208 protein-coding genes and 1 tRNA gene (2 of these 209 only partly in view) are annotated in these 225,161 nt (G+C 65.5%); 114 read left to right on the forward strand and 95 right to left on the reverse strand.

The features are described 5' to 3' along the window. Positions 1-156: the beginning of a DNA polymerase Y family protein gene (locus tag QPK31_RS03225; RefSeq protein ID WP_290421507.1), read on the reverse strand. Its footprint begins 1,326 nt before the window's first position; 156 of the gene's 1,482 nt are visible here — the first part of the coding sequence; its start codon is at positions 154-156; its stop codon lies off the left edge, out of view. Beyond that, positions 86-793 (reverse strand): translesion DNA synthesis-associated protein ImuA, encoded by a 708-nt coding sequence (gene imuA, locus QPK31_RS03230; protein ID WP_290421508.1) that lies wholly within the window; start codon positions 791-793, stop codon positions 86-88. Before imuA ends, QPK31_RS03225 begins: the two co-directional genes overlap by 71 nt. 248 nt (positions 794-1,041) lie before the next feature. Between imuA and QPK31_RS03235 the strand changes: the two genes are divergently transcribed. Both QPK31_RS03235 and QPK31_RS03240 read left to right on the forward strand, forming a co-directional pair. After that, positions 1,042-2,274, forward strand: coding sequence for a putative Na+/H+ antiporter (locus tag QPK31_RS03235; protein ID WP_290421509.1), 1,233 nt, complete (start codon positions 1,042-1,044; stop codon positions 2,272-2,274). A 9-nt stretch (positions 2,275-2,283) separates the two neighbouring features. Further along, positions 2,284-2,700 (forward strand): DUF86 domain-containing protein, encoded by a 417-nt coding sequence (locus QPK31_RS03240; protein WP_290421510.1) that lies wholly within the window; start codon positions 2,284-2,286, stop codon positions 2,698-2,700. A gap of 13 nt (positions 2,701-2,713) precedes the next feature. Here QPK31_RS03240 and QPK31_RS03245 read toward each other — a convergent pair whose 3' ends face one another. From QPK31_RS03245 to QPK31_RS03265, 5 genes are all read right to left on the reverse strand, one after another. Continuing rightward, positions 2,714-3,055 (reverse strand): hypothetical protein, encoded by a 342-nt coding sequence (locus QPK31_RS03245; protein WP_290421511.1) that lies wholly within the window; start codon positions 3,053-3,055, stop codon positions 2,714-2,716. 155 nt (positions 3,056-3,210) lie between these two features. Further along, positions 3,211-4,680, reverse strand: coding sequence for a TIGR01777 family oxidoreductase (locus QPK31_RS03250; protein ID WP_290421512.1), 1,470 nt, complete (start codon positions 4,678-4,680; stop codon positions 3,211-3,213). Next, positions 4,677-5,126: a cell division protein gene (locus QPK31_RS03255; RefSeq protein WP_290421513.1), complete on the reverse strand. Its 450-nt coding sequence runs from the start codon at positions 5,124-5,126 to the stop codon at positions 4,677-4,679. Before QPK31_RS03255 ends, QPK31_RS03250 begins: the two co-directional genes overlap by 4 nt. A gap of 4 nt (positions 5,127-5,130) precedes the next feature. Continuing rightward, positions 5,131-5,544: a thiol-disulfide oxidoreductase DCC family protein gene (locus QPK31_RS03260; protein WP_290421514.1), complete on the reverse strand. Its 414-nt coding sequence runs from the start codon at positions 5,542-5,544 to the stop codon at positions 5,131-5,133. Then, entirely contained in the window at positions 5,541-6,083 is a 543-nt protein-coding gene (locus QPK31_RS03265; RefSeq protein WP_290421515.1) for a GbsR/MarR family transcriptional regulator, read from the reverse strand. Before QPK31_RS03265 ends, QPK31_RS03260 begins: the two co-directional genes overlap by 4 nt. A 205-nt stretch (positions 6,084-6,288) precedes the next feature. Here QPK31_RS03265 and QPK31_RS03270 point away from each other — a divergent pair, with 205 nt between their 5' ends. Genes QPK31_RS03270 through QPK31_RS03280 form a run of 3 tightly spaced genes read left to right on the forward strand, consistent with a single transcriptional unit; the run spans position 6,289 to position 11,560 of the window. Beyond that, positions 6,289-6,879 (forward strand): DUF2760 domain-containing protein, encoded by a 591-nt coding sequence (locus QPK31_RS03270; protein WP_290421516.1) that lies wholly within the window; start codon positions 6,289-6,291, stop codon positions 6,877-6,879. Continuing rightward, positions 6,876-8,723 (forward strand): Hsp70 family protein, encoded by a 1,848-nt coding sequence (locus tag QPK31_RS03275; RefSeq protein WP_290421517.1) that lies wholly within the window; start codon positions 6,876-6,878, stop codon positions 8,721-8,723. The genes QPK31_RS03270 and QPK31_RS03275 overlap by 4 nt, the downstream gene beginning before the upstream one ends. After that, entirely contained in the window at positions 8,720-11,560 is a 2,841-nt protein-coding gene (locus tag QPK31_RS03280) for an Hsp70 family protein (RefSeq protein ID WP_290421518.1), read from the forward strand. The genes QPK31_RS03275 and QPK31_RS03280 overlap by 4 nt, the downstream gene beginning before the upstream one ends. A gap of 390 nt (positions 11,561-11,950) precedes the next feature. Here QPK31_RS03280 and QPK31_RS03285 read toward each other — a convergent pair whose 3' ends face one another. Next, positions 11,951-14,089, reverse strand: coding sequence for an NHL repeat-containing protein (locus QPK31_RS03285; RefSeq protein ID WP_290421519.1), 2,139 nt, complete (start codon positions 14,087-14,089; stop codon positions 11,951-11,953). Positions 14,090-14,256: 167 nt separating this feature from the next. On the opposite strand from QPK31_RS03285, the gene QPK31_RS03290 reads away from it, so the two are divergent. Further along, on the forward strand, positions 14,257-15,297 hold the full coding sequence (locus QPK31_RS03290) for an SDR family oxidoreductase (protein WP_290421520.1): 1,041 nt from the start codon (positions 14,257-14,259) through the stop codon (positions 15,295-15,297). 402 nt (positions 15,298-15,699) lie between these two features. After that, positions 15,700-16,407 (forward strand): PRC-barrel domain-containing protein, encoded by a 708-nt coding sequence (locus QPK31_RS03295; protein ID WP_290421521.1) that lies wholly within the window; start codon positions 15,700-15,702, stop codon positions 16,405-16,407. 306 nt (positions 16,408-16,713) lie between these two features. Here QPK31_RS03295 and hrpA read toward each other — a convergent pair whose 3' ends face one another. Continuing rightward, positions 16,714-21,045: an ATP-dependent RNA helicase HrpA gene (hrpA, locus tag QPK31_RS03300; RefSeq protein WP_290421522.1), complete on the reverse strand. Its 4,332-nt coding sequence runs from the start codon at positions 21,043-21,045 to the stop codon at positions 16,714-16,716. Between the two features lie 54 nt (positions 21,046-21,099). Here hrpA and argA point away from each other — a divergent pair, with 54 nt between their 5' ends. Next, positions 21,100-22,413 carry an amino-acid N-acetyltransferase gene (argA, locus tag QPK31_RS03305; protein WP_290421523.1) on the forward strand — a complete coding sequence of 438 codons (1,314 nt, stop codon included), beginning with the start codon at positions 21,100-21,102 and terminating at the stop codon, positions 22,411-22,413. Between the two features lie 35 nt (positions 22,414-22,448). Next, the gene (locus tag QPK31_RS03310) at positions 22,449-22,721 is read left to right on the forward strand and encodes an oxidative damage protection protein (RefSeq protein ID WP_229439260.1); all 273 of its coding nucleotides are present in this window, start codon (positions 22,449-22,451) and stop codon (positions 22,719-22,721) included. 6 nt (positions 22,722-22,727) lie between these two features. Here the strand turns inward: QPK31_RS03310 and QPK31_RS03315 are convergent, their stop codons facing one another. The 5 genes from QPK31_RS03315 to rpiA form a co-directional block, all read right to left on the reverse strand. Beyond that, positions 22,728-23,276 (reverse strand): DUF488 domain-containing protein, encoded by a 549-nt coding sequence (locus tag QPK31_RS03315; protein WP_290421524.1) that lies wholly within the window; start codon positions 23,274-23,276, stop codon positions 22,728-22,730. Positions 23,277-23,446: 170 nt separating this feature from the next. Continuing rightward, positions 23,447-24,085, reverse strand: a complete 639-nt coding sequence (locus tag QPK31_RS03320; RefSeq protein WP_290421525.1) for a hypothetical protein — start codon at positions 24,083-24,085, stop codon at positions 23,447-23,449. A gap of 67 nt (positions 24,086-24,152) precedes the next feature. Continuing rightward, positions 24,153-24,848 (reverse strand): hypothetical protein, encoded by a 696-nt coding sequence (locus tag QPK31_RS03325; protein ID WP_290421526.1) that lies wholly within the window; start codon positions 24,846-24,848, stop codon positions 24,153-24,155. A 148-nt stretch (positions 24,849-24,996) separates the two neighbouring features. Beyond that, positions 24,997-25,332, reverse strand: coding sequence for a hypothetical protein (locus tag QPK31_RS03330; protein ID WP_290421527.1), 336 nt, complete (start codon positions 25,330-25,332; stop codon positions 24,997-24,999). Positions 25,333-25,348: 16 nt separating this feature from the next. After that, entirely contained in the window at positions 25,349-26,026 is a 678-nt protein-coding gene (rpiA, locus tag QPK31_RS03335; RefSeq protein ID WP_290421528.1) for a ribose-5-phosphate isomerase RpiA, read from the reverse strand. Here rpiA and QPK31_RS03340 point away from each other — a divergent pair. From QPK31_RS03340 to QPK31_RS03380, 9 genes are all read left to right on the forward strand, one after another. Beyond that, positions 26,025-26,210 carry a hypothetical protein gene (locus QPK31_RS03340; RefSeq protein WP_290421529.1) on the forward strand — a complete coding sequence of 62 codons (186 nt, stop codon included), beginning with the start codon at positions 26,025-26,027 and terminating at the stop codon, positions 26,208-26,210. The genes rpiA and QPK31_RS03340 overlap by 2 nt on opposite strands. Before the next feature lie 63 nt (positions 26,211-26,273). Beyond that, positions 26,274-27,470, forward strand: a complete 1,197-nt coding sequence (locus tag QPK31_RS03345) for an efflux RND transporter periplasmic adaptor subunit (protein WP_290421530.1) — start codon at positions 26,274-26,276, stop codon at positions 27,468-27,470. Next, positions 27,470-28,243, forward strand: coding sequence for an ABC transporter ATP-binding protein (locus QPK31_RS03350; RefSeq protein ID WP_290421531.1), 774 nt, complete (start codon positions 27,470-27,472; stop codon positions 28,241-28,243). The genes QPK31_RS03345 and QPK31_RS03350 overlap by 1 nt, the downstream gene beginning before the upstream one ends. Further along, positions 28,240-29,463 (forward strand): ABC transporter permease, encoded by a 1,224-nt coding sequence (locus tag QPK31_RS03355; RefSeq protein ID WP_290421532.1) that lies wholly within the window; start codon positions 28,240-28,242, stop codon positions 29,461-29,463. The genes QPK31_RS03350 and QPK31_RS03355 overlap by 4 nt, the downstream gene beginning before the upstream one ends. A gap of 28 nt (positions 29,464-29,491) precedes the next feature. Then, entirely contained in the window at positions 29,492-30,394 is a 903-nt protein-coding gene (locus QPK31_RS03360; RefSeq protein ID WP_290421533.1) for an alpha/beta fold hydrolase, read from the forward strand. Positions 30,395-30,515: 121 nt separating this feature from the next. Beyond that, positions 30,516-30,917 (forward strand): VOC family protein, encoded by a 402-nt coding sequence (locus tag QPK31_RS03365; RefSeq protein ID WP_290421857.1) that lies wholly within the window; start codon positions 30,516-30,518, stop codon positions 30,915-30,917. Between the two features lie 138 nt (positions 30,918-31,055). Then, the gene (locus QPK31_RS03370; RefSeq protein WP_290421534.1) at positions 31,056-31,802 is read left to right on the forward strand and encodes a helix-turn-helix domain-containing protein; all 747 of its coding nucleotides are present in this window, start codon (positions 31,056-31,058) and stop codon (positions 31,800-31,802) included. 31 nt (positions 31,803-31,833) lie between these two features. Continuing rightward, positions 31,834-32,109: a hypothetical protein gene (locus QPK31_RS03375; RefSeq protein WP_290421535.1), complete on the forward strand. Its 276-nt coding sequence runs from the start codon at positions 31,834-31,836 to the stop codon at positions 32,107-32,109. Positions 32,110-32,192: 83 nt separating this feature from the next. Next, positions 32,193-33,581: an FAD-binding oxidoreductase gene (locus tag QPK31_RS03380; RefSeq protein ID WP_290421536.1), complete on the forward strand. Its 1,389-nt coding sequence runs from the start codon at positions 32,193-32,195 to the stop codon at positions 33,579-33,581. Positions 33,582-33,583: 2 nt separating this feature from the next. On the opposite strand, the gene QPK31_RS03385 is transcribed toward QPK31_RS03380, so the two are convergent. Continuing rightward, positions 33,584-34,465 carry an alpha/beta hydrolase gene (locus tag QPK31_RS03385; protein ID WP_290421537.1) on the reverse strand — a complete coding sequence of 294 codons (882 nt, stop codon included), beginning with the start codon at positions 34,463-34,465 and terminating at the stop codon, positions 33,584-33,586. 147 nt (positions 34,466-34,612) lie between these two features. On the opposite strand from QPK31_RS03385, the gene QPK31_RS03390 reads away from it, so the two are divergent. The 5 genes from QPK31_RS03390 to QPK31_RS03410 all read left to right on the forward strand — a co-directional run bounded on the left by QPK31_RS03390 (position 34,613) and on the right by QPK31_RS03410 (position 41,916). Then, entirely contained in the window at positions 34,613-35,719 is a 1,107-nt protein-coding gene (locus QPK31_RS03390) for a sensor histidine kinase (RefSeq protein WP_290421538.1), read from the forward strand. A gap of 3 nt (positions 35,720-35,722) precedes the next feature. Beyond that, positions 35,723-36,493: a LytTR family DNA-binding domain-containing protein gene (locus tag QPK31_RS03395; protein WP_290421539.1), complete on the forward strand. Its 771-nt coding sequence runs from the start codon at positions 35,723-35,725 to the stop codon at positions 36,491-36,493. Positions 36,494-36,578: 85 nt separating this feature from the next. Next, a complete protein-coding gene (gene ampC / locus QPK31_RS03400; protein ID WP_290421540.1) occupies positions 36,579-37,742 on the forward strand; it encodes a class C beta-lactamase in 1,164 nt (387 codons plus the stop codon). After that, positions 37,739-38,872 (forward strand): acyltransferase, encoded by a 1,134-nt coding sequence (locus QPK31_RS03405; protein ID WP_290421541.1) that lies wholly within the window; start codon positions 37,739-37,741, stop codon positions 38,870-38,872. Before ampC ends, QPK31_RS03405 begins: the two co-directional genes overlap by 4 nt. Positions 38,873-38,922: 50 nt before the next feature. Next, positions 38,923-41,916, forward strand: coding sequence for a sensor histidine kinase (locus QPK31_RS03410; protein ID WP_290421542.1), 2,994 nt, complete (start codon positions 38,923-38,925; stop codon positions 41,914-41,916). A gap of 15 nt (positions 41,917-41,931) precedes the next feature. Here the strand turns inward: QPK31_RS03410 and QPK31_RS03415 are convergent, their stop codons facing one another. Then, the gene (locus QPK31_RS03415) at positions 41,932-43,590 is read right to left on the reverse strand and encodes a methyl-accepting chemotaxis protein (RefSeq protein WP_290421543.1); all 1,659 of its coding nucleotides are present in this window, start codon (positions 43,588-43,590) and stop codon (positions 41,932-41,934) included. Between the two features lie 392 nt (positions 43,591-43,982). Between QPK31_RS03415 and QPK31_RS03420 the strand changes: the two genes are divergently transcribed. Continuing rightward, positions 43,983-44,630, forward strand: a complete 648-nt coding sequence (locus tag QPK31_RS03420; RefSeq protein ID WP_290421544.1) for a hypothetical protein — start codon at positions 43,983-43,985, stop codon at positions 44,628-44,630. 33 nt (positions 44,631-44,663) lie between these two features. Here QPK31_RS03420 and QPK31_RS03425 read toward each other — a convergent pair whose 3' ends face one another. Next, positions 44,664-45,134 (reverse strand): hypothetical protein, encoded by a 471-nt coding sequence (locus QPK31_RS03425; RefSeq protein ID WP_290421545.1) that lies wholly within the window; start codon positions 45,132-45,134, stop codon positions 44,664-44,666. Between the two features lie 119 nt (positions 45,135-45,253). Beyond that, entirely contained in the window at positions 45,254-45,796 is a 543-nt protein-coding gene (locus QPK31_RS03430; protein WP_290421546.1) for a Rhs element Vgr protein, read from the reverse strand. Positions 45,797-46,526: 730 nt separating this feature from the next. Between QPK31_RS03430 and QPK31_RS03435 the strand changes: the two genes are divergently transcribed. Next, positions 46,527-46,712, forward strand: coding sequence for a hypothetical protein (locus QPK31_RS03435; RefSeq protein ID WP_290421547.1), 186 nt, complete (start codon positions 46,527-46,529; stop codon positions 46,710-46,712). A 112-nt stretch (positions 46,713-46,824) separates the two neighbouring features. Here QPK31_RS03435 and eda read toward each other — a convergent pair whose 3' ends face one another. Together eda and edd are read right to left on the reverse strand one after the other, a co-directional pair. Next, positions 46,825-47,448: a bifunctional 4-hydroxy-2-oxoglutarate aldolase/2-dehydro-3-deoxy-phosphogluconate aldolase gene (gene eda / locus QPK31_RS03440; RefSeq protein WP_290421548.1), complete on the reverse strand. Its 624-nt coding sequence runs from the start codon at positions 47,446-47,448 to the stop codon at positions 46,825-46,827. A gap of 8 nt (positions 47,449-47,456) precedes the next feature. Next, positions 47,457-49,376, reverse strand: a complete 1,920-nt coding sequence (gene edd, locus QPK31_RS03445; protein ID WP_290421549.1) for a phosphogluconate dehydratase — start codon at positions 49,374-49,376, stop codon at positions 47,457-47,459. Between the two features lie 300 nt (positions 49,377-49,676). Between edd and pgi the strand changes: the two genes are divergently transcribed. Then, positions 49,677-51,320 (forward strand): glucose-6-phosphate isomerase, encoded by a 1,644-nt coding sequence (pgi, locus tag QPK31_RS03450; RefSeq protein WP_290421550.1) that lies wholly within the window; start codon positions 49,677-49,679, stop codon positions 51,318-51,320. Positions 51,321-51,367: 47 nt separating this feature from the next. Continuing rightward, entirely contained in the window at positions 51,368-52,264 is an 897-nt protein-coding gene (locus tag QPK31_RS03455) for an SMP-30/gluconolactonase/LRE family protein (protein WP_290421551.1), read from the forward strand. A 10-nt stretch (positions 52,265-52,274) separates the two neighbouring features. Here QPK31_RS03455 and QPK31_RS03460 read toward each other — a convergent pair whose 3' ends face one another. After that, on the reverse strand, positions 52,275-53,405 hold the full coding sequence (locus QPK31_RS03460) for an NAD(P)/FAD-dependent oxidoreductase (protein WP_290421552.1): 1,131 nt from the start codon (positions 53,403-53,405) through the stop codon (positions 52,275-52,277). A 97-nt stretch (positions 53,406-53,502) separates the two neighbouring features. Between QPK31_RS03460 and QPK31_RS03465 the strand changes: the two genes are divergently transcribed. The 5 genes from QPK31_RS03465 (at position 53,503) to QPK31_RS03485 (ending at position 59,323) form a co-directional block, all read left to right on the forward strand. Then, positions 53,503-54,174: a TetR/AcrR family transcriptional regulator gene (locus QPK31_RS03465; protein ID WP_290421553.1), complete on the forward strand. Its 672-nt coding sequence runs from the start codon at positions 53,503-53,505 to the stop codon at positions 54,172-54,174. A gap of 154 nt (positions 54,175-54,328) precedes the next feature. Then, a complete protein-coding gene (gene zwf / locus QPK31_RS03470; protein ID WP_290421554.1) occupies positions 54,329-55,798 on the forward strand; it encodes a glucose-6-phosphate dehydrogenase in 1,470 nt (489 codons plus the stop codon). A 7-nt stretch (positions 55,799-55,805) separates the two neighbouring features. Further along, positions 55,806-56,660: an SIS domain-containing protein gene (locus QPK31_RS03475; RefSeq protein ID WP_290421555.1), complete on the forward strand. Its 855-nt coding sequence runs from the start codon at positions 55,806-55,808 to the stop codon at positions 56,658-56,660. 9 nt (positions 56,661-56,669) lie between these two features. Beyond that, positions 56,670-56,996: a low molecular weight protein tyrosine phosphatase family protein gene (locus tag QPK31_RS03480; protein WP_290421556.1), complete on the forward strand. Its 327-nt coding sequence runs from the start codon at positions 56,670-56,672 to the stop codon at positions 56,994-56,996. 134 nt (positions 56,997-57,130) lie between these two features. Beyond that, positions 57,131-59,323 (forward strand): ATP-binding protein, encoded by a 2,193-nt coding sequence (locus QPK31_RS03485; RefSeq protein ID WP_290421557.1) that lies wholly within the window; start codon positions 57,131-57,133, stop codon positions 59,321-59,323. An 18-nt stretch (positions 59,324-59,341) separates the two neighbouring features. Here QPK31_RS03485 and QPK31_RS03490 read toward each other — a convergent pair whose 3' ends face one another. Further along, on the reverse strand, positions 59,342-60,280 hold the full coding sequence (locus QPK31_RS03490) for a bifunctional helix-turn-helix transcriptional regulator/GNAT family N-acetyltransferase (RefSeq protein WP_290421558.1): 939 nt from the start codon (positions 60,278-60,280) through the stop codon (positions 59,342-59,344). A gap of 191 nt (positions 60,281-60,471) precedes the next feature. Between QPK31_RS03490 and QPK31_RS03495 the strand changes: the two genes are divergently transcribed. The 7 genes from QPK31_RS03495 (at position 60,472) to tal (ending at position 67,244) form a co-directional block, all read left to right on the forward strand. Beyond that, positions 60,472-61,071 (forward strand): PEP-CTERM sorting domain-containing protein, encoded by a 600-nt coding sequence (locus tag QPK31_RS03495; RefSeq protein ID WP_290421559.1) that lies wholly within the window; start codon positions 60,472-60,474, stop codon positions 61,069-61,071. Between the two features lie 148 nt (positions 61,072-61,219). Then, positions 61,220-62,311, forward strand: coding sequence for a serine hydrolase (locus tag QPK31_RS03500; protein ID WP_290421560.1), 1,092 nt, complete (start codon positions 61,220-61,222; stop codon positions 62,309-62,311). A 123-nt stretch (positions 62,312-62,434) separates the two neighbouring features. Next, the gene (locus QPK31_RS03505; protein WP_290421561.1) at positions 62,435-62,713 is read left to right on the forward strand and encodes an energy transducer TonB; all 279 of its coding nucleotides are present in this window, start codon (positions 62,435-62,437) and stop codon (positions 62,711-62,713) included. A gap of 40 nt (positions 62,714-62,753) precedes the next feature. Next, positions 62,754-63,149: a GFA family protein gene (locus QPK31_RS03510; protein ID WP_290421562.1), complete on the forward strand. Its 396-nt coding sequence runs from the start codon at positions 62,754-62,756 to the stop codon at positions 63,147-63,149. 111 nt (positions 63,150-63,260) lie between these two features. Continuing rightward, complete coding sequence (locus QPK31_RS03515; protein WP_290421563.1) at positions 63,261-65,534, forward strand: choice-of-anchor I family protein; 2,274 nt, start codon at positions 63,261-63,263, stop codon at positions 65,532-65,534. A 129-nt stretch (positions 65,535-65,663) separates the two neighbouring features. Beyond that, positions 65,664-66,161, forward strand: a complete 498-nt coding sequence (locus QPK31_RS03520; protein WP_290421564.1) for a GAF domain-containing protein — start codon at positions 65,664-65,666, stop codon at positions 66,159-66,161. A 144-nt stretch (positions 66,162-66,305) separates the two neighbouring features. After that, positions 66,306-67,244, forward strand: coding sequence for a transaldolase (tal, locus tag QPK31_RS03525; protein WP_290421565.1), 939 nt, complete (start codon positions 66,306-66,308; stop codon positions 67,242-67,244). A 66-nt stretch (positions 67,245-67,310) separates the two neighbouring features. On the opposite strand, the gene QPK31_RS03530 is transcribed toward tal, so the two are convergent. Beyond that, complete coding sequence (locus QPK31_RS03530; RefSeq protein ID WP_290421566.1) at positions 67,311-67,937, reverse strand: TetR family transcriptional regulator; 627 nt, start codon at positions 67,935-67,937, stop codon at positions 67,311-67,313. 190 nt (positions 67,938-68,127) lie between these two features. Here QPK31_RS03530 and QPK31_RS03535 point away from each other — a divergent pair, with 190 nt between their 5' ends. The 4 genes from QPK31_RS03535 to QPK31_RS03550 all read left to right on the forward strand — a co-directional run bounded on the left by QPK31_RS03535 (position 68,128) and on the right by QPK31_RS03550 (position 75,414). Then, complete coding sequence (locus tag QPK31_RS03535) at positions 68,128-69,411, forward strand: efflux RND transporter periplasmic adaptor subunit (RefSeq protein ID WP_290421567.1); 1,284 nt, start codon at positions 68,128-68,130, stop codon at positions 69,409-69,411. 43 nt (positions 69,412-69,454) lie between these two features. Then, positions 69,455-72,616, forward strand: coding sequence for an efflux RND transporter permease subunit (locus tag QPK31_RS03540; RefSeq protein WP_290421568.1), 3,162 nt, complete (start codon positions 69,455-69,457; stop codon positions 72,614-72,616). 5 nt (positions 72,617-72,621) lie between these two features. Then, the gene (locus QPK31_RS03545; RefSeq protein ID WP_290421858.1) at positions 72,622-74,052 is read left to right on the forward strand and encodes an efflux transporter outer membrane subunit; all 1,431 of its coding nucleotides are present in this window, start codon (positions 72,622-72,624) and stop codon (positions 74,050-74,052) included. A gap of 447 nt (positions 74,053-74,499) precedes the next feature. Next, positions 74,500-75,414, forward strand: coding sequence for a M28 family peptidase (locus tag QPK31_RS03550; RefSeq protein WP_290421569.1), 915 nt, complete (start codon positions 74,500-74,502; stop codon positions 75,412-75,414). Between the two features lie 88 nt (positions 75,415-75,502). Here the strand turns inward: QPK31_RS03550 and hemW are convergent, their stop codons facing one another. The 5 genes from hemW to QPK31_RS03575 form a co-directional block, all read right to left on the reverse strand. Continuing rightward, on the reverse strand, positions 75,503-76,744 hold the full coding sequence (hemW, locus tag QPK31_RS03555; RefSeq protein WP_290421570.1) for a radical SAM family heme chaperone HemW: 1,242 nt from the start codon (positions 76,742-76,744) through the stop codon (positions 75,503-75,505). After that, the gene (gene rdgB / locus QPK31_RS03560) at positions 76,741-77,325 is read right to left on the reverse strand and encodes an RdgB/HAM1 family non-canonical purine NTP pyrophosphatase (RefSeq protein ID WP_229439941.1); all 585 of its coding nucleotides are present in this window, start codon (positions 77,323-77,325) and stop codon (positions 76,741-76,743) included. Before rdgB ends, hemW begins: the two co-directional genes overlap by 4 nt. A gap of 382 nt (positions 77,326-77,707) precedes the next feature. Further along, positions 77,708-78,436 carry a ribonuclease PH gene (gene rph, locus QPK31_RS03565; RefSeq protein ID WP_290421571.1) on the reverse strand — a complete coding sequence of 243 codons (729 nt, stop codon included), beginning with the start codon at positions 78,434-78,436 and terminating at the stop codon, positions 77,708-77,710. A 15-nt stretch (positions 78,437-78,451) separates the two neighbouring features. Further along, positions 78,452-79,375: a PP2C family serine/threonine-protein phosphatase gene (locus tag QPK31_RS03570; RefSeq protein ID WP_290421572.1), complete on the reverse strand. Its 924-nt coding sequence runs from the start codon at positions 79,373-79,375 to the stop codon at positions 78,452-78,454. A 9-nt stretch (positions 79,376-79,384) separates the two neighbouring features. Continuing rightward, on the reverse strand, positions 79,385-80,380 hold the full coding sequence (locus tag QPK31_RS03575) for a serine/threonine-protein kinase (protein ID WP_290421573.1): 996 nt from the start codon (positions 80,378-80,380) through the stop codon (positions 79,385-79,387). A gap of 159 nt (positions 80,381-80,539) precedes the next feature. Between QPK31_RS03575 and QPK31_RS03580 the strand changes: the two genes are divergently transcribed. From QPK31_RS03580 to QPK31_RS03595, 4 genes are all read left to right on the forward strand, one after another. Further along, entirely contained in the window at positions 80,540-81,427 is an 888-nt protein-coding gene (locus tag QPK31_RS03580; protein ID WP_290421574.1) for a YicC/YloC family endoribonuclease, read from the forward strand. Positions 81,428-81,625: 198 nt separating this feature from the next. Further along, on the forward strand, positions 81,626-82,270 hold the full coding sequence (gene gmk / locus QPK31_RS03585) for a guanylate kinase (RefSeq protein WP_290421575.1): 645 nt from the start codon (positions 81,626-81,628) through the stop codon (positions 82,268-82,270). A gap of 52 nt (positions 82,271-82,322) precedes the next feature. After that, positions 82,323-82,526, forward strand: coding sequence for a DNA-directed RNA polymerase subunit omega (gene rpoZ / locus QPK31_RS03590; RefSeq protein WP_005665923.1), 204 nt, complete (start codon positions 82,323-82,325; stop codon positions 82,524-82,526). 135 nt (positions 82,527-82,661) lie between these two features. Beyond that, positions 82,662-84,902 (forward strand): bifunctional (p)ppGpp synthetase/guanosine-3',5'-bis(diphosphate) 3'-pyrophosphohydrolase, encoded by a 2,241-nt coding sequence (locus QPK31_RS03595; protein WP_290421576.1) that lies wholly within the window; start codon positions 82,662-82,664, stop codon positions 84,900-84,902. Positions 84,903-85,161: 259 nt separating this feature from the next. Here QPK31_RS03595 and QPK31_RS03600 read toward each other — a convergent pair whose 3' ends face one another. Next, positions 85,162-85,758 carry a biliverdin-producing heme oxygenase gene (locus QPK31_RS03600; protein ID WP_290421577.1) on the reverse strand — a complete coding sequence of 199 codons (597 nt, stop codon included), beginning with the start codon at positions 85,756-85,758 and terminating at the stop codon, positions 85,162-85,164. A gap of 39 nt (positions 85,759-85,797) precedes the next feature. Further along, a complete protein-coding gene (gene greB, locus QPK31_RS03605; RefSeq protein WP_290421578.1) occupies positions 85,798-86,364 on the reverse strand; it encodes a transcription elongation factor GreB in 567 nt (188 codons plus the stop codon). Positions 86,365-86,423: 59 nt separating this feature from the next. Here greB and QPK31_RS03610 point away from each other — a divergent pair, with 59 nt between their 5' ends. From QPK31_RS03610 to QPK31_RS03630, 5 genes are all read left to right on the forward strand, one after another. Beyond that, complete coding sequence (locus QPK31_RS03610; protein ID WP_290421579.1) at positions 86,424-87,053, forward strand: hypothetical protein; 630 nt, start codon at positions 86,424-86,426, stop codon at positions 87,051-87,053. Beyond that, on the forward strand, positions 87,050-88,510 hold the full coding sequence (locus tag QPK31_RS03615) for a histidine kinase (RefSeq protein ID WP_290421580.1): 1,461 nt from the start codon (positions 87,050-87,052) through the stop codon (positions 88,508-88,510). Before QPK31_RS03610 ends, QPK31_RS03615 begins: the two co-directional genes overlap by 4 nt. Further along, entirely contained in the window at positions 88,507-89,154 is a 648-nt protein-coding gene (locus QPK31_RS03620; RefSeq protein WP_290421581.1) for a response regulator transcription factor, read from the forward strand. Before QPK31_RS03615 ends, QPK31_RS03620 begins: the two co-directional genes overlap by 4 nt. Before the next feature lie 111 nt (positions 89,155-89,265). Continuing rightward, positions 89,266-90,837: a GGDEF domain-containing protein gene (locus QPK31_RS03625; RefSeq protein WP_290421582.1), complete on the forward strand. Its 1,572-nt coding sequence runs from the start codon at positions 89,266-89,268 to the stop codon at positions 90,835-90,837. A 32-nt stretch (positions 90,838-90,869) separates the two neighbouring features. Next, entirely contained in the window at positions 90,870-92,357 is a 1,488-nt protein-coding gene (locus QPK31_RS03630) for a hypothetical protein (protein WP_290421583.1), read from the forward strand. Between the two features lie 102 nt (positions 92,358-92,459). Here the strand turns inward: QPK31_RS03630 and QPK31_RS03635 are convergent, their stop codons facing one another. The 4 genes from QPK31_RS03635 to QPK31_RS03650 all read right to left on the reverse strand — a co-directional run bounded on the left by QPK31_RS03635 (position 92,460) and on the right by QPK31_RS03650 (position 96,232). Then, positions 92,460-93,497, reverse strand: coding sequence for a tetratricopeptide repeat protein (locus tag QPK31_RS03635; RefSeq protein WP_290421584.1), 1,038 nt, complete (start codon positions 93,495-93,497; stop codon positions 92,460-92,462). Positions 93,498-93,585: 88 nt separating this feature from the next. Continuing rightward, entirely contained in the window at positions 93,586-94,914 is a 1,329-nt protein-coding gene (gene fliD, locus QPK31_RS03640) for a flagellar filament capping protein FliD (RefSeq protein WP_290421585.1), read from the reverse strand. 59 nt (positions 94,915-94,973) lie between these two features. After that, positions 94,974-95,336, reverse strand: coding sequence for a flagellar protein FlaG (locus tag QPK31_RS03645; RefSeq protein ID WP_290421586.1), 363 nt, complete (start codon positions 95,334-95,336; stop codon positions 94,974-94,976). Between the two features lie 74 nt (positions 95,337-95,410). Then, on the reverse strand, positions 95,411-96,232 hold the full coding sequence (locus tag QPK31_RS03650; RefSeq protein WP_290421587.1) for a flagellin: 822 nt from the start codon (positions 96,230-96,232) through the stop codon (positions 95,411-95,413). Between the two features lie 426 nt (positions 96,233-96,658). On the opposite strand from QPK31_RS03650, the gene QPK31_RS03655 reads away from it, so the two are divergent. The 9 genes from QPK31_RS03655 to QPK31_RS03695 all read left to right on the forward strand — a co-directional run bounded on the left by QPK31_RS03655 (position 96,659) and on the right by QPK31_RS03695 (position 105,329). Next, complete coding sequence (locus QPK31_RS03655; RefSeq protein ID WP_290421588.1) at positions 96,659-97,459, forward strand: FkbM family methyltransferase; 801 nt, start codon at positions 96,659-96,661, stop codon at positions 97,457-97,459. A gap of 40 nt (positions 97,460-97,499) precedes the next feature. Further along, a complete protein-coding gene (locus tag QPK31_RS03660) occupies positions 97,500-99,695 on the forward strand; it encodes a tetratricopeptide repeat protein (protein ID WP_290421589.1) in 2,196 nt (731 codons plus the stop codon). A gap of 181 nt (positions 99,696-99,876) precedes the next feature. Next, positions 99,877-101,784 carry a bifunctional diguanylate cyclase/phosphodiesterase gene (locus QPK31_RS03665; RefSeq protein WP_290421590.1) on the forward strand — a complete coding sequence of 636 codons (1,908 nt, stop codon included), beginning with the start codon at positions 99,877-99,879 and terminating at the stop codon, positions 101,782-101,784. A gap of 147 nt (positions 101,785-101,931) precedes the next feature. Next, complete coding sequence (locus tag QPK31_RS03670) at positions 101,932-102,129, forward strand: hypothetical protein (RefSeq protein WP_290421591.1); 198 nt, start codon at positions 101,932-101,934, stop codon at positions 102,127-102,129. Positions 102,130-102,382: 253 nt separating this feature from the next. Next, positions 102,383-102,826: a flagellar export chaperone FliS gene (fliS, locus tag QPK31_RS03675; RefSeq protein WP_290421592.1), complete on the forward strand. Its 444-nt coding sequence runs from the start codon at positions 102,383-102,385 to the stop codon at positions 102,824-102,826. Beyond that, positions 102,826-103,155 carry a flagellar protein FliT gene (locus QPK31_RS03680; protein ID WP_290421593.1) on the forward strand — a complete coding sequence of 110 codons (330 nt, stop codon included), beginning with the start codon at positions 102,826-102,828 and terminating at the stop codon, positions 103,153-103,155. The genes fliS and QPK31_RS03680 overlap by 1 nt, the downstream gene beginning before the upstream one ends. Positions 103,156-103,169: 14 nt before the next feature. After that, positions 103,170-104,219: a flagellar hook-length control protein FliK gene (locus tag QPK31_RS03685; protein WP_290421594.1), complete on the forward strand. Its 1,050-nt coding sequence runs from the start codon at positions 103,170-103,172 to the stop codon at positions 104,217-104,219. After that, positions 104,216-104,587, forward strand: a complete 372-nt coding sequence (locus QPK31_RS03690) for an EscU/YscU/HrcU family type III secretion system export apparatus switch protein (protein ID WP_290421595.1) — start codon at positions 104,216-104,218, stop codon at positions 104,585-104,587. The genes QPK31_RS03685 and QPK31_RS03690 overlap by 4 nt, the downstream gene beginning before the upstream one ends. Then, complete coding sequence (locus QPK31_RS03695; protein ID WP_290421596.1) at positions 104,571-105,329, forward strand: flagellar brake protein; 759 nt, start codon at positions 104,571-104,573, stop codon at positions 105,327-105,329. The genes QPK31_RS03690 and QPK31_RS03695 overlap by 17 nt, the downstream gene beginning before the upstream one ends. Before the next feature lie 284 nt (positions 105,330-105,613). Here QPK31_RS03695 and fliE read toward each other — a convergent pair whose 3' ends face one another. After that, positions 105,614-106,027, reverse strand: coding sequence for a flagellar hook-basal body complex protein FliE (fliE, locus tag QPK31_RS03700; RefSeq protein WP_290421597.1), 414 nt, complete (start codon positions 106,025-106,027; stop codon positions 105,614-105,616). Between the two features lie 194 nt (positions 106,028-106,221). Here fliE and fliF point away from each other — a divergent pair, with 194 nt between their 5' ends. The 13 genes from fliF to fliR all read left to right on the forward strand — a co-directional run bounded on the left by fliF (position 106,222) and on the right by fliR (position 117,853). Continuing rightward, entirely contained in the window at positions 106,222-107,937 is a 1,716-nt protein-coding gene (fliF, locus tag QPK31_RS03705) for a flagellar basal-body MS-ring/collar protein FliF (protein ID WP_290421598.1), read from the forward strand. Further along, positions 107,937-108,938 (forward strand): flagellar motor switch protein FliG, encoded by a 1,002-nt coding sequence (fliG, locus tag QPK31_RS03710; protein WP_290421599.1) that lies wholly within the window; start codon positions 107,937-107,939, stop codon positions 108,936-108,938. The genes fliF and fliG overlap by 1 nt, the downstream gene beginning before the upstream one ends. 17 nt (positions 108,939-108,955) lie before the next feature. Then, positions 108,956-109,702, forward strand: a complete 747-nt coding sequence (gene fliH, locus QPK31_RS03715) for a flagellar assembly protein FliH (RefSeq protein ID WP_290421600.1) — start codon at positions 108,956-108,958, stop codon at positions 109,700-109,702. Beyond that, positions 109,702-111,105, forward strand: a complete 1,404-nt coding sequence (gene fliI / locus QPK31_RS03720; RefSeq protein ID WP_290421601.1) for a flagellar protein export ATPase FliI — start codon at positions 109,702-109,704, stop codon at positions 111,103-111,105. The genes fliH and fliI overlap by 1 nt, the downstream gene beginning before the upstream one ends. A gap of 35 nt (positions 111,106-111,140) precedes the next feature. Continuing rightward, a complete protein-coding gene (gene fliJ / locus QPK31_RS03725; RefSeq protein WP_290421602.1) occupies positions 111,141-111,581 on the forward strand; it encodes a flagellar export protein FliJ in 441 nt (146 codons plus the stop codon). 7 nt (positions 111,582-111,588) lie between these two features. Further along, a complete protein-coding gene (locus tag QPK31_RS03730) occupies positions 111,589-112,869 on the forward strand; it encodes a flagellar hook-length control protein FliK (RefSeq protein WP_290421603.1) in 1,281 nt (426 codons plus the stop codon). A 389-nt stretch (positions 112,870-113,258) separates the two neighbouring features. Beyond that, a complete protein-coding gene (fliL, locus tag QPK31_RS03735) occupies positions 113,259-113,786 on the forward strand; it encodes a flagellar basal body-associated protein FliL (protein WP_290421604.1) in 528 nt (175 codons plus the stop codon). 9 nt (positions 113,787-113,795) lie between these two features. Beyond that, positions 113,796-114,794, forward strand: a complete 999-nt coding sequence (gene fliM / locus QPK31_RS03740) for a flagellar motor switch protein FliM (protein WP_290421605.1) — start codon at positions 113,796-113,798, stop codon at positions 114,792-114,794. After that, positions 114,787-115,206: a flagellar motor switch protein FliN gene (gene fliN, locus QPK31_RS03745; protein ID WP_290421606.1), complete on the forward strand. Its 420-nt coding sequence runs from the start codon at positions 114,787-114,789 to the stop codon at positions 115,204-115,206. The genes fliM and fliN overlap by 8 nt, the downstream gene beginning before the upstream one ends. Before the next feature lie 44 nt (positions 115,207-115,250). After that, on the forward strand, positions 115,251-115,985 hold the full coding sequence (fliO, locus tag QPK31_RS03750; RefSeq protein ID WP_290421607.1) for a flagellar biosynthetic protein FliO: 735 nt from the start codon (positions 115,251-115,253) through the stop codon (positions 115,983-115,985). Beyond that, a complete protein-coding gene (gene fliP, locus QPK31_RS03755; protein WP_290421608.1) occupies positions 115,975-116,718 on the forward strand; it encodes a flagellar type III secretion system pore protein FliP in 744 nt (247 codons plus the stop codon). Before fliO ends, fliP begins: the two co-directional genes overlap by 11 nt. 9 nt (positions 116,719-116,727) lie before the next feature. Further along, positions 116,728-116,997: a flagellar biosynthesis protein FliQ gene (gene fliQ / locus QPK31_RS03760; protein WP_290421609.1), complete on the forward strand. Its 270-nt coding sequence runs from the start codon at positions 116,728-116,730 to the stop codon at positions 116,995-116,997. Between the two features lie 10 nt (positions 116,998-117,007). After that, positions 117,008-117,853 (forward strand): flagellar biosynthetic protein FliR, encoded by an 846-nt coding sequence (gene fliR / locus QPK31_RS03765; RefSeq protein ID WP_290421610.1) that lies wholly within the window; start codon positions 117,008-117,010, stop codon positions 117,851-117,853. 40 nt (positions 117,854-117,893) lie between these two features. On the opposite strand, the gene QPK31_RS03770 is transcribed toward fliR, so the two are convergent. Further along, a complete protein-coding gene (locus tag QPK31_RS03770; RefSeq protein ID WP_290421611.1) occupies positions 117,894-118,130 on the reverse strand; it encodes a hypothetical protein in 237 nt (78 codons plus the stop codon). Between the two features lie 159 nt (positions 118,131-118,289). Between QPK31_RS03770 and QPK31_RS03775 the strand changes: the two genes are divergently transcribed. Next, positions 118,290-119,690, forward strand: a complete 1,401-nt coding sequence (locus QPK31_RS03775) for a PLP-dependent aminotransferase family protein (protein ID WP_290421612.1) — start codon at positions 118,290-118,292, stop codon at positions 119,688-119,690. A 96-nt stretch (positions 119,691-119,786) separates the two neighbouring features. Here QPK31_RS03775 and QPK31_RS03780 read toward each other — a convergent pair whose 3' ends face one another. Next, the gene (locus tag QPK31_RS03780; protein ID WP_290421613.1) at positions 119,787-120,212 is read right to left on the reverse strand and encodes a hypothetical protein; all 426 of its coding nucleotides are present in this window, start codon (positions 120,210-120,212) and stop codon (positions 119,787-119,789) included. Between the two features lie 222 nt (positions 120,213-120,434). On the opposite strand from QPK31_RS03780, the gene QPK31_RS03785 reads away from it, so the two are divergent. Further along, complete coding sequence (locus QPK31_RS03785) at positions 120,435-122,822, forward strand: EAL domain-containing protein (protein WP_290421614.1); 2,388 nt, start codon at positions 120,435-120,437, stop codon at positions 122,820-122,822. Between the two features lie 188 nt (positions 122,823-123,010). Further along, positions 123,011-123,667 carry a PEP-CTERM sorting domain-containing protein gene (locus QPK31_RS03790; RefSeq protein ID WP_290421615.1) on the forward strand — a complete coding sequence of 219 codons (657 nt, stop codon included), beginning with the start codon at positions 123,011-123,013 and terminating at the stop codon, positions 123,665-123,667. Between the two features lie 95 nt (positions 123,668-123,762). Here QPK31_RS03790 and QPK31_RS03795 read toward each other — a convergent pair whose 3' ends face one another. Next, on the reverse strand, positions 123,763-124,191 hold the full coding sequence (locus tag QPK31_RS03795) for a hypothetical protein (RefSeq protein WP_290421616.1): 429 nt from the start codon (positions 124,189-124,191) through the stop codon (positions 123,763-123,765). 77 nt (positions 124,192-124,268) lie between these two features. On the opposite strand from QPK31_RS03795, the gene QPK31_RS03800 reads away from it, so the two are divergent. Next, positions 124,269-124,637 (forward strand): MerR family transcriptional regulator, encoded by a 369-nt coding sequence (locus tag QPK31_RS03800; RefSeq protein ID WP_290421617.1) that lies wholly within the window; start codon positions 124,269-124,271, stop codon positions 124,635-124,637. A gap of 117 nt (positions 124,638-124,754) precedes the next feature. Here the strand turns inward: QPK31_RS03800 and flgL are convergent, their stop codons facing one another. The 11 genes from flgL to flgB form a co-directional block, all read right to left on the reverse strand. After that, entirely contained in the window at positions 124,755-125,972 is a 1,218-nt protein-coding gene (gene flgL / locus QPK31_RS03805; protein WP_290421618.1) for a flagellar hook-associated protein FlgL, read from the reverse strand. A gap of 26 nt (positions 125,973-125,998) precedes the next feature. Continuing rightward, positions 125,999-127,954 carry a flagellar hook-associated protein FlgK gene (flgK, locus tag QPK31_RS03810; RefSeq protein WP_290421619.1) on the reverse strand — a complete coding sequence of 652 codons (1,956 nt, stop codon included), beginning with the start codon at positions 127,952-127,954 and terminating at the stop codon, positions 125,999-126,001. 83 nt (positions 127,955-128,037) lie between these two features. Further along, positions 128,038-128,976 (reverse strand): flagellar assembly peptidoglycan hydrolase FlgJ, encoded by a 939-nt coding sequence (gene flgJ / locus QPK31_RS03815; protein ID WP_290421620.1) that lies wholly within the window; start codon positions 128,974-128,976, stop codon positions 128,038-128,040. A 9-nt stretch (positions 128,977-128,985) separates the two neighbouring features. Further along, positions 128,986-130,098: a flagellar basal body P-ring protein FlgI gene (locus QPK31_RS03820; RefSeq protein WP_290421621.1), complete on the reverse strand. Its 1,113-nt coding sequence runs from the start codon at positions 130,096-130,098 to the stop codon at positions 128,986-128,988. Between the two features lie 13 nt (positions 130,099-130,111). Further along, entirely contained in the window at positions 130,112-130,762 is a 651-nt protein-coding gene (locus QPK31_RS03825) for a flagellar basal body L-ring protein FlgH (protein WP_290421622.1), read from the reverse strand. Between the two features lie 32 nt (positions 130,763-130,794). Then, entirely contained in the window at positions 130,795-131,577 is a 783-nt protein-coding gene (gene flgG, locus QPK31_RS03830) for a flagellar basal-body rod protein FlgG (protein WP_290421623.1), read from the reverse strand. A 73-nt stretch (positions 131,578-131,650) separates the two neighbouring features. Then, positions 131,651-132,391 (reverse strand): flagellar basal-body rod protein FlgF, encoded by a 741-nt coding sequence (gene flgF, locus QPK31_RS03835; protein WP_290421624.1) that lies wholly within the window; start codon positions 132,389-132,391, stop codon positions 131,651-131,653. A gap of 188 nt (positions 132,392-132,579) precedes the next feature. Beyond that, positions 132,580-134,115, reverse strand: a complete 1,536-nt coding sequence (locus QPK31_RS03840) for a flagellar hook protein FlgE (protein WP_290421625.1) — start codon at positions 134,113-134,115, stop codon at positions 132,580-132,582. Positions 134,116-134,153: 38 nt separating this feature from the next. Then, positions 134,154-134,846 (reverse strand): flagellar hook assembly protein FlgD, encoded by a 693-nt coding sequence (locus QPK31_RS03845; protein ID WP_290421626.1) that lies wholly within the window; start codon positions 134,844-134,846, stop codon positions 134,154-134,156. 17 nt (positions 134,847-134,863) lie between these two features. Next, entirely contained in the window at positions 134,864-135,265 is a 402-nt protein-coding gene (flgC, locus tag QPK31_RS03850; RefSeq protein WP_290421627.1) for a flagellar basal body rod protein FlgC, read from the reverse strand. Positions 135,266-135,267: 2 nt separating this feature from the next. Beyond that, positions 135,268-135,687 carry a flagellar basal body rod protein FlgB gene (gene flgB / locus QPK31_RS03855; RefSeq protein WP_290421628.1) on the reverse strand — a complete coding sequence of 140 codons (420 nt, stop codon included), beginning with the start codon at positions 135,685-135,687 and terminating at the stop codon, positions 135,268-135,270. 159 nt (positions 135,688-135,846) lie between these two features. On the opposite strand from flgB, the gene flgA reads away from it, so the two are divergent. The 4 genes from flgA to QPK31_RS03875 all read left to right on the forward strand — a co-directional run bounded on the left by flgA (position 135,847) and on the right by QPK31_RS03875 (position 138,321). Further along, entirely contained in the window at positions 135,847-136,545 is a 699-nt protein-coding gene (gene flgA, locus QPK31_RS03860) for a flagellar basal body P-ring formation chaperone FlgA (RefSeq protein WP_290421629.1), read from the forward strand. Between the two features lie 102 nt (positions 136,546-136,647). Next, positions 136,648-136,956 carry a flagellar biosynthesis anti-sigma factor FlgM gene (gene flgM, locus QPK31_RS03865; protein ID WP_290421630.1) on the forward strand — a complete coding sequence of 103 codons (309 nt, stop codon included), beginning with the start codon at positions 136,648-136,650 and terminating at the stop codon, positions 136,954-136,956. Positions 136,957-136,962: 6 nt separating this feature from the next. Further along, complete coding sequence (locus QPK31_RS03870; RefSeq protein ID WP_290421631.1) at positions 136,963-137,430, forward strand: flagella synthesis protein FlgN; 468 nt, start codon at positions 136,963-136,965, stop codon at positions 137,428-137,430. Between the two features lie 162 nt (positions 137,431-137,592). After that, positions 137,593-138,321, forward strand: a complete 729-nt coding sequence (locus tag QPK31_RS03875; protein WP_290421632.1) for a hypothetical protein — start codon at positions 137,593-137,595, stop codon at positions 138,319-138,321. Between the two features lie 182 nt (positions 138,322-138,503). Here QPK31_RS03875 and QPK31_RS03880 read toward each other — a convergent pair whose 3' ends face one another. Together QPK31_RS03880 and QPK31_RS03885 are read right to left on the reverse strand one after the other, a co-directional pair. Then, positions 138,504-138,725, reverse strand: a complete 222-nt coding sequence (locus QPK31_RS03880) for a hypothetical protein (RefSeq protein ID WP_290421633.1) — start codon at positions 138,723-138,725, stop codon at positions 138,504-138,506. Between the two features lie 39 nt (positions 138,726-138,764). Then, complete coding sequence (locus QPK31_RS03885) at positions 138,765-139,277, reverse strand: hypothetical protein (protein ID WP_290421634.1); 513 nt, start codon at positions 139,275-139,277, stop codon at positions 138,765-138,767. 288 nt (positions 139,278-139,565) lie between these two features. Between QPK31_RS03885 and QPK31_RS03890 the strand changes: the two genes are divergently transcribed. Both QPK31_RS03890 and QPK31_RS03895 read left to right on the forward strand, forming a co-directional pair. Further along, the gene (locus QPK31_RS03890) at positions 139,566-140,633 is read left to right on the forward strand and encodes a M35 family metallo-endopeptidase (RefSeq protein WP_290421635.1); all 1,068 of its coding nucleotides are present in this window, start codon (positions 139,566-139,568) and stop codon (positions 140,631-140,633) included. 236 nt (positions 140,634-140,869) lie between these two features. Beyond that, positions 140,870-141,976, forward strand: coding sequence for a M35 family metallo-endopeptidase (locus QPK31_RS03895; RefSeq protein WP_290421636.1), 1,107 nt, complete (start codon positions 140,870-140,872; stop codon positions 141,974-141,976). Positions 141,977-142,029: 53 nt separating this feature from the next. Here QPK31_RS03895 and QPK31_RS03900 read toward each other — a convergent pair whose 3' ends face one another. From QPK31_RS03900 to QPK31_RS03980, 17 genes are all read right to left on the reverse strand, one after another. Beyond that, positions 142,030-142,521, reverse strand: coding sequence for a hypothetical protein (locus QPK31_RS03900; protein WP_290421637.1), 492 nt, complete (start codon positions 142,519-142,521; stop codon positions 142,030-142,032). Positions 142,522-142,599: 78 nt separating this feature from the next. Beyond that, complete coding sequence (locus QPK31_RS03905; protein WP_290421638.1) at positions 142,600-143,472, reverse strand: hypothetical protein; 873 nt, start codon at positions 143,470-143,472, stop codon at positions 142,600-142,602. Between the two features lie 29 nt (positions 143,473-143,501). Further along, positions 143,502-144,140 (reverse strand): hypothetical protein, encoded by a 639-nt coding sequence (locus QPK31_RS03910; protein WP_290421639.1) that lies wholly within the window; start codon positions 144,138-144,140, stop codon positions 143,502-143,504. Positions 144,141-144,145: 5 nt separating this feature from the next. Continuing rightward, positions 144,146-144,874, reverse strand: coding sequence for a hypothetical protein (locus QPK31_RS03915; RefSeq protein WP_290421640.1), 729 nt, complete (start codon positions 144,872-144,874; stop codon positions 144,146-144,148). 28 nt (positions 144,875-144,902) lie between these two features. Next, positions 144,903-146,141: a hypothetical protein gene (locus QPK31_RS03920; RefSeq protein ID WP_290421641.1), complete on the reverse strand. Its 1,239-nt coding sequence runs from the start codon at positions 146,139-146,141 to the stop codon at positions 144,903-144,905. A gap of 57 nt (positions 146,142-146,198) precedes the next feature. Beyond that, positions 146,199-149,921, reverse strand: coding sequence for a tubulin-like doman-containing protein (locus QPK31_RS03925; RefSeq protein ID WP_290421642.1), 3,723 nt, complete (start codon positions 149,919-149,921; stop codon positions 146,199-146,201). Positions 149,922-149,978: 57 nt separating this feature from the next. Continuing rightward, positions 149,979-150,422 (reverse strand): hypothetical protein, encoded by a 444-nt coding sequence (locus QPK31_RS03930; protein WP_290421643.1) that lies wholly within the window; start codon positions 150,420-150,422, stop codon positions 149,979-149,981. A gap of 59 nt (positions 150,423-150,481) precedes the next feature. Beyond that, on the reverse strand, positions 150,482-151,972 hold the full coding sequence (locus QPK31_RS03935) for a hypothetical protein (protein ID WP_290421644.1): 1,491 nt from the start codon (positions 151,970-151,972) through the stop codon (positions 150,482-150,484). Further along, positions 151,969-153,444 carry a hypothetical protein gene (locus tag QPK31_RS03940; protein WP_290421645.1) on the reverse strand — a complete coding sequence of 492 codons (1,476 nt, stop codon included), beginning with the start codon at positions 153,442-153,444 and terminating at the stop codon, positions 151,969-151,971. The genes QPK31_RS03935 and QPK31_RS03940 overlap by 4 nt, the downstream gene beginning before the upstream one ends. A gap of 483 nt (positions 153,445-153,927) precedes the next feature. Beyond that, positions 153,928-154,701, reverse strand: a complete 774-nt coding sequence (motD, locus tag QPK31_RS03945; protein ID WP_290421646.1) for a flagellar motor protein MotD — start codon at positions 154,699-154,701, stop codon at positions 153,928-153,930. A 7-nt stretch (positions 154,702-154,708) separates the two neighbouring features. Continuing rightward, positions 154,709-155,452 carry a flagellar motor protein gene (locus QPK31_RS03950; protein ID WP_290421647.1) on the reverse strand — a complete coding sequence of 248 codons (744 nt, stop codon included), beginning with the start codon at positions 155,450-155,452 and terminating at the stop codon, positions 154,709-154,711. Continuing rightward, positions 155,434-156,162, reverse strand: coding sequence for an RNA polymerase sigma factor FliA (locus QPK31_RS03955; RefSeq protein ID WP_290421648.1), 729 nt, complete (start codon positions 156,160-156,162; stop codon positions 155,434-155,436). The genes QPK31_RS03950 and QPK31_RS03955 overlap by 19 nt, the downstream gene beginning before the upstream one ends. 14 nt (positions 156,163-156,176) lie before the next feature. Next, positions 156,177-157,001, reverse strand: a complete 825-nt coding sequence (locus tag QPK31_RS03960; RefSeq protein ID WP_290421649.1) for an antiactivator of flagellar biosynthesis FleN protein — start codon at positions 156,999-157,001, stop codon at positions 156,177-156,179. Next, positions 156,994-158,403 carry a flagellar biosynthesis protein FlhF gene (gene flhF, locus QPK31_RS03965; protein ID WP_290421650.1) on the reverse strand — a complete coding sequence of 470 codons (1,410 nt, stop codon included), beginning with the start codon at positions 158,401-158,403 and terminating at the stop codon, positions 156,994-156,996. The genes QPK31_RS03960 and flhF overlap by 8 nt, the downstream gene beginning before the upstream one ends. Before the next feature lie 445 nt (positions 158,404-158,848). Next, a complete protein-coding gene (gene flhA, locus QPK31_RS03970) occupies positions 158,849-160,957 on the reverse strand; it encodes a flagellar biosynthesis protein FlhA (RefSeq protein ID WP_290421651.1) in 2,109 nt (702 codons plus the stop codon). A gap of 11 nt (positions 160,958-160,968) precedes the next feature. After that, positions 160,969-162,132 carry a flagellar biosynthesis protein FlhB gene (gene flhB / locus QPK31_RS03975; RefSeq protein ID WP_290421652.1) on the reverse strand — a complete coding sequence of 388 codons (1,164 nt, stop codon included), beginning with the start codon at positions 162,130-162,132 and terminating at the stop codon, positions 160,969-160,971. Between the two features lie 100 nt (positions 162,133-162,232). After that, positions 162,233-163,336 carry a glycosyltransferase gene (locus tag QPK31_RS03980; protein WP_290421653.1) on the reverse strand — a complete coding sequence of 368 codons (1,104 nt, stop codon included), beginning with the start codon at positions 163,334-163,336 and terminating at the stop codon, positions 162,233-162,235. A 336-nt stretch (positions 163,337-163,672) separates the two neighbouring features. Between QPK31_RS03980 and QPK31_RS03985 the strand changes: the two genes are divergently transcribed. Continuing rightward, on the forward strand, positions 163,673-164,899 hold the full coding sequence (locus QPK31_RS03985; RefSeq protein ID WP_290421654.1) for a hypothetical protein: 1,227 nt from the start codon (positions 163,673-163,675) through the stop codon (positions 164,897-164,899). 9 nt (positions 164,900-164,908) lie between these two features. Here the strand turns inward: QPK31_RS03985 and QPK31_RS03990 are convergent, their stop codons facing one another. The 3 genes from QPK31_RS03990 to QPK31_RS04000 form a co-directional block, all read right to left on the reverse strand. After that, entirely contained in the window at positions 164,909-165,904 is a 996-nt protein-coding gene (locus tag QPK31_RS03990; protein ID WP_290421655.1) for a fumarylacetoacetate hydrolase family protein, read from the reverse strand. A gap of 58 nt (positions 165,905-165,962) precedes the next feature. Next, positions 165,963-167,003 carry a phospholipase A gene (locus tag QPK31_RS03995; protein ID WP_290421656.1) on the reverse strand — a complete coding sequence of 347 codons (1,041 nt, stop codon included), beginning with the start codon at positions 167,001-167,003 and terminating at the stop codon, positions 165,963-165,965. Positions 167,004-167,282: 279 nt separating this feature from the next. Next, on the reverse strand, positions 167,283-168,002 hold the full coding sequence (locus QPK31_RS04000; protein WP_290421657.1) for a pseudouridine synthase: 720 nt from the start codon (positions 168,000-168,002) through the stop codon (positions 167,283-167,285). 210 nt (positions 168,003-168,212) lie between these two features. Between QPK31_RS04000 and QPK31_RS04005 the strand changes: the two genes are divergently transcribed. After that, positions 168,213-168,518: a hypothetical protein gene (locus QPK31_RS04005; protein ID WP_290421658.1), complete on the forward strand. Its 306-nt coding sequence runs from the start codon at positions 168,213-168,215 to the stop codon at positions 168,516-168,518. 283 nt (positions 168,519-168,801) lie between these two features. Here QPK31_RS04005 and QPK31_RS04010 read toward each other — a convergent pair whose 3' ends face one another. From QPK31_RS04010 to QPK31_RS04025, 4 genes are read right to left on the reverse strand one after another with little or no spacing between them, the layout of a single operon-like run. Continuing rightward, entirely contained in the window at positions 168,802-169,794 is a 993-nt protein-coding gene (locus tag QPK31_RS04010) for a S49 family peptidase (protein WP_290421659.1), read from the reverse strand. 41 nt (positions 169,795-169,835) lie between these two features. Next, the gene (locus QPK31_RS04015; RefSeq protein ID WP_290421660.1) at positions 169,836-170,198 is read right to left on the reverse strand and encodes a Rieske 2Fe-2S domain-containing protein; all 363 of its coding nucleotides are present in this window, start codon (positions 170,196-170,198) and stop codon (positions 169,836-169,838) included. Beyond that, on the reverse strand, positions 170,195-170,854 hold the full coding sequence (locus tag QPK31_RS04020; protein ID WP_290421661.1) for an HAD-IIIA family hydrolase: 660 nt from the start codon (positions 170,852-170,854) through the stop codon (positions 170,195-170,197). The genes QPK31_RS04015 and QPK31_RS04020 overlap by 4 nt, the downstream gene beginning before the upstream one ends. Positions 170,855-170,895: 41 nt before the next feature. Next, positions 170,896-171,876, reverse strand: a complete 981-nt coding sequence (locus tag QPK31_RS04025) for an RluA family pseudouridine synthase (protein ID WP_290421662.1) — start codon at positions 171,874-171,876, stop codon at positions 170,896-170,898. A 680-nt stretch (positions 171,877-172,556) separates the two neighbouring features. On the opposite strand from QPK31_RS04025, the gene QPK31_RS04030 reads away from it, so the two are divergent. The 3 genes from QPK31_RS04030 to glp all read left to right on the forward strand — a co-directional run bounded on the left by QPK31_RS04030 (position 172,557) and on the right by glp (position 178,837). After that, positions 172,557-175,721, forward strand: coding sequence for an Rne/Rng family ribonuclease (locus QPK31_RS04030; RefSeq protein WP_290421663.1), 3,165 nt, complete (start codon positions 172,557-172,559; stop codon positions 175,719-175,721). Positions 175,722-175,845: 124 nt separating this feature from the next. Continuing rightward, positions 175,846-176,955: a GTP 3',8-cyclase MoaA gene (gene moaA / locus QPK31_RS04035; RefSeq protein ID WP_290421664.1), complete on the forward strand. Its 1,110-nt coding sequence runs from the start codon at positions 175,846-175,848 to the stop codon at positions 176,953-176,955. A gap of 4 nt (positions 176,956-176,959) precedes the next feature. Next, complete coding sequence (gene glp / locus QPK31_RS04040) at positions 176,960-178,837, forward strand: gephyrin-like molybdotransferase Glp (protein WP_290421665.1); 1,878 nt, start codon at positions 176,960-176,962, stop codon at positions 178,835-178,837. An 86-nt stretch (positions 178,838-178,923) separates the two neighbouring features. Here glp and QPK31_RS04045 read toward each other — a convergent pair whose 3' ends face one another. The 5 genes from QPK31_RS04045 to QPK31_RS04065 all read right to left on the reverse strand — a co-directional run bounded on the left by QPK31_RS04045 (position 178,924) and on the right by QPK31_RS04065 (position 185,118). Then, complete coding sequence (locus QPK31_RS04045) at positions 178,924-179,463, reverse strand: transposase (RefSeq protein WP_290421666.1); 540 nt, start codon at positions 179,461-179,463, stop codon at positions 178,924-178,926. A gap of 153 nt (positions 179,464-179,616) precedes the next feature. Continuing rightward, positions 179,617-180,948, reverse strand: coding sequence for a DNA recombination protein RmuC (locus tag QPK31_RS04050; protein ID WP_290421667.1), 1,332 nt, complete (start codon positions 180,946-180,948; stop codon positions 179,617-179,619). A 1-nt stretch (position 180,949) separates the two neighbouring features. After that, positions 180,950-181,339, reverse strand: a complete 390-nt coding sequence (locus QPK31_RS04055) for a group II truncated hemoglobin (protein WP_290421668.1) — start codon at positions 181,337-181,339, stop codon at positions 180,950-180,952. Positions 181,340-181,537: 198 nt separating this feature from the next. Next, positions 181,538-184,069, reverse strand: a complete 2,532-nt coding sequence (locus QPK31_RS04060; RefSeq protein ID WP_290421669.1) for an FtsX-like permease family protein — start codon at positions 184,067-184,069, stop codon at positions 181,538-181,540. A gap of 14 nt (positions 184,070-184,083) precedes the next feature. Beyond that, positions 184,084-185,118 carry an adenosine deaminase gene (locus QPK31_RS04065; protein ID WP_290421670.1) on the reverse strand — a complete coding sequence of 345 codons (1,035 nt, stop codon included), beginning with the start codon at positions 185,116-185,118 and terminating at the stop codon, positions 184,084-184,086. A 565-nt stretch (positions 185,119-185,683) separates the two neighbouring features. Between QPK31_RS04065 and QPK31_RS04070 the strand changes: the two genes are divergently transcribed. From QPK31_RS04070 to QPK31_RS04150, 17 genes are all read left to right on the forward strand, one after another. Further along, entirely contained in the window at positions 185,684-187,606 is a 1,923-nt protein-coding gene (locus QPK31_RS04070) for a PrkA family serine protein kinase (protein WP_290421671.1), read from the forward strand. Positions 187,607-187,819: 213 nt separating this feature from the next. Next, positions 187,820-189,091, forward strand: coding sequence for a YeaH/YhbH family protein (locus tag QPK31_RS04075; protein WP_290421672.1), 1,272 nt, complete (start codon positions 187,820-187,822; stop codon positions 189,089-189,091). A 24-nt stretch (positions 189,092-189,115) separates the two neighbouring features. Beyond that, a complete protein-coding gene (locus QPK31_RS04080; RefSeq protein ID WP_290421673.1) occupies positions 189,116-190,642 on the forward strand; it encodes a SpoVR family protein in 1,527 nt (508 codons plus the stop codon). A 549-nt stretch (positions 190,643-191,191) separates the two neighbouring features. Further along, complete coding sequence (locus QPK31_RS04085) at positions 191,192-191,857, forward strand: energy transducer TonB (protein WP_290421859.1); 666 nt, start codon at positions 191,192-191,194, stop codon at positions 191,855-191,857. An 83-nt stretch (positions 191,858-191,940) separates the two neighbouring features. Beyond that, complete coding sequence (locus QPK31_RS04090) at positions 191,941-192,879, forward strand: MotA/TolQ/ExbB proton channel family protein (protein ID WP_290421674.1); 939 nt, start codon at positions 191,941-191,943, stop codon at positions 192,877-192,879. 31 nt (positions 192,880-192,910) lie between these two features. After that, complete coding sequence (locus QPK31_RS04095; RefSeq protein WP_290421675.1) at positions 192,911-193,342, forward strand: biopolymer transporter ExbD; 432 nt, start codon at positions 192,911-192,913, stop codon at positions 193,340-193,342. A 67-nt stretch (positions 193,343-193,409) separates the two neighbouring features. Next, positions 193,410-193,841 carry a biopolymer transporter ExbD gene (locus QPK31_RS04100; protein WP_229438308.1) on the forward strand — a complete coding sequence of 144 codons (432 nt, stop codon included), beginning with the start codon at positions 193,410-193,412 and terminating at the stop codon, positions 193,839-193,841. Between the two features lie 69 nt (positions 193,842-193,910). Further along, positions 193,911-195,140, forward strand: a complete 1,230-nt coding sequence (locus tag QPK31_RS04105; RefSeq protein WP_290421676.1) for a lipopolysaccharide assembly protein LapB — start codon at positions 193,911-193,913, stop codon at positions 195,138-195,140. A gap of 292 nt (positions 195,141-195,432) precedes the next feature. Further along, complete coding sequence (locus QPK31_RS04110; RefSeq protein WP_290421677.1) at positions 195,433-196,446, forward strand: bifunctional riboflavin kinase/FAD synthetase; 1,014 nt, start codon at positions 195,433-195,435, stop codon at positions 196,444-196,446. Between the two features lie 83 nt (positions 196,447-196,529). Then, complete coding sequence (gene ileS, locus QPK31_RS04115; RefSeq protein ID WP_290421678.1) at positions 196,530-199,427, forward strand: isoleucine--tRNA ligase; 2,898 nt, start codon at positions 196,530-196,532, stop codon at positions 199,425-199,427. A gap of 68 nt (positions 199,428-199,495) precedes the next feature. Beyond that, a complete protein-coding gene (lspA, locus tag QPK31_RS04120) occupies positions 199,496-200,014 on the forward strand; it encodes a signal peptidase II (RefSeq protein ID WP_290421679.1) in 519 nt (172 codons plus the stop codon). A gap of 29 nt (positions 200,015-200,043) precedes the next feature. Beyond that, the gene (gene coaBC / locus QPK31_RS04125) at positions 200,044-201,264 is read left to right on the forward strand and encodes a bifunctional phosphopantothenoylcysteine decarboxylase/phosphopantothenate--cysteine ligase CoaBC (RefSeq protein ID WP_290421860.1); all 1,221 of its coding nucleotides are present in this window, start codon (positions 200,044-200,046) and stop codon (positions 201,262-201,264) included. 47 nt (positions 201,265-201,311) lie between these two features. Then, positions 201,312-201,761 (forward strand): dUTP diphosphatase, encoded by a 450-nt coding sequence (dut, locus tag QPK31_RS04130; RefSeq protein ID WP_290421680.1) that lies wholly within the window; start codon positions 201,312-201,314, stop codon positions 201,759-201,761. Positions 201,762-201,774: 13 nt separating this feature from the next. Then, a complete protein-coding gene (locus QPK31_RS04135; RefSeq protein ID WP_290421681.1) occupies positions 201,775-202,860 on the forward strand; it encodes a M48 family metallopeptidase in 1,086 nt (361 codons plus the stop codon). A 340-nt stretch (positions 202,861-203,200) separates the two neighbouring features. Beyond that, positions 203,201-204,217 (forward strand): XdhC family protein, encoded by a 1,017-nt coding sequence (locus tag QPK31_RS04140; protein ID WP_290421682.1) that lies wholly within the window; start codon positions 203,201-203,203, stop codon positions 204,215-204,217. A gap of 78 nt (positions 204,218-204,295) precedes the next feature. Continuing rightward, positions 204,296-205,189, forward strand: a complete 894-nt coding sequence (locus QPK31_RS04145) for a DMT family transporter (RefSeq protein WP_290421683.1) — start codon at positions 204,296-204,298, stop codon at positions 205,187-205,189. Then, positions 205,189-206,064, forward strand: a complete 876-nt coding sequence (locus tag QPK31_RS04150; RefSeq protein ID WP_290421684.1) for a DNA-3-methyladenine glycosylase — start codon at positions 205,189-205,191, stop codon at positions 206,062-206,064. Before QPK31_RS04145 ends, QPK31_RS04150 begins: the two co-directional genes overlap by 1 nt. Positions 206,065-206,270: 206 nt before the next feature. Here QPK31_RS04150 and QPK31_RS04155 read toward each other — a convergent pair whose 3' ends face one another. Continuing rightward, positions 206,271-206,684 carry a T6SS immunity protein Tdi1 domain-containing protein gene (locus tag QPK31_RS04155; protein ID WP_290421685.1) on the reverse strand — a complete coding sequence of 138 codons (414 nt, stop codon included), beginning with the start codon at positions 206,682-206,684 and terminating at the stop codon, positions 206,271-206,273. Between the two features lie 203 nt (positions 206,685-206,887). Then, positions 206,888-206,964 (reverse strand) — tRNA-Met (locus QPK31_RS04160). Positions 206,965-207,147: 183 nt separating this feature from the next. Here QPK31_RS04160 and QPK31_RS04165 point away from each other — a divergent pair. The 5 genes from QPK31_RS04165 (at position 207,148) to QPK31_RS04185 (ending at position 211,543) form a co-directional block, all read left to right on the forward strand. Next, on the forward strand, positions 207,148-207,738 hold the full coding sequence (locus QPK31_RS04165; protein WP_290421686.1) for an NUDIX hydrolase: 591 nt from the start codon (positions 207,148-207,150) through the stop codon (positions 207,736-207,738). A 10-nt stretch (positions 207,739-207,748) separates the two neighbouring features. After that, positions 207,749-208,465, forward strand: a complete 717-nt coding sequence (gene aat / locus QPK31_RS04170) for a leucyl/phenylalanyl-tRNA--protein transferase (RefSeq protein ID WP_290421687.1) — start codon at positions 207,749-207,751, stop codon at positions 208,463-208,465. An 84-nt stretch (positions 208,466-208,549) separates the two neighbouring features. Continuing rightward, positions 208,550-209,278 (forward strand): arginyltransferase, encoded by a 729-nt coding sequence (locus QPK31_RS04175; RefSeq protein WP_290421688.1) that lies wholly within the window; start codon positions 208,550-208,552, stop codon positions 209,276-209,278. A 178-nt stretch (positions 209,279-209,456) separates the two neighbouring features. Further along, positions 209,457-210,494 carry a quinone-dependent dihydroorotate dehydrogenase gene (locus QPK31_RS04180; RefSeq protein ID WP_290421689.1) on the forward strand — a complete coding sequence of 346 codons (1,038 nt, stop codon included), beginning with the start codon at positions 209,457-209,459 and terminating at the stop codon, positions 210,492-210,494. A 2-nt stretch (positions 210,495-210,496) separates the two neighbouring features. Further along, positions 210,497-211,543, forward strand: coding sequence for an aldo/keto reductase (locus QPK31_RS04185; protein ID WP_290421690.1), 1,047 nt, complete (start codon positions 210,497-210,499; stop codon positions 211,541-211,543). Positions 211,544-211,645: 102 nt separating this feature from the next. Here the strand turns inward: QPK31_RS04185 and QPK31_RS04190 are convergent, their stop codons facing one another. From QPK31_RS04190 to QPK31_RS04220, 7 genes are all read right to left on the reverse strand, one after another. Further along, positions 211,646-212,581, reverse strand: a complete 936-nt coding sequence (locus tag QPK31_RS04190; protein ID WP_290421691.1) for a CysB family HTH-type transcriptional regulator — start codon at positions 212,579-212,581, stop codon at positions 211,646-211,648. After that, complete coding sequence (locus QPK31_RS04195; protein WP_290421692.1) at positions 212,578-213,651, reverse strand: sulfate/molybdate ABC transporter ATP-binding protein; 1,074 nt, start codon at positions 213,649-213,651, stop codon at positions 212,578-212,580. The genes QPK31_RS04190 and QPK31_RS04195 overlap by 4 nt, the downstream gene beginning before the upstream one ends. Next, positions 213,648-214,559 carry a sulfate ABC transporter permease subunit CysW gene (cysW, locus tag QPK31_RS04200; protein WP_290421861.1) on the reverse strand — a complete coding sequence of 304 codons (912 nt, stop codon included), beginning with the start codon at positions 214,557-214,559 and terminating at the stop codon, positions 213,648-213,650. The genes QPK31_RS04195 and cysW overlap by 4 nt, the downstream gene beginning before the upstream one ends. Continuing rightward, positions 214,556-215,392, reverse strand: coding sequence for a sulfate ABC transporter permease subunit CysT (gene cysT, locus QPK31_RS04205; protein WP_290421693.1), 837 nt, complete (start codon positions 215,390-215,392; stop codon positions 214,556-214,558). The genes cysW and cysT overlap by 4 nt, the downstream gene beginning before the upstream one ends. A 115-nt stretch (positions 215,393-215,507) precedes the next feature. Then, positions 215,508-216,281 carry a sulfite exporter TauE/SafE family protein gene (locus tag QPK31_RS04210; RefSeq protein ID WP_290421694.1) on the reverse strand — a complete coding sequence of 258 codons (774 nt, stop codon included), beginning with the start codon at positions 216,279-216,281 and terminating at the stop codon, positions 215,508-215,510. A gap of 306 nt (positions 216,282-216,587) precedes the next feature. Next, complete coding sequence (locus QPK31_RS04215) at positions 216,588-217,226, reverse strand: peroxiredoxin (RefSeq protein ID WP_290421695.1); 639 nt, start codon at positions 217,224-217,226, stop codon at positions 216,588-216,590. 102 nt (positions 217,227-217,328) lie between these two features. Continuing rightward, positions 217,329-217,715: a diacylglycerol kinase gene (locus tag QPK31_RS04220; RefSeq protein ID WP_290421696.1), complete on the reverse strand. Its 387-nt coding sequence runs from the start codon at positions 217,713-217,715 to the stop codon at positions 217,329-217,331. A gap of 123 nt (positions 217,716-217,838) precedes the next feature. On the opposite strand from QPK31_RS04220, the gene QPK31_RS04225 reads away from it, so the two are divergent. Further along, positions 217,839-218,624, forward strand: coding sequence for an IclR family transcriptional regulator (locus QPK31_RS04225; RefSeq protein ID WP_229438283.1), 786 nt, complete (start codon positions 217,839-217,841; stop codon positions 218,622-218,624). A gap of 74 nt (positions 218,625-218,698) precedes the next feature. On the opposite strand, the gene QPK31_RS04230 is transcribed toward QPK31_RS04225, so the two are convergent. The 3 genes from QPK31_RS04230 to QPK31_RS04240 all read right to left on the reverse strand — a co-directional run bounded on the left by QPK31_RS04230 (position 218,699) and on the right by QPK31_RS04240 (position 221,662). Beyond that, complete coding sequence (locus QPK31_RS04230) at positions 218,699-219,889, reverse strand: serine hydrolase (protein WP_290421697.1); 1,191 nt, start codon at positions 219,887-219,889, stop codon at positions 218,699-218,701. Between the two features lie 187 nt (positions 219,890-220,076). Next, entirely contained in the window at positions 220,077-220,772 is a 696-nt protein-coding gene (locus QPK31_RS04235) for a nitroreductase (protein WP_290421698.1), read from the reverse strand. Then, positions 220,769-221,662 carry a DMT family transporter gene (locus tag QPK31_RS04240; protein ID WP_290421699.1) on the reverse strand — a complete coding sequence of 298 codons (894 nt, stop codon included), beginning with the start codon at positions 221,660-221,662 and terminating at the stop codon, positions 220,769-220,771. The genes QPK31_RS04235 and QPK31_RS04240 overlap by 4 nt, the downstream gene beginning before the upstream one ends. On the opposite strand from QPK31_RS04240, the gene QPK31_RS04245 reads away from it, so the two are divergent. Both QPK31_RS04245 and phaP read left to right on the forward strand, forming a co-directional pair. Further along, positions 221,652-221,861, forward strand: a complete 210-nt coding sequence (locus QPK31_RS04245) for a hypothetical protein (protein WP_290421700.1) — start codon at positions 221,652-221,654, stop codon at positions 221,859-221,861. The two genes, QPK31_RS04240 and QPK31_RS04245, sit on opposite strands and share 11 nt — an antisense overlap. Before the next feature lie 153 nt (positions 221,862-222,014). Next, the gene (gene phaP, locus QPK31_RS04250; RefSeq protein ID WP_290421701.1) at positions 222,015-222,599 is read left to right on the forward strand and encodes a TIGR01841 family phasin; all 585 of its coding nucleotides are present in this window, start codon (positions 222,015-222,017) and stop codon (positions 222,597-222,599) included. A 336-nt stretch (positions 222,600-222,935) separates the two neighbouring features. Here the strand turns inward: phaP and QPK31_RS04255 are convergent, their stop codons facing one another. The 3 genes in view from QPK31_RS04255 to QPK31_RS04265 are tightly spaced (each overlapping or abutting the next) and all read right to left on the reverse strand, a layout consistent with a single transcriptional unit that may run on beyond the window. Continuing rightward, the gene (locus tag QPK31_RS04255; protein ID WP_290421702.1) at positions 222,936-223,658 is read right to left on the reverse strand and encodes an ABC transporter ATP-binding protein; all 723 of its coding nucleotides are present in this window, start codon (positions 223,656-223,658) and stop codon (positions 222,936-222,938) included. Next, positions 223,658-224,425 (reverse strand): ABC transporter ATP-binding protein, encoded by a 768-nt coding sequence (locus QPK31_RS04260; protein ID WP_290421703.1) that lies wholly within the window; start codon positions 224,423-224,425, stop codon positions 223,658-223,660. Before QPK31_RS04260 ends, QPK31_RS04255 begins: the two co-directional genes overlap by 1 nt. Further along, positions 224,422-225,161, reverse strand: the 3' portion of a protein-coding gene (locus QPK31_RS04265; protein ID WP_290421704.1) for an ABC transporter ATP-binding protein. The gene runs 469 nt beyond the window's last position; only the last 740 of its 1,209 coding nucleotides appear in the window; its start codon lies off the right edge, out of view; the stop codon is at positions 224,422-224,424. Before QPK31_RS04265 ends, QPK31_RS04260 begins: the two co-directional genes overlap by 4 nt.

The following is a 225,161-nucleotide window of genomic DNA, read 5'->3' on the forward strand; positions in this document are numbered from 1 at the left end:
GCGCATGCCGGGTGCTACCCCGGCAGCGCGCGCTGCCGGGGAGGCTGCCAGCACGCGCTCCTGCTCGAGCACGACGCTGCCGGCGTCATTGCACCAGTTCGGGCTGAAAACCTCGAGCGGTAACTGGTGCAGGTGCAGGCCGATCCACAAACGCATGTCGTTGGAGCAAAGTTGGAGTGAGTGGCAGGAACAGCGGCGCTTCGCGCTGCGGCCCCCGGCGTTTGACGAAGCCGACGTCGAGCCCGCCGGCGGCGGGCCGCAGCGACAGGCGCAGCGGCGCCGGCGAGGCATCGTGCGCGGCGGCGAGCGGACGCATCATGAAGAACAGGGTTTCGCCGCATTGCGCCGCCAGGTGCAGGCGGCGCAGGCTTTCGCCGCGTACGTGGTTGGCCCAGAACAGCAGCGCGCCGCAACTGCCGCTGCGCAGCACCTGCTCGGCGGCCCACAGCGCGTCGTTGGTGCGCGTGGCGCGCAGCCAGATGAGTTGCGAAGGCGGCAGGCCGAGCGCGGCCAGCGCCAGCGCCTGCGGCGGATGCGGCGGCTGCAGCAGCACGATGCGGCGCGAAGCCGCCGCCACCAGGGCCGGGCGCAGCAGGCGCATCTCGCCGATGCCGGGCTGCTGCACGAGCAAATCGACCAGGGTGCCGGTGGGCCAGCCGCCGCCCGGCAACTGCTTCGATAGCACCGGGTGGCCGGTGTCGACGCAGCGCGTATTCGCGCGCGCCAGCTGCGAGGCCAGCCACAGCGATGGATGCAATTCTTCCGGTGGAGTATTGTTTTGTAAGGAAGACATGATGACGGGCAATGCAAAAGTACTGGATGGATATACAGTACTAGCTCGTTCAGCTTTTGGCAAGATGTGTATATTCTGTCCATGTAGGATTTCACCTTGTTCTCGTGTACGCGCAAGCGTGCCTACTCTGGACGGCTTGGCCGGAGGAGCCATCCGATTCGCATCGAAAAGTGAAATAATGTCGGTTCATCTATTACGCTTCTGATAATGACCGTTCATCTCTTCCATCTACAACACAAAGGCCAGCCATGACCACCATGCAGCTGGTCGGCGCCATCCTGTTCGCCTGCGCCCTCATCCATACTTTCTCCGCCAAGGGTTTCGAGATGCTGGCCCATCGCCACCCGCGCCATGCCGGCCTGCTGGGCGAAGTCGAGGTCGTGTTCGGTTTCTGGGCCATGGTCCTGATCGTGGCCATGGCCTTGATCGGCGGGCCGGGCACGGCGGTCGACTATGCCGAGTCGCGCCAGTTCACGGAACCGCTGTTCGTATTCGTGGTGATGGTGATTGCCGCCTCGCGTCCCATCCTCGACGCCGTGCGCGCGCTGCTGCGGGCACTGGCGCGCTTTGCCCCGCTGCGCACCGAGGTCGCGCTGGCCTGGCTCGGCCTGGCCCTGGTGCCGCTGGCCGGCTCGCTGATCACCGAACCGGCGGCGATGACATTGGCGGCGCTGATGCTCGCGCCCCAGGTATTCCGGCCCGGCATTCCGGAAGGGTTGAAGTACGGCGCGCTGGGCGTGCTGTTCGTGAACGTGTCGATCGGTGGCACCCTGACCGCCTACGCCGCTCCGCCAGTGCTGATGGTCGCGTCCACCTGGGGCTGGGACAGCGCCTACATGTTCCTGCACTTGGGCTGGCGCGCGGCCGTGGCCGTGCTGGTCAACGCCACCGTCATCACCCTGCTCTTGCGGCGCTACCTGGCGCCGGTTGCCACGACGGACGAGCAAAAAACGGTGCCGCTCAAGGTGTCGGCGATCCACCTGGCCTTCCTGGCGGCCGTGGTGCTGCTGGCCCACCATCCGGTGTTCTTCCTCGGCCTGTTCATGCTCTTCCTCGGCTTTACCCAGGCTTACCAGCGCTACCAGGACCCGCTGATCCTGAAGGAAGGCTTGTTGGTCGGCTTCTTCCTGGCCGGCCTGGTGGTGCTGGGCGGGATGCAGCAATGGTGGCTGCAGCCGGTCGTCTCGAGCCTGGGGCCGACCGCCCTGTTCTTCGGCGCGCTGGGCCTCACCGCGATTACCGACAATGCCGCCCTCACCTATCTCGGCTCGCTGATCGCGGGCCTGTCGGAACACGCGCAATACATGCTGGTGGCGGGCGCGGTGGCCGGCGGCGGCCTGACCGTGATCGCCAACGCCCCGAACCCGGCCGGCGCGGCCCTGCTGAAACACGGCTTTGCCGACGAGTCGATTGGCGCGCTCGGCCTCCTGGGTGGCGCGCTGGGACCGACCGCTGTGGCAGCATTGCTTTTCCTGATCTGAGGAGCCCCCATGGACGACACCGTATTGATCGGCAAGACCGGCACCATCGAACGCTGCTGCCGGCGCGCCCGCGAAGAGTACGAAAAGGACCCGACCACCTTTGTCGGCGACATCACGCGCCAGGACGCGGCCACGCTGAACGTGATCCGCGCCTGGGAAGCGGCGGTCGAGATGGGAGATTATGTGATCGCCGACGCCGGCCTGGGCGAGCCGCACGACGAGCGCGAAGTCATCACCCTGCTGGCCGAGCATGGCTGGATCGATGCGGCGCTGGCCGAAGACCTGAAGCGCACCGGCGAATTCTGCCGCGCCGAATGGGACCACCAGGCCGCGCCGTTGCCGGCGCTGGTGACGATCATCAAGCGTGGGCTCGACGATTTCGGCGCCTACAGCCAGGCATTGGTCGCGCGCGCCGGCGCGGCCTGAGGATCAATCGGCGTCAATCCGCGCCATCCGCCGCCAGGGCCGCGTACCAGCCGGCATATGGCGTGTTGGCGACCATGCGCCGGTTCAGGTCCGGCGCGCCGTCGGTCCACCATACCGGGCCGCGCTCGCCCAGGGCGCGCTTGGCCTGGTCGACTTCCGAACGCGCCTTGCGCTCCGCATCCATGTCGCCGGCTTTCTTCGCGAGGCCGACCTGGCGCCGTGCCTTCATGAGCTTGTCGACCCATTCCTGGCGTACTTCCGGTGCGAGACCGGGATTACTGGTACGCCAAAGGCGGCCGGAGACGACGAAGTAACGTCCGTCGGGGGTGTGCGGGTAGGTGCGATCGGCTGGCATGGTGCGACTATAGCTGAACAGCCGGGGTCAGGTCTGACATTCGGACACGAACTCTGCCTTGGCCTCGCCACCGGCATCTTTCGACAGGCAGTCTCAGGCCAGGCACCCCTGTAAAGTCGAGCTTGTGTCCAAATGTCAGACCTGACCCCGGCTGTTCATTTCACGCTCCGCAACGCTGCCGCGATGCCCGGATAACGGAACACAAAGCCTTCCCGCTGCAGGCGCTGCGGCACCACGCGCTGTCCTTCCAGCAGCAAGTCGGCCTGCTCGCCAAGCGCCAGCCGCATCGGCCAGCCGGGCGTCGGCAGCACACAAGGGCGATGCCAGACGCGCGCCGCCGCCCGGCTGAAGTCGAACTGCGTCACCGATTCCGGCGCCGTGAAATTGGTCACGCCCACACCGGGCACGCCGCTTCCCTGCGCCGCGCTACGCCAGCGATGCGCCATGCCGCGCACCACGTCGTCGACGTGGATCCACGACAGCCACTGCTTCCCGCTTCCCAGTCTGCCGCCCAATCCCAGCAGGATCGGCAGCAGCATCATCGGCAGCGCGCCGGCCAGGCCGATCACCAGGCCGAAGCGCAGGCATTCCACCTGCGTGCCGTATTGCGCGGCGGCACCTGCGGCTCCCTCCCACTCGCGGCACAGGTCAGACATGAACATCGCTTGCGGCGGCCCGCTTTCGTCGAGTTCCGTCGCGTCGCCGATGGGCTGGATGCCGTAGTAACCGATCGCGGACGCCGACAGCATCAGGAAGGGCTTGTGTTCGGCGCGCGCGATCCAGTCGACCACCTGCCCGGTCAGGCCGATGCGGCTGCGGCGCAAGGCCGCGCGGCGCCTGGCATTCCAGCGCGGACCCAGGATGCGGGCGCCGGCCAGGTTGACCACCACATCGACGCGGCAAGCCGCCGGCAGCTCCCCCATCGAGGCGATGCAGCGCACCTTGCCGTCGAAGGTCCATGCGGCCTGCTTTGGCTGGCGGGTCAGGGCAATTACCTCGTGGCCGTCGCTCAGCAGCGCGCGCACCAATTGGCGGCCGATGAAGCCTGTGGCGCCGGTGACCAGCACGGTGCGCTTCGTCTCGTCGAAGGAGACGGACGTCTCGGCCGCAACCTGATGATCCACCCGACCGAGCCGCAAGGCCGCCAGCGCATCGCGCAGACCGGATACGCCGACACCCACGCCGCACAGCGCGAGGAAGACGCTGAGCCAGCCCTGCGGGCTCCACACCATGCCCGTCGGCTCCGCGTACCAGACCGGAAAATGCATCGCCAGCAGCGTGATGAAGGCGCCGCCGTTGATCGCCAGTACCGTGTGCGTGACCCGCTCGGTGGCCGGCAGCAGGCGGGTGCGGTCCTCGACCACGAAATCCCAGAGCGTGAGTACGATCTCCACCGTGAAGATGCCCAGCAAGGCCACGGCAAACAGGCCATGCCATTCCCAGTAGGCGAGCCCGATGAACAGCAGCGCGTAGATGATGGCGCGGGTCGCATGGATGCCGAGTTCCAGCCGCGCGCCCGGCTTTTGCGGCAGCGCTTCGGTGAGTTCGTGGTGATACAGGGTGTCGAAGGCGCCCAGGCAGCCCTGCGCCGCCATCAGCTGCAAGGCCAATACATGGGTGTTCATGACGCCACCGCCAGCCGGTCATGGCGCCACAACCAGAACAGCGGCGGCAGCATCACGGCCAGCGCCGCGACATCGACCCATACGTGCGGCCAGCAGGCGGCGCGCAGCGACACGAGGATGTCCTGGGGGGCCCAGGCCAGCAGGCCGATCATCAGCCAGAGCCAGACCTGCGGCTGGCGCAGGCGGTCGGCCAGGTGGATCAGGGCGATCATCCACAGGGCCATCAACTGCACCGTCGGCCCGAACAGCGCAATCCACCAGGTCTGCAGCTCCCTGGCCTGGCCCGGTGCGCCACCGGGCCAGAAGGCGGCTTCGATGCCGCCGTGGTAAGCATCGAGTACCGGCGCCGCCGCCATCCAGGGCAACAAAGCGCCCACCAGCACGTGCATGAGCGAAACCAGGTACAGCCAGCGGATCAGCCATCCGCGCAGTGTCGTATGCATCATGGTGTCACCTCAGGAAGGGGTTGCCGATCTCGCAAGTGTCGCCGTTGCAGCGTGGCGGCAGGCGATAGCCGAGGCGGCGCGAAATGGCATAGCGGTGGCGTGCAAACCAGCGATAGCAGCGCGCCAGCAGCGGACGCAGGAAAGGAATGCGCAGCGGCCAGACCAGCCAGCCGCGTCCCACCAGGGTGTAGGCGACCAGCATGCAGTCGATGCCGACCAGGACCGCGCCTTCACGCGTGCGGCCGTGCAGTTCGCGGTTCAGGGCCGCCATGTCCACGCCGAGGAATGACGGGTCGAAGCCGTGCTGGGTGATGTCGACGAAGTCCAGGCGCCCTTTCGTATTCCACTTCTTCAGGCGCCGCATCGCGCTCACGCAGAACGGGCAGCGGCCGTCGTAGTACAACGTGAGTGCGCTCATGCCGGCTCCTTGTCGTTCGGTCCCAAAAAGCGCGCCACCTTGCCGCCCATTGTCAGGAAGCGCTGCAGGGTCTGCGGCGACAGGTGCTGGTAATCCTGGAAGGTGGTGCTCAGCATTTCGAGGAAGTCGAGCACGGTCTGCATGCGCGCGAGCGTGTCGGCGTCGAGCTGCTCGTCCTGCGTGCCTTCGATGGCGCATTCGCGCAGCACGCTCAGGGTCGGGTCGATCTCGCGCCGCTTGCGCTCTTCCAGGATCACGCGGAAGATTTCCCACACATCCTGCAGGGCCACGAAATGGTCGCGCCGGTCGCCCAGCACGTGGGTGATGCGCACCAGCTTCCAGCTCTGCAGCTCCTTCAGGCTGTTGCTGACATTCGAACGCGCCACGCCCAAGGTCTCGACGATGTCGTCGGCACTCAAGGGGCGCTCGGCCAGGTAGAGCAGCGCGTGGATCTGCGCCACGGTGCGGTTGACGCCCCAGCGGGTACCCATCTCGCCCCAGTGCAGTACGAACTTCTGTGCGGTCGGGCTCAGCTCCATGATTTTTCTCTCTTTTCTGTTATGACAGAAATTAAAGAACAAACAGAAGATAAAGTCAACGCATTTTGGCAAGCGGACGGGCCGCCGCCTTCCCAGGACTGGGCTGCACGCGTGCGCCACCCGTGGTCGAACTGGTATCATTCGCGTTTTCCGGACCCCGATGCTATCTGACAGCGTCCCGTCCCTCACCTACAGAACACCAAGAATGAATACACCGACCCAACTGCCAGGCTTCTGGAGCCGGCTGTCGCTTGCCTTCGGCGCCTTTTTCAAGACCGCCGGCGATGCCGAATTTGCCGCGCGCGTGCGCGATGACCAGGTTGGTCCTGTGGCCGCCGCGCCCGTTCCGCCTCCAGCCCCTGCTCCAGCCCCTGCTCCAGCCCCCGTCGCGCCGGCCCCAACGCCGCTGCGCGTGAACACGCCCGAATCGGCCCTGCAGCTCCTGACCCTGCTGCAGCGCGAAGCGCGCCTGATCGACTTCGCCAACGAAAACCTGGCCAGCTATGCCGACGCCGACATCGGCGCCGCCGCGCGCGTGGTGCACGAAGGCTGTGCCCGCGTCCTGAAGGAACACTTCACCATCGCCCCGGTCCGCAGCGAAGCCGAAGGCAGCCGCGTGACGCTGGAAGAAGGTTTCGATGCCGCCAGCGTGCGCCTGACCGGCAACGTGGTCGGCAAGGCCCCGTTCAAGGGCACGCTGAGCCACCGCGGCTGGCGCGCAACCGACGTACGCCTGCCGCAGCTGGCCAAGGAACACGACGCCAGCGTCATCGCTCCGGCCGAGGTGGAACTGTGAGCGCGCGTTACGCCATCGGTATCGACCTGGGCACGACGCACAGCGCCCTCTCCTACGTCGACCTCGAAACGAGCGACGGCGAGAAGACCGCGCACGGCGTGCTGCCGGTGCCGCAGCTGAGCGCACCGGGCACCGTCGAAGCGCTGCCGCTGCTGCCGTCCTTCCTCTATCTGCCGCACCCGGACGAACTGGCGCCCGGCGAACTGGCCCTGCCATGGTCGACCGAAGGCGAGACCGCCGTTGCTGGCGACATGGCGCGCAGCCGTGGCGCCACCACGCCGATCCGCCTGGTGTCGTCTGCCAAGAGCTGGCTCTCGCACCCGAGCGTGGACCGCCGCGCCGCCATCCTGCCATCGGACGCGCCGGAAGAAGTCACGCGCGTCTCGCCGCTGGAAGCCTCCACCCGTTACCTGCAGCACCTGCGCCGCGCCTGGGACCACGCGCATCCGGAAGCGCCGTTCGACCAGCAGCAAGTCACGGTCACCATTCCCGCGTCCTTCGACCCGGGCGCGCGCGAACTGACGGCCGAAGCGGCGCGCAACGCCGGCTATGCATCCGCCACCCTGCTCGAGGAACCGCAAGCGGCCCTGTACAGCTGGATCCAGGGCAGCAACGGCGCCTGGCGCAAGCAGGTGAAAGCCGGCGACATCGTGCTGGTCGTGGACGTGGGCGGCGGCACCAGCGACTTCTCGCTGATCGCCATCCTCGAACGCGACGGCAAGCTGGAACCGCACCGCGTGGCCGTGGGCGACCACATCCTGCTCGGCGGCGACAACATGGACCTGGCGCTGGCGCACCTGGTGGCACGCAAACTCGCCGCCAACGGCACGCAACTGGATGCCTGGCAGATGCGCGCCCTCACCTACGGCTGCCGTGGCGCGAAAGAGCACCTGCTGGCCGACCCGAACGCCACCACCTGGCCGATCGTGGTGCCGAGCCGCGGCTCGAAACTCATCGGCGGCTCGATCCGCACCGAACTCACGCGCGAGGAAGTCACCGCCTTCATCACCGACGGTTTCTTCCCGCGCGTGGAAGCGAGCGCACGCCCGGCCACCCGCGCCCGTGCCGGCCTGACGCAACTCGGCCTGCCGTATGCGCAGGATGCGGCGATCACCAAGCATTTGAGCGCCTTCCTGGCGCGCCAGGCCGGCGCCACAGCCGAACTCGAAGGTTTCGCAGGCCGCGTCAGCGCCGAACATACCTTCCTGCATCCGAGCGCGGTGCTGTTCAACGGCGGCGTGTTCAAATCCAGCATCCTGGCGCAGCGCGTGATGGACACCATCAACGACTGGCTCTACATGGAAGGCGCGGAACCAGCGCGCATGCTCGAAGGCGCCGACCTCGACCTGGCCGTGGCACGCGGAGCTGCCTACTACAGCTACGCCCGTCGCGGCGGCGGCGTGCGCATCCGCGGCGGCACGGCGCGTTCCTACTACGTGGGCGTGGAGTCCTCGATGCCGGCGATTCCCGGCATGGAGCCGCCGATCCAGGCCCTGTGCGTGGCGCCCTTCGGCATGGAAGAAGGCAGCGAACTCGAACTGCCGGGCCAGGAATTCGGCCTGGTGGTCGGTGAGCCGGTGCACTTCCGCTTCTTCGGCTCGACCACGCGCCGCCAGGATCAGATTGGCGACATCCTCGACTTCTGGGGTCCGGACGAACTGCAGGAGATGAACGAGATCCAGGCGACCCTGCCGGCCGAGGGCCGCACGCCGGGCGACGTGGTGCAGGTCAAGTTGCACGCACTGGCCACCGAGGCGGGCACGCTGGAACTGGCGGCGCTGTCGCCGGAAGGCCAGCGCTGGAAGGTCGAGTTCGACGTTCGCAACGCCTCCGACGCCCAGTGAAACCCTGGCTGGTCAGCATCGACCTCGGCACCACGAATACGGTGCTGGCTTACGCGGCGCCCGGCGCTGCCGAGGTTGAACTGTTCTCCATCGACCAACTGGTGGCGCCCGGCGAAGTGGCCGGCGCGCCGCTGCTGCCGTCGAATCGCTACCACCCGGCCGATGGCGAACTCGCCGCCGGCGAACTGCCGCTGCCCTGGCTGCAGGATGATGTGGCCGGCGTGGCGCAGGTCGCCGTCGGACGCCTGGCGCGCAATCTTGGCGCCGCGACGCCGGGCCGGCTGGTGGCCAGCGCCAAGAGCTGGCTGTCGCATCCCGGCGTCGACCGCATGGCGCCGATCCTGCCCTGGGGCGCCGAGCCGGACGTGCCGAAGGTGTCGCCGGTGGCGGCCAGCGCCAGCTACCTGGCTCACCTGCGCGCCAACTGGAATACCCGTTTTCCCAATCATCCGCTCGAACGCCAGGAACTGGTGCTCACCGTGCCGGCTTCGTTCGACGAAGGCGCGCGCGCCCTCACCCTGGAAGCAGCCAGGCTGGCCGGCCTGCCGCAACTGCGCCTGCTGGAAGAACCGCAGGCGGCTCTCTACGACTGGCTGTACCGCCACCGCGCCACGCTGACGCAAGACCTGTCGCAAACGCGCCTGGTGCTGGTCGCCGACGTTGGCGGCGGCACCACCGACTTCAGCCTGGTCAAAGTCGAACTGGTCGATGGCGAACCGACGCTCACCCGCATCGGCGTGGGCAACCATCTGATCCTGGGCGGCGACAACATGGACCTCGCCCTGGCCCATCTGGTGGAAGCGCGCATGGACGAGGCGGCCGGTGAGAACGCACCGCGCGAGCGTTTGTCGGCCGCACGCCTGGCCCAGCTGACCGAACGCTGCCGCGCCGCCAAGGAGCAGCTGCTGGCGCCCGATGCGCCGGATCTCGTCACCGTCACCCTGCTCGGTTCCGGCTCCCGTTTGATTGGCGGCAGCCGCAAGGCCGACCTGCGCCGCGACGACATCGAGCGCGTGGTGCTGGACGGCTTCTTTCCGCTCAACGCGGAACAGGAAGGCGCGCGCCGCGCCCGTGCCGGCATCGTCGAATTCGGCCTGCCGTATGCGAGCGATCCGGCCGTCACGCGCCACCTGGCCAGCTTCCTGCGCCAGCATGCAATGGCAGCGCGCGAAGCGCTCGGCCTGCCCGATGGTGACGAATCGCTGCCGGTGCCGGACACCCTGCTGCTGAACGGCGGCGTGTTCCGTGGCGCGGCGCTGGCCGAGCGCCTGTCTACCGTGTTGGCGCAATGGCGCGGCGCACCGCTCACGGTGCTGCACAACGAGAACCCGGACGTGGCCGTGGCGCGCGGCGGCGTCGCCTATTCGCTGGCGCGCCAGGGCCAGGCGCCTTCCATCGAAAGCGGTGCGGCGCGCAGCTACTACCTGCTGCTGGAGGGCGAAAAGGCCAGCGGCGGCGCCTTGCGCGCGGTCTGCCTGCTGCCGCGCGGGACGCCGGCCGCCACCGAAGTGCGGCTGCATGAACGCACCTTCGCACTGCGCCTGGGGCGGCCGGTACGCTTCCACCTGGTGTCGACGATTGCCGATGCCGGCGCGGCGCCCCAGCCGGGCGAACTGGTCGATCTGCCGCCGCTCGACGTGGTGCGCCTGCCGCCGATCGCCACCGTACTGCGCGCCGCGCCCGGCGCCGCCGCCCTGAGCGACATTCCGGTGCAGCTGGCAGCCACGCTGAGCGAAGTCGGTTCGCTGGAAGTGCATTGCGTGGCCGACGATGGCCAGCGCTGGCAGCTGGCTTTCCAGCTGCGCGAAGCCGAAGGCGGCGAGCTACTGGAAACCCCGGAACAGGAAACACTGCCGGCGCAACTCGGCGCCGCCATCGACAGGATCGACCGCATCTTCGGCACCCGTTCGAAACAGGTCGACCCGAAAGAAGTGCGCCAACTGCGCGCCAGCCTCGAACACCTGCTGGGCCGGCGCGAGGGCTGGACCACGCCGCTGCTGCGTCGTCTGTTCGACGCCTTGATGGAACGCGCCAAGGGCCGCCGCCGGTCGAGCGAACACGAACGCGCCTGGCTGAACCTAGCCGGCTATGCGCTGCGTCCCGGCTTCGGCCACCCGCTCGACGGCTGGCGCATCGAGCAATTGTGGGCGATGTTCGAGACTGGCGTGCAGTACCACAAGGACAGCCAGGTGCGCGCCGAATGGTGGACGCTGTGGCGCCGTGTTGCCGGCGGCCTCGACACCGAAGCGCAACTGCGCCTGCTCGACGATTTCGCCTTCAATCTGCAGGCCGATGCGTCGGAGCGTGGCAAGCGTCCCATCACCCTGGTCGACGGCAGCGACGACGACATGCTGCGCCTGGGCGCCTCGCTGGAGCGGATACCGTCGGCCTACAAGGCGGAGATCGGCAACTGGATGATGGAGCAGATCGCCGCGATTCCATCAAGCGGCGCGAAGCTGGATGCGAAGACGGCGGCGACCTATACGCGCTACCTGTGGGCGCTGGGGCGCGTTGGGGCACGCCAGTCCTTCCATGGCAGCGCGCATGAAGTGGCGCCGGTGGAAGCAGCCGAGGAATGGCTGGGCAGGCTCCTGAAGCTGGACTGGAAGAAGGTCGAGCCGGCGGGGTTTGCGGCCACCCACATCGCGCGCATGACGGGCGACCGCTCGCGCGACGTGTCGGAGCCGGTGCGGGGCGAGGTGCTGCGGCGGCTGGCGTCGATCGGGGCGCCGCCAGCGTGGTCGGCGATGGTGCGCGAGGTGGTGGAGCTGGATCAGGCCAGCGAGACGCGGATGCTGGGCGAGGCCTTGCCGCCTGGGCTCAAGCTGCTGCGCTGATTTGGTCGGACTGCGCCGCTATTTAAATGAACGTTGACCGCGTGGGCACGGGGCGCCCACCCTACGAGCGTATGAATAAATCGCCATGGCTGCGTTGCATCGTCTCGCCGTACGCTCGTACTGTCTTCGACTCTGCGCCTTGCCCTGACGATTTCTTCACACGCTCTACGCATGCATGCGCCTGCGGCCGTTGATATCGTAGGGTGGGCGCTCCTGTGCCCACGCGTTCAACCAGCGTTTGCGAAGCCGTCACGCCCTATTTGGCGATAAACGTAGGGTGGACCGGGCCACGAAAGGCGGCTCGGCCGTCCACGCGTTCAACGGACGTTCGAATCACCTTACCAGTTTTTCGGGCGCTGGTTGAACGCGTGGACGGGAAACCCGCCCATCCTACTCCACCGTCACCGGTAAATCACGCCCCTCCATGGCGACCAGGCCCGCATAATCCGCGGCATACACCCGCAACACATACTCCCCCGGCGCCAGCCCGCCCACCTTCCAGCTCCCCGGCAACGCCTGCCCACCCTGCAGCGTATTGCTCACCGCATACGCAAAGCGCGTTGTCTTGCTGCCATACACCGTGATCCCGCTGCTGTCCGCATACATCAGCTTCACCGCCTCCTGGTCGCGCGGCAGGCGGTCGTAGACCTGCGTAACCAAGGGCTGCTCGAACCCGGTCACCGGCGTCCCGTCGGCTCGCAGCACCTGGTAGCCCAGCTTGTACAGGCCCAGCCTGCGCCGCGCCAGGTTGCCGTCCATCTGGTCGTAGGCATCGACCACGATGTTGACGTCGCCCAGCGCCCGCTCGATGCGCAAAGGCTCGCCCTTGCGCGCCGCCTTGATGCGCCGTCCGCCGCCGTCGTACAGGGCGATGCCGTTGATCGTCGGCGGAATCGTATCGCGCAACCCGACGAAAGGCAGCAGCAACGGATTCGACGGCGCCCCGGCCGGATAGTGCTCCATGTGCACGTGCGCCATGGCGTTGATGGTGCCGAGCGCATCGCCCACCGCAAAGCGGGTGCCGCGCTGCACGCGCACGCGTTCCGGCTTGCCGCGCGCGTCCAGCAGCAGGTGGAAGCGGTCGTCGAGCGGCTTGCCATCCCTCTCGCGCCCCACGCGCATGTGGATGTACGACAGCGGCCCCACGCTCATGCCCTCGACCAGGTTGCCGAAGGCCCAGTTCGGATACGGATCGCTGACCTTCGAGGGAACGATGGCCAGCACGCGCGAACCGACGTCGGCGCGGATGTCCAGGCCCGCATGGAAGTGGTGGCGGCTCTCGCCGTCGTAGCTCCCGCGCACCTCGCCCATCACGCCGACCACTTCGTGCACCTCGTTTTGCGGACCGACTGGCCAGGGCATCGGCGCCTCGCGCGCCACCGGCGCCGCCGGCAAGGGCTTGGGCACCGCTTCGCCCTGGCGCGGCGCGGCCAGCGAGAACACGCGCAGCGCCTGCGCATCGGCCACCACCAGGCTGCCGTCGCGGCGCACGGCAATGCCGCGCGGCCCGAACAGGCGCACCGTGCCGTCGCTGCCATAGCTGGTTTCCGGCGGACGGTCGGCGTCGAGCAGCGGGTGGTAGGTCCAGTCCGGGGCGATCTGGACGATGCGTCCGCCCGCGCCGCTGGACACGTACAGGTAGCCGTCTTTCGTCAGCGCCAGGCCGGCGGGCCGCGTCAGCACCGGTTTCGGCTCGCCCGGAATCGGCGCCGCAATCGTCGTCACCATGCCATCAAGGCCGATGCGGCGGATCGCGTTGTTGCCGGTATCGGCCACGAACAGGATGCCGCTCCTGTCGACCGCGATGCCGACCGGCGTGTCGAAGCCGGCCGTCGCCGCAGTGCCGTCGAGCGCGCCGGGCCGGCCATTCCCGGCCACCGTGGTCACCGTGCCGTCGGGCGCGATGCGGCGGATGCGGTCGTTATAGGTGTCGGCGACAAACACGTTGCCGTCGCGGTCGACCGCCACGCCCACCGGGCCGTTGAAGCGCGCCGTGCGGCCGATGCCGTCCAGGTAGCCGGGCTGGCCATCGCCCGCGAGCGTGGTCACGCTGCCGTCGCGCGCGATCTTGCGGATCGCGTGGTTGCCGGTGTCGGCCACGTACAGATTGCCGGCGCGGTCCAGCGCCAGCGCGGACGGGGTGTTGAATGCGGCCGCTTCCCTGATGCCGTCGGCAAAGCCTTCGCGCCCGCCGGCATAGGTGCCGACCACGCCGTCGGCGCCGATGCGGCGGATGCGGTTGCTGTCGCCGCCATCGGCGATGAAGACGTTGCCCTTCGCATCGACCGCCACGCCGAACGGATCGCTGAAGCGGCTGAGGGCCGTGCCGCCATCGACCACGCCATTCAGGCCATCGCCGGCCAGCGGCGTCACGCGCGCCGTCCACGATGGCTGGGTCGCCGCCTCGGGCAGCGGCAGCAAGGCGCGGCGCGGTGCGCTGGCGTCGCCGCTGTTCGTGAAGTACCAGGCCGCGCCGCCGCCAAGAAGGGCGACGCCAACCAACGCCGCGATGATCGTTATTCGTTTCACTGCTTACCGTCTGCTCGTTGCTGAGCGCATGAGTCTACCCGATCGGCCGGGTCCGCATCGGCCCGTCCTTCTACGGTATGCCGCGCTCTGCCGGGAATCGCTACCATCAATTGCAGCCGCCGACACCATCGGGTCGCGGCGCCACTTCCACCCACCCAGGAGCACACATGGATTCGAACAACGAGAAGCCGGTCGATGGTGCGCAACCATCGCGCCGACGCTTCGTCAGCACCGTCGCCACCGGTCTCGCCGCCACCGCGGCCGCGGCCACTACCACCTCCGCCATGGCCCAGACGGGCGATGCCGCAGCGGGCCAGCCGCCGGCAGGCCGCGCCAAGGATGCGGCCGCGCGCTACCCGCGCCCGCCCTTCGCCGTCCAGTCGCAGCCCTGGCCCGCCCTGGCCAGCAAGATGAACCCGCGCCCCGACCACGGCGAAACCACCTACCGCGGCAGCGGACGCCTGGCGGGGCGCAAGGCGCTGGTCACCGGCGGCGACTCCGGCATCGGCCGCGCCGCCGTGATCGCGTTCGCGCGTGAAGGCGCGGACGTGGCCATCAACTACCTGCCGGCCGAGGAAGCCGATGCGCGCGAAGTGGTGAACCTGATCCAGGACGCCGGCCGCAAGGCGGTGGCGATTCCCGGCGATATCCGCGACGAAGCTTTCTGCCGCAAGCTCGTTAGCGAAGCGGTACGCCAGCTGGGCGGGCTCGATATCCTGGTGAACAACGCGGCGCGCCAGCAATCGCACGATTCGATTCTCGAGCTCACCACCGAGCAGTTCGACTGGACCTTCAAGACCAATGTGTATGCGATGTTCTGGATCACCAAGGCCGCGATTCCGCACCTGAAACAGGGCAGCTGCATCATCAACACGGCTTCGGTGCAGGCCTACAGCCCGTCGGAGAACCTGCTCGACTACGCGTCGACCAAGTCGGCGCAGGTGGCGTTCACCAAGTCGCTGGCCAAGCAGCTGGGCAAGAAAGGCATCCGCGTGAACGCGATCGCGCCGGGGCCGATCTGGACGCCGCTGCAGGTGTGCGGCGGGCAGACGCCGGAGAACCTGAAGAAATTCGGGGAAGAATCGCCGATGGGACGCCCGGGCCAGCCGGCCGAACTGGCGCTGGCATTCGTGACGCTGGCAGCGGACGAGTCGAGCTACACGACCGGCCAGGTGTATGGCGTGGCGGGCGGCGCCGGCAATCCGTAAGCGCCGTCGTCAAAGCGCAATCGCCGCGCGGGACCTGGGTCCTGGCGCGGCGCGCTTGCCGGGGCCGCTTGCGCTCAGCGTTTGCGCAGCAGGCGCGTCAGCAGCGACGAGATCGAGCGGGTCGGGATCAGTTTGCCCAGCGGGCCTGGGTGGTTGCAGCGGGATGTGACAGTCATCTCTTTAGCCTCCGAAACATTACTTGGCAGAATAACTACACAGTCGAGTTCCTTCTGTGCGCTAGCACGCATAGCGCTATCTTAGACACGCATCGATGACGCCGCCGTGACATGCAAGCGCGCGCGCCCTGGCACGATTGAGCCATATCATGGGTGCGGCAAGGCTGGCCCCTATCCTCGACAGGGAGCGCTTGCACTTCTTTCCAAACAGACCAGGGAGAACGAGATGGGCTACGCAGATCGTGACAAATACGGCATGTACAAGGACACCAGCGGCATCGGCCCCGGCCCTTCGCTAATGGGCGCCGACACGCTGATCGGCGACAACGTCGTCAACGGTGCGGAAGAAGACCTCGGCGACATCAAGGAAATCATGCTCGACATGAACACCGGCCAGGTGGCTTACGCCGTGCTGGCCTTTGGCGGCTTCCTCGGCCTGGGCGAAAAACTGTTCGCCGTGCCCTGGCAGGCCCTGCACCTCGACACCGCCAACAAGCGCTTCGTGCTGAACGTCGAGAAAGAACGCCTGAAAACCGCGCCCGGCTTCAACAAGGACTCCTGGCCCGACATGGCCGACGTGAACTGGGCCAAGGGCATCCACAGCTTCTACGGCACCGACCCGGCGCGCGGCGGCGCCCCGACGATGGGTCCTGGCGTGGTGATGAGCGGCACCGTGGGCGGGCTGAGCGGCTCGGCCTCGAGCATGGGTGCGGGCGGCGGGCTGGGCGCCGGGCACGCCGGCAGCGGCACGGGTGCGGGTGGCAGTTTGGGCGGCGCGGGTGGCGGCGCAGTTGGCAGCAGCGTGGGCAGCGGCACGGGCATCAACGACGATTCGGCACTGGGCACCGGCGGTGGCGGCAGCGTCGATCCGCGTCCGGGCAACCTGGGCGATGACAAGGACCTGAGCAAGATCCGGGGTAGCAATATCGGTTGAGAATGGCCGACAGATCCGTCACCAGACCGGTGGCGGATTCCCCGCGAGCCTGCGGCTAGACCCGTACGGTGGGCACTCTGTGCCCACGCGAAAGCATGCAAGATGCTGGCTTCTCACTGTGACGCAAGCCGCGTCACACCAACACGATATCCAAAAGCGTCAAGCTAGCGCCAACAAAATAACAAGCGTTCCGGAGCGAAGCATTCCTGCCGCAGACGTTGGATGAACACGTAACCGCGTGGGCACAGAGTGCCCACCGTACGGTCACAGCCGCAGGCCACAAGTGCCTGCGTGACGACACCTACCTCAACGAATCATCGACTCCCACACCTTCTGCAAACGCTTCGCCGACACCGGCATCGGCGTCCGCAACTCCTGCGCAAACAAGGACACCCGCAATTCCTCCAGCATCCAGCGATACTCCGTCATGCGCGGGTCCAGGCTCTTGCCCGGCTGCTTGGAGATGCGCTGGTACTGGCTGGCCGCGTTCTGCCACTCCGCCATCAACTGCGCATCGCGCGACGGATTGCCGCGCAGCTTTTCCAGGCGCACATTCATCGCCTTCAGATAACGCGGGAAGTGCGCCAGCTGGCTATACTCGTTGTCGGCAATGAAGCGCTTGTGCACCAGGCCCTGCAACTGCGCCTGCATGTCCGCCGCCACAGGCGCAGCCAGCCCGTTCAAGCGCTTCGGCATGCCATGGAACTCCGCCAGGATCGACCCTACCAGGCGCGCGATCTCGTTGATCAGCAAGCCGATCCGTCCCTTGCCCTCGTCCTTGCGCTTGTTGAACGAGGCCGCATCATGCGGCAGCGGGTCCTGCAGGCAGGCGATGTCGATCGCCTTCTGGATGATCTGGTCGCGCAGCTCTTCCTGCGAACCCACCGTCATGAACTGCATGCCCATGCCTTGCAGCCCCGGGATGTTCTTCTCGGCGAACTTCAGCTGGTCCTTCAGCTGCAGCGCGAACAGGCGGCGCAGGCCGATGCGGTGCGTACGCGCCGCCACGTTCGGGTCGTCGAAGACCTCGATGTCGCAATGCGTGCCCTTGTCGACCAGTGCCGGGAAGCCGATCAGCGTCAGCTTGCCCTGCTTGATCTCCAGTAGCTCCGGCAGCTCGCCGAAGCTCCAGCCCGTCAAGCCGGTGTGCTGGCTGACGGCAGGCGCGGCGGCCTGGGGGGCAGGCGCATTCCCGCCCTTCCCTTTGCCCTGCGGCGCAGGTGCAGCCGAAGCAGCCGGCGCGGCAACCTGCGTGACAGGCGCCTTGCCCTTGCCCCAGGCGGCCGGCGTCGCCACCGCGGGACGCAAGGCGCCGACAGTCGCCGGCGCCGCCTCCGCCATCTTCTGGAAACTCTCGCGCGCCTGGCTGCCGAGTTCCGCCTGCAGCGTGGCGAGATTGCGCCCCATGTCCAGCTGGCGCCCATGCTCATCGATCACCTTGAAGTTCATGAACAGGTGGGCCGGCAGGGTCTCGAGCTTGAAGTCGCCGGTCAACACGTTCACGCCGGTCTCGGCACGCACGTCCGCAATCAGCACGTCGATCAGGTCACCGCGCCCGAACACGCCGGCCGCATGGATGCGCTCGACGAAGCGCGCCGCGTAATCCGGCAGCGGCACGCAGTGGCGGCGCAGCTTCTGCGGCAAGGATTTCAGCATCAGGTGCACGCGCTCCTTGAGCATGCCCGGCACCAGCCAGGCCGCGCGCTCCTGCGGGATCTGGTTCAGCGCGAACAGCGGCACCGACAGGGTCACGCCATCGCGCAGGCTGCCCGGCTCGAAGTGGTAAGACAGCCCCATCTCGATGCCGGTGACGTTCATCGACTTCGGGAACAGCTCGGTCGTGACGCCGGCCGCCTCGTGGCGCATCAGCTCTTCGCGGTTCAAATACAGGAGCTTCGGGTTGTCGCGCGATGCATCCTTGTACCACTTCTCGAAGCCGGCGCCGTTCACCACGTCCTTCGGAATCTCGGCATCGTAGAAGGCGGCGATCAGCTGGTCGTCCACCAGCACGTCCTGGCGCCGCGACTTGTGCTCGAGGTTCTCGATCTCCTTGATCAGTTTCAGGTTGTGCGCGTAGAAAGGCTGGCGCGTATCGTAGTCGCCGGCCACCAGCGCGTCGCGAATGAAGATCTCGCGCGCCTCGTACGGATTGTGCAGCGCGTAGTTGATGCGCCGCCCGCTGTAGACCACGATGCCGTACAGGGTCGCACGTTCCAGCGCACTGACTTGCGCCGGACGCTTTTCCCAGCGCGGCTCGCCCCAGGATTTCTTCAGCAGGTGCCCGCCGATCTTTTCCAGCCACTCGGGCTGGATTTGCGCCACGGTGCGCGCGTACAGGCGCGTGGTCTCGACCAGTTCGGCCGCCATGATCCACTTGCCGGGCTTTTTCACCAGCGAGGAACCCGGCCACACATGGAACTTGATGCCGCGCGCACCGAGGTAACCGGCGCCCGGCTCGTCCTCGCCCTTGAAGCCGATGTTCCCCAGCAGGCCGGTCAGCAGCGCCAGGTGCAGCTGGTCGTAGGTGGCGGCGGCCGCGTTCAGGCGCCAGCCCTGCTCGCGCACGATGGTCAGCAATTGCGAATGCACGTCGCGCCACTCGCGCAGGCGCACCTGCGACAGGAAGTTGGCGCGGCAGTTTTCCTGCAGCAGGCGATTCGACTTCTTGTGCGCGATGGCGTCCTCGAACCAGGCCCAGATCTTCAGGTAGCTGTTGAACTCGGACTTCTCGTCGGCGAATTTCTTGTGCTTCTCGTCGGCCTGCTGCTGGTATTCCATCGGCCGGTCGCGCGGGTCCTGCACCGACAGCGCCGACGCAATGACCAGCATCTCGTTCAGGCAGTCGTTGTCCACGGCGGCCAGGATCATGCGGCCCACGCGCGGATCGAGCGGCAATCTCGCCAGCTTGCGGCCCAGCGGCGTCAGTTCGTTGCTGTCGTCGACGGCGCCGACTTCCTGCAGCAGCTGGTAACCATCGGCGATCGCGCGGCCCTGCGGCGGCTCGATGAAGGGGAAGGTCTCGACATCCGTCAGGTGCAGCGACTTCATGCGCAGGATGACGGCGGCCAGCGAGGAGCGCAGGATTTCCGGCTCGGTGAACTTCGGACGCTGCAGGAAATCGTCTTCCTCGTACAAACGGATGCAGACGCCATCGGCCACGCGGCCGCAACGGCCGGCGCGCTGGTTCGCGGCCGACTGCGCGATCGGCTCCACCTGCAGCTGCTCGACCTTGTTGCGGAAGCTGTAGCGTTTGACGCGCGCCAGGCCGGCGTCGACCACGTAGCGGATGCCGGGCACGGTCAGCGAGGTCTCGGCCACGTTCGTCGCCAGCACGATGCGGCGCGCATTGGTGGTGCGGAACACCTTGTCCTGCTCTTCCACCGACAGGCGCGCGAACAGCGGCAGGATCTCGACGTGCGGCGGATGCTGCTTGCGCAGGGCTTCGGCGCAATCGCGGATCTCGCGCTCGCCCGGCAGGAAGACCAGCACGTCGCCCTGGCCGATGCGGCACAGTTCATCGACGCCATCGACCACGGCGTCGATCAGGTCGCGCTTGTCGCGCGCCTGCTGCGCCTTCGGAGCGGGCTTGTTGTCGACGCCGCCGCCCACGACCACCGGGTCGCGGTCGACCGGACGATAGCGCACCTCCACCTTGTACAGGCGGCCCGAGACCTCGATGACCGGCACCGCCGGCTTGCCTTCCTGCGCGAAGTGGCGCGCGAAGCGCTCGGCATCGATGGTCGCCGAGGTGATGATGATCTTCAGGTCCGGACGGCGCGGCAGCAGCTGCTTCAGGTAGCCGAGCAGGAAGTCGATGTTCAGGCTGCGTTCGTGCGCCTCGTCGATGATGATGGTGTCGTAGGCGCGCAGCAGCGGGTCGGTCTGGGTTTCGGCCAGCAGGATACCGTCGGTCATCAGCTTCACCGACGCGCCGGGCTGCAGGGTGTCGTTGAAGCGCACCTTGAAGCCCACGTGCTCGCCCAGCGGCGAGCCGAGTTCCTGGGCGATGCGTTTCGCGGTCGACGACGCGGCGATACGACGCGGCTGGGTGTGGCCGATCAGCGCGTTCTCGCCGCGGCCCAGCTCCAGGCAGATCTTCGGCAGCTGGGTCGTTTTGCCGGAACCGGTTTCGCCCGAGACGATCACGACCTGGTGCTCCATCAGCGCCTTCGCGATCTCGGCGCGGCGGCCGGAGACCGGCAGGTCCTCGGGATAGCTGATCGGCGGCAGCGGATTGCGCACGCGCGGCGCACGCGGCGCCGGCGGCGCCTTGGCGGCGTCGCGTGACGGACGCGGTGCACGTTCAGCGCGCTCGCCCTGCGCCGCACGCTCGGCACGTTCGCCCTGCGGCTGGCGTGGCTGACGTGGTTCGCGCGGCTGCCCATCCTGCGCACCACGCTCATTCTGCGGCTGCGGCGCACGCTGCGCGCGGCGCTCGCCCTGCTCGCCGCCCTTCGCTTGCGCACCGCCCTCACCCGCATGCCGGCGCTCGCCTTTCGTCTGCAAACGCCCGTCCGGCGTCTGCGTCATCGGCGCGCGCAACTCGCCGCCTGCGCGCTCGCGCTGCGGGTTCGATTCGGATGGAGAAGATGCTGCGCGCGCCGCGTCCGGCGAAGGCTTGTTACTCTGTTCAGACATTGTTTTTACGAGGTATTTGGTGCGCAAGTCGCGCAGCGAATTATAATGCGGCAAATGGAAAACCCTACCCAATTCGTCCAGTGGCTGCGCTCTGTCGCGCCGTATATTCATGCATTTGGCGGCAAGACGTTTGTCGTCGCCTTCCCGGGTGAACTCGTGGCCGCCGGTGCCCTGCCGGTGCTGGCGCAGGACCTGTCCCTGCTGGTCGCACTCGGCATCCGGATCGTGCTGGTGCACGGTTCGCGGCCCCAGGTGGCCGAGCAGCTCGGCCTGCGCAATGTCGAAGGCCGCTTCCACAACGGCGTGCGGATCACCGACACCGCCGCCATGGAGTGCGCCAAGGAAGCCGCCGGCGAATTGCGTCTCGATATCGAGGCGGCCTTCAGCCAGGGCTTGCCGAACACGCCGATGTCGAATGCCCAGATCAGCATCGTGTCGGGTAACTTCGTGGTTGCCCGTCCGCTCGGCGTGATCGACGGCGTCGACTTCGAACTCACCGGCATGACGCGCAAGATCGCGGCCGACAAGATCGCCCCGATCCTGCAGACCGAGGACAACCTGGTGCTGCTGTCGCCGCTGGGCTTCTCGCCGACCGGCGAGGTATTCAACCTCACCATGGAAGACGTGGCCGCCTCGGCCGCCATCGCCCTGCATGCGGACAAGCTGATCTACATTACCGAAACGCCGATGATGACGGACGCCGCCGGCGCCGAGATCCGCGAACTGTCCTCGCACCAGGCCGAAGCCGTGCTGCAGGCCGGTTTCCTGCCGCCGGATGCGTCGTTCTATCTGCAGCACGCCATCAAGGCCTGCAACAGCGGCGTCGACCGCGCCCACATCGTACCCTTCCAGATGGACGGCTCGGCCCTGCTCGAACTGTTCACCCACGACGGCGTGGGCACCATGATCAGCCACGAGAACCTGGAAAGCCTGCGCCAGGCCACAATTGAGGACGTCGGCGGAATTATCAAGCTCATCGAACCATTGGAAGCCGACGGCACGCTCGTTTATCGCGGGCGCGAATTGATCGAGCGCGAAATCGACCAGTTCTCGGTCATCGAGCACGACGGCGTGATCTTCGGCTGCGCCGCGCTCTACCCCTTCCCCGAATCGAAGATGGGCGAGATGGCCTGCCTGACCGTGAACCCCGACGTCCAGGCCCAGGGCGACGGCGAGCGAATCCTGAAGCACATGGAAAACCGCGCGCGCGCCGCCGGGCTGACCAAGCTGTTCGTGCTGACCACGCGCACCGCGCACTGGTTCAAGAAGCGCGGCTTCCAGCCGGCCACCGTCGACGACCTGCCGAAGGACCGCGCCCACATGTATAACTGGCAGCGCAAGAGTCAGATTTTCATCAAGACTTTATAATCGCTGTTTTTACATCGAACATCAGGAGCAGAACCATGGCCCGCACCGTCAATTGCATCAAACTCAAGAAGGAAGCCGAAGGCCTGGACTTCCCGCCCGTGCCAGGCGAAATGGGCAAGAAGCTCTACATGCAGGTTTCGAAGGAAGCCTGGCAGGCATGGCTGAAGCACCAGACCATGCTGATCAACGAAAACCGCCTGAACCTGGCCGACGACCGTGCGCGCAAGTACCTGGCCACGCAAATGGAAAAGCACTTCTTCGGCGAAGGCGCGGACCAGGCCGTCGGCTACGTGCCGCCGACCGCGTAAGCCCGGCTAAAACAATCCCAGCTGCTCGCCACCCTGTGGCGGGTAGCTGATGCGGGTGCCCTCCACCCGCGCGAACGGCGTCAGCGCATGCGGACGCCGTTGTTGTTTGTCGACGATGTCTTCCACCGCCACCCCGCGCACCAGCAGCGCATCGGCCACCAGCGCACGGTGGCATTGCGCCGGCGACGCTTCGGCGCACATCAGCGCGCAGCGCGTGCCGGCGGCCAGGCCGATCACGGTCTCCAGGTTGCTCTCGAACTGCGGCGTCGCCATGTAGTCGGCAAAACCCTGGAAGCCCGCGTTGCGCCAGCCGCCGTTGGGCGAGCCGGGGCGCGGGTGGCGCAGGCCGCCCAGGCCCGGCAAAGCGCGGTAGGCGATGCCGGCCGCGCGCAATGCTTGCGGCAACTGGTCTTGTCCGAATTGCGGGTTGTAGCGCGACTTGGGCACGGTGCGGATATCGAGCACGCAGGCGATCTCGTTCAGGCGCAGCAGGTCGATGAATTCCTCGATCGACCGGTTGGAATGGCCGATGGTGCAGACGGTGTGCGTGCTCACTGTGGACTCCGACGGGATGAGGCCCGATTGTCGCGCAGCTGGTCGAACGGCGGCGCGGCGTAGGGTGGATGGGTCTCCCATCCACGCGTCCAGACAGAGCATGCGCTGTCGCAGTGCCCGACTCAGTTGAACGCGTGGAAGGCGGAGCCTTCCACCCTACGCACAACCGTTCAGTGGACGGTGTCGGCCGTCCGCACAGGCGCGGCGACCGGCGCCCGGTAGCGCAGCACGATGCCCTGCGCCACCACCAGCCCGATATAGCCGACCAGTTCCGACAGTTCTTCCAGCACCTGCGAATGCGCGATCCAGTCGCGTGCAAAGGCCGGCACATGCCCTTCGCCGGCGCTCGAACCGAACGCGGCGCCGAGCACGATGACGACGCACATCCACGGGAAGCCTTTACCCGCGACCACGCGCTTCAGGTAGCGGTGCACGCCGTGGCGCCAGCCGGTCGCGAACGCGGCCAGCAGCAGCACGCCGGCGATGGCCGGCACCAGCGGCCGATAGAACAGCACGCGCGACGAATAGACCGGTCCTTCGGGCCCGAAACCCAGCGGCGGCAGGAACACGGCGCCCCAGCTCAGCTCGCGGCCCGCCAGCAGGAACCAGACCGGCATCGCGCACAGGCCCAGCATGGCTGCGCCGTCCCTTAAGCCGCGCCGCCAGGCCTGGCCGGCAAACACCAGGCCCGCCAGCAAGACCACGACCTGCGCATTTTCGATCACGCCGTTTTCCCAGCTCCATTCGAGGGGGATGACGCGCGACAGCGGAAAGCAGAGGAACAGGCAAAGCAGCAGGAGGCGCTGCACGTGGGTCCGGTGCGGGTCGCTACGGTCTAGCCAAGAGAACATCGAATGCATGGAATTTCCGAACCGCTCAGTTAACCGCGCCGGCTTGCGTCACGCCGGCAGCGGCCTTCACCGGCGCCTTGTAGCGCAACAGCACGCTCTGCGCCGTCACCATCGCCAGGTAGCCGACGCACTCGGCCATTTCTTCCAGCACCTCGGAACGGTCGACCAGGTCGCGCGCAAAGCCCGGCAAATGGCCTTCGCCGATGGTCGAGCCGAGCGCCGCGCCGAGCACGATCACGACGCACATCCAGGGGAAGGCACGGTGCGCGACGATGCTCTTCAGGTGGCGGTGCACGCCGGTGCGCCAGCCAACCGCCAGCGAACCCAGCACCAGCAGGCCGGCCACGAAGGGCACCGCGGGCCGGTAAGGGAGGATGCTGGACGAATAGATCGGACCATCCGGGCCGAAGCCCAGCGGCGGCAGGAACACGGCGCCCCAGCTCATCTCGCGGCCGGCCAGGATCATCCAGACCGGCATCGCGCACAGGGCCAGCATGGACGACGCATCCTTCGGCTTGCGCAGCCAGCCGCGGCAGGCAAAGAACAGGCCGGCCAGCAAGACCACGACCTGGGTGTTTTCGACGACGCCGTTTTCCCAGCCCCAGTCGACCGGGACCATACGCGAGAGCGGATAGCACAGGAACAGGCACAGCAACAGGAAGCGCTGCAGGGTGACCCGATGCGGATCGGCCCTGTCGAGGTAGGCGGAAAGTGGATTCATGGATGGCAAGGACGGACCGGCGCGGCCTGGCGGCGGCGCCTAAAAATGACTGAACAGTCAGTAAAATCCGACAATATACACGATTCGTATGTTCCTGAGATTAGAACATTGCCGGAGGCCAATCAAGCTTGCGGAATGTGTCGCATCCCTACATCTTGCGGCACTGGCGCAGCTCGCACCGTGCCATGAACACCTTGCCATCAGCACATTGCATACGGTAGACCTCGACCGGCCCTTCCGCGGTCACCAGGCCGGCGCCGCCCGTGCCGGTGCAAGCGTACTGGCGCGCCAGCTGCTCGACCGTGTTCGACGATACGCCCACGCGATACGGGACGCGCTCGATCGGCACGCTGCCCGCGTCGACGGGGCCGGCAGGCCGGGCCGCCGTTTGCACCGGCGCCGCAGCCACGGGCATGGGTTGGGACTTGAACATCGTGCAGCCACCCACCAGGACCAGGGCTGTCAGCGCCAGCAGTCGTTTCATCGCGTCTCCGTCGATATCAGAAGGACAGGGTCTTCACGCCGTCGGCGGTGCCGAGCAGGCAGACATTCGCGCCGCGCTGGGCGAACAGGCCGACCGCGATCACGCCGACGATGCCGTTGATCTGCGTTTCCAGCGCCACCGGATCGGCGATTGCCAGGCCGGCGACGTCGATGATCTCGCCGCCGTTGTCGGTGATGAAAGCGTCCGTCGTGCCCGCCTTGGTGCGCAGGCGCGGCTGGCCGCCGAGTGCCGCCAGCTGGCGGATCACGGCCGCGCGCGCCATCGGGATCACTTCCACCGGCAGCGGGAAGTTACCCAGCGTCGGCACCAGCTTCGAGCCGTCGGCGATGCACACGAATTGCTTCGAGACCGAGGCCACGATCTTCTCGCGCGTGAGGGCCGCGCCGCCGCCCTTGATCATCGCGCCTGCATCGGTGATCTCGTCGGCGCCGTCGATGTAGACGGCGATAGCCTCCACCTCGTTCAGGTCGAACACCGGGATGCCGTGGCCGCGCAGGCGCGCCGCGGTCGCTTCCGACGAGGCGACCGTGCCCTTGATGCGGTCCTTGATCTTCGCCAGTTCGTCGATGAAGAAGTTGGCCGTCGAGCCGGTGCCCACGCCGATGATTTCGCCATCGACCACGTAGTCGATGGCGGCGCGTGCGACGGCTTGCTTGAGTTCGTCCTGAGTCATGATGATTCGCTTGGATGGTGGGAAATGGCGACATTTTAACGGATCGTCCTGCCCTCTTCTTTCTTTCGCTGCGGCTTTTACCGGCATTGATCGCCAGGCGGGCGTGCATATCCGATTTCGCGGCATGCATATCCAGAATGCATTGCTGAAACAACAAAAATATCTGACACTTGTTCAAAATTAATCATAAGCACTGGATTTTGACAGGCGGAACGGGATGAAGATCTTTACGAAAAAGCGTGTTGTCGTGGCCGTCCTCCTGCTCGGCGCCGGCGCGGTGGCGCTGGCCATCGTCAACCGCAGCAAGGCGCCGACGGTGCCGCCGCTGAAGTACCGCGTCGCCACCGTCGATACCGGCAGCATCACCCACACCGTCACCGCCACCGGCACCATCAACCCGGTGGCCCTGATCAACGTCGGCTCGCAGGTCTCGGGCACCGTGGTCGAGCTGAAGGCCGACTTCAACGACCGCGTGAAAAAGGGGCAGGTGCTGCTCAAGCTCGACCCGACCATCTTCAATGCCCAGGTCGGCCAGGCGCGCGCCAGCCTGGCATCCAGCCAGGCCTCGCTCAGCCTGGCGCAGGCCAACTACGAACGCAACCGCCAGCTGGTGGCGCAGAATTTCGTCTCGAGCTCGGCCCTCGACCAATCGCGCCGCGAACTCGACGTGGCGCGCGCCAACATCCTGCTGGCCAAGGCCCAGGTCGACCGCGCCCAGGCCGACCTCGACAACAGCGTGATCCGCAGCCCGATCGACGGCGTGGTCATCAAGCGCACCATCGACCTCGGCCAGACCGTGGCCGCCTCGTTCAATACGCCGAACCTGTTCCAGATCGCCCAGGATCTGACCAAGATGCAGATCGACACCAGCGTATCGGAAGCCGACGTCGGCGCGCTGAAGAACGGCCTGCCGGGGCGCTTCGTGGTCGACGCCTATCCGAACCGCGAATTCAACGCCACCATGCGCCAGTTCCGCCTGGCGCCGAACGTGGTGCAGAACGTCGTCACCTACAACGTCGTGCTCGACGTCGACAACGTGGACGAACTGCTGAAACCCGGCATGACGGCCCAGGTGCGGCTGGTGGTCGACAACCGGCCGAAGGCGCTGCGCATCCCGACGGCGGCGCTGCGCTTCCGCCTGTCCGACGAGGAGCAGGAAAAGGAACGCAAGGCCGAACGCGAGGCCGATCAAAAGAAGCAGGAGGCGAGCAAGAGCGCGACGCTGGCCCAGGCGCCCGCGCTGGACGACGACCTGGCGCTGCAGGACCGCAGCGAGACGGCGCGCCTGTTCAAGATCTACAAGCTCGACGCCGCCAACCAGCCGAAGCCGGTGGACGTGCGCATCGGCCTGTCGAACTTCCGCTATACCGAAATCGTGAGCGGCGACCTGAAGGCGGGCGAGCGCGTGGTCACGCGTTCGCTGGCGCCAAGCCAGGACATGTGATGCCGGGCGCAGCGAGCAAGGCACTGATCGACATCCGCGCCGTCACCAAGAGCTACTTTTCGGGCAGCGTCGAAACGAAGGTGCTGTTCGGCGTCGACTTGCAGGTCGAGCGCGGCGACTTCATCGCGGTGATGGGCCAGTCGGGCTCCGGCAAGTCGACCCTGATGAACATCCTCGGCTGCCTCGACCAGGCCACCGGCGGCGACTATTTCCTCGACGGCGAAAATACCCTCGCCCTCAGCCGCGCGCAATTGGCCGAGATCCGCAACCGCACCATCGGCTTCGTGTTCCAGAGCTTTAACCTCATCAAGCGCATGAGTGTGGCGGAGAACGTGGCGCTGCCGCTGATCTACGCCGGCGTGCCGCGCGGGCGCGCCCTGGCCAAGGCCGCGGTCGAACTCGAGCGCGTGGGCCTGGCCGACTTCGGCAAGCGCACTCCGAACCAGCTCTCGGGCGGCCAGCAGCAGCGCGTAGCGATCGCGCGCGCCCTGGTCGGCGACCCGCCGCTGATCCTGGCCGACGAACCGACCGGGAATCTCGACACCCAGACCAGCGACGAGATCATGCGCGGGTTCCAGGCATTGAACCGCGAGCGCGGCATCACCATCGTGCTGGTCACCCACGAACCCGACATCGCGGCCTGGAGCCGGCGCCTGGTGCGCCTGAAGGATGGCCGCGTGCTGTACGACGGCCCGGCGCAGGAAGGCCTGCGCCAGCTGGCCGCCAGCCACGAGCACCTGGTGCATGGGCAAACGCAGGAGAGCGAGGCATGAAACTCCTGCAAGTGATCGTCGAAGCCTTCCGCTCGATGGCGGCCAATCGCCTGCGCACGGCCTTGACCATGCTCGGCATCGTGATCGGCATCGCGTCCGTGGTGCTGATGCTGGCCCTGGGCGACACCATGCAGCGCTTCATCGCCAAGGAACTGCAGGCGCTGGGCACCAACATGGTCTACGTGTTCCCGGGCGGCGACCGCACGCAGGCCCAGCGCATGCGCGCCGGCGCCGCACCTTCGCTGACCGTGGCCGACGCCGAAGCCCTGAACCGCCTGCCGGGTTTGTCGGGCGCGGCGCCGGCGCTGCAGGGCAGCTTCAAGCTCGCCGCCGGCAACGAGACCTCGTCCAGCCTGGTGTTCGGCATCACGCCGACCATGTTCAAGATCCGTAACTGGAAGGTCGACCAGGGCAGCATGTTCACCGACGAGGACGTACGCTCGGCCGCGCGCACCGTGGTCATAGGCCAGAAGGTGGCCGACCAGTTCTTCTACCGGCTCGACCCGCTCGGGCGCTACCTGCGCATCGAGAACGTGGCGTTCCAGGTAGTGGGGGTATTGCAGGGCGAAGGGCGCCAGATCGACGGCGGCGACTTGTCGGAGATGGTGCTGGTGCCGATCACGGCGGCGCGCGCCTACATGGTGCGCGGCCCCTTCCCCGACAACGTGCACTACATCGCGGCCCAGGGCCGCTCGGAAGCGGCGCTGAACGACGCCATCGAGGACATGAAGGAAGCGCTGCGCGACCGCCACCGCATCAAGCTCGACGACCCGGACGACTTCAAGGTGCAGAACATGGCCACCTTTGCCGCCACCGGCGCCAAGATCAGCACCGGCATCGCCGCCCTGCTCGGCGTGATCGGCGGGATCTCGCTGCTGGTGGGCGGCATCGGCATCATGAACATCATGCTGGTGTCGGTAACCGAGCGCACCCGCGAGATCGGCATCCGCATGGCCATCGGCGCCAAGCCGCGCGACATCTTGCTGCAGTTCCTGGTCGAGGCGGTGGTGATCTGCCTGGCCGGCGCGGCGGTCGGCATCGTGATCGCGGCGCTGGGCGCGGCGGCGGTGACGGCATTCGCCGAATTCGAGGTCTCGGTCGGGCTGAAGGCCGTGATCGTGGCCTGCGCCTTTGCCAGCGCGGTCGGCGTGTTCTTCGGCTTTTATCCGGCAAGGCGGGCGTCGCGCCTGCTGCCGGTGGATTGCCTGCGCCACGAATAATCAACCAACGCCAACCCAAGGGAATCGTATGAGCTTCACGCTGTTTTCGCGCCGTACCTTCATCGCCGCGGCACTGGCCGCCGGCGCCGTCCTGCCGGTCGCCGGCGCGCTGGCCGCACCCTTCGCCTCGGAGCGCATCACGGTGCGCACCGAAGGCAGCGGTCCGGACGTGATCCTGATCCCGGGCCTGAACTCGTCGCCGCGCACCTGGGCCTCGACCGTGGCCGCCGTGCCGGGCTACCGCTACCACCTGGTGCAGGTGTCGGGCTTCGCCGGCCAGCCGGCGGGCGCCAACAAGGAAGGCAATGTGGCCGCGCCGGTGGCCGAGGAAGTCGCACGCTACATCAAGGAGTCGAACCTGAAGGCGCCGGCAGTGATCGGCCACTCGATGGGCGGCACGATCGGCATGATGCTGGCGGCGCGCCATCCGGACAGTTTGTCGCGCCTGATGGTGGTCGACATGTTCCCTTACCTGGGCATGTTCTTCGCCGGACCGGGCGCCGGAACCGACAAGGTGACGGCGGTGGCCGACCAGGTTGCCGCCGGCATGCGCGCGGCCAGTGCCGACCAGCGCCGCGAACGCGCCAACGCCACCATCGTCGGCATGGTCGACACCGAATCGATGCGTGCAGGCGCCATCAGCGACTCGATGTCGAGCGACGCCGATGTCGGCATCCGCGCCTACCGCGAGCTGATCGTCACCAACCTGATTCCCGAACTGCAGAACATCGCGGTGCCGGTGACGGTGCTCTACATCCAGCCGAAGACGGTGCCGATCCCGGCCGCGCAGTTCGACGCCGCCTACAAGGGCGCCTATTCGCCGGTAAAGGCGCTGACCCTGACCCGCATCCCCGACAGCGCCCACTTCATCATGTGGGACCAGCCGGCGCGCTTCCAGGTCGAGATGAAGCGCTTCCTCAGTGGCCAATAAACAACGGGGGTCAGGTCTGACATTCGGACACGGCCTCTGCTGTAACCTACCCGGACCGGCTCACTACGTTTGAGCTTGTGTCCGAATGTCAGACCTGACCCCGGCTGTTGGGAGAATCGCCTTGTACTCGCATGTTTTTGTCGGCGTCCACGACTTCGAGCGCGCCCTCTCGTTCTACACGCCGCTCATGGCCTTGCTCGGCAACCCGCTGCGCTTTTGCGACCGCGCGCGGCCCTGGGCCGGATGGCAATCGCAGCCGGGGCCGCGTCCGCTGTTCCTGATCGGCGCGCCGCACGACCGGATGGCGCACGCGGCGGGCAACGGGCAGATGGTGGCGTTCCTGGCGGCCAGCCGCGCGCTGGTAGACCGGGCCTACGCCCTGGCGCTGGCGCATGGCGGGACGAGCGAGGGCGCACCCGGGCTCCGGGCCGAATACCACCCGCATTATTACGGCGCGTACTTCAGGGACCCGGACGGCAACAAGCTGTGCGTCGTCTGCCATGAGGCGGAGCCAGGCTTGTGAGTAAAGTCGCACTCACTCCAAGCTTTACTGAAGTCGATCTTCTTCATATTCCCCATTATTCGCGCATATTCATCTTCCAAGTCGTGCATGACTAGCAAAGAATACGGTTTCCCAACCAATAAAAAAGGAAGGCTGGTCATGAACTTTGGCGAACGACTCAAGCAGCTTCGAACCGAAAAAGGCCTGACCCAGCCGCAGTTTGCGCAGCTGGCGGGCATCGAGCAATCGTATCTGTCGAAACTCGAAAACGACAAGTCCGTGCCCTCGGCCGAGATGTTTGCGACCATCCTGGCCGGCCTGGAGATGGACGAGGCGAGCTTCCTGAAGGAGGTCGACAAGGAGGTGCTGTCGACCACGCTCAACCATATTCCCGCCGTGGCACGGTTCACCACGGCCGCAAGCGCCACCCAACTGAAGGATTCGAAGAAGTGGCTGGTTGGCTCCGGCGCGGCCTGGCTACTCGGCTTTGCCCTGATGCTGGCAGCCAATGACGGCATTTTCTTTTCCAACAAGATCTACAAATACAACTCCCTGGGCGTGATCCTCGACGGCGAGCCGGAAAACATCTTCGAGAAGCACGACCAAATCCTGACCCTGAAGATGGCGGCCGGTCTCCTTACCCAGCCGGAAACGTCGAAGCAGATGGCGGCCTTCCGCAGCGACCGGGAGCGGCCCATGACCGTGGAATGGCCGGAGAGCCGCGGCACCGTGTATATCGAGCCGGCGCAAAACGGCCGCCGCCGCTTCGACCTGATCGATACCAGATATGAGCAGGCGCCCGCCAATCGCAACCTGCAGTACATCGGCGCGATCGTGCTGGCCTGCGGTTTCGTCGGCCTGTTCCTGGAATGGCGCCTGCGCCGCCTGAAAACCAAGTTACGTTGATTCGCCAAACAGCGAGAAACCATGTACGTCGATGGACGACATCACACGCTTCGGCGAGGAAGCCGGCAAGCTGCCGCAGGCGCAGCAACAGGCGTACTGGACAAGATTGTCCGAACAGGGCCGCCTGAGCAAGAACCGCATCTGGCTCGGGAATACCGGCGACAGGGGCTCGGCGCTGCAATTGAAAGACGCGCAGTGCCGGGTGCGCATGCAGCTGCTGGTCAGCGCTGACGGCAAGGCCGAGATCCGGATGCTCGACGGACAGGGCAAGGTCGCCAAGTCGATCACGCCGGCCGCGAACGACTGAAGGCCGCCGGCCGCCCCTGCTTGATTCTCCCTGCCGCCTTCGTATCATGAAGGTTCGTCAACGAACCAATGCGGAGGCAAGCCATGAATACCGTAGGCGTGAGCGAGATGCAGGAACTGCAGGCCGCTATCCGTGGCAGCCTGCTGCTGCCGGGCGAGCCGCAGTACGACGACGCCCGCAGGATCTGGAACGCGATGATCGCCAAGCGCCCGGCCATGATCCTGCGCTGCGCCGGCGCGGCCGACGTGCGCGCCGGGGTGAACTTTGCGCGCGAACACGGCCTGCCGCTGGCGGTGCGCGGCGGCGGCCACAACATCGCCGGCAGCGCGCTGGTCAATGACGGCATCGTGATCGACATGAGCGCGATGCGCTCGGTACAGGTCGCGCCGGAGTCGAAACGCGCCTGGGTCGAAGGCGGCGCCACCCTGCGCGACTTCGACCACGAAGCGCAAGCCTACGGGCTGGCGACACCGCTCGGCATCAACTCCAGCACCGGCGTCGGCGGCCTGACGCTGGGCGGCGGCTTCGGCTGGCTCACGCGCAAGTACGGCATGACGGTCGATAACCTGGTGGCGGCCGACATCGTCGTCGCCAGCGGCGAACGCCTGCACGTCGACGGCAACCACCATCCCGACCTGTTCTGGGCGCTGCGCGGCGGCGGCGGCAACTTCGGCGCCGTCACCAGCTTCGAGTTCGCGCTGCACCCGGTCGGCCCGACCGTCACCGCCGGCCTGATCGTCTTCCCCGGTGCGCAGGCCGGCCCGCTGCTGAGGAAGTACCGCGACTATGCCGAGCAGCTGGGTCCGGACCTGTCGCTGTGGGCGGTGCTGCGCAAGGCGCCGCCGCTGCCCTTCCTGGCCGCGCCCGTGCACGGTACCGACATCGTGGCCCTGGTGTTCTTTTCGCCCCAGCCCGCGCACGAGGTCGAGGCGGCGATCGCCGCGGTGCGCGCCTTTGGCGAGCCGCTGGGCGAACACGTCGGCGCCGTGCCCTATACCGCCTGGCAGCAGGTGTTCGATCCCCTGCTGATACCGCCGGCGCGCAATTACTGGAAGTCGCATAACTTCAACACCCTGAGCGACGCCGCGCTCGACGTCGTCACCAGCTATGCCGGCAAACTGCTGTCCGAGTACAGCGAGATCTTCCTGGGCCTGCTGGGCGGCGCGGCGAACACCCATGCGCCCGACGAGATGGCCTACCCGCACCGCGCGGCGCTGTACGCGATGAACGTGCACACGCGCTGGCTCGATCCGCAGGACGACGCCCGCTGCCTGGCCTGGGCGCGCGCATTTTTTGCGCCCGCCGCGCCGCATGCCGCCGGCGGCGTGTACATCAACTTCCTCAACGAGGACGAGGTCGACCGCATCGCCGACGCCTACGGCCCGAACTATGCGCGGCTGAAGGAGATCAAGGCGAAGTACGATCTGGACAATCTGTTCCGCAGCAACCAGAATATCCGGCCCGGAGCCTGAGGCTAGCGCGCCTTGTCGAGCCAGGCGCGCAGGCCGTGGGTGAACAGGAAGGGAAAGACGCTGGCGTGGTCTTCGCCGGGGAAAACCTCGACCCGGGTGCGCAGGCCGCGGTAGCGGCGGCTCTGCAAGGCCGCGTCGAATTCCTTCAGGTCGGCGACCATGTCGGCCTCTTCTTCCGAGCGCGACCGCCGTTTGCCGGGTGCCAGCGTCTCGCGCCCGCCGATGCCGAAGTAGACCGAGGCCGACAGGTCGCGCTGGACCCTGGCGTAGGCCGCTTCGCGCTCGAACATCACGCCGCGGTCGAACCACAACGAAGGGCTGCCGAGGATGTAGTGCTCGAAGGTGGCGGGCCGGCCCAGGAGCAGCTCCAGGCCCAGCAGGCTGCCGTAGGAATGGCCGACGTAGGCCTTGCGTCCCATGTCGGCGCGGTAGCGGGCGGCGATGACGGGGAAGACTTCGGTGGCGATGAAGCGGCCGTAGGCGGCGGCTTCGCCAAAGGCCGGTGCGCGGCCCGGCATGTCGGAGGTGTAGGCCTGGGCACGCGGCGTGCTCGGCGTGTAGTCGCGGCGGCGGCTGTAGCCCGGCGTGTCGCCGGCCGCATACGACAGGCCGACCACGATCACCTCCTCCATGCCGGCGTGCTTGGCCAGGCGCCCGGCGATGTTGCGCACCACCGGAAAGGCATAGTTGGCGTCGGTGACGAACAGCACCGGGTAGCGCCGCTTCGAGCGCGCATACGATTCGGGCAGCGCCACCAGCAACTGGTAGTCGCGCTTCAACACTGCCGAGTGGATGGGGCGCACCTCGGTGGCGTCGAGCTGGTAGGGCGCGGCGGCGGCGGCCAGGCAAAGCGGAAAGAACAGGGCAAGGATCAGGCGTTTCAAGCGGGCTCCTGACAGAGAGGGTGAACGCTTGATTCTGCAGCGCCGCCCGCACGCCGGCAGCAGCGCGGGGACGAAACCCCGGTTTCGTGTGACGACGGCGGCAGCGGCGGCGGCCCGACAATTGTTGCCACTGTTATACTTTTGTCGATGAAGGACCGCCCCGACTTTTTCCCCGCCGTACCTGCCACCAGGACGGTCGCCCTGGCCGTATTGCTGTGGACCGCGATCAGCGCGCTCGGCGCCCTGCAGACCTACAGCGACAACCTGCGCGGCGGCGTCGACAGCCACTACCCCGCCCTGTTTGCCACCTGGTTCCTCGAATACGCGGTGCCGCTGATCGTGCTGAGCGCCGGCCTGTCGCTGACCCTGGCGCGCTGGCCCTTCCTCAGCGAGCGGCCGCGCCATGTGCTGATGCTCTTCCTCGGCCTGGTGCTGGTGTTCCAGCCCGCCCAATGGACCTGGATGGCCTGGATGCGCGGCTACCTGCAGGTCGCCAGCCTGGGCGACGTCTGGCAGCTGTTCAGGAAGATGCTGCTGGTCGGCTGGTTCTCGGCCACCGGCACCTTTGCCGCCGTCCTCGCCTTGCACACCTGGCGCCGCGCGCGCGAACGCGAACAGGCCTGGCAGCGCTCGCAGACCGACATGCTGAACCTGCGCCTGGCGCTGGAAGAACAGCGCACGCTGGCCCTGCGCGCCCAGCTCGAACCGCACTTCCTGTTCAATGCCCTGAACGCGATCAGCGCCCTGGTGCGCGGCGGCGACACGGCGCTGGCCCTGGGCGGCATCGGCCGCCTGAGCGCGCTGCTGCGCTACGCGCTGGCGGCCAGTGCGCGCAGCAGTTCCACCGTGGCCGAGGAACTGGACTTCGTGCGCGGCTACCTGGAACTGCAGCGCCTGCGCTACGGCGAACGGCTGCAGGTGCACATCGCCGGCGACGGCCCACTCCTGCACGATGTCGCCTGCCCGCCCCTGCTGCTGCAGCCGCTGATCGAGAACGCGCTGCGCCACGACCTCGATTGCCGCGCCGGCCCCGGCGACATCCGCCTGTGCTTCGCGCAGGATGGCGACGCTCTGCTCATCCGCGTGACCAACCCCGCCGGTGCCGGCACGCCGGCCAATCCCGGGGCCGGGCTCGGGCTGGCCAATACGCGCGAGCGGCTGCGCCTGATGCACCCAGGCGCCACGCTGCAGGCCGGCCCGCAAGGCGCGCGCTTCGTGGCCGAGGTGCGCCTGCCGCTGCACGAGGAGCATTGAACCATGGCCGTGCGCTACCTGATCGTCGACGACGAACCGCCCGGCCGCACCAACCTGCGGCTGGCGATGAAGGCGCACGCCGGCTGGCAACTGGTGGGCGAATGCGAGGGCACGGCGGATGCGCGCGCCGTCCTCGCCAGCCAGGAGGTCGACGTGGTCTTCCTCGACGTCCAGATGCCGCTCGAATCCGGCCTGGTGCTGGCGCGCGAACTGAGCCGCCTGCGCGAGCCGCCGCTGATCGTCTTCGTTACCGCCTACAGCGCGCATGCGATCGAGGCCTTCGAAGTGCATGCCCTCGACTACCTCCTGAAGCCGCTCGACGATGCGCGCCTGGCCCAGGCCGTCGAGCGCTGCGCGGCCATGCTCGGCGGGCGCCAGCGCGCAGCGTATGGCGCGGCCCTGCGCGACTACGCCGCCGCCGGAGCGGATGATGCAGGCGATGCAACCCGCCGCGTCGACCACATCAACGTGCGCTCGGTCGGGCGCATCGAGCGCATCGCCATCGACGACATCTGCTGGATCGAATCGGCCGGCAACTACGCCCAGCTGCACCTGCCAGGCCGCACGGTCCTGCACCGCATCACCCTGAACGGCATGGCGGCGCTGCTGCCGCCCGGCGCCTTCCTGCGCGTGCACCGCGGCGCCATCGTGCGGCGCGACCAGATCGCGCGCCTGGACAGCAGCGGCGACGCCACCTGGCGCCTGCACCTGCGCTGCGGCGGCGCGGTCGCCGTCAGCGAGCGCTATCTCGATGCCGTGAAAGCGGCCATGTGACGAAATCCCGGCTGGCAGGGACGGCGCGCCTGTTCCCGCCCGGCCCGCGCACCTATACTTCCCGCATCCACATCCGGGAGAGACCATGTCCGTTCGCCGCCTCATCATCGCCCTCGCCTGTGCCGGCGCCGCTTTCAACGCCGGCGCCGCCACGGACATACAGACCATCGTCGACCGCGCGGTGCAGCCCGTGCTGCAGCAATACGGCGTGCCCGGCATGGCGGTGGGGCTCACAATCGACGGCAAGGCCCTGTTCTTCAACTACGGCCTGGCCGCCACCCGGCCCGCCAGGCCGGTCACCGAGCACACCTTGTTCGAACTCGGCTCGGTCAGCAAGACCTTCACGGCGACCCTGGCCAGCCACGCCCAGGTGCGCGGCAAGCTGGCGTTCGACGATCATCCCGGCCGCACCATCCCGGCCCTGAAGGGCAGCGCGCTCGACCGCGCCACCCTGCTCGAACTCGGTACCTACACGGCGGCCGGCCTGCCCTTGCAGGTGCCCGACGAAGTGAAGAACGACACCCAGCTGTTCGCCTGGCTGGGCAAGTGGCAGCCTGCCGCCGCGCCGGGCACGCAGCGGCGCTATTCGAATCCGAGCATCGGCCTGCTCGGCCGCATCACGGCCCTGGCCCTGGAATCGGATTTCGCCGACGCCCTCGACCAGGGGCTGTTCCCCGCCCTCGGCCTGCGCCACACGCATGTGCGCGTGCCGGCGTCGGCCATGCCCGACTATGCCTGGGGCGTCGATGCGCAGGGCCAGCCGGCGCGGATGCAGCCCGACGTGCTGGATGCGGAAAGCTACGGCGTGAAGTCGAGCGCCGCCGACATGATCCGCTACCTGCAGGCGAACATCGATCCCGGCCGCCTGCCGGACCCGCTGCGGCGCGCCGTGGAAGGCACGCAGGTCGGCTACTACGCGGTGGGCGGCATGGTGCAGGGACTGGGGTGGGAGCAGTACCGCGCTCCCCTGAACCTGCAGCGCGTCCTGGCCGGGAATGCGGAACACATGATCCACGAAGCGAACCCCGTCACCAAGCTGGCGCCCGCGCCGGCGCCGCCAGGCACCCTGTTCAACAAGACCGGTTCGACGCGCGGCTTCGGCGCCTACGCCGCCTTCATCCCGGACCGGAAGATCGGCATCGTCATGCTGGCAAATAAAAACCTGCCGATCCCTGCCCGCGTGGCGGCCGCCTATGCGATCCTCGACAGTATCGCCGCCATGCGCCAACAGGACGCCGCCAGCCGATGAGCACAGCCCCCTTCGACACGCAGGACGCCCGGACGGCGCACACGGCGCACCCTGCACGCACCCGCAACGCCGGCATCGACTGCCTGCGCGGCCTGGCCATCCTGCTGGTGATCGTGCACCACCTGGCCCTGCCCTTCCGCCTGCCGCTCGGCCCCAGCCTGCTCGGGGAATGGCTGCCGCAACGCCTGGTCGGCGCCATCAGCTTCAATGGCTACGAAGCCGTCTTCGTCTTCTTCGTCATCTCGGGCTTCCTGATCGCGACGCGCATCATCGACCACGACGGCAGCCTGGAACGCGTCAGCCTGCGCCGCTTCTATGCCGCGCGCGCCCGGCGCATCCTGCCGCTGCTGTTCCTGGTGCTGGCGGTGCTGGGCGTGCTCGCCTGGTGTGGGGTGCCGGGCTTCGCGCCCGAGGGCGAACAATCCACCGGCGGCCTGCTGGCTTCGGCCCTGACCTTCACCTTCAACCTGTACGAAGGCCGCACCGGCTGGGCGCCCGCCGGCTGGGACGTGTTGTGGTCGCTGTCGATCGAGGAAGTGTTTTATCTCGGCTTTCCCCTGCTTTGCCTGTGGCTGCCGCGCCGCGTACTGGTCGGCGTGCTGCTGCTGTGGGCGCTGGCGCTGTCGCCCCTGCACGACCTGGTGCCGGCCCAGGATGAAGTCTGGCGCGAAAAGGCGTACTTGCCCGGCATGGCGGCGATTGCCTGGGGCGTGCTGGCCGCGCTGCTGGCGCGGCGCTGGACGCCGTCGCGGGCACAGGCGCGCGCCATGGCCTGGTGCGGTGCGCTGTGCCTGGTGCTGGCCATCGCCTGGGGCGACCTGGTCTGGCGCCACCTGTTCAAGTCCGGCATGTACTGGCTGTGCATCGGCGCCTGCCTGCTGCTGCTCGCCTTTTACGCGCATCCGCCGGCGCCGCGGCGCGGCCTGCGCTGGCTGGCGCGCATGGGCGAGCTGAGTTATGAACTCTACCTGTCGCACATGTTCGTGGTGCTGGGCGTGGTGGCGGCCTACCGCGCGCTGCTGGGCGCGGAGAACGCATGGACCTTCGTGGTCTACCTGCCGGTGCTGCTGCTGTGCCGGGTGCTGGCGGGCGCCCTGGAAGGCCTGTTCGTCCGCGCACCGGCACGCTAGCGTACCTTCCGGGGCTGGACGAAACGTTTCCATTTCGCCAGAATTGATGAATGCACATCCCCTCCATCGTCAGCTTCGTCAATCGCGTCCTGGTTTGCCTGGCCTGCCTTGCCGTCTTGCCGCCCGCGCAGGCGCTCGACCCGCGGATCGGCCTGGACGCCTACCGGCATGACCGCTGGGGCGACGCCGAAGGGGCGCCCAGCCTGATCGATGCGATGGCGCAGACCGACGATGGCTGGCTGTGGCTCGGCACCCGCAGGACGGGGCTGTACCGCTTCGACGGCGTGCGCTTTACCGCGTACACGACACGCGACGGCAGCACCCTGCAAGATCCCTCCATCAGCGTCCTGCGCGCCGGCGCCAACAACGAGCTCTGGATCGCGCATGGAGCCACCGGCGGCGTGAGCGTCCTGCGCGACCACCGCATCAGGCACATCCTCGGTCCCGCCACCACCGGCAGCGTCTTCGCGATTGCACAAGGGGCGGACGGCAGCACCTGGATCGCAAGCCGGGCCGGCCTGTTCCGGATCCGGGGCGATGTCGCGGAACACATCGGCGCCGAGCGCGGCTACGACGGCCCCGGCGCCGAATACGTGATGGCGGACCGCCAGGGACGCGTCTGGGCGGCCGGCAGCCTGCAGCTGTTCGTGCTCGAACCCGGGGCGGCGACGTTCCGCCTGGTGCGCGCGGTGAACCGTGACCCGACGGTGATCGAGGCCCATGACGGCAGCACCTGGCTGGTGACGGGCAAGCGCTTCGAGCGCCTGACGCCGCCCTCGCCGCCCCGGATTCCCGCACGGCCCGGCCGTGGCAACAGTTACCAGTCAGCCTTCGACGCGGACGGCAATCTGTGGAGCGGCAACTGCCCGGTCGGCTTGTGCGTCCTGCGTCCCGGCGCCTGGCAGGACCGGGCGGGCTTCGACGCCTTGCTGGGCAGCGAGCGCTTCGACCAGGGCTGGCAAATGACCAGCCTGGAAGTCCTGTCGGTACTGGCGGACCGCGAGGAAAACCTCTGGGTCGGCACCACGGGCGGGCTCGAACGATTGCGCAACCAGCCCGTCCACTTTGTCGCCAAGCTGTTCGACCGGGGACGCACGCAGGCACTGCCGCATCCCGACGGCAGCATCGTCGTGCTGACCAACCAGCGCATGAACGGTTTGCGCGACCACTTCCTGGGCATGGTGGACGGCGAGCCGGTTCCCCGGCCCAACCCACTGAACGTGCAGTTGATGGCACGCGCGCCGGACGGCAGCCTGGTGCTGGCCGGCAGCGAAGGCATCGAGCGCCACCATGCGGGCCGCATCGAACGCATTCCCCTGCCTGCGCTGCCTCCTTCCGCGAGCAAGGCGCTCGCCCTGCGCGCCCTGATGGTGGGGAACGACGCCATCTGGCTGCGCGTGTCCGGTTCGGGAATCTGGCATTTCGAGGCGGGCAAGTGGCAGAAGGCCAGCTTCCTGCGCTCCCAGCACCCTGCGATCACGGTCGACGCGGCAGGCCACACCTATATCGGCGACGAAGACCGGCTGACGGTACGCGACGGCACCGGCGTGCGGCAGATCGACACCGCTGCGGCGGATGTGGGAGACATCGATTTCATCCATGCCGGTGACGAAGTCATCGTGTCGGGCACGCGCGGTTATGGCGTCCTCCGCGGCGCGCGCCTGGAAGCGCTGCGCATCGCGCCGCAGAAGGCGCTGGGGCCGGTCAGCGGCATTGCCCGTGCCCCGGATGGCGCGTACTGGCTGAATGCCTCGCACGGACTGTTCCGGGTCGACGGGGAGGACTGGGCGCGCGCCATGCGCAACCCTGCTCCGGTACTGCACGGCACCCTGTTCGATGCGCTCGACGGCTACCTGGGCGGGGCCGAGACCATGTGGCTGCACGACACGGTATTCGTTGCCCGGGATGGAAAGATGTGGTTTGCCGGCGAACGCGGCCTGGCCTGGCTCGATCCGCGCGCCTGGAAGCCCAACAGGATCACGGCGGACGTCGACATCCTGGGCCTGGTCTCGGACGGCAAGCGCTATCGGCCGGGTTCGCCCATCGAACTCGGTCCGGGTGCGCGCGACGTGGTGATCGATTACTCGTCGCCCAGCCTGCACATGCCGCAACGGATAAAATTCCGCTACCGGCTGCTCGGCGCCGATACGCAGTGGGAAGACGCCGGCGTTCGCCGCACGGCCTTTTACAAGCACCTGCCCCCCGGCGACTACACCTTCGAAGCGAGCGCCGTCAACGAGCATGGCGTCGCCAGTTCGCGGCCGGGCGTCCTGCACTTCCGCATCGCGCCTCACCTCACGCAGACCGCCTGGTTCCGGACGCTGTGCATCGCCGCCGGCATCGCCATCCTGCTCCTTGCCTACCGCCTGCGCGTGCGCCACCTGGCGGCGAGGATGGAGGAACGCTTTTCGATACGGACGGCCGAACGCGAATCGCTGGCACGTTCGCTGCACGACACCTTCTTGCAAAGCCTGCAGGGACTGCTCCTGAGCATGCAGGCCTTGACGCCGAAGCTGCCGCCGGAGGGCACGGCCCGGCGCGAGCTGGACACCCTGATCGAGCGCGCGCGGCGGCTACTGGTGGAAGGACGCGATGAGGTAAAAGGCCTGCGCAGCGAATTCGATTCGGGTGCGCAGTTCCGCGATGTGCTGCTGCGCGACATGGCGACGATCCTGCCGGGCAGCGGGGCACGCATTGCCCTGGCAGGCGCCGAGGCGATCGACCGCCTCGATCCGCGCCTGCACCACGACGTCTACGCCATCGCGCGCGAGGCGCTGGTCAATGCGCTATGCCATACGGCGGGCCCGGTGGAGATACAGGCACGCGATGAAGAACAGCACTTCCTGCTGACCGTCAGGGACCATGGCCGCGGCCTGGCTCCATCGCGCAAGAACACCCCGGGCCACTACGGCCTGCGCGGCATGCTCGAACACGCCGCGCAGATCGGCGCCAGACTGGACATCGACAACACGGAGGAAGGCGGCACCCGGATCGTGCTGTCGATTCCCGCCGGCCTGGCCTACCGGCACAAGGGCAGGCGCTGACGCAGGATTGTTAGTTTAGAACTGCTCCCATTCGCCGGCGTCCTTGCCTGCCAGTGCGGGCGCCGGGGCTTGTGTCCGGGGCTGTTTCGGCGCCCTGGTCCTGGCCGCCGGTGCGCGAGGCGCCACCTGCTGAGCCGGATTGCCCGCTACCTGGAACACGCTGACCATCTCGGCCAGGCTGGCGGCCTGCTCCTGCATGGCCTGCGAGGCCGCTGCCGCCTGCTCGACCAGGGCGGCGTTCTGCTGGGTCACGACGTCCATCTCGGACACGGCGGTGTTGATCTGCTCGATGCCGACTTCCTGCTCGCTGCCGGCGGCGCTGATCTCGTCCATGATCTGGGCCACGCGGCGCACGCTGCCCACGATTTCTTCCATCGTCGCACCGGCTTCGTTCACCAGCGCGCTGCCGGTATAGACCTGCTCCACCGAGTCGGTGATCAGCTGCTTGATGTCCTTGGCTGCGCTGGCCGAGCGGTGCGCCAGGTTGCGCACTTCGGTGGCAACCACCGCAAAGCCGCGGCCCTGCTCGCCGGCGCGTGCCGCTTCCACGGCAGCGTTCAGCGCCAGGATGTTGGTCTGGAAGGCGATGCTGTCGATGACGCCGATGATGTCGGCGATCTTGTCCGAGGACGCGCTGATCGAAGCCATGGTATCGACCACGCGCGACACGATCTCGCCGCCCTTCACCGCCACCTGCGAGGCCGAGCCGACCAGGCCGTTGGCCTGGCGCGCATTGTCCGAGTTCTGGCGCACGGTCGACGTCAGTTCTTCGAGCGAGGACGCGGTTTCCTCGAGGTTGGCGGCCTGCTGCTCGGTGCGGCGCGACAGGTCGAGGTTGCCGGCTGCGATCTCGCCGCTGGCGGTGGCGATCGCATCGCTGCCGCTGCGCACGCTGCGTACCGTATGCGCCAGGCTGTCCTGCATCCTGGCGAGACCGGTCATCAGCGCACCCATCTCGTCCTTGCGGGTGACGTCGATCGGATTCGTGAGCTTGCCGTCGGCAATCGCGTTGAAGTGGCCGAGGGCCTGCGCCAGGGGCGTCATCACGGCGCGCAGCAGCAGGACGGTCGAGATCAGGGCCACGACCAGGCCGGCGACGATGGCACCGACCGAGAACATCATGTTGCGGTGATAGGCGGCCTGGCTCTCGTTGTACTGGCGGGTGGCCGATTCCAGCTGGTAGGACGACAGCTTTTCGGCGCTGTCGGTGTAGAGGCGGAACAGGCGCGTCACTTCGCTCAGCATCAGGCGGTCGATCTCGGTCTGGTTCCTGTCGCGCAGCGCCTTGATGGCGGCGCGGATGCCGTCCTTGACCAGGGCCTGGCGCGCCGCGTCAGTGGCGTTCGCCAGTGCCTGCTCGCCGTCGTCGAACGGAAGCGCGGCGTAGCGCGCCCAGGCCTTGTCGCTGGCGCCGAGGAAGCCCTCGGCGCGGGTCAGCGTGTCGGCGGCATTCGGCGCATCCGGCTGCAGCGCGACACGGTCGATCGACAGGCGCGCGCGGTCGATCTGGATCTGGGTATCCATGATGGACTTCATGGAGACCATCGAATTTTCATTTACGTTCTTCAGAACGGCATTGGTGTCGTTCAGGGCCATGATGCCGGCAGTCCCGATGAAGATCATCAGGAAGCTCAGCAATGCCATGGTCGCTATCAGGCGGGTTCGGATAGTCATGTCAGCAATGGGAAAGTCGGATCAAGGAGTCGTCCATCGGGCGCAGATCGAATATCAGGCCGCGACGGCATGACGATGCGTGGATTGATTCAATAACAAGCGATATTAAAAAAATGGCGCTGTCAGGTTTGAAACAGACTGGAAACGGACAGGCGAGCGAAATCAGTCTATACAGATGATTTCCGTACGGCAAAGGTTTAATGGCGGGTTTACCGTTTAAGCGACAGTTCAATTCCTGTCTATTAACGGTAGCGATAGCGAAGCGACATCGGATGTAATCAATCGACATGGCTTTTTGTTTTCTTTTAATTGAAGAGTGATTAACATGACCGGATGACCATCCGGTTGAAAGCCGCTTGTGCAGTTTCACCGATTCCATACGAGGGATATCGATGCGTACGACACAGCTTCTTGCCAACGCGACGCTGGCACTGTCGTCGGGGATGTCTTGCCTGAGCAGTGCGGCAAGCGAGGCCCATGCGGCAAACGGCGAAAACCTGTTTGCATTCATCGGCGAGAAAATCAGCCTGGAAAAGCAGGAGCCACCGGCTTGCGACAGGTGCATCATCATGGACCAGTATTACGTCGCGCATTACCGGATACTCGACACTGTGTTCGGCGATTATCGCGGCAACACGATTGCTTTCGACGTCTACGATCATTATGGCGAGCCGCGTTTTTCGCAGGGCGACACCGTGCTGCTGTTCGTCAGCCGGCGCCCGAACGGCACCTGGATACACGAGAAATACCAGTACGCCGAATTGCATCAGGGAGCGGATGGCGAATGGTATGGATGCGGTGACCCGTATGGGCGGGGGTTCACCGGGCAGCGCTCGGTAAAGGCCCGGCCAGTGCAATTTGCGGCGCCCGTTTCTTACCCGCTCACCGAGCTGGACCCCGAAGAAATCAAAAAGTACTATCCCTCGGAGTACTTCGAGTTACGCGACGGCCGTGCGTACTGCACGGTGGGAACGTCGGTAGCCGATTTGTTCACGGCGAAAAAAGAGACCGTGCTGACTGCCCGCGGCATTTTCAAGTAAGCCGGTCTTGCCATTGACGGGCAAGGCAGGAGGTCAGCGGGCCGGGCCTTGCACCGGACGCGTGCCCGCTGCGCACGCGCTGCGAATGCCGGTCGACGATGCCGTCGTTCCAGGCGCCAGGCAAAAGCGGGCCAGGTAGCGCAGCGGGCTGGCGGCAGTCTTCGCCTTGCGTGCTTCGATCAGCACCAGATAGACCTTGCCTGCTTCCAGCACCGTTGCTGGCGTCTGCGGCAAGGCCTGCACCCGCCCCGCATAGGGAATGCACATGCTGTAGGTGACAGGAAACGTGCGCTCGCGCGGCATCGCCATCTTCCACATCGGCTTGCCGCCCGGGTCGGATATCGTGATTGCCTGAAAATCCGGTGCGCCCCCGCGTTGTTCCTCGCGCTCCGAAATCGTGAAGCACGGCACCCCATTCGCCCCGGCCCTGACTTCGGCCTCGCCGGTGCGGCGCGCCGCCTGCGCCGGGGGCGCGAGCAAAACGGTCAGCAGCAGGATCGGCAAAAGCTTCATGGGGTCGGAAAACAAGAAAGCGGCGAGGTTCCAAGCCTAGGCTGTTGCCACAGAGCAGCATTGAGGAAGCTCAATGCTGGATGGGTAGACAAAGGGTGCCAACCGGGTGGTCAGGCGAAGCGCGCGATGCGCCCGGCCAGGCCGCGGTGCAGGTTGGCACGGTCGCCTGGATTGGCCAGGAAACCCGCAAGCACGCTTTCATACAGCGCCAATTGATTGCCATACTGGCGCTGGCGCATCGCATCGGGCCGGCGCAGGAATTTCAGGACAAAATAATCAGCCAGCAGGTCGCCCTGTGCTTCCATGTTGTAGTCGGCCAGGGTCGCGCCTTCGCGCAGTGCGTAGCTGTATTCCAGGCCGATGCGCAGCGCGCCGCGCAGGCGCACCGGGTAGCCGAGCTGGTGCTGCCAGACATGCACCATCTCGTGCATGAACCAGTGCTGGCCGCTTGGGCTGGCCTGGGAATAGTCGTCAAGGAAGCAGGAAGCGTGGAAGTACATGCTGCCGTTCGGCGTCATTGCGCAGTTCTTTGGCTGGAACGGCATGTAGCGGCGTGCATGGATGCGCACGCGCGCGTAATCGATGGCGTCCCCGAACAGCAGGGATGCCAGTGCGATTTCGCCTTTTGTCAGCGGACGCCACCTGATACGCATAGTTGAGCTGCTTTCCTGTCACACGAAAACGCGTCGTAGGTGATTTCCGATCTATCGACGGTGCAGGGATTATAGAGGACGACGATTGATGACTCCCAAGCCGCCCTTGCTCGGGCCAGGCCAGAATCGGGGAATTGCCTAATTTACAACGGAGACGAAAGTGGCTACAGCGGCGATGGCGGGATCATGAGCGAACGAGTCCACCTGGCGTACGCAAAGATCAAGTGGAATTACATGCGTCAAAGCATTCGAGGAGGTGCACAAGGCAACACGTCGGGCGGGTGGGATTGCAGTGCCAACAAAGTGTGCTAACAGGCGCCGATCATGCCTGCCCATTATGAAGGCGATCGAATGATTCTCTGCCCGCTCGACATAACAGACTTCAAGCACACTTGTGCCGTCGTCGTGTCGGGTGACGGCCCAAACTTCTGTGGCCACACGCTGCTCCACATTGGCGATCGATGGTATGTTCATGTCGCCGGCGGTTACAGCGTGGAGCCTTTCGCATGACTCGGAGAATCCTACTTTCACTCGGAGCCGGTTTCTTGGTCTGCTGGACTGTCTGGCTCTCGGTCATCCTGAATGCGCCCGACCTGTACGTAGAACGCGCATTTGCCATCATCTTTTATGCGTCGCTCGCGACAACCATTGTCACCTTTCTCACTCTCTGGCTTTCGGAACATCTGGTGTCAAAAGCGGCAGGCCGAAAAAGGACTGAGGAGCCTTTCGCATGAAACGCATGTTCATTTCACTCGGCGTCGGATTCGTGGTGGTTGCAGTTATCTACGTTTCCATATTCTTCTTCGATCCGGGAATGAATATTGAAAAGGCGTTCAACATCATCGTTCTCTCGTTCATCGGCTCGACAGTTCTTACGGCACGAATGTGGAGGCCACGGGGCCGCCGGGGCGAGTAATAGCATAGGGGTGGTTACGACCACCTGAAATGACAGCGTCCCTGAACAGGGACGCCTTGGTTGCTTCACCCTCGATCAAGGAGTGCCAACGGCCTCCTTGATCCAGGCCTGATTACTGCTTGCGCAACGCCGCCGCAGCCTTCGCCAGCTCGGTAATCCGGTCCCAGTCGCCGTTCGCCAGCGCATCCTTCGGCGTCAGCCACGAACCACCCACGCAGGCCACGTTTTTACACGCCAGGAAAGCCGGCGCCGTGTCGATCGAGATGCCGCCGGTCGGGCAGAAGGTCACGTCCGGCAGCGGGCCGCCGATCGCGTTCAGCATGCCGACGCCACCCGCCGGCACGGCCGGGAACAGCTTCAGCTGCCTGAAGCCGGCTTCGCGCGCCGCCATCACTTCCGACGGCGTCATCACGCCCGGCAGCAGCGGCAGGCCGCTCTTCTTCGCTGCCTCGATCAGCGTCGGGGTCAGGCCGGGCGACACGCCGAACACGGCGCCGGCGTCGCGCGCCGCGGCGAATTCTTCCGGCTGGGTGAGCGTGCCCACGCCGACGATGGCGCCTTCCACCTGGGCCATGTCGCGGATCGCCTGCAGGCCGTGCGCGGTGCGCAGGGTCACTTCCAGCACGCGGATGCCGCCGGCCACCAGGGCTTTTGCGAGGGGCACGGCGTGCGCCGGGTCGTCGATGGCGATCACGGGGATCACGCTCGCCGAGCGCATGATGTCAAGTACGGTCATGGTGGTCATTATTTATTCGTCCTGAACAGGAAGTCTTCATCGGAGCCGGGCATGATCTCGCCGCTGTCGGCGCCCTCGTGCAACGGCGTGGTGGTGTGCTTCGGCGACGGCAGCGGGAAGGTCGCCGCGCCCTCTTCCGCCGCGCTGCTGGAATTGCGGAACATCGAGAACAGCTCGCGCCCCATGCCGATGTGGCTGGACGAGATGTCGGCGCTGGCCTGCCTGCGCCCGGCCCAGACCTCTTCCGGCACCAGCGCCTGCAGGCTGCCGTCGGTGGCGTCGACGCGGATGATGTCGCCGTCGCGCACCAGGCCCAGCGGGCCGCCGGCCAAAATCTCCGGCGACACGTGGATCGCCGCCGGCACCTTGCCGGATGCGCCCGACATGCGGCCGTCGGTGACCATCGCCACGTGGTAGCCGGCATCCTGCAGGTTCGCCAGCGCCGGGGTCAGCGCGTGCAGTTCCGGCATGCCGTTGGCGCGCGGACCCTGGAAGCGGATCACGGCCACGAAGTCGCGGTTCAGGTGACCGGCTTTATACGCGTGCATGAAGTCTTCCTGCGAGTTGAAGGTCAGCGCCGGGGCTTCCACCACGTGGTGTTCCTTCTTGACCGCCGAGATCTTCATGATGGCGCGGCCGAGGTTACCCTGCACCAGCACCATGCCGCCGTTGTCGCTGAACGGGTTGGTGTGCTTGCGCAGCACGGCTTCGTCGCCGCTCTGCTCGGGCAGCTCGCGCCAGACCACCTTGCCGTCTTCGCCCAGGAAAGGCTCCATGCAGTGCTTGCGCAGGCCGTGGCCGAGGATGGTGTTGACGTCCTCGTGGGCCAGGCCGGCGTCCAGCAGCTCGCGGATCACGAAGCCCGGGCCGCCCGCGGCCTGGAAGTGGTTCACGTCGGCGTCGCCGTTCGGGTAGATGCGGGTCAGCGACGGCACCACTTTCGACAGCGCGTCGAAGTCGTTCCAGTCGATCACGATGCCGGCCGCGCGCGCGATCGCCACCAGGTGCAGGGTGTGGTTGGTCGAGCCGCCGGTGGCGTGCAGCGCGACGATGGCGTTCACGATGCTCTTCTCGTCGACGATGTGCCCGACCGGCATGTAGTTGCCGCCCTGCTGGGAGATCGCCACGGCCTGGTGCGACGAAGCGGCGGTGAGCGCGTCGCGCAGCGGCGTGCCCGGGGTGATGAAGGCGGCGCCCGGCAGGTGCAGGCCCATCATCTCCATCAGCATCTGGTTGCTGTTGGCGGTGCCGTAGAAGGTACAGGTGCCGGCGCCGTGGTAGGAGGCCGATTCGCCTTCCAGCAGTTCCTCGCGCGTGGCTTCGCCCTTGGCATAGCGCTGGCGGATGGCCGCCTTTTCCTTGTTCGAGATACCCGAGGTCATCGGGCCGCCCGGCACGAACACGGCCGGGATGTGGCCGAAGTGCAACGCGCCGATCAGCAGGCCCGGCACGATCTTGTCGCAGATACCGAGGTACAAGGCGGCGTCGAACATGTTGTGCGAGAGCGCGACGGCGGTCGACATGGCGATGGTGTCGCGCGAGAACAAGGAGAGCTCCATGCCCGGCTGGCCTTGCGTGACGCCATCGCACATGGCCGGCACGCCGCCCGCGAACTGGGCCACCGCGCCGATGTCGCGCACGGCTTCCTTGATCACTTTCGGGAAATATTCGAACGGCTGGTGGGCCGACAGCATGTCGTTATACGACGAGACGATGGCCACCGACGGCTTCTTCTGCTCGCGCAATTTGAGCTTGTCGTTGGCGGGGAAGGCGGCGAAGCCGTGGGCCAGGTTGGTGCACGACAGCGCCCCGCGCTGCACGCCCTGGACACGTGCGGCCTCGAGATGTGCCAGATACGCGGCGCGCGAGGCGCGGCTGCGCTGGATGATCCGGTTCGTTACCTGTTCAACTACGGGGTGCAGCGCCATAATCGTTCCTTCGAAAATTTGACTCTGAAATTTTACTACAGAATTGGGTTGGGGGTGTTTGGCGGGGGTGGTTTACGGCCGTTCCCATGCCCGTTGACGCGGTGGGTACAAGTACCCACCCTACGAAAACCTGGCCGTCGGCGCCGATCGACTCGTAGGGTGGGTTCTCGAACCCACCATGGCGCAACGTTGGCATATCGAATAACATCCGCGCGCCCGGACTCATCCATTGTGTAGTGAATTTACGAACGATTCCTGTATTATTCGATAATCTGTCCAAAACACTATCACGCGCGCATTATGCCCCTGCCTTCATTGACCAGCACCGCCAGCTTCCAGGCCCTCGAAACCCACGCCGTCGAGGCCGAAGACTGGCAGATGCGCCAGCTGTTCGCGGCCGATCCGCAGCGCTTCGAGCGCCTCTCGATCGAGGCCGCCGGCCTGTTCCTAGACTATTCAAAAAACCGGCTAGACGGGCGCACGCTTGAATTGCTGGCAAGCCTGGCGCGCGAGCGCGGCGTCGAGGCGAAACGCGACGCCATGTTCGCCGGCGAGAAGATCAACAACACCGAAAACCGCGCCGTCCTGCACACCGCCCTGCGCGCGCCGCGCGAGGCGCAACTGAGCGTCGACGGCCAGGACGTGAGCGCCGACGTGCACGCCGTGCTGGCGCGCATCAAGACCTTTACCGACGCCGTGCGCAGCGGCGCCTGGGTCGGGCACACCGGCAAGCCGATCACCGACATCGTCAACATCGGCATCGGCGGCTCCGACCTCGGCCCGAAGATGGTTTGCCTGGCCCTGCGCCAGTACAGCCACCCGCGCCTGAGCCTGCACTTCGTCTCGAACGTCGACGGCCACGACATGGATGCGGCCCTGGAACAGGTCGATCCCGAAACCACCCTCTTCATCATCGCCTCGAAAACCTTCACCACGGCCGAGACCATGATGAACGCGCAGACCGCGCGCAAGTGGTTCCTGGCGCATGCGAACGAAGAAGTATTGGCCAAACACTTCGTGGCGGTGTCGACGAATGTGGAAGCGATCAAGACCTTCGGCATCGACCCCGAGAACATGTTCCCGTTCTGGGACTGGGTCGGCGGCCGCTACTCGGTGTGGTCGGCGATCGGCCTGCCGGTGGCGCTCGCCGTCGGCTACGGCTACTTCGCCGATTTCCTGGCCGGCGCCCACGAGATGGACCAGCACTTCCGCACGGCGCCGATCGAGCAGAACATGCCGATCATCCTGGCCCTGGTCGGCTTCTGGAACCGCCAGTTCCTGGGCGCGACCTCGGTCACCATCGCCCCTTACCACCAGGACCTGAACCGCTTCCCGGCCTACCTGCAGCAACTCGACATGGAAAGCAACGGCAAGCGCGTCACGCGCGACGGCGAACCGGTGGACACCCCGACCTGCCCGGCGATCTGGGGCGAGCCCGGCACCAACGGCCAGCACGCCTACTTCCAGCTGCTGCACCAGGGCACCGACCTGACACCGATCGACTTCATCGCCGCCCTGCGCCCGGCCCACGAGCTGCACAACCACCACACCGCCCTGCTGGCGAACTGCTTCGCCCAGTCCGAAGCCTTCATGAAGGGCAAGACGCTGGACGAGGTGCGCCAGGACCTGCAAGGCCAGGGCCTGGCGCTGAGCGAGGTCGAGCGCCTGGCGCCGCATAAAACCTTCCCCGGCAACCGCCCGAGCAATACGATCCTGATGGAGTACCTGACCCCGGCCACGCTGGGCGCCCTGGTGGCCCTGTACGAGCACAAGACCTTCGTGCAAGGCGCGATCTGGGACCTGAACAGCTTCGACCAGTGGGGCGTGGAGCTGGGCAAGGTGCTGGCCAAGAAGATCGAAGCCGAACTGGCGGGCGACGCGCAGCCAGCGCAGCATGACAGTTCCACCAACGGCCTGATCGCGCGCGCAAAGGCCGCCGTTTAATCAGCAAAAGCACGAGCAATAGCACGAGCAAACACGCGGAAACCACCATGAAGAATGTGAAGATCGAAGTCGTCCACGACGAAGCGATGCAGGTTGGCGAATGCCCGCTGTGGCACGACGTCGAATCGGCCCTGTACTGGGTCGACATCAACGGGCTCACCGTGAACCGTGTGCACCCGGCCAGCGGCAAGTTCACGTCCTGGAAGATGGGCTCGGAGCCGTCGGCGATTGCCGCCGATGCCGACAACAACCTGGTGGTGGCCACGCGCCAGGGCTTCGTGCGCCTGAACACGACCAGCGGCGAGATGGAAGACATCTGCCCTGCCCCGTACGACACGAAGCAGGTGCGCTTCAACGACGGCCGCGTCGACCCGATGGGCCGCTTCTGGGTTGGCACCATGTACGAGCCGCGCGACAAGCCGGCCGCCGAGATGTACGTGCTCGAACGCGACCAACTCCGCCTGGCCTGGTCGGGCGGCATGACGAATTCGAACGGCCTGGCCTGGTCGCTGGACGGACGCTGCATGTTCCACGCCGATACCACCAGCCACCGCATCGATCTCTACGACTTCGATCCCGAGGCGGGCCAGGCGACGCTGAACCGCAACCTGGTCACGTTCGACGCCGACAAGAACGCGCCCGAGTACGGCGGCCGTCCGGACGGCGCCGCGGTCGACAGCGAAGGCAATTACTGGATCGCGATGTTCGAAGGTGCGCGTTTGCTGAAGCTGTCGCCCACCGGCGAACTGCTGCACGAAGTGCAGCTGCCGCTGCGTTGTCCGACGGCGGTGGCGTTCGGCGGCACCGATTTGCGTACCCTGTACGTCACCAGCGCCAGCCATGGCCGCTCGAATGCGGAGAAGGAGCAGTATCCGCTGACCGGCAAGGTGCTGGCCTTGCGCGTGGATGTGGCGGGCCAACTCGGGCCGGAATACCTCCGCTAGGACTGCCTTTTCAAACCGCGACCGGCACCCCGAATAGCGCGAGCAGGCCGGCCGGCGCATCCTGGTCGAAGAAGCGCGCCATGTTGCGCGCCGATTCGCGGGCCGGTTCGGCGCTGCGTGCGAACAGCGCGGTTTCGTAGGCGAGCAGCGCCGCTTCCAGGCCGTCCGGACTGGCGGCCAGCGCCTCGCCAAGCTGGGCGCCGTCGTACAGGGCCAGGTTGGCGCCTTCGCCGGCGAACGGCGACATCAAGTGCGCCGCATCGCCCAGCAGGGTCACGCCCGGTGTCCTGTCCCAGCAATGCCCTGCCGGCAACGCGTAGATCGGCCGCACCACCGGCCTGGTTTCGCTCTCCGTGATCAGCCCCGTCAGCGCGGGCGACCAGTCGGCGAATTCCGCCGCAAGCCCGGCCAGGGCGCCCGTCCGGTCCGACCAGTCGATCCCGTCGCACCAGGACTGCGCCTTGTTCAGGGCGATATATACCTGCACGCTGCCGTCGCCATGCCGGTGCGCGAAGATGCCCTTGCCCGGCGCGGCGGCCATCAGCGTGCCCTCGGCCACCAGCCCGCCTTCGTTGCCGCGCGCGGCGCTGTCGTAGAGGAAGGTCTCGATGAACAGGGTGCCCATATACGCCGGCATGGCGGGCGAAACCAGCGGACGCACGCGCGACCAGGCGCCGTCGGCGCCGACCAGCAGCGCAGTCTCGATCGTGCTGCCGTCCGCGAAGCTCACCTCGTGCCGGCCGCCGCCGAGCGCACGCGTCGCCGCCAGCTTGTGGCCCCAGCGCACCGTGCCTGCGGGCAGCGCGTCCAGCAGGAGGCGGCGCAACGCGCCCCGGTCCACCTCGGGCCGCCTGCCCTGGCCGATGTCCGGCCTGTTCATCAGGATCCTGCCGTCCTTGCCGACGATGCGCTTGGCGTCGGCGCCAGGAATGACGATGCCGAGAAATTGGTCGTAGAGCCCGGCCGCCTTCAGCGCCAGCTGGCCGTTGTCCTCGTGGATGTCGAGCAGGCCGCCCTGGGTACGGGCGTCGGCCGAGATTTCGGCCTCGTAGACGGTGGCGGCAATGCCGTGCACCTGCAGTACGCGGGCAAGCATCAGGCCGCCGAGACCGGCGTCGATGATCGCAATGGGGTTGGTCATGCTGGTTCTCCCTGTTCGCAGCTGGGCTGCCATCAGCCGGCTCTGGAACATCGTTCCATTATCTTGGAACAGCGTTCCAGATGTGTCAAGATACGGCATGGACAAAAAACCACAGACCACGCGCCGCGACAGCTCGCTGTCGCGCGAGCGCATCATCGACGCCGCGATTGCCATCCTCGACGCGGAAGGCGAAAGCGCCCTCACCTTCCGCGCCCTGGCGCAGCGATTGAGCACCGGCGCCGGCGCCATCTACTGGCATGTCACCGACAAGCACGACCTGCTGGCGGCCGCCTGCGACGCCGTGACGGCCCAGACCCTGGCCGCTTGTGCGCCCGGCGCGGCGCCGGAAGCGGGCATCCGCGCCATCGCCTCCGGCGTATTCGACATGATGGAAGCCCACCCCTGGGCTGGCGCCGCTCTCATCCGCGCCGGCGGGCAAGGGCCGCTGGTGCGCATCCTCGAATCCCTCGGCCGCCAGGTCCAGGCCCTGGACGTGCCGGACAATGACCAGTGGGCGACGGTGTCGGCGCTGCTGAACTACATCCTCGGCGTGGCCGGTCAGAATGCGGCCAACATGCAGATCGCCCGCAGCGGCGGCATCGAGCGCGCCGGGCTGCTGGAGACGGTAGCGGCGGCCTGGTCCGGGCTAGACGCCACCCGCTATCCCTTCGTGCGCAGCATGGCCGGCTCCCTGCGCGCGCACGACGACCGCGCCGACTTCCTCGCGGGAATCGATCTCATCCTGCGCGGCATCCGCTCCGGCGCCTGATGCGCCGGGGCGCCGCGCATGGGAACGCCCCTGCTCCGGCAACTATGGCAGGATAGACCGCGCCCGGGCATCACGTAGTAGAATTTCTTGCTTATAGCATAATCATGTAGTAAATTTACACAAATCCCTCATCCCATTTCCACCCGATACCACCATGGCCCTTTCCGATTTCGACCTCGTTTTCTTTGGCGGCAGCGGCGACCTTGCGATGCGCAAGCTCCTGCCCGCAATGTACGCGCGCGACGTCTGTAGCGACCTGCCCGACAGCGCACGCATCATCTGCGTCGGCCGCGACGAGAGTTCGCAGGAAGCCTTCCTGAACATGGTCGAGACCAACTCGAAACCGCACATCAAGGAAACGGTGGTCGAGGACAAGTGGCAGCGCTTCCTGCAGCGCATCACCTATGTCGCGCTCGACGCCACCCAGGCCGACAGCTACGGCCCGCTGGTCGCGGCCTTGCGGGACGACGAGGCGATCACCCGCGTCTACTACCTGGCCACGCCACCGAGCCTGTTCGCGCGCATCTGCGACAACCTGGCCGAGACCGGCCTGGCCACGCCGCATTCGCGCGTGGTGCTGGAAAAGCCGCTGGGCCGCGACCTGGCCTCGGCCAAGCAGATCAACCTCGATGTCGGCAAGGTCTTCGCCGAGTCGCAGATCTACCGTATCGACCATTACCTGGGCAAGGAAACCGTGCAGAACCTGCTGGCCCTGCGCTTCGGTAACGTGCTGTTCGAGCCGCTGTGGCGGCGCGAGTGGATCTCGGACGTGCAGATCACCATCGCCGAGAAGATCGGCGTCGGCAACCGCCTCGGCTACTACGACAATTCCGGCGCGCTGCGCGACATGCTGCAGAACCACCTGCTGCAGTTGCTGTGCATCGTGGCGATGGAGCCGCCGACCTCGATTTCGCCGGACGCCGTGCGCGACGCCAAGCTGCAGGTATTGCGCTCGCTGAAGCGCTTCACGCCGACCACGCTGTCGCAAAACATCGTGCGCGGCCAGTACCGCGGCGGCTATGTCGACGGCCAGGCCGTGCCGAGCTACCGCGACGAGCCGGATGCGCCGAAGAGCTCGAAGACCGAGACCTTCGTCGCCATGAAGGCCGAAGTGGATACCTGGCGCTGGGCCGGCGTACCCTTCTACCTGCGCACCGGCAAGCGCATGGCCGACCGCCTGGCCGAGATCGTGGTGCGCTTCAAGCAGATCCCGCATTCGATCTTCAACCAGCCGACCTCGAGCTTCCAGCCGAACAGCCTGGTGATCCGCCTGCAGCCCGACGAAGGCCTGTCGCTGAACCTGATGGCCAAGACCCCGGGCGATTCGATGCGCCTGAAGCAGGCCGAGTTGGAGCTCGATTTCCGCGAGCAGTTCAAGGCGCCGCGCATGGAAGCCTACGAGCGCCTGCTGCTCGATGTGCTGCGCGGCCAGCTGACCCTGTTCATGCGCGGCGACGAACTCGAAGCGGCCTGGGAATGGGTCGAGCCGATCCTGGAACACTGGGAGCAGGACGACAGCGCGCCGGTGCCGTATGCATCGGGCACCTGGGGCCCGGCGGCATCGAGCGCCCTGATCGGCCGCGACGGCCTGCAGTGGCGCGAAGAAGCGCTGCCTGAGGATTGAACCAGCCATGCTGCTCGATTCGATCCGTACCCAGCTTGATTCGCTCTCGAAGTCCGAGCGCAAGGTGGCCCTCGCCGTGCTGGAAGCGCCCAGCGCCACCGTCAGCCAGAACATCACCGCGCTGGCCAAAAGCGCGCAGGTGTCCGAGCCGACCGTGGTGCGCTTTTGCCGCACCCTCGGCTACGACGGCTGGCACGAGTTCAAGCTGAAGCTGGCCCAAGGCCTGGCCCTTGCGCTACCCGCCGCCAACGAACAGCCGGCCCAGGACGACCTGGCCGCCGACCTGGTCAACAAGATCTGCAGCCGCTCGATCAACACCCTGCTCGACCTGCGCAACAACCTGAATGCCGAGTCGGTGCAGAAGGCGCTCGACATCCTCTCGCGCGCGAACAAGATCGAGTTCTACGGCCAGGGCACGTCGGGCTTCGTGGCGGCCGACGCCCAGCATAAATTCTTCCGCTCGGGCGTGCCGACGGTCTGCTACACCGACCCGGCGATCCACTCGATCGCGGCCGCCCTGCTGCGCGAAGGCGACTGCGTGGTGGCGATCTCCCAGCGCGGCAACAACCCGTCACTGGTGCGCTCGGCCAAGCTGGCGCGCCGCGGCGGCGCCGACGTGATCGTGCTGGCGCCGTCGGGCACGCCGCTGGCCGACATGGCCAGCGTGCTGATCCCGATCGACCTGGTCTTCAACATCGACCCCTACACACCGATCTCGGCGCGCCTGGCCTACCTGGTCGTGATCGACGTGCTGGCCGTGGGCCTGGCGCTGCAGCGCGGACCGGAGTTCCGGCGCAAGATGCAGAACGCGCAGAAGGCGCTGCAGGAGTTCGACATGCAGTTCGATTCCTTCATCGGCTGAGCTTTCGACTTGCGCGCCCTCTTCATCTGCACCCACAACCGCCTGCGCAGCCCAACCGCCGAACAGGTGTTCGCCACCTGGCCCGGCATCGAAACCGACTCCGCCGGCGTGGGAGCGGATGCCGACATGCCGCTCGCCCCGGAACAACTGGACTGGGCCGAGATCGTCTTCGTCATGGAAAAGCTACACCGCAGCCGGCTGTCCGCCAAATTCCGGCGCCACCTGAACGGCAAGCGCATCGTTTGCCTCGACATCCCCGACGACTACGACTACATGCAGCCGGAGCTGGTGCGGCTGCTGGAAAAGAAAGTAACGCCTTTCCTGCGGCGCGCGTAAGGCGTTGTGAAGACAAGGCGCTGTCAGGAAGCGCCTGCGTGGGCGCCCCTGGCTGATTTCCGCATGGCATTGCGCCGCGCGATTCGCCGTATAATGCCTTTTTGCCAAAGGCTACAGGCCCCACACGCGCCATGATGCGGTCGACTCCCGGATTGACTATCTCGCTACGCCGGCTGCTCATCGTCCTGAGTGCGATCGGGCTGCTGCCGCTCGCCATCCTCGGCCTGTGGTCGCTGCACATGGCCGACCAGTATCAGCAGCGCGAGCAGGAACGCGCGATGCTCGACCAGGCGCGCGCCCTGTCGAGCGCCGTCGATGCCGAACTCGATGGTGCGATCGCCACCCTGGCCAGCATGGCGCGCACGCCGGCCATGGATGCGGGCGAACTGCGCTCGTACTACGACGCCGCCCGCGCCCAGGTGGCGGCCCAGCCGGAATGGCTGGCGGTGATCCTCACCGATGCCGACGGCAACATCCTGTTCCGCACCACCAGCCCCTTCGGCACGCCGGGCGGGCGCGTCGCCGATCCCGAGAGCCTGAAGCAGCTGCTGGCCGTGCAAAGGCCGCTGGTCGGGCGCGTGACCCTCGGGCCGCGCGGCCGCGCTGCCTTCCCCGTGCGGGTGCCGATCCGCGACCAGGCCGGGCGCCTGTACGCCCTCACCGCCGTGATCCAGCCCGACCGCATCCTGCGCGTCATCGAGCGCCAGCACGCGCCCAAAGGCTCGGTCATCGGCGTCTTCGACGCTGCCGGCGCGGTGGTTGCGCGTTCGCTGAACCAGGGCGGCACCGTGACCCGGCCGCCCAGCCCCTCGCTGGTACAGCTGATGCGCGACCCGGCGCCGGAAGGCGTCGGCTCGACCACCACGCTCGAGGGCGAGACCGTGGTCAGCGCCTATACGCGCGTTTCGCATTACGGCTGGACGGTTGCCGTGGGCGTGCCGACCAGCGCCGTCGGCGGCGCCGCCTTCCAGGGCGTGACGGTATATGGCCTGGGCCTGGCGGCTTCGCTGCTGGCCAGCATCGGCGCAGCCTGGCTGCTGTCGGCGCGCGTCGCCGCCGCCTTCCGCAGCCTGCAGGGCGGCACGGCCGCACTGGGCGCCGGCGAAGGCGCCAGCGTGGCACCCTCGCGCGTCAAGGAATTCGCCTTGATGGGCGAGGCGATCGAGGCCGCCGCCGCCCGCCGCGCCGCCCACGAAGCCGAGCGCTCGCGCCTGCTCGCCTCGCTCGAGGACGCCCTGGCCGCCAGCCACGAAGCCAGCCGCGCGAAAGACGAGTTCCTGGCCATGCTCGGCCACGAACTGCGCAACCCGCTCAGCCCGATCGTCGCCTCGCTCGACCTGATGGACCTGCGCGGCGAACAGTCGAGCGAGCGCGAACGTACCATCATGCGCCGCCAGATGCAGCACATGAAGCGCCTGGTCGACGACCTGCTCGACGTTTCGCGCATCACCACCGGCAAGATGCAGCTCGACGTCAAGCCGCTGAACCTCGCCGAACTCGTGCGCCACGCCGCCACCGTCCGCCCCGGCATGACGGTGGAGCTGGCCGCGCCCGCGTCGCTCTGGGTCGAGGGCGACGAAAACCGCCTGGCCCAGGTGATCAGCAACCTGCTGTCGAATGCCGAACGCTTCGGCAACGGCGTGGTGCGCATCGGCCTGAGCGCGCGCGAGGACTGGGCGCGGCTGGAAGTGGCCGATCAGGGTATCGGCATGGCGCCGGAACTGCTGGCGCGCGTGTTCGAGCCCTTCTACCAGGCGCCGCAGCAGCTCGCGCGCAGCACCGGCGGGCTGGGCCTCGGCCTGGCCATCGTGCGCAAGATCGTCGAACTGCACGGCGGCCAGATCCGCGCCCACAGCGACGGCCCGGGCTGCGGCAGCCGCTTCGTGGTCGAGCTGCCGCTGGCGGCCGCAGTTGCACCCGCCCCCGCCGCGCCGCGTGCGGGGCAGGCGCAGCGTCAACGCGTGCTGGTGGTGGACGATAACGTCGATGCCGCCACCACCACCTCCCTGGTGCTGGAGCAGCTGGGCCACGAGGTGCGCCTCGCGCATACGGCCACGGCGGCGCTGGCCGAATGCATCCGCTACCAGCCGACGGTGGCCATCCTCGACATCGGCCTGCCCGACATGGATGGCTATGCGCTGGCGACGATGATGCGCCGCACCGCGAGTTCGCCGCGCCTGGTGGCGCTGACCGGCTATGGCCAGCAGGCCGACCTGGGACGGGCCAGCGAGGCCGGGTTCGACCTGCACCTGACCAAGCCGGCCACGCTGGACGATTTGCAGCGGGCGGTGTCGGGCGCCGCGGTCACGGATGCGGCAACGACCTGATGCCTGCCGGGCGCCTGGTTACAGGTCCAGCTCCCATGTTTCGTTCACCATGTCCTTGCCAAAGGCGTGTACGCTTTCCTCGGCCACGCATACATAGCCCTTGTTACGGTAGAGTTGACGCGCTTCCTGCTGCTGGTCTGTCGTCCAGAGGCGCATTTTCCTGTAGCCGGCGGCACGCGCGAAAGCGTGGCAGGTATCGACCAGGTGCGAACCCAGGCCAGACCCGCGGGCCTTTTCTTCTACCAGCAACAACCGCAGTTTTGCTACGCCTTCTTCGCCGCTGCGTGTCAGTGCGATCGAGCCTGCACGCTCGCCGCCCATCTCCGCGATCCAGCAGCGCTCCATGGACGGGTCGTGGTCGCGCTCGAACTGCAGGCAGATCTGACCGACCAGGGTTTCGAAACTGCTGTCCCAGCCTTGTTCCCGCCCATAAAACTCGCCGTGGCGCCGGGTGATCCACGCCATGTCTCCAGGGCCATGGGTACGCAGGAGGAAAGGCTGTGCAAACTTCACCGCGCCTTTCTTGTCGAGTAACGCCTGGATCGTGTTCATCGCATCCAGCAGGCGCAGCTGGTCAGCATCGTCAAAGCGTGCCAGCATCTCGGCAACCTCTTCGCAGGAGCGCTGGTCCATGGGTTCGTAGATCCTGCGGCCTTGCTCCGTCAAGTGCAGCAGCTTGGCTCTGCCATCCGTTGCGGAAGCGACCTTGGCGACCAGTCCCGCTGTCTCGAACTTGCCGACGATACGGCTCAGGTAGCCCCTGTCCAGGCCAAGCTGGCGGCATAGCGCAGCGGGCTGCTGGTCGCCATGGTGGGCGAGCTCGTACAACACACGCAGCTCGGTCAGGGTGAACGCGGTCTGAAGCAGGTTTTCACCCAGCACGCCGATATGGCGCGTGAAAAAACGGTTGAACGACCGAACCAGCGCAATCTTGTCGCGCGAAACAGGGAATGGCATCGAAGCTCCAGCAAATAATCTACAAGCATTTTGCGAGATATTGCTGACTCAGTCAACAAAATAGCTGTCGACCGTATTGACACATTTTGTTTTCCTGTGGGTTAGTTACAAGAAAAATCCATGAAATTCAACCACTTACGATTCTGGCGTGCAACTTGCTATGCATAGGACATCAATAGCGGGAGCATGCCATGAAACGATCGTCTTATCTTGCAGCAATTTGCCTTGCCTTGTCGCCCTTGTTTAGCCAGGCGAGCGTGATCTACCAGTGGGAAGCAACGAACGGCGAAACGCCGCGCGGCATCACGCTCGAACTCGAATTCGACGAGCAGACCGTCGCCGGCGGCGAATTCGATTTGTTCTTCGAGCAAGGCGATGGCGCTCCACTGGCGCAAGGCTTGCTCGCACTGCGCTACACCTTCCCGAACATGGGCGAAGCGATGCGTTGGTCGGTTCTCGGCAACGGTTTCGCTTCCGAGCTGGGACGGCTCGACATGCAACTGCGTTTCGGCGACAACGGCTTCCTCAGCGGGAGCATGTACCTCAACGACGGGTACCACCACATCGAGCTGGTGTCGTCCGGCCGGATCTTTACGGTTGTCGACGCAAATAGCGATGCGGAAATGGTGGGCGCGGGATGCCCCTGGGTCGTGGACTACGATTGCAGTGGCGCGACCGGCGTCATCGAACGCATCGACAACGTGGCCGAGGTGCCGGAACCGGGATCGCTGGCCCTCTTCGGCGCGGGCCTGCTGGCGGTCGCACGCTGGCGCCGCAAGGCTTTGCGATAAGAACGACAGCACCGCATTAACGCCGACGTGCGTTGCGATCGCTGCCTGCGTGCGAGCGCAGGCAGCGTTTTTATGTCGGCGATTGCTGTCCAGGACGCAAGCTGCGTAGAATCGTATTTCTTCCCATAAATTTATTGCGGAGATGACGATGAAACGCCCGCTTCTGCTCCTGCTGCTGTGCCTTCCCGCTGCGGCCATGGCCGCGCCAGGGGACCAAGTTTCGCTCGAGCACTCGCTCGACAGCATCGTCGCCAGCCGCTTCAAGCCCGAGCTGCCCGGCGTGGCGGCGCTGGTGCTCAAGGACGGCCGGCCGCTGCTGCGCAAGGCCTACGGCATGGCGAACGTGGAACTGGGCGTGCCGGTCCGGCCCGAACACGTGTTCCGCATCGGCTCGACGACCAAGCTGTTCACGGCCACCGCCATCATGCTGCTGGTCGACGACGGCAAGGTCGCGCTCGACGCGCCGATTGCGCGCTACCTGAAGAACGCGCCGAGCCAGTGGAAAGAGGTCACGGTCGAGCACCTGCTGACCCACACCAGCGGCATCCCCAACCTCACCATGGATTCGGGCTACTGGCGCACCACGGCCAGGCTGGAGCACACGCTCGACGAACTGGTGGCGCCGGCGCGGGAGCGTCCGCTCGCGAGCAAGCCGGGCACGGTCTTCGTCTACAACAACACCGGCTACCACCTGCTGGGGCAGATCGTCGAACAGGTATCCGGCCAGGAGTTCCATGCCTTCATCGACGCCCGCATCGCGCGGCCGCTGGGCCTGGCCCATACCGGTTCGGGCGACGACAAGACCTTCCACCCGGGCCTGGTCACCGGCTACCAGGCCGGCCCGAAGCCGGCCTGGCTGATCGCCAACAGCAATTTGCACGCGGCCGGCGGCATGGTCAGCACGGTCGACGAGCTCGCCGCCTTCATGCTGGCGCTGCAGGGCGGGAAGCTGGTCTCGCCGGCGAACGTGAAGCGCATGAACGCGAGTTACGTGCTGCCTGACGGGAAAGCCACCGGCTACGGGCTGGGCGAATGGGTGCGCACGGTGAACGGCAAACACCTGGTCGGGCACGGCGGCTACATCTTCAATTTCTACAGCCAGCTCGAGATGGACATCGACTCCGGCATCGTCACCGTGACGCTGCACAATGGCGACAAGCTCGGTGGGGATAACGAGGAGCTGAGCAAACAACTGATCGTCGCGGTGCAGGACGGGCAGACGAACCTGACCGGCCAATGATCGGCACATCACCAACCTTCATTTTTATCGACCATGACACTACTCCATCCTGTGATTTGCGCCCTCGCGCTCGCCCTCGCCTTGCCGCTGTCGGCTTCCGCCCAGTTTGTCTCTTCTAAAAAAATGCCTTCCGTCGCCCGCCCGGGTCCCGGCGACAAGGACTGCAAGCGGCCGGCCTACCCCGAGTCCTCGGCGCGCAACGGCGACGAGGGTGTCGTCACGCTGCAGTACCTGGTCACCAAGGACGGTGCTATCCTCGAAGGCAAGGTGGTCAAATCGTCCGGTTTCTCCGCGCTGGACAAGGCCGCGCTGGTCGAGCTGGCGAAATGCGCGTACGAATTCCCCGAAGGGGAGGAAGAACCCGCCAAGGTGACGTTCAAGTACGCCTGGTCGCTGGAATAAGATCACGGCCGCATCCGTGTTCACGTTCATGGGAGGAAGCATGCCGACCCGACTCGCATCCTGCAGTTGCGGCCAGCTGACGGCGCAGGTGAGCGGCGACCCCGTGCGCAATTCGATCTGCCACTGCCTGGCCTGCCAGCGCCGCACCGGCAGTCCGTTCGCCCAGCAGGCGCGCTTCCCGCGCGAACACGTCGCCGTTGCAGGCCGGTCGACGCCATACGTGCGCGTTGGCGACGAGGGCGCGCGCGCGGTGTTCCACTTCTGCCCGACCTGCGGCGCCACGGTGTACTACGAACCCGAAAGCCTGCCCGGCTTCGTCGTGATCCCGGTCGGCGTCTTTGCCGAGCCGGACTTCCCGGCGCCCACCGTCTCGGTCTACGAGGAACGCATGCACAGCTGGATCGTTCCGCCGCCCGACGCCGAGCATTATCGGTAGAAACCGTATGACGGCCGGCGTCACAATCCTGTCATTTGCCTTTCCTAGAATGCAAGCCTTTCCAAGGAGGCATGAATGCAGGCATACAGAGGGCGGTGCAAGGTGATCGCGATGGCGGTCGCAACGATGGTGATGGTGCAGGCGTGCGGCGGCGATGGCCCGGACGAAGTGGCGCCGGTCGGCATCGAGCTGCACGGCGTGGTGGCGGTCGGTGCGCCGCTGGTGGGCGCGAACGTGGCGCTGCAATGCGCAGCCGGCACGCCGGCGGCCGTTACCAGCGGCGCCGATGGCAGCTGGTCGGTTCCCGCCTCCGCTACCCTGGCCCTGCCCTGCGCGATCGAAGCGACCGGCGGCAAGGTCGGCAGCGGGGGCGGCGCCGAGAATACCCAGCGCCTGCACGCGCTGGCCGTGGCGCCGGGCGTGGCGAACGTCACCACCCTGAGCAGCCTGCAGACGGCCGTCATGAGCGGCCAGTCGCCGACCGCCTGGTATGCCGGCATCAAGGCCAACCCCGCCGCGCTGCGCAGCATCGACAGCAAGGCGCCGGCGAATGCCACCACCCAGCTGGCTACCCTGCTCCCGGCCACGGTCGTGCTGCCGGCCGGCTTCGACCCGGTCGCCACCGCGTTTGCCGCACGCAGCGACAACGCCATCGACGGCTTGCTGGTCAAGCTCGGCAGCGCGATCAGCGAGAACAAGCTCAGCTTTGCCGATGCGTTGGCCCAGACCGCCGCCAGGCTGCCCGTGATCGAAGCCACGCCCGCCACCCTGAGCCTGGCGCGCATCGGCGGCTTCGGCGGCGACCTGGTCGACGGCAAGCTGGTCGATACCCACGAAATCCCGGCCTACGATCCGCTCAGCAAGCGCCTGTTCGTGGTCAACGGCTCGGGCACCGGCACGGTCGAGGTGTGGAGCATCGCCGATCCGCGCAACCCGGTGCAGGTCGGCACCCTGCGCACCGAATCGTATGGCGCCAACCTGGGCAGCGTGAACAGCGTGTCGGTGTCGAACGGCGTGGTGGCGCTGGCGATCCAGGCCAATCCGAAGACCTCGAATGGCATCGTTGCCCTGGTCAACGCGGCCGATCTGGGCACGCTGTCGACGGTCGGTGTCGGCGCCCTGCCCGACATGCTGACCTTTACGCCGGACGGCCGCTACGTGGTCGTCGCCAACGAGGGCGAGCCGAACAGCTATGGCCAGGCCGACTCGGTCGACCCGGAAGGCTCGGTCAGCATCATCGACGTGCTCGACCCGCGCAAACCGGTCGAACGCCGCGCCACCTTCGGCGCGTTTAACGACCAGGTCGACGCCCTGCGCGCCAGCGGCGTGCGCATCTATGGCCCCGGCGCCAGCGTCGCCCAGGACCTGGAACCGGAATACGCGACCGTCAGCGCCGACAGCAAGACCGCCTATGTGACGCTGCAGGAAAACAATGCGATCGCCGTGGTCGACATCGCCGGCGCCAAGGTGAACGCCGTGCGCCCGCTCGGCTACAAGGACCACAGCCTGCCCGGCATGGGCATGGACGTCAGCAACGAGGACGGCGGCGTCAACACCAACAGCGGCACGCCGCTCGTGAAGATCGCGCCGGTGCCGGTGAAGGGCATGTACCTGCCGGACGGTATCGCCAACTACACGGTGGGCGGCACGACTTACCTGGTCACCGCCAACGAGGGCGACGCCCGCGCCGACTGGCCCGGCTTCAACGAAGAAACCCGCGTGCGCGATTACTGCGGCACGGCCGGCCTGGACCCGACGCGCTTCAGCGGCGACCTGGCGAACCTGACCAAGGACTCGAACCTGGGCCGCCTGCGCATCACCACCACGCCGAACGGCAACAACAGCGGCAAGAACGCCGCCGGCCAGTGCACCGAGCTGGTTGCCTTCGGCGGGCGGTCGTTCTCGATCTGGAATGCCGCCACCGGCGAGCGCGTGTACGACTCGGGCGACGGCTTCGAGACGATCACCGCGCAGCTGGCCGGCACGCCCGGCTACGATTTCCCGTTCAACACCGGCCATGACGAAGCCGACGCCCTCGATGCGCGCAGCCCGAACAAAGGGCCTGAACCGGAAAGCGTGGTGGTGCAGCGCTTCGGCAAGAAGACCTTCGCCTTCGTCGGCCTGGAGCGCGTGGGCGGCGTGATGGTGTACGACGTGACCGAGCCGGCGGCGTCGAAATACGTCACCTACATCAACACCCGCGCCGGCGCCGGCACGGTGGTCAAGAACGCGAACGGCGATAACGGCATCGTGAATGGCGGCGACCGCGGACCGGAAGGCCTGGTCGTGATTCCGGCGGCGAAGTCGCCGAACGGCAAGCCGATGCTGGTGGTGTCGAACGAGATCAGCGGGACGACGGCGCTGTTCGAGATCACGCTGAAGTAAAGCCACATCTGGCGCACCCCGGCGGCGCGAGCGGCCGGGGTGTTGCCGTTCCAGACGGGCGGTAGCGCCGCCCTCATCGGCCATGCTGGTTGTAGAATAGCGGTTTTCGTCCAGCATTACGGCCCGTCCATGCACATCAATCCAGAACGCAGCACCCGTCCCGACTACGACCTGCTGGTACGCCAGGTCGTGAGCGTCCTCGAAGGCGAACGCGACCTCACCGCGAACGCTTCGCAGTTTTCCGCACTCGTGTACGACACCCTCGCCGACCTGAACTGGGCCGGCTTCTACTTCACCGTGCCGTCGAAAAAAGGCGAAGGCCAGGATCTGCTGGTCGGTCCGTTCCAGGGCAAGCCGGCCTGCGCGCGCATTCCCTTCGGGCGCGGCGTCTGCGGCACGGTCGCCGTCGAGCGCAAGACGGTTGTGGTGCCGGACGTGCATGCGTTTCCGGGGCATATCGCCTGCGATTCGGCGTCGAATGCGGAAATCGTGCTGCCGGTGATCAAGGATGGCAAGCTGGTGGGCGTGTTCGATATCGATAGTCCGGTGCTGGAGCGGTTTACGGAAGAGGATCGCATGGGGTTGGAGGCGATGGTGCAAGCGTTTATTGATGCGACGGATTGCTGATCAGGTTCGCAACTCGACCGTTCCAGTGCTGCACCGCGTGGACACAGGTGTTCACCCTACGGGAGTGATCGATCAAACGCAGGTTGGTGGGTTCGAGAACCCACCCTACGAATATTCGGCAATATTGTTAAATAGGCAAATTATATGAATCAACTCGAGCAACTGAAGCAATACACCACGGTCGTGGCCGATACCGGCGATTTCCAGTCGATCAAGGCCTACGCGCCGCAGGATGCGACCACGAATCCATCGCTGATCCTGAAGGCCGTGCAGAAGCCGGAATACCGTCCGCTGCTGGAAAAGGCCGTCGCCGATGCCAACGGCGCCTCGGTCGAAGCGATCGTCGACAGCCTGCTGATCGCCTTCGGCGTCGAGATCCTGAAGTATGTGCCGGGCCGCGTGTCGACCGAGATCGATGCGGCGCTGTCGTTCGATACCGAAGCGACCGTTGCCAAGGGCCGCGAACTGATCGCCCTGTACGAAAAAGCCGGCGTGTCGCGCGAGCGCGTGCTGATCAAGATCGCCTCGACCTGGGAAGGCATCCGCGCCGCCGAGATCCTGGAAAAAGAAGGCATCCACTGCAACCTGACCCTGCTGTTCTCGCTGTGCCAGGCCGTGGCCTGCGCCGAAGCCGGCGTGCAGCTGATCTCGCCGTTCGTCGGCCGCATCTACGACTGGTACAAGAAGTCGACCGGTACGGATTACCAGGGCGCCGACGATCCGGGCGTGCAGTCGGTCAAGCGCATCTACCAGTACTACCGCAAGTTCGGCTACAAGACCGAAGTCATGGGCGCGAGCTTCCGTAACACCTCGCAGATCCTGGAGCTGGCCGGTTGCGACCTGCTGACGATTTCGCCGGACCTGCTGCAGAAGCTGGCCGACAGCGATGCCACCGTGGAGCGCAAGCTGGTGGCGGACGAGAGCGCCGACATCGAGAAGATCGCCATCGACGAAAAAACCTTCCGCTTCATGCTGAACGAAGACGCGATGGGCACCGAGAAGCTGGCCGAAGGCATCCGCGCGTTCGTGGCGGATTCGGCCAAGCTGAAGAAGATGATCGAAGAGCTGCGCGTGGCAGCTTGATGAAGGCGGTGCCGCCGGGGTGGCGGCATCTTGAAGAAGGCGCGGCTGGTCCGCGCCTTTTTTATATTATTTAGCCGGTTGCGCGCGAATGCCGTCGAGCAGCGTATCGACCATCTGGCGGCCGATCTGCAGCAGGCTGAAGGAATCCGGCTCGAACATCCAGGTGCGGATCAGGCCATCGACCAGCGACCAGTGACCGAGCGCCTGCGCGTGCGGATCGACGTCAGGACGGATCTGGCCGGCCCTGATGCCGAGCCGGATACGCTTTTCGATGTAGTCCATCCACTCCCCCTTGTTCTGCGCACGGTGTACGCGCACCGCGTCCAGCTCGCTGACGAACTCCACTTTCAGCGTAGCGATCTCGAACACCCGTCGCGCCTTGGGGTCCTGCTCGGTGATACGGAAGATATCCAGCATCATGCGGCGCAGGTCATCGAGCGCAGCGACGCCGTCGTCGTCCTTCTGGGTGGCCAGGCTGCACTCGAACGGCAAGGTCGCCCTTTCCATCATTGCATTGAAAAGTGCGCCTTTGTCGTCGAAATGCCAATAAATCGCGCCGCGCGTCACCCCCGCAGCCGTTGCGATATGCTGCAAGGTCGTCCGCGATACACCTTGCTCAACAAACAATTGCTCTGCTGCATCAAGAATACTGTCCCGCGTAGCGGCCGCTTCTTCCTTGGTCCTGCGGGCCATGTCCGACTCCAATTTTGTTGTGGTGCACCACGTTAAACATACACTCGTGATAGTATATAAAAAAATTCGTAAAAGCCAGTGACTTACCGTGCGCAGGGTCTCGACAGGGACCTTGAGGACGGTTTTGTCTTTTTAATAAAACCAGAAGGAAGCACACGTAATGCGCTCTGCCCACTCCTCACCTCTGTCCATGACCCGGATCGCTGCCTGCACGCTGATGGCCGTGACCCTGCTGTCGGCCTGCGGCAAGAAAGATGCCGAACAAGGCGCCGCCGGCGCCAAGATGCCGCCGCCGCAAGTCGGCGTCATCACCACCAAGTTCCAGTCGGTGGCCCTCGAAACCGAACTGCCGGCACGCGTCGAAGCGATCCGCACGGCCGAAGTCCGTGCCCGCGTGAATGGCGTGGTGCTCAAGCGCACCTTCACCGAAGGCAGCATCGTCAAGCAGGGCCAATCCCTGTACCAGATCGACCCGGCGCCTTACCAGGCCGAGCTGAACGCGGCCCAGGCTTCGGTCGGCCGCGCCCAGGCCAACCTGACCGCGGCATCGGCCATCGTCGACCGCTACAAGCCGCTGGTCGAAGCCAACGCCATCAGCAAGCAGGAATACACCAATGCCGTCGCCAGCGCCGAGCAGGCCCGCGCCGACGTCCGTTCGGCCCAGGCCCAGCTGAAGATCTCGCAGATCAACGTCGGCTACTCGAACGTGTATGCTCCGATCTCGGGCCGCATCGGCCGCGCGCTCGTGACCGAAGGCGCCCTGGTCTCGGCCGCCGAAGCCACCCAGCTGGCCCTGATCCAGCAAACCGATTCGATGTACCTGAACATCACCCAGTCGGCCTCGGAACTGCAGCGCCTGCGCAAGCAGGCCGGCAACCGCGGCATCGACTCGGCGATCCCGGTCACCGTGATCCTGGACGACGGCACCGTACTGTCGCGCCAGGGCAAGCTGCTGTTCTCGGACGTGACCGTCGACCCGACCAGCGGCCAGGTGACCCTGCGCGCCCAGGTACCGAACCCGGACAACGCCCTGCTCCCGGGCCAGTACGTGCGCGTGCGCCTGGCGCAAGCCGAACTGCCGTCGGGCATCCTGGTCCCGCAGCAGGCCGTGACCCGCGGCGGCCAGACCGGCGACACCCTGATGGTGATCGGCGCCGACAACAAGCCGACCCCGCGCACCGTCAAGATCGCGTCGCAGGAAGGCAGCAACTGGGTCGTGACCGATGGGCTGAAGGAAGGCGAACGCGTGATGGTCGACGGCTTCCAGAAGCTGCAGATGATGCCACCGGGCACCCCGGTGCAGCCGGTCGCCTGGACCGCGCCGAACGCCGCCGCTCCGGCCGCCGCGGGCAACCCGGCCCAGCAGCCGAACGCCGCCGGCGCCACCGCCACGAATGCCGCGGCCGGTTCGCGCACCCCGGATGCCGGTTCGCCGGCCGCCGGCGCGACGACCCCAGGCCAGAGCCGCCAGTAATGGCTCGCCGAGTCATCACTGAGTAAAACGAACAGGACTTTTCATGGCACGTTTTTTTATTGACCGCCCTATTTTTGCCTGGGTGATCGCGCTGTTCATCATGGTGCTTGGCGGTGTAGCCGTCAATCAGCTGCCGATCGCGCAATACCCTACCGTGGCGCCTCCTGCCATCGTCGTCAACGTCGCTTATCCGGGCGCGTCGGCACAGGTGCTCGAGGACTCCGTCATCTCCGTCATCGAACGCGAGATGAACGGCGCCCAAGGCATGATCTACATGGAATCGACCAGCCAGGCCAACGGCACCGGTTCCATCACCATTTCGTTCGAGACCGGCACCGACCCCGACCTGGCCCAGGTCGATGTCCAGAACCGCCTGTCGCGTGCGACCCCGCGCCTGCCGCCGGCCGTGACCCAGCAGGGTGTGCGCGTCGACAAGTCGCGTTCCAACTTCCTGCTGTTCACCATCCTGTCGTCGGACGATCCGAACTGGGACCCGGTGGCGCTGGGCGACTACGCTTCGCGTAACGTCCTGCCGGAACTGCAGCGTATCAAGGGCGTGGGCCAGGCCCAGCTGTTCGGTACCGAAAAGGCGATGCGTATCTGGATCGATCCGGCCAAGCTGGTCGGCTTCAACCTGGCGCCGTCGGACGTGAACAGCGCGATCAGCCAGCAGAATGCCCAGGTGGCATCGGGCACCATCGGCGACCTGCCGCTGGCGCAAGGCCAGCAGATCACCGCCACCGTTGTCGTGGCCGGCCAGCTGGCAACCGTCGAGCAGTTCGGCAACATCGTGCTGCGCGCCAATCCGGACGGCTCCACCGTGCGCCTGAAGGACGTGGCCCGCATCGAGATCGGCGGCCAGGCCTACGCTACCTCGGCGCGCCTGAACGGCAAGCCATCGGCCGGTATCGGCGTCCAGCTGTCGCCATCGGGTAACGCCCTCGAAACCGGCGACCTGATCAAGGCCCGCATGCAGGAACTCTCGAAGTTCTTCCCGCATGGCATGAAGTACACGATTCCTTACGACTCGACCACCTTCATCAACATCTCGATCGAGCAAGTGGTGCACACCCTGCTCGAAGCGATCGCGCTGGTGTTCGTCGTGATGTTCGTCTTCCTGCAGAACTTCCGCTACACCCTGATCCCGACCATCGTCGTTCCGGTCGCGCTGCTGGGTTCCTTCGCCTGCCTGCTGGCGCTGGGCTTCTCGATCAACGTGCTGACCATGTTCGGCATGGTGCTGGTGATCGGTATCGTGGTCGATGACGCCATCGTGGTCGTCGAGAACGTCGAGCGCATCATGTCCGAGGAAGGCTTGCCGCCGCTGCAGGCAACCCGCAAGGCCATGGGCCAGATCTCGGGCGCGATCATCGGTGTGACCGTGGTCCTGATGTCGGTGTTCGTGCCGCTCGCGTTCTTCGCCGGCGCCGTCGGCAACATCTACCGTCAGTTCTCGGCGGTGATGGTGACCTCGATCGCCTTCTCGGCCTTCCTGGCGCTGTCGCTGACCCCGGCGCTGTGCGCGCACCTGCTGAAACCGGTCGAAGCCGGCCACCACCACGAGAAGAAGGGTTTCTTCGGCTGGTTCAACCGTAACTTCGCCGCCGGCGCCAAGCGCTACGAGGGCTTCGTCGGCTCGATCCTGAAGCGCGCCGGCCGCTGGATGGTGGTGTTCGTGCTGCTGGTCGGTATCGTTGGCCTGCTGTTCACCCGCCTGCCGAACTCCTTCCTGCCGAACGAAGACCAGGGCTACGTGATCGCCAACATCCAGTTGCCGCCGGGCGCCACCGCCGAACGTACCAACGTGGTGCTGCACGCGCTCGAAGACTTCGTCATGAAGCAGCCGGAATACGCGAACATCGTGGCCGTCACCGGCTTCTCGTTCTCGGGCCAGGGCCAGAACATGGGTCTCGCCTTCATTCCGCTGAAGGCCTGGAGCGACCGTAAAGGCGATGGCCAGGATGCGCAATCCTTCGCCAACCGCATCACGATGCACATGGGCGCCCTGCGCGACTCGTTCATCTTCGTGGTGAGCCCGCCGCCGATCCCTGAACTGGGTACCGGCACCGGCTTCTCGTTCCGCCTGCAGGACCGCGGCGGCAATGGCCACGAAGCGCTGGTCAAGGCACGTAACCAGATGCTGGGCATGGCGATGCAGAGCAAGGTCCTGACCGGCCTGCGCCCTGAAGGCCTGGAAGACGCGCCGCAGCTGAAACTCAACATCGACCGCGACAAGGCGCAAGCCCTGGGCGTGACCTTCGGCGCGATCAACAATGCGCTGTCGACCTCGCTGGGTTCGAGCTACGTGAACGACTTCCCGAACGCCGGCCGCCTGCAGCGCGTGATCGTGCAGGCCGACGCGCCGAACCGCATGCAGCCGGACGACCTGCTGCGCATCAACGCCCTGAACACCCAGGGCCGTCCGGTGCCGCTGTCCTCGTTCGCGTCGACCGAATGGGTCACGGGTCCGATGCAGACCATCCGCTACAACGGCTATCCGTCGATGAAGATCACCGGCGAACCGGCTCCGGGCTACTCGAGCGGCCAGGCACTGGAAGAAATGCAGCGCCTGGCAGCCCAGCTGCCGCCTGGCTTCGCGTATGAATGGACCGGCCAGTCGCGCGAGGAAATCCTGTCGGGCTCGACCGTGTTCATCCTGATCGCCTTCTCGCTGCTGGCGGTGTTCCTGGCCCTGGCCGCACTGTACGAAAGCTGGACGATTCCGGTGGCCGTGCTGCTGGTGGTGCCGCTGGGTATTCTGGGTTCGCTGCTGGCGGCCTACATGCGCGGGCTGTCGAACGACGTCTACTTCAAGGTCGGCCTGATTACCATCATCGGCCTGGCGGCGAAGAACGCGGTCCTGATCATCGAGTTCGCGAAGGACCTGCAGGCGCAAGGCAAGTCGCCGATCCAGGCGGCGCTCGAAGCGGCCCACCTGCGTTTCCGTCCGATCATCATGACCTCGCTGGCATTCATCCTCGGCGTGCTGCCGCTGGTGATCGCCAGCGGCGCCGGCGGTGCAGGCCAGCGCGCCATCGGTACCGGCGTGATGGGCGGCATGATCACCGCAACCGCGCTCGGCGTTGTCTTCGTGCCGGTGTTCTTCGTTGTCGTGCGTACGCTGTTCAAGGGCAGCAAGCGCCAGAACGACCTGTACACGCATCACGAAGATACCGGCAGCGTAGCGAAGGAAAAAATCCAATGACTGTTATGACCAAGACGAAACGTTTTACCCCCCTGGTCCTGGCGCTGGCCCTGGCCGGCTGCATGAACCTGGCGCCGAAGTACGAGCGTCCGGCCGCGCCGGTGGCCCCCGCCTTCCCGGAAATGCCGCAAGTCGGCGGCACGGCCCTGCCGACCGCCACCGGTGAAGCGCCGGCCAACATCGTCTGGCAGCGCTTCTTCGCCGATGCGCGCCTGCGCCAGCTGATCGAGCTGTCGCTGGCCAACAACCGCGACCTGCGCGTGGCGATCCTGAACATCGAGCAGGCCCGCGCCCAGTACCGCATCGCCCGCGCCGACCGCCTGCCGACCGTGTCGGCGGCGGTGACCGGCACCCGCCAGACCGTTGGCGAGGACCAGCCGATCTCGAGCACCTACCAGGCCGGCCTGAGTGTGTCCGCCTTCGAGCTCGATTTCTTCGGCCGCGTGCGCAACCTGTCGGAAGCGGCGCTGGCGCAATTCCTCGCCACCGAGGAAGCGCGCAAGACCACGCAGGTCAGCCTGATCGCCTCGGTCGCCAACAGCTACCTGTCGTTGCTGGCCGACGACGAGCTGCTGGCGCTCACCGAGGAAACGCTGAAGACGCGCGAGGAATCGCTGCGCCTGACCCAGCTGCGTTTCGACAACGGCGTCTCGTCGAAGCTCGACCTGCAGCTGTCGGCCTCGCTGGTGGAAACGGCGCGCGCCACCCTGGCGCAACTGCGCCGCCTGCGCCAGCAGGACAACAACCTGCTGACCCTGCTGGTGGGCCAGCCGATCCCGGCCGACCTGCCGCAAGGCGCCACCCTGGCGACGACCGAGCTGCCGGACCTGCCTGCCGGCCTGCCGTCGGACCTGCTGACCGTGCGTCCGGACATCCGTTCGGCCGAGCAGCAGCTGATCGCGGCAAACGCCAACATCGGCGCGGCGCGCGCGAACTACTTCCCGCGCATTTCGCTGACCGGCAGCGCCGGCAGCGTCAGCGACGAGCTGTCGGGCCTGTTCAAGAGCGGTACCTTCGGCTGGAGCTTCGCGCCGCAGGCGATCCTGCCGATCTTCGACTACGGCCGCGTGCGCGCCGGCGTCGAATCGGCCCAGGCTGGCCGCGACATCGCCGTGGCCCAGTACGAGCGCTCGATCCAGACCGCGTTCCGCGAAGTGGCGGACGCGCTGGCCGGCCAGGCCACCTACAGCGAACAGCTGCGCGCCCAGCGCGCGGTGGCCGTGGCCGAGCAGGACCGTTTCAACTTGTCCGACCTGCGCTACCGCAGCGGCGCGGCCAGCCAGCTGGATTTGCTGGATGCGCAGCGCTCGCTGTTCCAGGCGCAGCAGCAGACGGTGGAAGCGAACCTGGCGCGCTTGCAGAACCAGGTGACCTTGTACCGCGTGCTGGGTGGCGGGTGGAGCGAGCCTGTGGCTGAGGCGCAGGCGTCGCGCTGATCGCTTAGTTTGATCGCATGAAAACCGGAGCCGTGTGCTCCGGTTTTTTTTCGCCGCCGCTACGCGCACTGGTCTTGGGTTGAACTTGGCGACACTGGACAACCGTAGGGTGGACGGCTTCACCCAGGCGTTTGTTCGGCAGCGATGCTGGCGCCGTCCACGCGTTCGAACATCATGTGCAAGCCCGGGCCATGTCCGGCGTGCGTTGAACGCGTGGACGGCGCATACGTCACGGTCATGCCGCATCCCGGGTGGAGCCGACCACCCTACGGTTTTCGCCACGGATTCGTGTGGTGGTATCGGGTTGAACTTGGCTACACTGAACAGGTCTACCAGTAGATGCCATTGAGGGCGCCCTTCCAGGCGCCGCACACTGCCATGCGAAACTTTTTTCAGTCACATTGGAAAGTCATCGTTGCGCTCCTCCTGCTCATCCTGGTGGCGGTCATGACGCTGACGCCTGAAAACGCCGGCGCCGCGTCCACGCTCGCCGACCGCATGCGCCAGCACGTCGCTGCCGTCGCTTCCGAAGAGCACAACACGCGCACGCCGGCGCAACTCGAGCGCGCGGCCGTCTACATCGAAACGACGCTGAGAAAAGCCGGCTATACGCCCTTGCGCCAGGAATACGCGGCCGGCGAGCTACGGGTGCGCAATATCGAGGTGGCGGTGGCGAATGTGGCGAAGGGCAAGCGGCCTGAGCGCATCTTCATCGTCGGCGCGCATTACGATTCAGCGCAGGGAGCACCCGGGGCCAACGACAATGGGAGCGGCACGGCCGCCGTGCTGGAACTGGCGCGCCTGCTCAAGACGGTGCAGCCGGCAGCAGGTACCGAAGTGCGCTTCGTGTTCTTCGTGAACGAGGAACCGCCCTTCTTCCTCGGCGAGGAAATGGGCAGCATGCAGCATGCGGCCGAGCTGAAACGGCAAGGCCTGGCGGTCGAGGGCGCGCTGGTGCTGGAGACGATGGGCTATTACTCGGATGCGGCGGGCAGCCAGCAGCTGCCGCCGGGGCTGGATGGGCAGTATCCGGACACCGGGAATTTCATTGCCTTTGTCGGCACGATCGAATCGTCGGCGCTGGTACGGCAGGCGTTGGCCGCATTCCAGGCGGCGTCGGATTTCCCGGCGCAGGGACTGGCGGCGCCGGCGCATACCATGGGGGTGACGCTGTCGGATCATTCGTCGTATAACCGGCACGGGTATCCGGCGTTGATGATTACGGATACGGCGTTCATGCGCTACCCGTATTACCACACGGCGCAGGATACGCCGGACAAGCTGGATTACGACAGCATGGCGCGCGTGGTGGAGGGGTTGGCGAAGACGATTGCGGCGTTGGCGGGGGCGACACGGGGGTAGCAATCGCGCCCGGTTATTGTTGGGTGCCAGCGCGGCGGTTTGCATGGTGGGTTCGAGAACCCACCCTACGACATCCCGCCAACGTCCGTTATTTGCCTTCGCCGAGGAACATCTCTTGCAGGTCGTTGAGGAAGCGCTGGCCCAGTTCCGTTGGCTTGATCAACTTGAAGTCGCGGGTCAGCAAACCCTTGGCTTCGGCGGCGTCCAGGGCTTTCGAGATGGCGGTGATGCTCATGCCGGTGCGTTCGCCGAACAAATTCGGATCGAAGCCTTCGGTCAGGCGCAGGGTGTTGAGCATGAACTCGAAGCCCATGTCGGCGCGCGCGATCTCGTGCTCTTCCTGTACCGGGTTGCCGCGCTTCGCCGCTTCCATGAACGAGCCGGGCTGCTTGAAGCGCGCCTGGCGCAGGATACGGTGCGGGAACGACAACTTGGAGTGGGCGCCGGCGCCGATGCCGAGGTAGTCGCCGAAGTTCCAGTAATTCAGGTTGTGGCGTGCGCGCCGGCCCGGTTGGGCATAGGCCGAGACTTCGTAGTGCTCGTAGCCGGCGGCCGGCATGGTCGCGGCGATCATGTCCTGCATGTCGGCGCTGGCGTCGTCGTCGGGCAGGGTCGGCGGGTACTTGGCGAAGACCGTGTTCGGTTCCATCGTCAGGTGGTACAGCGACAAATGTGGCGGCGCGAACGACAGCGCGGTCTTCAGGTCATGCTCGGCCTGCGCCAGGGTCTGCGAGGGCAACGCGTACATCAGGTCGAGGTTGAAGTTGTCGAAGGTGTTGTGCGCGATTTCCACCGCGCGCAGCGCTTCGCGCTCGTCGTGGATGCGGCCCAGGGCCTTCAGGTGCTCGCCGTTGAAACTCTGGATGCCGATCGACAGACGGTTGATGCCGCTCTCGCGGTACTGGCGGAATTTTTCGACTTCGAAGGTGCCGGGATTGGCTTCCATCGTGATCTCGGCGTCGAGTTCCAGAGGCAGCAGCGTGCGCAGGTCCGACATCAGGCGGTCCAGGCCGGCGGCCGACATCAGGCTCGGCGTGCCGCCGCCGATGAAGACCGTGTGGATGCGGCGGCCCCAGATCAGGGGCAGCGATTGCTCGAGGTCGAGGCGCAGCGCGTCGAGGTATTCCTTTTCCGGCAGCTCGCCTTTCGCCTCGTGCGAGTTGAAGTCGCAGTAGGGGCACTTGCGCACGCACCAGGGGAAGTGGATGTAGAGCGAGAGCGGCGGCAGGGCCGTCAGGTTCAGGGAACCGGGCTGCAGGTATTGCAGGGCCGCCTGTGCCGGCGAACGTGCTTCGCCGAGGTTCACGCCGGCGACTTTGATCGGGATCATTTCAGTTTCTCTACCAGTGCGCGCAGGGCCTGGCCGCGGTGCGATTGCGCGTTTTTCTCGGCGGGCGTGAGTTCGGCCGTGGTCTTTCCCAGCGCCGGGATCAGGAAGTGCGGGTCGTAGCCGAAGCCGTTGTCGCCGCGCGGGGTAGCGATGATTTCGCCGTCCCAGCGGCCATCGGCGATGATCGGCTGCGGGTCGTCGGCGTGGCGCACGTAGACCAGCACGCAGTAGTAATAGGCCGATTTGTCGGCTTTGTCGGCCAGGTCCGCGACCAGTTTTTCGTTGTTGCGGGCGTCGGACTTCGGTTCGCCGGCAAAGCGCGCCGAGTACACGCCGGGGGCGCCGCCGAGGGCATTCACGCAGACGCCGGAGTCGTCAGCCAGGGCCGGGAGGCCGGTCAGGCGCGCGGCGTGGCGTGCTTTCGTCAGGGCGTTCTCGACGAAGGTGGCGAACGGCTCTTCCGCCTCGGGCACGTTGAATTCGCCTTGCGGGTGCAGGGTGAAACCGATCGGGCCGAGGATTTGCTGGAATTCTTTCAGCTTGCCGGCGTTGTTCGAGGCGAGGATGAGGCGTTGGGTCATGGTGGTATGCGGGCGGGATGGAGCGAAGGCGGTATTTTACCGCTTGTGGATATGCTGCGCCGACGGAGCCATGGCCCGCGGCGGCGACCGTACGGTGGGCACTCCGTGCCCACGCGGAACGATGCGCAACGGTAGCGCCGGCGAAGTCGCAAACGAGGCAGATGGCACGGCATCCGAAAAGCGCATTGTTGGCATGTCGTCCATCGTTGACGCCGCGGAGCGAGTCGTCCCCGCAGCAGGTGCAAGGACGAGCACGTAACCGCGTGGGCACGTGTTTGAAGCCCCCGGCTTCAAACACCCCACCGTACGGTTCACGCCGCGTGGGCAGGTTGTCATTGATGCCAACGGCATCAATGATCCAACATACGGTTGAGGCTGCGGGTTACTGGATGCCGAGCGACTGTTTTTGCAGGCCGATCAGGTCGGCGATGCCGGCCTGCGCCAGGTCGAGCAGGCGGTTCATGCCGGCGCGGTCGAACGCCGCGCCTTCCGCCGTGCCCTGCACCTCGATGAAATGGCCCTGCTCCGTCATCACCACGTTCATGTCGGTATCGCACCCCGAATCCTCCACATAATCCAGGTCCAGCACCGGCGTACCCTGAACCACCCCCACCGAGATCGCGGCCACGAAATGCTTCACCGGCACCGCGGTCAGCACGCCGCGCTCGACCAGCTTCGAGAACGCATCGTAGGCCGCCACCATCGCCCCGGTGATCGACGCGGTACGCGTACCGCCATCGGCCTGGATCACGTCGCAGTCCAGGTGCAGGGTGCGCTCGCCGAACGCTTCCAGGTCGAACGCCGCGCGCAGCGAGCGGCCGATCAGGCGCTGGATTTCCTGGGTGCGGCCGGACTGCTTGCCGCGCGCGGCTTCGCGGTCCATGCGCGAATGGGTCGAGCGCGGCAGCATGCCGTATTCGGCGGTCAGCCAGCCCTGCCCCTTCCCTTTCAGGAAGCCCGGCACCTTGTCTTCGATGCTGGCGGTGCAGATCACCTTGGTGTCGCCGCATTCGATCAGCACCGAACCCTCGGCGTGCTTGGTGTACTGGCGGGTGATGCGGATGTCGCGCAGCTGGTCGACGGCGCGGCCGCTAGGGCGGGAGAGGGTCATGTAATGGGCCTGTGTTTATTTGAGGATGTTGGAAGACTTCTCGATCGCCTGGTTGATCTCGGCAATCGCCTTTTCGATGGCGTCTTCGTCGAAGGGGTCGAGGTCCGGGGCGGCATCGACGCTGCCGATGGTGCTGCTGACCTGGTCCTCGGGCAGCATCTGGGTCGAGACCACGTTCGGCAGGCCGGCGTCGGCATTATCGAGCCCCTGCCAGGCAATGGCGAGGGCGGTGGTGTTGTCGCAGCGTGCGCCGCCGCGCGCCACGGCGCTGGTCACCAGCTCGGGCACGGCCTGCACCACGGTTTTCGTGGCCAGCTTGAACACGATCTCGTCGTCCGGCACCGAGGACCACAATCCGTCCGAGCACAGCATCAGCACGTCGCCGGTCTGCAGGCCGATCTGCTGCGAGATGTCGATGCGCGGCGGCGTCTGCGCGCCGAGGCAGTTGTACAGCTTGTTGCGGTCGGGGTGGCCGGCGCGGTCCGCCGGGCTGGCCTTGCCCTTGTCGATCAGGTATTCGAGATGCGAGTGGTCGCGCGTGCGCGCCAGGATCTTGCCGCCGCGGAGCCAGTACAGGCGCGAGTCGCCGCAGTGCACCCACAGCGCGCAGTTGTGCTGCACCAGGCAGGCCACGATGGTGGTGCGCGGCGTGTCCGGCAGCTGGTGGCGCGCGGCATAGGCGTGGATGTCGCGGTGGGCTTGCGTGAGCGCCTCTTCCAGGAAGCGCTCGGGCTTCTTGATGTAAGGGCGCGCCTGCATCTGGAACAGCATCGACAGGGTCTGCATGGCGATGGTGGCGGCGATCTCACCGTGCAGGTGGCCGCCCATGCCGTCGGCCAGCACCAGCAGCAGCGCGTCGCGCGTGAAGCAGTAGCCCATGCGGTCCTGGTTGACGCGGCGCCCGCCGATATGGCTTTGCTGGTAGACGGAAAACTGCATGCTGGTTCCTCAGTCGTTGCCCGATTTGGCGCGCTTGAAGCCGCCCAGGCGGTTGAACAAACCACGCAGGCCACCTGGGGCCGGCGCCGGATCGTTTGCCGGTTCATCGGCCAGCGGTGTCGCCGGCGCCGTCTGCAAGACCTTCTGCACCTCGAACACGCTGCGCGGACGCGCCATCGGGTCGAGCGCCAGGCAGGCACGCACCACGCCGGCCAGTTCGGGCGAATATATGGTGGCCAGGTAGTCGAAGCGCGGGCCCATTTTATCGCCTGCCTTGCGCGCGTCGGCGGCCTGCGGCGGGCCGCCGCTCATGCAGGCGAACAGCGCCGCGCCGATGCTGTAGATGTCGGACCAGGGGCCGAGCGGCGCACCTTTCACGTACAGCTCGGGCGGCGCGAAGCCGGGCGTGTACATCGGCGCCAGCGCCATCAGGTCCTTGTTGATCGCCTGACGCGCGGCGCCGAAGTCGAGCAGGATCGGCGAGCAGTCGCTGCGCAGGTAGATGTTGGCCGGCTTCAGGTCGAGGTGCAGCAGCTTGTTGGCATGCACTTCGCGCAGCCCCAGGCAGGCGCGTGTAAACACCTTGCGGATGAAGGCTTCGTTCAGGCGGCCGCCCTTGCCTACCACGCGCGCGATATGTTCCTGCAGCGAGTGGCCGGATTCGTAGGCCATGACCATGTACACGGTCTCGTTGGCGCGGAAGAAGTTCAGGATGCGCACCACGTTCGGGTGCACGATGCGCGCCAGCGCGCGGCCCTCCTCGAAAAAGCATTTCAGGCCGATGCGAAACAGCGGCGCGTTCGGCCTGGCGATGGTGGGAGACAGTTCGCCCGGCTGGCGCAGGGCGAGTGCGCTCGGCAGGTATTCCTTGATGGCCACCGCATTGCCCTCGGCATCATATGCAAGATAGACAATACTGAACCCGCCGGACGCGATTTTCTTTACAATGCGATATCCGGCAATCTCCAGCCCATCCGGCAAGGGTGCGTTATTTTGTGCGGCCATACTGAAGAGTTCCTTGCATAACACGGCGATTGTGTGGATAAATGTCGGTCTTGTAAAGAATAATGAGCGTCGGGTAAAGTAAATACGCGCGTATCGCGTGCGTGGTTTCCTGAAAGCCGGGCGCCCTGAAAACCGGGGACTCCATTGAGCATTTCAAGCATGACTGGCTATGCGGTTGCCACCAGCGAAGGCGCTGCCGGCACCCTCACGATCGAAATCAAGAGCGTCAATTCGCGCTTCCTCGATCTGCAGTTCCGCATCAACGACGAACTGCGTGCGCTGGAGCCCGACCTGCGCGCGGCGATCATGGCCGCCATCACCCGCGGCAAGGTCGAGGCGCGCCTGTCGTTCGGCCGCAAGGCCGCCGGCGGCACGCAAGCCCTGAACCACGAACTGCTGGCCGACCTGGCGCGCCTGCAAAGCGAAGTCAGCCGTCACTTTACCCAGGCCCAGCCGATGACCGTGGCCGAGCTGCTGCGCTGGCCGGGCGTGGTCGAGGAAGCCCACGTGGGCCAGGAGTCGCTCCAGGCCGACGTCGCCGCCCTCACCGCGCGCACCATCGCCGCCTTTGTCGATAGCCGCCGGCGCGAAGGCGCGGCGCTGGAAGCGATGCTGATCTCGCGCATCGAGGCGATGGAAGCCATCGTCAAGCGCATCACGCCGCTGATTCCGCAGGTGATCTCGCAGTTCCAGCAGAAGGCGGTCGAGCGCATGCAGGATGCATTGGGCCTGGCCGGCCACGGCAACGGCTCGGTGCTGAGCCGCCAGGAAGTGTTCGAGCGCATCCGCCAGGAAGTAACCCTGTACGGCATCCGCATCGACGTCTCGGAAGAATTGTCGCGCCTGTCGGCCCACCTGAACGAAACGCGCCACATCCTGAAAAAAGGCGGCCAGGTCGGCAAGCGGCTGGACTTCATGATGCAGGAACTGAACCGCGAAGCGAACACGCTGGGCGCCAAGGCGGCGGTGAAGGAACTGGCGGATGCGTCGATGGAGCTGAAACTGCTGATCGAGCAGATGCGCGAGCAGGTGCAGAACCTGGAGTAAACACAATTTAAAATGGCGGTGCGGTTTGCATCAGCCGGTTGGACGCGTGGGCACGGGGCGCCCACCCTACGTTGGATACGGTAGGGTGGGCGCCCTGTGCCCACGCGTTACGTTTGCAGGACGCCGGCTTCGCTTTATGATGCACAATCGCGGTATCAAGCCAAAACCACAGTACACACGAATCAAAAGGAACACACCATGCTCACCACCGCCTTCTCCGGCAGCCTGTTCGTCGTCGCCGCCCCGTCCGGCGCCGGCAAATCGACCCTGGTCAACGCGCTGCTCAAGCAGGAACCGGGCATCCAGCTGTCGATCTCGACCACCACGCGCGCCCCGCGTGTGGGCGAGGAAGACGGCGTGCACTACCACTTCACCACCGCCGAGGATTTCGAGCGCCGCGCCGACCGCGGCGAGTTCCTGGAGTGGGCCGAGGTGCACGGCAACTTCTACGGCACCAGCCGCCTGAGCGTCGAAGAGAAGATGAAGTCGGGCACCGACATTCTGCTGGAAATCGACTGGCAGGGCGCGCGCCAGGTGAAGAAGCAGTTCCCGGATGCGGCCGGCATCTTCATCCTGCCGCCGTCGATCGCGGCCCTGGAAGAGCGCCTGCACAAGCGCGGCACCGACGAACCGCACATCATCACGCGCCGTTTGCTGGCGGCCGGGGGCGAGATCGCTCACGCTCCCGAGTTCGAATATGCTATCATCAACGAAGAGTTCAACGTCGCCTTGGCCCAACTACAGGCGATTGTCCAGGCGACACGTTGCCGCTTCGCCCAACAGGCCGCCCGCAACGCCTCGCTGTTTGCCCAGCTGGGTATCCACGTACTGCAACAACCGTAATTTTTCCAGCGTCGCCCGCGCCGCTGCTTCCATCTATTCTGGAGTTACCACCATGGCCCGTATCACCATCGAAGATTGCCTGAAAAACGTCCCGAACCGCTTCCAGCTGACCCTGGCCGCGACCTATCGCGCACGCCAGCTGCTGCAGGGCCACACCCCGAAAGTCGAAGCAAAGGACAAGCCGACCGTCGTCGCCCTGCGCGAAATCGCCGCCGGTAAAGTTGGCCTGGAAATGCTGAAGAAAGTGCCGATGTAATTCCTGGCGTCATACCGTCAGTTACATCCAGCAACCGGCGGGTACCCCCCCGCCGGTTTGCGTTCCGGCTTGCACGATTCGGCAGTCCGTAATTCTGTTATTCTGTCACGACACTGCGGCTGATCGACATAACGTATGAACCTGTTTCCCCCAGATACGACTAATTCTGGCAATCCCCCTGCCCGCGCCAAGCGCCCGGGCAAGCCGCAAGACACTGCCGAGGCGCCTGCCCCCGGCGTAGCCTCGGTCACCCAGCTGATCGACAAGCTGTCCGACTACCTCACTCCCGCCGAACTCAAGAAAGTCCGCGAAGCCTACCGCTTCTCCGACGAGATGCATCTCGGCCAGGTGCGCAAGTCGGGCGAACCGTATATCTCGCACCCGATCGCGGTGGCCGAGATCTGCGCCGAGTGGAAGCTCGATGCGCAAGCCATCATGGCCGCCCTGCTGCACGACGTGATCGAAGACCAGGACGTCAAGAAGGAAGAGCTGATCGAACGCTTCGGCGCGCCGGTCGCCAACCTGGTCGACGGCCTGTCGAAGCTGGAAAAGATCGAGTTCCAGAGCCTGGTGGAAGCGCAGGCGGAAAACTTCCGCAAGATGCTGCTGGCCATGGCCTCGGACGTGCGCGTCATTCTCATAAAACTGGCCGACCGCCTGCACAACATGCGCACGCTGGGCGTCATGGTCCCGGCGAAAAAGCGCCGCATCGCCGGCGAGACGATGGAAGTGTACGTGCCGATCGCCCACCGCCTCGGCCTGAACAACATCTACCGCGAGCTGCAGGACCTGGCTTTCTCGCACCTGTATCCGCTGCGCTACCGCACCCTCACCAAGGCGGTGAAGTCGGCGCGCGGCAACCGGCGCGAGGTGGTGAAAAAGATCCTCGAATCGGTGAAGCAGACCCTGGCCATGGCCGGCATCCAGGCCGAGGTGTATGGGCGCGAAAAGACCCTGTTCGGCATCTATAAAAAGATGCGGAATAAACACCTGTCGTTCTCGCAGGTGCTCGACGTGTACGGTTTCCGCGTCGTGGTCGACAACATCCCCAACTGTTACGTGGCGCTCGGCACCCTGCACGGGCTGTACAAACCGATGCCCGGCAAGTTCAAGGATTACATCGCGATCCGCAAGATCAACGGCTACCAGTCGCTGCACACCACCCTGATCGGCCCCTACGGCACCCCGGTCGAATTCCAGATCCGCACCCAGGACATGCACCGCACCGCGGAAAGCGGCGTGGCGGCGCACTGGCTGTACAAGACCGGCGACCAGAACATGTCGGACCTGCAGCAGCGCACCCACGCCTGGCTGCAGTCGCTGCTCGACATCCAGCAGCAGACCGGCGACTCGGCCGAATTCCTCGAACACGTGAAGGTCGATTTGTTCCCGGATTCGGTGTACGTGTTCACGCCGAAATCGAAGATCATCGCCCTGCCGCGCGGCGCCACGGCGCTCGACTTCGCGTATTCGATCCACACCGGCATCGGCGACCACTGCGTGGCGGTGAAGATCAACAACGAAACCCAGCCGCTGCGCACCGAGCTGCACAACGGCGACATCGTCGAGATCGTCACCGACCCGGATTCGCGCCCGAGCCCGACCTGGCTCAGCTACGTGCGCACCGGCAAGGCGCGTTCGGCGATCCGCCACCACCTGCGCACCGTGAACGTCAACGAATCGGTGGAACTCGGCCAGGACCTGCTGGCCCAGGCGCTGGCAGCGCGCGGCATCCCGGCCGAGCTGCCGGCATCGACCATCGAGCGCGTGCTGGCGGAATCCTCGGCCAAGTCGATGGACGAGCTGTACGCCGACATCGGCATCGGCAAGCGCATGCCGGCGCTGGTGGCGCGCCATATCTTCGGCCTGATGGAAGGGGCCGACGACGCCCTGCCGTCATCAAGCCAGCCGCTGTCGGGCGACATCGACCCGGTGACCATCTACGGCAGCGAAGGCGTGTCGGTGCAGCTGGCGCCATGCTGCCTGCCGATCCCGGGCGACGGCATCGTCGGCCAGCTGCGGCGCGACCAGGGCCTGGTGGTGCACACCGCCGACTGCCTGCCGGCCAAGCGCCTGCGCGCCAAGGAACCGGACCGCTGGATCGCCGTGCAATGGGGCGAGGAGCTGAACCGCCGCTTCGACTGCCGCATCCGCCTGTTGATCAACAACGAAAAGGGGATTCTGGCGCGCGTGGCGGCCGAGATCGGCGAGTCGGACGGCAACATCACGTATGTCGGCATGGACGAGGACGACGAAAACATGATGACGCAGTTGCGCTTCACGATCCAGGTGAAGGACCGGGTGCATCTGGCGCATCTGATCCGCAACCTGCGCAGGGTAGCGGGCGTGAACCGGGTCGAGCGCGAGCGCGCCTGAGGTTCAGGCGATACAGACGAACAGCCCACTTCGGTGGGCTGTTTTTTTTGGTTTCACAAGCTCGTAGGGTGGACGGCTGCACCCGCTCGGGTGAACATCTTGCGGCTATCGCGCCGTCCACGCGTTCAACCCACGCCGGAACCGATGCGCGGCTGAGCGGAGGCCGGTTGAACGCGTGGACGGCAGTTCGGCAGCGTGTCCGCACGCCATACGGTGTAGCCGTCCATCCTACGCTGTGACAAGCCGTCGCGACAGCGTTTCAGACCCCGGCCAGCGCCAGGATGCGATCGAAGGCATCGCAGGCGCCCGCGCAGGCGTCGGCGACTTCCTGCTCGCCCCGCACTTCGGCACGCAGCGCCAGCATGAAGGCGCGCCAGCGCGGGCCGGGGCCTTCTTCGCCCGAACCGCGCAGGTAGCGCAGCGGATGCGGCGCAAGCTGATCGGTCAGGCGTTTGTACAGCACCGCGCCACCCAGTTGCGAGCCTTCAACGACATAGGCCACGCCCCAGCGGTAGGCGGCGCTGGCGTCAGCCGGCCAGCCCGGGCCGGACGCAGGCAAAGGCGCGGCAAGCCCGGCCAGCGACGGCTCGGCCAGGTCGGCTTCGATCAGGGACAGGTGCGGCGCCTCCGGCAAGCCCCCGGCACCCTGCGGGCCGTCGTGGAAGCCGGCCAGCCACTCTTTCATCGGCGCCAGCCAGGCGCGCAGCAGTTGCAGGTGGGTGGCATAGTCGGCCAGGGTGGCGTCGGGTTTCGACAAGGGCAAGCCGCTGTCGAGGCGTTCGTGGCGTGCGTTCGTGCCCTGGCGCAGCGCGGCCAGGACGTCAGACTCGCGCGCGGGGTCGTGAGGTCGGTTCATGGCACGCATCTTACCAGCCATGCCGGATTGAAGCGTGGATCAGTCAGCGATCGGTTCCGGGTATTCGACGCTGAGGATTTCCAGCTCGTCGACACCGTTCGGCGTCTGCAGGGTGATGACATCGCCCTCGCGCGCCTTGGTCAGCGCGCGCGCCACCGGCGACACCCAGCTGATGCGTCCGCGCAGCGGATCGAGTTCGTCGACGCCGACAATGGTCACCGTGTGCTCTTCGCCGGCTGTATTCGAATAGGAAACAGTCGCCCCGAAAAACACTTGATCGTTTCCATAATGGACACTCGGGTCGACCACGAAGGCCGAGTCCATGCGCTTGGTGAGGAAGCGGATGCGGCGGTCGATTTCGCGCAGGCGGCGCTTGCCGTAGATGTAGTCGCCGTTTTCCGAGCGGTCGCCATTCGAGGCGGCCCAGTGCACCACGCGCACGACCTCCGGCCGGTCGACGTCGATCAGCTGCAGCAGCTCGTCCTTGATGGCTTGGTAGCCGGCGGGCGTGATGTAGTTCTTGGCGCCGGCCGGGATGGCCTGCGCCAGGGCGACGGCTTCGTCATCGTCGTCGTTGTCGCTCTCTTTTACGAATGCCTTATTCATAAGCTTATTATAAGGATATGGGAGCGGAAGCGCCGCCGGATTGCATTATCATCGCAGGGATGAAGCCGACACCCCCTTCCCGATCTCCGCTGCTCGCGCCGCTGCTGTATGTCGCCGCGCTGTTGCTGCTGCTCGAGGAATGGCTGTGGCGCTGGGGCAGCCGCTGCGCCAGCGGCATCGCCGACTGGCCGCCGCTGGCCTGGCTGGAAAACGCGGTACGGCGCCTGCCGCCTTATCCTGCCCTGCTGGTGTTCGCGCTGCCGGGCTTGCTGCTGCTGCCGGTCAAGCTGCTGGCCCTGCTGGCAATCGCCCACGGCCACCCGATGTGGGGCGTGGCCACCTTCGTCGTCGCCAAGCTGGGCGGCGCGGCGGTGGTGGCGCGCCTGTACGTGCTGACCCTGCCATCCTTGCTGGCGCTGGTCTGGTTTGCGAGGTGGCACAATCGCTTCATCATGTTCAAAGACCATGTCATCAGCCGTTTGCGCGCCAGCCCGACCTATGTGCGGCTGCGGCGCGGCGTGTCCGCCCTGCGCAGCAGCCTGCGCCGCAACCTGCGCCTTTTGCGCCGCCAGCTGCGCCCGTCGGTGCCCTTCGGCAGCCGCCATGCCACGCGCAGCGCGCGCGCCTTCCGCCGCTTCGTCTCGCTGTGGCGCCGGCGCCGCCAATCCACCGAATCCGAACGCCCATGAACACAGCCGAGCCGATCCTGGCCGCCCCGATGCAGGCGGCCGCTTCCGAAATGTTCCTGATCGACGCCGCCACCCTGGCCCTGGTCGACGTCAACGGCGCCGCGCGCCAGAACCTGGGCTACGAAGGCGACGCCTTGCATGGCGCGAATGTCAGCCTGGTCGCCCCGGAACTCGACGGCACTGCCCTGAACGGCTTGCTGGCCGGCCTGGGCGACGAGATCGGCGAGCAGCGCTGCCTGCGCACCCGCCTGCGCCGCGCCGACGGCAGCCTGTACCCGGCCAAGCTGACGTTTTTACGCATCCAGCGCGACAGCCGCGAGTTGCTGCTGGCGATGGGCGACGACCTCTCGCCCGAGCAGGCCGCCGCCACCGCCCTGGCCCAGTCGCAGGCACGCTACAACGCCATCGTCGACCACACCCCGGGCCTGGTCTACCAGTTCGTACTCGGCGCCGACGGCCGCCATGAGTATCCGTATTTGAGCGAAGGCTGCGCCGCCCTGCTCGGCGTGCAACCGGCGGCATTGCAGGCCGACCCCGATCTGTTCCTGCGCCTGATCCTGCCCGAGGACCGCAAGGGCTACCTGGAGACGATGGCGGTATCGAAGGTCAGCCTGTCGGGCTGGAATTGGGAAGGCCGGATCTGGATTGAGGCCTGGAAAGACGTCAAGTGGATCAACCTGCGCGCCACCCCGCACCCGGCGGCGCACGGGGCGGTGCAGTGGGACGGCATCATGACCAACATCACCGAGAGCAAGAACGAGCAATTGGACGTGCTGCGTTCGCGCGCGCGCCTGGCCGAACTGACCGAGCACAGCGAGCAGGTGAAGGAACAGGAACGCGCGCGCATCGCCCGCGAGATCCACGACGATTTGGGCGGCAACCTCACCGCCATCAAGATGGCCTTGTCGATGCTGAGCGCACGCCTGCCCCAGGACCCGCAACTGCAGGAAAAGGCCGCCTACCTCGACAGCCTGGTCGACCGCAGCATCGAGGCGGTGCACCGCATCTCGCTCGATTTGCGGCCCTCGACGCTGGACCTGGGCATCGTTGCCGCCCTCGAGTGGCAGGCGCGCGAATTCGAAAAGACGACGGGCATCGCCTGCGTCTTTCGCAGCGCCGAGCGCGACATCGAGCTCGACCCCGACCACGCCGCGGCCCTGTTCCGCATCTTCCAGGAGGCGCTGACGAATGTCGCCAAGCACGCCGGCGCCACCCGCGTGACGGTGACGCTACGGCGCCAGCGCCAGCATCTGACGCTCGCCATCGCCGACAATGGCCGCGGCATGCTGCCGGCCGACCGCCTGAAGCCGCACTCCTTCGGCCTGCGCGGCATGAGCGAGCGGGCGCGGGCGCTGGGCGGGACCCTGGCCTTGTCGGCGGCGCCCGGAGGTGGCACGATGGTGACCATCAAGATCAGGCTGGCCCCGGCGGCCTCGAAAGACAACACGCAACAATGACCGACAAAGCAACCATCCGCGTCTTCATCGCCGACGACCATGCCATCGTGCGCGAAGGCCTGAAGCAGATCCTGGCCGAGCAGCGCGACATCGTTGTCGCCGGCGAAGCCGAGAACGGCCTCGACGCCGTCAAGCTGTTCCGCAAATCGCGCCCCAACGTCATGCTGCTCGACATCTCCCTGCCCGACCGCAACGGCATCGAGGTGCTCAAGCAGATCAAGCAGGACAAGCCCGAGCTGGCCGTGCTGATGCTGTCGATGCACCGCGAAGACCAGTACGCCATCCGCGCCCTGAAGGCCGGGGCGGCCGGCTATCTCACCAAGCAGAGCGCGCCGCGCGAGCTGGTGAATGCGATCCGGCAAGTGGCCGGCGGCCAGAAGTACGTGAGCGCGGCGCTGGCCCAGGCGCTGGCGAACAGTGTCGGCAGCGACCACGAGGCGCCGGTGCACGACAGCCTGTCGGACCGCGAGTTCCAGACCCTGACCATGATCGCCTCGGGCAAGACAGTGAGCGAAATCGCGCGCGAATTGTCGCTGTCGGTCAAGACAGTCAGCGAATACCGCGCGCGCCTGCTGGCGAAGATGAACCTGAAAACCAGTGCCGAATTGACCACCTATGCGATACGTAACCAGTTAGTGGAATAGGGGAAATGGCCATTGCCGCTAAGTAAGGGACCTTTCGGCCTCTATTCGCGTAATGACAAACACAAAACCTGCTTATCATTACGCCAAACTTAAAAATACTTGCGCTGCATCATGTCCAATCCGCCCACCCAACATCCTGTCGAAATCGCCCGCGAAGCCTTCCGCCGCCTGGCCACCCGCCGCATCGCTCCCACCCCCGACGCCTATGCCGAGATCTACAACGAGATCGCCGGCCTGCCCAAGCCTGCGGCCGCACCGGTGCAGCCGATTCCCCTGACCGGCCCCGCGCCCGACGAGGTGCTCGGCGATTTCGCCACCCAGCTCACCGATACCCCAGGCGAACTGGCCGAGTACGGCCGCCGCCTGACCCGCGCCGTGAAAGGCCGCGACTGGGACGCGTACGCGCGCGCCCTGTCGCAATTGGTCGAAAAACACCTGCGGCGCGGCATTCCGCCCGGCGTCACCTATGGCATGGAAAGCAAGGACGCGATCGTGCTGCGCGAATTGCTGAGCCGTACGCTGGCCTTTGCCCTGGCCTCGCTGCTGCCGGCCAATTCCACGCTGGCCGGCGAAGCCGAATCGCTCGGCGCGGCAGTCAAGGTCGCGCACAGCGACGCGGCCCTGCAGGAAATCGCCAGCCGCCTGAAGGAACTCTGCTTCCAGATCGAGCTGCACAGCGGCGATTCGGGCGAACAGCAGGAACTGCTGCTGCGCCTGTTCAAGCTGCTGCTGGAAAACGTCAGCGAGCTGCTCGACGACGACAGCTGGATGCGCGGCCAGATCGCCGCCGTGCAGGACCTGATTGCCGGCCCGATCGATGCGCGCGCGCTGGAAGACGCCACGCGCAGCCTGAAGGACGTGATCTACAAGCAGGGGCAACTCAAGCACGGCCTGGCGGACGTGAAGTCGACCGTCAAGAACATGATGATGACCTTCATCGACCGCCTCGGTTCGGTGGCAGCCTCGACCGGCGACTTCCACGACAAGCTGGGCGGCTTTTCCGAACGCATCCGCCATGCCGGCGACATCACCGAACTGAACGAGGTGCTAGACGAAGTCCTGCGCGAAACCCGCCACGCCCAGGCCGAGGCGTTGGCCTCGCGCGACCGCATGCTGGCGGCGCACCAGGAAGTCCAGGACGCCGAGCAGCGCATCAAGGAACTCGAAGCGAAGCTGCAGCACATGAGCGAGCTGGTGCGCGAAGACCAGCTCACCGGCACCCTGAACCGGCGCGGCCTGGACGACGTGTTCGAGCGCGAAAGCGCGCGCGCCGACCGCCGCGGCACGCCGCTGTGCGTGGCCCTGCTCGACCTCGACAACTTCAAGAAGCTGAACGACACCTACGGCCACCTGGCCGGCGACAACGCCCTGCGCCACCTGGCCAAGGTGGTGAAAGGCACGCTGCGCTCGATCGACGTGATCGCGCGCTTCGGCGGCGAGGAGTTCATGATCATCATGACCGAGACCACGGTGGAATCGGCGGTGCAGACCATGGTGCGCCTGCAGCGCGAGCTGACCAAGCATTTCTTCCTGCACGATAACGAGAAGCTCCTGATCACCTTCTCGGCCGGCGTGGCCCTGCGCCTGCCGAACGAAGACCAGGCGACGCTGCTGGCGCGCGTGGACAAGGCGATGTACCAGGCCAAGCAGAGCGGAAAGAACCGCGTCGTCGTGGCCGCCTGAGCCGGCCCTTCTTTTCCACACCGGAGCCATCGATGCCGTCCCTTCCCCCGATTCATATCTGCGTCCAGCAGCCCGCCGGATACGTCCATTCGCTCGGCTTCCTGGACCAGGCGCGCTACTTCCGCTACCAGCTGCGCCGTCTCGGGGCCGAGGTCGGCATCGCCAAGAACCGGCTGCGCCACGATGCGCTGAACATCGTCTTCGGCGCCCACCTGGGCTTTCCGGTCGAGCAGCGCGAGCGCTTCGCCTGCGTCTTCGTCAACCTCGAGCAGCTGGGCGAAGGCGGCGCCGCGCTGCCGCCGGCCTACCTGGAACTGCTGGCCGGCGCGCCGGTGGCCGACTACGATCCCCTGAACCTGCCCGCGTATGCGGCCGGGCGCCGCGACGTGGCGGTGGTGCCGCTGCTGTTTGCGCCCTACCTGAAGCCGCAGCACAGCATCCCGCTCGAAGAACGCCCGATCGACCTGCTGTTCATCGGCAGCGTCAACGAACGCCGCCGCGCGTGGCTGGACCGCATCGAAGCCTGCGGGCTGTCGGTGGCGCAGTTCGACGGCCCCCTGTACGGCGCCGAGCGCGACGCCTTCATCGTCCAGGCCAAGGCGGTGCTGAACGCGCCCTTCTATGCATCGAGCCGCTTCGAGCAGGCGCGCGTGTCGCACTGCCTGTCGCTGGGTACCCCCGTGATCTCGGAGCGTGCGCCGCAGTACCGGCCGCATGCGGCCTTCGAGGACAGCGTGCACTGGGTGGCCGACGCCGACCTGGAACGCTTCTTCACGACCGAATTTGCCACGCCCGCCTTTTTCGCGGCCGGCCGCGCCGCCGTCCAGGCCTTCGAGGCGAGCGACCCGATCGAGGCCTATGCCGCCCTGCTCGACCTGTGCCGCGCGGTGCATGCCAGCCATGGCGCCCGGCGTGCAGCCGGCCCCTGGCAGCCGCGCCGCATCAACCTCGGCTCGGGCAAGGATTACAAGCAGGCCTGGCTGAACCTCGACATCGTCGAACGCGCCCAACCCGACCTGGTGCTCGACCTGGGCCAGCCGCTGGACCTGCCGCTGGCGGCCAGCGGGCCGCGCGTCGGCCCGCTGCTGCTGACCGAGGGCAGCATCGAGCACATCCGCGCCAACAACGTGCTCGAACACGTGCCCGACCTGGCGACGCTGATGACCAACTGCCTGCGCCTGCTGGAAGAAGGCGGCACCTTCCAGATCGAGGTGCCCTACGAGCATGCGCCGGCGGCCTGGCAAGACCCGACCCACGTGCGCGCGATGAACGAACAGTCCTGGATCTACTACACCGACTGGTTCTGGTACCTGGGCTGGTTCGAGCACCGCTTCGAGATGGCCTACTTCGGCTACCTGGACGGCGCGATGAAGGAATGCGGCGTCGAAGCGGCCGCCTTCATGCAGGTCCTGCTGCGCAAGACCCCGACCACGCTGCGCGAGCGCACCACGGCGCGCACCATGCAGGCCGAGCTGCGCTTGCCCGAGGATGAGGTCGCGCCTGGGGACAGGCGCAACTAGCTTTGCGCGGTCGTACTTCCGCCCCCCCCACCGCTAGCGCGAAGCGATACGACCAGGTTTGGTAGGGTGGACACCTGTGTCCACCCTACAAACGGCGAACCGCTAGCGCCGCGCAGCCAGGGGCCGCAGGCGCGCCGCATGCTCCTCCATGCCAAGGTTCTCGTACAGGACCACCAGGTTGTGCGCGGCCAGGTAGCTGCCGCGCCCGGCCACGGCGCCGTCGCGCTCGGGGCGTTCGCCCAGCGCCAGGCAGCGCTGCCAGCAGTCTTCCACCATCGGCAGCAGCGCGGCCGCACGTGCCGGCTCGCTGCTCGCCCAGTCGAGCAGCAGGTCGCCCAGCGTGAAGTAGAAATCCGGCGAGTCCTGCCAGTGGGCCATCTCGGCTTCGGCCAGGTCCACCGCTTCTTCATGCAGGCCCAGTTTCTTCAGCACGAACAGGCTACGCACCACCAGGTCGTGGCGCCAGCCCTCCTGTCCGCCGGCGGCCAGCGCCTGGCGGTACAGCGGTGCGGCGGCGGCGTAGTCGCGGTAGACCTCGTGGTCCTTGCCGAGCTGGTACAGCAGGTAGGGCTGGCCCGGCGTCTCGGCCAGGGCGCGCGCCAGCAGCGCCGCATTCCGGCCGCGCTTGCGCGCCAGCGCCGCGGCACGGTAGCCGTCGTGGCCCAGGGCCAGCGCGATGCGGCGGCGCGGCAGGTTCGACACCGGCTGCTCGTGGATGCGGCCGGCGTAGCGCACGCCGCGCGGCAGCAGGCGCGGCAGCCACAGGGTGGTATGCTCGACCCGCCCCTGCAAATCGACTTCGTTGGCCATCGGCAGCACGCCGATGCAGGGCGGCCCGGCCAGCACGGCGTCGAGCGCGGCGCGGCCGGCGCCGGGCGCGATCCACTCGTCGCCGTCCAGCACCAGGTTCCAGTCGGCGCCGGCATGCGCCAGCGCGGCATTGCGCGCGGCGGCGAAGTCGTCGCACCAGTCGAACGCGAACACGCGCGCGCCGTGGGCCCGCGCCAATGCCGGGGTGGCGTCGCGCGAACCGGTGTCGAGCACGACGATGTCGTCGACCAGCGGCGCGGCCGACGCCAGGCAGCGCGCGATCGATGCGGCTTCGTCGCGCACGATCATGACCAGGGCCAGGCGCGTCATGGGCTGCTCCAAAAAGACAGGTTAGAAAAAAGAATGGCGCCGTACGCAGAATGCGCCGGCGCCATCGATCGGGCAAGCAATCGTCGCGTCAGTAGCCGCTGTTCGCCGCCAGTGCCGACAGCTGGGTCGTCATGTAGCTGCTCATGCTCTGCATGTTGGTCATCATCGTGTCGAGCGAGGTGAACTGCGCGCGGTAGCGCTTTTCGGTCTGGGCCAGCTGCAGCTCCATCCTTTCCTGGCTCTTTTCCATGCTGGTGATCGAGGCGTTCAGGCCGTCCGTGCGGTTCTTGAACACGCCCTTCGAGCCGAGCATTTCCTCGGTCACCTTGGTCAGGCGCGTGGCCACGCCCGAGCTCGACGAGAACAGCGCCGCCACGCCCTCGAAGTTCGAGGCCATCGCGGCGTCGAGCTTGGCCTGCTTTTCCACCTTCAGCGTACCGTCGCGCTGGAAGGCGATGCCGATGTCGGACAGGGTCTTGACGCCGGTGGCGTCGGTCACGGCCTTGCCGAGTTCGGCGCGGATGTTGGTCAGGATCGAGCGCGCGCCGGCGTCGCCGTTCAGCACGCCGCCGGTCTTGGTGGTGGCGTTGTAGCCGGTCTGCTTGGTGACCGCCGTCGCCAGCGTGTTGTAGGCGTCGACGAAACCGCTGATGGCCTTGCTGATCGACGCCGTGTCCTTGGCCAGCGCCACCGTCGCCGGGCTGCCGACGTTGGTTTGCGTCAGGTTCAGGGTCACGCCCTTGATCGCGTCGGTGACGGTGTTCGAGGCTTTCGAGACGGCGATGCCGTCGATCGTCATCTCGGCGTTCTGCGCCGTCTGCGAGCGCGTCACGCTGCCGGAGGTGGTATCGAAGGCGGCCAGGCTGCCGGTGGCGGCGATCGTCACGCCGTTGGCGGTGCCGGTCTGGTTGCCGGTGATGACCAGGCGGTCCTGGGTGCCGTCATTCAGGATGGTGGCGGTGACGCCCGCGTTCGAGCGGTTGATCGCCGCGCTCAGGCCCGAGAGCGTGGTGTCGGTCAGGCTCAGGGCCGTGGTCTTGCCGCCGATGCTGATCGACATCGAGCTGCCGGCGGCGCTGAAGGTGGTGCCGGTAGCAACGCCGGCCGACACCAGCTTGTCGCTCTGGGCCAGCTTGCTCACTTCGATGGCATAGCTGCCGGCGCTGGCGCCGCCGTCCTTGGTGACGGACACGCCCACGGTATCGGTCTTGGTCGAGCTGGCGGTCAGGGCGCGCAGGGCGTCGCCGCCGAGGGCCTTGACCGCGGTCTGGAAGGTGGACACGGCACTTTTCAGGGTGCCGAAGGCGGACAGCTTCGCATCGAAGCCCTTCTGCTTGGTCTGCAGGGTCGCGAGGGGCTGTCTTTCAATCGACATCAAGGACGACACCATGCCGTCGACGTCGAGCCCCGATAACATACCAGCACCACTAATCGCCATGCGATTCTCCCTTCAATATGTGCAAGGACGCGGCCGCGTCACGCCTTGTCGCGCAACATCGCGCCTTGCATCTGTTCCATCGAGCGCCACAGCTTGAGTGCCTCGACCGATGGAATCTGGCGCAGCACGGCGTCGGTCTGGGTGTCGACCACCTTGATCACGGTGCGGCCCGTGTCCTCATCGACCGAGAAGCGCACGCCCTGGCCGTTGGCTTGCGCCACCTTGTTGAGGTCATCGACCACGTTGCCCAGTTCGGCGCGGTCGGGTGCGCGTTCGGCCTGCGCCGGCGCCCCGCTGCCGGACACGGCAGCGGAGGTCGGAACAGGCTTGATCGCCGCATCGGCGGCCGGCCGCGCCGTGCCGCCGGCCGATGGGCTTCCACCTTGGATGGGTTGCAGCATCGGATACCTCTCCTACAAACGGCTGTGCGGGGCATGGACCCCGCACAGCTGAAACATCGATTATACCGGGGCGATTAGCCGCGCAGCAGCGACATCACGTTGTTCGGTGCCGAGTTGGCCTGGGCCAGCATCGCGGTACCGGCCTGCTGCAGGATCTGCGCGCGGCTCAGTTTGCTGGTTTCGGCAGCGTAGTCGGTGTCGGTGATGCGGCTCTTTGCTGCCGACTGGTTCTCGACCGAGGTAGCCAGGTTGCTGATGGCGTAGCCCATGCGGTTTTGCGAGGTACCCAGCGATGCGCGTTCCTTGTTCAGGGCTTCCAGGGCCTTGTCGATGTTGGCGATCGCGGTGGCGGCGGTGGTTTCATCGGTCACGGTGACGCTGGCAGCCGAGACGCCGGCGTAGGCGGTGTTCGAACCGAAGGTGACGTCGATCTTCTGGCCCGAATCGGCGCCAACCTGGATGGTCTTGACAGCCGAGCTGGCGGTCAGCAGTGCCACGCCGTTGAACTTGGTGTCCGACGCGATACGGCCGATCTCGGTGTTCAGGGTCGAGATTTCCGAGTTGATGTTTTCCCATTCCTGGGTGCCGTTGGTTTCGTTGGCGCCCTGGACAGCCAGTTCACGCATACGCTGCAGCGCGTCCGAGATGTTCGACAGCGCGCCGTCGGCGGTCTGGATCATCGAGATGCCGTCGTTGGCGTTACGCGATGCTTGCGACATGCCGCGGATCTGCGAATCCATCTTGGTGGCAATCGACATGCCGGCGGCGTCATCCTTGGCGCTGTTGACGCGCAGGCCCGACGACAGGCGCTGCATCGAGGTCGACAGCTCGTTGCCCGACTTGGTCAGGTTGCGTTGTGCATTCAGGGACGACAGGTTGGTGTTAATGATCGACATGGTAGTTCTCCAGTGGGCAGTTCAGTTTGGTGCTGCTATCAGGGTTCGGTTGGTTTCTTGCGTGGCGTTTGCCGCTCGCTTGAATTCTTTAACGGACCCCTCTGCAAAACCTTGAGGACTTTTTTAAAAAAAATGTTTATGAGCAAGATTGCATCTGAAGCGGAACCGCGCCGGCGTAACAGACACCAATGCCGCGACAGGAAGGTCTACGGCACGTTCTGGAAAATATTGAGGCTCGGTGTGCGCCGGATGTAACGATATGCCGTACAGCAAGTTTTCAAGGCCCGTATTTGCGGGCGTTTTTCCCCCTTGTTCCGGCGTTGGTCATGCCGTACGGCAAGTTAGACTGCGCTGTACCTGTTGCACCCTTGCCCGTCTGCGGCATCCGATGCAGCGCCATCCCGAATACCAACAAGAGGACACTCCATGCAAAAATCGCCGAAACGCCCTGCCGCCTTCGTGCTCAGCTCCACCGACCACGGCAGCATGCTGGTCAACCGCCACGACTATCGCCTGGTCGAGGGCGGCGGCTACGGGGTCGGCTTCCAGCTGCTGGAAACCTCGTCCTTCGATGCCGACGAAGTCGGCTTCATCCTGCAATTGCTCGACAGCCGGCGCCGCCACTTCGGCGACGGCCTGATCGCCATCGATTGCGGCGCCAACATCGGCGTGCACACGGTGGAATGGGCGCGCCACATGCATGGCTGGGGCGACGTGCTCGCCTTCGAGGCGCAAGAGCGCATCTTCTATGCGCTGGCCGGCAACCTGACCCTGAACAACTGCTTCAATGCGCGCGCCATCTGGGCCGCCGTGGGCGCCAGCAACGGCGCCATCCGCGTGCCGGTGCCGAACTACCTGGTGCCGTCGAGCTTCGGCAGCCTGGAGCTGCGCCAGAACGCCGGCACCGAATTCATCGGCCAGCACATCGATTACTCCGACGAAGCGACCCAGACCGTGCAGATGCTGGCGATCGACTCGATCGGCCTGCCGCGCCTGGACCTGATCAAGATCGACATCGAAGGCATGGAAATGGAAGCCCTGCACGGCGCGCGCGACGCGATCGCCCGCCTCAAGCCCCAGCTGCTGATCGAGAAGATCAAGTCGAACGAGGAAGAACTGATTCGCTTCGTTACCGAGCTCGGCTATGAAGTCTTCCCGCTCGGGATCAATATCCTGGCGGTGCACGGGTCCGACCCGGCCGCCGCCGAACTGCGCGCCGCGCAGTAATTACCCACCCTTCATTACTACCGCACTTTTCGCCGCCACCATGACGACTATCCAGGATCAATTCGCCCAGGTCGACCTGCTGTTTGCCGCCGGCCTCGCCGCCCACCGCGAAGGCCGCTTCGACGACGCCTTTGCCCAGTACGAGGCCGCCCTGCAGATCGAGCCGAACCATTTCGATACCCTGCACCACCTGGGCATCCTGGGTCATGCGAGCGGCAACTACGAGTTCGCCCTGGAATTCATCAGCGCGGCGATCCGGATCGATCCGCGCGTGCCCTCGGCCTACTGCAACCTGGGGAATATCTTCAAGGCCATCGGCGAACGCGATCCGGCCCTCGAGAGCTACCGCCAGGCGCTCGCCCTCGACCCGGAGAACGTCGACGCCCTGTACAACCTGGGCACGCTGCTGCTCGAACTCGAACAGTACGACGAAGCGCTCGCATGCTTCGACGCCGCCATCGTGCAGGCGCCGGGCGATGCCGAGATCTGGAACAACTGCGCGGTGGCCCTGCAGCGCCTGGAGCGCCTGGACGAAGCACTGGCCAGTTGCAGCCATGCCCTGACGCTGGCGCCGCAGCACGTGCCTGCCCACAATAACCGCGGCAATATCCAGGCGGCCCTGGGCCTGCCCGACGCCGCCCTGGCCAGCTACGAAGCGGCGCTGGCCCTCGATCCCGGCCACGTCGAGGCGCGCGTCAACCTGGGCACGGCGCTGCAGGTGCTGGGCAAGCCGGAGGAAGCGCTGGCTGCCTACGACGCGGTGCTGGAAGCCCATCCCGAGCACGGCGAGGCCCAGCATCGCCGCGGCAAGGTCTTGCGCCAGCTCAAGCGCCACGACGAGGCGATGGAGGCCTACCGCCGCGCGATCGTGCTGGCGCCGCAGTCGGCGGAATTCCGTTGCAGCATGGGCAGCCTGGTGCTGGCCATGGGCAATGCCCCGGGCGCGCTCGAATGCTTCGACGCCGCGCTCGCCCTCGATCCCGAGTCGCTGCCGGCCCGCAACGACCGCGGCATCGCGCTGCAGCGCCTGCGCCGCTTCGACGAGGCCCTGGCCTGCTTCGACGCGATTTTGGCCGAAAAGCCGGAACACACCGAAGCCGCCCTCAACCGCGCCAACGTGCTGAAGGACCTGGAACGCATCGACGAGGCCCTGGCCGCCTACGACGCGCTGGCGGCCATCGCCGGCGAGACCGCGCCGATCTGGAACAACCGCGGCAACGCCTACGAAGAGCTGCGCCGCTACGACGACGCCCTGGCCTGCTTCGACGCCGCCATCGCCCTGAATCTCGACTACGCCGTGGCGCGCTGGAACCGCAGCCTGCTGAACCTGCAGTACGGCCGCCTGGCCGAAGGCTGGCGCGACTACGAATACCGCTGGGAAAACGAGTCGCTCAGCTGCTACCGCGAAAAGCGCGACCTCGGCGCGCCGGCCTGGCTCGGCCAGGAAGCGCTGGAAGGCAAGACCATCCTGCTGTTCGCCGAACAGGGCCTGGGCGACACCCTGCAGTTCTGCCGCTACGCGTCGCTGGTAAAGGCGCGCGGCGCGCGCGTCGTGCTCGAAGTCCAGGCGCCGCTGCGCGGCCTGCTCGGCGGGCTGGCGGGCGTCGACCAGCTGCTGGCCAAGGGCGAGCCGCTGCCGCCCTTCGACTACCACTGCTCGCTGATGTCGCTGCCGCTGGCGCTGGGCACCGACATCGATACGATTCCGGCCCCCGGCGCCTATCTGGCGGCCGAGCCGGCGCGGGCGGCGGCCTGGGAAGAGCGGCTCGGCGCGCGCCGGCGCCCGCGCGTCGGCCTGGCATGGAGCGGCAACCCGCACCACGCGAACGACCATAACCGCAGCATCCTGTTCACGCAGCTGGCCGCGCTGTTCGAGCAGGATTGCGACTTCGTCTCGCTGCAGAAGGAACACCGCGCCGCAGACCTGGCGGCGCTGGACGCCTCGGGCGTGCTGCGCGTCGACGCCCACCTGAACGACTTCGCCGACACCGCCGCCCTGTGCGAATTGATGGACCTGGTGATTTCGGTCGATACCAGCGTGGCCCACCTGGCCGGCGCGCTCGGCAAGCCGCTGTGGGTGATGCTGCCGCACGTGGCCGACTGGCGCTGGCTCACCGAGCGCAGCGACTCGCCCTGGTATCCCGAAGCCCGCCTGTTCCGCCAGGAGCGCGCCGGCGGCTGGGACGGCGTGATCGCCGAGGTGGCAAACGCGCTGGCCGCCCTGCCGCGCGGCTGACACCAGGATGGCCGCCGCGGGATCGCGTGATCTCCGGTGGCCATTTTCAGGCAACGAAAGTTCACAATTCATCCTGCATGAAAACGCCGGATTTCAGCCGTGCTCGCATTGCGCATTCACTTTTTTTCGGGCGTAATGGGCTTATCTCAACGGATACGCCAGACCCGGTGAATTGTTAAACATGCAGAGACCTCAGATTCCGGTGGACGAGGCGAAACGCCTGGCGGCCCTCTACGCTACCGAGCTCTACGGCACCGCGCCGGAAGAAGCCTTCGACCGCATCACGCGCCTGGCCGCCAGGCTGTTCGACGTGCCCACCGTCCTGATCTCCCTGGTCGGCAGCGATACCCAATGGTTCAAGTCGCGCTGCGGCATGGACGCCCAGTCCGGCCCGCGCGAGACCTCGTTCTGCGGCCACGCCATCCTCAGCGACCAGCCGCTGGTGGTCGAGGACGCCACCCTCGACGAACGCTTTGCCGACAACCCGAGCGTCATCGGCGCACCCCACATCCGCTTCTACGCCGGCGTGCAGCTGTATTCGGTCGAGCGCGCCAAGCTGGGCACGCTGTGCGTGATCGACAGCCGCCCGCGCACGATGGACGAGGACGAGCTGGAAGAGCTGTACGAACTGGGGCGCATGGTCGAGGAACTGATCTACCACCGCCAGCTGGCGCGCGCGGCCCAGGAACTGCATGAGCAGTTGCTGCACAATGCCGCCGTCTCTCCGGTGCCCGCCGCGGCCGGCCAGGTGAAATACCTGCTGACCCACGACGCCCTCACCGGCCTGGCCAACCGCCAGGCCCTGCTGCGCAGTATCGGCGCCAACATCGCGGCCTGGCAGGCCGCAGGCGCGAGCGCGGTCGTCGCCTGCCTGAACCTGGACCGCTTCAAACAACTGAACGAAGTGCTCGGCCACGAGGTCGGCGACGCCGCCCTGGTGACGGTCACGCGCGCCCTGCAAGCACACCTGCGCGAAGGCGACATGCTGGCGCGCGCCGGCAACGACGAGTTCGTCATGCTGCTGAACGACCCCGACGGCGAGGAGCGCCTGCTGGCGCGCCTCGGCCAATTGATGGCCGAGGTCAACAGCCACGCCTATGGCGCGGCGGCCGACCTTTCGCTTACCTGCAGCGTCGGCTTCGCCTGCTATCCGAAGGACGGCGAGGAAGGCGACACCCTGCTCAACAATGCGGTCACCGCCATGCGCCACGCCAAGGCCCAGGGCGGCGGCCGCATCGAACGCTACGACCCGGCGCAACGGCGCGAGATGGGACGGCGCCTGACCCTGGAAAGCCACCTGCGCCGCGCCCTGGAACGCGAGGAACTGTTCCTGCAATACCAGCCGAAGATCGCCCTCGACAGCGGGAAACTGGCCGGCTTCGAGGTGCTGCTGCGCTGGCGCCATCCCGAGCACGGCGTGGTGTCGCCCGAGGAATTCGTGCCGATCGCCGAGGAAACCGGCCTGATCGCGCCGATCGGCGAATGGATCGTCAAGACCGCGGTCGGGCAGTTGGCGGCCTGGCGCGAAGCCGGCGTGCCCGCGGTGCCGGTGGCGGTGAACCTGTCGGCGCGCCAGTTCATGCAGAGCGACATCGTGGCCATTGTCAGCGAACAGCTGGCCGCCGCCGAGTTGCCGCCCGCGCTGCTGGAACTGGAACTGACCGAAAGCGTGTCGATGGCCGATCCCGGGCGCAGCATGGTGGTCATGCACAAGCTGAAGTCGCTCGGCGTGGCGCTCAGCATCGACGACTTCGGCACCGGCTACTCCAGCTTCAGCTACCTGCGCCGCCTGCCGATCGACAAGCTGAAGATCGACAAATCCTTTGTCCAGGACGTCGCGCACAGCGCAGACTCGCGCACCATCGTGCAGGCGATCGCCGCCATGGCGCACCGCCTGAACCTGGGCGTGGTGGCCGAAGGCGTGGAAACCGCGGCCCAGGCCGCGGCCCTGCGCGAGGCCGGCTGCGACCAGGCCCAGGGCTTTTTGTATGCGCGCCCGTTGTCGCCTGGCGATGCGGCGGCATTCATTGTTGCGCATGGGTCACAGGCGCAGGCGCCTCCCCTGCGTAGCGCCGCCCGGCGCCACTAGGAGCCTATCCCAGTAGGCCCGAGGAGCGATTGGGCCGCGTCCTACAACCGATACAATTGTTAACAACTTCTCCAGCTGCGCGCGCCTGGTACACGCATATCATTGTGCCAACGCCGCCCTCTTCCGCCAGCGGGCATGGAGAAGTACATGATACAAAGACGAACCGACGAACAAACCGCCCTGACCGCCGAATACGCCCTGTACCTGGTCGATATCCGCGGCGTCGATTTCGCATTCAAGTACCTCGACAGCTGCAACGTGCCGCGCGCCATCCTCGCACGCGCCTTACAGTCGCCGCTGCACCGCCGCCACCACGAGCGCCGCAAGCAAACGCGCAACGATTGATCTTGCTCTTTCCTCCCCGCGCCTTCGTCTGAGGGCGCACAAGCCCTTCCGATTTCTTGCCAGTGCAATAAAAGCGCGATAAGGCATACATTTCCAGCTCTCAAGTCCGGTTAGAAGCTGCCGTTAAGTGAGTAAACTACCCTCGCTGAAGAATGGCAGGCCGGCCTCGACGCTATCCCGACCAGCTCCAGCACGAACTCTGCGGCAAGCGACCAAAGGCGCTTGCGCACAACTGAAGTATTTGGAGGTTCTGATGTTTGGATCGATGCAGCGCGGCGTGAACGCTTACGCAAAAGTAGGCCTGGAGACTTCGGTCATCGCCGCCTCGCCCCATAAACTGATCGTCATGTTGTACGACGGCGCCCTGAGCGCGATCAAGAACGCCGACAAGCACATGTCGGCGGGCCAGATCGCGGAAAAAGGCGCCGCCATTTCGAAGGCACTCGACATCATCAACAATGGCCTGCGCGCCAGTCTGGACAAAAAGGCCGGTGGCGACATCGCCGGCAACCTGGACTCGCTGTACGCCTACATGACCGAACGCCTGCTCACTGCTAACTTGCAAAACAAGGCTGACATGCTGGAAGAAGTGCAAACCCTGTTGACCGACCTGCGCGACGCGTGGACCCAGATCGGCGAAAAACCGGCCGCCCCGAGCGCGCTGGCTTCCCACTACCCTGTCATGGCGAGCGCCTGATGATGACCGGCCAGGAAGTGCTGTCCGAATACGCCGCCGTTGCCGACCTCACCGGCCAGATGCTCCTCGCCGCCGAAGCCGGCGACTGGGATCACCTGACCGAACTCGAACAACGCTGCAGCGTCCATGTCGACCTGCTCAAGAGCGGCGAGGCCGCGGTCCAGCTGAACCCGCTCGGCCGCCAGGCAAAGATCGATTGCATCAAGCGCATCCTGGCCGACGACCGCCGCATCCGCGACCTCACCATGCCGTGGATGGCCCACCTGTCCGCCCTGATCAACAACTCCGGTACCCAGCGCCGCCTCGCCAACGCCTACGGCAGCGTCTGATTCCTGACTGAACGATGGTCGAGCGCATCCCCAGCCCTGGCGTCAGCGCCCCGCTGCCGGCGCGGCCGGTGGCGCCGATCGAGCGCACGGCCGACCCGCGCACCGAGGCCTTCGAGCGCGCGCTCTCGACCATGCTCGGCAGCAAAGTGCCGGTGTCGGTACTCTCGCGCCTGGGCGACGGCAGCTTCATGGTGCGCGTCGCCGACATGCAGGTGCGCATGGCGCTGCCCCCCGGTACCCAGCCCGGCGCCGAACTCTCGATGAAAGTGCTGGCGGCTTCGCCCCAGCCGACCTTCCAGCTTGGCGACGCCACCCTGCACGGCACGCCCGTGCCGCTCAGCGCGCAGTCGGCTTCCCTTGCCGCCGCCGTCGCCGCGGCGACTTCCCCTTTGACCCAGGCCGGCGGCCAGCACGAAACGGCCGACCTGAGCCCGGCCGCGCGCCTGCTGGCGCAGGTGCTGCAGGGCGCCAACGCTGCGCCCGGCGCGGCGTCCGTCACCGGCACCACGCCGCTCGTGCCCCAAGGCGCACCCGATCCGGCCCAGCTGGCAAGCCAGCTGAAGCAGGCCATCGCGAAAAGCGGCCTGTTCTACGAATCGCATGTGGCCGAATGGGCCGAGGGCAAGCGTCCGCTGTCCGACCTGCTGGGCGAGCCGCAGGCGCAAAAGGCGCCCGGCACCCCGCCCACCGACCCGGCCCTGGCGCGCATGATCAACATGCAGCTGGCCGGCCAGGAGCAGGGGCAGATCAACTGGCAGGGCCAGCTGGCGCCGGGCCAGGCCTTCGAGTGGAAAGTCACGCGCGAGGGAGAACAAGGATCGCGCGGCCAGGGCGAACCCGGGCAGGAACCCGGCTGGCAAAGCGGCCTGCGTTTGCGCTTTGCGCGCCTGGGCGAAGTGAAAGCCAGCATCACCTTGCGCGGCAAGCACGTGCAGATCGACTTGCAGGCGGCCCCGGAGGTGCTGGCGCCGCTGCGCGAAGGCGCGCCGCGCCTGCAGGACGCGCTGGCGGCGGCCGGCAGCGAGCTGGCGGCGCTGCGCATCCACGGCACGGACACGCCATGAGCGCCCCGGACCACAAGCAGGCCCAGCGCCAGCAGCGCGCCGTCGCCCTCGCCTATGCGGCGGGCTCAAAGGCGCCGACCGTGGTGGCCAAGGGCCGCGGCCTGGTGGCCGAGCAGATCATCGGCCGCGCCAAGGACGCCGGCGTCTTCGTGCACGAATCGAAGGAGCTGGTGTCGCTGCTGATGGACATCGACCTCGACGGCCAGATTCCCCCGGCCCTGTACCGCGCAATTGCGGAACTGTTGGCATGGCTATATCATATTGAGTCAGCGCAACAGCACGGCCGGCCGCTCCCCGCCCCGCCCGACACCGCGCTCCTCATCGACTCACCTGCATTCCCGGCGGAACAAGATGCAAGCAATTCATGACGCAGAACTGGAAAACTGGCACGACTACGAAGTGCAGTCGCGCAAGGAAATCGTCGCGCTGCTGCGCCAGATCGGCGAGAAGAAGCAGCTGATCCGCATGAAGATCAAGGGCGAGGCGGACGTGTGCGTCACCTCTGTCCTGGAAGTCGACCCGGAGAGCGGCCTGTTCATCCTCGACCGCTCGATCAACCGCGAGCAGAACGAGCGCATCCTGCGCGCCGGCCAGGTGATGTGCGAAACCTATCTCGACAAGATCCGCATCCTGTTCCGCGCCGGCGGCCTGCAGGAACTCGAATTCCAGGGCACGGCCGCGCTGGCCGCGAACATCCCCGATTCCCTGATCCGCCTGCAGCGCCGCGAGTTCTACCGCATGCCGACGCCGGTGACGAACCCGGTGCCGGTGCTGGTGCCGATGCCGATCGACCTCGGCGGCGGCAGCGCCAACTTCCCGCTGGCCGACATCAGCTGCGGCGGCATTGCCCTGCTCGACAACAAGCTGATGCTGAACTCGACCATCGGCCAGACGTTTACCGGCTGCCGCATCGAGTTGCCGGAGATCGGCACCGTGAATACCTCGCTGCAGGTGAGGAATGCACTGGATGTGACGATGCTGAACAACAAGACCAGCCGCCGGATCGGCTGCATGTTCGTGGACATTTCGCGCGCGAACATGGCGGGGGTGCAGCGTTACATTACCAAGCTGGAGCGCGAGCGGAATGCGCGCCTGGCGGGGTTGATCTGATCAATCGGTAGCGCTTCCCGTACGGTGGGCACTCCGTGCCCACGCGAAAACATGCGTCGTGTTGGCCGGGTTGAGGCCGTGGGCTATGCATTGAGACGCAGCGTGCCAGAGCATGTCGCAACAATAAAACGAAGCCAACAGCATGCCGGTTTTCGCGTGGGCACGGAGTGCCCACCCTACGGTCCCGGCCGCAGGCGGGCATTTCCAGCCGCAGGCACGCATCAACGAAAAGGGCCGCGCTCCTGCCAAGGAACACGGCCCTTTCTCTATCCGGCCTGCAATGCTTACACCTGCATATTCATGATCTCGTGATACGCCGAGACCAGTTTATTGCGCACCTGCACCGTCGCCTGGAAGGCAATGCTCGACTTCTGCATCGCGATCATGGTGTCCGACAGGCTCACGCTGTCGTCGCCCATCGCGAACTTCTGCCCCATCTCTTCCGCCGCCTTCTGCGAATTGCTCACCTGCTGCAGCGAATTCTTCAGCGCATCCGAAAAGCTGACCTTCGATGCGCCTTCGTTGGCCGCCGGGGCCGCCACATTGCCGAGCCCGCCAATGCCGCCCAGCCCGCCCAATCCACCAGTACCCAGCGACGGCGCCGCCGGCTTGGTGGCGGCCGCCTTCAGCTGGTTCATCATGGCCTCGATGCGGCTGCTGTCGATGCCGCCTATGCCGCCGATTCCGCCTATGCTCATGGGTTCTCCTATCGATCTCTTGCGTGCCCGCGTACAAAATGTAGTCGAGCGATGTCAGGCTGTCAGATTACCAGTCCACTGACGAGATTTTGCGTCGAGCAGGAGGGGAAACCACCCCCTATTCAAACGTTTGAATGTTGCCCTACGGCTTCATAATCTCGTCCTGACCTCATTCATCCTCACGGACAACACACATGGCCGCAACGACTGCTGACGAACTGATCGACACCCCAGCACAGCCGCAACCTTTCCATAAGACCCCGATGGGCAAGAAGGTCGTGATTGGCGGCGGCATCGCTGCCGCGCTGGCCGTTGTCGTGGCGATCTGGATGTGGAGCCAGACGCCGGACTACCGCGTCCTGTACGCCAACTACAGCGACAAGGACGGCGGCGCGATCACCGCCTCGCTCGACCAGATGGGCGTCAAGTACAAGTTTTCGGAAGGCGGCAGCGCCATCCTGGTGCCGGCCGAGCAAGTGCCGGACCTGCGCCTGAAGCTGGCCGCGCAAGGCTTGCCGAAAGGCGGCAATGTCGGCTTCGAGCTGCTGGAAAACCAGAAGCTGGGCGTGTCGCAGTTCGTCGAGCAGGTGAACTACCAGCGTTCGCTGGAAGGCGAGCTGGCCCGTTCGATCCAGTCGCTCGGTTCGGTGGCCGGCGCCCGTGTCCACCTGGCGCTGCCGAAGCCGTCGGTGTTCGTCCGCGACCAGCAAAAGCCGACCGCCTCGGTCCTGCTGAACCTGCAATCGGGCCGCGCACTCGACCCGGGCCAGGTCAGCGCCATCGTGCACCTGGTGGCATCGAGCATCCCTGAACTGACCATCGGCAACGTGACCGTGGTCGACCAGAACGGCAATTTGCTCTCCGAGCAACCGAAAGGCAATGGCCTGGGCAAGCAACTCGACGCCAGCCAGCTGAAGTATGTCGAGCAAGTGCAGCAGAACATCATCAAGCAGGTCGAATCGCTGATTTCGCCGATCGTCGGCAAGGGCAATGTGCGCGCCGAAGCGACCGCCGAAGTGGACTTCGCGCAAGTCGATACCGCCGCCGAGATGTACAAGCCGAATTCGCCGCCGGAACCGCAGGCGATCCGCAGCCAGCAGACCTCGGAACAGACCGGCCCGTCGACCGGCAACGCGAATGGCATCCCGGGCGCCCTGTCGAACCAGCCGCCTGGCGTGGCGACCGCCCCGATCGAAGGCGGCGCTCCTGGCGCGCCGGGTGCCGCACCGGCGCAAACCGGCCCGAGCCGCAAGGATGCAACCACCAACTACGAAGTCGACAAGACCATCCGTTACGAGCAGCGTCCGATGGGCGGCATCAAGCGCCTGACGGTGGGCGTGGTGGTGAACTACCGCCGTACCGTCGACCCGGCCACCGGCAAGGTCACCGTCAAGCCGCTGCCGGCCGCCGAAGTGGCGCAGATCAACGAGCTGGTCAAGCAGGCGATGGGTTACTCGCAAGCACGTGGCGATACCCTGAACGTGGCGAATGCCCCGTTCGACGGTGTCGACAAACCGGACGAAACCGGCCCGGACTGGTATAAGGATCCTTCCAACCTGCCGCTGGCAATGGAAGTCGGCAAGTACCTGTTGATCGCGGCAATCCTGGCTTTCCTGTACTTCCGCATCCTGCGTCCGCTGCTGCGTCCGGTGATGAACAAGTTCGACGAAGTCACCGCCGTGCCGGAAGAAGAGAAGAAGGACGAGGAAGAAGACGACGACGACAGCAGCACCGTCGAACTCGGCAGCGGCGGCAAGCCGGCGCTGGGTCCGGACGGGATGCCGCTGGAACCGGAAGAGGAACCGCGGGAACGCAGCTATCGCGCCAACCTGGCGATGGCAAAAGAGATGGCGCGTAACGATCCGCGCATCGTGGCAAACGTGATCAAGGCATGGGTGGGGTCGGAATAATGAGCGACAAACAAGACGGTATCCAGAAAGCGGCCATCCTGATGCTGGCCATGGGTGAGGAAGAAGCGGCCGAGGTCATGAAGTTCCTCGGCCCGCGCGAAGTGCTGAAACTCGGCGCGGCCATGGCCTCGATGAAGGCGGTCCAGCACGAGCAGGTGGTGAACGTGCTCGAAGCCTTCCGCGACGAAGCCGATGCCCACTCGACGGTCGGCCTGGACTCGGACGAATACATCCGCGAAGTGCTGACCAAGGCGCTGGGCGACGACAAGGCGGCCGTGCTGCTGAACCGTATCCTGGGCGGCAAGGACGCCTCGGGCATCGAAAGCCTGAAGTGGATGGACGCGCAGTCGGTGTCGGAACTGATCCGCAACGAGCACCCGCAGATCATCGCCACCATCCTGGTCCACCTCGAGCGCGACCAGGCCTGCGAGATCCTGAGCCACTTCACCGACCGCCTGCGCAACGACGTGGTGCTGCGTATCGCCACCCTGGACGGCGTGCAGCCGGCGGCGCTGCGCGAGCTGAACGACGTGCTGACCAAGCTGCTGTCGGGTAACGAGCACATCAAGAAGTCCTCGCTCGGCGGCGTGCGTACCGCGGCCGAGATCCTGAACTTCATGGCCGGCGAGCAGGAAAGCTCGGTGATGGAAAACATCAAGAACTACGACAACGACATGGCGCAGAAGATCATGGACGAGATGTTCGTGTTCGACAACATCATCGACATCGACGACCGCGGCATCCAGTTGCTGCTGCGCGAAGTGCAGTCGGAAATGCTGATCATCGCCTTGAAGGGCGCGTCGCAAGACCTGCGCGAGAAGATCTTCAAGAACATGAGCCAGCGCGCCAGCGAGATGATGCGCGAAGACCTGGAGTCAAAAGGTCCGGTGCGGCTGTCGGAAGTGGAAGCGCAGCAGAAGCAGATCCTGCAGATCGTGCGCCGCCTCGCCGACGAAGGCCAGATCGTGCTGGGCGGCAAGGGCGAGGACTCCTTCGTCTAATCGGCTAAACTGCGACGATGAACAAAGACACGCAAGGCGCCTTCAAGCGCTGGGAAATGAACTCCTTCGGCGACCAGCGTCCGAGCACGCTGGCTGCACGCATCGCGGCCGAGGAGCGGGAAAAGGCGGCAGCGGCCGCGGCGAATGCATCGCGCATGCCGGCCCAGGCCCCTGCTGCGGCGCCGGCCATGCCACAAGTGCAACTGCCAACTGCGGCCGAACTCGAAGCGCTGCGCGAAGCGGCGCGCGCCGAGGGTTATGCCGAGGGCCTGGAAGAAGGCCAGGCCGCGGGTTACGCCGCCGGCCATGCCGAGGCGCTGGAGCAGGGCCGGATCGACGCCGCCGGCGAAATCGAGAGCCTGCGCGCGGTCGCGTCCAGCTTCAGCAGCGCGCTGGCCCAAGCCGACGACGCCATCGCCTCCGACGTGCTCGACCTGGCGCTGCACCTGGCGCGCTCGATGGTGCGCACGGCCTTCGAGGTGCGCCCTGAACTCATCATCCCGATCGTGCGCGAAGCCATCGAATACTTGCCGGTGCTGCAGCAGCCGGCCGTGCTGGCGCTGAACCCGGACGACATCGAGATCGTGCGTGCGGGTCTGGGCGACGAGATCGACAAGGGCGGCTGGCGCGTGGTGGCCGATCCGCAGGTCGCGCGCGGCGGCTGCAAGGTCGATACCGCCAGCAACCAGATCGACGCCACCGCCCAGGCGCGCTGGACCCGCCTGTCGCATGCGCTGGGCAAGAACGTGGAGTGGCTGGGCTGATGAGCACCGCCACGCTCGATCGCCACACGGCGCGCTGGAAATCGTATTTGTCCGATTGCGACGCCCTGCTCGGCTTTGTCGAGCCGATGCAAGTGTCGGGCCGCGTCACGCGCGTGGCCGGCCTGGTGATGGAATGCGTCGGCCTGCGCCTGGCTGTCGGCAGCGCCTGCACCATCCCCTTGTCGAGCGGCGCGAAGATCGAGGCCGAAGTGGTCGGCTTCGAGGGCGACCGTTTGTTCCTGATGCCGCAAAGCGACGTCGAAGGCGTGGTGCCGGGTTCGCGCGTGTTTCCGGTGGAAACGCCGGTGCCGCGTCCGGGCACGGTGGCCCACCCGCGGCGCCGTCCGAGCGACCGCGCGCGCCACCTGCCAGTCGGCATCGAATTGCTGGGCCGCGTGGTCGACGGCGCCGGCCGTCCGCTCGACGGCAAGGGCCCGCTCGGCACCAACGACATGGCGCCGATCAACGCCCGCCCCGTGAACCCGCTCGATCGCGCGCCGATCAAGGACACGCTGGACGTGGGCGTGCGCGCGATTAACTCCATGCTGACCGTGGGCCGTGGCCAGCGCCTGGGCCTGTTCGCCGGTACCGGCGTCGGTAAATCGGTGTTGCTGGGCATGATTGCGCGCTACACCACGGCCGAGATCATCGTGGTCGGCCTGATCGGCGAACGGGGCCGCGAAGTAAAAGAGTTCATCGAGCAGATCCTGGGGCCGGAAGGCCTGGCGCGCTCGGCCGTGGTGGCGGCACCGGCCGACAGCCCGCCGTTGATGCGCCTGCAGGGCGCGGCCTATGCCACGGCGATTGCCGAGCACTTCCGCGACAAGGGCAAGAGCGTGCTGCTGATCATGGATTCGCTGACCCGCTACGCCATGGCCCAGCGCGAGATCGCCCTGGCGATCGGCGAACCACCGGCCACCAAGGGTTATCCGCCATCGGTATTCGCCAAGCTGCCGGTGCTGGTGGAACGCGCCGGCAATGGCCTGGAAGGCGGCGGCTCGATCACGGCCTTTTATACCGTGCTGTCCGAGGGCGACGACCAGCAGGATCCGATCGCCGATGCGGCGCGCGGTATTCTCGACGGCCACATCGTCCTGAACCGCCACCTGGCCGAGGCCGGCCACTACCCGGCCATCGACATCGAACAATCGATCAGCCGCGCGATGCACGGCATTACCACCCATGAACACCAGCTGGCGGCGCGCAAACTCAAGCAGTTGTATTCGCGCTACCAGCGTTCGCGCGACTTGATCAGCGTTGGCGCCTATGCGCCGGGCAGCGACCCGGTGCTGGACCAGGCGATTGCGCTGAACGAGAAAATCGAGGAATTCCTGTGCCAGGAAATCTTTGAAAACACGGGCATGGACCAGAGCTTGGGGCAATTAACCTCTCTATTCAGCTGATCGGTATGGTTGCTGCGTGGATATACTAATCCACTATGGCAAATACCTCCGCCCTTGAAACCCTGATCGAGCTGGCCCAGCGCGACTCCGACGACGCAGCAAAGCGTCTCGGCGCCGCCCTGAAGGCGGTCGAGGAAGCCGAGCAGAAGCACCAGATGCTGCTCGGCTACCGCGACGATTACGCCAACCGGCTGGACCAGCAGCAAATGGCGGGCATCACGCCCTTCGCCTACCAGAACTTCGTCGCCTTTGTCGGCAAGCTCGACAACGCGATCAATGGCCAGGCCGAAGTCGTGAAACACGCGAAGTACAAGAGCGACCAGGAAAAGAAAGCCTGGCAGGAAAGCGAGCGCAAGCGACTGTCCTACCGCACGCTGAACGAGCGCGCGGTGGCCGAGGCCCAGAAGATCGCCGACAAGCGCGACCAGAAAATGATGGATGACCACGCTGCGCGTACCGTCCGCAACCAACGTTGAACACACCATGACGATGCACACCACTTCCCTTCCGTTCCAGGTCAATGGCACGAATGGCCTGAACAACCAGTCGCAGAACATGCGCGGCAATGCCGTGCTGAACAACGACGGCGTGAACTTCGGCGCGACCCTGCAACGCCAGGTCGAGCAGCGCCAGCTGGAACAGCGCCAGGCCCAGGCGCAAGCCCAGCCGGCCCCGCAGATGCAGCCGCAGCCGGCCCAGCCGCAAGCGGTGGCGAAACCGCAGGCGCAAGCGAACAAGCCGGCCGCCAACGAAGCCAAGGCGCCGGCACGCGAAGCCGCCAGGGAGCCGGCCAAGGACACCGCGAAAACCGACAGCACCGAAAAAGCGGATACGGCCCAGGCCAGCACCGACACCAAGGCCACTGCCGACAGCGGCGAAGGCGAGGAAGCGGCGCAGGGCGACGCCAAGGCGGCCGATTCGGTCACCGACATGCTCGCCATGCTGGCCAGCCTGAGCCAGCCGCAGGCGGCCGCGAAAGCCACGCCGGCGCTCGACACCGGCGCCGCCGGCGGCGCCCAGGCCGGCCTGAAGGGCAAGCTGGGCCTGGAAAGCGAGCCGGCCATCAAGCTCGACACCAATGCGCTGGCGGCCGCGGCCGACGGCCAGGACAAGGCGGCGCAGGGCATCGACCTGCGCGGCATGGAGCTGGGCAAGGCCGGCGAGCAGGCGGCCAAACTGCAGGCGGATGCCGGCCAGTTCGCCGCCAAGCTGCACGACAGCACGGCGGCGCTGAAGGAAACGGCCGCGCCGGAAACCTTCACCAGCCTGGTGGCACAGACGAATGCCCTGCAAAACGCCCAGGCCGCGGGCGCCGTGCCGACCGACCGCCTGAGCGCACGCGTGGGCACGCCCGCCTGGGATAACCAGGTCGGCCAGAAGGTGATCTGGATGGTGGGCGGCGAAGAGCAGAGCGCGACGCTGGAACTGAACCCGCCTGACCTGGGGCCGGTGCAGGTGGTGCTGAACGTGTCGAACGACATGGCCAGCGTGACCTTCTCGTCGCAGCAGCTGGAGGTACGCCAGGCCCTGGAAAACTCCCTGCCGCGCCTGCGCGAGATGATGAGCGAGAGCGGGATCGCGCTGGGGAATGCGAGCGTGAATGCGGGGAACGAGGGCAATGGACAGCAGAACCAGCCCGGTTCGGGCCGTTCGGGCGGCGGCGGTAGCGGGAATGGCGGCGGCGACAGCGCCGTGGCCGAAGTGACGCCGCGCCAGCGCACCAGCATCCTGGGTGGCGCCGGGGCAGTCGACACCTTCGCCTGATCGATATGATGGCATGACGCCGCAGCGTCCCGTACGGTGGGCACGCTGTGCCCACGCGGAAAGGCGCGTCGCGATAACGCGTTTCCTGTCGTTTCCGTCGATGATTGTTGACGTCCCCGGATGATCATTTGGACGCGTTTCGATTTTTCATCGCCGCGTCATCGAACACCGATAACGTCATTCCACTTTTTGCGTGGGCACGGGGTGCCCACCGTACGAACTCAACGGCCGCGGAATGCGGCCGTTTGTCTTGGATGCTCATCCGATTGGCACGATGCCACTCGACAAACCCCGAGATAGCCCACCTTCCCCTTTCTTTTCAAAGCTTGCCGCTGCGCACTTTTTCCCGATAATGCCATAATCACGCAACCCATTTGGCACGAGGTATCTTGAAAGCGAATCCGAAAACGAAAGCCGACCCGAAAGCAGACGCAGGCGCTCCGGCGGGCGGGTCGAAGAAGAAGCTCATGATCATCGCGATCGCGGGCGTGCTGCTGCTTGGCGGCGGCGCCGGTGCGGGCTGGTTCTTCCTGCACGGCAGCGGCGATGCCGAGGCCCACGAAGAAGCACCGAAGAAAAAGAAAAAGGCCAAGGAAGCCCACAAGGCCGAGTACGTGCCGGTGGAACAGTTTGTGGTGAACCTGCAGCCCGAAAACGGCGACCAGTATTTGCAGATTCAGTTTACCCTGCAGGTGAACGGCCCTGAACAGGCAACCCTGATCAAGGACAACATGGCCAAGGTGCGCAGCCGCGTGCTGTTGCTGTTGTCGGGCAAGAAGGCGTCCGAGATCAGCACCGTCGAAGGCAAGCAGCAGCTGGCGTCCGAGATCAAGGCCGTGGTACAAGTGCCGTTCGAAGAAGAAGGCGACGAACAGGAAGTGTCCGACGTCTTGTTCACCTCGTTCATCATCCAGTAAAGAAACATCATGGCCGATAATTTCCTCTCACAGGAAGAGGTCGATGCCCTCTTAAAAGGGGTCAACGGCGATCAGGACGATATCTCCGCGCCTGAAGACACCTCGGGAGTCCGCACCTACAACCTGGCGACCCAGGAGCGGATCGTGCGCGGCCGCATGCCGACGCTCGAGATCATCAACGAGCGTTTCGCACGCCTGCTGCGCATCGGCCTGTTCAACTTCCTGCGCCGCAGCGCCGAGGTCTCGGTGGGCTCGGTGCGGGTGTCGAAGTACAGCGAATTCATCCGCAACCTGGTGGTGCCGACCAACCTGAACCTGATCCACATGAAGCCCCTGCGCGGCACCGCGCTGATGGTCTTCGATCCGGGCCTGGTGTTCCTGCTGGTCGACAACCTGTTCGGCGGCGACGGCCGCTTCCACACCCGCGTGGAAGGCCGCGACTTTACCCAGACCGAGCAGCGCATCATCCTGCGCATCCTGGACATCGTGTTCGAGGCCTACGGCAAGTCGTGGGAACCGGTGTACCCGATCGAATTCGAGTACATCCGCTCGGAGATGAACACCCAGTTCGCGAACATCGCGACCCCGAACGAAGTCGTGGTATCGTCCACCTTCACCATCGAGCTCGGTCCGGTGTCGGGCCAGATCCACTTCTGCATGCCCTACTCGATGATCGAGCCGATCCGCGATGCGCTGACCTCGAGCATCCAGGGCGAGGCGCTGGAAGTCGATAAACGCTGGATCCGCCTGATGACCCAGCAGATCCAGGTGGCCGAAGTCGAACTGGTGGCCGAACTCGGCCACGGCAAGGCGAACTTCGACGATATCCTCAACATGAAAGTCGGCGACGTGATCCCCATCTCCGTCCCCGACACCATCCAGGCCACCGTCGACGGCGTGCCCGTGATGGAATGCACTTACGGCGTCGCGAATGGCCAGTACGCGCTGAAGGTCGAGAAACTGCTGGCCAACAGCGACAGCTTCAATCAGGAGAAACACAATGTCTGACAACCAGGACGATCAAAACCTCGACGACGATTGGGGCGCCGCCATTGCCGAGCAGGCCGCCGCCGAAGCCGCCGCGCTGCAGAAGCAGCAGACCGCCAGCGCCGCCGTGTTCCAGGACTTCGGCGCCAAGAGCCCGCGCCCGGACACGCCGAACGACATCGACTTCATCCTCGACATCCCGGTGCAGCTGACCGTGGAACTCGGCCGCACGAAAATCGCGATCAAGAACCTGCTGCAGCTGGCCCAGGGTTCGGTCGTCGAGCTCGACGGCCTGGCCGGCGAACCGATGGACGTGCTGGTGAACGGCTGCCTGATCGCCCAGGGCGAGGTCGTGGTCGTGAACGACAAGTTCGGCATCCGCCTGACTGATATCATTACGCCATCGGAACGGATCAGAAAATTGAATAAATGATGCCCACGCTTGCCCCTGCCCGCACGACTGCACACGGATCTGCCTTGCTGTCTTCCCTGTTGCGCGGACTCGGGGCGCGCGTGATGCTGGCGGCGGCGTGCGCGCTGCCGCTGGCGGCATCGGCCCAGGCGCCTGCGGTATCCGCACCACCTGCCGCACCACCCGTCGCCGCGCCTGCTGCAAGCGCCGCAAGACCGTCACCCGCAAGCGGCGCCACGAACATCCCAGCCTCCGGCGACGCCCAGGTCGACATCGTGCCGCCCGAGCGCGCCACCACCGTCGGCGAAGTGCCGACCACCGCCCGGAACCCGGTCAACGATCCGCCCACCACCGTGGTGCCTGCCGCCCCGGCCGCGATCCCCGGCACCCCGGCGCGGCCCGCGGCGATTCCCCAGCCCGCTCCCGGCCTGTCGACCGGCATCCTGATGCAGACCATCTTCGCCCTGCTGATGGTGCTGGGCCTGCTCGCCGCGCTGGCCTGGGCCGCCAAGCGCTTCGGCCCCAGGCTGACCGGCAATTCCGCCAACCTGCGCCTGGTCGGGGCGCTGAACATCGGCGGGCGCGAACGCATCATGGTGGTGGAAGTGGGCAACCAGTGGATCGTGGTCGGCGCCTCGCCGGGCCGCGTGAATGCGCTGGCGACCATGCCGCGCCAGGACACGGGGGCCACGGGCGCGGCTGGCGTACAATCGGGCGCCACCCTGGCCGGCGACACCTTGCCCACCACGAATTTTTCCGACTGGCTCAAAAAGACGATCGACAAACGCAATGCGAAATAAGAAATTCCTGCTGATCGCCGGCCTGGCCGCGCTGCTGCCGCTGGCCGCGCTGGCCCAGCCGGGTATCCCGGCACTCACCACCAGCCCCGCGCCAGGCGGCGGCACCGAGTACTCGCTGCCGGTGCAGACGCTGCTGCTGATGACGGCGTTCACCTTCCTGCCGGCGGCCCTCCTGATGATGACCAGCTTCACCCGCATCGTCATCGTGCTGTCGCTGCTGCGCCAGGCGATCGGCACCCAGACCGCGCCGCCGAACCAGGTGATGGTCGGCCTGGCCCTGTTCCTGACCCTGTTCGTGATGGGCCCGACCTTCGACAAGATCTATACCGACGCCTACGTGCCGCTGCAGGAAAACCGCATCCAGATGACGGAAGCGATGAACCGCGGCGCCGCGCCCCTGAAGGACTTCATGCTGAAGCAGACGCGCCAGTCGGATCTGGCGATGTTCGCCAAGATCTCGCGCACCCCGGCCCTGCAGGGCCCGGAAGACGTGCCGCTGCGCGTGCTGATCCCGGCCTTTGTCACGAGCGAACTGAAGACGGCCTTCCAGATCGGCTTCGCGATCTTCATTCCTTTCCTGATCATCGACATGGTCGTGGCCTCGGTGCTGATGGCGATGGGCATGATGATGATGTCGCCGGCCGTGATTTCGCTGCCGTTCAAGATGATGCTGTTCGTGCTGGTCGACGGCTGGCAACTGCTGCTGGGTTCGCTTTCCCAGAGTTTTAACTAGGAACGCGCCATGACTCCGGAATCCGTCATGACCCTCGGCAAGCAGGCCATGGAAATCACCCTGCTGGTGTCGGCGCCGCTGCTGCTGGTGGCGCTGATCATCGGCCTGATCGTCAGCATCTTCCAGGCCGCGACCCAGATCAACGAAGCCACCCTTTCCTTCATTCCGAAGCTGGTCGGCGTGTTCATCGCCCTGGTGGTGGCGGGGCCGTGGATGCTGTCGGTCATGCTCGACTACATGCGGCAGGTGTTCACCGGCATTCCGAACATGGTCGGCTAAGTCCTGCCCGATGCTGACGCTGGTTTCGTCCGATATCAATGCCTGGATCGCCGGCCTGCTGTGGCCGCTCACGCGCATCCTCGGGCTGGTCGCGTCCGCGCCCCTGTTCGGCCACGCCAGCGTGCCGGTGTCGGTGAAAGTCGTGCTGGGCGTGCTGCTGGCGCTGGTGATCGCGCCCACCGTGCCGGCCGTGCCCGCGCTTGACCCGATGTCGTATGCGGGGCTGCTCATCCTGGTGCAGGAACTCCTGATCGGGCTGGCGATGGGCTTTTCGATGCGCCTGGTGTTCGCGGCGGTCGAGTATGCCGGGGAACTCGCCAGCTCGACCATGGGCTTCGGCTTCGCGTCTTTCTTCGATCCGTCGACCCAGGGCCGTTCGGCGGCGATCAGCCAGTTCCTGTCGATGGTGGCGACCATGGCCTTCCTGGCCGTGAACGCCCACCTGGTGCTGCTGGCGGCCCTGGCCGAAAGCTTCGTCAGCCTGCCGATCTCGGCCACGCCGCTGTCGCTGGCGGCGCCGCTGGAACTGGTGCGCTGGGGCTCGCGGATTTTCTCGGCGGGGCTGCAACTGGCGCTGCCCATCCTCGGCGCGGTGCTGATCGTCAACGTGGCGCTCGGCATCCTCACGCGCGCGGCGCCGCAGCTGAACATCTTCGGCATCGGCTTCCCGATCACGCTGGGTGTCGGATTGCTGACCTTGAGCATTGCCCTGCCCTACCTGGGCACGCCGATCGTGAATTTGTTCAACGAGGGGATCGAGGCGGGGCGGCGGATTCCGCGCGTAGCCAGCGAACGGGTACCGGCGTCCGTGCCGCCGGCGCCGGGGCCGGCGCCCGCAGCGCCTGTGCAGGACTAGGCGCCCGCATCACGCGGTCGCGGCCGGCCCTTCCCTGCCATCACGACAGGTTCAAGTCCATACCGAGCTTCCTGGCAATGAAGAGCGTCCCGAACACCAGGACCACGCACAACACCAGGAAAATGGCGGCGATCTTGCCGGCCGCGCGCAGCACCTCGCGTCGCTCCTTTTCCCGTCCCTTCTTTCCTTGGTCGTAATGCCATTTGATGGCGAAAAACATCCCCGTGCCCAGCACGAGAAACTTGAATGTGACGGCGACGATGGGAAACCATTCCATGATGTTGCGTATTCCAGGTGATGAGTTGACACAATGTCCGGTAGAGGATGTGCCGGATGCGGATGAGAGAGGAAGAAACGCCGGCGACCGCGCTGCAAGGGTGGTGTTGCGGGTTCTGAGGCATTCTACTCAAAAACAATTTCCATACATCGAGACAAAATGTCCCAGTTGAAAACCATACAAGACGAGGATGCGCCGGGCTGGCTGCCGCGCCTGGCCGTGCACGGCGGGCCGCGTTTCCTGCAGATTGCGGATGCCTTGCAGGCGGCGGTGGCCGAGGGGACGCTGCAACCCGGCGACCGCCTGCCGCCCCAGCGCCGGCTGGCGGCGCGGCTGCGGGTCGACCTGACCACGATCACGCGCGCCTACGACGAAGCCAGGCGCCGCAACCTGCTGGAGGGCCGCGGCGCGCGCGGCACCTATGTGGCGGCGCCGAAGGCCGAGTTGACCGCGGTCCTCGACCTCAGCATGAATACCCCGCCGCCGCCGGACGGCGTGGACTTCGACGACCTGCTGCAGCAGGGTCTGGCGCAGGTCCTGATGCGGGCGGACAATGCCTTGCTGATGACCTACCACCTGGGCGGCGGCAGCGAGGCCGACCGCAAGGCGGGCGCCGCCTGGCTGGCGCCGATGTTCGGCCAGGTGGATGCCAGCCAGCTGGTCGTCTGCCCGGGTGCGCAGGCGGCGATCGCCGCCTTGATCCTTGCGCTGACGGCGCCTGGCGACGTGATCCTGGCGGAGCCGGCGACCTATCCCGGCCTGCGCGCCGCGGCGACCCAGTTCGGCCGGCGCATCGTTGCGGTGGACGCCGACCGGCACGGCATGCTGCCCGCGGCGCTGGAGGAAGCCTGCCGCCGGCACCAGCCCGGGCTGGTCTACCTCAATCCGACCTTGCAGAATCCGACCGCCGTGACCATGCCGGAACGGCGGCGCAAGGAACTCGCCGGCGTCGCCCGGCGCTGCAAGGTGCGCATCGTCGAGGACGATCCCTACTGGCTGCTGGCCGACTCCCCGCCGGCGCCGATTGCCGCGCTCGCCCCGGAACAGGTGGTCTACATCTCGACCCTGTCGAAATGCCTGACGCCCGGCCTGCGTGTCGCCTTCGTGCTCATTCGCGATCCCGGCGAACGCGAACGTTTCCTGGTCGCGCTCAGGTCGTTCGCGCTGATGGCCGCGCCGCTGACGGCCGCCCTGGCCACCCAGTGGATACGCGACGGTTCGGCCGGCCGCCTGCTGGAAGGCGTGTGCAAGGAAGCGCGCCTGCGGCACCGGATGGCGCGCGATGTCCTGGCGGGGCGCTACAGCGGCCTGGGCGACGGCCTGCACGTGTGGCTCGCCTTGCCGGCCTACTGGAACTCCGCCCAGCTTGCGCGCGCGGCCGACAGCGAGGGCATTGCGGTAACACCGGCGGAGGCCTTTGCAAGCGGCGGCGCATCCGTGAATGCCATCCGGATTTCCCTCGGCAGCATTCCCGACCGCGGACGCTTGCAGGCGGGTCTGCAACGGCTGTCGCAGCTGCTTGCGCGGCGGCCCGAGTCGTTCGGCGGCGCCGGCGTTTGACCACACAGAAACATCGCGCGGCATTCGGGCGTTTCTTCCATGCGGCCGCACTTTGCTGCTGCCGTTGGAGGCAGGTCGGCGGGTTGTCCGGTTGCGCTAAGGTAGGGCCTTGTATTTCCCGGGCCGCGCTTGCCGGGTGCGGTCGACCGTCCAGGCGCTCAGCCTGCTGACTTCGCCTACGGCTCCATGCCATAGTCCCATATGCCCTGCTGCGTTGGCGCGGAACGTGCCCTCCACCATTACGTACGTCTTGTTCAGCTTCGCCGCTGCTTGCCGTTGGGAGTCCGTCAGATCGATCGCGATGCTGTTCTGCATGATCGCGTGCCTGAAATCGTCGTGATGGAGATACACTGCATCGCCTTCGAATTGCAGATGCAGGTAAGCGATGACGCGGATCGCCTGGCCATCGAACCGTGCTGGATCAGCAATCAATTGCACCATAGAGACCTCCCTGGGCTCCTCGGCGGCCGCCCAGCCCATGCTGCCGACCATCAAGGCAAAAGTGAGAACGAGGGATTTCATGTGGGGATGGGGCGTCCAAAGTCATGGCCATCAGGCCTGGTATTTTAGCTTTCCAGTCAATAATAACCCAGCCATTCTTGCTGCCGAGTCAACAGTTAAAATTAACTTCCTATCTGCCGCACGCGAGAAATCAGCGCTCGCACGGCACCAGTCGCTGCGCTATCATGGCCTGTCATACATGCCGAGCCGCCGGGCATTTGCTCAGCGGCCACGGAGAGCACCTTGAATCTCTCACCCTTGCCGCTTGCCGTCTTCGTGGTCGATGCCACAGGCAGCATCACGAGCTGGAACCGGGCCTGCGAAAAGCTGGCCGGGTACACGGCGGCGGACATCCGCAACCAGACCCTGGAGCGCCTGATCGCCTTCGACGATGCAGGCGCCGCAGGCGCGATCCCGGTCGCCGCCCGCGCGGATGCCGAGTCGACCGGTCACCTGCTCTGTTCGAATGGCAACCGCCTGCCGATCCGCGTGACGATCGCGCCGCAGTCGTTTGACCCTGACCAGCCCGGCAGCTTCAGCGTGATCGTCATTCCGCGTACCGGCGTCGTGCCGCCGCGCTATTCGCTGATCCAGGACTTGCCGGTGGCCGACATCATCGAGGGCCTGCCCTGCGTGTTCTACGTGATCGACCAGAGCGGCCACCTGCTGCTGTGGAACCACCAGCTCGAGGAAGCGCTGGAGATGTCGAGCGAGGAACTGCCGACCAGTAACGTCAAATTCTTCTTCGACGAGAAGGAGCGGCCGGCCATCGTGCAGAAGATCCTCGACGCCTTCGACCACGGCAGTTCCTCGCACGAAGCCGAGCTGATCGGCAAGCACGGGCGGCGCACCACCTTCCTGTTCCATTGCGCGCGCACCAGCCTGGGCAGCCTGCCCTGCGTCTTCGGCACCGGGCTCGACATCGATGCGCGCAAGCGGACCGAGCAGGGGCTGCGGGTGCGCGAGCGCGCCATCTATTCCAGCGTGAACGCGATCGTCATCACCTGCTGCGAAGGCGGCGACAACAAGATCGAGTACGTGAACCCCGCCTTCGAGCAGATGACCGGCTATACGCTGGCCGAGATCAAGGGCCGCAACCCGCGCTTCATGCGCATCGAAGGCTGCGACGTGCAGGAACACAAGCGTGTCCACGATGCGCTGGCGCGCCGGGAAAGCGTGCGTTCGGTGCTGCGCAACCGGCGCAAGAACGGCGACATCTTCTGGAACGACCTGCGCATCGACCCGGTGAGCAATATCGATGGCGAGGTGACGCATTTCGTGGCCGTCATCAACGACATCACCGAGGCGCGCCATTACGAGCGCCGCCTGCACCACCTGGCCCACCACGACCCGCTCACCGGCCTGGCCAACCGCACCCTGCTGCAGGACCAGCTGAAGGAGGCCATCGAATTCGCCCTGCACAACGGGGTGCTGGGCGCCCTCGCCTTCCTCGACCTCGACAACTTCAAGCACATCAACGACAGCCTGGGGCACGAGGCCGGCGACGCGGTGCTGCAGGAAATCGCCCAGCGGCTGCGCGCCAACATGCGCGAGAACGACACGGTGGCGCGCGTCGGCGGCGACGAGTTCGTGCTGGTCATCCAGGACCAGCCGAGCCTGGAACACGTGGCCGACCTGGTCGAACGCATCCGGCGCAGCGTGCGCGACCCGATCGAGGTGGCCGGCAAGGAAATCGTGCCCGGCACCAGCATCGGCGTCGCCCTGTTCCCAGTTGACGGCGACAACGTCGACCGCATCATGCGCGCCGCCGACGCCGCCATGTACCACGCCAAGACCCTGGGCAAGAACAATTGCCAGTTCTATTCGGACGAGCTGAACCAGATCGTGCACCAGCACCTGATGCTGGAAGCCAGCCTCAGCCGCGCGATCCGCAACGGCGAGATGATGCTCGGCTACCAGCCGAAGGTGGACCTGCGCAGCGGCAAGGTGGTCGGCGCGGAAGCCCTGGTGCGCTGGCGCCATCCGGAACACGGGATGATCTCGCCCGACGAATTCATCCCGGTGGCCGAGGAAACCGGCCTCATCGTGCCCCTGGGCGAATGGGTGCTGGCCGAAGCCTGCGGCGCCCTGAAGGCGATGCAGGCGCTCGGCATCCACGACTTCGTGATCTCGGTGAACCTGTCTGCGCGCCAGCTGCGCCAGCGCCAGTTCGCGCGCCATTTGGCCGAGGTGCTGGAACGGCACCAGGTCGATCCGCGCATGCTGGAACTCGAAGTCACGGAAAGCCAGTTGATGGACCGTCCGGCCGAGGCAATGGAAGCGCTGGCCGAACTCAAGGCGCTCGGGGTGCGCCTGTCGATCGACGATTTCGGCACCGGCTATTCGAGCCTCAGCCATTTGCAGAAATTCCCGGTCGACTTCATCAAGATCGACCGCTCCTTCCTGGGCGGCGGCGTGCACGACGGCCACGCCGTCATCACCCGGGCGATCATCGCGCTCGGGCACAGCCTGAAAATGAAGGTCATTGCCGAGGGCGTGGAAACCCGGGAACAGCTGGCGTTCCTGCGCCACCATCACTGCGACCAGATGCAGGGTTACTACTTCAGCGGGGCGCTCACCCAGGATAAATTGCAGGAAATGGTGAGCAATGACGACCGTTTAACGACGTAAATACGAATGGTGTTTCGTAACTAGTAATTTCCTGTCGAAATTCTTTACAATGCGTAACAATGTTTTATCGACAACAAAGCTTGTTTTGACATAAGTTGCTGAATTTATAAGGTAATTTCCAGCTGGCACGGCGCTTGCTAAATAGGTAACGAAGTCCTTTTTCGATACCTGTTCCAACTGGAGACATAATGAAAGCAATCATCAAGCGCGCCCTTCCTGCCCTGCTGCTCGCCTGCGCGGCGTCCGCCAACGCAAGCGTCATCGATCTGGGGTCGGTCGACAAGAACTACGGCAGCGCGACGGGCTACGTCAACACGAACACCGGCGTGCGCAAGCCGTGCGACAAGATGGGCACCAACGCAGTGACCGTCAAGGACACGCCATCGGGCTGCACCTGGTTCAACGACGTCTTCGATTTCAGCGCGCTGGGCACGAAGAACATCGACAGCTTCGACCTGACCCTGACCTTCAGCAACACCAACGATTCCTTCGTGCTGGGCCCGACCCGCACCTATGAAGACTGGCGCGTGCAGGTGGGCGATTCGGCCACCAGCAAATCGGCCGTGGAAATGGACCTGCTGAACAGCCTCGCCCTGACCACCCAGACCTTCCATATCGACGCCGCGAGCCACGCCGACGTGTTCGCGAACATCGCCGCGAACGGCAAGTTCTACCTGTCCTTCCGCGACGATTCCTGGCTGTCGAGCGATTTCATCCTGCGCAGCGCCAGCCTGAAGGTCAACGGCATCGAAGCCGCCGACGTACCGGAACCGTCGAGCATCGCCCTGTTCGGCGTGGCCATGCTGGGCGCCGCCTACGCACGCCGCCGCCGCGCCGCCAAATAAGCGCTGCCAACTAAGCGCTGCCAACTAAGCGCTGCCAACCAGGCGCCGCGTCGCAGCAAGCCAGGCCGCTCCCGGTTCGCCGGAGCGGCCTTTTTTCATGCCCCGAGCGGCCTGGCGCCGGTCGCCGCATCGGTGCACCTGGCCAGCGGCCACCACTGCGCCACGCCCCAGGCGCATTCCGGCACCAGCAGCAGCCACAGCAGCGGCGCGCCGGTTGCCATCAGGGTCCAGGCCATCCAGCTTGAGAACAGGAAGCGCGCCGCGCCGTCGTACAGGCCGAGCCGGCGGCTCGGGTGGCGCAGGCGCAGCAGCGACCACACGGTCACGACGCTGCCCAGCAGGCCGGCGATGAACATATGGAAGGGTTCGAACGCCGGCAGCGGCATACCGCCAAGCCCGACGTTCAGCTGCGACATCAGCGCGTGCATGAACGCCAGGGTCCAGGGCGTGGCCAGCGGCGCGGTGACGGCGAGGTCGTACAGGGCGCTGGCCTGCACCAGCTTGCGGTAGGCGGAAAGTTGCATCGAATGCTCCATGATCGAAAGACCCATGGTGAAGCCTGGAGTATACTCCAGGGTCAAGCATTTTTTGGGAAGCGATCATGCGCATTGGAGAACTGGCCGCGGCGACCGGCCTCAGCCGCGACACCCTGCGCTTCTACGAGGAACGCGGCTTGCTGGCGGCGCGCCGGCGCGCGAACGGTTACCGCGACTATCCGCCGGAAGCGGCGGAATGGCTGTGCTATCTGCGCAGTGCCCAGGCGCTGGGGTTCACGCTGGCCGAGATCGAGGCGGGGATGCCGCTGCTGGCCGATCAGGCGAACGCGGGGCCGGAACTGCGTGCGGCCTTGGAACGCAAGCTGGGCGATATCGATGCGCGGATTGCGGGGTTGGCGCAATTGCGTGCGGCGCTGGCGCGCAAGGTGGAGGACCTGGGGGCGGATTGTCCGTTGCGGCCGGCGGCGCGATAACGCAGCGCTACGGCCCGGTGGGTTCGAGAACCCACTCTACGGTCGCTTTGAACGCTAACGGGACTGCAGTGAATAACGTAGGGTGGGTTCTCGAACCCACCAGTTCAATCGCCAGCCTTAGCCGATGTAATTGAACAGCGACAGCCCCGACATCGTCTTGAACGATTTCTGCGCCGCTTCCAGCGTGGTCTGCTGGGTGGCGTAGTCCGAGATCGCCTTGACGATATCCAGGTCCTGCAGCTTCGACAGCGTGCCCTTGTACTGGATGCCCAGGTCCGAGCCCTGGTCTTCCAGGTAGTCGAGTTCCTTCATGCGCGAACCGACCGAGGCGCGCACGGTCAGCATGTTGTCGAGCGAGGACTTCAGGCCTTCGCTGGCGGTGCTGAGCTTGTTGGCCAGGGTGGCCAGGCTGCCGCTGTCTTCGCCGGAATCGCGCAGCGCGTTGACCAGGTTGGTCATGGTGGTGAAGATCGATTCCTTTTCGCTCGGCTTGACCTCGAACTTGTCGCCATTGGCTGGTGCGCCGGTGATGGTGAACGAGGTGCCGTCGAAGGCGATCTGCTTGCCGGCCACGTAGGGCTCGTCGCTCAGCACCGCCGTTTTCGGGCTGGTGCTGTTGTCGGTGACGGTATACGTCGTCTTGTCGCCGTCGACCTTGAATTCCAGCGTGTAGTTGTGGCCGGTGAGCTTGGTGGCGTCCGAGACCGAACCGGAGCCGGCCACCGCGCTGCCGGTGTTGCCGTCGACCATCTTGGTCTGGTAACTGCCGTTGCCGGTGCGGTTGTTCTCGAAGATCGAACTGCCCGAATCGCTGATCGCGATCGAGCGCGAGGAGCCGACCTGCAGCTTGCGCTGGCCCTGGTCGCCCTGGTAATTCGCGCCGCTGTCGGTCTGCACGAAGGGCATCGTGGTGCCCTTGTAGCCCGAGAACAGGTAGCCGCCCGAACCGTCGGCGGTATTCGCGATGCCCAGCAGGTCCTGCATGCGGCCTTCGATCTCGGTGGCGATCTGCAGGCGGTCCGACTTCGACAGCGTGCCGTTGCCGGCCTGGACCACCAGGGTCTGCACGTCCATCACCAGGTCGGCGCCGTTGCTGATCGCGCTTTCCACCAGCGACAGCGAGCTGTTCGCGTTGGCGCGGTTGGTGCCGTACTGGGTGTTCAGCGACTGCGACTGCGTCACTTCCAGCGCGCGCGCCGAGGCGATCGGGTCGTCGGCCGCGGTCAGCACGCGCTTGTTGGTCGCCAGCTGGTTCTGGGTGCGCGCCATCTGCGACTGCAGGGAATTCAGTTGCGAGGTGGCGTTTTCGTAGATGGTCTTGGTACTGATGCGCATGGCCGGTCTCCGCTTGATTCTCGGAATTAACGTGCGATCGACAACAGCGTGTCGAAAATGGTGTTGGCAATCTGCATGACCTTGCCGGCGGCCTGGTAGGCCTGCTGGTACTTCAGCAGATTGGTCGCTTCCTCGTCCAGGTTCACGCCCGACACGTCGAGCGCGGCGCCCTGCACCTGCTTGAGCAGGGCTTCGTTGGCGCTGGCGTTCACCTGTACTTCGCGGGTCTTGTTGCCGACCGTGCTGACGGTCTGGGCAAACGCCGACTGCAGCGTGGCGCTGGCGCCGTTGAAGATGTTCCTGGTCTGGATCGCGCCCAGGGCCTGGATGTTGCGGGTGTCGGCATTGCCGGCGGTATTCGCGTTGATCGTGAAGGTGTCGCCGGTCTGCGGCACGCCGCTCATGCTCATGTTCACGCCGTTGAAGCTGTAGCTGGCATTCGCCGCGAACGGGGCGCTGCCGCCGGTATAGCTCTTGGTCTCGCCGTTCACGGTCACGTTCACGGTGGCGCCGGCCGGGAAGCCCGACAGGTTGCCGCTGTCCTTGTCATAGGTCAGCGTCACCGGCAGCGCCGGCTTGTCGGTGTAGTACTCCTTCGACACGCTGCCCGCGCTGATCTGGCCGGTGCCCTTGTTGGCGGTCGGGGCGGCGGTGGCGATCGGCGCGCCGGCGGCGATTTCGCTCACGTCCGACAAGGCCAGCGCCATGTTCGAGGCGCCCAGCGCGGTCGGGCGCACCAGGTAGTTGTCGCCCGAGGCGGCATTGCCCGACACGCTGAACTCGACGCCGTCGATGCTCTGCTTGGTGCCGGCCGGGTCGTAGGGCTCGATCTTGGTCTTCTTGTTGTCGGACAGGCGGGTGACGTAGAAGCTGCTGCCGTCGGACTCGACCTTGTAGTCGCTGTCGGTCAGCTTGGTCGGGTCGGTAACCACGGCGCCGACCTTGGCGGTGCTGGTGCGGTCGTTGTCGACGGCGGCCGCCACGTAGGCCGGGCCTTGCACGAAGAAGTCCTTGCCCTGGGCGCCGGAACCGTCGATGCCCAGCTTGTGCTGGTCGTTGAAGGTCTGGGCCAGGCCGATCGCCAGGCGGCCGATCGAGTTCTGCACGCGGTCGAGGGTGCCGCTGCGGAATTCCAGCAGGCCGCCCAGTTCACCGCCCGAGAGCGCGCTTTCCGGCAGCTGCACCACCTTGTCGCCGGTGGCGTAGCCGACCGTCACGCGGGTCAGGTCGGTCGGCGACTTCATGGTTGCCAGCTGGAAGGCTTGCTGGCCCACCACCAGCGGCTGGCCGTTGCCGATCGAGACGTTCAGCGCATTGTTGCTGCCGGCGGTCACGGTGGCTTTCACGTGCTTGTTCAGCTCCATCACCAGCTGGTCGCGCTGGTCGAGCAGGTCGTTCGGCTGGCGGCCTTCGGTCGAACCGTAGGAGCCGATCTTGGCGTTCAGTTCCGAGATCTGCTTGGCGTAGGTGTTGATCAGGTTGACGTTGGTTTCGATCGAGGTGTTCACGCCGGCGTCGATTTCTTCCAGGCGCGCGTCGATCTGCTGGAAGCTCGCCGCCAGGGTTTCGGCCGACGACAGCAGCGCCTGGCGCGACGGCACCGAGGCGCCGTTGCCGGTCACGTCCTGCACCGCCGAGAAGAAGTTCTGGATCGCCGGCGACAGGCCGGCCGTGGTGTCGGCCAGCAGGTTGTCGATCTGGCTGATCTGGCTGTAGTAGGAATCGAGCGAGCTTTTCGCGGCCGTCGTGGTGCGCACCTGGTTGTTCAGGAAATCGTCGCTGTAGCGCTTGATCTCGGCGATCTTGGTGCCGGTGCCGACGAAACCATAGCCGTACTCCATCGTCGTCGACGTGGCCTGCACCACGCCCTGGCGGCTGTAGCCTTCCACGTTGGCGTTGGTGATGTTGTGGCCGGTCGTGGCGAGTGCGGTTTGCGCCGCGTACAGGCCAGTTTTGCCGATGCTGAGGAGGTTTCCGGACATGACGTTTTCTCTATGTGCTGTGTTCTTCTACGGCAGCGTTCGTCAAAACTTGAGCGCCTTTTTGACGAATCTGATGCCTGTCTTTATGCCAACGAGTTCTTGATGATCTTCGACAGCTTGTGGCCGTAGTTCGGGTCGGTCGCGTAACCGGCGCGCTGCAGGCCGTGGGCAAACGCCGCCGCATCGCCGTTGCTGTTGATGACCTTTTCGTAACGTGGATTGTTCGCCAACATGCGGGCGTAATCCTTGAACGAATCGGCCGGCGTATCGTAGGCGCGGAACTTCTCCACGCGGCGGTGGGCGACACCGTTCACGTATTCGGTGGTGACGGCGGTGGCAACCTTGCCTTTCCAGCCGGGGCCGGCCTTGATGCCGAACAAATTGTTGCTGTTGCTGCCGTCGGCATTCCGGATCATGCGCTTGCCCCAGCCGGTTTCCAGCGCGGCCTGGCCCAGCATGAACTTGGCCGGCACGCCGGTCACCTGTTCGGCGGCGGCCGCGTGGGCGCCCAGCTTTTCCTGGAAGGCCTGCACGTGCGGCGCCTGGGTACGGCCGCTGGCGCTGATGCCCTGGGTCTGCAGGCCGGCGTCCAGGCCTTCCTTCAGCGGGCCGGCTTTTGGCTTGAGCGGAATCTCGAGCGCGGCGGCCACGCCGTCGCGGCCGACGGCGGTCGAGGACTCGCTGCCGATGGCCAGCGCCTTGGCGTCGGTCTGCACCGACAGCTGGCGGGTCAGCACGTCGGCCAGGCCCATGCCGCGCTTGGCCAGGTTCTGGCTCAGCTGCTGGTCGAGCATCGAGGTGAACATCTTGGTCTGCTGGTTGTCGGTCAGTCCATCCTGCGGCGTGGCGTCGCGCATGCTCTTCATCATCTGGTTGATGAACATGGCTTCGAACTGGGTCGCCGCGCCCTTCAGGGCCTCGGGCGAACCGGCCTTGGCCGATTGCTTGAGCGAGCCGAGGCTTTGCGCGTCGAGCGCAAACTTGTTGCTCAGGTCGTTCGTGGATGGGCTGTTACCGATCATGGTGCGTCCTTAGATGATCTCGAGTTCGGCGCGCAGCGAGCCTGCCGCTTTCAGGGCCTGCAGGATCGCCAGCAGGTCTTGCGGCGAAGCGCCGATCGAATTCATGGCCTTCACGACTTCCGCCAGCGACGCGCCGCCTTTCACCAGCAGCACCTTGCCCGGGTCCTTCTTGATTTCCACCGACGGCGTGGTGGTCACCGCGGTCTGGCCGCGCGAACCCGGCGCCGGCTGGCTCACGTTCGTATCGGCGCCGATCGTCACCGACAGATTGCCGTGCGAAATCGCGCAGGTGTCGAGCGTGACGGCCTGGTTCATCACCACCGAACCGGTGCGCGCGTTCAGGATCACTTTCGCGGCAGCGGCGGCCGGCTTGACGTCGATGTTTTCCAGCAGGCCAATGAAGCTGACGCGGGCATCCGACGAGGCCGGGGTGCGCACGCGGATCACGCGGCCGTCGAGGGCGGTGGCGGTACCGGCGCCGAACTGGTTGTTCACGGCCTCGACCACGCGGCTGGCGGTGGCGAAGTCGGTGTTGTTCAGCTCCAGGCGGATCTGGTTGTTTTCGCCCAGGTTCGAGGCGACGGCGCGCTCGACGGTGGCGCCGGCCGAGATCTTGCCGACCGACAGGTGGTTCACCTGGACTTGCGCACCGCCGCCGCCGCTTGATGCGCCAACGCCGCCGACCAGCACGTTACCCTGGGCCATGGCGTAGACCTGGCCATCGGCGCCGTGCAGCGGGGTCATCAGCAGCGTGCCGCCGCGCAGGCTTTTCGCGTTACCGATCGACGACACGGTGATGTCGATGTTCTGGCCCGGCTGGGCGAAGGCCGGCAGCGAGGTCGTGACCATCACGGCCGCGACGTTCTTGAGTTGCAGCTGGCCGGTCGGCGGCAGGTTCACGCCCTTCTGCTGCAGCATGGCGATGATCGACTGCACGGTGAACGGGGTCTGGCTGGTCTGGTCGCCGGTGCCGTCCAGTCCCACCACCAGGCCATAGCCCGACAGCTGGTTCTGGCGCACGCCGGCGATACTGGTCATGTCCTTCAGGCGCTCGGCCTGGGCCAGCGGCGCAGCGGCGGTGAGAGCGGCGCACAGCGCCAGCAGCGGGAAATTGAAACGCATGATCACTCCGGAATCAGAAAGGCAGCAACGACTGGAAGAAGCGCGACATCATCGAGTTCATCTCGGCACGGTCGAGCTGGCTGCTGGTGCGGTATTCCACACGCGCATCGGCCACCACGGTCGACGACACCACGTTGCCGTTCTGGATGGTGTCGGGGCTGACCATGCCCGAGAAGCGGATGAACTCGATGCCCTTGTTCATCGCCACCTGCTTTTCGCCGGCCACGATCAGGTTGCCGTTCGACAGCACTTCGGTGACGGTCACGCCGATGGTGCCGGTAAAGGCGTTGCTGGCGCTCTGGTTGTCGCCGTCCGAGAACTTGGTGCTGCCTTCGGCCGCCACGTTGGCGCCCAGCTTCGACTGGATCACGCCCGGCAGGCCGAAGCTGGCGCTGCCCGACTTGTTGCCCGAGCTGGTACCGGCCTTGTTGGCCGAGGTCTTTTCGACAATGTTGATGGTCAACAGATCGCCGATCTGGCGTGCGCGGCGGTCTTCGAACATCGGGCGGTAGCGCGCGGCGTTGTAGATCGCGCCGTCGGTCGGCGGCGCGACTTCGGCCAGGGCCGGACGCGCGCTGCGCGTTTCCTGCACGATCGAGGTCGGGGTGGTGCCGCAGCCGGCCAGGACCGCAGCGACAGTAGCGATGAAAGCGAGCTTTTTCATGGATTTCAGAAGTAAGATCAGACGTGTACGAATTAGAGCTGGGACAGTTTTTGCAGCATCTGGTCGGACGTCGTGATCGCCTTGCTGTTGATCTCGTAGGCCCGCTGGGTTTGAATCATGTTGACCATTTCCTCGACCACGTTGACGTTCGAGGTTTCCACGTAACCCTGCATGATCACGCCGGCGCCGTTGGTGCCCGGGGTGTTCGCATTCGGGTTGCCCGAGGCGGTGGTTTCCAGGTACAGGTTCTCGCCCTTCGATTCCAGGCCGGCCGGGTTGATGAAGGTCATCAGTTGCAGGTTGCCGATCTGGGTGGTGGCGGTCGAACCGGCGGTCTTCACCGACACGGTGCCGTCGCGGCCGACGGTGATGGTTTCGGCATTCGCCGGCACGGTAATCGGCGGCTGCAGCGGGTAGCCGCTGGAGGTGACCAGGGTACCGTTCGAGTCGGTCTGGAACGAGCCGTCGCGGGTATAGGCCTGGGTGCCGTCGGGCAGCAGCACCGGGAAGAAGCCGGTGCCGTTGATCATGACGTCTTTCGCGTTGCCGGTTTCCTGCGGGTTACCCTGGGTGAAGATGCGCTCGGTCGAGACGGCGCGCACACCGGTACCGAGCTGCAGGCCGGACGGCAGGTTGGTTTGCTGCGAGGATTGGGCGCCGGGCTGGCGCTGGGTCTGGTACAGCAGGTCCTCGAACACCGCACGCGACTTCTTGAAACCGTTGGTGCTGACGTTGGCGAGGTTATTGGTGATGACGTCGAGGTTGGTTTGCTGCGCCTCGAGACCGGTCTTGGCGATGTACAGCGAACGAATCATGGGTTTCTCCTATTGGCGGCGGCGCTGGTGGCAACAACGCCCCACGCACAATAGAATTATGCTGGAGAAACACTTAGTTCAAAGCGAGGATCTGGCTGGCTTTCGCGGCGTTATTCTCGGCGTTCTTCATCAGGCTCATTTGCGTTTCGAAGGACCTTGCCAGGCCGATCATGGACACCATGGCATCGACCGCATTCACGTTGCTACCCTCTAAAGCGCCGCCGGCCACGCGTACGCTCGGGTCGGCCGGGGCATTGCTGCCGTCCTTCAGGCGGAACAGGCCATCGTCGCCGCGGGTCAGGTTGTTCTGGTCCGGGTTCACCAGCTTCAGGCGGCCGAGGATGACCGGCGCGGCCGGGCGCTCGGCATTCGAGATGGTGGAGATGGTGCCGTCGCCGCCGACCGTCACGGTGACGTCGGGCGGGATCGTGATCGGGCCGCCCTCGCCCATGATGGTCTGGCCGCTGGAGGTGGTCAGCACGCCGTTCGGGCTCATCTGCAGGGCGCCGTTGCGGGTATAGGCTTCCGTGCCGTCGGCGTTCTGCACCGCGATCCAGCCCGGGCCCTTGACGGCGACGTCGAGGTCGCGGCCGGTCATCTGCAGCGGGCCGCCGGTGAAGTCGGCGCCGACGGTGTTATTGACGACAAAGGCGCGGGTCGGCAAGCCCTCGCTTTGCACCGGCACGGCGCGGAAGGTGTCGAGCTGGGCGCGGAAACCGGTCGTGTTCAGGTTCGCCAGGTTGTTCGAGGTCGTGGCCTGCTGCTCGAGGACGTGTTTGGCGCCGGAGGCGACGGTGTAGATCAAGCGGTCCATGTATCTTCCTTCTTTATCGTGCCGGGGTGTGCATCGATTCGTTGTGGTGCCGGGGTGTGCATCGGTTCGTTGTGGTGCCGGGGTGTGCATCGGTTCGTTGTGGTGGGTTCGAGAACCCACCCTACGTAGGGTGGGTACTCGTACCCACCACTCACCGCGTGAAACTCACGCGGCGTCGATTACATCAATTAACGCAGGTTCACCAGGGTCTGCAACACCGAATCCTGCGTCTTGATGGTCTGCGCATTCGCCTGGTACACGCGCTGCGCCGTGATCATGTTGACCAGCTCGGCGGTCAGGTCGACGTTCGAGGTTTCCACCGCCGACGACTGCAGCACGCCGAAGCTGCCGGAATCCGGGGTGCCGATCAGCGGCGTGCCCGACTTGGCCGATTCGGCCCAGGCGTTGTTGCCGAGCGGTTCCAGGCCGTTCGAGTTGGCGAAGTTCGCCAGCACCACCTGGCCCAAGGGTTTACTCTGGCCGTTGCTGTACTGGCCGAGGATGATGCCGTCGTCGCCGATCGAGAAGCGCTGCAGGTGGCCGGCGGCGTAGCCGTCCTGGGTCAGCTTCTTGTCGCTGGTGGCGGTGCCGTACTGGGTGCTGCCGGTAAAGGCCAGTTCCATGGTCTGGGTCGGCTCGGAACCGGTCGACGGGAAGATCGGCAGGGTCACGTTCATCTTGCCGCCACCCGTGGTGTTCACGGCGTTCAGCGCACCGTTTTCGTCGAAGCGCAGGGTGCCGATCGGCACTGCCGGCACTTTCACGGCGCCGGCGATGGCCTTGTCGATCTGGTCGGGCGAGTAACCGGCGATGCGCGCGGCGTCGGCGCCGGCGGTGGCGATCGAGGCCTGGATGTCGGTGCTGGCGCCGGCGGTGCCGGCGGCGGCGGCGACCATCTTCGACGCTTCGGTGGCGTAGTTCTGCAGGGCGGCGGCGATGTCGGCCGGCACCGGTGGAATCGCCTTGGTGGCGGCGGTCCAGGCGTCGCGGGCGGCATTCACGGCGGCGAAGTCGGCGCCCGTGCCCTGGGCGGCCTGCGCCACCTTCAGGTTGGTCACTTCGGTACCGTCGTTGGCGGCGTACACGTCCCAGGTGCCCGAGCCGTTCTTCACGTAGAAGGTCGACAGCACGTGGGCATTGCCCAGGGTGTCGTAGACGTCGACCGGGGTCTGCTTGTTGTAGGTGTTCGGGTCGGACGCGTCGAACGGGGTGACGGTCGGCGCCACGGCGCGCGAGTCGAGGTTCATTTCCACGCCCACCTTGGTGGTCGACACCGGCTTGATGTCGGAGGCATTGATCTGCAGCGGGTTCGGGGCGCCGGCCAGGATCTGGCCGGTGGCGCCGACGCCGTAGCCGGTCAGCTTGGCGCCTTGCGCGTTGGTCATGAAGCCGTCCTTGTCGAGCGAGAACTGGCCGTTGCGGGTGTACTGCACCATGCCCGAGGACACGGTACGGAAGAAGCCCTGGCCGTTGATGGCCACGTCGAGCGAGTTGTTCGAGGATTCGATATTGCCTTGGGTGAACTGCTGGGCAATCTGCGATACCTTGGTACCGATACCCGCGGTCATGCCGCCGGCGCCGTTCAGCGAGCTGGCATACACGTCCGCGAACTGCGCGGTCGAACCCTTGAAGCCGACGGTGCTGGCGTTGGCGATGTTGTTACCGATGACGTCGAGGGATTTGGCAGCGCCGTTCAAGCCGCTCAGACCTTGTTGAAAAGACATTTAGTTCTCCAGATAAGATAAAAGTTGAGCGGCTGGGCTCAGAGTACTTGTTTGATGTCGGCCAGGGTGATGGCGCCCTTGCCTGCGAGGTTGATCTTCACCCCGTCTTTGGAATTCGTGCTGACGCTGGCGACGCTGTCGAGCGACAGGCCCTTGACGTCGGTGAGCGGCTGGCCGCCGCGCGATGCCTCGACGCGGAAGGTGTAGCCGCCGTCGGCCAGGGTGGCGGCATCGACCGCATCCGAGCTGCCGTCCCAGGCCAGCGGGGTCGAACCCGCTTCCATGGCGCCGAGGTCGATGGTGGCAACGTCCTTGCCGTTCTTCGGATCGCTGACGATGACTTTCACGTTGTCGGCCGCGGTGGCGAGGTCGACGCCGAACACCGACTTGCCGCCGGTCAGGCTGATGTTGTTGCCCTCGATCAGCACGCCATGGCCGATCAGGTTGGTCGCCGACAGCGCTTCGCTCGACTGGTAGCTCGACTTCAGCGTTTCCAGGGTCTCGTTCAGCTTGTTCACGCCGGTCACGGTCTGCAGCTGGGCCAGCTGGCTGGTCACCTGGGCGTTGTCGAGCGGATTCAGCGGATCCTGGTTCTTCAGCTGGGTCACCAGCAGGGTCATGAACTTGTCGGTGTCGGCCTGGACGCTGTCGGTCGCGGTCTTCTTCGTGTTCATGGTCGACATCAGGTCGTTGATCGAGGTGCCGGAGGTCGTGTTGGTTACGGTGGACATGGAATGGTTGGCTCAGGTTATTGACCGAGGGTCAGGGTTTTCAGCAGCATGCTTTTCGCGGCGTTCATGGTTTCGACGTTGTTCTGGTAGGAACGCGAGGCCGACAGCATGTTGACCATTTCGTCCACCGGGTTCACGTTCGGCATCGACACGTAACCCTTTTCGTCGGCCAGCGGGTTCTTCGGGTCGTAGACCTGTTTCAGGGGCGACGGGTCTTCCACCACTTCGCGCACCTTGACGCCGGTGGCGCCGCTGTTCATCGGCACCGCTTCGAACACGACCTGCTTGGCGCGGTAGGCTTCGCCGCTGGCGGAGGTGGCGGAGTCGGCATTGGCCAGGTTGCTGGCCACCGTGTTCAGGCGCTGGGCCTGGGCGCTCATGGCCGAGCCCGAGATATTGAAGACATTAAAGAGCGACATGATTATTGCCCGTTCTGGATCGCCGCCAGCAGGCCGCGGATCTGGTGGTTGATCATGGTAATGCCGGCTTCGTAGCGCAGCGCGTTGTCGGCAAACTGGTTGCGCTCGACGTCCATGTCGACCGTGTTGCCGTCGACCGCGCCCTGCAGCACGCCGCGGTACAGCACTGGGGTGCCGTCTGGCAGGGTCTTGCCGTCCGCCGCGCCCTGCATGTGGGCGTTGTTCGTGGCCGCCAGGCCGTTGCTGCTCCCACTTCCTTTCGCCAGCGCGCCCTGCATGGCGCTGGCGAAGTCGATGTCGCGCGCCTTGAAGTTCGGGGTGTCGGCGTTGGCGATGTTGGACGCGATCAGTTCCTGGCGCTGGGCCCGCAGGGACAGCGCTGTTTCGTTGAAGCGTAGGTAATTGTCGATTTTGCCGATCATGCCGCCTCCGGGCCGATAACTTGTTGGGACAGGCTGAATGATACGTACGGGCAACAACAGCCAATCGATGGATAAGGGCGGGCAAACCGGGTTTATTCAAAGTTTCGCTGTGGCATCTAGCCGCCTAAGATGGCGTCATTCCGAATCAGGTTGGATGCCATGTTCAAGAACTCGCTACTGTTTACCGCTGCTGTCTTGTTGGCCGCGCCCCCTGCCTTTGCCCAAAGCGCTCCAGCGCGCCAGGACGGCGCCGCCCTGCGCAAGGTGGCCGAGCAATATCTGCAGGCACAAAGCGCCGGCCTGCCCGGCAAGGTGACGGTCAAGATCGGCGCGGTCGACCCGCGTTTGTCGCTGGCCGCCTGTCCGGCGCCGGAAGCTTTCCAGCAGCCGGGCGCCCGCCCCTGGGGCAAGACCACGGTCGGCGTGCGCTGCACGGCGCCGGTGTGGAATGTGTTCCTGCAGGCCCAGGTGAGCGTGCTGGCCGACTACGTCACCGCCGCGGTGCCGCTGGCCCAGGGCCAGGCCATCGATGCCAGCCAGTTGACAACCATGCAAGGCGACATCGCCGCCATGCCGAACGGGATCATCACCGACATGGGCCAGGCCATCGGCCGCACGCCGGTCGTATCGCTGCCGGCCGGGGCGCCGCTGCGCCTCGACTCCCTGAAGAGCAAACCGGTGGTGCAGCAGAACCAGGCCGTGCGCATCGTCTCGTACGGCGAGAACTTCTCGGTGACCGGCGAAGGCAAGGCCATCGGCAATGCCGGCGAAGGGCAAGTCGTGCAGGTCCGCACCCCGCGCGGGGCGATTGTCAGCGGTACGGCAAGGGCTGGCGGCGTGGTGGAAGTGACATTGTAAAAAAACCTCAAGAGAATGGCCTCGATTGCTAAAGTTTGTGGGTAGCTAGCCGTTACACAGTGCAGATCCCGGAGTTCCTGCTCCGAACCGAAAGGATAGGCTGTGAAAATCAACGACACCCTCAAAGGCACGCAAGGCCTTCAGCAACAAACGCAAACCACGGCAGCCAACGCAAAACAGGCGGAAAAAGCTGCCGCCACCGCCGCCCCGGCCCAGACCGACAGCGTACGCCTGTCGTCGCAAGCCCAGGCAACGAGCGGTACCGGCAAGGCGAACGAAGTGTTCGATGCCAAGAAAGTTGAACGTATCAAGATGGCAATTGCCGATGGGCAGTTCCAGGTAAATTCAGAAAGGATCGCGGACGGTCTCTTGGATACCGTGCGCGACCTGCTCCACTCACGCAACCGATAGAGACCCATGACCCGTCCGCACGCCACCCTCCCCGCCGAACACGAGCGCATCGCCGCGCTGGTTGACATGATGAAGCAGGAACAGCAATTGCTGATGGCGGCGGACGCGGACGCCCTGGCCGAACTCGTCCCGCACAAGGCCGCACTGGTGCAGGAACTGGCGCAGCTGTCGCGCCAGCGCCATGCGACCCTGGGGGGGATGGGGTTCGACGCCTCGGAAGCCGGCATGGAAGCCTGGGTCGTATCGCACGCCGATGCCGAGACCCGCGGCGGCTGGTCGGCCCTGCTGGCCTCGACCGCCGAGGCAAAGGAACTGAACCGGGTGAACGGCCTGCTGATCAACCGCCAGCTGGCGCATAACCAGACCGTGTTGCAGGCGCTGCGCACCCCGACCGGCGCCGCCGAGTCGACCCTGTATGGCGCCAAGGGGCAAACCTTCGGCGCCGGCGCGGCGCGGCGCTTCCTGTCGGTGTGAGTTTCCGGTTTTCTGAATGCGATGACGGCCGCTGATGCGGCCGTTGTTGTTTCTGCGCGCTTTGTGCCGTCTGATCCGTGATTTTGACAGTCTGTCGCTCAGGCAAGATCGGGGCCGGGGCAGCTTGTTATGCTTGGGTTTTCGGATAACAGGCTCCTTCCCATGGCACTACGTTTTCTCCTGGCCGCCGTCGCACTCGCCGGCAACGTGCAGGCCGCCGAGCCGGCCGGCAGCGGGCCGCAGGTCGTCCACGTCAACGGAACCGCGCTGGGCCAGCCCATGGCCTGGCGTTACGCGCTGCTGCAGACGGCGCGGGCCACGTTCGAGCAGCACGCCGCCGCCCAGGCGCCCGGCGCACAGCTGAGCTTCCGGCTGCCCAGGGCCGATCCGGCGCAGGAAGGCAACCTGGTCGAGATCGTCTCCGGAGACAAGCGTCTGCTCCTTGCCATGGCCGCGCCCGCCAGCTTCGCCCTGCCCGGTCACGACACCGTGGATGACGGCGACGCGATGGTGGTGGCCAACAAGGACTTCCCGAAGGGCAGCTACCTGCATCCGAACGTGCAGGTGCGCTCCCCCGGGCTGCCGGCCAATGTCGTGCGCATGGGCGACCTGCGCCTGGCCTGCGCGGCGCAAGTGGCCATGGCAAAGAAGGAAAGCCTGAAGTTCCGGCTGTTGCTCGGCACCGTGGGCCTGTTCGCGGACCTGTGCGGCGAAATGGAAGTGACGAGCATGAATGCGCCGGCTGGCCGCTACGACACGATCACGATCGAGGATGGCGAGCGCACACTGACCTTTGCCAAATCACAGGACAAGCTGCCGCGACTGGGCGAGAAAAGCTGGTCGGACAATGCGCGTATCCGGTACATGGCGAGCGAGCAGACTGTCCAGTAGCGCTGGCCGGCATGCCCGCGTCCGAAAAGCCGGCCTACTTCTGATAATGCACGATGACCAGCCGCTGCGCCGGACTGACCACGATCGTCGCACCCGGACGTCCATGCGCGAAGTAAGCGCCTGGCGTAACGAGCGCCCGGTTGACGCGCTCCTGCACAGCCGCCGGCACGTCGGAGCACGCGTCATAGACGCACACGTCCGGGCCGGTCGGCAGGCCGGGTCCGCTGGCGCGCATACCGGTTCCAGGCGAGCACAGGCGAGGCAAGCATCGCACCCGCCAGCCGCAGCACGGGCACCATGCCCGCCTTGCGGTACACGAGACCGAAGAAGCGCTTCGTTCCCAGGATGAGCGCATACAGCAGCGCCAGGACAAGGCACAGGACGATCCATCCGAACACGGTCATGGGTCGCTCAGTTTGTAGCGAACGGACAAGGCTGCAGGTTCAAGGCAGCTTGACGCCGAGGTTGGCCAACACCGCATTGAACAGGGCTTCGGCGGCAGGACGGTCGGGTTCGCACACGATGGTCAGGTTGAAGATCTTCCTCGAGGTGACATAGCCGAGGTAGAGGTGGATGTTCTTGCCCGGCACCTCGGCGCCCATGTGCAGTTCCAGTCCGCTGCCGCCCGAATGCGGCTTGATGCTGCGATGAAGCAGCGCGACCTGGCCTGGCGCCAGCTGCTCGATCGCTTCCTGGCGGCTGCCGAGGCAGCGTTCGCCCACCATCGCCAGCTTTTCGTCGGGAATGGAATAGAAATCGATGCTGACGATGATGGCGGCCTTCAACGCCTCGGAATAGTAATGGAAGGTATTCTCCTGCGGCGTCGGGATCTGGCGCCAGTCCGCGGGAAGCTGCAGGTAAAACTCGTTGTAGGCGTACTCGAAGCTTTGTTCGGCCGGGCGTGGCGCGACCGGCTGCGCGGCCGTGGGAAGCTTGAACGAATAACTGATCTTCAAAACGGTTTCCTTGTCACGGCAGGCGTTGAGAGACGGAAGAGTTGCCAGATGAGTATAGCGCTGGCTTTGTTATAGGAGTCTCACCAATATCCACGGGCTGGGGGCTGGGAACGTTGCCGGTATGGTGCATGGTGGGTTCGAGAACCCACCCTACGTAACTGGGAACCTTGCCAGCACGGTGAATGGTGGGTTCGAGAACCCACCCTACGTAACCTTGCCTTTACGCAAGTTCTCGACGGAATAACAGGCACACAGTGTTCCTTGGTCTATCTTTTGACGGAGGAATCCATGCGCCATCCTGCCCTGTTTTCTGCCCTGCCCGCCGCCTGCGCCCTGCTGCTGGCCGCTCTGCCCGCCCATGCCAATCCGAACATCGCCGTCACCGTCACGCCCGAGCAGAATGCCATCGGCAAGGGCGACGATGTCAACGTCACGGTCACGCTGACCAACACCGGATCGACGCCGCAGCGCCTGCTGAAATGGCGCACGCCCTTCGTGCCGCCCGAGCACGCGCTGTTCCACATCACGCGCGACGGCCAGCCGGTGCGCTACCTCGGCCGCCATGTGAAGCGGGCCGCGCCGCTTGATGCGGACTACATCGTGCTGGCGCCGGGCGAGGCGCGCAGCGCCCGGGTCGAACTGTCCAGCCTGTACGAGATGGGGATCACCGGCGCCTATTCGGTGCGCTACCTGACGAGTCACGCGGCGCCGAGCGCCAAGCTCGGCGCCGGTACCCAGCTCGTGGTCGGCGACCTCGCCTCGAATCCGGCCGCGATCTGGATCGAGGGCCGCCTGCCGCGCGGCGCCGCGCTGCCGCAGCTGTCCGCCACGCCAGCGGCGGGCGCCGGCCTTACCTTCAGTTCGTGCTCGAACGCCCAGCAGACGTCGATCGCCAACGCCTTTGCCGCCGGCACCGCGATGGCGGCCGACGGACTGGACTACCTCACCAGCCGTAAGCAGCAGGGCCAGCGCTACGTCAACTGGTTCGGCCCGCACGAGGCCACGCGCGTGGCGACGGTCACAAGCAATTTCACCGCCATCAAGGATGCCTTCGAGACCAGGCCTGTGAAGGTCGACTGCGGCTGCAACGAGCCCTACTTTGCCTATGTCTACCCGGCCCAGCCCTACAACATCTACGTGTGCCGGGCGTTCTGGACCGCGCCGCTGACCGGCACCGATTCGATGGGCGGCACCTTGCTGCACGAAATGAGCCACTTCAATGTGGTGGCGGGAACCGACGACCACGTGTACGGCCAGAGCGGCGCGGCCGACCTGGCGCGGACTTCGCCCGAGCGTGCGATCAACAATGCCGACTCGCACGAGTACTTCGGCGAGAACAATCCGACCTTGCCGTGATGTAAAGACGACCTAGCACGGCGGTCAGTGAAAAGCCACACTTTTGTTGCAATAATTGTTATTTGTTATTTTTTCGCAAAGAAAGGTGCGCACTATCCGATTTGAATTGCTAGCAGCTCATGAATTGATCAGTATGTATGTGAGTTTTCGTTAGATTGTGATCAAGCTTTCGGCGAAAACTCGTCAATAACAAGGCCGCTGTTGGGCCAACACAAACTTACATACGGAGAAGACACATGAGCAGGAACAGCATCTGGAAGGCAGTAGTCGGTATGGCAGCACTGGGCGTCGCCATGGGTGCCCAGGCAGGGTCGAACGGCGTGAAGGTCGCGGTCACGCCCGAGAAGAACATGCTTGGCGCGAGCGACAACGTGGTCGTGAATGTCACGATGACGAACACCTCGGATAGCCCGCAGTACGTGCTGAAGTGGCGCACGCCCTTCGCCGGCACGAGCGCGCCGCTGTTCGAGGTGCAGCGCGACGGCGCGGCGGTGCCCTACACCGGCGCCCTGGTCAAGCGCAAGGCGCCGACCCAGGCCGACTACTACCTGCTGAAACCGGGCGCCTCGCACACGGTGAAGGTGGAGCTGTCGTCGCTGTACGACATGAGCGTCAGCGGCGATTACTCGGTGCGCTACCGCGCCACTTCGCCGGACCTGTTCCTAGGTAACAAGGGCCGTCTCGGCGAAGTGACCGCGGCCGGCGGCCCTGCCGTCGCTGCCGACGTGCTGGAATCCGACGCCGCCTCGCTCTACATCGAAGGCCGCCTGCCGCGCGGCTCGGCCTCGCCGATCATGCAGGCCCTGAAACTGAACGGCGGCGAGGTGCAGGCGGCGGCCCTGAGCTTCAGCTCGTGCAGCGCCTCGCAGCAAAGCACGATCACCTCGGCGATCTCGGCGGCCAAGACCATGGCCAACAACTCGAACACCTACATGACGAATGGGGTGATGGGCACGCGCTACAAGAAATGGTTCGGCACCGTGACCTCGACGCGCCAGAACACGGTCAAGTCGCACTACGCCGCGATCAAGAACGCCTTCGACACCAAGAACGTGATCGTCGACTGCAACTGCAACGACAGCGCCTACGCCTACGTGTACCCGACCCAGCCTTACCGCATCTACGTCTGCAACGCCTTCTGGTCGGCGCCGCTGACGGGCACGGATTCGAAAGGCGGCACCCTGGTGCACGAGATGAGCCACTTCAATGCGGTTGCCGGCACCGACGACCACGTGTATGGCCAGAGCGGCGCGGCCAGCCTGGCGATCAGCAATCCGAACCTGGCGGTCGACAATGCCGACTCGCACGAGTACTTCTCGGAAAACACCCCGGCGCTGAATTGATCGGACGGCCGATGTGACGGAGCCGGCGCCACATGGGGCCGGCTTTTTATTTGCTATTTGCCGGTGTGGGCGAAGGTGGTCGGCTTGGCGGGGCTTTCCGCCAGCTGGTCCGGCTTGCTCACGTCGGCAAGGAAGGGGCCGGCGTAGCCGATGTTGTAGGTGTGCCGGCCCCCCTTGAAGGCGTAGGAGGGCGTGATGTCGATCGTGCTCTTCAGGGTCTTGCCGGGTTCGACGGCCTGGTAGTCGGCGGCCGTCAGGGCTGCCCGTTTCACCATCTTGCCCGTGTAGTCGAGCGGCCGGTTGTCGAAGGCGCGCACGTCGAAGCGGCGCCCCGTCAACTCCTTCCCTTCCGCGATCTCGCGCGGGATCCAGATCGTTTGCCTGCCGTAGTTGAACACCGTCAGGTGCACCAGCACGTGGCCATTGTTCGATTCGATATCGATGGTGTGCTTGACGTTCACTGGTGCGGCTCCGGCGGCGCCCGCGACGGCGGGGAGGATACTCGCTGCTACCAGGGCGGCGAGCAGGAAAGGTCTGCGTTGCATGTCAGCTCCGAATACTTGTGTCATGCATTGTGCGGGCGCGCAGCCGAAAAGCCAAGGGCATCTTGCCCCCGGCCGTTCTCAGTGTTCCGCGCGGGCCAGGCCCAGGGCGCGCTCTTTCTCGAGGATCAGTTCGCGGTCGCTGCGCAGCAGGCGTGCGCGCGCCAGCCATTTTTCCGCGCCCTGCATGTCCTTCGCGGCAGCGCTACCGTCGGCCAGGGCCAGGTAATGCGTCACGATCCGGCTCGAGAGCGCCTTGACTTCGGCGCCGCGATAGGCGCCTTCCGGATCGATCTGCTTGATCTGGTCAAGGCAGGCCTTGGCCGATTTTTCCGGCGGATCGGTGTATTGCGCCGCTTCCACATACTGCTGGGCACGGCGCAGCTGGTCGTCGATCTCGGCCTTGTCGGCATCGTTCAGGCGCACGCCCGCCGCCACCTGGTGGATGGCCGGCTCCGCCTGCGCGGCCGCTTGTGGCGCGGGCGCGTTGTCCTTGCGCATGAGCAGCGCGCCGAGCGCCAGCACCGCCACGCCGGCCGCCACCGCCGCCGGTACCAGCCATGCCGGCCTGTCGGTCGAGCGCGTGGCGCCGTTCGCCTTGCAGAAGGTGGCGACGTATTCCTCGGCCACGCGTGGATCGAGCCCGGCTTTCTTGCCCGGCGCCTTGGTCACGACCTTGCCCAGCGCATCGCGCTCTTCCTTCGGGTCGAGCTTCTTGTCGCGGTCGGTGAACTGGTGCAGCAGGCGGTCGAGTTCGGCAATCAGGAGGCGCTCGGACACCGCCGCGTGCGCTTCCAGCCCCTCGCGCAGGACCAGCTCGCAATCGCGCGTGGCGATGCCGCGCGCCGCGCTTTCTTCCTTGATGCGCTGCTCTTCCCCGCGGTCGAGATAGTAGTCATCGGCAACGGCTGCCGCGATCCGGTTCTGCAGCCACTCCTGGTCGTTTCCGTTCATGTGTTCGCTTTCCTTGTTATGTTAGTTATTCAGGGCACTTGCCATTTGAACAGGCCGACGCGTACGCGCACGCTGTTGATGCGGCAAAACTCGATCAGGTAGCGCTCGGCTTCCACGCTGTCCAGGCCGCGCGCATAGCCCGGGCGCGGGGTGCAGATGCTTTGCAGGGCGTCCTGCCTTTCCTTCTTGTCGAGCTTGCGGTCGTCGTGGGTAAAGGCATGCAGCAAGCCGTCGAGCTCGGCGAGCAGCTGCTTTTCGTTGACGGCGTGGTGCTGCTCCAGCCACATCGCCAGCAAGGTCTCGGCACGCGCGCGCGGAATATTCCACTGCCGTCCCGCATACGCAACCAGGGCCTGAAACTGGCCGGCGCTGCAATACGCGTCGCCAAGCTCGGCGGCCAGGTGCGCCTCGAAGGCGCGCGCGGCGTCGGTGTCGGCGCCGGGATGCATGGCGGCGGCCGGCACCGGCTGCGCGCTGGCGCCCGCTGCCGATAATGCCGGCGTGCCGGTGGCGACCGTGACGGCGGGCGCCTGGGCGCTGGCTTCGGCGGCCTCGGCCGCTTCGGCGCGGCGCGTCTGCGCGCTGCCGCAGAACGGGCAAAAGGCGAGCGCCAGCCGCGGCAGCGCTACTTCGCACTCCGCGTTGTCGCAGCGGATGGTCCTGGCCATGCCGCTCAGCGCATCGCGACCAGGCGGCCCTCGACGCCATTCCAGACCAGCTGGGTGCGCAGGTCGCGGCTGGCGGCCAGGCGGCCGTTGACGTACAGGTTGGTCTTCAGGCCATACATGCCCTGGGACACACCCTGCGGCAGGGTCAGTTCGAACGAGTTCTCGAAGCGGCCGCTGCTGCGATTCGTGCTGGCGACGGCTTTCGAGCCCTGCTTGAACGGCGCCCCGCTCGGATCGAGCACGACGATTTCCTCGCGCACTTCCTCGACCCGGCGCGTGCTGCCGTTGACCAGCTCGACGGTCGAGCTGACCACGAAGGGCTGGCCGCGCTTGACCACCGCACTGTTCAGGACCGGGGTGTAGGCCACCACTTCCGGCTCGCGCGGCATGCGGCCGCGGGCGCGCAGGTATTCCTGGTCGGCCTGGGCCGCGCTCTTGGTCTGGCGCGAGCGCGCATTGATGGCGACGCAGCCGGCCGCGCCGGTCACGCCGCCCAGGGCCGCACCGCGCACGGCGCCGCGCTTGCCGTCGACCAGGGCGCCCAGCAGGGCGCCAACGGCGGCGCCGGCCAGCGCGCTGCCGCCGACGCTGCACGGGTCGTCATTGGCGTTGGCGCTGTTCGCCGGGGCGTTGCCCGCATACTGCTGGTTCGGCTGGCCCGGCTGGGTGGCGCAGCCGGCGGCCAGCATGGCGATCAGTGCGCCGGCAACGAGTCGGTTGATTTGCTTCTTCATGCACATGCTCCTTCAGTCGTCCGCTGGCTTATCGGATCGTGGTTTCGTTTTGCAGGACCTGGCGTTCGCGCTCGCGCACGGTTTGCGCCAGCGCGTCGGCCTGCTTGTTGTTCGGATCGACACGGCGCGCGCTGTCGATATAGGTACGGGCCGCGTCGAACTGGCCGCGCGCCAGCGCGCGCTCGGCGTCGCGCAGGAAGCCCTGCGCCATCTGCGCTTCCATCTGGGCCTGCATCTGCGCCGCCTGCACATGCACGGACGGCGCCGACGGCATCGCCGGCTGGGCCGGCGCCGGCACGGCGCTGCGCGCACGCGGCGCGCTTGCCGGCGCCGGCGCGGGTTCGTCGGGCAGGTCCGGGGCTGCGGGCAGCTCGACCGCACTGGCGCGCTCGCCCAGGCGCTGGACCTCGGCGCGCAGGCGTGCGAGGTCCGGATGCGAGCGGTCGGCCTGCTCCAGGCGGTCGATGGCCTGGCTGGCGCCGGCGCCGTCTTCCTGGCCGAGCAGCTGGCCGGCGCGTTCGCTTGCTTCGCTGGCCGTCCTGGACTGGCGCGCCAGGCGTGATTTCAGCGGCTTGACGCCGGCGCCGGCCGCGCAGTCGCGGTCGAGGCCATCGAGCCCCTTGCGCGCGGCGGCCAGGTCGTTCTCGTCGAGGCGCTCGCCGATGCCGGCCAGCTGCGTGTCGCAGGCGGCGGCAGCGTGTGCCTCCTTCGATACGGCCTCGATGCGGGCGCCGAGATCGCGCGCTTCGGCGCTGTCGGTGCCACAGGCGGCGCCGGCACGCTCGAGCTGCGTGCGCGCAGCCGCTTCGTCGCCCCCGGCCAGCGCACGCTTGCCCGCTTCGTAGACCTGGGCGCAGGCGGCCGCCTCGGTCTGCGCCGGCTTGCGCATGAACATCGCGGCCGCCAGGCACAGCAGCACGACGGCGATGATCAGGGCCTTGCGGTTCTTCGGCGGCTGCTCCTCCTCCCTGATTGCCGGCGTGGCCGGTGCAAACGGCGCGGCTTCAACGCTTGCCGCCGGCGCGGCAGGCGTTGGCGCAGCCGGTTCCGCAACCGGTTCCGGCGCCGGCACCGGGATGGGAACCGGCGTTGGCGCAGGAGCAGGAGCCGGCGCGGGTTGCGGCGGCGCAGGAGCAGGAGCCGGCGCGGGTTGCGCCGGAGCCGGTGCGGGCGCCGGTGCGGGCGCCGGCGTCCTGTCCGGCGCCGGCGCGGCTTCGCCTGCCCCGCCGGGGCGAAGATCCTCGCCGCAGTACGGGCAGAAATGCACCGTACTGAACAGGGAGGCTCGGCAAGTGACGCAGTTGTCCAAGACGTTTCCCCGTGATCAGGCCAGTGGCGGCGGCATCGACGGCGCGGCCGGCGCCAGCAGCGGCGCCAGTTCGGCCAGCTGGGTCAGCTCGACCCAGCCCGGCAGGCCCTGGCGCCAGACCTTGGTGCCGGCGGCGGCGATCTGCGCGCTCTGCAGCATCTGGCCGAGCTGCTGCATGCCGTAGGGGCCATACTGCTGGCCGTTGACGCCGATGTGGTACTGGTGCTCGACCAACGGCGGCGGCATCAGGCCCGGGGCCGGGGCCAGCGGCGGAACGCCGGTCGTCGCGGCCAGGGTCGGCTGGACCCAGGCCGGCTGCACCTGCGCCTGCACCTGCGGCACCACGATCGGAGCGGCGGCGCCGGCCAGGGCGTCGAGGCGGCCCGCTTCCAGCATCGCCGGCTGCACCACCATCTTCAGGCGCGGCTTGCCGTCGGCGCCAGGCTCGCGCACTTCCCACTCGTAGGCGTCGGCATCGGATTCCGGCACCGCGGTGGTCCAGTCCGCCAGGCTGTCGAGCAGGCGGTCGCCCATGCGGGCGATGTCCTCGGCGCTGACGCCCTTGCGCCTGGCGCGGTCGCCCAGGTCCAGCTTGGCTTCCGCGGCGATCGCGCTGGCGAAGCCCTGGCGCGGCAGTTCGGTGCCGCTGGCGGTGGCCACCAGCTTCGGCGCGTAGACTTCCTTCTCGTAGTAGCCGCACAGCGCGCCGAGCGCCGCGATCTGCACGCCGTCCAGGTTCGCCAGCGCGTCCTGCACACGCGCCACGATGGCGTCGCGGTAGGCCTGCGGCAGGCCGTTCTGGCGGATCGCGCGCTCGTTGCCGATGCGGCGGATGTCGCCGCGCGCCACCGTGAACTGGTACTGGCCGTTCGGCACCAGGCGCTGCGGCGAGCGCGTCAGCACGCCGAGCATGACCGCCAGCAGGAAGCTCTTGAAGTCGTCCGCCAGGCGGTTGATCTCCTCGGTGCTCGGCGCCATCGGGTGGCTGAACTGGGTCGAATCGATGTGGGTGTGGGTCGGGCTGCGCTCTTCTTCCTTGCGGTAGCTGGTGCGCCAGCCGTCCATCCCGCGCAGCACCGTCATCGGCACGCCCGACAGCTCGCAATAGCAGACCGCGCGGCCCGGGATGCCGGTCTCGACGATCTTCAGCTGGGCCGGGGTGATGCCGGCATGGGCCGGCACCGCCTTGTCGAGCTCGTGGCCGAAGCGGCGCGCGAATTCGTCGGCGTTGGCGACGCCGACGAAGCACTTGAACTGGTCGCCCTTGACCGCGAAGTCGCCCATGTGGGCGTCGATCCAGGGCATGGCGCAGGCCAGCAGCTTGCGGAAGCGCTCCTGGCGCTCGGTCGAACTCATCTGCTCGAGGGCCTCGGCCAGCGGGTCGGCATCGGCGCCGTCGTCGCCCGCCGCCACCAGCAGCAGCTGGCGCTCGGCCATGCGCTTGACCTTGGCGAGGATCTCGCGGCGCGAGTCGGCTTCCGACAGCATCGGGAACAGGGTCTTCGAGCCGCCGATGTCCTTGAAGGCTTCGTCGGCCCAGTCGCGCAGTTGCAGCGCGTTCGGCAGCGCCACCTGCTGGTCGGCCACCGGCACCGTGATCAGGGTCGCGTAGTCCTTGCCGAGTTCGGTCTGCAGGATGGCGTTCAGCTGCTGCAGCTCGCCCAGCATGGCCAGCACGCCTTCGCGGCCTTCCTGGAATTCGCCGACCAGGCCGTTCCAGGTCGCACGCCCCTGGGCGTCGACGCCGGTCTTGCGGCCCAGCCACTGCGAGATCTCGCCCATCAGCAGCGCGGCCTCGTCGGCCGCCTTGGCGCGCAGGTGGAACTTGAGCGCGTTCGCCATCTCAATGCGCAGGTGGTCCAGCACCAGCGCGGCCTGCTTCTCGCCGCTGCCGAAGAAGCCGCCCTTGGTCTGCTCGAGGTTGTTCAGCAGGCGTTCGAATTCGCGGGTACGCACCGCTTCCTTGATCTCGCGGTAGCGCTCGGCGTTCACGCCCAGCGCGGCGACGATGCCGGCGCCGGCCGCTTCCAGGCGGTCCTTGATCTGCTCGACCAGCGACAGCACGTATTCCAGGCCGCCGTGTTCCTTGTTGTCGAGGTAGGCGTAAAGCTGCTCGCGCACCGTGGCCTTGATGGTTTCGAATTCCTCGCGGCGGCGCTTCGAGACGCGGTCCTCGGTGGTGTCGGCGGTCGAGTCCTGGTCGCGCACGGCGTCGCGCTCGAGTTCGCGCATCGCCTCGCGCACCTGGGCCGGCCATTCGCGGCGGTCGAAGCCGCTGCGGATGGCGTCGACGCGGTTGTTGACGCGCTGCTCGATGCCGGCCACCAGCAGGCCGTGGCGGTCCTGCAGCAGGTTGTCGACCACCAGGTAGTCGTTGAATTCGCCGCTGCTACGCTTGAGTTCGATGTTCTTGTCCGAGAACACCGGGAAGTCGCCGAAAGGCAGCGCGCGCAGGCCCATGTGGGTGGCCATGAAGTCGTCGCGGTGCTTGTCGGTGGCGCGGTTGGCGCCGACGTCCGAGCTGCCGACGCCGAAGAAGGCCTTCAGCATGGCGCCGGCCCAGTGGTGGGCGCGGGCGTCGCGCCGCGCTTCCTGGCGCGTGTCGAGCAGCGACTGGCCAAAGGCCGAGAAGCGCTTCGAATAGGTCAGGCGCATGTCGGCGAAGCGGTGCTTCGGCACCAGGGCGTCGTGCGGGAAGTTCTTGTGCTGGGCCTGGTTCACGGCCACCGAGCGCTTGTTGCGCGCGAAGTCGCCGGAGGCGAAGTCCTCGAACAGGGTATCGGCCACCATGTGGTAGATGTCCTTGATGTCCTTGGTATTCTGCTGGGCCAGGTTGCCCGAGTCGACCAGGTAGACCTCGCTGTAGGGCTCGCGCGGCAGCTCGTGGCGGTCGTAGGCGTCCCAGCGGCCGACATAGCCGGTGTTGCCCTTCATCGCCGATTCGAGTTCCATCAGCGCGGCGTAGCCGTTGGCTTCGGTGCGGTCCTTGTTGGCGCCGGCATAGCCGGTCGGCAGGAACAGCATCAGTTCGACGTCGGCCTGGGTCACCTCGGTGCGCGCCAGCGCGCGCGCCAGCAGGCCCATGTCGAGGAAGGCGCCGGAGCCGGTGCCGCCGGCCACCGAGCCGACCACCACCACGCGGAAGCGCCCGGTTTCCATGCGCAGGCCCAGCTGCGACAGCTGGCGCTCGTGCGACAGGCCGGCCTTCAGCACCTTCAGCTTCTGGCGGATCTTGTCGCGCACCTTCGGGTACTTGTCGAAGAAGTACAGGCGCGAGACGGCGCGGATCTGGCCCGCGCCCTTGCTCGGATCGATGCCCAGCTCGCGGATGCGCTTCGGCGTCAGCGGCAGCCATTCCTTCACGTGCGGGTATTTTTCCAGCGCGTCCTCGTCGCGGCTGTAGCGCTCCATGTCGAAGGACTCGACCACCTTCTCCTCGTCGGTGAACTTGACCTGGTCGAACTGCAGGTCGTCGGCCTGCGAGCGGCCGCTGTCGATGATGGCGCCGCTGTCGAGGTCGAACTGGATGAACTGGGCGACCGGGAAGTCGGCCAGGCTGTCCACCCGCACGCGGTTGTTGGCGCTGCCCCAGAGGGTGTTCAGGATGCGGCGGCGCACCCGCATCAGCACTTCCATGCCGGTACCGCCGATACCGATGAACAGGGTGGGACGCAGGTCGATCACGGTTTCCTGCTTGCGCTCGGCGGCGCCCAGGGACTGGTTGAGATTGTCGGACATGGTGGTTTCCTCTTGCTGTGCGGGCTGGTGCGTGCTTGTTTGCTGCTTATCTGCGGCTTATTTGCGGCTGGCGGTGAAGGTCAGCACCAGCGAAGCCAGGGCCACCACCGCGATCGGGCCGACGATGACCGGCGCCATGAAGCGCGAGGCGTTCACGCCGGCCAGCACGACGCCGGTGGCGGCGCTGGCCAGGAAGGTGAACAGCCACCAGGCCGAGGCATTCGCCTTGTTCGGCGGGAGCTTCTTCGCCACCAGGCCGTTGGCATAGGCGTTCTTGGCCAGGAAGAAGACGATGAACAGCACCAGCAGGATGGCGCCGCCGATCAGCAGGTCGCGCGAGCCGGTGTTCTCGGCCGCCAGGGCGGCGGCCGGCTGGGTCTCGAAGCCGGTGGCGGCCGTGCCGGCCTCCGGTGTGGACACCGCGTCGGGGGCGGCCGGCGCTGCCGGAGCGGATGGATCGGGCAGGCTGAAGCCGGCGTTGTCTTTGTTTTCCTGTGCCATGTTGGTCTCTTTCAGTGGAATGAAGGGCTGTTGTTGTCGTATGGGGGTGAAGCGAAAAATCAGCCGAGCGCGATCGTGTGGCCGTCCTCGACCTTCAGCACCGCCGGGCGGCCCAGGCCGCGCTTGACGATGCCGGCCGGGTTGCCGTCGGCGTCGAGCAGCGCCAGTTGCTGGAAGGGCTTGAGCAGGACCTGGCGCGCCACGCCGTCGACCTTGACCGGATAGCGCGTGCTGCGGCGCGACACCAGGCCCAGGGCCAGCAGGCCGCCCAGCAGCGCCAGCACGGCGCCGACGATGACGAACACCGGCAGCAGCGGATACTGCACGCGCACCAGCAGCGGCACCCGGGCCGTCGAGGCGCGCACCGTCTCGGGCGGCGTGAAGACTTCGGAAATCGGGTCGCCCGGGAACAGTTCGCGCAGCTCGTCGGCGAAGCTGTCGGCCAGCACCAGGCGCTGGCCGGCCAGGCCGATCTCGGCGCGCATCGGCAGCAGCACCTGCTTGCCCATCGCGGCGATCGCCTGGGCCGACCAGGCCGACGGAATCTGCTCGACCGGCAGGTCGAAGCGCACCCGCACCGCCTGGCTGGCGGCCGGCTGCAGGCCGGACACGGTGGCCGGGCTGACCTCGAGCGCCGTGCGCCGGCCGCCCGCGCCGAGCGCCGCCTTCACTTCGGCACGCTCGATCACGTAGGGATAGAACAGATTCTGCAGCGAGGCATCGAGGGTGATGCGCGGCACCAGCGCCGCCGCGTCGACGTCGAGCACGACGGTGCGGCCGTCGGCGCCGAGGCTGGTCTTCACCGCGCCGCTGTTGCCGACCGCGCGCGGGACGATGCGCACGGCGTCGGCATCCACCGGTTTCAGGCGCGCCGGCGCGCGTGTCAGCACTTGCTTCAGGCGGCCTTCGGCCAGGATGCGGTCGAGCGCGTCGGCGGCCGGCTGGCCATAGGCCAGCGCGTACACCATCAGGCCGCGCGCCTGGTAGCGCTTGCCCTGCACCGGCATCTTCAGCGGGAACACCACGGTCTTGCGGATCGAGGGCTCGAGGTGCAGCAGGCGGTAGAAGTCGCGGTTGCGCTCGGCCGTCTGCTGGTCGTTGTTCGGGCTGTTCTTGTTGTTGGTGAAGATCCAGACGATGCCGGGACGCGACTGGAACGGGCCGGTGATGGTGCGCGTCACCGCTTCCTGGAAGTCGGTGTCGGCCAGGGCCGCGCCCTCGCCCTTGCGCGCCAGCCCGAGCGTGGCCAGGCGCGCATTCACGCCGGCGCCAGCGCCCGCGCCGCCCTGGTTTTCGCCCAGCAGCAGCGGCGACTGGTTCTTGCCGTTGCTCTGGCTAAAGGCCAGTGTGAACACCTTTTCCGAGGGCCGGCTGGCGGCCTGGGCCACCGCGCCGACCAGCGGCTTGAGCCGGGACGCGGGGTCGACATAGAAGGGTTCCATCCAGCCCGAGTTCTGGACCAGGAAGGCGTGCTGGATGTCGGCGGCGCGCGCGGCGGAGCCCGCGCACAGGGCCGCCACGGCGGCCAGCGCTACGATGAATGGCTTCATGCGAGGTCCCAGCCGGCGATCGATTTCAGCAGCGGGTGGTAGGCCCACAAACGCCCGCCATGCCGGAACAGGCGCAGGCGCCAGGGCTGGGCCACGGCGATGGTGTGGAAGCCGGTGGTCGCGCTGGCGTCGTCGACCACCAGCTCGGCGCGCAGCTTCTCGTTCGAGGCCAGCAGGGTCTCGAGCGCTTCGTGGCTTTCGATTCTCAAGCCGATCGCGCTCTTCGTGGCCGGCGACTCGACCAGGGGAACGATCACTTCGCTCGGCGTGCTGTCGTCGCCCTGCTCCGGATCGTTCCAGGGTTCGTCGGTGAAGCGGGTAGAAAAACGGTAGGTGTAGCTGCCCGAGCACAGGCGCGGCGAGGACGCGGGCGCCTGCTCGACGCCGTCGGTGCCCAGCTTCAGGTAGGTGTACTGCTGGCTGGCGTTGTCGAAGCAGATCTGCCACAGGGCGCCGTCGAGCGCCAGGTAGGGGCTGCCGAACTGGAATTGCGGCGCGATGCCGGCCGGCCAGGGAAGGAAGGCGGCGAGCACCTCGCCGCTGACCTGCTTGTGCAGGCGCAGCTGGCCGCCGGCGCAAGGCCAGAAGGCGACCCGGCCCTGGGACACCGGCGCGCTGATCTCGCCCGGCTCGATGCCGGCGGGCAGCGCCAGACGCAGGGCGGCGCCGCCGGCCGGATCGACGCCGATGAAGACCAGCTTGCCGGCCTCGCGGCACGGGGCCCAGACGCGGCCGTCGAAGCCGACCGGGGCGCCCACCGCCGGGCCGTCGCCGGCATAGTCCACCTCGTAGACCAGGGCGGCGATGTCGGGCGTGACGCAGGCCAGGCCGCGCTCGGTCGGCAGGTAGAGGCGGCTGTGGAAACCATGCGCCAGCTCGGCGCGCCAGGCGCCGCGCGGCAAGGCCGTTTCGCTCAGCAGCAGCGGCTTGCCGTTTTCCAGCTCGACCCATTCGTCGACGCCGGCTACCCAGCCGAACAGGGTGCCCTTGCGCGGATCGAGCGCCAGCAGGACCGCATCGAGGCTGCCGAAGGAAGCGGAAAAGAATTCGTAGTCGCCGGGCGGCGGCAGGGGCAGCGCGGCATCCGGCTCGGCCTCGGGATCGTGGCGGCGTGCGCGCGCCAGCGCCAGCGGACGCGCGCTCTGGCGCAGGCCGGCCAGGACGCGGCCGCTTTGGCCGGTGTGCGGCGCGGCGCCATGCGGGGCGACCCAGGCCTCGTCCTTGTCGGCCGGCCGGGCGCCGCGCAGCTGTTCGCCGCTGAGCGGGCTGAACCTGAATTCGGGAGGAAAATGCAGCGACCCGTCGCGCGGCAAGGCGCTGGCCTGCATCAGCGCGCCGAGGACCTCGCGCGACAGGCGCGACGACACCGGATAACCCAGCGCGGTGCGTTTCAGCTCGAGGCCGGGCCGGTCCATGTCGAGTTCCCAGACACCGGAAGACAGCGACCACTCACCCGCAGTTTTCAATTCCATCTTTGCACTCTATTACGTCGAGAAAACCCGCTATACCAGCCTGGACTCAACAGCACAGGCGGAATCGTCAGAGCCTCACTAATTGATTGGGAGAAAAAATTCCTAGCTTCAACAACTCGACATAGTAGCGTCTTTTTATCCGGCCGGAAATAACAGCTGGCATTTTTACTACTCAAATTTAGAACGATTTTTGCACACCGGAGCCTTGTGCCAGACACAACATTTGTGATACATGGAAATAGAAATTTCCTCGATAATTCAGTGTCTTGTGAATATTCGATAGAATTGCGCACGCAAATAGCATGGAGAAATACACGCTTTTTAACGCAACAAAAACTGGAACGGTTGGTGCAAGCGAGCCGCCAGGACGCTGGCGCGGGATGCGGGAGGATGAAGCTGGAAAGGAGAGGGGCGGACAGTGACGCCGCCGACACAGTGAAATATTATTTCAAGCAGGTGGCTGCAATGAAATAATATTTCACGCTAGCCTGGGAGCGGATTGGCCGCTTCGGGAACGGCAGTGAGGATGGTGATGGCAACGCGCCGGTTGCGCGCCCGGCCCTCTTCGTTGTCGTTCGGCGCCACCGGCAGGTTGGCGCCACGGCCGATGGCCGTCAGCCTGGCCGGGGCAATCCCGTTGTCGATGAACAGCCGCACCACGCTGCTGGCGCGCACGGTCGACAATTCCCAGTTCGACGGGAACAGCGGGCTGGCAATCGGCAGATTGTCGGTATGCCCCTCGACCTCGATCGCATGCGGATCGTTCTTCAGCAAACCCGCCACGGTGCCGAGCGTCGCGCGCGATTCCTCGCCGAGCGCGGCCTGCCCTTCGGCAAACAGGATGCTGGCGTTGATCTCGACGCTGACGCCGCGCCCGGTCTGCACCACGCGCACCTTGCCGGCCTGGATCAGGGGCATCAGGGAATTGTTGAGGTCGCGCGCCAGGGTGTTCATGCGTTCGCGCTCGCGCCTGGCGGCTTCGGCGCGCTTGCGGGCGATGATGCCGCTCAGCGGCAAGGCGTCGATGGCGCTGCTGGCCTGCGGGGTTTCCGGCTGGCCGCCAAAGGCGCTGCCGAGCGCATCCGACAGCACCTTGTACTTGCCTTCGTTAACCACGGAAATCGCGTACATCACGACGAAAAAGGCGAACAGCAGGGTGATGAAGTCGGCGTAGGAAATCAGCCAGCGGTCCCCATTGTCGCCGGCGCCGGCGCCATGGCCATGGTTGCCGTTCTCGTCGTAGCGTTTGCGCGCCATCGTCGGCTCAGCGCTTCGCCAGCAGGCTGGCCACGCGCTCTTCCACCACGCGGGTATGGTTGCCGGTGGCGAGGTCGTGGAAGACTTCCAGCAGGATTTCGTACTGCGCCACCTGGTCCGTGACGATTGCCTTCAGCTTGTTCCCCACCGGCAGGAAAAACAGATTGGCTAGTCCGACACCGTACACGGTCGAGACAAACGCCACCGCGATCCCCGAGCCCAGGCGCGACGGATCCGACAGATTTTCCATCACGTGGATCAGGCCCAGCACCGCGCCCAGGATGCCGATGGTCGGCGCATAGCCGGCAGCGGACTCCCAGATGCGCGCCGCCTGGCGCTCGCCGAACTCAAAGGCGTTGATCTCGGTTTCCAGCAGGTTGCGCAGCTTGTCCGGGTGGATGCCGTCGACCACCAGGCGCAGGCCCTTCTGCACGAACACATCCTTCGTGCCCATGTACTGTTCCAGCGACAAGAGCCCGTCGCGGCGTGCCGACAGGCTCCAGAGGGCAATCGCCTGCGCCAGCGGCTGGCGTCCGCTTTTCGGCGGGAAGAACACCCAGCGCAGCATCGCCATGCCGCGCCGGAAGGTTGTCGATTCCGATTGCAGCAGCACCGCGCCGAAGGTGCCGACCACGACGATGGCAAACGCCGCCGGCTGGATGAGTGACGCAAAGCGGCCGCCGTCGAGCGTGTGCCCGACCAACAGGCCGGCCAGCGCCAGCGCCAGGCCGATCAGGCTGGCGAAGTCCACAGTCTCTCCCGCAGCGACGCACGCAGGCGCGCCACCGCTTGTGTATGGAGTTGCGACACGCGCGACTCGGACACGCCGAGCACGGCGCCGATTTCCTTCAGGTTCAGTTCCTCTTCGTAGTACAGGCCCATCAGGATTTTCTCGCGCGGCGGCAGGCCGTCGATGGCCTCGATCACGGCCGAGCGGAAGTCGGTGTCGAGCAGCGCGCGCAGCGGGTCGTCCTCATCGACGGCATAGCGGTCGAGGAAGCTGTCGTTGCCGTCGTCATCGTGAAAATCCTCGTAGTAGACCAGCTGGTGGCCGCCGCCTTCGAACAGCATTTCCTGGTAGTCCTCGAGCGGAATGTCGAGCGACTTGGCAACCTCGAGTTCGGTCGGCGCGCGGCCCAGGCGCTGCTGCAGAGCGGTCATGGCGGATTCCACTTTCTTCATGTTCTGGCGGGTGCTGCGCGGCATCCAGTCGTTGGCGCGCAGTTCGTCGACCATCGCGCCGCGGATGCGCAGCACGGCATAGGTTTCGAACTGGGCGCCGTGGTTGTCCTCGTAGCGGTTGATGGCGTCCAGCAGGCCCATCATGCCGGCCTGGATCAGGTCATCGACCTCGACCGACGGCGGCAGCTTGGCCTTCATCTGGTGCGCCAGGCGCTTGACCAGCGGTTGATGCTGGGCGAGCAAATGGTTCTTGTCCGCTTTCCCTTTGACGGTATACATGCTTGTGCTTTTTCTTAAGAGCCGAATCTGGAGCCGAAGCCGCCCTGGCGCGCCATGGCGAAGCGCCCGGCCAGCTGGCGGAACGCCACCGAGGCCCCGGCCATCGGGAACGCGTCCACCACGGACCGTCCAAGCCGCGCCGCGCGGTGCAGGTATTCGTCCGCCGGCACCGAGCCCATCGACGTCAACGTTACTGCCAGGTAACGGCTTGCCGCTTGTGACATATTATCGTAAACAATCCCGGCCTCCGCCTCGCTCGCCCCGGTGACCAGGATGCCGAACGGACGGCGTCCGAATTCCTGGGCCAGGCGCTTGATCAGCGTGTAGGCGTTGGTGATCGAGGTGGCGCTGGTGGACACCTGCACCACGATTTCCGACTCGGCCAGCATCGGGACCGCGAAGCTGCCGTCGCGCCCGAGTTCGCCGTCGACGATCACGATGCCGCCCTGCCCTTTCACCAGCACATCGAAGGCTTTCGCCAGGCGCCGCGCTTCATCGCTGCCGGCTTGCGGGGCCACGCCGTCGCGCACCAGGGTCGCTACCTGGAAACCCTGGGGCGCGTGCTGCACCACCTGGTTCAGCGCGCATTCCTGGCGCGCCACCTGCAGCAGGCTGACATGGCGTTCCATTTCCAGTGCGCGCGCCACGCCGCGTTCGCGCTGGCAGGCGTCGACGATCATCACGTCATTGCCGGCCTGGACCAGCGACGCGCCCAGGTTCACCAGCATCGCGCCCTTCTCGTCGCCCGGCGTGGCCGAGAGGAAAGTCACGAGACGCGGTTTCGGGCCGGCCAGCATCCGGCGCAGGCCCTCGGCCTGGTCGAAGTCGAAACTAGCCAAGGTGCACCCCGCGCAGGCCGCTGTCGTTCTTCAGGTTGCCGGTGCCGGCCATCAGGACCGGCAGGTCGGCGTCGTCGAACTGGCTGGCGGCATCGCGGCGGCTGCGGAAGGCGCGGTCGACCAGCATGGCGCGGTCGGCCAGGTGCAGGTCTTCCGGCACGCGCTGGCCGTTCGAGATGTAGTGCAGGTTCAGCTTGTTGCGGATCATCACGTCGAGCACGTTGCCGATCGAGGCGGCCTCGTCGAGCTTGGTCATGATGCAGCCATGCAGGCCGCTGCCCGAGTAGGCACGCACGACTTCGTTCAGCGTTTCGTTGGTCGAGGTCGCATTCAGGCACAGCAGGCGCTTCACGTCGGCGCCGGCGCCGGCCAGCATCGCCACCTGTTCGGTCACCATCTGGTCGCGCTGCGACATGCCGATGGTGTCGATCAGCACGGTGTGCTTGTTCTTCAGTTCTTTCAGGGCGATGCGCAGGTCGGCTTCGTCCTTCACCGAGTGCACCATCACGCCCAGGATCTTGCCGTAGATGCGCAGCTGCTCGTGGCCGCCGATACGGTAGGCATCGGTGGTGATCAGGGCCAGCTTGTCGGCGCCATGGCGCATCACGCAGCGCGCGGCCAGCTTGGCGGTGGTCGTGGTCTTCCCGACGCCGGTCGGGCCGACCAGGGCAAACACGCCGCCCTGGTCCAGCAGCGAATCCTCGTCCGCCATGGTCGTCAGGTTACGGGCCAGCACGGTCTTGATCCAGCGCATCGCTTCGGCGGCATCCTTGTTGGCCGGCAGCTTGTCGATCAGGTAGCGCGACAGCGAGGCCGAGAAACCGGCAGCCAGCATCTCGCGCAGCACGGTCGCCTTTTGCGGTTCGCGCTGCTGGGTGCTGCCCCAGGACATTTCGGCCAACTGGCTTTCCATCATGCCGCGCATGGCGCGCAGTTCGCTCATCATGCCGGTCATTTCGGCGGCGGCCGATTCCTTGGCTTGCGAGATGGCGGTTTCCATCATCTTGGTCATGGCGGCCATGTCGAAGGCCGGCGCGACCGGTGCGGCGGCCGGCTCAGGCATGCGCTGGGCGAAAGCGGGCGCGAACTCCGGCTCGGGCTGGGCGGCGCGGCGGGCGAACACGTGTTCCGGGGCCACGGCCGGGGCGGCGCCGCGGCGGTTGACGAAGCTTGGTGCTTCCGGCTCGAAGGCATCGAGGGCCAGGCGCGGCTGCGGCTGGGCCATTTCCGATTCCGGCGCCGGCGACGCCAGCGACGCGACGTCGTCGTTGTCCAACGCGAGAATCTCGACCACGCCATCGACGGGCCGGTTCGAGAGGATGACGGCATCCGGCCCGAGCGCGTCGCGCACCTTGCGCAAGGCTTCACGAGAGGTTGCCGCTGTAAATTTCTTCACATTCATCTTTTTCTCCGCACACACTGCATTCAATTTCAACGAAAGGCATAGCGCCTGTCCACGAATGAGATTATTGACGATGCCGTGAAGCAAGCATCTGGTGAGAAAGCGGGGAAAAAGGGGTTATTTCTCGGGGGAGGGTTTTTGGGCACGTAGCCGAGGGAGGAGCTGGCGGGCGAATTCGCGTGGTTCCAGGCCCATGGATACGCACGAAACGCGTGGGCACGGGGTGCCCACCTTACGGTTATTTACCGGGGTGATGCATACATATCGGGCTATTTCCCGTACGGTGGGGTCATTGATGCCGGGGCATCAATGACGTGCCCACGCGGATCATGCACACCAATAACGGCACGCCGACGGGCCCCGTGGCGCAAAAACACCACATCCGCCCAACGTTCAAACACCAAAAAAATGGCGCCGGTTCCACACCGACGCCATTTCGACACGATTACTGCGCACCCACCAGGCTGGTCACCCGAATCGTCTTGGTCTCCGGAATCTCCGAATGCGACAATACCTTCAACTGCGGCAACGCGCGGCGCAGGAAGCGCGACAGCAGCACGCGCAGCGGACCCGGCACCAGCAGCACCGGGGTGTGCCCCATGGCTTCCTGCTGCTGCGAGGCGTTATACGCCTGCTGGGCAATCGTATCGGCCAGGCCCGGCTCGATGCCGGTGCCGTCGCCGCCCGCACCCAGGGCCTGCATCAGCAGACGCTCGAGGCGGTTGTCCAGGGTCATCACCGACAACTCGTTGGTGCCCGGGAACAGCTGCTGCACGATCGCACGGCCCAGGGCGATACGCACCAGCGCGGTCAAGTCGTTCGGGTCCTGCGTCTGGCCGGCATGCTCGGACAGGGTCTCGATGATGGTGCGCATGTCGCGGATGTGCACGCCTTCGATCAAGAGATTCTGCAACACTTTCTGCAGCGTCGACAGCGACACCACTTTCGGCACCAGGTCTTCCACCAGCTTCGGCGATTCCTTGCCGAGGTGATCCAGCAGCGCCTGCACTTCCATGCGGCCCAGCAGTTCCGACGCATGCGTCGTGATCAGGTGGTTCAGGTGGGTGGCGACAACGGTACCGGCGTCGACCACGGTATAGCCCAGGTTCTGCGCTTCGTCGCGCAGGCTGGCTTCGATCCACACCGCCGGCAGGCCGAAGGCCGGATCGGTCGTCGCCTGGCCCGGCAGCGTGCCGCTGGCCATGCCCGGGTTGATCGCCAGGAACTGGCCGTTGATCGCTTCGCCGGTGCCCACTTCCACGCCCTTCAGGGTGATGCGGTAGCTCGACGGTTTCAGTTCCAGGTTGTCGCGGATGTGCACCGGCGGCGCCAGGAAGCCGACTTCCTGGGCGAACTTCTTGCGGATGCCCTTGATGCGCTTGAGCAGCTCGCCGCCCTGCGTCTTGTCGACCAGCGGAATCAGGCGGTAGCCCACTTCCAGGCCCAGGGTGTCGACCGGCATGATGTCTTGCCAGGTCGCTTCTTCGGTCTCGCTGGACGCCGCCTTGCTGGCGTTGGTCGATGCTTCTTCGGCCGCCGCTTCGGCTTCGCGCTGCGGTGCGTTCTTGGCGCGCTTGGCCAGCAGGTAGCCCGAGCCGATCAGCGAACCGGCCAGCAGCAGGAACACCAGGTTCGGCATGCCCGGGATCAGACCCAGGCCGCCGATGATGAAGCCGGTGATGTACAGCACTTCCGGCTTGGCGAACAGCTGGCCCACCATCTGGCCGCCGATGTCCTGGTCGTTGGCAACGCGCGACACCACCATACCGGCCGCGATCGAGATGATCAGCGACGGGATCTGGGCCACCAGGCCGTCACCGATGGCCAGCAGGGTGTAGGTCTTGGCCGCTTCGCCGACCGGCAGGTCGTGCATCACCACGCCGACGATCAGGCCGCCGATCACGTTGATCAGGGTCACCATGATGCCGGCGACGGCGTCACCCTTGACGTACTTCGAGGCACCGTCCATCGCGCCGTAGAACTCGGCTTCCTGGCCGACTTCGGCACGGCGCTTGCGCGCCTCGGCTTCGCCGATCATGCCGGCGTTCAGGTCGGCGTCGATCGCCATCTGCTTGCCCGGCATCGCGTCCAGGGCGAAGCGTGCGCCGACCTCGGCGATACGGCCCGCACCCTTGGTGACGACGGTGAAGTTAATGATGGTGAGAATCACGAACACCACGATACCGACAGTGTAGTTGCCGCCGATCAGGAAGTGGCCGAAGGCCTCGATGACCTTGCCGGCCGCGGCGCCGCCGGTGTGGCCTTCGGTCAGGACAATACGGGTCGAGGCCACGTTCAGCGACAGGCGCAGCATGGTCGACACCAGCAGGATCGCCGGGAAAGCCATGAAGTCGAGCGGCTTGACCGTGTACAGCGCGGTCAGCAGCACGATCACCGACAGGGCGATGTTGAAGCTGAAGAACAGGTCGAGGACGAATGCCGGCAAGGGCAGGATCATCATGGCCAACAGCAGGATGATCAGGATCGGCGCAGCCAGGGCGTTGCCCCGTGCGCCCAAGCCGGTCAGCCATGCTGGCAGTCTCAAACTATTCATCGAATGCTTCCTTATTGATTAGATTCGGGTTTCTTCTGCGATGCCGGGTTCAGCGGGTCCATCTCCGGCGGCACTTGCAGCCTGGTCGGGCGATCCGGGTAATGGCCGCCGGCCTTGAAGTTACGCACCTGGAAGACATACGCCAGCACTTCCGCCACCGCCGAGTACAGCGTTTCCGGGATCTCGTCATCGATCTCGGTATGCTTGTACAGGGCACGGGCCAGGGCCGGCGCTTCCAGCAGGGCCACCTTGTTCTCGCGCGCCAGCTCGCGGATCTTGGCGGCCACTTCGTCGACGCCCTTGGCCACCACACGCGGCGCGCCGGCCTGGCCGTCGGTGTACTTCAGCGCCACCGCGTAATGGGTCGGGTTGGTCACGACCACATCTGCAGTAGGAACATTTTGCATCATGCGGTTGCGCGCCATTTGCCGCTGCATCTGGCGAATCTTCCCTTTAATCTGAGGATTGCCGTCGGATTCTTTCGATTCTTGAATCATTTCCTGGCGCGTCATCTTGTGTTTATTGTTGTAATGCCAAATCTGGTAAGGCCCGTCGATCAGGGCGATCACGCCCAGCGCGCCGACGATGTACAGGAAGGTGTGCGCGATCAGGTCGCCCAGGTGGCCGGTCGCGGTGCCGACCGGCTCGACCGCCAGGCCGAGCACCGCATCGGTCTCGCTGCGGATCACGATCCAGGCCACGGCGCCCACCACCAGGGTCTTGGCGATGGCCTTTAATAGTTCGATCAGGGAATTCGTCGACACCATGTTGCCGATACCCGCGATCGGGTTCAGCTTCATGAAGTTCGGCATGAAGGCTTTGGCGCTGAAATTGAAGCCGCCGATCATCATCGGCGCGGCGAGCGCAACCAGCATGATGGCAAAGGCCAGCGGCAGGCAGGCCAGCAGCACGCCGCCGACGTCGTTGGCGATGCGCTCAAGCAAAACGGTGGGGTTCTGGATTTGCTCGCGGTCGAGCGTCAGGCCGGATTCGAGCGCGCTTTGCAGGCGGCCGATCAGGCTGCCGCCGGTGATCCAGAGGCCGGCGCCGGCCGTCATCAGGACGGCAAAGGTCGCCAGTTCGCGCGAGCGCGGAATGTCGCCTTCTTCGCGTGCCTTCTGTAGTTTTCTGGGCGATGCGTCTTCTGTCTTCTCTGCGTCGCTGTCTTCCGCCATGCCCTGCTCCCCTGGTCGCCTATATGCAGGGTGGGATTATCGCCGTTGTTGCCCTATAACCATAGAGGGAACAGGGAGGAGAAACAGGGGTATTTCGGCGTCAGGACTGGACCGGCTCGGGTTCCGGCGCCAGCGCCGGCAGGGCCACGCGCGCCCCGTTGCGCATGGCGCGGCGGCGGCGCGCACGGGCGGCGTGGGCCACGTACCAGTAGAAACCGAGGTAGAGGGCGAAGCTGGCCGCGGTGGCCGGCAGCAGCGCCGCGCCGTCCTCGGCGAAGCGCACCGCCAGCACGGCCGGCACCGCGGCGATCGCCCACGAGAACGGCGAGACGCAGGCATTGCGCAGCGAAGCGCTGAGGAAGCGGAAATAACGGCCGGTGATCGCGATCTTGACCAGGCTGTGCAGGTGGCAGCTGTCCGGCTGGCCGGGATGGCGGCGGCACCACAGGCGGCGCGCGATGGTGAACACGGTCTCGAACACCGGGTAGGCGCAGGCCAGCAGCGGCGCCCAGGGCGAAATGCCGGGATTGCGGTAGACCAGCATTACCGACAGCCAGGACAGCAGGAAGCCGAGCAGGTAGGCGCCGCCGTCGCCCAGGAACAGCTTGCCGAACGGGAAATTCACCAGGAAGAAGCCGGCCGTCACGGCGCAGACCAGGAAGCACAGGCGCGCCAGCTCGGCGTCGCCGCAGCCGTCGGCAATGAAGCCGAGGGCGACCAGGCCGATGATCACGGTGCCGCTGGCCAGGCCATTGAAACCGTCGATGATGTTCACGGCGTTCGCCACGCCGCCCACCGCAAAGGCGGTGAACAGGACCGACAGCGGCAGCCAGGCCAGGGCCGTGTCGAGCGGATCGATGCCAGTCTCGAGGATGTGCACGTCGGTCAGCAGCCAGCACAGCACGCCGCTGGCCATGGTGGCGAACAGGCGCATGCCGATCGAGACGCGGCGCGTCAGGTCTTCGGCCATGCCGAACAGGAAAGCCGGGAGCGACGCCAGCAGCAGCGGCGCGAACAGGGCTTGCTGGGCGTCGGACGACAGGGCGCAGGCCACGAACAGGCCGAGCATGATCGCCAGGCCGCCGATCCGCGGCGTCGGTGCGCTGTGGAACTTCTGCACGCCGCGCGTTGCATCCAGCGTAAACCGGCCATGCCAGCGCGTCGTCGCAACGAGTACCAGCGAGAAGACCAGCGATACCGTCAAGCCGACTTCAGAGACTATGAAATGAGTTTCCAATCGATCCACGATGACACTTAGATAACTGGCGGATTCTAACTCATTTCTCCAGAGAAAGCCCACACGGTCCGGCAATCGTGTTTTGTCGTTGTAACCGTTAAATGACGTCCCTATGCAACATTCAAGTCCTTGATTTTACTTAGAATTTATTTTTATTAAGATTAAACTTGATTTTCGGCAAAAAATGTTCTCTTCAATTTTCCTCATATTCCCCGACACTTTGTTACATTTATGATGTATTTCTGCCACGTTCTACCGCTGACTTTTACAACTCGTAACACATTCAAACCACAGGTGTAAGCGATGCCATTTCCGCGAATTCAACTGATTTTCTGCACGGCATTGCTGATGGGGCTGGCGCCGGCGCCAACAGCGGCCCAGGTGACGCAAGCCGCGCTCGATGCGACGCAGCATGCGCTGGAACTGTGGATTGCCGCGGCGTCTGCAGAAGCCAGTGAGGCCGTGGCTGCCCAGCGCGAAGCCGAGGCGCGCCAGGCCAGGCTCGAGGCCGAGCGCGCCGCCCTGCTGGCCCAGTTGCCCGATGCAAACGTGCGCGCCTTGGCCGGCAGCGTCGAGACGCGCCAGTTCGGCGCCGCCGGCCTGGTGCGCGCCTTCGACCTGGCACGCACGCTGGCTGCCGAAGTGTGCGCCGCCCTGCCCGCCGGCGAACAGCTGGTGGTTCACGATCCGCTCGCTAGCCAGGGGGGGCTGGCGGCGCGCACCGTGAACGACACCCTTGTGCGCATGGGCGAGGAAATGTCGCGCCGGAACAAGGAAATGCAGGCCTATATCGACGCCCACACGCCGCCCGGCGCGGTGCTGGCCAGCGTGACGACCGCGCTGACCGTGGTGCCGGCCCTGGTGCGCGCCGGCGCCGATACCGCCTCGCTGTTCAAGACCGACGCCAGTGCCAGCGCGATGGCGTATGGCGAAGGGGCGCGCGCCCTCTTCCTCAGCGCGCTTGCCAGCACCTGCCCCGCGCAGCTGGCCGGCCTCGGCAGCGGCTACCTGGGCGAACTCGACCTTGCCCAGCACGAACGCCTGCTTGGGCGCGTGCGTACGCTGGCCGGCCACCGCGCCGACTATGCCAACCGCATCGCCCAGCTGCAAAAGCTGGCCGATGCGGCCAAAGGCGAGGACAAGAAGGAACTGAGCGCCGTGGCCGGGGCGGCCGGCGCGGCGCTGAAGACAGTTGACGCCTTCATCGAATCCTTGAGGGCCGGCGAAACCGGCGAGCGCAGTCCGCTCTACAACACGGCTCGCTATCTCGGCTACGCCGGCCGCACCGCCGGCGCCCCGGTGCTGGACTTCGATTTGCGCCTGGAAGGCATGAGCATCGTGCGCGACAATTTGTTCACCGGGCAAAAGCTGCGCCTGTCCGGCGTGGCCCTGCTCTGGTTCCGGGTGCATGCGCCCGACGGCAGCCTGCGCCTGTCGCAGACGCTGCGCCGGGTGGCCAGGCCGATCGAGGTCGACCTGAAGGGCGCGGCGGCGGGCGACGCTTTCTGGGACGGGCCGGCGCGGCCCTGAACGCCAGGCTCAGGCCTTGCGCACGGTCTGCTCGATGGCGCCGAACACCGGCTTGCCGCCTTCGTCCAGCATCTCGATGCGGATGGTATCGCCGAAACGCATGAAGGGGGTGCTCGGCGCGCCATCGGCCGCCGTTTCCAGGGCTCGCTGCTCGGCGATGCAGCCGTAACCGGCCGACGCCTTGGCCTTGCCCGTGGGGCGGTTCGACACCGTGCCCGCGCCGACGACCGTGCCGGCGCGTGCCCTGCGGCTCTTGCACAGGTGCGCGATCAGTTGCGGGAAATTGAAGGCCATGTCGACGCCGGCATCCGGCTGGCCGACGAGGTGGCCGTTCCAGGTCGAGCGCAGCGCCCCGTGGACCTTGCCGCCGCGCCAGGCCTCGCCCAGCTCGTCCGGCGTGACCGCCACCGGGGCAAAGCCGGCGGCCGGCTTCGATTGCAGGAAGCCGCCGCCCTTGGCCAGCTCGGCCGGAATCAAGTTGCGCAGCGACACGTCGTTGGCCAGCATGAGCAGGCGGATCCTGCCGTGCGCCTCGTCGGGCGTGGCGCCCATCGGCACGTCGTCGACGATGACGGCGAGGCCGGCCCCGAAATCGATGCCCCATTCCTCGTGCGCCAGCAGGATATCGTCGTGCGGGCCGAGGAAAGCGTCGCTGCCGCCCTGGACCATCAGGGGATCGTCGCGCAAGGATTCCGGCATGTCGGCGTTGCGCGCGCGCAGCAGCAGTTCCACGTGATGCAGGTAGGCCGCTCCCTGGACCCACCCATAGGCGCGCGGCAGCGGCGCCATGCAGCGCTGCGGCTCGAAATCGAAGGCGCGGCGCGTTTCGCCCCGGTTCAGCTGGGTGTACAGGCTGTCGAGCTGGGGCGCGATGAAGGCCCAGTCGTCGAGGGCGGCCTGCAGCGTCGGCGCGATGGCGTCGGCCATGTGCGCGCTCTTCAAATCGCGCGACACGACGGCCAGCTGGCCGTCGCGGCTGCCATCGTGGATGGTCGCAAGTTTCATTGGCGGTCAGGAAAATGAGGGTGCGCCATTGTAGTGCACCCTTCCTCCTGAAGCGCGGTCAGAAGGTGCCGAGCACCCCGAAACCGATCGACCGCTGGAAGTAATTGTAGTCGATCAGGCTCTGGCCATAGCCGGCAAAGGCCTGGGCGTAACCCTTCAGGTTGCCTGCCAGCGGGAAGGCCCAGCCGGCCTGGATCGCGCCCTTGTCGGTGTGGAAGTTATAGCGCAGCGTCGACGAATAGATGTGGCCGTCGCGACGGTAGGCCAGGGCCAGGTCGCCGCGGCCCATGTAGTCGACGATGTCCGGATTGTCGTCGTCGCTTTCGTTCAGGCGCTTCCAGAGGCGCGCGGTGGCCGAGAAGCCGTCCTTTTCCACGCCCAGCTGGGCATACAGGCGGTTCCAGCTGCGCGACAGCGAGCCCGACTGGCCGTTCGACTGGTGCACGAAACCCAGGCCCGCGAAACGCAAATCGACGCCGCCCAGGTTGATTGCCAGCGGCGTGATCGCCATGATCTCGGGCTGGTAGTTGGTTTCGCGGAACGGGCTGGATGCCTTGCTGTTCGCTGCCTGCCAGAAGCTGTTCTGGGTATAGCCGAACCAGAGGTCGACCGGCTTGCCGAAGGCACCCTCGATCATCTTCATCTTGAAGCTCAGCTGGAAAGCCAGTTCGGCCTTCGACAGATCCGCGTCGTCGTTCAGTTCGCGGTAAGGCGCATACGGCGCATCGTTCGTGCGGTAGCTGCGGGTGGCGATCAGGTAGCTTGCATGGTGCGGGCGGAACTTGAAGACGCCGCGCTGGTAAGCACCGTCGAGTTCCCAGTGGTCGAGCTGGCTGAACTTGGCGCTGCTCTCGGCCGACGGCTGGGCGGTGACCACCGGCACGGTGGCGGCCGGCGTGCCGTCGACGGGATTGACCACCACCGCCGCCTCGGTGCGCGGGGCCGGGGTCGCGGCCAGGGTGTCGAAACAGGCGAGGCGCGCGGTGTTGTCCCCGATGTTGGCGCAGTCGGCAATGACTTTCGGGGCGTCTTGCGCGTGGGCGCCGGCGGCGCAGATCAGGGGCAGCGTGAGCAGGAGGGGACGGTAGGAAAGCGGCATCTGGAGCAAAGGGGCGACAATAAGCGGTTGCAAAAAGGTGTCGTCGCGTCCGCCGGCACACGCTCGCGCCGACCACGGTCTGACGCGAGTCAATACAAGTTTGCAAGAAGATCAGCTTTGTTGTCGCACGTTTAAACGGTAGGGTGGTCGGCTATGCCCGACCGCGAGAACAAACGCTGCGTGTGCGCCGCCCACGCGTTCAACCCACGTCCGCGCCACCGCGGCCCCATCCAGCACCACCCCCGCGTTACCGCTACCCCATCCGGCACCACCCCCGCATCACACCCCAGGCACCAGCAAATCCAGCTGCGCCCCCTCCAGGAAGCACCACTCCCCTTCCTTCAAGCCCAGCGCTTCCAGCGTCAGCCCGCCGATCGCCGAACGGTGCAGCGCGCTGCAATGGTTGCCGGCGGCGGCCAGCATGCGCTTGACCTGGTGGTACTTGCCCTGCTCGAGCACGATTTCCAATTGGTGCTCGCCGCGCTGCACGCAGGACACGGCTTTCAGGGGCGCCGGTTCGTCGTGCAGCTGTACGCCGCTGAGCAATTGCTCGACCAGTTCAGGCGTGACCGGCTCGGCCGTGGTGGCCTGGTAGATCTTCGGCACATGGCGCTTGGGCGAGGACTGGGCGTGGATGAAGGGCCCGTCGTCCGACATCAGCAGCAGGCCGGTGGTGTCGTGGTCGAGGCGGCCGACCGGCTGCACTTCGCGCCAGCCGAACTGTTCCGGCAGCAGGGTCAGCACGCCCGGATGGTGGCTGGGTTTGCGCGAGCATTCGAAATTCGCGGGCTTGTACAGCGCGATGTACACGTGTTCGCGGTAGACCCATTCCTCGTCGAATACGGTCAGGACCAGGCCGGCGGTGTCGATCGTGGCCTTGTAGTTGTCTTCGATGACGCCATTCACGGCGACGTCGCCGTCTTCGATCAGGGCGCGGCAGTACTTGCGGGTGCCGAAACCCTGCGATTGCAGGATACGGTCCAGGGATAATTTACTCATGGGCGAGACTGTACCAGATGGCCCATGCTCGGTGAAGGCTGATAGCTATTACCGCGTGGACAGAGATGATGCGCTCGTTTGCGCTAGATCAATCGGAGCAGACCAACGGTTGATAGACTTCAACTCCATTAGGAATCGGCCTAACGCAACCAGCAGAATTGATGAGGGATGCGGTAGGAATAAATGGCAGGTTATTAAGAGGATTACACGATGCAAACCGTTAAACCAACCCTGGATACGCGCCCACCACTCTCCCCGGCCTCGGTGAAAGCCATGCGCCTGTCGCTGGCCCGGTCGCACACGGTCATGTTCCCGACCCGCCTGGCGTTAGCGCGCTGGACCCGCGGCGGCAATGTTCCCCACTTGCATGGGCAGACCAATGCGCCCTTGCGCGCCGCCTGGTTCGGCCGCGCCCAGCGCGACTTCCAGGCCTGGCTGGAAGCCGGCGGCTTCGTCCAGCATGACGACGGGGCTCCCCTGCCACAGCCGGTCGTGTCCGACGATACCCCTGCCTGAGCGCCGGCTTTCGTCCTCCGCAAAAGAAAACGACGGTTTGCACCGTCGTTTTCACTTCCCCTGGAGGACAGGTAGTGTGAGGAATTGAATTCTCTCAATTACCGCAAGCATGCGGTGCGCGCGTCAACAGATGAAACTGTGCGAACAGGTTGGCACTTGTTATTGGTCGCCCTCCCTGGAAAGAACCACGAAGTCCACTATAGGACACTTCGCGGAACTTTCAAGGATCAATTGAACACGATCAGCGCAGCTTACCTTCTCCAGCTTGCTTAAGTGTTGCTGATCATTTCAGCTGCGGCAGCACCGTGTGCGACATGGCCTTGACGGCGCCGGAGCCCACCGAGGCGCCGAATTTCTTCAGCACCCGTTCCGGCAAGCCTTCGTGGGCCGTGTAGTCGACGATGTCCTCGGCCTTCACGATGTCGCGCGCCACCGTGTCGACGGTGCCGAAGCCGTCGGCCAGGCCCATGTCCACCGCCTTGGCGCCGGTCCAGTACAGCCCGGAGAAGGTTTCCGGGGTTTCCTTCAGGCGCGCGCCACGTCCGGCGCGCACCACCGAGATGAATTGCTGGTGGATTTCGTTCAGCATTTCCTGGGCGTGTTCCCGGTGCTTTTCCGATTGCGGGCTGAAGGGGTCGAGGAAGCCCTTGTTGGCGCCGGCCGTCATCAGGCGCCGCTCGACACCGAGTTTTTCCATGGTGCCGGTAAAGCCGAAGCTGTCCATCAGCACACCCACCGAGCCGACGATGCTGGCCTTGTTGACATAGATCTTGTCGGCCGCCGCGGCAATGTAATAGCCGCCGGAAGCGCAGATCTCGTCGACCACCACGTACAACGGCTTGTCCGGGTAACCCTTCTTCAGGCGCCGGATCTCGTCGACGATGATGCCGGCCTGGACCGGGCTGCCGCCGGGGCTGTCGATGCGCAGCACCACCGCGGCCGAGCCGGCGTCGGAAAAGGCCTTGTTCAGCGAAGGAATCACATTATCGGCCGAACCGCTGCCTTCTGCCTCGATCTCGCCGTTAATTTCGATGAGCGCCGTATGGCGGCCCAGGTTTTCGTCGTCGCTGCCGAAGCTCAGGCCGAGGTAGGTCCAGAGGCCGACAATCAGCACCGTGAGAAAGGCGAGCCGGAAGAAGATGCTCCAGCGCCGCGCCGCACGCCGCTCCTTGATGGTGGCGAAGACGAGCTTCTCGAGGGTCTCGCGTTCCCAGTTGCTTGCGGTCGGGTTCGCTGCCAGCCGGCTTTCGTCATCGTTCCTGAAGTTGTCGCTCATAAGCAGTAGGTAAAGTTAAGGGCGTGCTGCGTTCTATCCCATCATACCGGGGCGGCGATCCGTTCGTCGGGTTGCCACAGCACCTTGCCGTCGGCCTCGCGCACCGCGATCGCCCGCAGGCGCGCGCCGCGGCAAGGCCCGCCGGCGCAGAGCCCGGTCTCGGGACGGTAGACGGCGCCGTGCGTGGCGCACATCAAATATTCGCCGCTCGACTCGAAGAACTGGCCTTGCACCCAGTCGAGTTCGGTGGGGACGTGGGCGCAGCGGTTCAGGTAAGCATACGCCTTGCCGCCGAAGCGCACCACGAAGCCGGTGGCCGGGTCGCCAAAGGCGACAACCGGAAAACGCACGCCCTGCCCGCCATCGACCAGCGCCGCCGAATCGCAGATGACCACGTCCATCATGCGTTCTCGGCCAGCCAGGCGTGCAGCTCGACTGCGGTCCTGGCGGAAAACACCGGGTGGCAGGCCAGCAGCTGGTCGACCGGATGGGCGCCGTACTCGACCGCGATGCCGGCCGCCCCGGCGTTGTTTGCCATCAGCAAGTCGTGGGTGGTGTCGCCGATCATCACGGTGCGGCGCATGTCCTGGCCGAGTTCGCGCGTCAGTTCCTGCAGCATGGCCGGATGCGGCTTGGAAAACGTTTCGTCAGCACAACGGGTGGCGTCAAACATCGACAGCAGGCCCGCCGCGTTCAGGGCCCGGTTCAGGCCGACGCGGCTCTTGCCCGTGGCCACGGCCAGGAAGTAGCCCTGTTGCGAAAGTTCGCTCAACATCTCGCGAACGCCCTTGAACAGGACGAGTTCGTGGTCCTTCGTCAGGAAATGGTAGCGGTAGCGCTCGACCATGCGCGGGTACATGGCCGGCTCCATGTCGGGCACCGCCACCTGCATCGCTTCGGGCAGGGCCAGTCCGATGACGTGCGAGGCGGCTTCGTCGCTCGGCACCGGCAAGCCGACATCGCGCGCGGCCGCCTGGATGCACTTGACGATGGCGGCCGTGCTGTCCATCAGCGTGCCGTCCCAGTCGAACACGATCAGATCAAATTGCTTTCTTGGCATTGCTTCCGGCCGGGCCGGCTCCTGTGTTCCGTATATTGAGATTAGTTCAGCGGCTGCCCCAAGCTTACCAAGAAACGGTCGCACTCGGCAGGCAGCGGCGCCTGCAAGGTCATCTTCGCGCCGGTATCCGGGTGCGTGAAGGTGATCTTGTAGGCGTGCAGGAACATGCGGCGCAGTGCACCGCGTGTTTCCGTGGCTTTCTGCAGCTGCTTGTTGAGTGCGAAATCGCCGTACTTCTCGTCACCAAGGATGGGGAAGCCGGACGAAGCCAGATGAACGCGGATCTGGTGGGTACGCCCGGTCTTCAATTCGGCTTCCAGCAAGGCAAACCCGGGCCACTTGCGCAGCAGGCTGAACACCGTATGCGACTCCATGCCGCCGGCCTGCACCACCACGCGGCGCTCGCCATCCGGCGTGCTGTATTTATGCAGCGGCAACTTCACGTGCTGGCGCTTGTTCACCCAGTCGCCCGTCACGGCGGCCAGGTAGCGTTTATCCGTATGGCCGTCGCGCATCTGCTCGTGCAAATTGGTCAGTGCCGAGCGCTTCTTGGCCAGCAGCAGCAAGCCCGAGGTTTCGCGGTCGAGGCGGTGCACCAGCTCCAGGAACTTGGCATCGGGCCGCGCCGCGCGCAGTTGCTCGATCACGCCGTAGGACACGCCCGAGCCGCCGTGCACGGCCACGCCGGCCGGCTTGTCGATCACCAGCAGGTGGCTGTCTTCGTGCACGATGCGGAATTCGGCGCCCGGCACCGGGGCCGTGCTGGCCTTTTCGGCGACGCGGATTGGCGGGATACGCACCAGGTCGCCCGCTTCCAGGCGATACAGCTGGTCGATCCGGCCCTTGTTGACCCGCACCTCGCCCGAGCGCAGGATGCGGTAAATATGGCTCTTCGGAACGCCCTTGCACACGCGCAGCAGGTAATTATCGATGCGCTGACCGGCTTCTTCTTCGGTAATCGTGACGAAACTTGCTGCCAATGCCTGTGATGAAGGGGGAACAACACCGTTTTGCATCTTCATTTGCCCTGTCTTCCCAGAAATTCTCTCTAAGTCCTTCATTTTGAATATATAATCGACAGGCGGCGGTGAAACCTCTGCAGGTGTAAGAATTAAAACGATATTTTACACAGGGGCGCGTTCCATCGGCCCCGCTGGCATGCAAATTCGATGGAAAAAACGTGTACGCACATTCCTGCGTGGATCAGGGTTGCACCGCAGTTGTAATCGGATCACGCGCAGGAGTGCCGGATTGGATTGTTTGGAACTGTAAGGATAAGTACCGGCAAGCCTGTTGTTAAGCGGGCTCGCCGGTTGATGGTGTCGATAACGCTTGTCGTTCGCCCGACCCGATGTAAGCCTCATCCGTAAGGCTGGAGAAGAAGGCTGATTTTATCGCCTGTAGATCGTAGTCTTGGTATGTAAGCTGGCACGGTTTGGCTGGTTGTTGCGCGCACCGCCTGGCTGACTCTGTTGCGCCGCTCCTGAAGCGGCCCGGGTACAGCTACAGTTGCGGCGTGCCCTCGGCATGACGATCGACCCCATTCGCGCCCTGTGGCGGCAGCGACGCCTGTTGCGTTGCCGGCCCCCACGCCCGGGCATACACCCCCTCCTCCAGCTCTCCCCTCCCGCGTATGTCCCTGTACTTTGGCCGCCCTGGCAAGGCGGCCTGGCACGGCCCACGGGCCGCGGAGTTTATAAAAATGAAACGTATGTTGTTTAACGCTACGCAGCAAGAGGAGCTGCGCGTAGCGATCGTCGATGGCCAGAAACTGATCGACATCGATATCGAAACGGCCGGACGCGAACAGCGCAAGTCGAATATCTACAAGGGTGTCATCACCCGCATCGAACCCTCCCTCGAAGCCTGCTTCGTTTCCTACGGCGAAGACCGCCACGGCTTCCTCCCCTTCAAAGAAGTTGCCCGCACTTATTTCCGTGACGGCGTCGACGTGCGTAACTGCTCGATCAAGGAAGCCCTGCGCGAAGGCCAGGAAATCATGGTCCAGGTCGAGAAAGAGGAACGCGGCAACAAAGGCGCCGCCCTCACCTCCTTCATCTCGCTGGCCGGCCGCTACCTGGTGCTGATGCCGAACAACCCGCGCGGCGGCGGCGTGTCGCGCCGTGTGGAAGGTGAAGAGCGCCAGGAACTGCGCGAAACCATGGACAAGCTCGACCTGCCAACCGGCATGTCGGTGATTGCCCGCACCGCCGGCATCGGCCGCAACGTCGAAGAACTGCAGTGGGACCTGAACTACCTGATGCAGCTGTGGCGCGCCATCGAAGGCGCCGGCAAATCGGCCGCCGGTCCTTTCCTGATCTATCAAGAGTCGTCGCTGGTCATCCGCGCGATCCGCGATTATTTCCAGCCTGACATCGGCGAAGTCCTGATCGACACCGACGAGATCTACGACCAGGCCCAGCAGTTCATGAGCCACGTGATGCCCGACATGGCGCACCGCGTGAAGCGCTACAGCGACGACGTGCCGCTGTTCTCGCGTTTCCAGATCGAACACCAGATCGAAACCGCCTACGCGCGCACCGTGCCGCTGCCATCGGGCGGCGCGATCGTCATCGACCACACCGAAGCCCTGGTCTCCATCGACGTCAACTCGGCGCGCGCCACGCGCGGCTCGGACATCGAGACCACCGCCTTCAACACCAACTGCGAAGCGGCCGATGAGGTTGCCCGCCAGCTGCGCCTGCGCGACCTGGGCGGCTTGATCGTCATCGACTTCATCGACATGGAAGTGGCGAAGAACCAGCGCGAAGTCGAGCAGCGCCTGAAGGATGCGCTGCACCACGACCGCGCTCGCGTGCAGATGGGCAAGATTTCCCGGTTCGGCCTGATGGAACTGTCGCGCCAGCGCCTGCGTCCTTCGCTGTCGGAAGGCTCGCACGTGACTTGCCCGCGCTGCTCGGGCACCGGCCACATCCGCGATACCGAATCCTCGGCCCTGCAAGTCCTGCGCATCATCCAGGAAGAGGCCATGAAGGAAAACTCGGCCACCATCCACGTCCAGGTGCCGGTCGACGTCGCGGCGTTCCTGCTGAACGAGAAGCGCGGCGAAGTCCTGAAGATCGAGAACCGCCACCGCATCACCGTGATCCTGGTGCCGAACAAGCACCTCGACACCCCGCACTACAAGCTCGAGCGCATCAAGCACGACGATCCGCGCCTGGAAGACGCCGCCGCCAGCTACACCCTGGCCGAGACCGCCGAAACCGACATGGCCTACAGCAAGCGCCAGAAGGAAGAAGCCAAGCCGCGCCAGGAAGCCGTGGTCAAGAGCATCACCCCGGCCCAGCCGGCCCCGGTGGTCGACCGCAGCGAGCCTGTAAAACCTGCCAAGCCGGTCGAACCGCCGGTCGTGGCCGCACCTGTTGCCCCGGCCCCGGTCGGCTTCATGGCCAAGCTGAAGAGCTTCTTCTTCGGCGCACCGGAACCTGTCGCCCCGCCGCCGGCGCCGGTCGAGCCGGTCAAGCCTGCCGCTCCTGCCCAGTCGGAACGCAACGGCGACCGCAATGGCCGTGGCCCGCGTGCCCGCAATGGCCGCAACGGCAAGCCCGGCCGCGAACGTGATGAACGCGACCTGAGCGCCAAGCCTGGCGTCGACGAGACCGCCAAGGCCGAACGCGAAGAAAAAGCGCCGCGCCCACCGCGTCCGCCGCGTGAAGCCCGCGAACCGCGCGCACCGCGTGAGCCGCGCGAGCAGCTCGATACGGCCCAGGCCGCCGCCGCAGGTACGACTGCGGCTCCACGCGCCGAGCGTGGCGAACGCCAGGAACGCGCCGAACGCGGCGAGCGCCAGGAACGCGCACCGCGCCAGCCGCGCGAGCGTGGCGAACGCAGCCAGCCGGTGGAAACCAAGGCCGAGGAACTGAACGCGGTCGAGGCGATCCCGACGCCGGTGAGCGAACTGTCGACCACCACGCCGCACGGCGACCAGCTCGATCACGCGGTGAAAGCCGTGGTCTCGACCGGCCCTAACGGCGAGGAACTCGATGCCGAAGGCGGCGACGAGCCGCGCCGCCGCCGCCGCCGCGGTGGCCGCAACCGCAACCGCCGCGACCGCGACCAGGCCGAAGGCATGGAAGCGGGCGAACACGGCGAGCACGACGGCACCCCGGCATTCACCCCGGTTGCCGACGAAGAAGCCGCCAAGGTGCAAGCCGCCGCTGCCGCCGAGAAATCGGGCCGCAAGCCGCGTGCACCGAAGCAGGACAAACAGGCGCCATGGCCCTTCCCGACCGCTGCTTCGGTAGCGGCCGCCCAGGCCAAGGCTGCGGCGAAAGCCGCGCCGGCTGCCGCTGCTCCTGCTTCTGCCGCTGCTCCTGCCGCTGCTTCGGCTGAGGCCGCCGCACCTGCGGTGCAGGCGCCGACCGCCGACGCCTGGTTCTTCCCGACCGCGGCATCGATGGCGCCACGCCAGGCGCAGCCGGCTGTCGAGCCAGTTGCACCGGCGACCGAGCCTGTTGCCATTGCCGATGTACCCGTGGTGGCTGCACCTTTGGCCGCACCAGCTGTTGCACCGGTTGCCGAACCTGCTGCTGCCCCGGCCGCTCCTGCCCCGGCTGTCGCTGAACCGGCACCAGTTGCCGCGCCGGTTGCCGCGCCGCTGAAAGCCGAGCCGGCACCGGCCCAGGCCGCGGTTGCACCTGCACCTGCACCTGCAGCCGCGTCGGGCAATCTCGACGAGATGCTCGGCAGCGCCGGCCTGACCCTGGCTGCGACCGATCCTGCCAAGCTGCGTGCAGCCCAGGAAGCCGCTGCCGCGGCAGCCGCCCCGGTCCGCCTCGGCCGTGCCCGCAAGCCGGTCGTGGCGCCGGTCGACGAGCCGCTGATCCAGGTCGATACGCGCCAATAAGCCTTTGCTTCATTGCAAGGCATGAAAGGGAAGCCTCCGGGCTTCCCTTTTTCATTGACGCCCCCATCTATGCCTGATCCGGCGCCTCTCCTGTGCGCTTTCCCCCCGCATGCTATCGTATCGCATGGCTGAAAAAATCATCGTGCTGAACGACCTGCGCTCGCCCGCGCTGTCCGTTCCCGCAACTCCCGAACACCCCACCGGCCAGCTGGCCGATGCCCTTGCGCGTCCACTGCACGACCTGCGCATCTCCGTGACCGACCGCTGCAATTTCCGTTGCGTGTATTGCATGCCGAAGGAAGTCTTCGGCAAGGACTACCCCTACCTGCCGCACGGCGATTTGCTGTCGTTCGAGGAAATCACGCGGGTAGCGCGCATCTTCATCGCCCACGGCGTCGAAAAGATCCGCCTCACCGGCGGCGAACCGCTGCTGCGCAAGAACCTGGAACACCTGGTGGCGATGCTGCGTGCCCTGCCCACCGTCTCCGGCCGTCCGCTCGACCTGACGCTCACCACCAACGGCTCGATCCTGGCGCGCAAGGCGCAAGCCCTGAAAGATGCCGGCCTGGATCGCGTGACGGTGTCGCTCGACGCCCTCGACGACGCCGTCTTCAAGCGCATGAACGACGTCGACTTCGCCGTGGCCGACGTGCTGAAGGGGATCGAAGCCGCGCATGCCGTGGGACTCGGTCCGATCAAGGTCAACATGGTGGTCAAGCGCGGCAGCAACGACGACCAGATCGTGCCGATGGCGCGCCACTTCAAGGGCTCGCCCGTGATCCTGCGCTTCATCGAATACATGGACGTCGGCGCCTCGAACGGCTGGAACATGGACGAAGTGGTGCCCTCAGGCGAAGTGGTGCAGCGCATCGGCGCCGAGCTGCCGCTGGCGCCTTTGGGCGCCAACTACAGCGGCGAAACCGCGGCGCGCTGGCGCTACCTCGATGGCGGCGGCGAAATCGGCGTCATCTCCTCGGTGACCGGCGCCTTCTGCAAGGATTGCAGCCGCATGCGCCTGTCGACGGAAGGCAAGCTCTACACCTGCCTGTTCGCCACCCGCGGCCACGATCTGCGCGCCCTGCTGCGTGCCGGGCATGACGACCTCGCCATCTCCGGCGCCGTCGCGCGCCTGTGGCGCGGGCGCGACGACCGCTATTCCGAAACACGCACCATCAACACCGACGGCCTGCAACGCGGCGCACGACGCGTCGAAATGTCCTACATCGGCGGTTAAAAAAATGAACAAGAAAGCATCGATCAGCGGGTTGATCCTCGCGGGCGGACGCGGCTCGCGCATGGGCCACGTCGACAAGGGCCTGCAAGCCTTCCGTGGTACGACCATGGCGGCCCACGTGCTGGCGCGCCTGGCGCCGCAGGTGGCAAGCGTCGCCATCAACGCCAACCAGAACCTCGACACCTATGCCGCCTTCGGCATGCCGGTGTGGCAAGACGACCTGGCCGGCTTTGCCGGGCCATTGGCCGGCCTGGAGACCGGACTGCGGCGCTGCCAGACGCCGTATCTGCTGACCGCGCCCTGCGATTCGCCCTTCCTGCCTCTGGACCTGGCCGAGCGCCTGCTGGCCGCGCTGGAAGAACAGGACGCCGATCTCGCCTTTGCCGCCACCGGGGAGCCGGGCATGCGGGTGCAGGCGCATCCGGTGTTCTGCCTGGTGAAGACGGCGCTGCTGCCGGTCTTGTCGTCCTACCTGGCAGAAGGCGGTCGGCGCATGGATGGCTGGTACAAGGACGTGAAGGCGGTCGAGGTGCTGTTCGAGGATGTGGATGCTTTCCGCAACATCAACACGCTCGACGAGCTGCACAGCCTGGACACGAGCCGGCCACCGCGCCTGGCCGACGTGACGGGCTGTTTATCGGCCTACGATCCCGAGGCGCTGCCGGTGCGCGACGCCCAGCGCATCATCCGCGAATTCGTGCAGCCGGTCGCCGCCGTCGAGCAGGTGGCCTTGCGCGCCGCCCTCGGCCGCGTGCTGGCGCGCGACATCGTCTCGCCGATCAACGTGCCGGCGCACGACAACTCGGCGATGGACGGCTATGCGCTGCGCGGCGGCGACCTGGCGCCGGACGGCGACACGCACCTGAAGGTGGTCGGCACCGTATATGCCGGGAGGCCTTCCGAGGCGGCGCCGGGACCGGGCGAATGCGTGCGCATCATGACCGGCGGCGTCATGCCCGAGGGGTGCGACAGCGTGGTGCCGCAGGAATTCGTGGCGCAGGAAAGTGCGGATGCGATCGTGCTCGGCGCCGGCACCATCCGTGCCGGCGACAACCGCCGCTTCGCCGGCGAGGATTTGAAAGCCGGCAGCGCGGCGCTAAAAGCCGGCAAGATCATCCGCCCGGCCGACCTGGGCCTGGTCGCCTCGCTCGGCATTGCCGAAGTGCCCGTCGTGCGGCGCCTGCGCGTGGCCTTCTTCTCGACCGGCGACGAACTGCGCTCGATCGGCCAGGCGCTCGACACCGGCAGCGTCTACGACAGCAACCGCTACACCATCTACGGCATGCTGCAGCGCCTGGGCTGCGAGATCGTCGACATGGGCATCGTGCGCGACGACCCGGCCGCGCTGGAAGCGGCCCTGCGTACGGCCTGCGAGAATGCGGATGCGATCATCACTTCGGGCGGCGTCTCGGTGGGCGCGGCCGACTACACGCGCCAGATCATGGCGCGCCTGGGCGACGTCACCTTCTGGAAGATCGGCATGCGGCCGGGGCGTCCGCTGGCGTTCGGCCGCATCGGCTCGAACGGGCGCAGCGCCTTCCTGTTCGGCCTGCCGGGCAATCCGGTGGCGGTGATGGTGTCGTTCTACTTCTTCGCGCGCGAAGCCCTGTTGCGCATGATGGGCGCCGAGGCGCCGCTGCCGCTGCTGCGTGCGCGCTCGGCAGGCGCGATCCGCAAGAAACCCGGCCGCACCGAATACCAGCGCGGCATCCTGACGCACGGCGAGGACGGCATGCCGCAGGTGCGTATCACCGGCTCGCAAGGCTCGGGCATCTTGCGCTCGATGTCGGAGGCGAACTGCATGGTGGTGCTGCATGATGAGCAGGGCAATGTCGGCGCCGGTGACATGGTCGACGTAATGCTATTTGAAGGCTTGCTATAACGATTAACGTTGATACACGTAGGGTGGGCGCCCTGTGCCCACGCGTTATGTATGCGGACCGGCTCCCCGTCCTACGGCCTTCCACCTTACTCAATCCACATCGCTTCCACCTGCCGCGTCCCACCCCAATCCGCTGGATACACCCCATTTTTCACATACCGATGAAACGTCGAATACGGCCAATCCGCCACATTCGCCACGTGCCCATGCTTCACGGGATTGAAATGAATGTAATCCATGTGCCGCTCAAAATCGCGGTCATCGCGAATTTCGTGCTCATGGAAGCGCCGTTGCCAGATCGAAGCGTCGCGATGCTTGATGCGCGATGGAGTTCGCGCGCCGGTTGACACTGTGGAGACTAGTGCAAACCGGGACACGGAACTCTTGATGATGGACCAGCGGGTCGAATAGTCCGTGTCGCCGTCAGGCAGGGTCCAGATGCAGTGCAAGTGATCAGGCATCAGCACCCAGGCATCGATCTCGAACGGCCGTGATTGGCGGACGTCTTCAATCGCCCGGCGCAAGGCCGAGCGAATGGGTGGGAGACAAAGGATCGGGCGCCGGTGATAAGACACCAGCGTGAAGAAATAGGTGGTGCCGGTGCGGGCGCGGCGGTAACGGGACATGGTGGCGCGCATTGTAGAGGACGCGTTAAAGCCGTTCGATACGATGGTGAATGATGAATGAGGCGCGTCAATACCGATTTCCGCGTGGGCACGGGGCGCCCACCCTACGATGTCATCCTGATTGGCTAAAATACCGTATTAGGTACGCGACGCTCAGTCGTCGCGCTCCGCGTTGTCCGGCCCCAGCATCAGTTGCGCCGCTTCGCTCGGCAAGGCCTCCACCGACTTCAGCTTGCGCGCCATCTGGCGGCTGCGCACTTCGGCGCTTTCGATGTTCTTCGCGGCCTTTTCCAGCGTGGCCTTGGTGGCGGCCAGCACGTCGCCGAACTTGGCGAATTCGGTCTTCACCGCGCCCAGCACCTGCCACACTTCCGACGAGCGTTTTTCCAGCGCCAGGGTGCGGAAGCCCATCTGCAGGCTGTTCAGCAAGGCGGTCAGGGTCGACGGGCCGGCAATCGTCACGCGCAGGGAGCGCTGCAGCTCGTCCGCCAGGCCCGGACGGCGCATCACTTCCGCATACAAGCCTTCGGTCGGCAGGAACAGGATGGCGAAGTCGGTGGTCTGCGGCGGCGAGACGTACTTGTCGCAGATGGTCTTGGCTTCATTGCGCACCGCGCGTTCGAGTTCGGCGCCGAAGCGCGCCACGCCGTCGGCGTCGGCCCGGTCCTGGGCTTCCAGCAGGCGTTCGTACTGCTCCTTCGGGAACTTGGCGTCGATCGGCAGCCACAGTGGCGCGCCGCCATCGACCACGCCCGGCAGCTTGATCGCGAATTCCACGCGCGCGTTCGAACCGAGCACGGTCTCGACGTTCTTGGCGTACTGGTCGACGGTGAGTACCTGCTCGAGCAGCATCTCCAGCTGGACTTCGCCCCAGGTGCCGCGCGTCTTCACGTTGGTCAGCACGCGCTTCAAATCGCCCACGCCGATGGCCAGCTGCTGCATTTCGCCCAGGCCCTGGTGCACCTTTTCCAGACGTTCGGAGACATGGCGGAAGGATTCGGTCAGGCGCGTTTCCAGCGTCGTGTGCAGCTTTTCGTCGACGGTCTGGCGCATTTCTTCCAGGCGCTTGGCATTGTCCAGTTGCAGGTCGCGGATCTTGGTTTCCAGGGTCGCGCGCACTTCCAGCATGCGCTGGGCATTCGATTCGGTGAGGTTGGCCAGGGTCTGCTGCAGGGTGTCGGCGAAACGTTTCAGGGCGCGCGCCTGCTCCTCGCGTCCGCCGGCCGCATGCAGCTGCATCTGCTGGCGCATGCTGTCGAGCTGCTGGACGGTGGCCGCCTGGTGCTGGGCCATGTGGCCGGCCAATTCCTGGCGCGTGGCCTGGGCGCTGTGCTGGAGTTCTAGGCGCAGTTCGCGCTCGACGCGTTCGAACTGCTGGCCGCTGCCTTCCGCGCTGCCGCCGCGTGCGCGCAGCAGCACCAGCACCTGGAGCACGATCACGACCAGCGCCGCCGCCAGCAGCGCCGCGAATTGAAGGGTGCTCATCTCAGTCGGCCTTGTTGCGCATCCAGTCGGCGGTCTGGTAGAAGGACGTCATCAGGCGCAGGCGCAAGTCGTCGTCCATGCCGATGTCTTCCATCGCCCAGGCCATGGCGCGCAGCCACTGGTCACGCTCGCTCGTGCCGATAGCGAACGGCAGGTGGCGTGCGCGCAGGCGCGGGTGGCCATATTGTTCGATGAAGAGGTCGGGGCCGCCCATCCAGCCGGACAGGAACATGAACAGCTTCTCGCGCGAGCTGTCGTTGGGTTTCGGGTGCAGCGCGTGGATGCCGGCGAATTCCGGTTCCAGTTCCATCAGGTCGTAGAAGCGGTCGACCAGTTCGCGCAAGCGGCTTTCGCCGCCGATGATTTCGTACAGGGTTTGGTTCTCGGACATACCGTGATGATAGCGCGTCGGCGCCGCGCCGTGGGATGCATACGTGCGTAAAACTGGAACCATCGCAATGGAATGCATACGTGCGTTGAACGCGTGGGCACGGGGCGCCCACCCTACCTATCCACGCGTAAACGTATGTGTGATGACGTAGGGTGGGCGCGCCGTGCCCACGCGTAAAGCGCGCATATCGTCAGCGGATCACGCCTCCCGCAGCGTCTGCAACGGCGGTTGCCGCAACACGCTGCGCAGTCCCAGCCAGCCGCCGACCAGCGCGCATGCCGCACCGACCGCGATCCCTGCCAGCCACACACCCGGCTCGAACGCCCACTCGAACTTGAACTGGTAAGTGGCCAGCCCCCAGCCCAGCGCCGCCGCCCCGGTCGCGGCCAGCAGCCCCGCCAGCCCACCGACCAGCACGAACTCGATGCGCTGCGCCGTCGCCAACTGCTTGCGCGTGGCGCCGAGCGCCCGCAGCAGCCCCGCTTCGCGCGTGCGCTCGGACTGCGATCCCATCAGCGCCGCATACAGCACCAGCACGCCCGAGGCCAGCGTGAACAGGAACAGGAACTCCACCGCCGTCACGACCTGGTCGACCACTTCCTGGATCTGGCGGATGATGCCGCTGACGTCGATCACGGTCAGGTTCGGATAGGCGCGCGCCAGCGTGCTGGCGAGGTTCGCCCCACGCTCGGGCAGGTGGAAGGCCGTCATGTAGGTGGCCGGCGCATTCGCCATCGCCTGCGGGTTGATGATGACGAAGAAGTTGGCGCGCATCGAGCCCCATTCGAGTTTGCGCAAACTGGTGACCTTGGCGTCGACCACCGTGCCGGCCATGTCGAAGCGCATCACGTCGCCCAGCTTCAGGCCCAGGGTCTTGGCGATGCCCTGCTCCACCGAGGCTTCGGACACACCCGGCGCATCGCGATACCAGCTGCCGGCCACGATGTCGTTGCCCTCGGGTGCATCGGCCATCGTCGACAGATTGAATTCGCGGTTCGCCAGGCGGCGCGCGTCGTCGCTGGTGTAGGTGCCGGCGGTGATGGCGTTGCCGTTCACCGCGGTGAGCCGGCCGCGGATCATCGGATACAGCACCGGCTGCTGCACGCCCGCCTGCGCGATGCGCTCCGCCACATCGTCCTTCTGGTCGGGCAGCACGTTGATGATGAAGCGGTTCGGCGCGTTTTCCGGCGTCGAGCGCTGCCAGGCCGCGACCAGGTCGCCGCGCACCACGGTCAGCAGCAGCAGCGCCATCAGGCCCAGCGCCAGCGACACCACCTGCACCACGGTGGCGCCGGGACGGCGCTGCAGCGAGGTCACGGCGAAGCGCCAGCTCTGGTTCTGGAAGGCCCCGCGCAGGCGCCGCAGCAGGCGCAGGCCGAGCCAGGCAACCAGCGCAAAGAAGGCGAAGCCGGCCAGGAAGCCGCCCGCCGTGATCAGGGCCAGTTTCGGGTCGCCCGCCTGCCACAGCAGCAGCGCGACGAACACGCCGGTGCCGAGGCCATAGGTGGCCAGCGCCATCGGTTGCGGCGCGGCCTGCTCGCGCCGGATCACGCGGTTGTGCGGCACATTGCGAAGTTGCAGAACCGGCGGCAGTGCGAAGCCGACCAGCAGCAGCATGCCGGTAGCGATGCCCTGCAACGCGGGCAGCAGGGACACCGGCGGCAGATCGGCCGGCAGCAGGCTGCCGATCAGTTCCAGCAGCACGAAGTGGGCGGCGAAGCCGACCGCCACGCCGACCAGGCTGCCCGCCAGGCCGACCAGGGCGAACTCGATCAGGTACATGGCGCCGACCCCGTTCTGGGTCATGCCGAGGCAGCGCAGCATGGCGCAGGCGTCGAGGTGGCGTTGCATGAAGCGGCGCGCGGCCATTGCCACGGCCACCGCCGCCAGCATCGCCGACAGCAGGCCGACCAGCGACAGGAAGCGGTCGGCGCGGTCGAGCGTGGCCTGCATTTCGGGGCGGCCGTTTTCCAGCGATTCGACGCGCACGCCCTTCACGTTGTCGGCCTTGATGCGCGCGCGGACCCAGGTGTCGTAGTCGCGCACGCGCGCCAGGTCGTTTTTGGATGGCGCCGCCACCTGCATGCGGTAGGTCACGCGCGCGAAGTTGTCGACCAGCTTGGTCGCTGGCAGGTCGGAGAGATTCAGCATCACGCGCGGCGCGAAGTTGGCGAACGAGGCGCCGCGGTCCGGCTCGGCCGCGAGCAATTGGGCGATGGTGAAACGGCTGTCGCCCAGCTGCAGCGCGTCGCCGACCTTCACGCCGAGGGCGGGCAGCAGATTGGCGTCGACCCAGACCGTGCCGGGCGCCGGCACGTCGCGCGTGCGCTGGCCGATGGCGGTGCTGGCGTCATCCGGATTGGTGGTGATTTTGAGCTCGCCGCGCAGCGGATAGCCGGCGGAGACGGCCTTGATCGAGGCCAGCTGGGCCTGCGACTCCTCGCCCTCCCCGCCTTGCGCCATGCTCGGGAAGGTGACGGTGTCGGCCAGCAGCAGGCCGCGCCGCTGCGCCTCGGCGCGCCAGGCCGGTGCGACCGGCTGGTCGGCATTCACCAGCAGGTCGGCGCCGAGCAGCTGGTTGGCATCGCGCGCCAGGCCGGCGCGCATGCGGTCGATGAAGAAGCCGACGGATGCCAGCGCGGCGACGGCGACGATCAGCGCCACCAGCAGGAAACGCAGTTCGCCCGCGCGCCAGTCGCGTGCGGTCATGCGGAGGGACTGGATCAGCACGGGCGCTCCTTGCTTTAAGTTGGGTTGACGACCGTCTCGGCCGCCGCGTGTTCGAAATAGGCATCGACTTCGGCGAGGAAGGCGCGCTTCTGTTCCGGCGCGAGGAAGGCGGCGGCGAAGCTGTTGCGCGCCAGCTGGCGTGCATGCGAGACATCCAGCGGCAGCGCATCGAAGGCGGCGATGAAGTTCTCGTTCATGTAGCCGCCGAAATAAGCCGGGTCGTCGGAGTTGATGGTGACGGCCAGGCCCTTGTCCAGCAGGCTGCGCAGGTTGTGCGCGGCCATCACGTCGAACACGCGCAGCTTGATGTTCGAGAGCGGGCAGACGGTCAGCGCCATCCCTTCGCGCACCAGGCGCTCGACCAGGGCCGGGCTTTCCAGGCAGCGCACGCCGTGGTCGACACGTTCGACCTTCAACACGTCGAGCGCACTCTCGATATAGGCCGGCGGCCCCTCCTCGCCCGCATGCGCCACCAGGCGCAGGCCGAGCCCGCGCGCCCGTTCGAACACGCGCGCGAACTTTTCCGGCGGGTGCCCGACTTCCGAGGAATCCAGGCCGACGCCGATGAATTTGTCGCGGAAGGGCAGCGCTTCGTCGAGGGTGGCCAGCGCTTCTTCTTCCGACAGGTGGCGCAGGAAGCACATGATCAGCGCGGCGCTGATCGGGCCTTCCTGGCAGGCGCGCCAGATGCCGTTGATGACGGTCTCGAAGGGCACGCCGCGTGCGGTATGGGTTTGCGGATCGAAGAAGATCTCGGCGTGCCGCACGTTGTCGGCGGCGGCCCTGGTCAAATAGGCCGCGGTCATGTCGTAGAAGTCCTGTTCGGTGAGCAGGACACTGGCGCCGGCGTAATAAATATCGAGGAAGGATTGGAGGTCGCTGAAAGCGTAGGCCTGGCGCAACGCCTCGACCGATGGATAAGGCAGCGATACACCGTTTCTTTGCGCCAACGCAAAGATCAGTTCGGGCTCCAGCGAGCCCTCGATATGGATGTGCAACTCAGCTTTCGGCATCTGTTGTAGGGTGGTGCGCAGTTGCTCGGTCAGCATGATTTTCTCCAGCTAAAGGCTGTATGGTAGGGCAAGACCGGCCAGTGTAACCGATGCCGCCGCCGCCCTGTTTTCATTGGATAAAGGGGTTGGAAACAGTATGCAGGATGCGTGCGCCACCGGTTGCCCGTATCGTGCACTATCGATTGCAGGCTTTCGACAACTCATCAGTTTGCATCGCGAAAACAGGGCGGAACACACCTCTGGCGGGGTTCGTCCGCAGCATTTTTCGCCCTTCCTTCTGCTGCCTGAAAAACCTTGTTTTCTCTTCATAATCAGGCACTTGTTGCTGATATGGTCGCGCACACGATACCGCTTTGACTTCGAGAACGGATAGGCACATAATAAATTTCAGCAATACAAGAAGACCCTCCAGCACAAGGTAAACGCCGGTCACAAGCCGGTCAGAACAAGAAGTATTCGCCTGAGACGCCGCCCCTGCGGCGCTACCCAGGGCGCCCGCTCATAACAAGGAAGTACGCCAAGAAAAAAACGGGACTTGGCAGTCGGCATCGTTCCGACTGTCGTGACAGTGATCGTCGTTAGCAAACTAAAGGACATGCACATGACCATTTTTGACAACTACGCAGCCCGTTACGAGCGTACCCGGGAAGAAGAATATTCCCTGTCGGAGTACCTTGCCCTGTGCAAGAAAGACCCGCTGACCTACGCCAGCGCGCCCGAGCGCATGCTCGCCGCGATCGGCGAACCGCAGCTGGTAGATACCCGGCTCGATCCGCGGCTGTCGCGCATCTTCGCCAACAAGGTCATCAAGATCTATCCCGCCTTTAAGGAGTTCTACGGGATGGAGGAAGTCATCGAGCAAGTGGTTTCCTACTTCCGCCATGCGGCGCAAGGCCTGGAAGAGCGCAAGCAGATCCTCTACCTGCTGGGTCCGGTCGGCGGCGGCAAGTCGTCGATCGCGGAAAAACTCAAGCACCTGATGGAACAGGTGCCCTTCTATGCGATCAAGGGTTCGCCCGTGAACGAGTCGCCGCTGGGCCTGTTCAACGAAGAAGAAGACGGCGTCATCCTCGAAGAAGACTACGGCATCCCGCGCCGCTACCTGCGCGCCATCCCCAGCCCCTGGGCCGTGAAACGCCTGCACGAATTCGGCGGCGACATCAACAAGTTCCGCGTCGTCAAACGCTATCCGTCGATCCTGAAACAGGTGGCGATTTCCAAGACCGAACCGGGCGACGAAAACAACCAGGATATCTCTTCGCTGGTCGGCAAGGTCGATATCCGGAAACTGGAAGATTATTCGCAGGACGATCCGGATGCCTACAGCTATTCCGGCGGCCTGTGCCTGGCGAACCAGGGCCTGATGGAATTCGTCGAGATGTTCAAGGCGCCGATCAAGGTGCTGCATCCGCTGCTGACCGCCACCCAGGAGGGCAACTACAAGGGCACCGAAGGCTTCGGCGCGATTCCCTTCGAAGGCATCATCCTGGCCCACTCGAACGAATCCGAGTGGAAAACCTTCCGCAACAACCGCAACAACGAGGCTTTCCTCGACCGTATCTATATCGTGAAGGTGCCGTATTGCCTGCGCGTGTCGGACGAAATCAAGATCTACGACAAGCTCATTCGCAATTCCTCGCTCGAGCGGGCACCGTGCGCGCCGGGGACGTTGCGCATGATGGCGCAGTTCGCGATCCTGTCGCGCCTGAAGGACCCCGAGAATTCCAGCGTGTATTCGAAGATGCTGGTCTACGACGGCGAGAACCTGAAAGACACCGATCCGAAAGCCAAGTCGCTGCACGAATACGTCGACTATGCCGGCGTGGACGAAGGCATGAATGGCTTGTCGACGCGCTTCGCCTTCAAGATCCTGTCGAAAGTCTTCAACTTCGATAACACCGAAGTGGCGGCCAATCCGGTGCACCTGCTGTACGTGCTCGAGCAGCAGATCGAACGCGAGCAATTCCCGCCCGAAATGGAGCAGCGCTACCACTCGTATATCAAGGAGCACCTGGCGCAGCGCTATGTCGACTTTATCGGCAAGGAAATCCAGACCGCCTACCTGGAAAGCTATTCCGAATACGGCCAGAACATCTTCGACCGTTACGTGACCTTTGCCGACTTCTGGATCCAGGACCAGGAATTCCGCGATCCGGACACCGGCGAAAGTTTCGACCGCGAGTCGCTGAACGCCGAGCTGGAGAAAATCGAAAAGCCGGCCGGCATTTCGAACCCCAAGGATTTCCGCAACGAGATCGTCAACTTCGGCTTGCGCGCACGTGCCACCAACGGCGGCAAGAACCCGGCCTGGACCAGCTACGAGAAGTTCCGCACCGTCATCGAGAAAAAAATGTTCTCGAATACGGAGGAACTTTTGCCGGTTATTTCGTTCAATGCCAAGGCCAGCGCCGAGGACGCGACCAAGCACGCCGACTTCGTGGCGCGCATGGTCGAAAAGGGTTATACGGCCAAGCAGGTGCGCCTGCTGTGCGAATGGTATCTGCGCGTGCGGAAATCCTCGTGATGGCATGACGGAACGGGCGCCCGCCTCTGGCGCCTGTTTCGTGAAGGAAGGTCGAGGCGCTGCCGGCAAGCATTGTCACGTCCGTATGCGCATTTTTGACGACCCTGCCAGCCGTGCGCACCCCTCATGCGCACGGGGAGGATTAAGATAGGGGTGCCGCGCAGGCCTTGACACGGCTGCCGGCCCGCCCCGAATTTCAGCAGGAGGCATGTTTTGACTTACCTCATCGACCGACGCTTGCAGGGCAAGAACAAGTCCGCCGTCAACCGCGAACGCTTCCTGCGCCGCTACAAGGCGCAAATCAAGGATGCGGTCGGGCGCGCCATCAAGGGCCGCTCGATCACCGATATCGAGAACGGCGAAAAGGTCTCGATCCCGGTCAAGGACGTCAACGAACCCCATTTCGGCCACGCCCACGGCGGCGTGTGGGAAACCGTCAACCCCGGCAACACCGAATACCAGAAAGGCGACCAGTTCAACCGCCCGCGCAGCGGCGGAGGCGGCTCGGGGCGCGGACGCGCCGGCAACAGCGACCAGACCGTCGAGGACGATTTCATTTTCGAACTCTCGCGCGAAGAGTTCATGAACTACTTCTTCGAGGATCTTGAACTGCCGAACATGGTCAAGACGCAATTGACCCAGACGGTAGACTTCAAGACCCAGCGCGCCGGCTACAACGTGTCGGGCACGCCCTCGAATATCCACGTGCTGCGCTCGCTGCGCGGCGCGCTTGGCCGGCGCATCGCCGTCGGCGGCCCGAGCCGGCGCGAACTCGATCGCGCCAAGGCGGAACTGCAAGCGCTGCACGAGCAGGAAGTGAGCGAAGACGATCCGCGCGTGATCGAACTGCGGCGCCAGATCCACCACTACCACACCCGCATCAACGCGATTCCCTTCATCGACCCCTTCGACCTGCGCTACAGCAACCGCATCAAGGTACCGAAACCCAGCACCCAGGCCGTGATGTTCTGCATCATGGACGTCTCGGGTTCGATGGACGAAACGCGCAAGGACACGGCCAAGCGCTTCTTCATCCTGCTCTACCTGTTCCTGAAGCGCGTCTACGAGCACATCGACGTCGTCTTCATCCGCCACCACACGGCCGCGGCCGAAGTCGACGAGGACGAATTCTTCCACTCGCGCGAGTCCGGCGGCACCGTGGTGTCCTCGGCCCTGCACCTGCTGCAGAAGGTGATCGGCGAGCGCTACGGCACGTCCGACTGGAATACCTACGTGGCCCAGGCATCGGACGGCGACAACTGGGACAACGATTCCGTGCTGTGCAAGCAACTGCTGACGGACGGCATCATGCCGAAGGTCCAGTACTACACCTATGTCGAAATCACTGACGGCCCGCCCCAGAATTTGTGGGAGCAATATACCGAGGTCGCGGCCCACCATGCCAATTTCGCCATGCAGAAGATCGTGACGCCGGCCGATATCTATCCGGTCTTCCGCGAACTGTTCAAGAAGCAGCCGAAGTGAGCACTACTATATAGAAGGCACCCCATGCCAGACGATCGCACCAAGAATCCGCGCGCCCTGCCCGAACAGTCGGAGTGGACCTTCGACCTGATCGAACAGGCGCACGAAGAAATCCGCCGGGTCGCGCAGCAGTTCGGCCTCGACACCTACCCGAACCAGCTCGAGATCATCACCGCCGAGCAGATGATGGATGCCTACACTTCGGTCGGCATGCCGGTCTCGTACAACCACTGGTCCTTCGGCAAGCATTTCCTGACAACCGAAAAAAGCTACAAACGCGGCCAGATGGGCCTGGCCTACGAAATCGTCATCAACTCGAATCCCTGCATCGCCTACCTGATGGAGGAAAACAGCCTGACCATGCAGGCGCTGGTGATCGCCCACGCCGCCTATGGCCACAACTCCTTCTTCAAGGGCAATTACCTGTTCCGCACCTGGACCGACGCCGAGGCGATCGTCGACTACATGGTGTTTGCCAAGAACTACATCGCCGAGTGCGAGCAGCGCTACGGCATCGATGCGGTAGAGGACCTGCTCGATTCCTGCCACGCGATCCAGAACTACGGTGTCGACCGTTATAAACGGCCGGCGAAACTGTCGGTGGCCCAGGAAGCGGCGCGCCAGAAAGAGCGCGAGGAGTATGCCCAGTCGCAGGTGAACGCCCTCTGGCGCACGGTGCCGCGGCGCGAGGAAGAAGAACGCAACGCCCCGCCGCCGCGCTTTCCGCTCGAACCCGAGGAAAACCTGCTCTACTTCATCGAGAAATACGCGCCGCTGCTCGAACCCTGGCAGCGCGAACTGGTGCGCATCACGCGCAAGATCTCGCAATACTTCTATCCGCAGCGCCAGACCCAGGTCATGAACGAGGGCTGGGCCACCTTCTGGCACTACACGATTTTGCAGCAACTATATAAAGAGGGGATCGTCGGCGACGGCTTCATGCTCGAATTCCTGCAAAGCCATACCAACGTGGTCTACCAGCCGCCCGCCACCAGTCCCTATTACTCAGGCATCAATCCCTACGCCCTGGGCTTCGCGATGATGAGCGACATCCGCCGCATCTGCGAGAACCCGACCGACGAAGACCGCAGCTGGTTCCCGGACATCGCCGGCAGCGACTGGCGCAAGACCCTGGACTTTGCGATGCGCAACTTCAAGGACGAAAGCTTCATCGCCCAGTACCTGTCGCCCAAGCTGATCCGCGACTTCCACTTCTTCGCCGTGCTCGACGACGACCGCAGCGACAAGCTGACCATCTCCGCCATCCACGACGAGGCCGGCTACCGCTACGTGCGCCAGCAATTGGCCGAACAATACAATATCGGCACCCGCGAGCCGAACATCCAGGTCTGGCAAGTGAACACCCGCGACGACCGCGCCCTGACCCTGCGCCATACCCAGTTCCAGCGGCGCCCGCTGAACGGCCAGGCCCAGGAAGTGCTGAAGCACGTGGCCCGGCTCTGGGGTTTCGACGTGCGCCTGGAAACGGTGGACAGCAACGGCCACGTGGTCAGCTTCCTCGATTGCCGGCGCGAAAAGCGCAGCCGCTGACATTCGGCGGCGGAACCGATAACAAATCTTTAAAAAAAGGCAGGTTTCACTCAAGAACGTGCCTTTTAGCAACTCTTATTCTGAGCCATATCAAGAATTTGTTTCGCCATCACCCAGCCTCATCTCCACGCCCCGCGCACTCCATTGCTGTGTTACCTAACGCACGCCCCATTTTGGTGAAACTGGCTATAGTTTGCAAAAAGCTCAGCATTGCACTATATGATATTTGCTAGGTGGCAAATTCGGCGTGCATAATTTGGCAAAAGTGCTGGTCTTTCCACATGTTCTACAGTTGGTACGATAACAACGTGTAATGTTGTAATTTTTTCTAGTGTTTGACTGCGCTTTTTTGCACAGCGGGAGTGCATCCGGATGAGCTGTATTGCTTGTTTTTACAGGCATTTACGTGCGTTTCGGGGCCTCAAAAATACCTGTGCAAAAAAGAATTCGTAGGTATAATTCGCCGATGTCCCGGATGCGGCCTTGTCTTTTCGTCGTGTTTTGTGGGTTTAGTAGCAACAAAAAGAGTTGGTATTGGAGAAAGCAGGCATGAATTTTTCACATGATAAGGAACCGGGGAAGAATCTAACTGGTATCACCATTGTGGTCCTGTTGCACGTCCTGGTCGCCTGGGGGATCATCAATGGTCTCGGTACGAAGGTGATCACGAAGGTGCAGGAAGCAGTGGAAACCAAGCTGATCGAAGAGGTGAAGCCGCCTCCTCCACCGGAAACCCCGCCGCCGCCGCCGCCGCCGGAAATGAAGGCCCCGCCGCCTCCATTCATCCCGCCGGTCGAGGTCCAGGTGCAGCAACCGCCGCCGCCGCAGAACACGATCGTGGCAGCGACGAATACGCCGCCGCCGACGACCAACCTGGCGCCACCGGCACCACCGGCACCGCCGGCCGCTCCTCCGGGTCCGGCACCAGGTCCGGTCAGCAGCCCGGCAGTCGCAGACTTCAGCAGCTGCGCCAAGCCAGAGTATCCGAAGTCGGCAGCACGTAACGAAGAAGAAGGTACGACCACGCTTTCGTTCCTGATCGGTGTGGATGGCCGCGCAATCGACTCCAAGGTCACGAAATCGAGCGGTTCGCGTGATCTGGACAGGGCCGCTCAGGCAGCCATCGGCAAGTGCCGCTTCAAACCGGCCGTCGTCAACGGTCAGCCTACGCAGGCATGGGCTCCAGTTCAGTACGTCTGGTCGCTGGACCAATAAACCGAGACAGCTCACCGTCTCACATTATGATTTTCGTTGTCATCTGATCAGCGAACTGTCTATTTTATATTTCTGGAGGAAGCATGTTTAAGAATACCCGTTTGTCCGCTGTTCTGGCGGCTGTCCTGTTCTCGGTTACGGCGGCATCGGCCCTGGTCTCGGCACCGGCCTTCGCTGACGCACCGGCTGCAGGCGCAGAAGCCCCAGCGGCAACCGCCCCGGCAACCGACGCAGCTGCCGCTCCGGCCGCTGACGCCGCAGCCGCTCCTGCAGGCGACGCAGCCGCTCCGGCCGCCGCCGCCGGCGAAAAAGAAGAAGTCCACAACCCGTACGGCTTCCAGGCCATGTGGGAAGAAGGCGACTTCGTCAACAAGGGCACCATCATCATCCTGTCGCTGATGTCGATGGGCTCGTGGTACATCATCATCACCAAGCTGATCGACCAGTCGAAGATCATGCGCCAGTCGAAGGAAACTTCGCAGAAGTTCTGGAAAGCCAACTCGATCGCTGCCGGTTCGGCCGCGCTGAAAGAAGGTTCGCCATTCCGCTTCATCGCTGAAACCGGCACCAAGGCAACCCAGCACCACGACGGCGCCCTGCTCGAGCAGATCGACCTGTCGACCTGGGTGACCATGCAGATCCAGCGCGCAGTGGACCGCGTCCAGTCGCGTCTGCAAGACGGCCTGTCGTTCCTGGCAACCGTCGGTTCGACCTCGCCGTTCATCGGTCTGTTCGGTACCGTCTGGGGCATCTACAACGCGCTGACCAACATCGGTATGTCGGGTAACGCGTCGATCGACAAGGTTGCAGGTCCTGTGGGTGAAGCACTGATCATGACCGCCTTCGGTCTGTTCGTTGCAGTTCCTGCCGTTCTGGGCTACAACTGGCTGGTCCGCCGCAACAAGTCGGCAATGGAAGACATCCGTTCGTTCAGCGCCGACGTGCACTCGGTCCTGATCTCGGGCGCGATGAACACCTCGGAAGCCGCACGCGCTGCTGCGTCGGCCAAGAAGATCGGCTAATACCGGTCCGTCTAACAAGATTGGATAAATTATGGCAATGAGTGTCGGCTCCGATTCCGGAGATGATGATGCCGTGATGTCAGAAATCAACACGACGCCGCTCGTCGACATCATGTTGGTTCTTCTGATCATCTTCTTGATCACCAGCCCGGTGGTCCTGCAGCTGCAAAAAGTGAATCTGCCGGCGGAAACCAACCAGGTCACCAAGACCGCGCCGGAAGATATCAACATCACCGTCAACAAAGACGGCGAGATGTACTGGAACCAGACGCGCATCGCGAATACGGACGAGCTGTTCAAGTTCCTCGCGGAGCAGTCGGTGAAAGTGCCGCAACCTGCAGTGAAGGTGCGTGGCGACCAGACCACCCGCTACGAAGCGATTGGTCGGGTCATCTACACGGCACAGCGTGCTGGGGTGCAAAAGGTCGGTTTCGTTATCGAACCACCTGACAAGGGCGGCTGATACGGCGCCTGGTGAACCGGACTCCGGTCCGGTTCACGAACTCCCCAACATTTGAAAAGGAAACACCATGGGTATGAACGTAGGTTCAGGCTCCGCCAAAGGAGCCGATCCGGAACCGATGATGGAAATGAACATGACCCCCTTGATCGACGTTCTGTTGGTCTTGATTATCATGTTGATTATCACGATTCCGAAGCAAAACCACTCGGTCAATCTGAACATGCCGGTCGGCACCCCGCCGCCGCAGACTGAAGAACCGCGCGTCGTGACCATCGACGTCGACTTCGACGGTACCGTTCTGTGGGATGGCCAGGCCATCCCGGATCGCGCGACCCTGGAAGCCAAGATGAATGAAGTGGCAGCCCAACCCAACCAGCCGGAAGTGCACCTGCGTCCGAACAAGCTGGTCGAGTACAAGGTTGTTGCCGGTGTCATGGCTACCGCCCAGCGTCTCGGCGTCACCAAGATCGGCATGGTCGGTAACGAGCAGTTCCAGTAACCGCACCAGGTTTGACCAACACGGCAGGGTTTCCCTGCCGTGTCCATTTTCAAAGAGGATTTTCGACACATGAGCAAATTCCGTCTCGCACACCTCGGCCTCGCACTGGCCGCCCTCGGCTTCACCGCAGCTACCCCCGTCATTGGCCTGGCCCCTGCCCACGCAGCGGAAGCCGTACGCGCCGAGATCGGCAAGCCGCTGCAGGCGGCCCAGGCGCTGATGAAACAGGGCAAGCACAAGGACGCCCTGGCAAAACTGCGCGAAGCGGACAAGGTGTCCAACAAGACCGCCAACGAAAGCTTCCTGATCGAGCGCGTCCGTGCCTCGGCAGCCTCGTCGGCCGGCGACTATGACACCGCCGCCAAATCCTTCGAAGCCCTGATCGCTTCCGGCAAACTGTCGGCAGGCGAACGCGGCCAGTTCTCGGAAGGCCTGATCGGCATCTACATGCGCGCCGGCGACCTGAACAAGGCCAACGAAGCCATCCAGCGCCAGCTGAAGGACCGCGACGATCCGAAACTGCGCGCCTACCTGCTGCAGAACTATTACAAACAGGGCAATGTCGCCGCCCTCGAAACCGAGCTGCGCGCCGCCGAGAAATCGGGCCGCATGAACGAAGACATGCTCGGCATGCTGGCCAATATCCAGCTGAAAAAGAACGACAAGGTCGGCTACGTCAACACCATCGAGAAGCTGGCTGCCAGCTATCCGAAGGCCCAGTACTGGAACGACCTGCTGAACCGCGTCCAGGGCAAACCTGGCTTCTCGGGCCGCCTGGCCGTCGACATCTACCGCCTGAAGCTGGCGAACAATCTGCTGAAGAAGCCGAGCGAGTACATGGAAATGGCCCAGCTCGTGCTGCAGGCCAAGGCCCCGGCCGAAGCGATCAAGATCATCGACAAGGGCTACAAGAGCGGCGCCCTGGGCACCGGCCCTGACGCAGCCCGTCACCAGCGCCTGAAAGACCTGGCCGAGAAGACCCTGGCCGAGCAGAACAAGGGTGTTGCTGCCCTGGAAGCCGAGTACACGGCGGCCAAGGACAACGACAACCTGGTGGGCCTCGGCTACAGCCTGGTGCAGTCGGGCCAGGCCGACAAGGGCCTGAAGATGATGGAAAGCGCCATCAAGGCAGGCGGCCTGAAGTACGCTGACGAAGCCAAGCTGCGCCTGGGCGAAGCCTACGCCGCCGCCGGCAAGAAGCAGCAAGCCATCAGCACCCTGAAAACCGTGGCAGGCAAGGACGGCACCGCCGACCTGGCACGCTACTGGATCATGGCGATCAACAAGCCGCTGGCTTGATCGGTCGACCGCTTCGATGCGTAACAGCGCCGCCCTTCGGGGCGGCGTTTTTTTTGGGTCGAGGTCGAACACGATGTGAACTGGTCACCTCAACCGAGGTGTTGGGGCAAGCCGTACGGTGGGCACGGAGTGCCCACCGTACGGCTTGAGCCAACGCAGAGAACACATTCCGAGAACGCCGACGGCCTCGCACATCCTCCCTCCCCGCCCTCTTCCGCTATGCAACAAGCCGATACCGTATAATCAGGTATTTCACCCCGGATTGACGGGCGAGCATGGCACTCTGGAACCAATGAAGGTATTTCGCGGACTTCCCAATGACCAGGCGCGCGCACCCTGCGCCCTCACGATCGGCAACTTCGACGGTGTCCACCGCGGACACCAGGCGTTGCTCGCGCGCGTGCGGGCGGCTGCCGACACGCTCGGCCTGGAAGCGGCCGTGATGACCTTCGAGCCGCATCCGCGCGAATACTTTGCGCGCCGCAGCGCAGACCTGAGCCGCGCCCCGGCCCGCATCGCCAACCTGCGCGACAAGCTCGAAGCGCTGGAACACGGCGGCATCGACCGCGTCATCGTCGAGCACTTCAACGAGCACTTCGCGGCCATGTCGCCGCAGGAATTCACCGAGCGCGTGCTGGTCGAAGGCCTGCACGTGAAATGGCTGATGGTCGGCGACGACTTCTGCTACGGCGCCAAGCGCGCCGGCAATGTCGCGATGCTGGTCGAAGCGGGCAAACGCTACGGCTTCCAGGTCGAGACCCTGCCCACTGTCCTCGAAGGCGAACAACGCATCTCATCCTCGGCGGTGCGCGCAACCCTGGCTGCCGGCGACCTCGCGGCGACGCAAGGCCTGCTCGGCCATCCCTACTCGATCTCGGGCCACGTGATCCACGGCCAGAAGCTCGGCCGCACCCTCGGCTTCCCGACCCTGAATCTGCGCGTGATGCACCGCCCCGCCCTGCAAGGCATCTTCGTGGTGCAGGTCCATGGCCTGGGCGACACACCGCTGCCCGCCGTCGCCAGCCTGGGCGTGCGCCCGACCGTCGAGGACGCCGGCCGCATGCTGCTGGAAGTGCACATCTTCGACTACGCCCAGTCCTGCTACGGCAAACTGGTGCGCGTGGAATTCCTGCACAAGCTGCGCGACGAGGAAAAATACGTCGACCTGCCGACCCTCACCGCCGCCATCGACCGCGACGCCGAGCAGGCGCGCGCCTGGTTCGCCCGGCGCGATGCCCAGGGCCAGCAAAACGGCGGCAGCGAGGCAGTCCGCGCCGGCGCCCTGACCGCCACCGACCGAATTTGACGCGCAAGGCGACTGCCCAGCGCGGCTGCACCGGCGACATCGCCACGGCAGCCAATACCGAACACTCCCTCTGAAAAAAGCATATGTCCGAAAACAGCAAACCCGTCCAGAATGCCCCTGCCCAGAAAGGCGCAAAGAAGCCTGAGAGCAAATACCCTGTCAACATGACCGACACTCCCTTCCCGATGCGCGGCGACCTCGCCAAGCGCGAACCGGGCTGGGTGCAGCAATGGCAGGACAAGCAGATCTACAAGCGCATCCGCAAGGCAGCGGCCGGCCGTCCGAAGTTCGTCCTGCACGACGGTCCGCCGTATGCGAACGGCGACATCCACCTCGGCCACGCCGTGAACAAGATTCTCAAGGACATGGTCGTCAAGTCGCGCACGATGGCCGGCTTCGACGCGCCCTATGTGCCGGGTTGGGACTGCCACGGCATGCCGATCGAGATCCAGATCGAAAAGCTGTACGGCAAGAACCTGCCGACCGCCGAAGTCCTGCAAAAGGCACGCGCCTACGCGCTTGAGCAGATCGATCGCCAGCGCGCCGGCTTCATCCGCCTGGGTGTGCTCGGCGAATGGGAAAACCCCTACATGACCATGGCCTACGGTAACGAGGCCGACGAGCTGCGCGCCCTCGGCAAGCTGCTGGACAAGGGCTACGTCTACCGCGGCCTGAAGCCGGTCAACTGGTGCTTCGATTGCGGTTCGGCCCTGGCCGAAGCGGAAGTCGAATACCAGGACAAGCGCGATCCGGCAATCGACGTCGGCTTCCCGTTCGCGGAAGGCGACAAACTCGCCGCCGCCTTCGGCCTGCCGCAGCTGCCGACCATGAACGGCTTCATCGTGATCTGGACCACCACCCCGTGGACGATCCCGTCGAACCAGGCGCTGAACGTGAACCCGGAAGTGACCTACGCGCTGGTGCAAGCCGAGCGCGATGGCCAGCCTTTGCTGCTGATCCTGGCCCAAGACTTGGTCGCCTCGAACCTGGAACGCTACAAGCTCGAGGGCACCGTCATCGCCACCACCACCGGCGACAAACTCGAAGGCATCCGCTTCAAGCACCCGCTGCACGCGCAGGACGCCTTCTACGACCGCACCTCGCCGGTCTACCTGGCCGACTACGTGACGACCGACAGCGGCACCGGCGTGGTCCACTCCGCCCCGGCCTACGGCCTGGAAGACTTTATCTCGTGCAAAGCGCACGGCATGAAGGACGACGAAATCCTGACCCCGGTGATGGGCGACGGCCGCTTTGCGCCATCGCTGCCGCTGTTCGGCGGCATGACCATCTGGGAAGCCAGCAAGCCGATCTGCGACGCCCTGCGCGGCGCCGGCGCCCTGTTCGAACTGAAGATGTTCGACCACAGCTACATGCACTGCTGGCGTCATAAAACCCCGATCGTCTACCGCGCCACCAACCAGTGGTTCGCCGGCATGGACATCACGCCGGAGGACGGCGGCGCCACCCTGCGCGAAACCGCGCTGGCCGGCATCGAACAGACCCAGTTCTTCCCGGACTGGGGCCAGGCGCGCCTGCACGGCATGATCGAGAACCGTCCGGACTGGACCCTGTCGCGCCAGCGCCAGTGGGGCGTGCCGATGGCCTTCTTCATCCACAAGGAAACCGGCGCCCTGCATCCGCGTACGCCGGAGCTGCTGGAGCAGGTCGCCAAGCTGATCGAACAGAACGGCATCGACGCCTGGCAGGCGCTCGACCCACGCGAGCTGCTGGGCATTGACGCCGACGTCTACGAGAAGAACAAGGACACGCTGGACGTCTGGTTCGACTCGGGCGCGACCCACCAGACCGTGCTGCGCGGCTCGCACAAGGAGCAGTCCGCGTTCCCGGCCGACTTGTATCTGGAAGGCTCGGACCAGCACCGCGGCTGGTTCCATTCTTCCTTGCTGACCTCGTCCATGCTGAACGGCGTGCCGCCATATAAAGCCCTGCTGACCCACGGCTTCACGGTCGACGAAAACGGCAAAAAGATGAGTAAGTCGCTCGGCAACACGCTGGCGCCGCAAAAGATCTCGGACAGCCTCGGCGCCGACATCCTGCGCCTGTGGGTGGCCTCGACCGACTACACCGGCGAACTGGCGATCAGCGAAGAAATCCTGAAGCGCGTCACGGAAGCCTACCGCCGCATCCGCAACACGCTGCGCTTCCTGCTGGCGAACACCTCGGACTTCGACCCGGCGAAGAACGCCGTGCCGGTGGCCGAGATGTTCGAGATCGACCGCTACGCGATGGCCGAGACGGCGCGCCTGCAGCGCGACATCGCGGCGCACTTCGAGCGCTACGAGTTCCACCCGGTGGTGTCGCGCCTGCAGAATTTCTGCTCGGAAGACCTGGGCGGCTTCTACCTCGACATCCTGAAGGACCGCCTGTACACCACCGGCGTGGATTCGGTGGCGCGCCGCTCGGCCCAGACCGCGCTGTGGCACATCGCCCATTCCCTGCTGCGCGTGATGGCGCCGATCCTGTCGTTCACCGCCGAGGAAGCCTGGGCCGTGTTCGCGGGCCAGCAAGCCTTTGCCGACAGCGACGAGACCATCTTCACGCAGACCTTGTGGAACTTCCCGGAGCAGGCCGATGCCGAGGCGCTGCTGGCGAAGTACACCCAGCTGCGCGCGGTGCGTGCCGACGTGACCAAGCAGCTGGAAGAAGTGCGCGCCTCGGGCGCCATCGGTTCCTCGCTGCAGGCCGAGGTGACCATCAAGGCCGCCGGCGAGAAGCACGACCTGCTGGCCAGCCTGGACGACGACCTGAAGTTCGTCTTCATCACCTCGCAAGCCACGGTCGAGCAGGCCGCGAACGAAGAGGAGGAAAGCGTGCAGGTGACGCCGTCGGAAGCGCAGAAGTGCGAGCGCTGCTGGCATTACCGCCGCGACGTCGGTGTCGACCACGCGCACGCCGGCCTGTGCGGCCGCTGCGTGGCCAACCTGTTCGGCAGCGGCGAACCGCGCCGTTTCGCGTAATACTGTAAAAGGCAACCGCCATGTCGCAACCCGGCATGGCGGTTTTTCACATCCGATCCGTTAATCATATGGCAACCAAGAAAAAACCAGGCATTTCCACGGTCCACAAATCCGGCGCCGGCATGACACCGTGGCTGGGCATCGCCTTTCTCGTCGTGCTGGTCGACCAGCTGACCAAGATCACGATCTCGAAGCTGTTCGTCTACGGCGAAACGCTGCCGGTGACGAGTTTCTTCAACCTGGTGCTGGTGTATAACCCAGGCGCGGCGTTTTCCTTCCTGGGCGACCAGGGCGGCTGGCAGCGCTGGTTCTTCACCGCGATCGCCATCGCCGCGATCGGCTTCATCCTGTATCTGCTCAAGCGCAACGCCGGCCAGCGCCTGTTCTGCTGGTCGCTGGCCCTGATCCTGGGCGGCGCCGTGGGCAACGTGATCGACCGCGTCGCCTATGGCCACGTGATCGACTTCCTCGACTTTTACTGGCGCGGCTGGGGCCACTTCCCGGCCTTTAACGTGGCCGACATCGGCATCTCGATCGGCGCCGCCCTGTTCATCCTGGACGAGCTGCGCCGCGTGAACAAAAAATAAGTCAATCATCGAAGGAGGCTGACATGAGCATGGACCTGAAGGGCAAGAAGATCGTCCTCGGCCTGTCCGGGGGCGTGGCCTGCTACAAGGCGGCGGAACTGTGCCGCGCGCTGACGAAACAGGGCGCCAAGGTGCAGGTCGTGATGACCGAGGCGGCGACCCACTTCATCGGCGCCGTCACCATGCAGGCGCTGTCGGGCAACACGGTCTGGACCGACCAGTGGGACCCGCGCATGCCGAACAACATGGCGCACATCGACCTCACGCGCGGCGCCGACGCCGTGCTGATCGCGCCCTGCTCGGCCGACTTCATCCGCAAGCTCGCCCACGGCGCCTGCGACGATCTGCTCTCGACCCTGTGCCTGGCGCGCCCGCACGGCGTGCCGCTGCTGGTGGCGCCGGCGATGAACGTCGAGATGTGGCAGAACCCGGCCACCCAACGGAATATTGCCACGCTCCAGGGAGATGGCGTCTGCATCTTCGGCCCGGCGGCCGGCGAGCAGGCTTGCGGCGAAGTCGGCCTCGGCCGCATGCTCGAACCCGAGCAATTGCTTGAAGAATTGGTCGCCTCGTTCCAGCAGAAAGTCCTGGCCGGCAAGCGCGTCCTGATCACGGCCGGCCCGACGTTCGAAGCCATCGACCCGGTGCGCGGCATCACGAATCTGTCGTCGGGCAAGATGGGCTATGCCATCGCCCGCGCCGCACGCGAAGCCGGCGCCGAAGTGACGCTGGTGTCGGGCCCCACGGCCCTGGCCACCCCGCACGGCGTGCGCCGCATCGACGTGCTGTCGGCGGCGCAAATGCACGATGCGGTGATGGCCGGCGTCGAAGGCCAGCACGTGTTCATCGGCGTGGCGGCAGTGGCCGACTGGCGCGTGGTGAATGCCAGCGAACAGAAGCTGAAAAAGCAGGAAGGCGGCGCCCCGCCCCAGCTGGAATTTGCCCAGAACCCGGATATCCTGGCGGCGGTGGCGGCGACCACCTCGCTGTCGGGCTGGCCGTATTGCGTGGGCTTTGCGGCGGAGTCGGAAAACCTGGTCGCCTACGGCGCCGCCAAGCGCGAGAAGAAGGGTATCCCTTTGCTGGTCGGCAACATCGGCCACCATACCTTCGGGCAGGATGAGAATTCGATTGTCCTGTTCGACGACAGCGGCCACACCGTGCTGCCGCGCGCCGACAAGCTGACGCTGGCGCGCCAGCTGGTTTCCGAAATCGGCAAGCGCCTGGAACAGCGCTCCTTATTGACCTGATTGTTCACCCGATTTCACTTGATCCACCCGATTCACGAAGTACACGAATGAAAACCATCGACGTCAAAATCCTCGACCCGCGCATGAAGGAAGTGCTGCCGGCCTATGCAACCCCCGGCAGCGCCGGGCTCGACCTGCGCGCCTGCATCGATGCGCCGCTCGTCATCGAGCCGGGCCAGACCGTCCTGATTCCGACCGGCCTGGCGATCCACGTGGCCGATCCGGGCTATGCCGCGATGATCCTGCCGCGCAGTGGGCTCGGCCATAAGAACGGCATCGTTCTGGGCAATCTGGTAGGCTTGATCGACTCCGACTACCAGGGCCAGCTCATGGTGTCGACCTGGAACCGCGGCCATGCCAGCTTCACGCTGCAGCCGCTCGACCGGCTGGCGCAGCTGGTGATCGTGCCTGTCCTGCAGGTGGGCTTCAACGTGGTAGAGGAGTTCGCATCCAGCGAACGGGGCGCCGGCGGGTTCGGCAGCACCGGAAAACAATAACCCGAGGAGGACCATGATCCGCATCCATCGCCTGCGCCCTGCGGCGCTGGCAGTATCCATCGCCACGCTGCTGGCGGCCTGCGCCACCCCCGGCCCGAGCGGCCAGACCGGCGGCTTTCCGAACACCGCCGCCGAAACGCCGCAAGCCCGGCAACTGACTCCGCAAATGGCCGCCGCGGCCGACACGCTCACCAAAATGGCGGCGCTGCAAGACCGCCTGTACCGCGTGGCCGCGCCGCTGCTGATCGACAACGCCGAGCTGTGCACCAAGCACGCGCGCAACCTGCTCGGCTTCACGGCGAAGAACCGCTACTCGTACCCGGGCGAATACAACGAGGCCGCCCACGTGGCCTTCGGGATGGATGAACGCCTGCAAGTAACCGGCGTGCTGGCCGGCAGCGGTGCGGCGAAAGCCGGCCTGCGCTTGGGCGATGGCCTGGTGGCCGCCGGCGGCAAGCCGCTGCCGACCGGTGCGAACGCGCTGGCCGGCGCCGGCGCCGTGTTCGGCCCGATCGTGGCCTCGCAGCCGACCCTGCCGCTCACCATCGAGCGCAACGGCAACAACCGCGACCTGAACGTGCCGGTCACGCGCGCCTGCAGCTTCGCCATCGAACTGGGCAATGCGGACAACGTGAATGCCTATGCCGACGGCGGGCGCGTGATGGTCACGCGCGGCATGATCGGCGTGGCCAGGAGCGACGACGAGCTGGCCTATGTGGTGGCGCGCACCATGGCGCACAACATGCTGGGCCACCCGGCGGCGCAGCGCAATTCGGCGACCATCGACAGTGTGGTGACCAACCTCACGCGCGTGACGCCGGATCTGTCGATGCTGAACGGTTCCGCGGGTATCAAGGCGATGCCGGCCGGTTCGGACGCCGCGGCGGACCGCCTCGCGATCTACCTGCTGGCGCGCGCCGGCTACAACATCGAGGGCGCCTCGGCGTTCTGGAAGCGTTTCGCGGCGGCTTATCCGGCCAGCGTGGCGAACGGGCATACCGCAAACCATCCGGGCATGGCAGCGCGTCTTGCCGCGATCGATGCGGCGGTGGCGGATGTGAAGGCGAAACGGGCTGGCAAGCGTCCGATTACGCCTTGATCTGAAGGGCCGCGTGTCCTTCATGGGGACGTGGCTCGGTTTGCGAATGACATCGTTCAAACGACGCCAACCATGCGCATCGTTCCGCGCGGGCACGGGGTGCCCACCGTACGGGTAACGTTCCCGATCCTTGGAAAGTATTGCTGGCTTGAACCGTACGGTGGGCACCCCGTGCCCACGCGGAAATCCGCATCGTGTCGGCCATGTTCAGGCTGCGCAGCCATCGCCCCGCCTACGCCTCCAAAGGCAGACCCGCAGCACCCATTCTCCCCGCCGACGCAATCCACGCTTTTTTTGTATGATTGTTATCCCTACCCCAGCAGCGCCAGCACCCTGAACCATGGATAGCCTCGACCTCGACGTACTGAAAACCGCCGCCAGCTGGATCGCCGCGGGACACCGCTGCGAACTGGTCACGGTGATCAAGACCTGGGGCTCGAGCCCGCGCCCGATCGGCGCCACCCTCGCCGTGCGCGACGATGGCCGCGTGATCGGCTCGGTTTCCGGCGGCTGCATCGAGGACGACCTGATCGAGAACGTGCGCGCCAAGGGCATCTCGCCGGAAGCCAAACCGCACGTCGTCAGCTACGGCATCAGCGCCGACGACGCCCACCGCTTCGGCCTGCCCTGCGGCGGCACCATCGAACTGGCGATCGAACCCTTGACGACCGCCAGCGGCATCGGCGAACTGCTGCACCGCCTCGAAGGCGGCGAACTGCTGGAACGCCGCATCGACCTGAACAGCGGCGCGGTGACGCTCGCGCCCGCCTCCCCCGGCGCCGTGCTGCGCGTCGAAGGCGAAGCCCTGTACACCCTCCACGGCCCGCGCTGGCGCCTGTTCATCATCGGCGCCGGCCCCCTGTCGCGCTTCCTGGCGCAAGTGGCCAGCGGCATGGATTACCGCGTCATCGTCTGCGATCCGCGCGAGGAATACCGCGCCGACTGGAACGTGCCCGGCGTCGACCTGGTGCATGCCATGCCCGACGACCTCGTCATCGAATCGCGCCTCGATGCGCGCAGCGCCGTGGTGGCGCTGACCCACGACCCCAAGCTCGACGACCTGGCGCTGATGGAAGCACTGAAGTCCGAGGCCTTTTATGTGGGCGCGATCGGCTCGCGCGTCAACAATGCGCGCCGCCGCGAGCGCCTGAAACTGTTCGACCTGAACGACGAACAATTGGATCGCCTGCACGGCCCGATCGGCCTGTATATCGGCAGCAAGACCCCGGCCGAGATCGCGATCGCCATCCTGGCCGAAATGACCGCCATCAAGAACGGTGTGCCGCCGGCGATGCTGGTGCCGCACGCGGCCGCGCCGCAGCCGGCGTCGACCGAGGTCTGCGCCCGCCAGAACTAGGCCGGATTCAACAGCAATAACGAGGATGCGCGGCCACGGCACCGCGCGTCACGATGCGCCTTTGCCGACAATAACAAGATGAACACGTCCAACTTCCTGCGTCTCCTGCTGCTCGCCGCCATCTGGGGCGGTTCCTTCCTCTTCATGCGCATCGGCGCCCCGGTACTCGGGCCTGCCGTGCTGATCGAATACCGGGTGCTGTTCGCCGCGCTGTTCCTGGCCCTGGTCGGCCTGGCGCTGCGCAAGCGCCTCGACCTCCGCGCCAACTGGAAGCATTACCTGATGCTGGGCTTTTTCAATTCCGCCCTGCCCTTCCTGCTGTTCGCCTGGGGCGCGCGCACCTTGAGCGCCTCGGTACTGTCGGTGCTGAACGCCACCGCGCCGATGTGGGGCGCCCTGCTCGGCGCCGCCTGGGGCCGCCAGAAGATCACCGGGCGCACCGGCCTCGGCCTGGTGCTGGGCACGGCCGGCGTGGCCCTGCTGGTCGGTTTCGACGACGTCTCGACGCGTCCCGGCGCGGCGCTCGCGGTTGCGGCGGCGCTGGCGGCGGCGCTGTGCTACAGCATCGCCAGTTTGTATGCGAAGTCGGCCAAGAGCGTCGAACCGTTCGCGAACGCCCACGGCACCATGTGGGCGGCAACCCTGTTCGTGCTGCCGGCCCTGCCCTTCTTTCCGGCGCCGGCAACGCCCACGCCGGGCGTGTGGGCCGCGGTGCTGGCGCTGGGCGTGGTGTGCAGCGGCATCGCCTACCTGATCTACTTCAAATTGATCGAAAAAGTCGGGCCGACCTCGGCATTGACGGTTACCTTCCTGAACCCGGTGTTCGGCATCCTGTGGGGTGCGCTGTTTTTAGGTGAAGCGGTCGGCTGGCATACGCTGGCGGGCTCGGGCATCGTGCTGGTCGGGACGGCGCTGGTGACCGGCTTCGTCCCGCGCCTCGGCCGTGCCGCCACCGCGAGCGTGGGCAAGTAATGTTCGGGCAGACCTTCATCCTGACCTTGCCGCCGGGGTACCGGGTGGACGAGGTGCTGGCTTTCCATGCGCGCGACGCCGAGGGTGTGGCCGAGCAGGTCAGCGGGCGAACGCTGCGCAAGGCGGTGCTGCTGGACGGGGTGCCGGTGCTGTTCGAGATCGAGTTCGTCCAGGACGCGGCGCATTGCCGTATCGCGGCGGACGGCGAGCTTGGCGCTGCGGCGCAGCTACTGCCGGACGAAGCGCTGCGCAGCATGCTGGCCCTGCGCATCGATCCGGCGCCGTTTGCCGATTTCGTGCGCGACGATGCCTGCTTCGGTCCGCTGGTCGCGCGCCAGCCGGGACTGCGCATCGTCCAGTCTGCCACGGTGTTCGAAGCGCTGACCTGGGCCATCATCGGCCAGCAGATCAATCTGCCGTTTGCGATCAGTTTGCGCCGGACGTTCATCGGGCAGGCGGGCCGTGTGCATAGCAGTGGACTGTGGTGCTATCCCGAAGCCGGCGACGTCGCCCGACTGGAGCTGGACGTGCTCACCAGCCGCAAATTTTCGCGCGCGAAAGCAGAGACCTTGCTGCGCGTGGCGCGGATGGTGGCGGATGGCGAGCTGGACTTGCGCCTGGACGACGATCCGCAGGCGAGCGCGGCGAAGCTGCTGGCGGTCAAGGGCATCGGGCCGTGGACCGTGAATTACACGCTGCTGCGCGGGTATGGCTATGCCGATTGTTCGCTGGAAGGCGACGTGGCGGTGCGCAGTGCGATCGGGCGGTTGCTGGGCATGGCGGAGAAGCCGTCGATCGCGCAGGCACAAACCTGGCTGGCGGCTTATGCGCCGCACCGGACCATGGCGGCGGCTTACCTCTGGGCGAGTTTGTAGTGAGGCAGGTGGGGACGAGTCCCCACCCTACGACACTCCGGGCGAGTTTGCAGGTCGCACAATGAGCCAATCACATGTGCGCGTTCATTCGCTGACCGTATCGATGATCAACCGGTGAGACCGCGTGGACAGTAGGGCTGGCTAAATGCCAGCACTACGAATGTCCACCCTACAACACCACAAGCCGTGACGCAGCCGCCGAATCCTCAACACCAGCGCGGCAAGCCTTCGAGATGCTGGGCGCCCTCGCCCGAGAACCGGATCAATTCCGACAGCGGCACCGTGGCCAGGTTCTCGCGCCCGTAATGCCCGCCCAGCGCGCTCGGAATCTTGAGGCAGTAGCGGCGGTCTTCGGTCAGCGGGCCGAGCGTGGACTCGGCGAGATCCACCAGTTCCGGCATGTACCAGTCGTTCAGGAAGTCCTGGTTGTACGAGAGGGCATCGAGCGCGGCGCGGTCTTCGGCGACCGGTTCGCAGCACAGGTCTTGCGGACGCAGGCGCCAGTAGCTGCCGTCGGCGTCGCGGATGATGAGGTTACCGAAGGCATTGGCGCCCAGCACTTCGACAGCGGTCAGCCCCACCCAGCCCCAGGCCTCGTTGATGTCGTCAACAGTAATCATGGTCGAACCCATAGTCTGCTCCAGATCAGCATGGCATCCTCGGCGCGCTGTGGACACCCACAGCCGAGCCAGTCTCTCGTTCGACAATGCCAAGCTCGACAAGTGCCACTAAAACGCAGCACCTTTGATCCAGATCGATTGTGTCCGGCTGGAAATGGAAAAAGCCGCTGTTTCCTTTGCAAGAAACAGCGGCTTTTCGAATTTGGTTGCGGGGACAGGATTTGAACCTGTGACCTTCGGGTTATGAGCCCGACGAGCTGCCAGACTGCTCCACCCCGCGTCTGATGAAATGAATTATACGCGGCTCCGGCCGTTTAGGCAAATCCAATGCTCAGCCGATGTGCGATTGCAGCACACACCCTTGCGCGCGCAGCCGGACACGTCGCTACTGCCGGGCTGCGCTCGCGGCACAGCCGGGGCCATTCGGTGTAAAGTAGGCACACGTTCATTTTCGTCACTATCTATGAAATTCTGTTCCGAGTGCGCCCACCCGGTCGCGCTGGCCATACCCGAGGGCGACAACCGGCCGCGCCATGTGTGCACGCAGTGCGGCACGATCCATTACCAGAATCCGAAGAACGTGATCGGCACGATTCCAGTCTGGGAACACGAGGGCCAGCTGCAAGTCCTGCTGTGCCGCCGCGCCATCGAACCGCGCTACGGTTACTGGACGCTGCCGGCGGGCTTCATGGAAAACGGCGAAACCACGGGCGAAGCGGCCGCACGCGAAACCGAGGAAGAAGCCGGCGCCAACATCGAACTCGGCCGCCTGTTCGCGCTGCTGAACGTGGCCCACGTGCACCAGGTCCACATGTTCTATCTCGCGCGCCTGGTCGACCTCGAGTTCCATCCCGGCGAAGAAAGCCTGGAGGTGCAACTCTTCAGCGAAAGCGAGATTCCCTGGGACGACCTCGCCTTCCCGACGATCCGCAAGACGCTGGAACTGTTCTTTGCCGACCGCGTCAAAATGCGCGAGGGCGGGAAGGACGTGGGCTATGGCGTGCACACCCACGACATCGTCCGCCCGATGATTGCACCGCGCGAACCAGACTGAAGGGCAAGGCATGATTCCCTGGCTCGAGGCACATACGCCGTTTCCCGACGTGTCCGAGGCGCTCACCATCGATGCGCCCGGCCTGCTCGCGGCCGGCGCCGACCTGTCTCCGCAGCGCCTGCTGCAAGCCTACCGCAACGGCATCTTCCCCTGGTTTTCCGAAGGCCAGCCCATCCTCTGGTGGAGCACCGACCCGCGCATGGTCCTGTACACCGACCACTTCAAGGTCAGCGACAGCCTCAGGAAAACCCTGCGCCGCGTCGAGCGCAGCCGCACGAGCGGCGGCCCGTGGCAGGTGCGCTTCGACAGCGATTTCGAGGCCGTGATGCGCGCCTGCGCCGCGCCGCGCAAGGACGGGCCCGGCACCTGGATTTCCGAGGACATCATCGACGGCTACACCGGCCTGCACCGCATGGGCTATGCGCACTCGTCCGAAGTCTGGCTCGATGGCGAACTGGTCGGCGGCGCCTACGGCGTGTGCATCGGCCGCATGTTCTATGGCGAATCGATGTTCGCGCGCGCCACCGACGCCTCGAAGGTGGCGCTGGCCTACCTGGTCGCCTTTTTGCGTTCGCAGGGCGTGCGCATGATCGACTGCCAGCAGGAGACCGGCCACCTGGCTTCGCTCGGTGCGGCGCCGATCGCGCGCAGCGCCTTCCTGCAGCACCTGCGCGCGGCGATCCGCGAACCGGCGATCGAAGCCTGGGAAGTCGCGCCGCCGCTGTGAGGGCGGGCACACTGTTGACTGCTTAACCGTGCGCGCCCCTGCATTCGTTAGAATAGGTCCATCACGCCGTCCCGAGAGTCTTGCATGACGCACCTAAACGACCTGCCCTTCTCCACGCTGCAGTTCTACACGACCGCACCGTATCCGTGCAGCTATCTCGACGCGCGCCAGGCACGCTCGCAGGTGGCCACGCCGTCGCACCTGATCAACGCCGACGTGTATTCCGAGCTCGTGAAGAACGGCTTTCGCCGCAGCGGCATCTTCACCTATCGCCCCTACTGCGACGGCTGCCAGGCCTGCATCCCGGTGCGCGTGCGCTGCGCCGAGTTCGCCCCCAGCCGCACCCAGCGCCGCGCCTGGAAGCGCCACGGCGACCTGAAGGCGATGGTCGCCAACCTGGCCTTCTCGGACGAACACTACGCGCTTTACCTGCGCTACCAGACCACGCGCCACGTCGGCGGCGGCATGGACCAGGACAGCCGCGACCAGTACGCCCAGTTCCTGCTGCAAAGCCGGGTCAACACGCGCCTGGTCGAGTTCCGCGAACCCGACGGCCTGCTCCGCATGGTGTCGATCATCGACGTGCTGTCCGATGGCTTGTCATCGGTGTACACCTTCTTCGACCCGGACGTGGTGGGCGCTTCCTTCGGCACCTACAACGTGATGTGGCAGGTCGGCCAGGCGCAGGAACTGGGGCTGCCCTATGTCTACCTCGGCTACTGGATCGAGCAGAGTCCGAAGATGGCGTATAAAACGAATTTCCGGCCGCTGGAAGCGCGCATCGGCGGCAAGTGGGGCATCCTGGAACGGTAGGGTGGACGGGGCTATGCCGTCCACGCGTTGATCGTTACGGACTCCGATTCCAGGCCGGATAATCTTGCGGCGAACTATCAACGCGTGGAGTCATTCAGTCCGGGGGACTGAATGACAAGCCGTCCACCCTACGTGTCGGTACAGGTACAATGCTTGCGATCCTTTCTACGAGCGTTCCATGTCCGACAAACTCCTGTACACCCTCGCCCGTCCCCTGCTGTTCACGCTGCCAGCTGAAACCGCCCACAACCTGACCCTGCCGGCCCTGCGCCGTGCCGCCGAACGCGGCATGACGGGGATGTTCAAGAAACCCGCGCCCGATCCGCGCACCGTCATGGGTATCACCTTCCCGAACCCGGTCGGCCTGGCCGCCGGTCTCGACAAGGACGGCGCCTACATCGACGGCCTCGCCGCCCTCGGCTTCGGCTCGATCGAAATCGGCACCGTCACCCCGCGCGCCCAGGCCGGCAACCCGAAGCCGCGCATGTTCCGCTTGCCGGCCGCGCAAGGCATCATCAACCGCATGGGCTTCAACAATGGCGGCGTCGATGCGTTTGTCGCGAATGTCCAGGCGTCGAAATTCCACCAGGAGAAGCAAGGCGTGCTCGGCCTGAACATCGGCAAGAACGCCGACACGCCGATCGAGCGCGCCGCCGAGGATTACCTGCACTGCCTGCGCAAGGTTTACCCGTACGCGAGCTATGTCACGGTGAACATCTCCTCGCCGAACACCAAGAACCTGCGCCAGCTGCAGGGCGCCTCGGAACTCGACGATTTGCTGGCCCAGCTGAAGGCCGAGCAGACGCGCCTGGCCGACGACACCGGCCGCTACGTGCCGCTGGCTCTCAAGATCGCCCCGGACATCGACGCCGACCAGATCCAGAACATCGCCGGCGCCCTCTTGCGCCACAAGATCGACGGCGTGATCGCCACGAATACCACGCTCAGCCGCAACCACGTGGTCGGCCTGCGCCACGGCCATCAAGCCGGCGGCCTGTCGGGCATGCCGGTGTTCGATCTGTCGAACATCGTGGTGCGCGCGATGAAGAAGGAGCTCGGCGACGACATCCCGATCATCGGCGTCGGCGGCATCCTGTCGGGTGCGGACGCCAAGGCGAAGATGGAAGCCGGCGCCCAATTGGTGCAGCTGTACAGCGGCCTGATCTACCGCGGCCCGGCGCTGGTGCGCGAATGCGCGGATGCCTTGAGGGGATAAGCATGGAACGCACACAGCTGGGCCGCAGCGATTTGCAGGTCTCAAAGGTCTGCCTGGGCACGATGACCTTCGGCGAGCAGAACACGGAGACCGAGGCGCACGCCCAGCTCGATTATGCGGTCGAGCGCGGCATCAACTTCATCGATACCGCGGAGATGTACCCGGTAATGGGCCGCGCGGAAACGCAGGGATCGACCGAGCGCTTCATCGGCAGCTGGCTGCACAAGCGCGGCCGGCGCGACGACCTGGTGATCGCCTCGAAGATCGCGGGGCCGAATACGAACATGCCCTGGATCCGCGGCGCGTCGCACAACCTCGATGCGGTGAACGTGCGCGCGGCGGTGGAAACTAGTTTGCAGCGCCTGCAGACGGATTACATCGATCTTTACCAGGTGCACTGGCCGAGCCGCAACGTGCCGATCTTCGGTTCGAACAGCTTCAATCCGAAGCGCGAACGCGCGAGCGTGCCGATCGAGGACACGCTGGGTGCGCTGGACGAGCTGGTCACGGCCGGCAAGATCCGCGCCATCGGCGTGTCGAACGAAAGCCCCTGGGGCGTGAGCGAGTGGATCAAGCAGTCGGAGACCAAGGGTCTGCCGCGCATCGCGACGATCCAGAACCTGTACAACCTGACGGCGCGGGCTTTCGAGACTACGCTGCTGGATGAAACCTGCTTCCGCGAAGAGGTGAGTCTGCTGGCCTATAGCCCGCTGGCGTTCGGGCAGCTGACAGCCAAGTACATCGACGATCCGAAGGCGCATGGCCGGCTGACGATCTTCCCGCCGAACTGGAGCCCGCGCTACGTGCGGCCCGAGGTGCTGACTGCCACGCGCGAGTACGCAGCGCTGGCGCGGGCGAACGGCTTGACGCCGGCGCAGATGGCGCTGGCCTGGTGTTATTCGCGCTGGTTCGTGGGGTCGACCATCATTGGGGCAACCAATCTGGCGCAGTTGAAGGAGAACATCGACGCGGCGGAAATCGTGCTGCCGCGCGAGGTGACGGATGCGATCGATGCGATTCATGCGCGCATCACTAACCCGGGGCAGTAAGCGCGCACGGGCCGATTGACGTGATGTGAACGCGTGGACGGGAGACCCGTCCACGCGTCGATCGTTACCGGGTGATCGATCGCTAAAGCGCCGATAACACGATCAGTTCGCTTCGACTTCCACCTGCAGCGTCCGCTCGATATCCGAGCGCGTGAACCCCGGCGCAAAGCGCTCGATGAAGTGGTAAGCATAGGCGCGCAGGTAAGCCCCGCGCCGCACGGCAAGCCGCGTCACATTCGGCGCAAACAGATGCGAGGACTCCACCGCGCGCAGCCCCTTGTCGCGTCCGTGGTCGAAGGCCATCGACGCAATGATCCCCACGCCCATCCCCAGCGACACGTACTGCTTGATGACGTCCGAATCCATGGCCGTCAGCACGATGTCCGGCGACAGTCCGGCCGTGCGGAACGCTTCGTCGATATGACTGCGGCCCGTGTAGCCGACGTCGTAGGTAATCAAGGGATAATTCGCCAGGTCTTCCAGCTTGAGCGGCGTGCTGCCCAAGAGGGGATGCCCATCCGGCGCCACCACCACGTGGCTCCAGCGGTAGCACGGGAAGGACACCAGGTCCGGAAACGCCGACAAGCCCTCGGTGGCGATGCCGATATCGGCCCGCCCCGACAGCACGTATTCGGCGATGTGCTCCGGCGCGCTCTGCTGCAGGGCGATGCGCACGTTCGGGAAGGCCGACCGGAAGGATTGCACCACCTGCGGCAACGCATAGCGCGCCTGGGTGTGGGTGACGGCAATCGTCAGCGTGCCGCTGTCCTGGTCGGCGAACTCCTGGCTCGCCTGCGCCAGATTTTCCGCTTCCACCAGCAGGCGCTCGACAATCTTCAGGATGCCCTTGCCCGGCGCGGTGAGACCGGTCAGGCGCTTGCCGTTGCGCTCGAAGATGACGACCCCGAGTTCTTCCTCGAGCTCGCGGATCTGGCGCGACACGCCCGGCTGCGACGTGAACAACGCGTTCGCCACGTCGGTGAGGTTGAAGTTGCGGCGCGCCGCTTCGCGCACCGAGCGCAGCTGCTGGAAGTTCATATGCCGCCTCCCTGGTCGACGAACACCTCAATACGGCGCGGACGCACCACCAGCGTCTCACCTTCCTTGAAGCCGAGACGGCTGAAGCGCTCATTCGGGATCACGGCTTCGATCAGCTGGGCATTGTCTTCGCGCTCGAGGTCGAGCTGGGCCAGCGGGCCGATCGCGTGCGCGCGGCGCAGCTTGACCACGATGCCCTCCTGCCCCGGCGTGTAGCGCTCCACGTCGAGGTCGTGCGGACGCACGTAGCCGATGCCGTCGGCATTGCTGACGCCGTTCAGGCTTGGCGCGTCGAACAGGGCGTCGCCGCTGGCCAGTACGCCGTCGTGCACGCGGCCGTGGAACAGGTTCACGTTCCCCAGGAAGCTGTAGACGAAGGGCGAGGCCGGCGCGTTGTACACGCTTTCCGGCGTGCCGAGCTGCTCGACGCGGCCCTTGTTCATGACGACCACCTGGTCGGCCACTTCCAGCGCTTCTTCCTGGTCGTGGGTCACGAAGATCGAGGTCACGTGCAGTTCGTCGTGCAGGCGGCGCAGCCAGCGGCGCAGTTCCTTGCGCACCTTGGCGTCCAGCGCACCAAAAGGTTCGTCGAGCAGCAGCACACGCGGCTCCACTGCCAGGGCGCGCGCCAGGGCGATACGCTGGCGCTGGCCGCCCGACAGCTGCGGCGGATAGCGGTCGGCGATCCAGTCGAGCTGCACCAGTTCCAGCAGGCGCTTGACCTTCTCGCGGATCTGCGCTTCGCTCGGACGCTCCTTGCGCGGCTTCACGCGCAAGCCGAATGCCACGTTCTCGAACACGGTCATGTGCTTGAACAGCGCGTAGTGCTGGAACACGAAGCCGACCTGGCGCTCGCGCACGTGGCGGTGCGAGGCATCCTGGCCGTCGAGCAGGACCGAACCCGAGTCCGGATGCTCGAGGCCGGCGATGCAGCGCAACAGCGTGGTCTTGCCGCAGCCCGAAGGGCCGAGCAAGGCGGTCAACTGGCCGTCGGGGAACTGCAGAGTAACGTCGTCGAGCGCCGTGAACTGGCCGAATTGCTTGCGGATGTGTTGGACTTCGATGGTCATTGCGTGCGCTCCGTGGTGCCGTTGTCTGCGCTCCTGGACTGGTGCAGACGCCATTCGATAAAGGATTTGACGGCCAGCGTTACCAGCGCGAGCAGCGCCAGCAGCGACGCGATCGCGAACGCGGCCGTGAAGTTGTATTCGTTGTAGAGGATTTCCACCTGCAGCGGCATGGTGTTGGTCTCGCCGCGGATGTGGCCCGACACCACCGACACCGCGCCGAACTCGCCCATCGCGCGGGCGTTGCACAGGATCACGCCGTACAGCAAGCCCCATTTGATGTTCGGCAGCGTCACGCGCCAGAAGGTTTGCCAGCCCGAGGCGCCCAGCACCAGCGCGGCCTCTTCTTCCTCGGTGCCCTGCTGCTGCATCAGCGGAATCAGCTCGCGCGCCACGAACGGGAAAGTGATGAACACCGTCGCCAGCACGATGCCCGGCACCGCGAACAGGATCTTGATGTCGTGCGCGGCCAGCCATTCGCCGAACCAGCCTTGGGCGCCGAACAGCAGCACGTAGATCAAACCGGCGATCACCGGCGACACCGAGAACGGCAAATCGATCAGGGTCAGCAGGATGCTCTTGCCCTTGAAGTCGAACTTGGCAATCGCCCAGGCTGCGGCCACGCCGAACACCAGGTTCAGCGGCACGGCGATGCCGGCGGCGATCAGGGTCAGCTTGATGGCCGAGATCGCATCCGGGTCGAGGATGGATTCGACATAGGTGTCCCAGCCGCGCTTCAGCGCCTCGGTGAACACGGCGACCAGCGGCACGAACAGGAACAGGGTGAGGAAGGTGAGCGCGATGGCGATCAGCGTCCAGCGCACCCAGCGCGGTTCGAAGGTATTGGTTTGCGGGGCGCGCGCAAGGCTGCGCGGTGCGGCCACTGTAGGTTTATCTAATACGGCGCTCATTTCTTCCCTGCCCGTTTGCGCGTCCATGCCTGGAGCAGATTGATCGTGAGAAGCAGGATGAACGAGAAGACCAGCATCACGACCGCGATCGCGGTGGCGCCGGCGTAATCGTACTGCTCCAGTTTGGTGATGATGAACAGCGGCGTGATCTCGGACACCATCGGCAGGTTGCCGGCGATGAAGATCACGGAACCGTATTCGCCGGTGGCGCGCGCGAATGCCAGCGCAAAGCCGGTCAGCAGCGCCGGCACGATGCCCGGCAACACCACGCGGATAAAGGTTTGCAGCGGGCTCGCGCCCAGGCTGGCGGATGCTTCCTCCAGCTCGCGCTCGGCTTCTTCCAGCACCGGCTGCACTGTGCGCACGACAAACGGCAAGCCGATGAAGGTGAGCGCCACCACCACGCCCAGCGGGGTGAAAGCGACCTTGATGCCGAGCTTGTCGAGGTATTGGCCGATCCAGCCGTTGGCCGAATACAGCGAAGTCAGGGTGATGCCGGCCACGGCGGTCGGCAGCGCGAACGGCAAATCGACCAGGGCGTCGACGAAGCGTTTACCAGGGAAGCGGTAGCGCACCAGTACCCAGGCCACGATGCCGCCGAAGACGACGTTGAAGCTTGCCGCAATCAGCGACGCGCCGAAGCTGAGTTTGTAGGAAGCGATCACGCGCTCGGACGTGACGGCGCGCCAGAACGCTTCCCAGCTCATGGTGAAGGTGTTCAGGAACACGGCGGACAGCGGGATCAGCACGATCAGTGCGAGATAAAAGATCGTGAACCCGAGCGAGAGCCCGAAGCCGGGGATCACCCGGCCAGGCGCGCGTGTCTTTTTCATGGAGGCCTTATTACATTTTCTTCTAACAGGCCTCGATAATCTCACGCAGTCTTTATATTACAAACGAAGGATTAATCATTTGCATAGACCTGCAAGCTATTAGCGTACTGGACGTTCAGAACACCAGCTTGGCGGCGACGCCGGTGAGCGTGAGCGCCAGCAGCGCGCGCAGGAAGCGCTCCGGCACCTTGCGCGCCAGCATCGAGCCGAGGGTAATGCCGGGCAGCGAACCGATGAGCAGGGTCAGCAACAGCATCCAGTCGATCGAGCCCAGCCACCAGTGGCCGACCGCGGCAATCGCGGTCAGCGGCACGGCGTAGGCGATGTCGGTGCCGGCCACTTCGGCCGGGGTCAGCTTCGGATACAGGAGCACCAGCAGGGTCGCGCCGATGGCGCCGGCGCCGATCGACGACACGGTGACCAGCACGCCGAGGATGGCGCCGGAGACGACCGTGGCGGTGCTGAGCGCCCTGCCCTGCAGCTGGCGCTCGGGATGCGCGGCCATCCAGGCGATCATGCGGCGGCGGAACAGCAGCGCGATCACGGTCAGCATTACCGAGCCGGCGATGGAGTAACGGATCACCTGGCCGATGTGGGCATCGAGGGCGCCGAAGTGGCGCAGCGCGAGCGTGGCGGCCAGGGCGGCGGGTAAGGCGCCGATGCACAGGCGGCGCACGATGGCCCAGTTGACGGTGTTGTTGAAGCGGTGGGTGATGGTGCCGGCGCTTTTCGTGATCGAGGCAAAGGCCAGGTCGGTGCCGACCGCGACGGTGGGCGACACGCCGAACAGCAAGGTGAGCAGCGGTGTCATCAGCGACCCGCCGCCAACGCCGGTCATACCGACCAGCAAGCCGACCGCGAAGCCGGCGGTGATGTAGGTGATTAACATGCATGGTCCCTCAGGTGAACCCAAGAGTAAGCCGGGTCAGCCGTGGGACAAACGACAGCTTCCTTATTTGCTTATGCGGAGGCTGAGGTTAGGAATGGGGCAGGAATACGGGGATGTTGCTTTTGTAGGGTGGACACCTGTGTCCACGCGGTCTTATCGATGATTCCATGCGGCCTTGCCGGGACGCCAACGTACGCGCCCCTACCGGGATGGGTTTCGACATATTGACGTCGTACCGCGTGGACTCGGGAGTCCACCCTACTCCCTCCGACCAATGTTCGATTGAGCGGAGGATGCAGACGCCGATTATTTGTTCGGCTGCGGCGTCAAGCGCAGGTAAGGCTTCGGCGAGGTGAAGCCCTTTGGATATTTTTCAGCCAGCACAGCCGGATCCTGCACCGTCAGAGGAATGATCACGTCGTCGCCATCTTTCCAGTTGCCCGGCGTGGCCACGGTGTAGCCGTCGGTCAGCTGCAGGGCGTCGATCACGCGCAGGACTTCGTCGAAGTTGCGGCCGGTGCTCATCGGGTAGGTGATGGTCAGGCGCACTTTCTTGTTCGGGTCGATGACGAACAGCGAGCGCACGGTGGCGGTGGCCGATTGTTCCGGGTGGATCATGTCGTACAGCGCGGAGACCGATTTGTCGGCATCGGCAATGATCGGGAAGCCAACCACCGTCTGCTGGGTTTCTTCGATGTCCTTGATCCAGCTCTTGTGCTGCTCGGCGGCGTCGACCGACAGGGCGATCGCTTTCACGTTGCGCTTGTCGAATTCCGGTTTCAGCTTGGCGGTCAGGCCCAGTTCGGTGGTGCAGACCGGGGTGAAGTCGGCCGGGTGCGAAAACAGGACCACCCAGGAATCGCCCGCCCACTCATGGAAGCGGAGTCGGCCGATGCTGGAATCTTGCTCAAAATCAGGTGCGGTGTCGCCAAGGCGTAAGCTCATGTTTATCTCCGTAATCAGGACAGGCCCGGACAGGCGTCACCATGACGCCGCCGGAAGCCATCGCATCTATTGTGGAGCATTTTATATAAGCTTGTCGAGTTATCACCCAAACCGGTTATAAAGAACTGTGCCCCAGGTCATTGCCGCCAGTAAAACCGTCAGGCCGACAGCGGCGCTGCCGAAGTCCTTGGCGTTCTTCGACAGCGGATGGCGCTCCAGCGAGATGCGGTCGACCACGGCCTCGAAGGCCGAGTTGATGAGTTCGACGATCAGCACGAGCAACAGCACGCCGATCAGCACCAGCTTCTGGAAGCCGGACACCGGCAACACGAAGGCAAAGATCACGCCCAGCACGAATACCAGCACTTCCTGGCGGAAGGCATGCTCGATGCGCCAGGCCGTCATCAGGCCCTGGATCGAATAATTCGAGGCGTTGACAATGCGCCTGAATCCGCTCTTGCTCTTGAACTCGCTGATTGGCTCTTCCATTTAATTTCCGACTAAACATGCAGAACTGTCATTATGCATTAGACGCCGGACACTAGCGAATCCGTCACTGTTTTTCGCATTATGGTATAAAGTAGAACGATACTGCACTGCACCAACCACATCATGAAAATCGACACCCTTGAACCAGCCAAGACCTCGATCCAGGTGATTGAACGCATGGTCGCGCTGCTCGACGCCCTGGCGACCTATCCCGACCCGGTCAGTTTGAAGGAACTTTCCAAGGTCTCGGGCCTGCACCCTTCCACTGCGCACCGCATCCTGAACGACATGGTGGTTACGCGTTTCGTCGACCGCGTCGAGCCCGGTACCTACCGCCTCGGCATGCGCCTGCTGGAACTCGGGAATGTGGTAAAGAGCCGGCTGTCGGTACGCGAAGCGGCGCTCGACTTCATGCGTGCCCTGCACAAGAAGACCCAGCAGACCGTGAACCTGTCGGTGCGCCAGGGCGACGAAATCGTCTACATCGACCGCGCTTTTTCCGAACGCTCGGGCATGCAGGTGGTGCGCGCGATCGGCGGACGCGGGCCGCTGCACCTGACTTCCACCGGCAAACTGTTCCTGTCGGTCGACGAGGCCAAGGCAATCCGCGCCTATGCCACCCGCACCGGCCTGGCCGGTCACAACAAGAATTCAATCACCGATTTGTCCAAGCTCGAACGCGAGCTGGGCCTGGTGCGCGCGCGCGGCTATGCGCGCGACAACGAGGAGCTGGAGCTGGGGGTACGTTGCATGGCCGCCGGCATCTACGACGACGGCGGCAAGCTGGTGGCGGGCTTGTCGATCTCGGCGCCGGCCGACCGCCTGCAGGAAGACTGGCTCGACGACCTGGTGCAGACCGCCGGGCAGATTTCGGCGACACTTGGTTTCCGCCCGGCCTCGGCCGCCTGAGGATCCGAAAAAGCGCGCATGGCGGCGTTGCAATGGCTTGCCCTGCGCGCTTGATCGAATCCTCTTTTCCTTGATTAGCGCTTCTGAAGAACAGTCGCTGCGGTCACGGTAGAAAACGAGGTATTCACGGCACTATTCGCCGCCGGCGTGGCGGCGTGAACCGGCGGCACGATGCTGTCCGGCGTCAGCGCTTCCAGCCAGCGGCGCATGCGGCCGGCGTCGGCGGTACGCGACATTTTCCCTTTCGAATCCAGGAACACCATGATCACGTTGCGGCCCTGGATCATGGCCTGCATCACCAGGCAGCGCCCCGCTTCGTTGATGAAGCCGGTCTTTTGCAGGCCGATGTTCCAGTCCGGCAGCGCCACCAGGTAATTCGTGTTCGCGTAGCGCATCGGGCGCCCGCTCGCTTCCACCACCCAGTTCGGATCGGTCGAGTACTGGCGCAGCAGCGGCTTCTGGTGCGCAAAGGCGACCAGCTTGGCCAGGTCGCGCGCACTCGACACGTTCTGGCTCGACAAGCCGCTGGAGTCGACGTAGCGGGTGTCGTGCATGCCCAGCTCTTTCGCCTTGGCGTTCATCGCCGCGACAAAGGCCGGGGTACCGCCCGGATAGTTGCGCCCCAGCGCGGCGGCGGCGCGGTTCTCGGAACTCATCAGGGCAATGTGCAGCAGGTTATTGCGCGTCATGCGCGCGCCGACCGGCAGGCGCGAGCTGCTGTATTTCAGGCGGTCGACGTCGGCATTCGTGACGGTGAGGGTTTCGTTCAGGTCCTGGCCGGCTTCGACCACGACCAGGCCGGTCATCAGCTTGGTGATCGAGGCGATCGGCAGCGCGACGTTCGCATTCTTTTCGAACAGCACTTCCGAACTGTTCTGGTCGAGCACGAAGGCGACGTTCGAGCGCAGCGACAGCGGATCGTCGGTCTTGTGCAGGCCGGCGATGTCGCCGGCGGTGCGCATCGCCACCACGGCCGGGGCAGCCTTGCGCACGCCCTGGTAGGTGACGCGGCGCTTGCCGTTGACTACCTCGACACGGCGCACCAGGCGTCCGCGCTTGTCGGCGGCCACCGCCACTTCCTTGCGGGCGCGCTTGGATTTCGCGGCCGCTGCTTTTTTCTTGACCGGTTTCTTGACGGCCTGGCGCTTTTTCTTGGCCGAACTGGCCTGCTTTTGAGCTTGCGCTCCCGCACCCGCTCCTGCCGCGGAGACCGGCTCCACCACCAGGAACAGCGACACGAGCATCGCCAATGCAAGCTTGATCATTTCTACCCCTTTACCTTACCGAACCGCATGCCGAACTGATGAGCCATGACACAAGTGTAGTCCGCTCAGCTGAAGGCACAAGCAGAATTCACGATTTCGTCACCATTTTGCCGCACTTCAATTGCCAATGGCGCACGCACAGTGAACAAAAATGCCTTTTAATTCAAGTATTTACAGGCGTCGTGGTTTATTCGATGAAACGAACGAAGCCGGCCAGGGGCTCCCGTTCCGTGATGAGCGAGTTTTCAATCTTGCCTGGGTCGGCCCAGCCCAGCGCCATGCCGCACACCACGGTCTCGTTCGCCGGCAGTCCGAGTTGCGCGGCGATGATGCGGTGGTACTGGGTAAAGGCGGCCTGCGGACAAGTATCGAGCCCGCGTCCACGCGCCGCCACCATGATGTTCTGCAAGAACATGCCGTAGTCGAGCCAGGAGCCCTGCTCCATGATGCGGTCGATGGTGAAGATCAGGCCCACCGGCGCATCGAAGAAATTGAAGTTGCGCGCATGCTGGGCCGCCATGCCGGCCTTGTTGTCGCGCGTCAGGCCCAGCAGGCTGTACAGGTCCCAGCCCACCTTGCGGCGGCGGTCGATGAAGGGCGAGACCCACTCGCGCGGGTAATACGCATATTCCTCGGTGTGCTCGCGCGACCGCTCGGGGTCGGTGTGCACGGCCAGGATCGCGTCGGACAAGGCCTGGCGCGCCTGGCCGGTCAGCACATACACCTTCCAGGGCTGGGTATTCGTGCCGGACGGCGCGCGGGCCGCCACTTCGAGGATCTGTTCCAGGTCCTCGCGCGCGACCGGCTTGTCGAGGAAGGCACGGATCGAGCGGCGCGAGGTGATGGCGGCATCGACCGCTTCTTGCTGGGGATGGGAAATCATCGTTTCTCCTTGTTGACGACGAATGCAACGCCCGCGACGGCCACGGCCATGCCCGCCAGCCCGAGCGGGCCGAGGGCCTCGCCGAACAGCAGCCAGGCCATGATGGCGGTCGTGGGCGGGGTCAGGTAGAGCAGGCTCGTGACTTCGGTGGCGGCGCTGCGGCTGATCAGGCGGAACAGCAGGAAGATGGCGCCGATCGACAGCGCGAACACCGACCACAACAAGGCGCCGATGAAGTGCGGGGTCCACGCCACCGTCGACAAGGACAGGTCGAACCCCTCGAACAGCAGCGCCAGCGGCAGCAGCGCCGCCACGGTCGCGCCGAACTGGATCACGGTGCCGGTGCGCAAATCGAATTGCGGGCAATAGCGTTTCTGGTACATGGTGCCGGCGGTAATCGACAGCAGCGCCAGCACGCAATAGATGATCGGCAAAGCCGACAGATGCGCCAGGTCGAGCTTGGCGTAGACCACCAGCGCGACGCCGGCCAGGCCCAGCGCCAGCCCCAGCCACTGGCGCGGACGCACGCGCTCGCCGATCAGCGGCGCGGCCACGGCAGTGAGAATCGGCTGCATGCCGACGATCAGGGCCGAGAGGCCAGCCGGCATGCCGATCTTGATCGCGCTCCAGACCCCACCGAGGTAACCCGCCTGCAGCAGCAGGCCGGCCACGGCCACGTGCAGGATACGTCCGCTCGGCCAGGGCGCGCGCCAGACCAGCACGATGGGCACCAGTACCAGCAGCACGCCGAGGCAGCGCAGGATCAGGAAGGTCAGCGGCGGCGCGTACGGCAAGCCGTACTTGGCGGCGATGAAGCCGGTGCTCCACAGGACCACGAAGAACAGCGGCAGCGGCGCCAGCCAGCGCTGGGCTGCGGGCATGTCGGGCATGGCGGCGGAAGATGGGCGGCGAGATGGCATGAAAGGCAAGTCTAGCATGCCTGCCGTGCCAAATTTGCGTAGCAGAAAAATCCTCATGCACGATTCAAACGATGGCAGAGAAATCATCTTTATTGTTTATAAGTATTTCATCCGATGCAAGAACACAACAAAGCCTGCCGCCATGGTGCGTCGCACCAAAAACGCTTGACCTGTTCGCCAAAGTGAGGAAAAATTCGCTCTGTTGCGGTGCACAATCCTTTCGAGGCACCGGCCAGCTTCCCGCTTCACCGGTCCAGGTAGTCTTCCTGAGCAGTATTCTTAAGCAGCATTCAATCCTATAACGTCTTGTTTGGAGAACCCCATGTTTGCAATCCCAGAGCAGTTCTCGAATGCCACCAAAGCAAACCTCGAATCGCAATTCGCCCTGATGTCGTCGCTGACGTCGAAAACCTTCGAAAGCATGGAGAAGCTGGTTGAACTGAACATCAACGCGGCCCGCGCCACCCTGTCGGACAGCTCGACCACCGCGCGCCAGCTGCTGGCCGCCAAGGATCCGCAAGAATTCTTCCAGCTGTCCGCCGCCCAGGCCCAGCCAAACGCCGAGAAGGCCCTGTCGTACAGCCGCCAGCTGGCCTCGATCGCCAGCGGCACCGGCGCCGAGTTCTCGAAAGCCGCCGAAAGCCAGATCGTCGAAGCCAACCGCAAGGTCATCGCCCTGGTCGACGAAGTGAGCAAGAACGCCCCGGCCGGTTCGGAAACCTTCGTTGCCGCCGTCAAGACCGCGATCAGCAACGCCAACGCCGGCTACGAGCAGTTCAGCAAGACCACCAAGCAGGCCGTGGAAGCGATCGAAAGCAACATGAACGCCGCCATTTCGCAGTACTCGAACGTGGCTGCCAAGGCACCGGCTGCCGCCGCCAACGCCGCAGCGGCTGCCGCAGCGTAAGCATTCAGCGTCAATAACAACGGGGCCGGTTGACGCTGTCAGCCGGCCCCGTTGTCGTTTACAGCCTGATTAGTCGGACTGCGAACGGCATTGTCGGCCGCAATCGTACGGTGGGCACTCCGTGCCCACGCGGATGTTTGCGCCGTGTTGGCGCTCAAGCGCGGTGTTGGCGTATGCGGCCTGGATTAAGGTTCGCGGTATGTTGTGGGAAACGTTTGCGGCACGCGGCCTCGCGGGTATTAACCCAGCCAACACAACGTCACTTTCCGCGTGGGCACGTCATTGATGCCCCCAGCATCAATGACCCCACCGTACGGTACATGCCGCAGGCCGGGCTTATTCCCCCAGGTAGGCCGCCTGCACCCGCGGATCGTGCAACATATCCTGCGCATTCCCCGTCATCGTGATCGTTCCCGACTCCATCACATAACCGCGGTGCGCCGCCTGCAGCGCCAGCTTGGCGTTCTGCTCGACCAGCAAGATCGTGATCCCCTGCGCCGACACGTCGCGGATCACCTCGAAGATCTTTTCCACCATGATCGGCGCCAGCCCCATCGACGGCTCGTCCAGCAGCAGCAGAGTCGGGTGGCACATCAGCGCGCGCGCCATGGCCAGCATCTGCTGCTCGCCGCCCGACAAGGTCCCGGCCAACTGCGCCGAGCGCTCCTTCAGGCGCGGAAACACGGCGTACCACTTCTCGATATCCGCCTCGATGCCCGCCTTGTCGTCACGCGTATAAGCGCCCATCAGCAGATTCTCGTGGATCGACATGCGCGTGAACACGCCCCGCCCTTCCGGCACCATGGCGAGTTTACGCTGCACCAGGCGGAAGGACTGGCTGCCCGTGAGGGGTTCACCAAGATAGGAAATCCGCCCCTCGACTTTCGATGTCGGCAAGGTGCCGGTGATCGCCTTCAGGGTGGTGGTCTTGCCGGCGCCGTTCGCGCCGATCAGGGTCACCAATTCTCCTTTTCCCACTTCCAGGTCGACACCCTTGACCGCCTTGATGCCGCCATAGGCCACCTGCAGGCCTTCGATTTTCAGGATGCTGCCGCTCATCAGTGCGCCCCTCCCAGATAGGCCGCGATCACCGCCGGATCCTTCTGGATCTCGGACGGCAAGCCTTCGGCGATGCGCTTGCCGTACTCGAGCACGGTAATGCGGTCGCACAGGCCCATCATCAGTTTCACGTCGTGTTCGATCAGCAGCACGGTCTTGCCTTCGTTCTTGATTTTTACCAGCAGCTCGCGCAGGGCCAGCTTTTCGGTGGCGTTCATGCCGGCCGCCGGTTCGTCCAGGGCCAGCAGTTGCGGATCGGTGGCCAGGGCGCGCGCGATTTCCAGGCGGCGCTGATCGCCGTACGACAGGAACTTCGCCGTGCGATGCGCAAAGCGGCCGATGCCGACGAAGTCGAGCAGCTCCTGGGCCCGCGCCCGGATCGCCGCTTCTTCGGCGCGCGCCGCCTTGTGGCGGAAAATGGCGCCGAACACGCCCTGTTTCGTGCGCACGTGGCGCCCCACCATCACGTTCTCCAGCGCGCTCATCTCGCCGAACAGGCGGATGTTCTGGAAGGTGCGGGCAATCCCCGCCTTCGCCACCGCATGCGGCGCCGACGGCGAATAGGGCTTACCGGCCAGTTCGAAACTGCCGCTATCCGGCTGGTACAGTCCGGTGATGACATTGAAGAAGGTGGTCTTGCCGGCGCCGTTCGGCCCGATCAGGCCAACGATCTGCCCGCGCTCGATGCGGATGGCGACGTCAGTCAGCGCCTGCAGGCCGCCGAAGCGTTTATTGACGCCGGCAATATTCAAGAGAACGTCGCTCATGCCACGGCCTCCTCTTCTTCGCGCGCCAGGGCGGCGTTCGGGCGGTCTTCCTTGTTCGGCGAGGGCCACAGCCCGGCCGGGCGGATCAGCATGATCAGCACCAGGGCCAGGCCATACAGCGCCTGGCGCAGTACCTCGGCTTCGACCAGCTTTTCGCCGAACAGCGCGATCTGCGCCGGCTCGACTACGTGGCGCAGGATTTCCGGCAGCGCCGCCAGCAGCACGCCACCCAGCACCACGCCCGGAATATGGCCGATCCCGCCCAGCACCACCATCGCCAGCACGGCGATCGATTCGGTCAGCGAGAACGATTCCGGCGACACAAAGCCCTGGAAGGCGCCGAACATGGCGCCGGCCACGCCGCCGAACGAGGCGCCCATCGAGAACGCCAGCAACTTGACGTTGCGGGTATTGATGCCCATTGCCTTGGCCGCGATCTCGTCTTCGCGGATCGCCACCCAGGCCCGCCCCAGGCGCGAGTGTTGCAGGCGGCTGGTAATGAAGATGGTCGCGATGCACAGCGCCAGGAACAGGAAGTAGTAAGCGTTCACTGACGGCATGCCGTAGCCGCCGATGAACACCGTCGACTGCGACCCGGCTTCGCCGGCCAGCGACACGCCGAAGATGCGGATCGGGTCGACCATGTTGATGCCTTGCGGACCGTTCGTAAAATTGATCGGCTCGATCAGGTTGTTCATGAAGATGCGGATGATCTCGCCGAAGCCGAGGGTCACGA

Source organism: Massilia sp. YIM B02769, from assembly GCF_030411995.1.
GTDB lineage: Bacteria > Pseudomonadota > Gammaproteobacteria > Burkholderiales > Burkholderiaceae_D > Telluria.

Excerpts from the sequence above, each read along its gene's own strand:
- imuA (WP_290421508.1), bottom strand. The coding sequence starts at position 793 with ATGTCTTCCTTACAAAACAATACTCCACCGGAAGAATTGCATCCATCG.
- QPK31_RS03235 (WP_290421509.1), top strand. The coding sequence starts at position 1,042 with ATGACCACCATGCAGCTGGTCGGCGCCATCCTGTTCGCCTGCGCCCTC.
- QPK31_RS03240 (WP_290421510.1), top strand. The coding sequence starts at position 2,284 with ATGGACGACACCGTATTGATCGGCAAGACCGGCACCATCGAACGCTGC.
- QPK31_RS03245 (WP_290421511.1), bottom strand. The coding sequence starts at position 3,055 with ATGCCAGCCGATCGCACCTACCCGCACACCCCCGACGGACGTTACTTC.
- QPK31_RS03250 (WP_290421512.1), bottom strand. The coding sequence starts at position 4,680 with ATGAACACCCATGTATTGGCCTTGCAGCTGATGGCGGCGCAGGGCTGC.
- QPK31_RS03255 (WP_290421513.1), bottom strand. The coding sequence starts at position 5,126 with ATGATGCATACGACACTGCGCGGATGGCTGATCCGCTGGCTGTACCTG.
- QPK31_RS03260 (WP_290421514.1), bottom strand. The coding sequence starts at position 5,544 with ATGAGCGCACTCACGTTGTACTACGACGGCCGCTGCCCGTTCTGCGTG.
- QPK31_RS03265 (WP_290421515.1), bottom strand. The coding sequence starts at position 6,083 with ATGGAGCTGAGCCCGACCGCACAGAAGTTCGTACTGCACTGGGGCGAG.
- QPK31_RS03270 (WP_290421516.1), top strand. The coding sequence starts at position 6,289 with ATGAATACACCGACCCAACTGCCAGGCTTCTGGAGCCGGCTGTCGCTT.
- QPK31_RS03290 (WP_290421520.1), top strand. The coding sequence starts at position 14,257 with ATGGATTCGAACAACGAGAAGCCGGTCGATGGTGCGCAACCATCGCGC.
- QPK31_RS03295 (WP_290421521.1), top strand. The coding sequence starts at position 15,700 with ATGGGCTACGCAGATCGTGACAAATACGGCATGTACAAGGACACCAGC.
- hrpA (WP_290421522.1), bottom strand. The coding sequence starts at position 21,045 with ATGTCTGAACAGAGTAACAAGCCTTCGCCGGACGCGGCGCGCGCAGCA.
- argA (WP_290421523.1), top strand. The coding sequence starts at position 21,100 with ATGGAAAACCCTACCCAATTCGTCCAGTGGCTGCGCTCTGTCGCGCCG.
- QPK31_RS03310 (WP_229439260.1), top strand. The coding sequence starts at position 22,449 with ATGGCCCGCACCGTCAATTGCATCAAACTCAAGAAGGAAGCCGAAGGC.
- QPK31_RS03325 (WP_290421526.1), bottom strand. The coding sequence starts at position 24,848 with ATGAATCCACTTTCCGCCTACCTCGACAGGGCCGATCCGCATCGGGTC.
- QPK31_RS03330 (WP_290421527.1), bottom strand. The coding sequence starts at position 25,332 with ATGAAACGACTGCTGGCGCTGACAGCCCTGGTCCTGGTGGGTGGCTGC.
- QPK31_RS03340 (WP_290421529.1), top strand. The coding sequence starts at position 26,025 with ATGATGATTCGCTTGGATGGTGGGAAATGGCGACATTTTAACGGATCG.
- rpiA (WP_290421528.1), bottom strand. The coding sequence starts at position 26,026 with ATGACTCAGGACGAACTCAAGCAAGCCGTCGCACGCGCCGCCATCGAC.
- QPK31_RS03350 (WP_290421531.1), top strand. The coding sequence starts at position 27,470 with ATGCCGGGCGCAGCGAGCAAGGCACTGATCGACATCCGCGCCGTCACC.
- QPK31_RS03355 (WP_290421532.1), top strand. The coding sequence starts at position 28,240 with ATGAAACTCCTGCAAGTGATCGTCGAAGCCTTCCGCTCGATGGCGGCC.
- QPK31_RS03360 (WP_290421533.1), top strand. The coding sequence starts at position 29,492 with ATGAGCTTCACGCTGTTTTCGCGCCGTACCTTCATCGCCGCGGCACTG.
- QPK31_RS03370 (WP_290421534.1), top strand. The coding sequence starts at position 31,056 with ATGAACTTTGGCGAACGACTCAAGCAGCTTCGAACCGAAAAAGGCCTG.
- QPK31_RS03375 (WP_290421535.1), top strand. The coding sequence starts at position 31,834 with ATGGACGACATCACACGCTTCGGCGAGGAAGCCGGCAAGCTGCCGCAG.
- QPK31_RS03380 (WP_290421536.1), top strand. The coding sequence starts at position 32,193 with ATGAATACCGTAGGCGTGAGCGAGATGCAGGAACTGCAGGCCGCTATC.
- QPK31_RS03390 (WP_290421538.1), top strand. The coding sequence starts at position 34,613 with ATGAAGGACCGCCCCGACTTTTTCCCCGCCGTACCTGCCACCAGGACG.
- QPK31_RS03395 (WP_290421539.1), top strand. The coding sequence starts at position 35,723 with ATGGCCGTGCGCTACCTGATCGTCGACGACGAACCGCCCGGCCGCACC.
- ampC (WP_290421540.1), top strand. The coding sequence starts at position 36,579 with ATGTCCGTTCGCCGCCTCATCATCGCCCTCGCCTGTGCCGGCGCCGCT.
- QPK31_RS03405 (WP_290421541.1), top strand. The coding sequence starts at position 37,739 with ATGAGCACAGCCCCCTTCGACACGCAGGACGCCCGGACGGCGCACACG.
- QPK31_RS03410 (WP_290421542.1), top strand. The coding sequence starts at position 38,923 with ATGCACATCCCCTCCATCGTCAGCTTCGTCAATCGCGTCCTGGTTTGC.
- QPK31_RS03415 (WP_290421543.1), bottom strand. The coding sequence starts at position 43,590 with ATGACTATCCGAACCCGCCTGATAGCGACCATGGCATTGCTGAGCTTC.
- QPK31_RS03420 (WP_290421544.1), top strand. The coding sequence starts at position 43,983 with ATGCGTACGACACAGCTTCTTGCCAACGCGACGCTGGCACTGTCGTCG.
- QPK31_RS03430 (WP_290421546.1), bottom strand. The coding sequence starts at position 45,796 with ATGCGTATCAGGTGGCGTCCGCTGACAAAAGGCGAAATCGCACTGGCA.
- QPK31_RS03435 (WP_290421547.1), top strand. The coding sequence starts at position 46,527 with ATGAAACGCATGTTCATTTCACTCGGCGTCGGATTCGTGGTGGTTGCA.
- eda (WP_290421548.1), bottom strand. The coding sequence starts at position 47,448 with ATGACCGTACTTGACATCATGCGCTCGGCGAGCGTGATCCCCGTGATC.
- edd (WP_290421549.1), bottom strand. The coding sequence starts at position 49,376 with ATGGCGCTGCACCCCGTAGTTGAACAGGTAACGAACCGGATCATCCAG.
- pgi (WP_290421550.1), top strand. The coding sequence starts at position 49,677 with ATGCCCCTGCCTTCATTGACCAGCACCGCCAGCTTCCAGGCCCTCGAA.
- QPK31_RS03455 (WP_290421551.1), top strand. The coding sequence starts at position 51,368 with ATGAAGAATGTGAAGATCGAAGTCGTCCACGACGAAGCGATGCAGGTT.
- QPK31_RS03460 (WP_290421552.1), bottom strand. The coding sequence starts at position 53,405 with ATGACCAACCCCATTGCGATCATCGACGCCGGTCTCGGCGGCCTGATG.
- QPK31_RS03465 (WP_290421553.1), top strand. The coding sequence starts at position 53,503 with ATGGACAAAAAACCACAGACCACGCGCCGCGACAGCTCGCTGTCGCGC.
- zwf (WP_290421554.1), top strand. The coding sequence starts at position 54,329 with ATGGCCCTTTCCGATTTCGACCTCGTTTTCTTTGGCGGCAGCGGCGAC.
- QPK31_RS03475 (WP_290421555.1), top strand. The coding sequence starts at position 55,806 with ATGCTGCTCGATTCGATCCGTACCCAGCTTGATTCGCTCTCGAAGTCC.
- QPK31_RS03485 (WP_290421557.1), top strand. The coding sequence starts at position 57,131 with ATGCGGTCGACTCCCGGATTGACTATCTCGCTACGCCGGCTGCTCATC.
- QPK31_RS03490 (WP_290421558.1), bottom strand. The coding sequence starts at position 60,280 with ATGCCATTCCCTGTTTCGCGCGACAAGATTGCGCTGGTTCGGTCGTTC.
- QPK31_RS03495 (WP_290421559.1), top strand. The coding sequence starts at position 60,472 with ATGAAACGATCGTCTTATCTTGCAGCAATTTGCCTTGCCTTGTCGCCC.
- QPK31_RS03500 (WP_290421560.1), top strand. The coding sequence starts at position 61,220 with ATGAAACGCCCGCTTCTGCTCCTGCTGCTGTGCCTTCCCGCTGCGGCC.
- QPK31_RS03505 (WP_290421561.1), top strand. The coding sequence starts at position 62,435 with ATGCCTTCCGTCGCCCGCCCGGGTCCCGGCGACAAGGACTGCAAGCGG.
- QPK31_RS03510 (WP_290421562.1), top strand. The coding sequence starts at position 62,754 with ATGCCGACCCGACTCGCATCCTGCAGTTGCGGCCAGCTGACGGCGCAG.
- QPK31_RS03515 (WP_290421563.1), top strand. The coding sequence starts at position 63,261 with ATGGCGGTCGCAACGATGGTGATGGTGCAGGCGTGCGGCGGCGATGGC.
- QPK31_RS03520 (WP_290421564.1), top strand. The coding sequence starts at position 65,664 with ATGCACATCAATCCAGAACGCAGCACCCGTCCCGACTACGACCTGCTG.
- tal (WP_290421565.1), top strand. The coding sequence starts at position 66,306 with ATGAATCAACTCGAGCAACTGAAGCAATACACCACGGTCGTGGCCGAT.
- QPK31_RS03530 (WP_290421566.1), bottom strand. The coding sequence starts at position 67,937 with ATGGCCCGCAGGACCAAGGAAGAAGCGGCCGCTACGCGGGACAGTATT.
- QPK31_RS03535 (WP_290421567.1), top strand. The coding sequence starts at position 68,128 with ATGACCCGGATCGCTGCCTGCACGCTGATGGCCGTGACCCTGCTGTCG.
- QPK31_RS03540 (WP_290421568.1), top strand. The coding sequence starts at position 69,455 with ATGGCACGTTTTTTTATTGACCGCCCTATTTTTGCCTGGGTGATCGCG.
- QPK31_RS03545 (WP_290421858.1), top strand. The coding sequence starts at position 72,622 with ATGACCAAGACGAAACGTTTTACCCCCCTGGTCCTGGCGCTGGCCCTG.
- QPK31_RS03550 (WP_290421569.1), top strand. The coding sequence starts at position 74,500 with ATGACGCTGACGCCTGAAAACGCCGGCGCCGCGTCCACGCTCGCCGAC.
- hemW (WP_290421570.1), bottom strand. The coding sequence starts at position 76,744 with ATGATCCCGATCAAAGTCGCCGGCGTGAACCTCGGCGAAGCACGTTCG.
- rdgB (WP_229439941.1), bottom strand. The coding sequence starts at position 77,325 with ATGACCCAACGCCTCATCCTCGCCTCGAACAACGCCGGCAAGCTGAAA.
- rph (WP_290421571.1), bottom strand. The coding sequence starts at position 78,436 with ATGACCCTCTCCCGCCCTAGCGGCCGCGCCGTCGACCAGCTGCGCGAC.
- QPK31_RS03570 (WP_290421572.1), bottom strand. The coding sequence starts at position 79,375 with ATGCAGTTTTCCGTCTACCAGCAAAGCCATATCGGCGGGCGCCGCGTC.
- QPK31_RS03575 (WP_290421573.1), bottom strand. The coding sequence starts at position 80,380 with ATGGCCGCACAAAATAACGCACCCTTGCCGGATGGGCTGGAGATTGCC.
- QPK31_RS03580 (WP_290421574.1), top strand. The coding sequence starts at position 80,540 with ATGACTGGCTATGCGGTTGCCACCAGCGAAGGCGCTGCCGGCACCCTC.
- gmk (WP_290421575.1), top strand. The coding sequence starts at position 81,626 with ATGCTCACCACCGCCTTCTCCGGCAGCCTGTTCGTCGTCGCCGCCCCG.
- rpoZ (WP_005665923.1), top strand. The coding sequence starts at position 82,323 with ATGGCCCGTATCACCATCGAAGATTGCCTGAAAAACGTCCCGAACCGC.
- QPK31_RS03595 (WP_290421576.1), top strand. The coding sequence starts at position 82,662 with ATGAACCTGTTTCCCCCAGATACGACTAATTCTGGCAATCCCCCTGCC.
- QPK31_RS03600 (WP_290421577.1), bottom strand. The coding sequence starts at position 85,758 with ATGAACCGACCTCACGACCCCGCGCGCGAGTCTGACGTCCTGGCCGCG.
- greB (WP_290421578.1), bottom strand. The coding sequence starts at position 86,364 with ATGAATAAGGCATTCGTAAAAGAGAGCGACAACGACGACGATGACGAA.
- QPK31_RS03610 (WP_290421579.1), top strand. The coding sequence starts at position 86,424 with ATGAAGCCGACACCCCCTTCCCGATCTCCGCTGCTCGCGCCGCTGCTG.
- QPK31_RS03615 (WP_290421580.1), top strand. The coding sequence starts at position 87,050 with ATGAACACAGCCGAGCCGATCCTGGCCGCCCCGATGCAGGCGGCCGCT.
- QPK31_RS03620 (WP_290421581.1), top strand. The coding sequence starts at position 88,507 with ATGACCGACAAAGCAACCATCCGCGTCTTCATCGCCGACGACCATGCC.
- QPK31_RS03625 (WP_290421582.1), top strand. The coding sequence starts at position 89,266 with ATGTCCAATCCGCCCACCCAACATCCTGTCGAAATCGCCCGCGAAGCC.
- QPK31_RS03630 (WP_290421583.1), top strand. The coding sequence starts at position 90,870 with ATGCCGTCCCTTCCCCCGATTCATATCTGCGTCCAGCAGCCCGCCGGA.
- QPK31_RS03635 (WP_290421584.1), bottom strand. The coding sequence starts at position 93,497 with ATGACGCGCCTGGCCCTGGTCATGATCGTGCGCGACGAAGCCGCATCG.
- fliD (WP_290421585.1), bottom strand. The coding sequence starts at position 94,914 with ATGTTATCGGGGCTCGACGTCGACGGCATGGTGTCGTCCTTGATGTCG.
- QPK31_RS03645 (WP_290421586.1), bottom strand. The coding sequence starts at position 95,336 with ATGCTGCAACCCATCCAAGGTGGAAGCCCATCGGCCGGCGGCACGGCG.
- QPK31_RS03650 (WP_290421587.1), bottom strand. The coding sequence starts at position 96,232 with ATGTCGATCATTAACACCAACCTGTCGTCCCTGAATGCACAACGCAAC.
- QPK31_RS03655 (WP_290421588.1), top strand. The coding sequence starts at position 96,659 with ATGCAAAAATCGCCGAAACGCCCTGCCGCCTTCGTGCTCAGCTCCACC.
- QPK31_RS03660 (WP_290421589.1), top strand. The coding sequence starts at position 97,500 with ATGACGACTATCCAGGATCAATTCGCCCAGGTCGACCTGCTGTTTGCC.
- QPK31_RS03665 (WP_290421590.1), top strand. The coding sequence starts at position 99,877 with ATGCAGAGACCTCAGATTCCGGTGGACGAGGCGAAACGCCTGGCGGCC.
- QPK31_RS03670 (WP_290421591.1), top strand. The coding sequence starts at position 101,932 with ATGATACAAAGACGAACCGACGAACAAACCGCCCTGACCGCCGAATAC.
- fliS (WP_290421592.1), top strand. The coding sequence starts at position 102,383 with ATGTTTGGATCGATGCAGCGCGGCGTGAACGCTTACGCAAAAGTAGGC.
- QPK31_RS03680 (WP_290421593.1), top strand. The coding sequence starts at position 102,826 with ATGATGACCGGCCAGGAAGTGCTGTCCGAATACGCCGCCGTTGCCGAC.
- QPK31_RS03685 (WP_290421594.1), top strand. The coding sequence starts at position 103,170 with ATGGTCGAGCGCATCCCCAGCCCTGGCGTCAGCGCCCCGCTGCCGGCG.
- QPK31_RS03690 (WP_290421595.1), top strand. The coding sequence starts at position 104,216 with ATGAGCGCCCCGGACCACAAGCAGGCCCAGCGCCAGCAGCGCGCCGTC.
- QPK31_RS03695 (WP_290421596.1), top strand. The coding sequence starts at position 104,571 with ATGCAAGCAATTCATGACGCAGAACTGGAAAACTGGCACGACTACGAA.
- fliE (WP_290421597.1), bottom strand. The coding sequence starts at position 106,027 with ATGAGCATAGGCGGAATCGGCGGCATAGGCGGCATCGACAGCAGCCGC.
- fliF (WP_290421598.1), top strand. The coding sequence starts at position 106,222 with ATGGCCGCAACGACTGCTGACGAACTGATCGACACCCCAGCACAGCCG.
- fliG (WP_290421599.1), top strand. The coding sequence starts at position 107,937 with ATGAGCGACAAACAAGACGGTATCCAGAAAGCGGCCATCCTGATGCTG.
- fliH (WP_290421600.1), top strand. The coding sequence starts at position 108,956 with ATGAACAAAGACACGCAAGGCGCCTTCAAGCGCTGGGAAATGAACTCC.
- fliI (WP_290421601.1), top strand. The coding sequence starts at position 109,702 with ATGAGCACCGCCACGCTCGATCGCCACACGGCGCGCTGGAAATCGTAT.
- fliJ (WP_290421602.1), top strand. The coding sequence starts at position 111,141 with ATGGCAAATACCTCCGCCCTTGAAACCCTGATCGAGCTGGCCCAGCGC.
- QPK31_RS03730 (WP_290421603.1), top strand. The coding sequence starts at position 111,589 with ATGACGATGCACACCACTTCCCTTCCGTTCCAGGTCAATGGCACGAAT.
- fliM (WP_290421605.1), top strand. The coding sequence starts at position 113,796 with ATGGCCGATAATTTCCTCTCACAGGAAGAGGTCGATGCCCTCTTAAAA.
- fliN (WP_290421606.1), top strand. The coding sequence starts at position 114,787 with ATGTCTGACAACCAGGACGATCAAAACCTCGACGACGATTGGGGCGCC.
- fliP (WP_290421608.1), top strand. The coding sequence starts at position 115,975 with ATGCGAAATAAGAAATTCCTGCTGATCGCCGGCCTGGCCGCGCTGCTG.
- fliQ (WP_290421609.1), top strand. The coding sequence starts at position 116,728 with ATGACTCCGGAATCCGTCATGACCCTCGGCAAGCAGGCCATGGAAATC.
- fliR (WP_290421610.1), top strand. The coding sequence starts at position 117,008 with ATGCTGACGCTGGTTTCGTCCGATATCAATGCCTGGATCGCCGGCCTG.
- QPK31_RS03770 (WP_290421611.1), bottom strand. The coding sequence starts at position 118,130 with ATGGAATGGTTTCCCATCGTCGCCGTCACATTCAAGTTTCTCGTGCTG.
- QPK31_RS03775 (WP_290421612.1), top strand. The coding sequence starts at position 118,290 with ATGTCCCAGTTGAAAACCATACAAGACGAGGATGCGCCGGGCTGGCTG.
- QPK31_RS03780 (WP_290421613.1), bottom strand. The coding sequence starts at position 120,212 with ATGAAATCCCTCGTTCTCACTTTTGCCTTGATGGTCGGCAGCATGGGC.
- QPK31_RS03790 (WP_290421615.1), top strand. The coding sequence starts at position 123,011 with ATGAAAGCAATCATCAAGCGCGCCCTTCCTGCCCTGCTGCTCGCCTGC.
- QPK31_RS03795 (WP_290421616.1), bottom strand. The coding sequence starts at position 124,191 with ATGCAACTTTCCGCCTACCGCAAGCTGGTGCAGGCCAGCGCCCTGTAC.
- QPK31_RS03800 (WP_290421617.1), top strand. The coding sequence starts at position 124,269 with ATGCGCATTGGAGAACTGGCCGCGGCGACCGGCCTCAGCCGCGACACC.
- flgL (WP_290421618.1), bottom strand. The coding sequence starts at position 125,972 with ATGCGCATCAGTACCAAGACCATCTACGAAAACGCCACCTCGCAACTG.
- flgK (WP_290421619.1), bottom strand. The coding sequence starts at position 127,954 with ATGTCCGGAAACCTCCTCAGCATCGGCAAAACTGGCCTGTACGCGGCG.
- flgJ (WP_290421620.1), bottom strand. The coding sequence starts at position 128,976 with ATGATCGGTAACAGCCCATCCACGAACGACCTGAGCAACAAGTTTGCG.
- QPK31_RS03820 (WP_290421621.1), bottom strand. The coding sequence starts at position 130,098 with ATGCGTTTCAATTTCCCGCTGCTGGCGCTGTGCGCCGCTCTCACCGCC.
- QPK31_RS03825 (WP_290421622.1), bottom strand. The coding sequence starts at position 130,762 with ATGAAAAAGCTCGCTTTCATCGCTACTGTCGCTGCGGTCCTGGCCGGC.
- flgG (WP_290421623.1), bottom strand. The coding sequence starts at position 131,577 with ATGATTCGTTCGCTGTACATCGCCAAGACCGGTCTCGAGGCGCAGCAA.
- flgF (WP_290421624.1), bottom strand. The coding sequence starts at position 132,391 with ATGGACCGCTTGATCTACACCGTCGCCTCCGGCGCCAAACACGTCCTC.
- QPK31_RS03840 (WP_290421625.1), bottom strand. The coding sequence starts at position 134,115 with ATGTCTTTTCAACAAGGTCTGAGCGGCTTGAACGGCGCTGCCAAATCC.
- QPK31_RS03845 (WP_290421626.1), bottom strand. The coding sequence starts at position 134,846 with ATGTCCACCGTAACCAACACGACCTCCGGCACCTCGATCAACGACCTG.
- flgC (WP_290421627.1), bottom strand. The coding sequence starts at position 135,265 with ATGTCGCTCTTTAATGTCTTCAATATCTCGGGCTCGGCCATGAGCGCC.
- flgB (WP_290421628.1), bottom strand. The coding sequence starts at position 135,687 with ATGATCGGCAAAATCGACAATTACCTACGCTTCAACGAAACAGCGCTG.
- flgA (WP_290421629.1), top strand. The coding sequence starts at position 135,847 with ATGTTCAAGAACTCGCTACTGTTTACCGCTGCTGTCTTGTTGGCCGCG.
- QPK31_RS03870 (WP_290421631.1), top strand. The coding sequence starts at position 136,963 with ATGACCCGTCCGCACGCCACCCTCCCCGCCGAACACGAGCGCATCGCC.
- QPK31_RS03875 (WP_290421632.1), top strand. The coding sequence starts at position 137,593 with ATGGCACTACGTTTTCTCCTGGCCGCCGTCGCACTCGCCGGCAACGTG.
- QPK31_RS03880 (WP_290421633.1), bottom strand. The coding sequence starts at position 138,725 with ATGACCGTGTTCGGATGGATCGTCCTGTGCCTTGTCCTGGCGCTGCTG.
- QPK31_RS03890 (WP_290421635.1), top strand. The coding sequence starts at position 139,566 with ATGCGCCATCCTGCCCTGTTTTCTGCCCTGCCCGCCGCCTGCGCCCTG.
- QPK31_RS03895 (WP_290421636.1), top strand. The coding sequence starts at position 140,870 with ATGAGCAGGAACAGCATCTGGAAGGCAGTAGTCGGTATGGCAGCACTG.
- QPK31_RS03900 (WP_290421637.1), bottom strand. The coding sequence starts at position 142,521 with ATGCAACGCAGACCTTTCCTGCTCGCCGCCCTGGTAGCAGCGAGTATC.
- QPK31_RS03905 (WP_290421638.1), bottom strand. The coding sequence starts at position 143,472 with ATGAACGGAAACGACCAGGAGTGGCTGCAGAACCGGATCGCGGCAGCC.
- QPK31_RS03910 (WP_290421639.1), bottom strand. The coding sequence starts at position 144,140 with ATGGCCAGGACCATCCGCTGCGACAACGCGGAGTGCGAAGTAGCGCTG.
- QPK31_RS03915 (WP_290421640.1), bottom strand. The coding sequence starts at position 144,874 with ATGAAGAAGCAAATCAACCGACTCGTTGCCGGCGCACTGATCGCCATG.
- QPK31_RS03925 (WP_290421642.1), bottom strand. The coding sequence starts at position 149,921 with ATGTCCGACAATCTCAACCAGTCCCTGGGCGCCGCCGAGCGCAAGCAG.
- QPK31_RS03930 (WP_290421643.1), bottom strand. The coding sequence starts at position 150,422 with ATGGCACAGGAAAACAAAGACAACGCCGGCTTCAGCCTGCCCGATCCA.
- QPK31_RS03935 (WP_290421644.1), bottom strand. The coding sequence starts at position 151,972 with ATGAAGCCATTCATCGTAGCGCTGGCCGCCGTGGCGGCCCTGTGCGCG.
- QPK31_RS03940 (WP_290421645.1), bottom strand. The coding sequence starts at position 153,444 with ATGGAATTGAAAACTGCGGGTGAGTGGTCGCTGTCTTCCGGTGTCTGG.
- motD (WP_290421646.1), bottom strand. The coding sequence starts at position 154,701 with ATGGCGCGCAAACGCTACGACGAGAACGGCAACCATGGCCATGGCGCC.
- QPK31_RS03955 (WP_290421648.1), bottom strand. The coding sequence starts at position 156,162 with ATGTATACCGTCAAAGGGAAAGCGGACAAGAACCATTTGCTCGCCCAG.
- flhF (WP_290421650.1), bottom strand. The coding sequence starts at position 158,403 with ATGAATGTGAAGAAATTTACAGCGGCAACCTCTCGTGAAGCCTTGCGC.
- flhA (WP_290421651.1), bottom strand. The coding sequence starts at position 160,957 with ATGAATAGTTTGAGACTGCCAGCATGGCTGACCGGCTTGGGCGCACGG.
- flhB (WP_290421652.1), bottom strand. The coding sequence starts at position 162,132 with ATGGCGGAAGACAGCGACGCAGAGAAGACAGAAGACGCATCGCCCAGA.
- QPK31_RS03985 (WP_290421654.1), top strand. The coding sequence starts at position 163,673 with ATGCCATTTCCGCGAATTCAACTGATTTTCTGCACGGCATTGCTGATG.
- QPK31_RS03990 (WP_290421655.1), bottom strand. The coding sequence starts at position 165,904 with ATGAAACTTGCGACCATCCACGATGGCAGCCGCGACGGCCAGCTGGCC.
- QPK31_RS03995 (WP_290421656.1), bottom strand. The coding sequence starts at position 167,003 with ATGCCGCTTTCCTACCGTCCCCTCCTGCTCACGCTGCCCCTGATCTGC.
- QPK31_RS04000 (WP_290421657.1), bottom strand. The coding sequence starts at position 168,002 with ATGAGTAAATTATCCCTGGACCGTATCCTGCAATCGCAGGGTTTCGGC.
- QPK31_RS04005 (WP_290421658.1), top strand. The coding sequence starts at position 168,213 with ATGCAAACCGTTAAACCAACCCTGGATACGCGCCCACCACTCTCCCCG.
- QPK31_RS04010 (WP_290421659.1), bottom strand. The coding sequence starts at position 169,794 with ATGAGCGACAACTTCAGGAACGATGACGAAAGCCGGCTGGCAGCGAAC.
- QPK31_RS04015 (WP_290421660.1), bottom strand. The coding sequence starts at position 170,198 with ATGATGGACGTGGTCATCTGCGATTCGGCGGCGCTGGTCGATGGCGGG.
- QPK31_RS04020 (WP_290421661.1), bottom strand. The coding sequence starts at position 170,854 with ATGCCAAGAAAGCAATTTGATCTGATCGTGTTCGACTGGGACGGCACG.
- QPK31_RS04025 (WP_290421662.1), bottom strand. The coding sequence starts at position 171,876 with ATGAAGATGCAAAACGGTGTTGTTCCCCCTTCATCACAGGCATTGGCA.
- QPK31_RS04030 (WP_290421663.1), top strand. The coding sequence starts at position 172,557 with ATGAAACGTATGTTGTTTAACGCTACGCAGCAAGAGGAGCTGCGCGTA.
- moaA (WP_290421664.1), top strand. The coding sequence starts at position 175,846 with ATGGCTGAAAAAATCATCGTGCTGAACGACCTGCGCTCGCCCGCGCTG.
- glp (WP_290421665.1), top strand. The coding sequence starts at position 176,960 with ATGAACAAGAAAGCATCGATCAGCGGGTTGATCCTCGCGGGCGGACGC.
- QPK31_RS04045 (WP_290421666.1), bottom strand. The coding sequence starts at position 179,463 with ATGTCCCGTTACCGCCGCGCCCGCACCGGCACCACCTATTTCTTCACG.
- QPK31_RS04050 (WP_290421667.1), bottom strand. The coding sequence starts at position 180,948 with ATGAGCACCCTTCAATTCGCGGCGCTGCTGGCGGCGGCGCTGGTCGTG.
- QPK31_RS04055 (WP_290421668.1), bottom strand. The coding sequence starts at position 181,339 with ATGTCCGAGAACCAAACCCTGTACGAAATCATCGGCGGCGAAAGCCGC.
- QPK31_RS04065 (WP_290421670.1), bottom strand. The coding sequence starts at position 185,118 with ATGCTGACCGAGCAACTGCGCACCACCCTACAACAGATGCCGAAAGCT.
- QPK31_RS04070 (WP_290421671.1), top strand. The coding sequence starts at position 185,684 with ATGACCATTTTTGACAACTACGCAGCCCGTTACGAGCGTACCCGGGAA.
- QPK31_RS04080 (WP_290421673.1), top strand. The coding sequence starts at position 189,116 with ATGCCAGACGATCGCACCAAGAATCCGCGCGCCCTGCCCGAACAGTCG.
- QPK31_RS04085 (WP_290421859.1), top strand. The coding sequence starts at position 191,192 with ATGAATTTTTCACATGATAAGGAACCGGGGAAGAATCTAACTGGTATC.
- QPK31_RS04090 (WP_290421674.1), top strand. The coding sequence starts at position 191,941 with ATGTTTAAGAATACCCGTTTGTCCGCTGTTCTGGCGGCTGTCCTGTTC.
- QPK31_RS04095 (WP_290421675.1), top strand. The coding sequence starts at position 192,911 with ATGGCAATGAGTGTCGGCTCCGATTCCGGAGATGATGATGCCGTGATG.
- QPK31_RS04100 (WP_229438308.1), top strand. The coding sequence starts at position 193,410 with ATGGGTATGAACGTAGGTTCAGGCTCCGCCAAAGGAGCCGATCCGGAA.
- QPK31_RS04105 (WP_290421676.1), top strand. The coding sequence starts at position 193,911 with ATGAGCAAATTCCGTCTCGCACACCTCGGCCTCGCACTGGCCGCCCTC.
- QPK31_RS04110 (WP_290421677.1), top strand. The coding sequence starts at position 195,433 with ATGAAGGTATTTCGCGGACTTCCCAATGACCAGGCGCGCGCACCCTGC.
- ileS (WP_290421678.1), top strand. The coding sequence starts at position 196,530 with ATGTCCGAAAACAGCAAACCCGTCCAGAATGCCCCTGCCCAGAAAGGC.
- lspA (WP_290421679.1), top strand. The coding sequence starts at position 199,496 with ATGGCAACCAAGAAAAAACCAGGCATTTCCACGGTCCACAAATCCGGC.
- coaBC (WP_290421860.1), top strand. The coding sequence starts at position 200,044 with ATGGACCTGAAGGGCAAGAAGATCGTCCTCGGCCTGTCCGGGGGCGTG.
- dut (WP_290421680.1), top strand. The coding sequence starts at position 201,312 with ATGAAAACCATCGACGTCAAAATCCTCGACCCGCGCATGAAGGAAGTG.
- QPK31_RS04135 (WP_290421681.1), top strand. The coding sequence starts at position 201,775 with ATGATCCGCATCCATCGCCTGCGCCCTGCGGCGCTGGCAGTATCCATC.
- QPK31_RS04140 (WP_290421682.1), top strand. The coding sequence starts at position 203,201 with ATGGATAGCCTCGACCTCGACGTACTGAAAACCGCCGCCAGCTGGATC.
- QPK31_RS04145 (WP_290421683.1), top strand. The coding sequence starts at position 204,296 with ATGAACACGTCCAACTTCCTGCGTCTCCTGCTGCTCGCCGCCATCTGG.
- QPK31_RS04150 (WP_290421684.1), top strand. The coding sequence starts at position 205,189 with ATGTTCGGGCAGACCTTCATCCTGACCTTGCCGCCGGGGTACCGGGTG.
- QPK31_RS04155 (WP_290421685.1), bottom strand. The coding sequence starts at position 206,684 with ATGATTACTGTTGACGACATCAACGAGGCCTGGGGCTGGGTGGGGCTG.
- QPK31_RS04165 (WP_290421686.1), top strand. The coding sequence starts at position 207,148 with ATGAAATTCTGTTCCGAGTGCGCCCACCCGGTCGCGCTGGCCATACCC.
- aat (WP_290421687.1), top strand. The coding sequence starts at position 207,749 with ATGATTCCCTGGCTCGAGGCACATACGCCGTTTCCCGACGTGTCCGAG.
- QPK31_RS04175 (WP_290421688.1), top strand. The coding sequence starts at position 208,550 with ATGACGCACCTAAACGACCTGCCCTTCTCCACGCTGCAGTTCTACACG.
- QPK31_RS04180 (WP_290421689.1), top strand. The coding sequence starts at position 209,457 with ATGTCCGACAAACTCCTGTACACCCTCGCCCGTCCCCTGCTGTTCACG.
- QPK31_RS04185 (WP_290421690.1), top strand. The coding sequence starts at position 210,497 with ATGGAACGCACACAGCTGGGCCGCAGCGATTTGCAGGTCTCAAAGGTC.
- QPK31_RS04190 (WP_290421691.1), bottom strand. The coding sequence starts at position 212,581 with ATGAACTTCCAGCAGCTGCGCTCGGTGCGCGAAGCGGCGCGCCGCAAC.
- QPK31_RS04195 (WP_290421692.1), bottom strand. The coding sequence starts at position 213,651 with ATGACCATCGAAGTCCAACACATCCGCAAGCAATTCGGCCAGTTCACG.
- cysW (WP_290421861.1), bottom strand. The coding sequence starts at position 214,559 with ATGAGCGCCGTATTAGATAAACCTACAGTGGCCGCACCGCGCAGCCTT.
- cysT (WP_290421693.1), bottom strand. The coding sequence starts at position 215,392 with ATGAAAAAGACACGCGCGCCTGGCCGGGTGATCCCCGGCTTCGGGCTC.
- QPK31_RS04210 (WP_290421694.1), bottom strand. The coding sequence starts at position 216,281 with ATGTTAATCACCTACATCACCGCCGGCTTCGCGGTCGGCTTGCTGGTC.
- QPK31_RS04215 (WP_290421695.1), bottom strand. The coding sequence starts at position 217,226 with ATGAGCTTACGCCTTGGCGACACCGCACCTGATTTTGAGCAAGATTCC.
- QPK31_RS04220 (WP_290421696.1), bottom strand. The coding sequence starts at position 217,715 with ATGGAAGAGCCAATCAGCGAGTTCAAGAGCAAGAGCGGATTCAGGCGC.
- QPK31_RS04225 (WP_229438283.1), top strand. The coding sequence starts at position 217,839 with ATGAAAATCGACACCCTTGAACCAGCCAAGACCTCGATCCAGGTGATT.
- QPK31_RS04230 (WP_290421697.1), bottom strand. The coding sequence starts at position 219,889 with ATGATCAAGCTTGCATTGGCGATGCTCGTGTCGCTGTTCCTGGTGGTG.
- QPK31_RS04235 (WP_290421698.1), bottom strand. The coding sequence starts at position 220,772 with ATGATTTCCCATCCCCAGCAAGAAGCGGTCGATGCCGCCATCACCTCG.
- QPK31_RS04245 (WP_290421700.1), top strand. The coding sequence starts at position 221,652 with ATGTCGGGCATGGCGGCGGAAGATGGGCGGCGAGATGGCATGAAAGGC.
- QPK31_RS04240 (WP_290421699.1), bottom strand. The coding sequence starts at position 221,662 with ATGCCCGACATGCCCGCAGCCCAGCGCTGGCTGGCGCCGCTGCCGCTG.
- phaP (WP_290421701.1), top strand. The coding sequence starts at position 222,015 with ATGTTTGCAATCCCAGAGCAGTTCTCGAATGCCACCAAAGCAAACCTC.
- QPK31_RS04255 (WP_290421702.1), bottom strand. The coding sequence starts at position 223,658 with ATGAGCGGCAGCATCCTGAAAATCGAAGGCCTGCAGGTGGCCTATGGC.
- QPK31_RS04260 (WP_290421703.1), bottom strand. The coding sequence starts at position 224,425 with ATGAGCGACGTTCTCTTGAATATTGCCGGCGTCAATAAACGCTTCGGC.